Annotated in this window: 194 protein-coding genes, 3 tRNA genes, 3 pseudogenes and 1 riboswitch (2 of these 201 only partly in view); of the genes and pseudogenes, 73 read left to right on the top strand and 127 right to left on the bottom strand. The window is 72.1% G+C overall.

All coding sequences use genetic code 11. The features are described from left to right. From OG594_RS05790 to OG594_RS05780, 3 genes are all read left to right on the top strand, one after another. Positions 1-146: the end of an LCP family protein gene (locus tag OG594_RS05790; protein ID WP_266602650.1), read on the top strand. Its footprint begins 1,057 nt before the window's first position; 146 of the gene's 1,203 nt are visible here — the last part of the coding sequence; the start codon falls outside the window, past its left edge; it ends in the stop codon at positions 144-146. A 221-nt stretch (positions 147-367) separates the two neighbouring features. Further along, the gene (locus tag OG594_RS05785) at positions 368-2,107 is read left to right on the top strand and encodes an LCP family protein (RefSeq protein ID WP_266595811.1); all 1,740 of its coding nucleotides are present in this window, start codon (positions 368-370) and stop codon (positions 2,105-2,107) included. A gap of 59 nt (positions 2,108-2,166) precedes the next feature. Further along, positions 2,167-3,903 carry an LCP family protein gene (locus tag OG594_RS05780; protein WP_266595809.1) on the top strand — a complete coding sequence of 579 codons (1,737 nt, stop codon included), beginning with the start codon at positions 2,167-2,169 and terminating at the stop codon, positions 3,901-3,903. Between the two features lie 81 nt (positions 3,904-3,984). Here the strand turns inward: OG594_RS05780 and OG594_RS05775 are convergent, their stop codons facing one another. Then, complete coding sequence (locus tag OG594_RS05775; protein ID WP_266595807.1) at positions 3,985-5,010, bottom strand: glycosyltransferase family 2 protein; 1,026 nt, start codon at positions 5,008-5,010, stop codon at positions 3,985-3,987. A 175-nt stretch (positions 5,011-5,185) separates the two neighbouring features. Here OG594_RS05775 and OG594_RS05770 point away from each other — a divergent pair, with 175 nt between their 5' ends. Beyond that, complete coding sequence (locus OG594_RS05770) at positions 5,186-6,679, top strand: LCP family protein (protein WP_266595805.1); 1,494 nt, start codon at positions 5,186-5,188, stop codon at positions 6,677-6,679. 21 nt (positions 6,680-6,700) lie between these two features. On the opposite strand, the gene OG594_RS05765 is transcribed toward OG594_RS05770, so the two are convergent. Then, positions 6,701-7,237: an acyl-CoA thioesterase gene (locus OG594_RS05765; protein ID WP_030014427.1), complete on the bottom strand. Its 537-nt coding sequence runs from the start codon at positions 7,235-7,237 to the stop codon at positions 6,701-6,703. Between the two features lie 266 nt (positions 7,238-7,503). Between OG594_RS05765 and OG594_RS05760 the strand changes: the two genes are divergently transcribed. After that, on the top strand, positions 7,504-8,817 hold the full coding sequence (locus OG594_RS05760) for an LCP family protein (RefSeq protein WP_266595801.1): 1,314 nt from the start codon (positions 7,504-7,506) through the stop codon (positions 8,815-8,817). A gap of 61 nt (positions 8,818-8,878) precedes the next feature. Here OG594_RS05760 and OG594_RS05755 read toward each other — a convergent pair whose 3' ends face one another. The 3 genes from OG594_RS05755 to OG594_RS05745 all read right to left on the bottom strand — a co-directional run bounded on the left by OG594_RS05755 (position 8,879) and on the right by OG594_RS05745 (position 12,013). Continuing rightward, complete coding sequence (locus OG594_RS05755; RefSeq protein WP_266595799.1) at positions 8,879-9,961, bottom strand: NDP-sugar synthase; 1,083 nt, start codon at positions 9,959-9,961, stop codon at positions 8,879-8,881. A gap of 104 nt (positions 9,962-10,065) precedes the next feature. Beyond that, positions 10,066-10,716 carry a hypothetical protein gene (locus tag OG594_RS05750; protein ID WP_266595797.1) on the bottom strand — a complete coding sequence of 217 codons (651 nt, stop codon included), beginning with the start codon at positions 10,714-10,716 and terminating at the stop codon, positions 10,066-10,068. A gap of 124 nt (positions 10,717-10,840) precedes the next feature. After that, complete coding sequence (locus OG594_RS05745) at positions 10,841-12,013, bottom strand: acyl-CoA dehydrogenase (RefSeq protein ID WP_202201300.1); 1,173 nt, start codon at positions 12,011-12,013, stop codon at positions 10,841-10,843. 194 nt (positions 12,014-12,207) lie between these two features. Between OG594_RS05745 and OG594_RS05740 the strand changes: the two genes are divergently transcribed. Continuing rightward, positions 12,208-13,551: a UDP-glucose/GDP-mannose dehydrogenase family protein gene (locus tag OG594_RS05740; RefSeq protein WP_266595793.1), complete on the top strand. Its 1,344-nt coding sequence runs from the start codon at positions 12,208-12,210 to the stop codon at positions 13,549-13,551. Between the two features lie 116 nt (positions 13,552-13,667). Here the strand turns inward: OG594_RS05740 and OG594_RS05735 are convergent, their stop codons facing one another. The 4 genes from OG594_RS05735 to OG594_RS05720 form a co-directional block, all read right to left on the bottom strand. Next, positions 13,668-14,729: a membrane dipeptidase gene (locus OG594_RS05735; RefSeq protein ID WP_266595791.1), complete on the bottom strand. Its 1,062-nt coding sequence runs from the start codon at positions 14,727-14,729 to the stop codon at positions 13,668-13,670. Between the two features lie 138 nt (positions 14,730-14,867). After that, positions 14,868-16,049 carry a dipeptidase gene (locus OG594_RS05730; RefSeq protein ID WP_266595789.1) on the bottom strand — a complete coding sequence of 394 codons (1,182 nt, stop codon included), beginning with the start codon at positions 16,047-16,049 and terminating at the stop codon, positions 14,868-14,870. Beyond that, entirely contained in the window at positions 16,046-16,579 is a 534-nt protein-coding gene (gene purE / locus OG594_RS05725; protein ID WP_266595787.1) for a 5-(carboxyamino)imidazole ribonucleotide mutase, read from the bottom strand. Before purE ends, OG594_RS05730 begins: the two co-directional genes overlap by 4 nt. Then, complete coding sequence (locus tag OG594_RS05720; RefSeq protein WP_266602648.1) at positions 16,576-17,694, bottom strand: 5-(carboxyamino)imidazole ribonucleotide synthase; 1,119 nt, start codon at positions 17,692-17,694, stop codon at positions 16,576-16,578. Before OG594_RS05720 ends, purE begins: the two co-directional genes overlap by 4 nt. A gap of 218 nt (positions 17,695-17,912) precedes the next feature. Between OG594_RS05720 and OG594_RS05715 the strand changes: the two genes are divergently transcribed. Then, positions 17,913-18,449, top strand: coding sequence for a GtrA family protein (locus tag OG594_RS05715; protein WP_266595785.1), 537 nt, complete (start codon positions 17,913-17,915; stop codon positions 18,447-18,449). 34 nt (positions 18,450-18,483) lie between these two features. Here the strand turns inward: OG594_RS05715 and OG594_RS05710 are convergent, their stop codons facing one another. Together OG594_RS05710 and OG594_RS05705 are read right to left on the bottom strand one after the other, a co-directional pair. Beyond that, on the bottom strand, positions 18,484-19,749 hold the full coding sequence (locus tag OG594_RS05710; RefSeq protein WP_266595783.1) for an ATP-binding protein: 1,266 nt from the start codon (positions 19,747-19,749) through the stop codon (positions 18,484-18,486). 38 nt (positions 19,750-19,787) lie between these two features. Continuing rightward, on the bottom strand, positions 19,788-20,465 hold the full coding sequence (locus OG594_RS05705) for a response regulator transcription factor (protein WP_266595781.1): 678 nt from the start codon (positions 20,463-20,465) through the stop codon (positions 19,788-19,790). A gap of 498 nt (positions 20,466-20,963) precedes the next feature. Here OG594_RS05705 and OG594_RS05700 point away from each other — a divergent pair, with 498 nt between their 5' ends. Further along, entirely contained in the window at positions 20,964-22,490 is a 1,527-nt protein-coding gene (locus tag OG594_RS05700) for a peptide MFS transporter (protein ID WP_266595779.1), read from the top strand. An 89-nt stretch (positions 22,491-22,579) separates the two neighbouring features. Here the strand turns inward: OG594_RS05700 and OG594_RS05695 are convergent, their stop codons facing one another. The 9 genes from OG594_RS05695 to hutU all read right to left on the bottom strand — a co-directional run bounded on the left by OG594_RS05695 (position 22,580) and on the right by hutU (position 33,049). Further along, positions 22,580-22,921: a hypothetical protein gene (locus tag OG594_RS05695; protein ID WP_266595777.1), complete on the bottom strand. Its 342-nt coding sequence runs from the start codon at positions 22,919-22,921 to the stop codon at positions 22,580-22,582. Positions 22,922-23,176: 255 nt separating this feature from the next. Further along, positions 23,177-24,490 (bottom strand): hypothetical protein, encoded by a 1,314-nt coding sequence (locus tag OG594_RS05690; protein ID WP_266595775.1) that lies wholly within the window; start codon positions 24,488-24,490, stop codon positions 23,177-23,179. Between the two features lie 14 nt (positions 24,491-24,504). Further along, a complete protein-coding gene (locus tag OG594_RS05685) occupies positions 24,505-25,614 on the bottom strand; it encodes a neocarzinostatin apoprotein domain-containing protein (RefSeq protein ID WP_266595772.1) in 1,110 nt (369 codons plus the stop codon). Next, on the bottom strand, positions 25,611-26,624 hold the full coding sequence (locus OG594_RS05680) for a hypothetical protein (protein ID WP_266595770.1): 1,014 nt from the start codon (positions 26,622-26,624) through the stop codon (positions 25,611-25,613). The genes OG594_RS05685 and OG594_RS05680 overlap by 4 nt, the downstream gene beginning before the upstream one ends. Before the next feature lie 16 nt (positions 26,625-26,640). Then, entirely contained in the window at positions 26,641-27,318 is a 678-nt protein-coding gene (locus OG594_RS05675) for an LPXTG cell wall anchor domain-containing protein (RefSeq protein ID WP_266595768.1), read from the bottom strand. Positions 27,319-27,431: 113 nt separating this feature from the next. Next, positions 27,432-28,610 carry an imidazolonepropionase gene (gene hutI / locus OG594_RS05670; RefSeq protein WP_266595766.1) on the bottom strand — a complete coding sequence of 393 codons (1,179 nt, stop codon included), beginning with the start codon at positions 28,608-28,610 and terminating at the stop codon, positions 27,432-27,434. A gap of 157 nt (positions 28,611-28,767) precedes the next feature. Further along, a complete protein-coding gene (locus tag OG594_RS05665) occupies positions 28,768-30,108 on the bottom strand; it encodes a formimidoylglutamate deiminase (protein WP_266595764.1) in 1,341 nt (446 codons plus the stop codon). Continuing rightward, entirely contained in the window at positions 30,099-31,289 is a 1,191-nt protein-coding gene (locus OG594_RS05660; RefSeq protein ID WP_266602646.1) for an allantoate amidohydrolase, read from the bottom strand. Before OG594_RS05660 ends, OG594_RS05665 begins: the two co-directional genes overlap by 10 nt. 95 nt (positions 31,290-31,384) lie before the next feature. After that, positions 31,385-33,049, bottom strand: coding sequence for a urocanate hydratase (gene hutU, locus OG594_RS05655; protein WP_266595762.1), 1,665 nt, complete (start codon positions 33,047-33,049; stop codon positions 31,385-31,387). Between the two features lie 95 nt (positions 33,050-33,144). On the opposite strand from hutU, the gene OG594_RS05650 reads away from it, so the two are divergent. Next, the gene (locus OG594_RS05650; protein ID WP_266595760.1) at positions 33,145-34,506 is read left to right on the top strand and encodes a diaminopimelate decarboxylase; all 1,362 of its coding nucleotides are present in this window, start codon (positions 33,145-33,147) and stop codon (positions 34,504-34,506) included. Positions 34,507-34,641: 135 nt separating this feature from the next. Here OG594_RS05650 and OG594_RS05645 read toward each other — a convergent pair whose 3' ends face one another. Then, the gene (locus OG594_RS05645) at positions 34,642-35,484 is read right to left on the bottom strand and encodes a MurR/RpiR family transcriptional regulator (RefSeq protein WP_266595758.1); all 843 of its coding nucleotides are present in this window, start codon (positions 35,482-35,484) and stop codon (positions 34,642-34,644) included. A 140-nt stretch (positions 35,485-35,624) separates the two neighbouring features. Between OG594_RS05645 and OG594_RS05640 the strand changes: the two genes are divergently transcribed. After that, complete coding sequence (locus OG594_RS05640) at positions 35,625-36,008, top strand: hypothetical protein (RefSeq protein ID WP_266595756.1); 384 nt, start codon at positions 35,625-35,627, stop codon at positions 36,006-36,008. A gap of 471 nt (positions 36,009-36,479) precedes the next feature. Here the strand turns inward: OG594_RS05640 and OG594_RS05635 are convergent, their stop codons facing one another. Further along, a complete protein-coding gene (locus OG594_RS05635; RefSeq protein WP_266602644.1) occupies positions 36,480-37,862 on the bottom strand; it encodes a cystathionine beta-synthase in 1,383 nt (460 codons plus the stop codon). Positions 37,863-37,990: 128 nt separating this feature from the next. Between OG594_RS05635 and OG594_RS05630 the strand changes: the two genes are divergently transcribed. From OG594_RS05630 to OG594_RS05620, 3 genes are all read left to right on the top strand, one after another. Then, positions 37,991-38,989, top strand: coding sequence for an SGNH/GDSL hydrolase family protein (locus tag OG594_RS05630; protein ID WP_266595754.1), 999 nt, complete (start codon positions 37,991-37,993; stop codon positions 38,987-38,989). A 131-nt stretch (positions 38,990-39,120) separates the two neighbouring features. Beyond that, positions 39,121-40,341 (top strand): acetyl-CoA C-acetyltransferase, encoded by a 1,221-nt coding sequence (locus OG594_RS05625; protein WP_030013026.1) that lies wholly within the window; start codon positions 39,121-39,123, stop codon positions 40,339-40,341. A gap of 547 nt (positions 40,342-40,888) precedes the next feature. Further along, complete coding sequence (locus OG594_RS05620) at positions 40,889-41,704, top strand: hypothetical protein (RefSeq protein WP_266602642.1); 816 nt, start codon at positions 40,889-40,891, stop codon at positions 41,702-41,704. Here the strand turns inward: OG594_RS05620 and OG594_RS05615 are convergent. Continuing rightward, the gene (locus tag OG594_RS05615) at positions 41,688-42,026 is read right to left on the bottom strand and encodes a hypothetical protein (RefSeq protein ID WP_266595751.1); all 339 of its coding nucleotides are present in this window, start codon (positions 42,024-42,026) and stop codon (positions 41,688-41,690) included. The two genes, OG594_RS05620 and OG594_RS05615, sit on opposite strands and share 17 nt — an antisense overlap. A gap of 101 nt (positions 42,027-42,127) precedes the next feature. Between OG594_RS05615 and OG594_RS05610 the strand changes: the two genes are divergently transcribed. After that, positions 42,128-42,358: a DUF4287 domain-containing protein gene (locus OG594_RS05610; RefSeq protein ID WP_030010339.1), complete on the top strand. Its 231-nt coding sequence runs from the start codon at positions 42,128-42,130 to the stop codon at positions 42,356-42,358. Positions 42,359-42,625: 267 nt separating this feature from the next. Further along, positions 42,626-43,840, top strand: a complete 1,215-nt coding sequence (locus OG594_RS05605; RefSeq protein ID WP_266595748.1) for an IS110 family transposase — start codon at positions 42,626-42,628, stop codon at positions 43,838-43,840. A gap of 178 nt (positions 43,841-44,018) precedes the next feature. Here the strand turns inward: OG594_RS05605 and OG594_RS05600 are convergent, their stop codons facing one another. Together OG594_RS05600 and OG594_RS05595 are read right to left on the bottom strand one after the other, a co-directional pair. Then, positions 44,019-44,867: a Bax inhibitor-1/YccA family protein gene (locus OG594_RS05600; RefSeq protein ID WP_266595746.1), complete on the bottom strand. Its 849-nt coding sequence runs from the start codon at positions 44,865-44,867 to the stop codon at positions 44,019-44,021. Between the two features lie 431 nt (positions 44,868-45,298). Then, a tRNA-Leu gene (locus OG594_RS05595) sits at positions 45,299-45,383 on the bottom strand. Positions 45,384-45,790: 407 nt separating this feature from the next. On the opposite strand from OG594_RS05595, the gene OG594_RS05590 reads away from it, so the two are divergent. After that, positions 45,791-46,555: an ABC transporter ATP-binding protein gene (locus OG594_RS05590; protein ID WP_266602640.1), complete on the top strand. Its 765-nt coding sequence runs from the start codon at positions 45,791-45,793 to the stop codon at positions 46,553-46,555. 59 nt (positions 46,556-46,614) lie between these two features. Continuing rightward, positions 46,615-49,158, top strand: coding sequence for an ABC transporter permease (locus OG594_RS05585; RefSeq protein ID WP_266595744.1), 2,544 nt, complete (start codon positions 46,615-46,617; stop codon positions 49,156-49,158). A 108-nt stretch (positions 49,159-49,266) separates the two neighbouring features. On the opposite strand, the gene OG594_RS05580 is transcribed toward OG594_RS05585, so the two are convergent. The 9 genes from OG594_RS05580 to OG594_RS05540 all read right to left on the bottom strand — a co-directional run bounded on the left by OG594_RS05580 (position 49,267) and on the right by OG594_RS05540 (position 59,963). Further along, a complete protein-coding gene (locus OG594_RS05580; protein WP_266595742.1) occupies positions 49,267-50,667 on the bottom strand; it encodes a cyclopropane-fatty-acyl-phospholipid synthase family protein in 1,401 nt (466 codons plus the stop codon). 196 nt (positions 50,668-50,863) lie between these two features. Next, the gene (locus tag OG594_RS05575) at positions 50,864-52,246 is read right to left on the bottom strand and encodes an NAD(P)/FAD-dependent oxidoreductase (RefSeq protein WP_266595740.1); all 1,383 of its coding nucleotides are present in this window, start codon (positions 52,244-52,246) and stop codon (positions 50,864-50,866) included. 391 nt (positions 52,247-52,637) lie between these two features. After that, complete coding sequence (locus OG594_RS05570; protein ID WP_266595738.1) at positions 52,638-53,579, bottom strand: Ppx/GppA phosphatase family protein; 942 nt, start codon at positions 53,577-53,579, stop codon at positions 52,638-52,640. After that, complete coding sequence (locus OG594_RS05565) at positions 53,576-54,127, bottom strand: DUF501 domain-containing protein (protein ID WP_266595736.1); 552 nt, start codon at positions 54,125-54,127, stop codon at positions 53,576-53,578. The genes OG594_RS05570 and OG594_RS05565 overlap by 4 nt, the downstream gene beginning before the upstream one ends. Before the next feature lie 56 nt (positions 54,128-54,183). Beyond that, entirely contained in the window at positions 54,184-54,672 is a 489-nt protein-coding gene (locus tag OG594_RS05560; RefSeq protein WP_266595734.1) for a septum formation initiator family protein, read from the bottom strand. 99 nt (positions 54,673-54,771) lie between these two features. After that, a complete protein-coding gene (gene eno, locus OG594_RS05555) occupies positions 54,772-56,052 on the bottom strand; it encodes a phosphopyruvate hydratase (protein WP_189735525.1) in 1,281 nt (426 codons plus the stop codon). A gap of 291 nt (positions 56,053-56,343) precedes the next feature. Continuing rightward, positions 56,344-57,072 (bottom strand): transglycosylase family protein, encoded by a 729-nt coding sequence (locus OG594_RS05550; protein ID WP_266595730.1) that lies wholly within the window; start codon positions 57,070-57,072, stop codon positions 56,344-56,346. 3 nt (positions 57,073-57,075) lie between these two features. Then, a riboswitch (cyclic di-AMP (ydaO/yuaA leader) is annotated at positions 57,076-57,248 on the bottom strand. A 276-nt stretch (positions 57,249-57,524) separates the two neighbouring features. Then, on the bottom strand, positions 57,525-58,559 hold the full coding sequence (locus tag OG594_RS05545; RefSeq protein ID WP_266595728.1) for a transglycosylase family protein: 1,035 nt from the start codon (positions 58,557-58,559) through the stop codon (positions 57,525-57,527). Positions 58,560-58,649: 90 nt separating this feature from the next. After that, positions 58,650-59,963, bottom strand: a complete 1,314-nt coding sequence (locus tag OG594_RS05540; protein WP_266595726.1) for a cytochrome P450 — start codon at positions 59,961-59,963, stop codon at positions 58,650-58,652. A gap of 130 nt (positions 59,964-60,093) precedes the next feature. On the opposite strand from OG594_RS05540, the gene OG594_RS05535 reads away from it, so the two are divergent. Further along, positions 60,094-61,290: a globin domain-containing protein gene (locus tag OG594_RS05535; RefSeq protein WP_266595724.1), complete on the top strand. Its 1,197-nt coding sequence runs from the start codon at positions 60,094-60,096 to the stop codon at positions 61,288-61,290. A gap of 43 nt (positions 61,291-61,333) precedes the next feature. On the opposite strand, the gene OG594_RS05530 is transcribed toward OG594_RS05535, so the two are convergent. Beyond that, entirely contained in the window at positions 61,334-62,362 is a 1,029-nt protein-coding gene (locus OG594_RS05530) for a nucleoside triphosphate pyrophosphohydrolase (RefSeq protein WP_266595722.1), read from the bottom strand. Positions 62,363-62,416: 54 nt separating this feature from the next. After that, a complete protein-coding gene (locus OG594_RS05525; protein ID WP_266595720.1) occupies positions 62,417-63,040 on the bottom strand; it encodes a SurA N-terminal domain-containing protein in 624 nt (207 codons plus the stop codon). A 278-nt stretch (positions 63,041-63,318) separates the two neighbouring features. On the opposite strand from OG594_RS05525, the gene OG594_RS05520 reads away from it, so the two are divergent. Further along, entirely contained in the window at positions 63,319-65,769 is a 2,451-nt protein-coding gene (locus tag OG594_RS05520; RefSeq protein ID WP_266595718.1) for a YfhO family protein, read from the top strand. Here the strand turns inward: OG594_RS05520 and OG594_RS05515 are convergent. The 3 genes from OG594_RS05515 to OG594_RS05505 all read right to left on the bottom strand — a co-directional run bounded on the left by OG594_RS05515 (position 65,753) and on the right by OG594_RS05505 (position 70,056). Continuing rightward, a complete protein-coding gene (locus OG594_RS05515; RefSeq protein WP_266595716.1) occupies positions 65,753-67,261 on the bottom strand; it encodes a serine/threonine-protein kinase in 1,509 nt (502 codons plus the stop codon). The genes OG594_RS05520 and OG594_RS05515 overlap by 17 nt on opposite strands. Continuing rightward, positions 67,258-67,848 carry a hypothetical protein gene (locus OG594_RS05510; RefSeq protein ID WP_266595714.1) on the bottom strand — a complete coding sequence of 197 codons (591 nt, stop codon included), beginning with the start codon at positions 67,846-67,848 and terminating at the stop codon, positions 67,258-67,260. The genes OG594_RS05515 and OG594_RS05510 overlap by 4 nt, the downstream gene beginning before the upstream one ends. 168 nt (positions 67,849-68,016) lie before the next feature. After that, positions 68,017-70,056, bottom strand: coding sequence for an N-6 DNA methylase (locus OG594_RS05505; RefSeq protein ID WP_266595712.1), 2,040 nt, complete (start codon positions 70,054-70,056; stop codon positions 68,017-68,019). A gap of 211 nt (positions 70,057-70,267) precedes the next feature. Between OG594_RS05505 and OG594_RS05500 the strand changes: the two genes are divergently transcribed. Beyond that, the gene (locus tag OG594_RS05500) at positions 70,268-70,981 is read left to right on the top strand and encodes a hypothetical protein (protein ID WP_266595710.1); all 714 of its coding nucleotides are present in this window, start codon (positions 70,268-70,270) and stop codon (positions 70,979-70,981) included. A 96-nt stretch (positions 70,982-71,077) separates the two neighbouring features. Here the strand turns inward: OG594_RS05500 and mfd are convergent, their stop codons facing one another. Then, complete coding sequence (gene mfd / locus OG594_RS05495) at positions 71,078-74,611, bottom strand: transcription-repair coupling factor (RefSeq protein WP_266595708.1); 3,534 nt, start codon at positions 74,609-74,611, stop codon at positions 71,078-71,080. Between the two features lie 248 nt (positions 74,612-74,859). Between mfd and OG594_RS05490 the strand changes: the two genes are divergently transcribed. Then, entirely contained in the window at positions 74,860-76,233 is a 1,374-nt protein-coding gene (locus OG594_RS05490) for a DUF2079 domain-containing protein (protein WP_266602638.1), read from the top strand. A 90-nt stretch (positions 76,234-76,323) separates the two neighbouring features. Here OG594_RS05490 and OG594_RS05485 read toward each other — a convergent pair whose 3' ends face one another. Then, positions 76,324-78,909: an ABC transporter permease gene (locus tag OG594_RS05485; protein ID WP_266595706.1), complete on the bottom strand. Its 2,586-nt coding sequence runs from the start codon at positions 78,907-78,909 to the stop codon at positions 76,324-76,326. Continuing rightward, complete coding sequence (locus OG594_RS05480; RefSeq protein WP_266595704.1) at positions 78,906-79,694, bottom strand: ABC transporter ATP-binding protein; 789 nt, start codon at positions 79,692-79,694, stop codon at positions 78,906-78,908. Before OG594_RS05480 ends, OG594_RS05485 begins: the two co-directional genes overlap by 4 nt. Before the next feature lie 371 nt (positions 79,695-80,065). On the opposite strand from OG594_RS05480, the gene OG594_RS05475 reads away from it, so the two are divergent. Together OG594_RS05475 and OG594_RS05470 are read left to right on the top strand one after the other, a co-directional pair. Next, a complete protein-coding gene (locus OG594_RS05475) occupies positions 80,066-81,691 on the top strand; it encodes an MFS transporter (protein ID WP_266595702.1) in 1,626 nt (541 codons plus the stop codon). 82 nt (positions 81,692-81,773) lie between these two features. Further along, positions 81,774-82,643 carry a hypothetical protein gene (locus tag OG594_RS05470; protein WP_266595700.1) on the top strand — a complete coding sequence of 290 codons (870 nt, stop codon included), beginning with the start codon at positions 81,774-81,776 and terminating at the stop codon, positions 82,641-82,643. A gap of 667 nt (positions 82,644-83,310) precedes the next feature. Here OG594_RS05470 and OG594_RS05460 read toward each other — a convergent pair. Continuing rightward, positions 83,311-84,321, bottom strand: a complete 1,011-nt coding sequence (locus OG594_RS05460; protein ID WP_266595698.1) for a quinone oxidoreductase — start codon at positions 84,319-84,321, stop codon at positions 83,311-83,313. A 54-nt stretch (positions 84,322-84,375) separates the two neighbouring features. Next, positions 84,376-84,702, bottom strand: a complete 327-nt coding sequence (locus tag OG594_RS05455; protein ID WP_266602636.1) for a hypothetical protein — start codon at positions 84,700-84,702, stop codon at positions 84,376-84,378. Positions 84,703-84,760: 58 nt separating this feature from the next. Between OG594_RS05455 and OG594_RS05450 the strand changes: the two are divergent. After that, positions 84,761-84,889, top strand: a pseudogene (locus OG594_RS05450) (IS481 family transposase); the annotation flags it as partial. Here the strand turns inward: OG594_RS05450 and OG594_RS05445 are convergent. From OG594_RS05445 to OG594_RS05435, 3 genes are all read right to left on the bottom strand, one after another. Further along, positions 84,886-85,758, bottom strand: coding sequence for a DivIVA domain-containing protein (locus OG594_RS05445; RefSeq protein ID WP_266595696.1), 873 nt, complete (start codon positions 85,756-85,758; stop codon positions 84,886-84,888). The pseudogene OG594_RS05450 and the gene OG594_RS05445 overlap by 4 nt on opposite strands. A 131-nt stretch (positions 85,759-85,889) precedes the next feature. Beyond that, positions 85,890-88,418: an SUKH-4 family immunity protein gene (locus tag OG594_RS05440; protein WP_266595694.1), complete on the bottom strand. Its 2,529-nt coding sequence runs from the start codon at positions 88,416-88,418 to the stop codon at positions 85,890-85,892. A gap of 7 nt (positions 88,419-88,425) precedes the next feature. Further along, positions 88,426-89,421, bottom strand: a complete 996-nt coding sequence (locus OG594_RS05435) for an SMI1/KNR4 family protein (protein WP_266595692.1) — start codon at positions 89,419-89,421, stop codon at positions 88,426-88,428. Positions 89,422-89,651: 230 nt separating this feature from the next. Between OG594_RS05435 and OG594_RS05430 the strand changes: the two genes are divergently transcribed. Together OG594_RS05430 and OG594_RS05425 are read left to right on the top strand one after the other, a co-directional pair. Further along, entirely contained in the window at positions 89,652-90,230 is a 579-nt protein-coding gene (locus OG594_RS05430; protein ID WP_266595690.1) for a YwqJ-related putative deaminase, read from the top strand. 2 nt (positions 90,231-90,232) lie between these two features. Beyond that, a complete protein-coding gene (locus OG594_RS05425) occupies positions 90,233-90,742 on the top strand; it encodes an SUKH-3 domain-containing protein (protein ID WP_266595688.1) in 510 nt (169 codons plus the stop codon). On the opposite strand, the gene OG594_RS05420 is transcribed toward OG594_RS05425, so the two are convergent. Both OG594_RS05420 and OG594_RS05415 read right to left on the bottom strand, forming a co-directional pair. After that, positions 90,739-91,266, bottom strand: coding sequence for a hypothetical protein (locus OG594_RS05420; protein ID WP_266595686.1), 528 nt, complete (start codon positions 91,264-91,266; stop codon positions 90,739-90,741). The genes OG594_RS05425 and OG594_RS05420 overlap by 4 nt on opposite strands. A 2-nt stretch (positions 91,267-91,268) precedes the next feature. Beyond that, positions 91,269-92,552: a sensor histidine kinase gene (locus tag OG594_RS05415; RefSeq protein ID WP_266595684.1), complete on the bottom strand. Its 1,284-nt coding sequence runs from the start codon at positions 92,550-92,552 to the stop codon at positions 91,269-91,271. Positions 92,553-92,713: 161 nt separating this feature from the next. Between OG594_RS05415 and OG594_RS05410 the strand changes: the two genes are divergently transcribed. From OG594_RS05410 to pth, 5 genes are all read left to right on the top strand, one after another. After that, positions 92,714-92,785 (top strand) — tRNA-Gln (locus tag OG594_RS05410). Positions 92,786-92,894: 109 nt separating this feature from the next. Continuing rightward, positions 92,895-94,340 carry a bifunctional UDP-N-acetylglucosamine diphosphorylase/glucosamine-1-phosphate N-acetyltransferase GlmU gene (gene glmU / locus OG594_RS05405; RefSeq protein ID WP_266595682.1) on the top strand — a complete coding sequence of 482 codons (1,446 nt, stop codon included), beginning with the start codon at positions 92,895-92,897 and terminating at the stop codon, positions 94,338-94,340. Between the two features lie 133 nt (positions 94,341-94,473). Beyond that, complete coding sequence (locus OG594_RS05400; protein WP_030008898.1) at positions 94,474-95,451, top strand: ribose-phosphate diphosphokinase; 978 nt, start codon at positions 94,474-94,476, stop codon at positions 95,449-95,451. A 181-nt stretch (positions 95,452-95,632) separates the two neighbouring features. Continuing rightward, entirely contained in the window at positions 95,633-96,217 is a 585-nt protein-coding gene (locus OG594_RS05395; protein WP_266595679.1) for a 50S ribosomal protein L25/general stress protein Ctc, read from the top strand. A 98-nt stretch (positions 96,218-96,315) separates the two neighbouring features. After that, positions 96,316-96,906, top strand: coding sequence for an aminoacyl-tRNA hydrolase (gene pth, locus OG594_RS05390; RefSeq protein WP_030716980.1), 591 nt, complete (start codon positions 96,316-96,318; stop codon positions 96,904-96,906). A 6-nt stretch (positions 96,907-96,912) separates the two neighbouring features. Here pth and OG594_RS05385 read toward each other — a convergent pair whose 3' ends face one another. Then, positions 96,913-97,500, bottom strand: coding sequence for a Uma2 family endonuclease (locus OG594_RS05385; protein WP_266602634.1), 588 nt, complete (start codon positions 97,498-97,500; stop codon positions 96,913-96,915). A 105-nt stretch (positions 97,501-97,605) separates the two neighbouring features. Further along, positions 97,606-100,368, bottom strand: a complete 2,763-nt coding sequence (gene ppc, locus OG594_RS05380) for a phosphoenolpyruvate carboxylase (RefSeq protein ID WP_266595676.1) — start codon at positions 100,366-100,368, stop codon at positions 97,606-97,608. 354 nt (positions 100,369-100,722) lie between these two features. On the opposite strand from ppc, the gene OG594_RS05375 reads away from it, so the two are divergent. Together OG594_RS05375 and OG594_RS05370 are read left to right on the top strand one after the other, a co-directional pair. After that, positions 100,723-101,703, top strand: coding sequence for a fatty acid desaturase (locus OG594_RS05375; protein ID WP_266595674.1), 981 nt, complete (start codon positions 100,723-100,725; stop codon positions 101,701-101,703). Further along, the gene (locus tag OG594_RS05370) at positions 101,703-102,374 is read left to right on the top strand and encodes a TetR/AcrR family transcriptional regulator (protein WP_266602632.1); all 672 of its coding nucleotides are present in this window, start codon (positions 101,703-101,705) and stop codon (positions 102,372-102,374) included. The genes OG594_RS05375 and OG594_RS05370 overlap by 1 nt, the downstream gene beginning before the upstream one ends. Before the next feature lie 72 nt (positions 102,375-102,446). Here the strand turns inward: OG594_RS05370 and OG594_RS05365 are convergent, their stop codons facing one another. Next, positions 102,447-102,839 carry a VOC family protein gene (locus tag OG594_RS05365; RefSeq protein ID WP_266602630.1) on the bottom strand — a complete coding sequence of 131 codons (393 nt, stop codon included), beginning with the start codon at positions 102,837-102,839 and terminating at the stop codon, positions 102,447-102,449. Between the two features lie 2 nt (positions 102,840-102,841). Then, entirely contained in the window at positions 102,842-103,699 is an 858-nt protein-coding gene (locus tag OG594_RS05360) for a trans-aconitate 2-methyltransferase (protein WP_266595672.1), read from the bottom strand. Between the two features lie 161 nt (positions 103,700-103,860). Between OG594_RS05360 and OG594_RS05355 the strand changes: the two genes are divergently transcribed. Further along, positions 103,861-104,358 carry a MarR family winged helix-turn-helix transcriptional regulator gene (locus OG594_RS05355; protein WP_030008906.1) on the top strand — a complete coding sequence of 166 codons (498 nt, stop codon included), beginning with the start codon at positions 103,861-103,863 and terminating at the stop codon, positions 104,356-104,358. On the opposite strand, the gene OG594_RS05350 is transcribed toward OG594_RS05355, so the two are convergent. The 14 genes from OG594_RS05350 to rsmI form a co-directional block, all read right to left on the bottom strand. After that, on the bottom strand, positions 104,317-105,087 hold the full coding sequence (locus OG594_RS05350) for a response regulator transcription factor (RefSeq protein WP_266595669.1): 771 nt from the start codon (positions 105,085-105,087) through the stop codon (positions 104,317-104,319). The genes OG594_RS05355 and OG594_RS05350 overlap by 42 nt on opposite strands. Positions 105,088-105,587: 500 nt before the next feature. Continuing rightward, positions 105,588-106,547 carry a UDP-glucose 4-epimerase GalE gene (gene galE, locus OG594_RS05345; RefSeq protein WP_266595667.1) on the bottom strand — a complete coding sequence of 320 codons (960 nt, stop codon included), beginning with the start codon at positions 106,545-106,547 and terminating at the stop codon, positions 105,588-105,590. A gap of 113 nt (positions 106,548-106,660) precedes the next feature. Next, the gene (locus OG594_RS05340; protein WP_266595665.1) at positions 106,661-107,353 is read right to left on the bottom strand and encodes a LuxR C-terminal-related transcriptional regulator; all 693 of its coding nucleotides are present in this window, start codon (positions 107,351-107,353) and stop codon (positions 106,661-106,663) included. A gap of 142 nt (positions 107,354-107,495) precedes the next feature. Beyond that, positions 107,496-109,205, bottom strand: coding sequence for a PQQ-binding-like beta-propeller repeat protein (locus OG594_RS05335; protein WP_266595663.1), 1,710 nt, complete (start codon positions 109,203-109,205; stop codon positions 107,496-107,498). 43 nt (positions 109,206-109,248) lie between these two features. Beyond that, complete coding sequence (locus OG594_RS05330) at positions 109,249-110,889, bottom strand: PQQ-binding-like beta-propeller repeat protein (RefSeq protein WP_266595661.1); 1,641 nt, start codon at positions 110,887-110,889, stop codon at positions 109,249-109,251. Positions 110,890-111,137: 248 nt separating this feature from the next. After that, on the bottom strand, positions 111,138-112,769 hold the full coding sequence (locus OG594_RS05325; protein ID WP_266595659.1) for a PQQ-binding-like beta-propeller repeat protein: 1,632 nt from the start codon (positions 112,767-112,769) through the stop codon (positions 111,138-111,140). A gap of 69 nt (positions 112,770-112,838) precedes the next feature. Then, on the bottom strand, positions 112,839-114,641 hold the full coding sequence (locus tag OG594_RS05320; protein WP_266595657.1) for an ABC-F family ATP-binding cassette domain-containing protein: 1,803 nt from the start codon (positions 114,639-114,641) through the stop codon (positions 112,839-112,841). A 28-nt stretch (positions 114,642-114,669) separates the two neighbouring features. Then, positions 114,670-115,998 carry an acyltransferase family protein gene (locus OG594_RS05315; RefSeq protein WP_266595655.1) on the bottom strand — a complete coding sequence of 443 codons (1,329 nt, stop codon included), beginning with the start codon at positions 115,996-115,998 and terminating at the stop codon, positions 114,670-114,672. Positions 115,999-116,185: 187 nt separating this feature from the next. Continuing rightward, the gene (locus OG594_RS05310; RefSeq protein WP_266595653.1) at positions 116,186-117,103 is read right to left on the bottom strand and encodes a 4-(cytidine 5'-diphospho)-2-C-methyl-D-erythritol kinase; all 918 of its coding nucleotides are present in this window, start codon (positions 117,101-117,103) and stop codon (positions 116,186-116,188) included. Continuing rightward, positions 117,100-118,020: a 16S rRNA (adenine(1518)-N(6)/adenine(1519)-N(6))-dimethyltransferase RsmA gene (rsmA, locus tag OG594_RS05305; protein WP_266595651.1), complete on the bottom strand. Its 921-nt coding sequence runs from the start codon at positions 118,018-118,020 to the stop codon at positions 117,100-117,102. The genes OG594_RS05310 and rsmA overlap by 4 nt, the downstream gene beginning before the upstream one ends. Beyond that, on the bottom strand, positions 118,017-119,483 hold the full coding sequence (locus OG594_RS05300) for a ubiquitin-like domain-containing protein (protein WP_323185171.1): 1,467 nt from the start codon (positions 119,481-119,483) through the stop codon (positions 118,017-118,019). The genes rsmA and OG594_RS05300 overlap by 4 nt, the downstream gene beginning before the upstream one ends. A gap of 126 nt (positions 119,484-119,609) precedes the next feature. Continuing rightward, positions 119,610-120,500, bottom strand: a complete 891-nt coding sequence (locus OG594_RS05295) for a TatD family hydrolase (protein WP_266595649.1) — start codon at positions 120,498-120,500, stop codon at positions 119,610-119,612. Positions 120,501-120,510: 10 nt separating this feature from the next. After that, the gene (locus OG594_RS05290) at positions 120,511-120,900 is read right to left on the bottom strand and encodes a hypothetical protein (RefSeq protein WP_266602626.1); all 390 of its coding nucleotides are present in this window, start codon (positions 120,898-120,900) and stop codon (positions 120,511-120,513) included. A 244-nt stretch (positions 120,901-121,144) separates the two neighbouring features. Next, the gene (gene rsmI / locus OG594_RS05285) at positions 121,145-122,023 is read right to left on the bottom strand and encodes a 16S rRNA (cytidine(1402)-2'-O)-methyltransferase (protein WP_266602624.1); all 879 of its coding nucleotides are present in this window, start codon (positions 122,021-122,023) and stop codon (positions 121,145-121,147) included. Between the two features lie 334 nt (positions 122,024-122,357). On the opposite strand from rsmI, the gene OG594_RS05280 reads away from it, so the two are divergent. Beyond that, positions 122,358-123,929 (top strand): dolichyl-phosphate-mannose--protein mannosyltransferase, encoded by a 1,572-nt coding sequence (locus tag OG594_RS05280; RefSeq protein ID WP_266602622.1) that lies wholly within the window; start codon positions 122,358-122,360, stop codon positions 123,927-123,929. 55 nt (positions 123,930-123,984) lie between these two features. Here OG594_RS05280 and OG594_RS05275 read toward each other — a convergent pair whose 3' ends face one another. Together OG594_RS05275 and OG594_RS05270 are read right to left on the bottom strand one after the other, a co-directional pair. Further along, entirely contained in the window at positions 123,985-124,248 is a 264-nt protein-coding gene (locus tag OG594_RS05275; RefSeq protein ID WP_266595647.1) for a hypothetical protein, read from the bottom strand. 178 nt (positions 124,249-124,426) lie between these two features. Then, entirely contained in the window at positions 124,427-124,975 is a 549-nt protein-coding gene (locus OG594_RS05270) for a GNAT family N-acetyltransferase (RefSeq protein ID WP_266595645.1), read from the bottom strand. Between the two features lie 160 nt (positions 124,976-125,135). Here OG594_RS05270 and OG594_RS05265 point away from each other — a divergent pair, with 160 nt between their 5' ends. Both OG594_RS05265 and OG594_RS05260 read left to right on the top strand, forming a co-directional pair. Continuing rightward, positions 125,136-126,773: a penicillin-binding transpeptidase domain-containing protein gene (locus OG594_RS05265; protein WP_266595643.1), complete on the top strand. Its 1,638-nt coding sequence runs from the start codon at positions 125,136-125,138 to the stop codon at positions 126,771-126,773. 76 nt (positions 126,774-126,849) lie between these two features. After that, positions 126,850-127,335 carry a YbaK/EbsC family protein gene (locus OG594_RS05260; protein WP_266595641.1) on the top strand — a complete coding sequence of 162 codons (486 nt, stop codon included), beginning with the start codon at positions 126,850-126,852 and terminating at the stop codon, positions 127,333-127,335. A 26-nt stretch (positions 127,336-127,361) separates the two neighbouring features. On the opposite strand, the gene OG594_RS05255 is transcribed toward OG594_RS05260, so the two are convergent. The 4 genes from OG594_RS05255 to OG594_RS05240 form a co-directional block, all read right to left on the bottom strand. Beyond that, on the bottom strand, positions 127,362-128,528 hold the full coding sequence (locus tag OG594_RS05255; RefSeq protein WP_266595639.1) for a serine hydrolase domain-containing protein: 1,167 nt from the start codon (positions 128,526-128,528) through the stop codon (positions 127,362-127,364). A gap of 173 nt (positions 128,529-128,701) precedes the next feature. Then, positions 128,702-129,475 carry an energy-coupling factor ABC transporter ATP-binding protein gene (locus OG594_RS05250; protein ID WP_266595637.1) on the bottom strand — a complete coding sequence of 258 codons (774 nt, stop codon included), beginning with the start codon at positions 129,473-129,475 and terminating at the stop codon, positions 128,702-128,704. Beyond that, positions 129,463-130,224 carry a cobalt ECF transporter T component CbiQ gene (gene cbiQ / locus OG594_RS05245; protein WP_266595635.1) on the bottom strand — a complete coding sequence of 254 codons (762 nt, stop codon included), beginning with the start codon at positions 130,222-130,224 and terminating at the stop codon, positions 129,463-129,465. The genes OG594_RS05250 and cbiQ overlap by 13 nt, the downstream gene beginning before the upstream one ends. Before the next feature lie 3 nt (positions 130,225-130,227). Further along, positions 130,228-131,301 (bottom strand): energy-coupling factor ABC transporter permease, encoded by a 1,074-nt coding sequence (locus OG594_RS05240; protein WP_266595633.1) that lies wholly within the window; start codon positions 131,299-131,301, stop codon positions 130,228-130,230. Between the two features lie 176 nt (positions 131,302-131,477). Here OG594_RS05240 and OG594_RS05235 point away from each other — a divergent pair, with 176 nt between their 5' ends. After that, complete coding sequence (locus tag OG594_RS05235; protein WP_266595631.1) at positions 131,478-131,882, top strand: SsgA family sporulation/cell division regulator; 405 nt, start codon at positions 131,478-131,480, stop codon at positions 131,880-131,882. Positions 131,883-131,968: 86 nt separating this feature from the next. Here the strand turns inward: OG594_RS05235 and OG594_RS05230 are convergent, their stop codons facing one another. Both OG594_RS05230 and OG594_RS05225 read right to left on the bottom strand, forming a co-directional pair. Next, complete coding sequence (locus OG594_RS05230; protein WP_266595629.1) at positions 131,969-134,176, bottom strand: MMPL family transporter; 2,208 nt, start codon at positions 134,174-134,176, stop codon at positions 131,969-131,971. A gap of 130 nt (positions 134,177-134,306) precedes the next feature. Beyond that, the gene (locus OG594_RS05225) at positions 134,307-134,897 is read right to left on the bottom strand and encodes a TetR/AcrR family transcriptional regulator (protein ID WP_030009853.1); all 591 of its coding nucleotides are present in this window, start codon (positions 134,895-134,897) and stop codon (positions 134,307-134,309) included. Between the two features lie 152 nt (positions 134,898-135,049). On the opposite strand from OG594_RS05225, the gene OG594_RS05220 reads away from it, so the two are divergent. Further along, the gene (locus OG594_RS05220) at positions 135,050-138,331 is read left to right on the top strand and encodes a S41 family peptidase (protein ID WP_266595625.1); all 3,282 of its coding nucleotides are present in this window, start codon (positions 135,050-135,052) and stop codon (positions 138,329-138,331) included. Positions 138,332-138,477: 146 nt separating this feature from the next. Here the strand turns inward: OG594_RS05220 and OG594_RS05215 are convergent, their stop codons facing one another. The 4 genes from OG594_RS05215 to OG594_RS05200 all read right to left on the bottom strand — a co-directional run bounded on the left by OG594_RS05215 (position 138,478) and on the right by OG594_RS05200 (position 142,322). Then, positions 138,478-138,657 (bottom strand): hypothetical protein, encoded by a 180-nt coding sequence (locus tag OG594_RS05215; RefSeq protein WP_030009851.1) that lies wholly within the window; start codon positions 138,655-138,657, stop codon positions 138,478-138,480. Between the two features lie 76 nt (positions 138,658-138,733). After that, positions 138,734-139,618, bottom strand: a complete 885-nt coding sequence (locus tag OG594_RS05210) for an SDR family oxidoreductase (RefSeq protein WP_266595621.1) — start codon at positions 139,616-139,618, stop codon at positions 138,734-138,736. Beyond that, a complete protein-coding gene (locus OG594_RS05205) occupies positions 139,615-140,547 on the bottom strand; it encodes an alpha/beta fold hydrolase (RefSeq protein ID WP_266595619.1) in 933 nt (310 codons plus the stop codon). Before OG594_RS05205 ends, OG594_RS05210 begins: the two co-directional genes overlap by 4 nt. Further along, positions 140,544-142,322, bottom strand: a complete 1,779-nt coding sequence (locus OG594_RS05200; RefSeq protein ID WP_266602620.1) for an NAD(P)/FAD-dependent oxidoreductase — start codon at positions 142,320-142,322, stop codon at positions 140,544-140,546. Before OG594_RS05200 ends, OG594_RS05205 begins: the two co-directional genes overlap by 4 nt. Before the next feature lie 190 nt (positions 142,323-142,512). Here OG594_RS05200 and OG594_RS05195 point away from each other — a divergent pair, with 190 nt between their 5' ends. Continuing rightward, positions 142,513-143,253 (top strand): MerR family transcriptional regulator, encoded by a 741-nt coding sequence (locus tag OG594_RS05195; RefSeq protein WP_266595617.1) that lies wholly within the window; start codon positions 142,513-142,515, stop codon positions 143,251-143,253. Here OG594_RS05195 and OG594_RS05190 read toward each other — a convergent pair. Next, complete coding sequence (locus OG594_RS05190; RefSeq protein ID WP_266595615.1) at positions 143,235-144,038, bottom strand: exodeoxyribonuclease III; 804 nt, start codon at positions 144,036-144,038, stop codon at positions 143,235-143,237. The genes OG594_RS05195 and OG594_RS05190 overlap by 19 nt on opposite strands. 38 nt (positions 144,039-144,076) lie before the next feature. Between OG594_RS05190 and OG594_RS05185 the strand changes: the two genes are divergently transcribed. Then, entirely contained in the window at positions 144,077-144,565 is a 489-nt protein-coding gene (locus OG594_RS05185) for a GNAT family N-acetyltransferase (RefSeq protein ID WP_266595613.1), read from the top strand. Positions 144,566-144,767: 202 nt separating this feature from the next. On the opposite strand, the gene OG594_RS05180 is transcribed toward OG594_RS05185, so the two are convergent. Next, a complete protein-coding gene (locus OG594_RS05180; RefSeq protein WP_266595611.1) occupies positions 144,768-146,138 on the bottom strand; it encodes a CoA transferase in 1,371 nt (456 codons plus the stop codon). A 103-nt stretch (positions 146,139-146,241) separates the two neighbouring features. Between OG594_RS05180 and OG594_RS05175 the strand changes: the two genes are divergently transcribed. Beyond that, entirely contained in the window at positions 146,242-147,228 is a 987-nt protein-coding gene (locus OG594_RS05175; protein ID WP_266595609.1) for an aldo/keto reductase, read from the top strand. 33 nt (positions 147,229-147,261) lie between these two features. Continuing rightward, positions 147,262-147,792 carry a hypothetical protein gene (locus OG594_RS05170; protein WP_266595607.1) on the top strand — a complete coding sequence of 177 codons (531 nt, stop codon included), beginning with the start codon at positions 147,262-147,264 and terminating at the stop codon, positions 147,790-147,792. Between the two features lie 24 nt (positions 147,793-147,816). Here OG594_RS05170 and OG594_RS05165 read toward each other — a convergent pair whose 3' ends face one another. From OG594_RS05165 to galU, 8 genes are all read right to left on the bottom strand, one after another. Then, positions 147,817-148,938, bottom strand: a complete 1,122-nt coding sequence (locus tag OG594_RS05165) for a hypothetical protein (protein WP_266595605.1) — start codon at positions 148,936-148,938, stop codon at positions 147,817-147,819. A 134-nt stretch (positions 148,939-149,072) separates the two neighbouring features. After that, positions 149,073-149,146, bottom strand: a tRNA-Ala gene (locus OG594_RS05160). Positions 149,147-149,224: 78 nt separating this feature from the next. Continuing rightward, on the bottom strand, positions 149,225-150,253 hold the full coding sequence (glpR, locus tag OG594_RS05155; RefSeq protein ID WP_266595603.1) for a gephyrin-like molybdotransferase receptor GlpR: 1,029 nt from the start codon (positions 150,251-150,253) through the stop codon (positions 149,225-149,227). A gap of 180 nt (positions 150,254-150,433) precedes the next feature. After that, on the bottom strand, positions 150,434-151,042 hold the full coding sequence (locus OG594_RS05150) for a GNAT family N-acetyltransferase (protein WP_266595601.1): 609 nt from the start codon (positions 151,040-151,042) through the stop codon (positions 150,434-150,436). Positions 151,043-151,059: 17 nt separating this feature from the next. Then, positions 151,060-151,563, bottom strand: coding sequence for a MogA/MoaB family molybdenum cofactor biosynthesis protein (locus OG594_RS05145; protein WP_323185297.1), 504 nt, complete (start codon positions 151,561-151,563; stop codon positions 151,060-151,062). Between the two features lie 89 nt (positions 151,564-151,652). Then, entirely contained in the window at positions 151,653-152,132 is a 480-nt protein-coding gene (gene moaC / locus OG594_RS05140; protein WP_030012065.1) for a cyclic pyranopterin monophosphate synthase MoaC, read from the bottom strand. 73 nt (positions 152,133-152,205) lie between these two features. After that, a complete protein-coding gene (glp, locus tag OG594_RS05135; protein ID WP_266595595.1) occupies positions 152,206-153,567 on the bottom strand; it encodes a gephyrin-like molybdotransferase Glp in 1,362 nt (453 codons plus the stop codon). 4 nt (positions 153,568-153,571) lie between these two features. Beyond that, positions 153,572-154,474: a UTP--glucose-1-phosphate uridylyltransferase GalU gene (galU, locus tag OG594_RS05130; protein ID WP_266595593.1), complete on the bottom strand. Its 903-nt coding sequence runs from the start codon at positions 154,472-154,474 to the stop codon at positions 153,572-153,574. A gap of 62 nt (positions 154,475-154,536) precedes the next feature. On the opposite strand from galU, the gene OG594_RS05125 reads away from it, so the two are divergent. Further along, positions 154,537-155,184, top strand: coding sequence for a 5-formyltetrahydrofolate cyclo-ligase (locus tag OG594_RS05125; RefSeq protein ID WP_266595591.1), 648 nt, complete (start codon positions 154,537-154,539; stop codon positions 155,182-155,184). 23 nt (positions 155,185-155,207) lie between these two features. Here the strand turns inward: OG594_RS05125 and OG594_RS05120 are convergent, their stop codons facing one another. Then, complete coding sequence (locus tag OG594_RS05120) at positions 155,208-158,066, bottom strand: penicillin acylase family protein (protein ID WP_266595589.1); 2,859 nt, start codon at positions 158,064-158,066, stop codon at positions 155,208-155,210. 215 nt (positions 158,067-158,281) lie between these two features. Between OG594_RS05120 and OG594_RS05115 the strand changes: the two genes are divergently transcribed. The 10 genes from OG594_RS05115 (at position 158,282) to mscL (ending at position 166,167) form a co-directional block, all read left to right on the top strand. Further along, the gene (locus OG594_RS05115; RefSeq protein ID WP_266602618.1) at positions 158,282-159,805 is read left to right on the top strand and encodes a potassium/proton antiporter; all 1,524 of its coding nucleotides are present in this window, start codon (positions 158,282-158,284) and stop codon (positions 159,803-159,805) included. A gap of 389 nt (positions 159,806-160,194) precedes the next feature. Next, entirely contained in the window at positions 160,195-161,589 is a 1,395-nt protein-coding gene (locus OG594_RS05110) for an MFS transporter (protein WP_266595587.1), read from the top strand. A 67-nt stretch (positions 161,590-161,656) separates the two neighbouring features. Then, on the top strand, positions 161,657-161,977 hold the full coding sequence (locus OG594_RS05105) for an FmdB family zinc ribbon protein (protein WP_266595585.1): 321 nt from the start codon (positions 161,657-161,659) through the stop codon (positions 161,975-161,977). A gap of 81 nt (positions 161,978-162,058) precedes the next feature. Further along, positions 162,059-162,892: an S-methyl-5'-thioadenosine phosphorylase gene (locus OG594_RS05100; RefSeq protein ID WP_030009687.1), complete on the top strand. Its 834-nt coding sequence runs from the start codon at positions 162,059-162,061 to the stop codon at positions 162,890-162,892. Between the two features lie 55 nt (positions 162,893-162,947). After that, positions 162,948-163,442, top strand: a complete 495-nt coding sequence (locus OG594_RS05095) for a hypothetical protein (RefSeq protein ID WP_266595581.1) — start codon at positions 162,948-162,950, stop codon at positions 163,440-163,442. Between the two features lie 105 nt (positions 163,443-163,547). After that, positions 163,548-164,105, top strand: a complete 558-nt coding sequence (locus OG594_RS05090) for a carboxymuconolactone decarboxylase family protein (protein ID WP_266595579.1) — start codon at positions 163,548-163,550, stop codon at positions 164,103-164,105. Positions 164,106-164,121: 16 nt separating this feature from the next. After that, a complete protein-coding gene (locus OG594_RS05085; protein ID WP_266595577.1) occupies positions 164,122-164,280 on the top strand; it encodes a hypothetical protein in 159 nt (52 codons plus the stop codon). Continuing rightward, positions 164,223-164,789, top strand: coding sequence for an orotidine-5'-phosphate decarboxylase (gene pyrF, locus OG594_RS05080; RefSeq protein ID WP_266595575.1), 567 nt, complete (start codon positions 164,223-164,225; stop codon positions 164,787-164,789). Before OG594_RS05085 ends, pyrF begins: the two co-directional genes overlap by 58 nt. Before the next feature lie 319 nt (positions 164,790-165,108). Beyond that, positions 165,109-165,552: a hypothetical protein gene (locus OG594_RS05075; RefSeq protein ID WP_266595573.1), complete on the top strand. Its 444-nt coding sequence runs from the start codon at positions 165,109-165,111 to the stop codon at positions 165,550-165,552. A gap of 123 nt (positions 165,553-165,675) precedes the next feature. Continuing rightward, a complete protein-coding gene (mscL, locus tag OG594_RS05070; protein WP_266595571.1) occupies positions 165,676-166,167 on the top strand; it encodes a large conductance mechanosensitive channel protein MscL in 492 nt (163 codons plus the stop codon). A gap of 31 nt (positions 166,168-166,198) precedes the next feature. Here mscL and OG594_RS05065 read toward each other — a convergent pair whose 3' ends face one another. Next, a complete protein-coding gene (locus tag OG594_RS05065) occupies positions 166,199-166,411 on the bottom strand; it encodes a hypothetical protein (RefSeq protein WP_266595569.1) in 213 nt (70 codons plus the stop codon). 278 nt (positions 166,412-166,689) lie between these two features. On the opposite strand from OG594_RS05065, the gene OG594_RS05060 reads away from it, so the two are divergent. Both OG594_RS05060 and OG594_RS05055 read left to right on the top strand, forming a co-directional pair. Continuing rightward, the gene (locus OG594_RS05060; protein WP_266595567.1) at positions 166,690-167,856 is read left to right on the top strand and encodes a low temperature requirement protein A; all 1,167 of its coding nucleotides are present in this window, start codon (positions 166,690-166,692) and stop codon (positions 167,854-167,856) included. A 134-nt stretch (positions 167,857-167,990) separates the two neighbouring features. After that, positions 167,991-169,244 carry a cytochrome P450 gene (locus tag OG594_RS05055; RefSeq protein ID WP_266595565.1) on the top strand — a complete coding sequence of 418 codons (1,254 nt, stop codon included), beginning with the start codon at positions 167,991-167,993 and terminating at the stop codon, positions 169,242-169,244. Between the two features lie 87 nt (positions 169,245-169,331). Here the strand turns inward: OG594_RS05055 and OG594_RS05050 are convergent, their stop codons facing one another. Both OG594_RS05050 and OG594_RS05045 read right to left on the bottom strand, forming a co-directional pair. Beyond that, complete coding sequence (locus OG594_RS05050; protein WP_030009737.1) at positions 169,332-169,826, bottom strand: DUF5949 family protein; 495 nt, start codon at positions 169,824-169,826, stop codon at positions 169,332-169,334. 56 nt (positions 169,827-169,882) lie between these two features. Further along, on the bottom strand, positions 169,883-170,473 hold the full coding sequence (locus OG594_RS05045; protein WP_266595562.1) for a hypothetical protein: 591 nt from the start codon (positions 170,471-170,473) through the stop codon (positions 169,883-169,885). A gap of 155 nt (positions 170,474-170,628) precedes the next feature. Here OG594_RS05045 and OG594_RS05040 point away from each other — a divergent pair, with 155 nt between their 5' ends. Then, positions 170,629-171,066 (top strand): DUF6299 family protein, encoded by a 438-nt coding sequence (locus OG594_RS05040; RefSeq protein WP_266595560.1) that lies wholly within the window; start codon positions 170,629-170,631, stop codon positions 171,064-171,066. Positions 171,067-171,104: 38 nt separating this feature from the next. On the opposite strand, the gene OG594_RS05035 is transcribed toward OG594_RS05040, so the two are convergent. The 5 genes from OG594_RS05035 to OG594_RS05015 all read right to left on the bottom strand — a co-directional run bounded on the left by OG594_RS05035 (position 171,105) and on the right by OG594_RS05015 (position 176,612). Further along, positions 171,105-171,278, bottom strand: a complete 174-nt coding sequence (locus OG594_RS05035) for a hypothetical protein (RefSeq protein WP_167344716.1) — start codon at positions 171,276-171,278, stop codon at positions 171,105-171,107. A 71-nt stretch (positions 171,279-171,349) separates the two neighbouring features. Beyond that, a complete protein-coding gene (locus tag OG594_RS05030; RefSeq protein WP_266602616.1) occupies positions 171,350-173,389 on the bottom strand; it encodes a SpoIIE family protein phosphatase in 2,040 nt (679 codons plus the stop codon). A gap of 60 nt (positions 173,390-173,449) precedes the next feature. Then, on the bottom strand, positions 173,450-173,734 hold the full coding sequence (locus OG594_RS05025; protein WP_266595557.1) for a hypothetical protein: 285 nt from the start codon (positions 173,732-173,734) through the stop codon (positions 173,450-173,452). 24 nt (positions 173,735-173,758) lie between these two features. Further along, positions 173,759-175,060 (bottom strand): NAD(P)-binding domain-containing protein, encoded by a 1,302-nt coding sequence (locus OG594_RS05020; protein WP_266602614.1) that lies wholly within the window; start codon positions 175,058-175,060, stop codon positions 173,759-173,761. Between the two features lie 67 nt (positions 175,061-175,127). Further along, positions 175,128-176,612 carry an ATP-grasp domain-containing protein gene (locus OG594_RS05015; RefSeq protein ID WP_266595555.1) on the bottom strand — a complete coding sequence of 495 codons (1,485 nt, stop codon included), beginning with the start codon at positions 176,610-176,612 and terminating at the stop codon, positions 175,128-175,130. Positions 176,613-176,761: 149 nt separating this feature from the next. On the opposite strand from OG594_RS05015, the pseudogene OG594_RS05010 reads away from it, so the two are divergent. After that, positions 176,762-177,793 (top strand): annotated as a pseudogene (locus OG594_RS05010) (glycoside hydrolase family 26 protein); the annotation flags it as partial. A 662-nt stretch (positions 177,794-178,455) separates the two neighbouring features. On the opposite strand, the gene OG594_RS05005 reads toward OG594_RS05010, so the two are convergent. From OG594_RS05005 to OG594_RS04965, 9 genes are all read right to left on the bottom strand, one after another. After that, positions 178,456-179,598 (bottom strand): GNAT family N-acetyltransferase, encoded by a 1,143-nt coding sequence (locus OG594_RS05005; protein ID WP_266595553.1) that lies wholly within the window; start codon positions 179,596-179,598, stop codon positions 178,456-178,458. Continuing rightward, entirely contained in the window at positions 179,595-180,437 is an 843-nt protein-coding gene (locus OG594_RS05000) for a lipopolysaccharide biosynthesis protein (RefSeq protein ID WP_266595551.1), read from the bottom strand. Before OG594_RS05000 ends, OG594_RS05005 begins: the two co-directional genes overlap by 4 nt. A gap of 72 nt (positions 180,438-180,509) precedes the next feature. Beyond that, entirely contained in the window at positions 180,510-181,781 is a 1,272-nt protein-coding gene (locus OG594_RS04995; protein WP_266595549.1) for a glycosyltransferase, read from the bottom strand. Continuing rightward, positions 181,778-182,554, bottom strand: a complete 777-nt coding sequence (locus OG594_RS04990; protein ID WP_266595547.1) for a polysaccharide deacetylase family protein — start codon at positions 182,552-182,554, stop codon at positions 181,778-181,780. The genes OG594_RS04995 and OG594_RS04990 overlap by 4 nt, the downstream gene beginning before the upstream one ends. Next, positions 182,544-184,241 (bottom strand): murein biosynthesis integral membrane protein MurJ, encoded by a 1,698-nt coding sequence (gene murJ / locus OG594_RS04985; protein ID WP_266595545.1) that lies wholly within the window; start codon positions 184,239-184,241, stop codon positions 182,544-182,546. Before murJ ends, OG594_RS04990 begins: the two co-directional genes overlap by 11 nt. Before the next feature lie 1,016 nt (positions 184,242-185,257). Beyond that, a complete protein-coding gene (locus OG594_RS04980) occupies positions 185,258-186,652 on the bottom strand; it encodes an O-antigen ligase (protein WP_266595543.1) in 1,395 nt (464 codons plus the stop codon). Then, positions 186,652-188,172: an exopolysaccharide biosynthesis polyprenyl glycosylphosphotransferase gene (locus tag OG594_RS04975; RefSeq protein ID WP_266602612.1), complete on the bottom strand. Its 1,521-nt coding sequence runs from the start codon at positions 188,170-188,172 to the stop codon at positions 186,652-186,654. The genes OG594_RS04980 and OG594_RS04975 overlap by 1 nt, the downstream gene beginning before the upstream one ends. 2 nt (positions 188,173-188,174) lie before the next feature. Beyond that, positions 188,175-189,371 carry a glycosyltransferase gene (locus OG594_RS04970; protein WP_266595541.1) on the bottom strand — a complete coding sequence of 399 codons (1,197 nt, stop codon included), beginning with the start codon at positions 189,369-189,371 and terminating at the stop codon, positions 188,175-188,177. Positions 189,372-189,390: 19 nt separating this feature from the next. Beyond that, entirely contained in the window at positions 189,391-190,482 is a 1,092-nt protein-coding gene (locus OG594_RS04965) for a DUF3344 domain-containing protein (RefSeq protein WP_266595539.1), read from the bottom strand. A 367-nt stretch (positions 190,483-190,849) separates the two neighbouring features. Here OG594_RS04965 and OG594_RS04960 point away from each other — a divergent pair, with 367 nt between their 5' ends. The 4 genes from OG594_RS04960 to OG594_RS04945 all read left to right on the top strand — a co-directional run bounded on the left by OG594_RS04960 (position 190,850) and on the right by OG594_RS04945 (position 193,612). Next, a complete protein-coding gene (locus OG594_RS04960) occupies positions 190,850-191,260 on the top strand; it encodes a rodlin (protein WP_030011310.1) in 411 nt (136 codons plus the stop codon). Between the two features lie 253 nt (positions 191,261-191,513). Then, complete coding sequence (locus tag OG594_RS04955) at positions 191,514-191,747, top strand: chaplin (protein WP_323185169.1); 234 nt, start codon at positions 191,514-191,516, stop codon at positions 191,745-191,747. A gap of 121 nt (positions 191,748-191,868) precedes the next feature. Beyond that, positions 191,869-193,071: a chaplin gene (locus tag OG594_RS04950; RefSeq protein WP_266595534.1), complete on the top strand. Its 1,203-nt coding sequence runs from the start codon at positions 191,869-191,871 to the stop codon at positions 193,069-193,071. Positions 193,072-193,267: 196 nt separating this feature from the next. Continuing rightward, positions 193,268-193,612 carry a hypothetical protein gene (locus OG594_RS04945; protein ID WP_189735356.1) on the top strand — a complete coding sequence of 115 codons (345 nt, stop codon included), beginning with the start codon at positions 193,268-193,270 and terminating at the stop codon, positions 193,610-193,612. An 84-nt stretch (positions 193,613-193,696) separates the two neighbouring features. On the opposite strand, the gene OG594_RS04940 is transcribed toward OG594_RS04945, so the two are convergent. Next, positions 193,697-193,936 (bottom strand): chaplin, encoded by a 240-nt coding sequence (locus tag OG594_RS04940; protein ID WP_266595530.1) that lies wholly within the window; start codon positions 193,934-193,936, stop codon positions 193,697-193,699. 153 nt (positions 193,937-194,089) lie between these two features. Beyond that, entirely contained in the window at positions 194,090-194,554 is a 465-nt protein-coding gene (locus OG594_RS04935) for a hypothetical protein (RefSeq protein WP_266595528.1), read from the bottom strand. A gap of 272 nt (positions 194,555-194,826) precedes the next feature. Here OG594_RS04935 and OG594_RS04930 point away from each other — a divergent pair, with 272 nt between their 5' ends. Continuing rightward, entirely contained in the window at positions 194,827-195,237 is a 411-nt protein-coding gene (locus OG594_RS04930; protein ID WP_266595526.1) for a rodlin, read from the top strand. Between the two features lie 115 nt (positions 195,238-195,352). Here the strand turns inward: OG594_RS04930 and OG594_RS04925 are convergent, their stop codons facing one another. Further along, positions 195,353-195,994, bottom strand: a complete 642-nt coding sequence (locus OG594_RS04925; protein WP_266595524.1) for a vitamin K epoxide reductase family protein — start codon at positions 195,992-195,994, stop codon at positions 195,353-195,355. 192 nt (positions 195,995-196,186) lie between these two features. Between OG594_RS04925 and OG594_RS04920 the strand changes: the two genes are divergently transcribed. Continuing rightward, entirely contained in the window at positions 196,187-196,957 is a 771-nt protein-coding gene (locus OG594_RS04920; protein ID WP_266595522.1) for a DUF6227 family protein, read from the top strand. Between the two features lie 25 nt (positions 196,958-196,982). Here the strand turns inward: OG594_RS04920 and pfkB are convergent. From pfkB to OG594_RS04905, 3 genes and pseudogenes are all read right to left on the bottom strand, one after another. After that, positions 196,983-197,929, bottom strand: a pseudogene (gene pfkB / locus OG594_RS04915) (1-phosphofructokinase). Then, complete coding sequence (locus OG594_RS04910) at positions 197,926-198,690, bottom strand: DeoR/GlpR family DNA-binding transcription regulator (protein ID WP_266595520.1); 765 nt, start codon at positions 198,688-198,690, stop codon at positions 197,926-197,928. The pseudogene pfkB and the gene OG594_RS04910 overlap by 4 nt, the downstream one beginning before the upstream one ends. Before the next feature lie 137 nt (positions 198,691-198,827). After that, positions 198,828-200,390 (bottom strand): MFS transporter, encoded by a 1,563-nt coding sequence (locus OG594_RS04905; protein WP_323185168.1) that lies wholly within the window; start codon positions 200,388-200,390, stop codon positions 198,828-198,830. A gap of 62 nt (positions 200,391-200,452) precedes the next feature. Between OG594_RS04905 and OG594_RS04900 the strand changes: the two genes are divergently transcribed. After that, positions 200,453-201,406 (top strand): YafY family protein, encoded by a 954-nt coding sequence (locus OG594_RS04900; RefSeq protein WP_266595518.1) that lies wholly within the window; start codon positions 200,453-200,455, stop codon positions 201,404-201,406. 216 nt (positions 201,407-201,622) lie between these two features. Here the strand turns inward: OG594_RS04900 and OG594_RS04895 are convergent, their stop codons facing one another. Beyond that, entirely contained in the window at positions 201,623-202,600 is a 978-nt protein-coding gene (locus OG594_RS04895) for an RNA polymerase sigma factor RpoD/SigA (protein ID WP_266595516.1), read from the bottom strand. 204 nt (positions 202,601-202,804) lie between these two features. Here OG594_RS04895 and OG594_RS04890 point away from each other — a divergent pair, with 204 nt between their 5' ends. Continuing rightward, complete coding sequence (locus tag OG594_RS04890) at positions 202,805-203,335, top strand: GNAT family N-acetyltransferase (protein ID WP_266595514.1); 531 nt, start codon at positions 202,805-202,807, stop codon at positions 203,333-203,335. A gap of 103 nt (positions 203,336-203,438) precedes the next feature. After that, the gene (locus OG594_RS04885) at positions 203,439-204,083 is read left to right on the top strand and encodes a Uma2 family endonuclease (RefSeq protein WP_266595511.1); all 645 of its coding nucleotides are present in this window, start codon (positions 203,439-203,441) and stop codon (positions 204,081-204,083) included. Here the strand turns inward: OG594_RS04885 and OG594_RS04880 are convergent. The 3 genes from OG594_RS04880 to OG594_RS04870 all read right to left on the bottom strand — a co-directional run bounded on the left by OG594_RS04880 (position 204,080) and on the right by OG594_RS04870 (position 207,277). Further along, a complete protein-coding gene (locus OG594_RS04880; protein WP_266602602.1) occupies positions 204,080-204,841 on the bottom strand; it encodes a dioxygenase in 762 nt (253 codons plus the stop codon). The genes OG594_RS04885 and OG594_RS04880 overlap by 4 nt on opposite strands. A gap of 118 nt (positions 204,842-204,959) precedes the next feature. Beyond that, positions 204,960-206,492: an MFS transporter gene (locus OG594_RS04875; RefSeq protein WP_266595509.1), complete on the bottom strand. Its 1,533-nt coding sequence runs from the start codon at positions 206,490-206,492 to the stop codon at positions 204,960-204,962. A 62-nt stretch (positions 206,493-206,554) separates the two neighbouring features. Then, complete coding sequence (locus OG594_RS04870; RefSeq protein ID WP_266595507.1) at positions 206,555-207,277, bottom strand: TetR/AcrR family transcriptional regulator; 723 nt, start codon at positions 207,275-207,277, stop codon at positions 206,555-206,557. 270 nt (positions 207,278-207,547) lie between these two features. On the opposite strand from OG594_RS04870, the gene OG594_RS04865 reads away from it, so the two are divergent. Then, positions 207,548-208,828, top strand: coding sequence for a M6 family metalloprotease domain-containing protein (locus OG594_RS04865; RefSeq protein ID WP_266595504.1), 1,281 nt, complete (start codon positions 207,548-207,550; stop codon positions 208,826-208,828). A gap of 77 nt (positions 208,829-208,905) precedes the next feature. Here the strand turns inward: OG594_RS04865 and OG594_RS04860 are convergent, their stop codons facing one another. Beyond that, positions 208,906-209,655 (bottom strand): thioesterase II family protein, encoded by a 750-nt coding sequence (locus OG594_RS04860; protein WP_266595502.1) that lies wholly within the window; start codon positions 209,653-209,655, stop codon positions 208,906-208,908. Positions 209,656-209,678: 23 nt separating this feature from the next. Then, on the bottom strand, positions 209,679-210,617 hold the full coding sequence (locus tag OG594_RS04855) for a beta-ketoacyl-ACP synthase III (protein ID WP_266595500.1): 939 nt from the start codon (positions 210,615-210,617) through the stop codon (positions 209,679-209,681). A gap of 346 nt (positions 210,618-210,963) precedes the next feature. Between OG594_RS04855 and cseB the strand changes: the two genes are divergently transcribed. The 4 genes from cseB (at position 210,964) to OG594_RS04835 (ending at position 216,608) form a co-directional block, all read left to right on the top strand. Further along, on the top strand, positions 210,964-211,671 hold the full coding sequence (cseB, locus tag OG594_RS04850; protein ID WP_266595498.1) for a two-component system response regulator CseB: 708 nt from the start codon (positions 210,964-210,966) through the stop codon (positions 211,669-211,671). Between the two features lie 41 nt (positions 211,672-211,712). Then, positions 211,713-212,990, top strand: coding sequence for a HAMP domain-containing sensor histidine kinase (locus OG594_RS04845; RefSeq protein ID WP_266595496.1), 1,278 nt, complete (start codon positions 211,713-211,715; stop codon positions 212,988-212,990). 149 nt (positions 212,991-213,139) lie between these two features. Then, on the top strand, positions 213,140-213,913 hold the full coding sequence (locus OG594_RS04840) for an ABC transporter ATP-binding protein (protein WP_266595494.1): 774 nt from the start codon (positions 213,140-213,142) through the stop codon (positions 213,911-213,913). Positions 213,914-213,977: 64 nt separating this feature from the next. After that, entirely contained in the window at positions 213,978-216,608 is a 2,631-nt protein-coding gene (locus OG594_RS04835; protein ID WP_266595492.1) for an ABC transporter permease, read from the top strand. A 3-nt stretch (positions 216,609-216,611) separates the two neighbouring features. Here the strand turns inward: OG594_RS04835 and OG594_RS04830 are convergent, their stop codons facing one another. The 6 genes from OG594_RS04830 to OG594_RS04805 form a co-directional block, all read right to left on the bottom strand. After that, positions 216,612-217,493, bottom strand: a complete 882-nt coding sequence (locus OG594_RS04830) for a hypothetical protein (protein WP_266595490.1) — start codon at positions 217,491-217,493, stop codon at positions 216,612-216,614. Between the two features lie 18 nt (positions 217,494-217,511). Next, the gene (locus OG594_RS04825) at positions 217,512-221,168 is read right to left on the bottom strand and encodes an ATP-binding domain-containing protein (protein ID WP_266595488.1); all 3,657 of its coding nucleotides are present in this window, start codon (positions 221,166-221,168) and stop codon (positions 217,512-217,514) included. 121 nt (positions 221,169-221,289) lie between these two features. Beyond that, positions 221,290-222,018, bottom strand: a complete 729-nt coding sequence (locus OG594_RS04820; RefSeq protein ID WP_266595485.1) for a 4'-phosphopantetheinyl transferase superfamily protein — start codon at positions 222,016-222,018, stop codon at positions 221,290-221,292. A 74-nt stretch (positions 222,019-222,092) separates the two neighbouring features. Then, complete coding sequence (locus OG594_RS04815) at positions 222,093-222,998, bottom strand: hypothetical protein (RefSeq protein WP_266595483.1); 906 nt, start codon at positions 222,996-222,998, stop codon at positions 222,093-222,095. Between the two features lie 21 nt (positions 222,999-223,019). Further along, on the bottom strand, positions 223,020-223,340 hold the full coding sequence (locus tag OG594_RS04810; RefSeq protein ID WP_266595481.1) for a hypothetical protein: 321 nt from the start codon (positions 223,338-223,340) through the stop codon (positions 223,020-223,022). A gap of 215 nt (positions 223,341-223,555) precedes the next feature. After that, positions 223,556-223,987: a hypothetical protein gene (locus OG594_RS04805; RefSeq protein ID WP_266595479.1), complete on the bottom strand. Its 432-nt coding sequence runs from the start codon at positions 223,985-223,987 to the stop codon at positions 223,556-223,558. Between the two features lie 1,068 nt (positions 223,988-225,055). Here OG594_RS04805 and OG594_RS04800 point away from each other — a divergent pair. Further along, positions 225,056-225,364, top strand: a complete 309-nt coding sequence (locus tag OG594_RS04800) for a hypothetical protein (RefSeq protein WP_266595477.1) — start codon at positions 225,056-225,058, stop codon at positions 225,362-225,364. A 102-nt stretch (positions 225,365-225,466) separates the two neighbouring features. On the opposite strand, the gene OG594_RS04795 is transcribed toward OG594_RS04800, so the two are convergent. Beyond that, positions 225,467-225,913 carry a hypothetical protein gene (locus OG594_RS04795; RefSeq protein WP_266595475.1) on the bottom strand — a complete coding sequence of 149 codons (447 nt, stop codon included), beginning with the start codon at positions 225,911-225,913 and terminating at the stop codon, positions 225,467-225,469. Between the two features lie 705 nt (positions 225,914-226,618). Further along, on the bottom strand, positions 226,619-230,686 hold the 3' portion of the coding sequence (locus OG594_RS04790; protein WP_266595473.1) for an RHS repeat-associated core domain-containing protein. 1,890 nt of this gene lie beyond the right edge of the window; only the last 4,068 of its 5,958 coding nucleotides appear in the window; the start codon falls outside the window, past its right edge; it ends in the stop codon at positions 226,619-226,621.

The raw sequence follows: 230,686 nt of genomic DNA, 5'->3' as shown, positions 1-230,686 counted from the left end.
AGCCCACCCCGAGCGCGGTCGAGGGCGCAAGAGCGGGCACGGACGCCGGTTCGAACACGGACTCCACGGACGAGGGAACCGTCACACCTCAGGTACCCGTCCCTACTTTTACGGGAACCACTGCGGGCAACGCCGACTGCCGGTAAAGCAATCCCAAAAGGCGGTGACCGAACCGAGTGGGATGGGCGGTTCACCCCGTTATAAGGGGAGTGGAATTTGTCACCAGCATGGTTTGCCGCCGAACAGGGCGGATAAGGTGAGCGATCCGGTGCCCGGCCGGATCAGAGACGGGCACCAGCAGCCGGATCGTTGACCGTGCGCCTGGGGGAGGCGCGTCGCGAGGCACCGACGGAGGATTCGAGCAACCGTGGATGCGCAAAGCCGTGGGCGGGCGGACGAGATCGACCCCGCAGACCAGTGGGTGCTCAATCCCCGCACAGGCAACTACGAACTGCGACTGGCCGACTCCGCCGCGCAAGCGCGGCCGAAGGTCACCGCACCCCGCAGATCACCGTCTGCTCCCCCAACCCCCACCGCCCCCTCCCCCGGCGTGCCGAGGCCGCGTCGTGGCGACCCGCCCCCCGGCGGCGGTCGGCGCGGCGGCCGCTCCCGCAAGGACGCGGGCGGCGGTGGACGTCGTAAGAAGGCGCTGGTCATCACCGGCGGTGTGGTGGCGTTCCTGCTGGTCGGCGGTTCCGTGGCGGGTTACCTCTACTACGACCACCTGAACGGCAACCTCAGCGTCACCGACGTGGCGGGCGCGGGCACCGGCGGTTTCAAGAAGGACCAGCCCATCAACATCCTGGTCATCGGAACCGACAAGCGCACCGGCGCGGGCAACGAGAGCTACGGGGACAAGGACAGCGTCGGCCACGCCGACACCACGATCCTCTTCCACGTCTCGAAGGACCGGACCAACGCGACCGCGCTGTCCATCCCTCGCGACCTAATCACCAACATCCCGGCCTGCCCGACGAAACAACCGGACGGATCGACGAAGACGATCGCCCCCGCCAAGGGCGCCCGCTTCAACACCAGCCTGGGCCAGGAGGGTCGCGACGCGGGCTGCACGATGCGCACGGTCAAGGAACTCACCGGCATCGAGGTCGACCACTTCATGATGGCCGACTTCAACGCGGTCAAGACGCTGAGCACGGCGGTCGGCGGAGTACCGGTGTGCCTGGAGAAGGCGGTCAACGACGAAGAGGGTTCCCACCTCAAGCTGGACGCCGGCGAACACCGGTTGGCGGGCGAAGAGGCCCTCGCCTTCGTCCGCACCCGGCACGGCTTCGGCAACAACAGCGACCTCGACCGGATCAGGATCCAGCAGCAGTTCCTGGGTTCGATGATGCGCGAGATGAAGTCGAAGGAGACGCTGACCAGCCCCAAGAAGTTCCTCTCCCTCGCCGAGGCCGCCACCAAGTCCCTCGGCGTGGACTCGGGGATCGGGTCCATCGGCAAACTCACCGACCTGGCGGGCGAGTTGAAGGGCATCGACACGAAGAACATCACCTTCACCACCCTGCCGGTGCTCGACAACCCGGCCGAACCGGTGGGCAAGAAGGCGACCGTCGTCGTCGAACACGCCTTGGCCGATCCGCTGTTGCAGATGATCCGGGGGGACGTCTCGCTCACGGAGGTCGAGAAGAAGGAGCAGGCCGCCAAGGAGGCGGCCGACGCGGACGCGAAGGCCAAGCAGGACGCACTGCTCCAGGGCAACCGCGCGGCCGCGGGGGACGTACGGGTGAGCATCTACAACGGCGGTGGCCCGAAGGGCTCCGCCTCCACCACGCTGAACTGGCTGCAGAACAGCAAGGGCGTGCAGAAGGCCAGCAACGTCGGCAACGCGCCCGAGAAGGTCGGCGCCACGCAGCTGGAGTACGCCCCCAACCAGGCCGACCAGGCCCGGGCGCTGGCGGACATCATGGGCCTGCCCGCGACCGCACTGAAGGTGGGGACGGCGGACGCCTCGGCGAAGACCCCGATGAAGCTGACGCTGGGTCCGGACTTCCAGCAGCCGGGCGCCCCGCTGGCGGCCCCGGTGCCCCAACAGCTGCCCGAGGACGTGCAGCGGGCGCAGGCCGACAAGGCGATCTGCGCCAAGTAACAGGACTCGGCCGGTGACACCGGCACTCTGTTGACCTAGAAGGATCTTGAGGGGGACGTGTGAGGCGCAGCAGCGTGCGAGGAGAGGGGGCGAACGCCCAGGCCGCCGGGGAGATATCCGGCGGCGGGGCGGGCGCGTCCGGCACGGTGCCCCCACAGCGGGGCGGCTCCGGGGCGGGTCGCCAGGAGACGGGCGGCGGTCCCACCCGCAGGCAGGGCCGGCGGCGCGTGCTGCGCTGGACGGCCTCCGTGCTGTCCCTGCTGATACTCGGGACGGCGGCCGCCGGATACCTGTACTACCGCCACCTGAACGGCAGCATCCAGACGGACGCGCTGAACCTCGGTGAGACCAAACTGGGCGGTTCCAAGCCCAACGCCTTCGGGCAGACCCCGCTGAACATCCTGCTGATCGGCTCCGACGCGCGCGACGACGCGGCGAACCAGGCCCTCGGCGGGGCCACGGACACCTTCGACGGCCCGCCGCTGGCGGACGTGCAGATGCTGCTGCACCTGTCCGCGGACCGCAGCAACATGTCGGTCGTCTCGATGCCGCGCGACACGATGCTGATGATGCCCAAGTGCACCGAGCCGGGCGGCAAGGTGCACCCCGCCAGCAAGGGCCTCGTGCAGACCAACGAGTCCCTGCAGCGCGGCGGTCCGGGCTGCACGGTCGCCACCTGGCAAGAGCTGACCAAGATCCCCGTCGATCACTTCATGATGATCGACTTCAAGGGCGTGGTCTCGATGGCGGACGCCATCGGCGGTGTCCCGGTCTGCGTGGAGGAGAACGTCCACTCCCGCACCCGTGACGGCAAGGGCTCCGGCCTGAAGCTGCCCAAGGGCACGAGCGTCATCCAGGGCGAGCAGGCCCTGCAGTGGCTGCGCACCCGCTACGGCTTCGAGGACGGCACCGACATCGGCCGCACCCACGCCCAGCACCAGTACATGACGTCGATGTCCCGCGAGTTCCGCAAGAACGCCAAGCTCACCAACCCGGTGAAGCTCAACAGCCTGGCGCAGGCGGCGATCGAGGCCATGGTCGTGGACCCCGGGCTGAACAAGATCGACAAGCTGTACGACCTGAGCATGGAGCTCAAGAAGGTGCCCCCGGGCCGGATCACCATGACCACCATGCCGTGGGTCTACAGCACCAAGCCCGGCCTGGACGGCCGGGTCGAGCCCATGGCGGACGAGGCCGAGGCCGTGTTCCGGATGGTCCGCGAGGACATCGCGCTCGACGGCAAGGGCTCCGGGACCCCGGCGGAGGGTGCCTCGCCGTCCCCGGGTGCCTCCGCGTCCGCGGGCACGCCGACGCCGGCCGCCCCGAGCACGGCCCCGACCACGGCGCCGACCACTGCGCCGACCACGGCCCCGGCCACGGCTCCCGCGAAGATCGCGGTCACCGTCCGCAACGCCACGAGCGGCAAGGCCGGCGCCGAGACCCGGGTCAAGAACCGGGCGAACGAGGTGGCCTCGCTCCTGACCGGCAAGGGCTTCACCAAGGCCACCGCCGACACCCAGACCGGCGCCGAGGACACCACGGTCGTCCGCTACGCCACGGACGCCCAGGCGGCCGACGCGGGCGTCGTGGCCACCGCCCTGGGCCTGCCCGCCTCCTCGGTGCAGAAGTCCGAGGAGGTCTCCGGGATCACCCTGCTCGTCGGCAAGGACTGGCGGACCGGCGACGCGCCGACCCCGCCGCCGCCCGCCCCGACCGTGGCCCCGACCTCGGCCCACGCGCTCAACGGCGACAACGAGGGCGCCTGCATGGCGATCCAGCCGGGCTTCACCTGGTAGCGCGCACGCGAACACGCGAAAGGGGCCCGGCCCGGAGGCCGCGACGGTACGCAACCTCCGGGCCGGGCCCCTTCGTACGTCTCAGACCTGCGAAGAGTCCCGCTGCACGGCCGGACGGCGGCTCGCGATGACCTTGTTCGCCAGGGCCCGCGGGCTGGTCAGGAAGCCGAAGCCCCAGGACAGGTGCATGGTCGCCAGGGCGACGGGGATCTGCGCCCGGGCCTTGATCCCGAGCCCCTTGCCCGCCGGTACGGAGCCCGCGGTGATCGCCGCGAGGTAGCCGGCCGGGAGGGCGAAGCCCCAGGGGGTGACGGTCGCGCCCACGACCGCGCTCGCGGCGAGCGCGCAGACGAGGGTCGGCGGGGCCAGGTAGCGCAGGTTGATGGAGCCCGAGTGGTAGCGGGCCACCACGTGCCGCCAGCGCCCGTAGTCCTTGTACTGCTTGGCCAGGGCCCGTACGGAGCGCCGCGGACGGTACTGGACCATCAGCTCCGGCGAGAACCAGATCAGACCGCCGGCCTCGCGGATGCGGAAGTTCAGCTCCCAGTCCTGGGCGCGGATGAACTCCTCGTTGTAGCCGCCCTGCTGCTCCAGCGCCTCGCGGCGGAAGACTCCGAGGTAGACGGTCTCGGCCGGTCCCGCCTGGCCGCCGGTGTGGAACGGCGCGTTGCCGACACCGATCTTCGAGGTCATCGCGGCGGCGACGGCCTCTTCCCAGGCGTTCTCGCCCTCGGCGTGCATGATGCCGCCGACGTTCTGGGCGCCGGTCTCCTCCAGGAGGCGCACGGCGGTGGCGATGTAGTTCGGCGAAAGCATGCCGTGGCCGTCGACGCGCACCACGATCGGGTGACGCGAGGCCTTGATGGCGGCGTTGAGCGCCGCCGGGGTCCGGCCGGTGGGATTCGGGACGGTGTGGACTCGGGGATCCTCGGCGACGAGTTCGGCGGCGATCTCGTCGGTGCGGTCCGTGGACGGCCCGAGTGCGATCACCACCTCCATCTCGCCCGCGTACTCCTGCTCCAGGATGTGGCGGACGGAATCGCGGAGGTAGTGCTCCTCGTCGAGCACCGGCATGATCACCGAGACTGCGGGCTGCTGGGTGGGCATGTGGTCCTTCAAGGTCGGGTATCGGTGTCACGTTACCGCGTACGGGGGAACCGGGTGCGCGCCGAGCGACCGGTAAGGACAGCTGCTGATCGTATGGGCCTACTGTTCTGCCGAATCGGCCGATCCGGTCAGTGCCCCGGCCGGTCTCCCTGCTGCCCCCGCGGAGGTGTCCACCGTGCCCCAGCCGCACCGTCCCGCCCGTCCTGACGGGCCGCCCCGGCCGCAGCGCGTCCGACGCGGCGACGGCGGCCGCGCCCGGCACCGGGACGGGCGACCCCGGTGGGGCGTACGGCTCGCGGCCGGGCTGTCGGTGGCGGTGCTCGGCTCCGGTGCCGTCGGGCACGCCGTGATGACCGGTCTGGACACCGGGATCGAGCGGGTGGACCCGTTCAAGGACATGAAGAACCGCCCGCAGGCCGGACACGGCCTCAACTTCCTGCTGGTGGGCACCGACGGGCGGGAGAAGGTCTCCCCGGAGGAGAAGCGCGAGTACCGCCTGGGCGGCGCCCCCTGCCACTGCACGGACACGATCATGCTGGTGCACCTGTCGGCCGACAAGGAGCGGGCCAGCGTGATCAGCCTGCCCCGCGACAGCTACGCCGAGGTGCCCGCGCACCGGGACCTCGTCACCGGCAAGGCGCACAAGGCCCACCCCGTACGGCTGAACGCGGCGTACGCGGAGGGCGGGCCCAACCTGACCGTGCGGACCGTGGAGAACATGACCCGGGTGAAGATCGACCACTACCTGGAGGTCGACTTCACCAGTTTCATGAAGACGGTCGACGCGATGGGCGGCGTGGAGATCTGCACGGCCAAGACCATGCGGGACCGCAACACCGGACTCGACCTGCTGCCGGGCAACCACCGCCTCAGCGGCGGACAGGCCCTGCAGTACGTGCGCTCGCGCCATGTCGACGGGGCCTCCGACCTCGGCCGGATGCAGCGCCAGCAGCGGTTCATCGCCGCCCTGATCAAGCAGGCGACCGGGGGCGGGGTGCTGCTGAACCCGGTGAAGTTCAAGGAGGTCAGCTCCACCCTCCTCGGGTCCGTCCGGGCCGACAAGGACTTCGGCTCCGAGCAGATGCTGGCCCTCGGGCAGGCGATGCGGGACTTCACCCCGTCCTCCTCGGAGTTCGCCTCCGTGCCCATCGGCAGCCCCTCCTTCCCCGTCAAGGGCATCGGGTCCACGGTGAAGTGGGACGAGCCGAAGGCGGCCAAGCTGTTCGAGGCGCTGCGCGAGGACCGGCCGCTGGCCCCCGCCCGGCCCGGGAAGGCCGCCGGCGGCCCGCCCGCGGCGGTGCCCGTGGACGTGCCCCCGCGCCAGGTCCGGGTCCAGGTGGAGAACGGCACCCGGATCGACGGAATGGGCGGCCGGGTGGACGCCGCGCTGCGCGCCACCGGCTTCGACACCACCCGGGCCCCGGGCAACGGGGCCAGCCGCGACGTCAAGCGCACGGTGATCACGTACGATCCGCGCTGGGACCGCTCCGCCCGCTCGGTGGCGACCGCGCTGCCGGGCAGCGAGCTGCGGGCGGTGGCGGGCCAGGGCCGGACGGTGGTGGTGATCGCGGGCGCGGACTACCGCAAGGTGGTGCCGGTCCGTGCCGAGGACCCCTACCAGGGCGCCTTCGGGGTGGTCACCGGCGACCAGGTGGTCTGCGGGAACTGAGGGCCCGGGACGGTCTCGACGTCAGTCGTCGAAGCCCTGGGCGGCCCGCTCCTCGCGCAGCGCCATGATCGCCTGGCGGCGGGCGAGCCGGTGGGTGCGGCGGATCTGGGCCTCCTGGTAACGCCGTTCGTCCTGTTCCGTCTCCGGGAGGACGGGCGGGACCTCGCGGGGCTTGCCGTCGGCGTCGACCGCGGCGAAGACGAGGTAGGCGGTGCCGACCTGGGTGGCGGGGGTGGACTCGTTCCACCGCTCCGCGAGGACGCGTACGCCGATCTCCATGGAGGAGCGGCCGGTCCAGTTGCACTGGGCCTTCACGTGGACGAGGTCGCCCACGCGCACGGGCGCGAGGAAGGCCATCTCGTCCATGGAGGCGGTGACCGCCGGGCCGCCGGAGTGGCGGCCGGCCACGGCGCCCGCCGCGTCGTCCACCAGCTTCATGATCACGCCGCCGTGCACCGTGCCGAGGAGGTTGGTGTCGTTGGCGGTCATGATGTGGCTGAGGGTCGTCCGGGAGGCTGCGGTGGGCTTCCCGGGCAGCTCGCCCGGTATCTGTGTCATACGGACACCTTAGGGGGTGTCCCGTCGATCGGGCCTGATCAGGCAGCGGTGCCCGGGCGTGCCCCCGCGAGGCCCGGGAGGGAGTGACGCGGGGCGTCGGGGACCGACGGGAAGACGGCGAGCGGGCGCGCCGGACGCCGCGGGGACGGCCCGGCCGGCAGGACGCCGTCGAGATGGCTCACGGAGGCATCAGCTCTGCAACAGCAGCGGAACGGAATGCGGACCGGGCTGTCGGAGCACGCACCCGGGCAGGCATTCTTGGGCGCATGAATGACTGGCCAGAAGGTCGTGACGACGCGTACGGGCGCGGCAGCGCGCAGCCGCAGCCCGAGGGTGTGCAGCGGATGCGCCACATCCAGCGGCAGCCGCAGCAGCAGCCCCGGCCCGCGCAGCCCCCGCGCCCGCAGCGCCCGGCGGGCCCGCCGCCCGCGTACGGCGTACCCCCGCAGCAGGCGGGCGGCCACGACACGTACGGCGGTTACGACAGCGGCTACAACACCGGCCAGGTCTACGGGGCTCCGCAGGGCGGCGCTCCGGGCGAACCGGGGGGTCCCGGCGGGCCGTCCGGGCCCGGCCGCCCCGGGCGGGCGCCCGGTCCCGCGCCGGACTGGCGCAAGCGGATCAAGGTCGGCTCGATCGTGCTGGTCTCCGCGCTCCTCGTGACGTCCGTCGCCACGTACTTCTGGGCCGACTCCAAGGTGCGCCGCGAGGTGGACCTCTCCAAGGTCATCGAGCGCCCGAAGGAGGGCGACTGCACCACGTACCTGATCGTGGGCTCGGACAGCCGTGAGGGGATGTCCGACGAGGAGAAGAAGAAGCTCCACACGGGCTCGGCCGAGGGCAAGCGGACCGACTCGATGATGATCCTGGCGAAGTGCTCCAGCGGGAACACCATGATCTCGCTGCCGCGCGACTCGGACGTGGAGATCCCCTCCTTCGTCGGCTCCCAGTCCGGCAAGACGTTCCCCGCGCAGGGGCGGCGGGTCAAGCTCAACGCCGCGTACGCGGAGGACGGCCCCGAGCTGCTCGTGCGGACGGTGGAGCACAACACGGGCCTGCGCATCGACCACTACGCGGAGATCGGCTTCGCCGGCTTCGCGAACATCGTGGACGCACTGGGCGGCGTGGAGCTGAACATCGAGGAGGGCTTCAAGGACGAGAAGTCGGGCGCCGACTTCAAGGCCGGCAAGCAGACCCTGAACGGCGAGCAGTCCCTGGCCTTCGTACGGACCCGGTACGCCTTCGCCGAGTCGGACCTCCAGCGGACGAAGAACCAGCAGAAGTTCCTGTCGGCGCTGGCCAGCCAGGCCGCGACGCCGTCGACGATCCTCAACCCGTTCGCGCTCTACCCGATGCTGGGCGCGGGCCTGGACACCCTCATCGTGGACAAGGACATGGGCCTGTACGACATGGGCCAGATGTTCTTCGCGATGAAGGGCGTCAACGGCGGTGACGGCGTGTCGATGAACATGCCGATCTCCGGCCAGCGCGGCGGCAACCTCGTCTGGGACAAGGCCAAGGTGCAGCAGTTGGTGAAGCAGATCCAGAACGACGAGAAGGTCACCGTCCGCGGCAACTGACGGCGGCGCACCCGGCCCGCGCCCGGCCCGCGCCCGGCCCGCTCCCGGCCCGCTCCCCGGATCAGGCGTCCGGGGAGAAGCGGACGGCGGCGGCGGGCAGCTGCGCGTCGCACCACACGCGGGCGCCGCCGCGCAGTTCGTTGTCGGCCCCCACGGTGGCGCCGTCGCCGATGACGACGGCGTCGAGGACGGTCCGCGCGCCGACCGCGGCGCGGGCGCCGATCAGGCTGGCGTTCACCTGGGCGTCCGGGCCGATGACGGCGTCGTCGAGGACGATGGAGCCCTGGACGACCGCTCCGGCCCCGATCCGGGCGCCCGCGCCCACGACGGTGCCCCCGGAGAGCTTGGCCCCGGCGGCCACCTCGGCACCGGGCAGGACCAGGGACTCGCCGCGGCGTCCGGGGACGGCCGGGGAGGAGACCACGCCGCGTACGAGGTCGGCGGAGGCCTGGATGATCGACTCGGGCTTGCCGAGGTCCATCCAGTAGGTGTTCTCGGTGACGCCGTGCAGCTTGGCCCCGGCGGCGAGCAGGCCGGGGAAGGTCTCGCGCTCGACGGAGACCGGGCGGCCGGCCGGGATGGAGTCGATCACGCTGCGGCGGAAGACGTAGCAGCCGGCGTTGATCTGGTCGGTGATGATCTCCTCGGGGGTCTGCGGCTTCTCGGTGAAGGCCAGCACCCGCCCCTCGGAGTCGGTGGGGACCAGGCCGAAGGCGCGCGGGTCCTCGACCCGGACCAGGTGCAGGGAGACGTCGGCGTCGGCCGCCTCGTGCGACTCGACCAGCCCGGCGATGTCCAGGCCGGTGAGGATGTCGCCGTTGAAGACGAGGACGGAGGAGTCCGGTCCGCCGGTCAGGCGCTCTCCGGCGTTGCGGATGGCGCCGCCGGTCCCGAGGGGCTCGTCCTCGACCACGTATTCGAGGCTGAGGCCGAAGTCGGATCCGTCGCCGAAGTAGGGCTCGAAGACCTCGGCGAGGTAGCAGGTGGCCATCACGATGTGCGTGACACCGGCGGCGGCGGCCCTGGCTATCTGGTGGGCGAGGAACGGGACGCCGGCCGTGGGGACCATCGGCTTGGGCGTGTTCACCGTCACGGGTCGCAGGCGCGTCCCTTGTCCGCCGACCAGCAGGATCGCTTCCGTCATTGCGTTCTCCCCAACCGATTCCGGCGTACGAAGGTCCAAATTTAGCCCATGCGGGTGCCCCCCACGGGCGAGGTGTGCGTCCGCCTGCGTCGCAGGCCAGGGCCTCAGGCGGCGAACGGGTTCGCGTGGCCGGGCAACTGCTGCCCCGGGCGCAGGAACCGCTGCCCGCCCCGCTCGTCGCGCACCGCGAAGAACCCGGCTTCCGTCAGGCGCCGGGACAGCTTCTCCCGGCGGATCTGACCCGCCTTCAGCGCCACGGTGAGGATCACCACGAGGCTCCCGCCGGAGGCCACCGCCTCGATCGGCGGGCCGGTGGCGAGCAGGACCGCGGTCACGAGCACGCAGGCGAGGTAGCACAGCACCTTCTGGCCCCGGCTGGTGACGAAGCGGGCCGCGAGGTCGAAGGCGATGAGGTCCTTCAGCACGGCCACGGCGTCGGCCGCCTCGGGGACGGGCTTCAGCGACCCCGGCGCCAGCCCCGGCACCGTCCCGCCGGTCCCCGCCCGCGGATGGGCGGTGAGGGTGGCCGCCTCGCGGGAGCGCGCCTCGGGACTCGGGTCCCGGTACATCCGCAGGAGGATGAGCGAGTCCTTGTACCCGGTCGCGCGCGCCGCGCCGTACACGTAGCCGTACTGCTCCGCCACGTGCGCGAGGGCGGCCGCCTTCGGGCGGGAGCCCTGCGGGCCGATCTCGATGACGTCCTGCTGACGGGCGATCTGCCGGAGCATCCCCGATACCTGACGTTCTGCGGACATCCCGCTCCCCCCTGAACCCCGCCCCCGGGGCCGACCGGCGCACAGCCTAGGGTGCGCCGCCGGCCACCTCGCACGTGACCCCCGGCCGTGCGCCGGGAGCCACGCGTTTCGGCGGGGCGGGGCCCTACGGCAGGTTCCTCGCCATGACGATGCGCTGAACCTGATTCGTGCCTTCATAAATCTGCGTGATCTTGGCATCGCGCATCATGCGCTCCACCGGGTAGTCACGGGTGTAGCCGTAGCCGCCGAGGAGCTGGACGGCGTCCGTGGTGACCTCCATGGCCACGTCGGAGGCGAAGCACTTGGCCGCGGCGCCGAAGAAGGTCAGGTCTTCCTTGTCACCACCGGCGGAGACGCGCTCGGACTTCGCGGCGGCCGAGTAGGTCAGCTGGCGGGCGGCCTCGATCTTCATGGCCATGTCCGCGAGCATGAACTGCACGCCCTGGAAGTCGCCGATCGGCTTGCCGAACTGCTTGCGCTCCTGGACGTAGCCCTTGGCGTAGTCCAGGGCGCCCTGGGCGATGCCGAGCGCCTGGGCCGCGATGGTGATGCGGGTGTGGTCCAGGGTCTTCATCGCGGTGGCGAAGCCGGTGCCCTCGGCGCCGATCATGCGGTCGGCGGGGATCCGGACGTTGTCGAGGTAGACCTCGCGCGTCGGGGAGCCCTTGATGCCGAGCTTCTTCTCCGGGGCGCCGAAGGAGACGCCCTCGTCGGACTTCTCGACGACGAAGGCGCTGATGCCCTTGGAGCGCTTCTCGGGGTCGGTGACGGCCATGACCGTGTAGTACTCGGAGACGCCCGCGTTGGTGATCCAGCGCTTGACGCCGTTGAGCACCCAGAAGTCCCCGTCGCGCACGGCGCGGGTCTTCATGCCGGCGGCGTCGGAGCCCGCGTCCGGCTCGGAGAGCGCGTACGAGAACATCGCGTCGCCCTTGGCCAGCGGGCCCAGGTACTTGGCCTTGAGCTCCTCGGAACCGGAGAGGATCACCGGGAGCGAGCCGAGCTTGTTCACGGCCGGGATGAGGGAGGAGGAGGCGCAGACGCGGGCCACTTCCTCGATCACGATCACGGTGGCGAGGGCGTCGGCACCCGCGCCGCCGTAGGTCTCGGGAACGTGGACGGCGTGCAGGTCGCTGGAGACCAGGGCGTCCAGGGCCTCCTGCGGGAAGCGGGATTCCTCGTCGACCGCGGCGGCGAACGGCAGGATCTTCGCCTCGGCGAGCGAGCGGACCGACTCGCGGAGCATGTCGTGCTCCTCGGCCGGGCGGTACAGGTCGAAGTCGGCAGAACCCGCCAAGATCTCTCACTCCCCAGGGTGATGCGTGATGCTAACTACCGTTAAGTAACCCAAGCCTAATGGTCCGGTCACGGATGGCGATATGGACGGACCACGTGAGATGGGTGACAGCGGCGGTCTCCTGGGGAACGTCCCCGCTGGTGGGCCCGACTATGCTCAGTGGCCGCAAACGGCCCCGCACCTCTGGAGCACCCATGGCCCCCCTCAAGATCACTGTGATCGGCACCGGATACCTCGGTGCGACCCACGCCGCCGCGATGGCGGAGCTGGGATTCGAGGTGCTGGGGCTGGACGTGGTGCCCGAGAAGATCGAGATGCTGGCCTCGGGCCGGGTCCCGATGTACGAGCCCGGGCTGGAGGAACTGCTGGCCAAGCACGTGGCCGGGCTGCCTGGCTCGACCGGCCGGCTGCGCTTCACCACCTCCTACGAGGAGGTCGGCGCCTTCGGCGACGTCCACTTCGTCTGCGTGAACACCCCGCAGAAGCACGGCGAGTACGCCTGCGACATGTCCTACGTGGACTCCGCGATGGCCTCGCTGGCCCCGCACCTGACGCGGCCGGTCCTGGTGGTCGGCAAGTCCACGGTGCCGGTGGGCTCGGCGGAGCGGCTCGCGGTGAAGCTCGCGGAGCTGGCCCCGGCGGGCGCGGACGTGGAGCTGGCCTGGAACCCGGAGTTCCTGCGGGAAGGCTTCGCGGTGGAGGACACCCTGCACCCCGACCGGATCGTGATCGGCGTCCAGGGCGAGCGCGCCGAGAAGCTGCTGCGGGAGGTGTACGAGACGCCGATGTCGGAGGGCACCCCACTGGTGATCACCGACTTCCCGACCGCGGAGCTGGTCAAGACGGCCGCGAACTCCTTCCTCGCCACGAAGATCTCCTTCATCAACGCGATGGCGGAGGTGTGCGAGGCCGGCGGCGGCGACGTGGTCAAGCTGGCCGAGGCCATCGGCTACGACGAGCGGATCGGCGCGAAGTTCCTGCGCGCCGGGATCGGCTTCGGCGGCGGCTGCCTGCCCAAGGACATCCGGGCCTTCATGGCGCGCGCCGGTGAGCTGGGCGCCGACCAGGCACTGACCTTCCTGCGCGAGGTCGACTCCATCAACATGCGGCGTCGCGGGCACATGGTCGAGCTGGCCCGGGAGGCCGTGGGCGGTTCGTTCCTCGGCAAGCGGGTCGCCGTGCTCGGAGCCACCTTCAAGCCGGACTCCGACGACGTGCGGGACTCCCCCGCGCTGAACGTGGCCGGGCAGATCCACCTCCAGGGCGGCCAGGTCACCGTCTACGACCCCAAGGGCATGGACAACGCCCGCCGGGTCTTCCCGACCCTCGGCTACGCGGACTCCGCGCTGGCGGCGGCCCGGGGCGCGGAGGTCGTCCTGCACCTCACCGAGTGGCGCGAGTTCCGTGACCTCGACCCGGCGGAGCTGGCCGGTGTGGTGACCGACCGCCTCGTCCTGGACGGCCGCAACGCGCTGGACCCGGTGCGGTGGCGTGCCGCGGGCTGGACGTACCGGGCGATGGGCCGGCCGCGAGCCTAGCCCTCCGGCCGGGGTGGGGTGCGGATACGGGGTGCAGTGCGGCGCCGTTGCCGGGGCGCTGCCCCGGACCCCGCGCCTCAATCGCCGGCGGGGCTGAGTTAGCCGGTGGGGCTGAGCTAGCGGCGGTGGGCGGCGGCGCGGGAGGTGAATTCGGCGTCGCGCAGGACCCGCTGGGCGTTGCCCCAGGTCAGCAGGGCCACCTCGGACTCCGGCCAGCCGCGTTCCAGGAGCTCCGCGATGAGCCGCGGATAGCCGGAGGGGTCGGTCAGGCCCGTCGGACGGGGGTGGCCCGGTCCGGTGCCGAAGGTGGCGCCGAGTCCGACGCCGTGCGGGCCCGCGATGGCCCGTACGTGGTCGAGGTGGTCCGCCACCGCGTGCAGGGAGTCCCCGGTGCGCGCGGTGTCGAAGGTGACCATCGCCAGGCCGTTCGCCTCCCGCAGCGCGGCCAGGACCTCGTCGGTGACGTTCCCCGGATGCGGGTTCAGCGAGGCCGCTCCCGTGTTCGAGATGATCACCGGCGTCTTCGAGGCCCCCGCGATCCGGCAGGCAACCGCCGGTGCGCAGCCCGTGAGGTCCAACAGGATCGCCAGCCGGTTCGCCTCGCGGACCACCTCGTGGCCGAAGGCCGTCAACTCCTCCTGCGCCCAGGGCGCTCCCGCGGGCGCGAGGATCCGTACGCCCAGCGCGTGGAAGGCCCGCAGTGCGCCCAGCGATCCGGTCAGCGTGCGGCCGGGCACCGGACCCAGGAACGAGGCGATGCGGCCCCGGTTGCGGGCGTCCGCCAGGTCGCCGGCGCTGAGGGCCAGGCAGAGGCTGTTCGGGTAGCTGCGCATCAGGGTCAGCGCCGTGTCGATCTGGTCCAGCGTGTCGGAGAGCACCTGGTCACCGGGGGCGTCCTCGGACGCCCGCCCCGACGGCACGAGCAGGGACCAGAACTGGGCCCCCACTCCCCCGGCGCGCAGCCGCGGGATGTCCGTGTCCACACCCGTGTCCGAGGTTTCGATGTCGTGGTACGGGCTCTGGTGCAGCGTCCGGACCAGGGTGTTGCAGCCGTCGGCCACGGGATGGACGGCCAGCAGCGCGACGGCCCGGTCGAGGGCGCCCGCCGCCACCGCGGGTGCGGGGAGGTCTTCGGCTCCGATGCCCACGGAGTGGGGTTCATCCTGCAGGTCGGCCATGGCGTTCGCTCCGGTCTCGGCGGCAGCAGGGAAGAGGTGGTGCCACCGTGACACGCGGGACGGCAGAGCCGCCCGGCGGACGCAGCGTTCGAGTGACCCGCAGGTCGCCCTGTCACCGCGCGCCGGGCACCGCTTCCGCTACCGGATCACCGCGTTCGACGGGCCCCGGGAGGCCGACAGGTCGCGGGCCACCGACTCCGCGTCGCGCAGCACCCGTACCGCGTTGGTCCAGGTCAGCTTCGCCAGATCGGCCTTCGACCAGCCGCGCGTGAGCAGCTCGGCGACGAGGTTCGGATAACCCGCCACGTCGTCCAGGCCGGACGGGGTGAAGGCCGTGCCGTCGTAGTCCCCGCCGATGCCGATGTGGTCGATGCCGGCCACCTCGCGCATGTGGTCCAGGTGGTCGGCCACCGTCGCGGCCGTGGCCACCGGGCGCGGGCGCCCCTCCTCGAAGGCCCGGTGCAGGGCCATCGCCTCGGGGGTGGTGTCCAGGTGGTGGAAACCGTGCGCGCGCAGGTTCTCGTCCGCGGCCAGGGTCCACTCGACGGCCGCCGGGAGGATGAACTTCGGCACGAAGGTGGCCATCGCCACCCCGCCGTTGCCCGGCAGCGTCGCCAGTACGTCGTCGGGGATGTTGCGGGGGTGGTCGCAGACCGCCCGCGCCGAGGAGTGCGAGAACACCACCGGTGCGGCCGAGACCGCGATCGCGTCCCGCATCGTCGTCGCCGCGACGTGCGAGAGGTCCACCAGCATGCCGACGCGGTTCATCTCGCGGACGACCTCGCGGCCGAAGTCGGTCAGGCCGCCGTGCCGGGGCTCGTCGGTCGCCGAGTCCGCCCAATCGATGTTGTCGTTGTGCGTGAGCGTCATGTACCGCACGCCCAGCTGGTGCAGGGCGCGCAGGGTGGCCAGCGAGTTGTTGATGGAGTGGCCGCCCTCGGCACCCATCAGCGAGGCGATCCGGCCGTCGGCGCGGGCCGCCTCCATGTCGTCCGCCGTCAGCGCCCGCACGAGGTCGCCGGGATAACGGTCGATCAGCTGGGCGACGACGTCGATCTGCTCCAGGGTGGCGCTGACCGCCTCGTCACCGGCGTAGTCGGAGCGCACGTACACGGACCAGAACTGCGCGCCGACCCCGCCGGCGCGCAGCCGCGGGATGTCGGTGTGCAGGTGGGCGGACTGGTCGCCCGCGATGTCCCGTCGCGCCAGGTCGTAACGCACCTGCTCGCGCAGCGCCCAGGGCAGGTCGTTGTGGCCGTCCACGACGGGGTGTTCGGCCAGCAGCTCGCGCGCCTCGTCCAGACGCTGCGCCGCGCTCACTTTCCGAACCCGAAGGACTCCGCGTTCGCGACCTTCGTACGCAGCCGCTTGCCCTTCTCGGTGGCCTGGTCGTTGAGCTCCTGCTGGAAGTCGCGCATCCGGACCAGCAGCTCCGGGTCGTGGGCGGCCAGCATCCGTACGGCCAGCAGGCCCGCGTTGCGCGCCCCGGCGACCGAGACGGTGGCGACGGGAACCCCGGCGGGCATCTGGACGATCGACAGCAGCGAGTCCATGCCGTCGAGGTACTTCAGCGGCACCGGCACGCCGATGACCGGCAGCGGGGTGACCGAGGCGAGCATGCCGGGCAGGTGGGCGGCGCCGCCCGCGCCCGCGATGATCGCCTTCAGCCCGCGGTCGGCGGCCCGCTCCCCGTACTCGACCATCTCGCGCGGCATCCGGTGGGCGGACACGACGTCGACCTCGTAGGGGATCTCGAACTCGTCGAGGGCCTGGGCGGCCGCCTCCATGACGGGCCAGTCCGAGTCGGAGCCCATGACGATGCCGATGACGGGGGCTGCGGTGGTGCTCATGCGGTGACCGTTCCTCTGAGGTAATCGGCAGCGTGACGTGCGCGCTCCAGCACATCGTCCAGGTCGTCGCCGTAGGTGTTGACGTGGCCGACCTTGCGACCGTGTTTCACGTCCTTGCCGTACATGTGGATCTTGAGCTGGGGGTCGTGGGCCATGCAGTGCAGGTACGCCGCGTACATGTCGGGGTAGTCCCCGCCCAGCACGTTCGCCATGACCGTCCACGGGGCGCGGGGGCGCGGGTCGCCCAGCGGAAGGTCCAGGACCGCGCGCACGTGGTTGGCGAACTGGGAGGTCACGGCCCCGTCCTGGGTCCAGTGACCGCTGTTGTGCGGACGCATCGCCAGCTCGTTGACGAGGATCCGGCCGTCGGTGGTCTCGAACAGCTCCACGGCCAGGTGGCCGGTCACGCCGAGTTCCTTGGCGATGCGCAGGGCGAGGGCCTGGGCCTCGCCCGCGAGGGCCTCCGAGAGGTTCGGGGCCGGGGCGATCACCGTGTCGCAGACCCCGTCCACCTGGCGGGACTCGACGACGGGGTAGGCCACCGCCTGGCCGTGCGGGGAGCGGACGATGTTGGCCGCGAGCTCGCGGACGAAATCGACCTTCTCCTCCGCGAGGACCGGGACGCCCGCCTTGAAGGGGGCCGCCGCGTCCTCGGGGGTGCGGACGAACCACACCCCCTTGCCGTCGTACCCGCCCCGCACGGTCTTGAGGATGACGGGGAACCCGCCGACCTCTTCCGCGAAGGCGGCCACGTCGTCCGGACCGCTCACGATCCGGTGGCGGGGGCTGGGCGCGCCGATCTCGTCGAGCTTGGCGCGCATCACCCCCTTGTCCTGGGCGTGTACCAAAGCGTCGGGCCCCGGGCGGACGGGGATGCCGTCCGCTTCCAGGGCCCGAAGGTGCTCCGTGGGTACGTGCTCGTGGTCGAAGGTGATCACGTCACAGCCGCGCGCGAAGGCGCGCAACGTCTCCAGGTCGCGATAGTCGCCGATGACGACATCGCTCACGACCTGGGCCGCCGAGTCCTGCGGAGTGTCACTGAGGAGCTTGAATCTGATGCCGAGGGGGATGCCCGCCTCGTGGGTCATGCGGGCGAGCTGGCCGCCGCCGACCATACCGACTACCGGGAACGTCACTCCTCCAGGGTATCCGCCGGTATTCGGCCATCAGGACCCGCATGGACACGGCCCCGGCCCGATCCGCCCGTGTGCCGTGCGTCGCAGGGTGCGGGAAGGCACAGACGTAGCGCAGGGGGGACACTTAGCATGGGTGGGTTGACGGAGAACACCGGACGCCCCGTAAGCGGGCGGTGACCGACAGGACTGACCTACTGATGAGCACGCCTGGCGGATCTGTCGTCGAACGTGTACGCGGCCTCGTACGAGAGGTGGCCAAGTTCGGGGCGGTCGGCGGTCTGGGCGTCCTGGTCAACCTGGGTGTCTTCAACCTGATCCGCAACACCACCGACCTACAGGTGGTGCGCGCGAGCGTGATAGCCACCGTCGTGGCCATCGCCACGAACTACATCGGCTTCCGCTACTTCGCCTACCGGGACCGCGCCAAGAGCGGCCGTACCCGCGAGCTGGTCCTGTTCGCCGCGTTCAGCGGCATCGGCCTGGTCATCGAGAGCGGTGTCCTCTACACCGCCACCTACGGGTTCGGCTGGGACGGCCCGCTCGCCAGCAACGTGTTCAAGTTCATCGGCATCGGGACCGCCACCGTGTTCCGCTTCTGGTCGTACCGGACCTGGGTCTTCAGGGCCCTGCCCGCGCCGGTGGAGCCGGCCGAGCCCATGCCGGAGCCGGCGCCCCTGCCGAAGCCGGACCGCAGGCCGGAACCGATCCCCGAGCCGGCACCCGCGAACAACTAGCACCGCTCGGCCGACAAGATCCGAAAGAGGCGACCTAGCGGACCGTGGCCTGCGGTTCGGCCCGTTCCGGGGCCGTCCGGCTGAGGAACAGCGCGAACACCGGCGGCTGCGTCTGGAGCAGCTCCAGGCGTCCGCCGTCCGCCTCCGCGAGGTCCCGGGCCACCGCGAGGCCGATCCCGGTGGAGTTGCGGCCGCTGATGGCCCGCTCGAAGATCCGGTTGCCGAGGTCCGGCGGGACGCCCGGTCCCTCGTCCGTGACCTCCAGCACCGCCTGGTTGCCGATCACCCGGGTGCGCAGCGCGACGGTGCCGCCGCCGTGCATCAGGGCGTTCTCCACCAGGGTGGCCAGCACCTGCGAGACCGCGCCCGGGGTGCCGACGGCCCGCACGCCCTGGCGTCCGGAGCGCACGATGGCCCGGCCCGCGCTGCGGTAGGCCGGCCGCCACTCCTCGACCTGCTGCTTGACGACCTCGTCCAGGTCGAAGGGGACCGCCGAGCCAGTCCGCGGGTCCCGCGAGTTCGTGAGCAACCGCTGCACCACGTCCGTGAGCCGCTCCACCTGGGTCAGGGCGATCGTCGCCTCCTCCCGCACGGTCGCCAGGTCGTCGGTGACCGTGATCTCCTCCAGCCGCATGGAGAGGGCGGTGAGCGGGGTGCGCAGCTGGTGGGAGGCGTCCGCGGCCAGGCGCCGCTCGGCCGTCAGCATCCGGCCGATCCGCTCGGCGCTGGAGTCCAGCACGTCCGCGACCCGGTCCAGCTCGGGGACCCCGTACCGCTTGTGCCGGGGCCGCGGGTCGCCCGAGCCGAGCCGCTCCGCCGTCTCGGCCAGGTCGGTGAGCGGGGAGGCCAGCCGGTTGGCCTGCCGTACGGCGAGCAGGACGGCCGCCACGACGGCCAGCAGGGCCACTGCGCCGACCACGGCCAGGGTCCGCCCGACCTCGCGGGTCACGGTCGAGCGGGACTCCTCGACGACCACGACCTCGCCCTGCTCCCCGCGGGCAATGCCGCGGATCACGCTCTCTGGGATCGGGGCGCCCACGTCCACGGCCGGCTGGCCGGGGACGGTGATCCGCGCGTGGTGGCCGGCGTCCAGCTGCTCGCCGAGGGCCACGGGGTCGATCGGCTTCTTCTCCAGGACGTTCGCCTCGACGATGCCCACGAGCCGCAGCGCCTCGGACTCGATGCGGTCCTGGGCGCTGCTGGTGATGGTCCGGGTCTCCACGATGACGAGGGAGACCCCGAAGACGGCGATCACGACGAGCACCACGGCGAGCGTGGAGTTGATGAGGCGGCGGCGCATGCCCTAGAGCATGCCCCAGGTGGGGCCGGAGGAGGCGGTCAGCTCTTCTCGAAGCGGAAACCGACGCCCCGCACGGTGGCGATGTAGCGGGGGTTGGCGGCGTCGTCGCCGAGCTTCTTGCGCAGCCAGGAGATGTGCATGTCGAGGGTCTTGGTGGAGGACCACCAGGTGGTGTCCCAGACCTCGCGCATGAGTTGGTCGCGGGTGACGACCCGGCCCGCGTCGCGGACCAGGACCCGCAGCAGGTCGAACTCCTTGGCCGTGAGCTGGAGCTCCTCCTCCCCCATCCAGGCCCGGTGCGATTCGACGTCGATCCGCACGCCGTGGGTGGCGGGGGGCTGGACGGCCTCGGCGGCACCGCGCCGGAGCAGGGCCCGGACCCGGGCGAGCAGTTCGGCCAGCCGGAAGGGCTTGGTCACGTAGTCGTCGGCGCCGGCGTCCAGGCCGACGACCGTGTCGACCTCGTCCGCCCGGGCGGTGAGGACCAGGATCGGGAAGCCGTGGCCCTCGGCGCGCAGTCGGCGGGCGACCTCCAGGCCGTCCATGCCCGGCAGGCCCAGGTCGAGGACGACGAGGTCGACGCCGCCCTGCAGTCCCGCGTCCAGGGCGGTGGGGCCGTCCTCCCGGACCTCGACCTCGTACCCCTCCCGGCGCAGGGCGCGGGCCAGGGGCTCGGAGATGGATGCGTCGTCCTCGGCGAGCAGTACACGCGTCATGTGGGTGATGGTAGTCCGCGGCGGCTGAAACCAGGGGCCCCCGGGAAGACCCCTCGCTATCTGGGCTTATTAACTACTAAGCGCCTTCGAATATGGTCGAACGGTTCCCGACTCGCCTTGTGATCCATCTCTCAAGTCCTTTCATATGCCGCAGTGTCGTGTCGTATGGTGGCGAGACGCCTGATGCAGTACCTCAGGGACCTTTGTGCCGAAAAGCAGCACGAAGGTCTCTATTTCTGTCCTGAACCGGACGGACAGTCCCCTCGGGGACCGACCCGGCCCGTCTTGACGACAGTGAACGACCTGTTGGCCGGGCCCCTCGCGTATGACCGCGCGGGAGGGCGTGGACCCCGGTTACGGATGTCCTTCCGCCCCCCATCCCCGTGGGGCGGGCCCCGAGGCGTGGGGTGGGAGATCCGTCCGCCGGTGCCGGCCACCCCCCACCGGGCGCGGATGAGCTCACGAAGCCGATGCGTCCCGAGCAAGCAAGGATCGACCATGGCTTCCAGCCTGATGAAGGAGTCGGCGGATCCGTCCGCCGAGAAGACCTTCTTCGGCCACCCCCGTGGCCTGGCCACTCTGTTCATGACCGAGATGTGGGAGCGCTTCAGCTTCTACGGCATGAAGGCCCTCCTCCTCGTCTACCTGCTCTCAGGTGGCCCGGACGCCAAGAAGGGCAGCCTGGCGGGCGGCATAGGGATGGACGAGGGCACGGCGATCACCGTGTTCTCCATCTACGTCTCCATGGTCTACCTCCTCGCCCTGCCGGGCGGGTGGCTGGGCGACCGTGTCTGGGGCCCCCGCAAGACCGTGACGATCGCGGCCGTGACGATCATGTGCGGCCACATCGTCCTCGCCCTTCCGGGCGGCGGGACCTTCTTCATCGGTCTGGCCCTGGTGGCCGTGGGCTCCGGTCTGCTGAAGGCCAACATCTCCACGATGGTCGGCCAGCTCTACAAGGACGCGAACGACCCGCGCCGTGACGGTGGCTTCACCATCTTCTACATGGGCATCAACGCGGGTGCCTTCTTCGCGCCGCTGATCATCGGCACCGTCGGCCAGAAGGTCAACTGGCACCTCGGCTTCGCGCTGGCCGCGGTCGGCATGGGCATCGGTCTGGTCGCCTTCCTGCTGGGCACCAAGAACCTGAACCCGGTCAGCTCCGTCGTCCCGAAGCCGCTGTCGGCCGGAGAGCGCACCGCCTGGATCCGCAAGATCGTCATCGCGGTCGCGATCGTGGCCGTGTTCTACACCGCCGTGGGCATGGCAGGCATGTTCACCAAGGCGTGGGCGACCATCCCGCTGACCCTGATCGGTCTGATCGTCCCGACCGTTGTGCTGATCCGCATCAAGCGGGACAAGGACCTCGACCGGACCGAGCAGTCGAAGATGACCGGTTACATCTGGTTCTTCCTCGCCGCCGCCGTCTTCTGGATGATCTACGACCAGGGCGCCTCGACCGTCCAGTCCTTCGGTGAGACCAAGGCTTCCGGCTCGCTGCTCGGCTTCGAGTTCCCCTCGTCCTGGTACCAGTCGCTGAACCCGCTCTTCATCATGTGCCTGGCCCCGGTCATGGCATGGATCTGGATGTGGCTGAACCGCAAGGGCAAGGAGCCCTCGACGGTCGGCAAGTTCGCGATGGCGCTGTTCATCATCTCGGTCTCGTTCTTCTTCTTCCTGGTGCCGCTCGGCATGGCCGCAGGCGGCCAGTCGGTAAGCCCGATGTGGCTGGTCGGCATCTACCTGATCCACACGGTGGGCGAGCTGTGCCTCTCCCCGGTGGGTCTGTCGGTCACCACGAAGATGGCCCCGGCCAAGTACGCCTCCCAGATGATGGGCGTGTGGTTCCTGGCGGTCACCGCCGGCGACTCCATCACGAGCCTGCTCTCCGACCCCGCCGTGTTCGGTGTGGACCTCAACGGCACCGGAGCGGTCGCGATCGAGGCCACCCTCGCCTGCCTGGCGGCTCTCGCGGTCTTCATGTACCGCAGGAACGTCAAGACGCTCATGGGCGAGGTGCGCTGACGCACGCCTCCACGCGGGCGACGGCCCGGCACGCCTTCCGGCGTGCCGGGCCGTCGCGGTGTTCGGGGCCCTCCAACGGCGCCGTGGAATCAGGCGCCCCGCACCTCGGAGCCGAATCCGACGAGGAAGGACTTGGACCCGCAGCGGACCGAGGCGGCCGAGCCGGTGGGGGCCCAGTCGCTGCGGTAGGTCCGGCGCACCACGTGTTCGCGGGCACCCTGCACCATGTCGCAGATGATCTTCGCGCGGTGCTGCGCACCGGAGGCGAAGCGTCCGGTGCACCTGGACGTGGCATTCGGGCGGCCCATGCCGTCCAGTTCCGCGGTCGTCCTGCAACCGCCGCCGGCAGCGGCCGCGGAGACCGCCGGCGCTCCGAGCACACTCAGGGCCGAGGCGACGGCCAGCGTCGCGACGGCGAATTTCAACTTCATGGGACTGTCCGTTCTCCGATGTGAAGCAGGAGCCGACCGCGCGCCGGTCGGGCTCGCGCCCGCCCGCCAGGAGGTCGCTCGCCGATCTTCGCCGGACCGTGGGAGAACCGGTATCCGCCAGTCGGCGGGAACTGCCTCCCCGAAGGGGGGAAGGGAGAACGAACGGCGCTGTGCGGGCGCGCCGTCCGAAAGCCGTGCGCGCCCCGGCATCAGAGCCAGGACGCGCACGGTCGCTCGACGGTGGCTTCTCATCGGTCAGCGGGTGCCGCGCAGGCGGCGCCACGGGGTGAAGGTGAACACCGCGCCGCCGAGCAGGATCACCGTGCCGGCGACCAGGGCCAGGGCCTTGATCCCGCCCTCGTCCTCCGCGCCGGTCTCGGCGAGGCCGCCCGAGGTGGCGCTGCCGGTGGTGCTCGTCGAGGAGCCGGAGCCCCCCGGCTGTGCGGCGGTGTCCAGTTCCAGCGAGACCCCGCTGCTCGTCGCCTTGCAGGGGACGTTGATCGGGGTGGCGCCGGGGGCCATCGTGACGTCGATCGTCAGCTGGTCCGGGCTCAGCGTCACCTTGCCGCTCTTGCCGGGCTTGTAGGTGCCCGTCATGTCGCTGAGGCTGACCGGGGCCTTGTCCGGGATCGGCTCCGCGTTGGCCGGGCCGGAGACCTTGACCGTGCCGCTGTCCGCCCCGCCGAGCTTCACGTCCATCGAGGGCTTGAGCGCTCCCGCGGGCAGGGCCATGGGCGCCGCCATCGCACCCTTGGCGGTCTTGACCGTCAGGTCGTAGCTGCCGCCGTTCTTCTTCGCGTTGATGGTGACCGGGGTCTTGATGCCCCCCGGGACGACCGGACCGCAGTCGAAGGCCACCTCGACCGCCTTGCCGGGGAAGTCGGTCTGGCCGCCCCCGCCGCCGGAGGCGGAACCGCCCGAAGCCGATCCGCCCGAAGTGGTGGTGGAACCGCCGGTGGTCGTGGAACCGCCCGAGGTGGTGGAGCCGCCGGTGGTCGTGGAGCCCCCCGAGGTGGTGCCACCGGTCGTCGTCCCGCCGCTGGAGCCGGCCGCCACGTCGATGGTGGCCCCGACGCCCACGCTGCCGGTCGGGGCGCACTTGGTGACGAAGGTGCCGAAGGAGAAGGTGACGGCCACGTCGTACTTGCCGGGGGTCAGCGTGATCTTCCCGGCCTTGGTGAGCTTCAGCTTTCCCTTCATCACGGACATCACCATGGGCGCCTTCTTCGGGATCGGCGGGTTCTTCTTCTCCCCGACGACCTTCAGCTCACCGCCACCGCCGCCCACGGTGATCCAGCCCGTGGGCTGGACCGCGTCCTGCGGGATGTCCATCAGGTCCGTGTTGTTCGAGGCCGGCTTCACCGTCTCCCAGGACACGTCGACCTCGTCGCCGACCTTCGCCGAGGCGGGAGCGGTGACCTTGGCGGTGGTCTCCCCCTCCACCGGACTACCGCCCCCGGCCGGGGGAACGCACTTGACGTTGAACTTGGTCTCCGCGGCCTGGGCGGGAGTGGCTCCGATGGCGATACCGGCGCCGCCGAGCATCAGCGCGATCACGGCCGCGCTCACCCTCCGTTGGGTTTTCACGAATGTCCCTTCGTCGTCGAACGGTTCTCAGACGGTGCGGACGCCTGTGGTGCTGTGCCCGGCGTACTGTCCGGGGTGAACCACGGCAGGACCGCCGTGGTGGTCTGGGGGGACTGCTCCGGGCGGTCGGGGCCCGGGGCCGGCTCCGGGGGCCGCAGGGCCGGGATCTTCGGCAGTCGGGCCGTCACGGCGGAGGCCGCCGCGGCTGCGGCCGCGGGACCCGTACCGCGGTGGCGGCCGGCGGCGGGCGCGGCGCGCGGCCGCACCCGGTCGACGATCGCCATGCCGATGCGGAAGACCGCGGCCGGGATCACCAGCAGGAGCAGGCCCCAGAAGAGCAGCACCCCGTACGGGCGGTCCACGCCCCAGGGCTGCGTGGCCACCACGGTCTCGCCGTACTTGAGGGAGATCGTGTAGTCGCCGTGGGCGCCGGCGGCGAGGCCCACGTCGAGCGCGATCTCCGCCTTGCCGCCGGGCGGGATGGTGCCCTTCCAGCGGGCCTCCTCCCACAGCGGGGCGAACACCCCGTGCGCGGTGCCGAGCTGGAAGACCGGGTCCTTGACCGGGACCGGGCCGAGATTGCCGACGGTGACCTTGAACTTCCGGGCGGGCGGGGCGCCGAACCAGGTCAGCACCCCGTCCTCGCCCTCCAGCCGGACCCCGGTGAGCATCGCGAGGCGGGCCGTACCGGATTCGGCGGGCAGCTCGGCGACCGGGTGGTCGGTGATCTTCAGGGGGGTCGCGACGGTGGACTGGTCACCGTTGACGGAGGTGACGTTGACGATGCAGGGGCACGGCTTGGGCGGTGCCACCACGGGCAGCTGGGCGGTGAAGCGGCCGTCGGCGCCGACGGAGACGGCGGCGCCGTCGGCGTTGGCGCAGCTGTTGGTGCCGCCGATCATGTTCTGGCCGCAGACCAGCAGCATCACCAGCGTCTTGGCCGGCCAGCCGGTACCGGTGACGGTGATCCCGGTGCCCTTGGCGGCCTCCTGGAGCGAGAGCGCCACGGCCGGCTCGCCCTCGGCGGCCGCGGCCGGGCCCGTGGGGAACAGGGCGAGGGCGCACACCGCCAACCCCGCGGCCAGCAGGGCTCCGACTCTTCTCACCTGGCGGCTCCCGTCAGTTCGTGGTGCGGTGCAGGGGTCGTCGGACCGGCCGCGGACGGCGCGTCCGGCTCCGGGTCCGGTCCCGGTCGGGGCCGCCGGCCGCGTACGAGGTACAGCGCGGCGGCGGTGGCCGCGCCGAGGCAGAGCAGGCCGGCCCCGGTCCAGCCGGCCGGGCCCCGGGGGACGAGCCAGCGCGAGCCGGTGGCCACCGCGCGGGCGCCGCCGGGGGCCGTCACGGTGAGGGTGACGCGGACCCGGTCGAAGGCCGGGGCGCCGGGCCAGGGCTCGGTGAGCTCCACCCGCTGGCCGGGGAGCAGTTCCACCGGCAGGGTGCGGCCGCGGGGCGGGTCGGACACCTCGCCGATGAGGGCCTCGGCGCTGATCCGGAGGTCGGGGACGAGGGCCACGTTGCCGCGGTTGACGAGGGTGTAGGCGATGACGGCGGCCTGGCCCCGGCCCCGTACGGCGACGTCCTCGACCGTGAGGGCGGCCAGGGCGGGGCCGCCGACCCGCAGGTGGACCCGTACTCCGACCTCGTGGCCGCCCTCGGTGGCGATCACGGCGGCGGGGTGGTCGCCGGGCGGAGAGGCGGGCGGCACGGTGAGGGTGAAGGGGACCACGGCACGGGTGCGGGGCGGGACCTTCACGGTGGCGGCGGCCCCGAAGCTGATCCAGGAACCGGCCCCGGTGGCCCCGGTGGCCCCGCTGCCGGGCGCCGCCAGGCGGACCGCGAAGGCGCCGTCGGCCGTGTTGTAGGCGTCGGCCCCGCGCAGCGTGATGGTGCGCTCCTGGTCGGTGGTGTTGGCCAGGGCGAGGCGGTCCTCCAGCACGGTGCCGGCGGCACCGGCCAGGTAGAAGTACGGGCGGACGGTGGCCGCGGCTCCGGCGGCGGGCTCGGCGGTCCAGCCCGGCTCGTCGGCGGCCGCGGGGTGCGCGGGGGCCGCGTACAGCGCAGCGGCGGCGAGCAGCAGGACGGCTCCGGCGCGCCTCAGGGTGGGGAGCACGTGCATGACCGGGGTGCTCCGTTCAGGACCGGGCCCGCCGGCCGCGCCGGGTCAGCCAGAGCACGCCGACGGCGCCGGAGAGCAGCACGGTGCCGCCGAGGGTGCCGAGGGCCAGGGCGGAGTCGGCGGGCCCGGTCTGCGGGAGGGTGTCGCCGGTGGTGTCGGCGCCGGCCTGCGCGTTCCCGGCGCCGGCCGCCGTGACGTCCAGTTCCAGCGAGGGCTTCGGGCTGTTGCCGGGGGTGCAGGTCGTCGTGGTGCCCATCGCCACGATGGTGAGCACCCCGGCGGTGAAGGTGACCTTGCCGCTCTTCTTGGGCGTGTAGGTGCCCGAGAGGTCGGTGATCTTGATGGGTGTGTCCGGGGGGACGGCCTCGGGGTTGGACGGGCCCGAGACCGGCACGGACGCCTTCTCGGCGCCGTCGACGAGGACGACGGCGCTGGGCTTCATCGCGCCCTTGCCGAGTTCGATGGGGCTGGACGAGACGCCCTTCTGGAAGGACATCGTCAGCTTGTACCCGTCGCCCTCCTTGACGGCCTTGATCTCGATGGGCGACACCGCCGACTTGTCCCCGATCGGGGTCTTGCAGTCGTAGGCGATGTCGACGACGGCGGCATGGGCCGCGGGGGCGGTGAACAGCACCGCCGATCCGGCCAGCGCGGAGGCCAGCGCGAGCGCGGTGGTGCGTTTGCGGTCGGACACCTTCGTCTTCCCCTCGGGCCACAGAAAACTGACGACACATCAGATCGGTGGCTCAAGGTAAGCCCGGGGGCTTACGGAGGGAAGACAAAGGACAACCCGGGATTGACCGTTCGTCAGTGCACGCGGCGGCCCCGCTGCCAGACGCCGGACACGAGCGGTACGCCCGGCCGGTAGGCGAGGTGGACGTGGCTCGGGGCGTCCAACAGGGCCAGGTCGGCACGGGCTCCGGGGGCCACGCGGCCGATGTCCTCGCGGCGCAGGGCGCGGGCGCCGCCGGCGGTGGCCGACCAGAGGGCCTCGTCGGGGGTCATCCGCATGTCGCGGACCGCGAGCGCGATACAGAAGGGCATCGAACTCGTGTAGGAGGAGCCGGGGTTGCAGTCCGTGGACAGGGCGACGGTGGCACCCGCGTCGATCAGGCGCCGGGCGTCGGGCCACTGGGCGCGCGTGGAGAACTCGGCGCCGGGCAGCAGGGTGGCGACGGTGGTGCCGGCGGCTTGCGCGAGGGCGTCGACGTCGGCGTCGGTGAGGTGGGTGCAGTGGTCGGCGGAGGCGGCCTCCAGCTCGACGGCGAGCTGGACGCCGGGCCCGTAGGAGAGCTGGTTGGCGTGCACCCGGGGGATCAGCCCGGCGGCGGCCCCGGCGGTGAGGATCGCGCGGGCCTGGTCGCCGTCGAAGGCGCCCTTCTCGCAGAAGACGTCCACCCAGCGGGCGTACGGGGCGCAGGCCTCCAGCATCTCGCCGGTGACGAGGTCGACGTAGCCGGCCGGGTCCTCCGCGAAGTCCGGGGAGACGATGTGCGCGCCGAGGTAGGTGACCTCCTCGGTGTGCGCGGCGGCGATGCGCAGGGCGCGGGCCTCGTCGGCGACGGTGAGGCCGTAGCCGGACTTGGTCTCGAAGGTGGTGGTGCCCTGGCGGCGGGCCTCGTCGAGGTGGCGCACCAGGCCCGCCTCCAGCTCCGCGTCGGTGGCGGCGCGGGTGGCGGCGACGGTGGTGCGGATGCCGCCGGCGGAGTAGGCGCGGCCCGACATCCGGGCGTTGAACTCCTGGGTGCGGTCGCCGGCGAAGACGAGGTGGGAGTGGGAGTCGACGAAGCCGGGGATGACGGCGCGGCCGGCGGCGTCGTACGTGTCGTCCGCCGCCGGGGCCTTGGCGGTGGGGCCGACCCAGGCGATCTTGTCGTCCTCGATGACGACGGCCGCGTCCTGGATGAGGCCGAGGGCGGAGCCGTCTCCGACGGACGGGTCGTTGGTGACGAGGCTGCCGATGTTGGTGATGGCGGTGGTGGTCACGGGTTCCTCTCGTAGCTGGGGCTCCGCCCCAGACCCCGCGCCTCAAACGCCGGCGGGGCTGTTTTTCAGCCCGTCCGGCGTTTGAGGACCGGGTCCGGGCGGAGCCCGGTTTCGGGAAGGGGCGGGGTGGGGGAAGGGCCCGCCGCAGGCGCCGCGGTCAGGAGCGGAGGGCCGCGATGGACTCGGACAGGGCCGTCGGGACGTCCCCGACCAGGGTGTGGTGACCGTCGCGGACCACGTGGCGGCCGCCCACCACCGTGTGGCGGACGTCCGAGGCGGTGGCGGCGAAGACGGCCGTCTCGGCACCCAGCCGGGCCAGCGGGCCCGCCGTGCGTACGGAGTCCAGCGCGATCGTGGTGAAGTCCGCGAGCGCGCCCGCCTCCAGGCGGCCCGCGTCCGGGAGTCCGAGGGCGGCGTGGCCGTCCTCGGTGGCGGCGGCAAGCAGGGCGTTCGCCGTCCAGTGGCCCCGGGTGCGGCTGCGCAGGCGCTCGTTGAGCTCCATCGCGCGGGCCTCTTCGAGCAGGTCGATCACGGCGTGGCTGTCGCTGCCCAGGGACAGCGGGCTGCCCGCGTGCTGGAGCCGGACCGCCGGGCCGATGCCGTCCGCGAGGTCGCGTTCGGTGGTGGGGCACATGCACGTGCCGGTGGTGGTCCCGCCCAGGAGGGCGATGTCCGTGTCCGTGAGGTGCGTGTTGTGGACGCCGGTGGTGCGCGGGCCGAGCACGCCGTGGTCGGCCAGCAGCTGGGTCGGCGTACGGCCGTGGGCGGCCTGGCAGGCGTCGTTCTCCGCGGTCTGCTCCGAGAGGTGGACGTGCAGGGGCGCCCGGCGCTCCTCGGCCCAGCCGGCGACGGTGGCCAGTTCGGCGGCCGGTACGGCGCGGACCGAGTGGATGGCGGCGCCGATCAGGGCGTGCTCGCGGGGCTTGAGGGCACTGGCGCGCTCGGCCCAGGCTTCGGCGGTGCCGTCGGAGAAGCGCAGCTGGTGGGCGTTGGGGGCCTCGCCGAAGCCCGAGGACAGGTACGCCGTGTCCAGGAGGGTGATCCGGATGCCGGCCGCGGCGGCTGCCTCGATCAGGGCCTCGCCCATCGCGTTGGGGTCGGCGTACGCGGCGCCGCCGGGCGCGTGGTGGACGTAGTGGAACTCGCCGACGTTGGTGATGCCGGCCAGCGCCATCTCGGCATAGACGGCGCGGGCGAGCGCGAAGTAGCTGTCGGGGGTGAGGTTCTGGGCGACCTTGTACATGAGGTCGCGCCAGGTCCAGAAGGTGCCGGAGCCGACCTGGACCGTGCCCCGCAGGGCCCGGTGGAAGGCGTGGCTGTGCGCGTTGGCCAGCCCGGGGAGGGTGAGGCCGCGCAGCACCTCGGCGCCCGGCGGCGGGGTCTGCACCCCGGTGCGCAGGGCGCCGATCCGCCCGTCCTGCGTGACCTCCAGGGCAACGCCCGGCTCGACGTGAGTGCCGAGCCAGGCGTGCTCCAGCCAGTACGTCGTCAACGACATGCCAGGCCTTCCAGTACGTCGGCGAGGGCGAGGACACCGGCCACGCAGTCGTCCTCGGCGGCGAACTCCCGCGGGGAGTGGGAGACGCCGGTCGGGTTCCGCACGAACAGCATGGCGGTCGGGACGGCCGCCGAGAGGATCCCGGCGTCGTGTCCCGCTCCGGTCCCGAGAACGGGGACCGAACCGCCCAGGATCCGGTTCATCTCGTCGCGCAGGGCGTGCTCGAACTCGACGACCGGGGTGAAGGACTCCCGGACGATGCCGAGGTCGATGCCGTCCTGGTCGGCGCGCTCGCGCGCGGCCTTCTCGATGGCCGTGACGACCGTGTCGAGGGTGGCCTGGTCAGCGGCCCGGGAGTCGAGCCAGCCGCGCACGAGCGAGGGGATGGCGTTGACCCCGTTGGGCTCGACCGAGATCTTCCCGAAGGTGGCGACGGCCCCGGCGAGGGCCGCCTCGCTGCGGGCGGCCAGCACGGTCGCCGCGTAGGTGAGCATCGGGTCGCGGCGGTCGACCAGCCGGGTGGTGCCGGCGTGGTTGGCCTCGCCGCGGAAGTCGAACCGCCAGCGGCCGTGCGGCCAGATCGCGGAGGCGATGCCGACCCGGTCCCCGGACAGGTCCAGGGCCCGGCCCTGCTCCACGTGCAGCTCGACGAAGGCGCCGATGCGGCCGAGGCGTTCGGGGTCGGCCCCGATGGTCTCGGGGTCGTATCCGGCGGCCTCCATGGCCTGGGGCAGGGAGATGCCCTCGGCGTCGCGCAGCTCGTACGCCTTGTCCTTGGTCAGCTGCCCGGCGGCGAGCCGGGAGCCGACGCAGGCGAGCCCGAAGCGGGCGCCCTCCTCGTCACCGAAGTTGGTGATGGCCAGCGGCCTGGAGAACTCCGCGCCCCGCCTGCGGAGCTCGTCCAGGGCCGCGAAGGAGGACACCACGCCGAGGGGGCCGTCGAAGGCCCCGCCGTCGGGGACGGAGTCCAGGTGCGAGCCGGTGACCACGGCGTCCCCCGCGAGGGGGTCGCCGAGCCAGGCCCACTGGTTGCCGTTGCGGTCCGTCTCGTACGTCAGCCCGCGCGCCTCGGCCTGCTCCTGGAACCAGGTCCGGCAGTCGGCGTCGGCCCCGCTCCAGGCGTACCGGCGGTACCCGCCGGTGCCGGCGTCGCGGCCGATGGGTGCGAGCTCGGCCCACATCTCGTGGAACGACGCGGCCTCGCCGGAGCCGGTCGTGCGGGCCGCCGGTCGCGGCGCCGCACCCTGCTCCCCCGAGCCCGGGAAGTCTGTCTCGCTCACGCGGAGTCGCCCTCGCGCATGGGGACGCGGACGCCGCGCTCGTCGGCGACCGACTCGGCGATGTCGTAGCCGGCGTCGACGTGGCGGATGACGCCCATGCCGGGGTCGTTGGTGAGGACGCGGCGGATCTTCTCGCCGGCCAGCGCGGTGCCGTCGGCGACCGTGACCTGGCCCGCGTGGATCGAGCGGCCCATGCCGACGCCGCCGCCGTGGTGGATGGAGACCCAGGAGGCGCCGGAGGCCACGTTGACCATGGCGTTGAGCAGCGGCCAGTCGGCGATCGCGTCGGAGCCGTCCAGCATGGCCTCGGTCTCGCGGTACGGGGAGGCCACCGAGCCGCAGTCGAGGTGGTCGCGGCCGATGGCCAGCGGCGCGGCGAGGGTGCCGTCGGCGACCATCTCGTTGAAGCGCTCGCCGGCCTTGTCGCGCTCGCCGTAGCCGAGCCAGCAGATGCGCGCGGGCAGGCCCTGGAAGTGGACGCGCTCGCCGGCCATCTTGATCCAGCGGTGCAGGGACTCGTTCTCCGGGAAGAGCTCCAGCATGGCCTTGTCGGTCTTGTGGATGTCCGAGGCCTCGCCGGACAGGGCGGCCCAGCGGAAGGGGCCCTTGCCCTCGCAGAACAGCGGGCGGATGTAGGCGGGGACGAAGCCGGAGAAGGCGAAGGCGCGGTCGTAGCCGGCCAGCTGGGCCTCGCCGCGGATGGAGTTGCCGTAGTCGAAGACCTCGGCGCCGGCGTCCATGAAGCCGACCATGGCCTCGACGTGCTTGGCCATGGACTCGCGGGCGCGGGTGGTGAAGCCGGCCGGGTCCTTGGCGGCGTAGGAGGCCATGTCGTCGAAGTCGACGCCGACGGGCAGGTACGCGAGCGGGTCGTGGGCCGAGGTCTGGTCGGTCACGATGTCGATCGGGGCGCCCTCGGCCAGCATCTGCGGGAGCAGCTCGGCGGCGTTGCCGAGGAGGCCGATGGAGAGCGGCTTGCGGTCGTCACGGGCTTCGACGGCCAGCTGGAGGGCGTGGCGCAGGTTGTCGGCCTTGACGTCCAGGTAGCGGTGCTCGATGCGGCGGTCGATGGCGCGCGGGTCGACGTCGATGCAGATCGCGACGCCGTCGTTCATCGTCACGGCCAGCGGCTGGGCGCCGCCCATGCCGCCGAGGCCGGCGGTGAGGGTGATGGTGCCGGCCAGGGTGCCGCCGAACTTCTTGGCGGCGACGGCGGCGAAGGTCTCGTAGGTGCCCTGCAGGATGCCCTGGGTGCCGATGTAGATCCAGGACCCGGCGGTCATCTGGCCGTACATGGTCAGGCCGAGGTGCTCCAGGCGGCGGAACTCCTCCCAGTTGGCCCAGTCGCCGACGAGGTTGGAGTTGGCGAGCAGGACGCGCGGCGCCCACTCGTGGGTCTGCATCACGCCGACCGGGCGGCCGGACTGGACCAGCATCGTCTCGTCCTGCTTGAGGGTCTGCAGGGTGCGGACCATCGCGTCGTACGAGCGCCAGTCGCGGGCGGCCTTGCCGGTGCCGCCGTAGACGACGAGCTTGTCGGGGTGCTCGGCGACCTCGGGGTCGAGGTTGTTCTGCAGCATCCGCAGCGCGGCTTCCTGCTGCCATCCCAGGGTGCTGAGCTCGGTGCCTCGCGCGGCACGTACGGGGCGGGGTCCTGACATGGCGTTGCCTCCTCCGATGTTGGTCAATCTATTCACATCCTCTCGCCCTGAATAGATTCAGTCAACAGCTGCGGGCGGCCCCGTCGAATGATGGGATGGCCGACATGGGCACCGAGGACGCCGCCGGTAGCGCTGCCGCGCGCCGCGATCTGGCCGTACGAGCCGCTGTCGAGCAGGGAATCGTCGGCGGGGCCGACCCCGCGCCACCCCTGGTCTGCCTGCTGGACGTCGCCGGGATCCGGGCCTCCGCCGCCGCCCTGACCGGCGCCTTCGCGGCCGCACTCGCACCCGCGGCACCCGCGCTGCACACCTTCGCCGTCAAGGCCTGCCCCCTCGTCCCGGTCCTGCGGCTGCTCGCCGACGCCGGGCTCGGCTGCGAGGTGGCGAGCCCCGGCGAGCTGGCGCTGGCCCGGGCCGCGGGGCTCCCCGCCGACCGGATCGTCCTGGACTCCCCCGCCAAGACCGAGGCCGAGCTGCGCGAGGCCCTGGCGCTCGGTATCGCCGTCAACGCCGACAACCAGCAGGAGCTGGAGCGGCTCGACGCGCTCGTCGGCCGGGCGCCGACCGCGTCCCCGATCGGCGTCCGGATCAATCCGCAGACCGGGGCCGGTGCCATCGACGCCCTGTCCACGGCCACCGCGAGCTCGAAGTTCGGCATCGCCCTGCGCGACCCCGGCGCGCGCGCCCGCCTCGTACGGGCCTACCTGGACCGGCCCTGGCTCACCCGCCTGCACGTCCACTCGGGCTCCCAGGGCGTTCCCCTGCCCCTGATCGCGGAAGGCGTACGGGACCTGCACGCGCTCGCCGAGGAGATCAACGCGGCGGCCGGGCGGCGCCAGGTCGACACCCTCGACATCGGCGGCGGCCTGCCGGTGAACTTCGCCTCGGACGAGGAGCACCCGACCCACGCGCAGTACGCGGCCGCCCTGCGCGGGGCGGTCCCCGCCCTGTTCGACGGCTCGTACGGCCTGGTCACGGAGTTCGGCCGGTCCCTGCTGGCCAAGCACGGCCTGGTGCTGGCCCGCGTCGAGTACACCAAGACCAGCGGATCCCGGCCGATCGCGCTCACCCACGCCGGGGTCCAGCTGGCGACCCGCACCGCGTACGCCCCGGCGGCCTGGCCGGTGCGGATCCTGCCCTACGACGCGAAGGGCGCCCCGAAGACCGGCGACCCGGTCGCCCAGGACGTCGCGGGCCCGGCCTGCTTCGCCGGGGACCTGCTCGCGGCCGCCCGCGAGCTGCCGCCGCTCGCCCCCGGCGACCTGATCGGCGTACCGGACACCGGCGCGTACTTCTTCACGGCCCACTACGGCTACAACAGCCTGCCCCGCCCGGCGGTCCACGGCTTCACGGTGAGTCCGGGGGGCGAGGTCCGCTTCGCGCTGGCCCGCCCGGCCCAGTCCGTCGAGGCCATCGTCGCGGAGGCGGGCGGCGCGTTCGGCGACGCCCTGTTGTAACCGCTGCGCGGGGCTTCCCGGGCTCCGCCCAGACCCGCGCCTCAATCGCCGGCGCGGCTTCAAAACCTGGGGCTCCGCCCCGGACCCCGCTCCTCAATCGCCGGAGGGGCTGGATTTTCCCGGCGTTTGAGGCGGCTATTCCACGAAGAGGCCGCGCGCCGCGGCTCTGGCGTCGAAGGCCTCCAGCCGCGCCTGCGCGTCCGGCAGGGCGTCCGCCATCGACTCCAGCAGCACCCGGCCCAGCAGCATCGGCGCGCACGCCGTGTCGAAAGCCAGGCCGGTGCCGACCTGCGCCGGAATCAGCAGGTCCGAGTGACGGGCCACGGGGGCGAACGCCGAGTCGGCGACCGTGACCACGGTGAGACCGGCCCGCCGCGACCGCTCCAGCGTGTCCACGACCTCCCGGGGATGGCGGGGCAGCGCGAAGCAGAGCAGCGCCGTGGCCCCCTCGTAGCGCGCCGCGTCGATGCGGTCCTCCATCATCGAGCCGCCCTCGTCGAGGAGCCGGACGTCCGGGTGGACCTTCGACGCGAAGTAGGCGAACCCGCGCGCCTGGGAGGAGGCCGCCCGCAGCCCGAGCACCAGCAGCGGGGTCGAGGCGGCGAGCAGCCGCCCCGCCTCCTGGACCGGCGCGGGATCGGCGAGCATCGCGGCCAGCTGCCGCAGGTTCTCGATCTCGCCCAGAACGGCCTGCTGGTACTCGTTGTACGAGTCCTCGTGCGCGGCCTCGGGCCGCTCGGCGGGGGCCACCTCGCGCAGGTGGCGGCGGAGCGCGGGATAGCCGTCGAAGCCCAGCGCCACGGCGAACCGGGTCACCGAGGGCTGGCTCACCCCGGCCAGTTCGGCGAGCTCGACGCTCGACAGGAAGGGCACGTCCGCCGCCCCGCGCACCATGCAGTGCGCGATCCGCCGCTGGGTCGGCGTCAGCCGGTGCCCCTCGAACAGCTTCTGCAGCCGCGCGGCCGGGCTGTCACTCATCCCGTCCCCTCCGTCCCGGTGAGATATTCAGTCACGGAGCACTTTGCATGCGGTTATGCAGCGGGGCAAGCCGTGCCCGCGATCCGGATACGGGGGCTAGCCCCAGTGCCGGGGCCCGCCGGGGTTCCTACGGTGGGGTCATGGACGCGCACGCCCAAGAGCTGAAGAAGGAATTCGACGCGACGATGGACGCCCGGCGCGAGCTGGGTCCGGAGTACGAGGCCGCGCTCGTGGACTCGTTCGTCGAGAAGGTCGACACGCAGGTCCGGCGCCGGCTCGCGGAGGAGCGGCTGTCCGCCGCCCGCGGTGGCGGCCGGACGCCTTCCGTCGCCCCGGGGGACGGGAACTTCGGCGAACGCTTCGGCTTCGCGATCGTCACTCTGGTCCTGGCGATCCCCCTGTCGGCGATCGCCGCCACGCAGGCGCGGCTGCCGGGGCTGATCGTCACCTGGGTGGGGATCGTGGGCGTGAACTTCATCCACGCCCGTCGCTTCCGGCGCGGTACGCAGGACCCCCTGGACTGACCGGCGCCGTCGGGCGGGCACAGGTCCGCCACCACCACCGCCGCGGGCGAGTGAGCCGAAGGGGCGCGACGGGGAGCACGTACGCCGGCACGAGCCGGCAAAGGCGCCCCGGAGGCGAACCGAGCCAAAAAAATGGAACGCGCGGGGACCGCCGCACCCTCGGTTGCCCGAGGGGCGGGACGACGGCGGTCCCCGCGAAGGACACGGCCGGGTCAGGGCCGTCCGCGTCCGTGGCGTCCGCGCGGTCCGGGAGCCGCTCCGGAGGTACGCACACGCCGTTCCGTGGTGCCGGCCGGGTTCCGGTCTCCCGGACTTCCCTGCCGACACCCACTACTGTGCCGGAGCCGTGTTAAGCGGGTGCTGCCGTCACGTGTCATGCCCGTACCGTTTGCGCGAAGGCCGTGCCACGAGCCGGGTGCCCGGGGTGGGGGCGGGCCATGGGCCCGCCCCGTCCCCCGAGCCGGCCGCAGGCTACTTCGCGGACTTGGCCAGGAAGGCCAGCAGGTCCTGACGGCTCACCACACCGGTGGGCTTGCCCTCGACCAGCACGATCGCCGCGTCCGCCTCGCCGAGCACCGCCATCAGCTCGGACACCGGCTCGCCGGAGCCGACCTGCGGCAGCGGGGAGCTCATGTGCTTCTCCAGCGGGTCGGTCAGGGAGGCCCGCTGGGCGAACAGCGCCGCCAGCAGCTCCTTCTCGACCACGGAGCCGATGACCTCGGCGGCCATCACGTCCGGGTGACCGGCGCCCGGCTTGACGATCGGCATCTGCGAGACGCCGTACTCGCGCAGGACCTCGATGGCCTCGCCGACCGTCTCCTCGGGGTGCATGTGGACGAGGGAGGGGATGCCGCCCTCCTTGTCGTCCAGCACGTCGCCGATGCGCGCGGCGGGGCCGGCCTCCTCCAGGAAGCCGTGTCCCGCCATCCACTCGTCGCTGAAGATCTTGCTGAGGTAGCCGCGGCCGCTGTCCGGCAGCAGGACGACGACCACGTCGTCCGGGCCGAGGCCCTCGGCGGCCTTCAGCGCGGCCACGACGGCCATGCCGCAGGAGCCTCCGACGAGGAGGCCCTCCTCCTTCGCCAGCCGGCGCGTCATCTGGAAGGAGTCCTTGTCGGACACCGCGATGATCTCGTCGGTGACGTTCGGGTCGTAGGCGGTCGGCCAGAAGTCCTCGCCGACGCCCTCGACCAGGTACGGACGGCCGGAGCCGCCGGAGTAGACCGAGCCCTCGGGGTCGGCGCCGATGACCTTGACCTTCCCGCCGCTGACCTCCTTGAGGTAGTTGCCGGTACCGGAGATCGTGCCGCCGGTGCCGACGCCCGCGACGAAGTGGGTGATCTTCCCGTCCGTCTGGTCCCACAGCTCGGGGCCGGTGGTCTCGTAGTGCGAACGGGGGTTGTTCGGGTTGCTGTACTGGTCGGGCTTCCAGGCGCCGGGCTCGCGCGCGAGGCGGTCGGACACGTTGTAGTACGAGTCCGGGTGCTCGGGGTCGACGGCGGTCGGGCAGACGACCACGTCGGCGCCGTACGCGCGCATCACGTTGATCTTGTCCATGGACACCTTGTCAGGGCAGACGAAGATGCACTTGTAGCCCTTTTGCTGGGCCACGATGGCGAGTCCTACCCCCGTGTTGCCGCTGGTCGGCTCCACGATGGTGCCGCCGGGCTTGAGGGCTCCGCTCTGCTCGGCGGCCTCGATCATCCGTACGGCGATCCGGTCCTTCACGGATCCACCGGGATTGAAGTACTCGACCTTCGCAAGGACGGTGGCCTGCAGGCCTTCGGTCACACGGTTGAGCTTCACCAGCGGGGTGTTGCCGACGAGGCTGATCATCGAGTCGTGGAATTGCACCATGTTCTCCAAGGAGGGGACTCCACGGGTTCTCCGGGAGGTCTGGCCAGAGTATGCGGAAAGGGATTGGCCGACCGTCCGTACGGGGCAGGTAGGGATCAATGAGGACCGAGGAGGTGGCCTGAAGGATGTCCAGGGCGAGAACAGCCCGCCGGATCGCGGCGGGGGCAGCGTACGGCGGAGGCGGACTCGGACTGGTCGGGGCCGCCGCGGTCGGGCTGGTGGTGGCCGAGATGCAGTTCGCCAGGCGGGCGGTGGGCTCGGGGCTGCCGGAGCCACCGCGTGCCGACGGGCTGTACGGGAGCGAATTCGGCGGGCCGGAGCAGAGCCCGGGCCCGTTGCGCCTGGGCATGCTGGGGGATTCCACGGCCGCGGGACTGGGCGTGCGGCGGGCCCGGCAGACTCCGGCGGCCCTGATGGCCTCCGGGCTGGCGGCGGTGGCCGAGCGGCCGGTGGAGCTGCGCAACGTGGCCCTTTCGGGGGCCATGTCGGACGACCTGGACCGGCAGGTCGGCCTGCTGCTGGACGGCCCCTCGCCGCCCCCGGACGTCTGCGTGATCATGATCGGCGCGAACGACGTGACCCGCCGGATGCCGCCGACCCAGTCGGTGCGGCTGCTCACCTCGGCCGTGCGCAGGCTGCGCATGGCCGGCTCCGAGGTCGTCGTGGGCACCTGCCCGGACCTGGGCACGATCGAGCCGGTCTACCAGCCGCTGCGCTGGCTGGCGCGCCGGGTCTCGCGGCAGCTGGCCGCCGCGCAGACCATAGGAGTGGTCGCGCTGGGTGCCCGCACGGTCTCGATGGGGGACCTGCTGGGCCCGGAGTTCGCCGCGAACCCGCGCGAGATGTTCGGCCCGGACTCCTACCACCCGTCGGCCGAGGGGTACGCGACCGCCGCCATGGCCGTGCTGCCGACCCTGTGCGCGACACTGGGCCTGTGGCCGGAGTCGGACCGGCTGGACGTGTCCCGGGACGAGGACATGCTGCCGGTGGCGAAGGCCGCGTCGGCCGCGGCGGACCAAGCGGGTACGGAGGTCACGGCCGCCCGTGGCCCCTGGGTGCTGCTCAAGCACCGCCGCCGCCGGCGGGTGCCGGCGACGGATCCGGCCCAACCCGTGGTGCCCTGAGCCCCGTCCGGGCGGCGCCCCGGGGGAGAGTGCGGCCCGTGTCACACGCCCCGGCCGGTGACCTGGACCGTACGGGGCGGTAACTTCGCTTGCGGTCCCGCTCAGAGCCGCAACACACCCTTGGAGTCCCGATGCCCGAAGCCGTCATCGTTTCCACCGCCCGCTCCCCCATCGGGCGCGCCTTCAAGGGGTCCCTCAAGGACGTGCGGCCGGACGACCTGACCGCGACGGTCATCCAGGCCGCCCTGGCCAAGGTCCCCGGGCTGGACCCGCGCGAGATCGACGACCTGATGCTCGGCTGCGGCCTGCCCGGCGGCGAGCAGGGCCACAACCTGGCCCGCATCGTGGCGGTGCAGATGGGCATGGACTTCCTGCCCGGCGCCACCATCACCCGCTACTGCTCCTCCTCGCTGCAGACCTCCCGCATGGCCCTGCACGCCATCAAGGCGGGCGAGGGCGACGTCTTCATCTCCGCGGGCGTCGAGATGGTCTCCCGGTCCGTGAAGGGCTCCTCGGACGGCCTGCCGGACACCCACAACCCGCTCTTCGGCGACGCGGAGGCCCGTACGGCCGCGGTCGCGCAGAGCGAGGGCGCCTCCTGGCACGACCCGCGCGAGGACGGCCTGGTCCCCGACGCGTACATCGCGATGGGCCAGACCGCCGAGAACCTGGCCCGCCTCAAGGGCGTGACCCGCCAGGACATGGACGAGTTCGGCGTCCGCTCGCAGAACCTCGCGGAAGAGGCCATCAAGAACGGCTTCTGGGCCCGCGAGATCACCCCGGTCACCACCCCGGACGGCACCGTCGTCTCCACGGACGACGGCCCGCGCGCCGGCGTGACCCTGGAGGGCGTGCAGGGCCTCAAGCCCGTCTTCCGCCCCGACGGCCTGGTCACGGCCGCCAACTGCTGCCCGCTCAACGACGGCGCCGCGGCGCTGGTCATCATGAGCGACACCAAGGCCCGCGAGCTGGGCCTGACCCCGCTGGCCCGGATCGTCTCCACCGGCGTCACCGGCCTCTCCCCCGAGATCATGGGCCTGGGCCCGGTCGAGGCGTCGAAGCAGGCCCTGAAGCGGGCCGGGCTGACCGTCGGCGACATCGACCTCTTCGAGATCAACGAGGCCTTCGCGGCCCAGGTCATCCCGTCGTACCGGGACCTGGAGATCCCCCTCGACAAGCTGAACGTCAACGGTGGGGCCATCGCCGTCGGTCACCCCTTCGGGATGACCGGTGCGCGCATCACCGGCACCCTGATCAACAGCCTGCAGTTCCACGACAAGCAGTTCGGTCTGGAGACCATGTGCGTGGGCGGCGGCCAGGGCATGGCCATGGTCATCGAGCGCCTGAGCTGAGCCGTAGCGGAGGGTAGGGGTCGCTCCGCCGTGTCGATGTGCGGCTCCGCCGCGTGGCGAGGGGCGGCACCTGCCCGCAGCGGTGGCGAAGCTCAGCGCGACCGGGGAAACCGGCGCCTGAGCTGAGCCGTAGCGGAGGGTAGGGGTCGCTCCGCCGTGTCGATGTGCGGCTCCGTCGCGTGGCGAGGGGCGGCACCTGCCCGCAGCGGTGGCGAAGCTCAGCGCGACCGGGGAATCCGGCGTCCGAGTGAATTCGATCAAGAGCGCGAGCCAGACGCCGCAAGGGATCCGGCCGGATCCCTTGCGGCGTACTGACGCCGGATCTAACCCGGTCGCAGCCGACCTGTGACCAAATTTCCCCCAGGATGTGACCTATCTCCTGGGGGATCGGTGTTTACGCAGGTCAAGGCTGGTACAGATGCGACGTGTGTGACCAAAGCCCTGTCCATTTCGTGACGTAATGCACTGCACGCCATTCCCAGGTCGGGACACTCTGATGTAGGAAGTCGGGGGATCGAATCACCTCAGGAGTTAGTCAGTGAGCGCCATGTCTCTTGCCCTGCTGCTGACCACGGCCGCTGCCACGGCCGTGGGCGCTGCTGCGCTGCACGCCGTCCATGGTCTGCGCAAGCAGGTCGCCGCCCTGCGCACTGAGCTGTCGGTGCCGGTCCACCCCCGCGGTGCGACCGTCCCGCACGCCCGCAGCGCCGTGGAGTCCCCCGCCGCGGAGATACGAGCCGCCGTGGCCGAAGCCCTCGCCGAGGAGCGCGAGCGCGAGCTCGCCGAGGCGCGGGCCTTCTGGGCCGCTCAGGAGGCCCGTGACGCCGCCGACGCCCCCTCGCTGCTGGGCGGCCTGCCCGGGCTCGGCGAGGACAGCCCCGTCTTCCTGCCCCGGCAGGCCGACCTGGTGGGGCTGGAGCCCGTGCTCGGCGAGGAGATCCTCGACGAGCTCCCCGGGTATCCCGAGGATTCGGCCGAGCTGGCCGCCGCGCGCCGGCGCCACCCCTCGCACCCCGACTTCGTACCGGTCCAGGCCTCGCACCCCGGCGCCGACCACGAGCGCACCGTGAACCGCCTGGAGGAGCTCGCGGAGGCCCGTACGGCCCTCGCGGACGTCCGTCCGGGCCCGCTCGGCACGCTCGACGTGTACGTCTTCACCGACGGCACGACGCTGTGCATGACCCCGGGGCACCGGGAGACCGCGGAGCGCCTCGCCGAAGCCCTGCGTTCGGGCACCGCGCCGGTCCTGCTCGGTGGCTCGGGCATCTCCGGCGCCTATGCGCTGACCTTCTCCTGCGGTGACGCCGAGGACCCCGACAGCAATGTCTACATCCTCGCGGACCGCGTCATCGCATCGCTCTGATCTCCGCCTGCTCCACCAGCCGCACGGCCTCGTCCAGCACCTCGGACGGGGCCTTCGCGCTGTCCGGGGCCGCGGCGCGCAGTGCTTCGGCGAGGTCCAGCCCGGTCACCGCCACCTGATCGCCGACCACGAAGATGCCGGCGTCCGGCACCTCCTTCGGCTCCTGCCCGGGCGTCTCGATCCGCTGGGCCCGTACGGAGAGTTCGCGGGCCAGCTCCAGCGCCGCGGCGGCGGCGCCCCGCTGCAGGCGGCTCTGCGGCGCGGCCCGCAGCCGGTCGGCGAAACGTTCCACGACGGCGGTCAGGGGCGAAGTATCAAGCACCCGGCCGACCTTACGCGGCGCCCGGGCACCATTGCCAACGGGCGAACTCTCCGGCACGGTGGCGTGAAGAGAACAGCACGGCAAACCTTCCGGAGGCGCCCATGTCCGTAGAGTTCTCCGAGCAGACACACCGCAACATGATCGACAGAATCCCCCAGACCACCGGTCGTGAAGTGTCCGACTGGCTCCGCACCGTGGACGACGGCCCCTCACTCGTCCGGTTCGAGGAGAAGGTCAGCTGGCTTCGCGGCGCGCACGAGCTGTCGTACGGCCAGGCCAAGGCGATCATCCACGAGTACGACCTGCGCAGAGCCGCACGCCGGTTCGGCTGAGCCCCCCGTTATGTTTTCGCGGTCCTGCAATGGGGCTGCTGGCCTCCGGGCCCGGTATGACTGTGTCCCCTCTGTCGAACGAATGACCTGGGGGGTGGTGTCGCCGGGCCCGGGAGGTGCCGTCGGAGACGCTGATGAGAGACCCGGCCACCGCCCGGCCCGGCGCAATGCCGGGCAGAGATGTGGGCGGCAGGTCTGCATAACGTGGATGCGCGAGCACGGTGCCACCGCCAAGGGCGGCACGGTCAACACCTCTGGAGTCGTGCGATGTTAGACACCGAAGGCATAGGCGTCTTCCTCGGGTTGGACGTCGGCAAGACGGCCCACCATGGCCACGGGCTCACGCCGGCCGGGAAGAAGGTCTTTGACAAGCCGATGCCCAACAGCGAACCGAAGCTGCGGGCCGTGTTCGACAAACTCAAGGCCAAGTTCGGCACTGTCCTGGTGATCGTGGACCAGCCCGCCTCGATCGGCGCCCTGCCCCTGACCGTCGCCCGCGATGCGGGCTGCGAGGTCGCCTACCTGCCCGGACTCGCGATGCGACGGATCGCCGACCTCTATCCGGGAGAGGCGAAAACCGACGCGAAGGACGCCGCGGTCATCGCGGACGCCGCCCGGACGATACCTCACACTCTGCGGTCGCTGGAGCTGACCGACGAGATCACCGCCGAGCTCACGGTGCTGACCGGCTTCGACCAGGACCTCGCGGCCGAGGCCACCCGCACCTCCAACCGGATCCGCGGGCTGCTGACCCAGTTCCACCCCAGCCTCGAGCGGGTGCTGGGCCCGCGCCTGGACCACGCCGCCGTCACCTGGCTCCTCGAGCGCTACGGATCCCCGGCCGCACTACGGAAGGCCGGCCGTCGCAGACTCGTCGAGGTGATCCGGCCCAAGGCCCCGCGCATGGCCGCCCGGCTGATCGACGACGTCTTCGACGCCCTCGACGAGCAGACCGTAGTGGTCCCGGGAACCGGCACCCTCGACATCGTGATCCCGTCGCTGGCCCGCTCGCTGGCCGCGGTCCACGACCACCGCCGGGCCCTGGAAGCCCAGATCAACAGCCTGCTGGAGGCGCACCCTCTTCACCAGGTCCTGACTTCGATGCCGGGAGTCGGAGTCAGGACCGCCGCCGTCCTGCTGGTCACCGTCGGCGACGGCACTGGCTTCGCCAGTGCCGCCCACCTCGCCTCCTACGCCGGCCTCGCCCCCACGACCAGGTCGTCGGGAACCTCGATCCATGGTGAGCACGCACCACGAGGCGGAAACCGGCAACTCAAACGCGCAATGTTCCTCTCCGCCTTCGCCTGCATGAACGCCGACCCGGCCTCCCGCGCCTACTACGACCGGCAACGAGCCCGCGGCAAAACCCACACCCAGGCCCTCCTCCGCCTCGCCCGCCAACGCATCAGCGTCCTGTTCGCCATGCTCCGCGACGGCACCTTCTACGAATCCCGGACCCCCGACGTCACTCTCGCCGCATGACCACCCCAAACACTCGCATACCAGGCACCACGTCCTTGACGAAGGACATAGAGACACCCCCCCTCCCCCGATACCCCGACCGTCCCCGCACCCTGGATGCGGGAAGGCCCCGCGAGCGGTGTGCTCGCGGGGCCTTCCCCGTGCTGTGCGCAGGCCGGTGATCGGCCTGCGGGTCCTGCTAGTCGTCGCCCGAGAGGATCGAGAAGATGCGCAGCATCTCGACGTAGATCCAGACCAGGGTCATGGTGAGGGCGAAGGCCGCCAGCCAGGCCTCCTCGCGCGGGGCACCGTAGGCGATGCCGTCCTCGACCTGCTTGAAGTCGAGGGCGAGGAAGCAGGCGCCGAGGATGACGCCGATGGCACCGAACAGCAGGCCGAGGCCGCCGCTGCGGAAGCCGAGGCCGTCACCGCCGCCGAAGACCGCGAACAGCGAGTTCACGAGCATGAGCAGGATGAAGCCCAGCGTCGCCGCCATCACGAAGCCGTAGAAGCGGCGGGTGACGCGGATCCAGCGCATCTTGTACGCGAAGAGCACGGCGGCGAAGACGCACATCGTGCCCATCACGGCCTGCATGACCACGCCGGGACCGAGGTACGTGCTGACGGCCGCGCTGATCACGCCGAGGAAGACGCCCTCGAAGGCCGCGTAGGCCAGGATCAGGCCCGGGGAGGGCTTGCGCTTGAAGGACTGGACCAGCACCAGGACGAAGGCGATGAGGGCCGCGCCGATGGCGATGCCGTACGACACTCCGAGGTTGTCCGGGTCGACCGGCAGCGCCACCCAGGCGAGGGTCGCCGTCAGGATGAGCGTGCCGAGCGTCATGGCCGTACGGCTCACGACGTCGTCCATGGTCATCACATTGGCGCGGGCCGGGGCCTGCGGCATGCCGGTGGTCGGGTCGGCCGCATACGGGTTGGTCGCGTACGGGTTGGTCCCGGCCTGCTGAGCCTGCGCGTCAAAGCCCGCGTAGCCACCGTTGTCGCGGCTGAACCCCCGTCGCGAGAAGACCGGGTTACTGCTCCTCATCTCACTCCTCCGTGGCCACCGAGCGCGGCCTTGCATCAAGAGTAATGCGCTCGCAAAGAAAGCACCCTACTGCTGGAGGAGGATCTTAGGAGAGGCCACGACGGAGCGCAGTAAATAAAAAGGGGAATCCGCACGTCCGCCGGTTGGGCCGACTCGGCGGGGACGATCCGTCCCGTCCCGTCCGGATCCCGTCCGGTCCGGATCCCGCTCCGGTCACGCCCGGGGGCGCGCGTTCGGGTGCGGCGCACCCCTCTCCTTCACCCGGCCCGGCGTCCGACGGGCGTCCGTCCGGTTGACGTCGCCGCGGAGGACTTCGGGGTTTCCGTACCGGGGAGGCAGTCGCCGTGCGCGCGTTCCGCCGCGTTCCCGGTCCCCGGAAACGGCCGCGCCCCAACGGGGTCGGCCCTGCGGGCCGGACACCGTTCCATTGATGGTGCCCGGAGCCGGACTTGAACCGGCACGGCCCGAAGGCCAGCGAGGTTTAAGCTCGCCGTGTCTGCATTCCACCATCCGGGCAAGGCGTGGCGGCCCCCGTAAAAAAGCCTTGAACGCTGAACCGAGCCTATCCGGATCGCTCCCCCCACCAACCTGCGAACTTTCCGATGTTGTCTGATTTTATTGGCGCTTGAGGGTTCGTCAGGGCTCAGAATCCGCGGTCGGCCCGCTCTGGGCGTCGGTCACCACCTGTGTGGGAATGACGGGATTTCGATGGCCCACGCCACCCCCCGCGCCACCCTCCCCGCCACCCCGGGCCGCTGCCCGTCGATCAGGGTCCTGTCATACCAGAGGAGGACACGCGACCGTCCGCCGTCAGACTCCAGCGGGGCGTGGAACAGGCACGGCGGCTGATCCGGAACGGGGACACCCGCGGCGAGGATGGAAACGTCCCGCACAGCAGACCGAGGAGCCGTCCCGTGACCACCATGAACTACGCCCCGCACACCGCCCAGGCCGTGGCCGCCCGCGCCACCGGCCTCTCCAAGGTGTACGGCCAGGGCGAGACCCAGGTGGTCGCGCTCAAGAACGTCACCGTGGACTTCACGCAGGGGCAGTTCACCGCGATCATGGGCCCCTCGGGCTCCGGCAAGTCCACGCTGATGCACTGCGTCGCGGGCCTGGACACCTTCTCCTCCGGCTCCGTCCGCATCGGCGACACCGAGCTGGGCAGCCTCAAGGACAAGCAGCTCACCCAGCTCCGCCGGGACAAGATCGGCTTCATCTTCCAGGCCTTCAACCTGCTGCCGACCCTGACGGCCCTGGAGAACATCACGCTCCCCATGGACATCGCGGGCCGCAAGCCCGACCAGCAGTGGCTGAACTCCGTGATCGACATGGTCGGCCTCTCGGGCCGGCTCTCCCACCGCCCCACCCAGCTCTCCGGCGGCCAGCAGCAGCGCGTGGCCGTGGCCCGCGCCCTGGCCTCCCGCCCCGAGATCATCTTCGGTGACGAGCCCACCGGAAACCTCGACTCCCGCTCCGGCGCCGAGGTGCTCGGCTTCCTGCGCAACTCGGTGCGCGAGCTCGGTCAGACCGTGGTGATGGTCACCCACGACCCGGTCGCCGCCTCCTACGCGGACCGCGTCATCTTCCTCGCCGACGGCGAGATCGTCCACGAGATGCTCAACCCCACCGCCGACGGCGTGCTCGACCGGATGAAGTCCTTCGACGCCAAGGGCCGCACCAGCTGACCCGGGATCTCCCTCCCCGCCCCTCCTCCAGACTTCCAGCCCCAGGACTGAGATCCCCCATGTTCCGTACAGCCCTGCGCAACGTCCTCGCGCACAAGGCCCGACTGCTGATGACGGTGCTCGCCGTCACCCTCGGCGTCGCCTTCGTCTCCGGCACCCTCGTCTTCACCGACACCCTCAGCAAGGCCATGTCCAACCAGTCCGCGAAGTCCTACGAGGGCGTCGCGGTCTCGATCACCGACGGCGGCGCCAGCCGCGGCGAAGACGGCGGCAAGCAGGGCGACCCCGGCATCAGCCAGCAGACCCTCGACAAGGTCAAGGCGCTCCAGGGCGTCGACTCCGCCTCCGGCCGGGTGACCGGCTTCGCCGGCGTCGGCGACGAGAACGGCAAGCTGATCGGCTCCGGCTGGGCCAACGCCGGCTCCAACTTCGCCCCCGTCAAGGACGGCAAGGACCCGCGCTACACCTTCACCGCCGGCTCCGGCCCGACCAAGGCCGACCAGGTCGCCCTCGACAAGGACAGCGCGGCCAAGGGCAAGTACCAGGTCGGTGACAAGATCCGGGTCGCCACCAACGGCCCGGTCCAGGAGTACACCCTCTCCGGCGTCTTCACCACCGAGGACGGCGCGGTCAACGCGGGCGGCAGCCTGGTCCTCTTCGACACCGCGGTCGCCCAGGAGCTGTACCTCCAGCCCGGCTTCTACAGCGAGGTCTCCGTCGCGGCCAAGGCCGGCACCGGCGCCGACCAGCTGCTGACCCAGATCAAGCCGCTGCTGGGCGAGAACTCCCACGCGCAGACCGGCGCGGCCCTCGCCGCCCAGCAGGCCAAGTTCATCGAGCAGGGCATGGCCGGCATGAGCCAGGGCCTGCTGATCTTCGCCGGCGTCTCCCTGTTCGTCGGCATCTTCCTCATCTACAACACCTTCACGATGCTGGTCGCCCAGCGCACCAAGGAGCTGGCCCTGCTCCGCGCCGTCGGCGCCAACCGCGGCCAGGTCAAGCGCTCGGTCCTCGCCGAGGCCGCCGTCGTCGGCTCCATCGCCGCGGTCATCGGTCTGGCCACCGGCATCGGCCTGGCGGTCGCGATGCGCTCCGCGATGGGGCTCCTCGAAGCCAAGATCCCGGCCGGCGACCTGATCATCGCGCCGACGACGGTCGTGACGGCCCTGGTCATCGGCGTCGTGGTCACCATGCTCGCCGCCTGGCTGCCGGCCCGCCGCACCGCCAAGATCGCCCCGGTCGCCGCCATGGGCAGCGCCCACCTCCCGGCGACCATGAAGTCCCTGGTGCTGCGCAACTCCATCGGCAGCGTGCTCGCCCTCATCGGCATCGGTGTGGTCCTGCTCGGCGTGAGCCAGAAGAGCGACGGTCGCACGACCATCGCCGCCGGCGCGTTCTTCCTGGTCATCGGCCTGTTCGTGCTGCTGCCGATGCTGTCCCGCCCGGTGATCGCCACGGTCCGCCCGCTGCTGGAGAAGGTCTTCGGCGTCGCCGGCAAGCTGGCCGCGCAGAACGCGCTCCGCAACCCGCGCCGCACCGCGGTCACCGCGGCCTCCCTGACCATCGGCCTGACCCTGGTCACCGCCATGTCGGTCATCGGCATCACCGTCGGCCAGGCCATCGACAAGCTCACCGTTCAGAACGTCAAGGCCGACTACCGGGTCACGATGGCCGCCGAGGGCATGAACCTCGACAAGTCCGTCCTCCCCGCACTGGAGAAGGGCAAGGGCGTCATCGCCGTCTCCCCGAAGACCCTTGAGGTCGTCAAGCTCGGTGACTCCTCCCAGATGGTCAACGGCGTCAACCCGGCCGCTCTCGCCCAGCTGCTGAACGTCCGCACCACCAGCGGCGACCTCGCCGCCCTGGGCGAGGGCAAGCTGATGGTCTCCGCCAAGGAGGCGAAGGAGAAGGGGCTGACGGTCGGCTCCGCCCTCGACGCCCAGTACGACGACGGCCAGAAGGGCAAGCTCCAGGTCGGCGCGATCTTCGACACCAAGGGCCAGTTCGGCGACTACGTCCTCGACAACAAGATCCTGGCCTCGCACAACGAGACCCAGTACCTGCCCGAGGTCCTCGTCAAGACCAACGGCGGCACCTCCGCGGCGAACCAGCAGGCCGTCATCGACGCCCTCGGCAAGAACCCGGCCATCAAGGTCGCCGACAAGGCCGGCATCCGCAACGAGGCGGCCGGCCAGATGAACACCGCCCTGAACATCATGTACGGCCTGCTCGGCATGGCCCTGATCATCGCGGTGCTCGGTGTGATCAACACCCTCGCGATGTCGGTCTACGAGCGCCAGCAGGAGATCGGCATGCTGCGCGCCGTCGGCCTGGACCGCGGCAGGGTCAAGAACATGATCCGGCTGGAGGCCGTGGTGATCTCGCTCTTCGGCGCGGTCCTCGGCATCGGCGTCGGCGTCTTCCTCGCCTGGGCCGGCGGCAAGACCATCGCCGGCTCCATCCCGGGCTACGAGCTGGTCATCCCCTTCGACCGGATCGGGATCTTCTTCGTCCTCGCCGGACTGGTCGGTGTCCTGGCCGCCATGTGGCCGGCCCGCAGCGCCGCCCGCCTGAACATGCTCACCGCCATCAAGACGGAGTAGCAGCAGGGACGGCGGAAGGGCCCCGGGGCACGTTGCCCCGGGGCCCTTCCCGTTTCCCTGCCCGTTTCCCTTCCGGTGCCCCTGCCCGTGCCCGTGCGCGTGGTCCTGCTAGACCGTTTCTGCGTCCCAGGTGCGCAGCCGCAGCGGCAAGCGGGCGTCCCCGGCGGCCGTGGGCCGCACCGCCAGCACCTGGTTGACGCCCAGTCGGCCCCGCTCGAAGCCGAGCGCGCAGGCCGCCATGTAGAGCTGCCAGACCCGGGCCCGCCCGGGCGAGGTCAGTCGGACCGCCTCCGCCCAGTGCTCCTCCAGTCGGGCCACCCAAGCCCGCAGGGTCAGCCCGTAGTGCTCGCGCAGCGCCTCCACGTCGCGGACCTCGAAGCCGGCCCGCTCCAGTTCGCCGACGGTGGTGCCGAGCGGGGAGAGCTCGCCGTCCGGGAAGACGTAGGCGTCGATGAACTCGTCGACCCGGTACGCCTCCTCGTCCGGCTCCGGCGGACGGGCGATCTGGTGGTTCAGCAGCCGCCCGCCGGGGCGCAGCAGGGCGTGCAGGGTGCGGGCGTAGTCCCGGTAGCGGTCGGCCCCGACGTGTTCGGCCATCCCGATGGAGGAAATGGCCTCGTACGGCCCGTCCTTGACGTCCCGGTAGTCCTGGATCCGGATGTCCACCAGATCGGTCAGTCCCTCGTCCGCGACCCGCTTGCGGGCGTACACGGCCTGCTCGCGGGAGAGCGTGACGCCGGTGACCCGGACCCCGTACTCCCGGGCGGCGTGCAGCGCCATGGAGCCCCAGCCGCAGCCGACGTCGAGCAGCCGGTCCCCGGGCCGCAGGGCGAGCTTGCGGCAGACCAGGTCGAGCTTGTCGCGCTGGGCCCGTTCCAGGGTGGAGCCGGGGCTCCAGTAGGCGCAGGAGTACACCATCGAGGGGCCCAGCACGCGTGCGTAGAAGTCGTTGCCGACGTCGTAGTGGTGACTGACGGCCCGGCTGTCCCGGCTCTTGCTGTGGCGTGTTCCGCCCCGTCGGGCCGCCTCTTCGGCGGGGGGCGCGGGCGGCGGCAGCGGTCCGGCGAGGGCGATCAGTTCGCGTGCGGCGGCCCGGTGGGCGGCGTCGCGCCACCTCGCCCCCGGCAGGTCGCGCAGCGCCGGGAGCCCGACGCTGCGGGCGATGCTCCCGAGGGCCGCGAGCGGCCCGGGCCCGGACTGGGCCGTGGAGACGGCGGGGTCGACGGGCGGCAGGTCCGGCTCGCGTTCCCACAGCAGGCCCGCCACCCGCTCCAGCAGATCGAACAGACTGCCTTCGACCGTCAGTTCGCCCGCCACCCAGGCCCGGGCCAGCCCCAGCTCGCCGGGCCTCCACAGCATCCGGCGCACGGCGCGGCGGTCGTGGATGACGAGCACGGGGCCGTCGGGCGGGCCGGCCTCGCTGCCGTCCCAGGCCCGCACGCGTACCGGCAGCGGGGCACCCAGCAGGGTCTCGGCAACAACGGCGAGCCGCGGCGCGGCGTCGGTCATGGCGCACCTCCACAAAAGCTCCGACCCCTCCGTCTACCCATCCCGGGCCCCGGGTACGCCGAAGGGGCCGCCCGCACCACGGATGGCGGGCGACCCCTTCGGGTTCGTACAGGTCCTACAGGTCGTACAGGTCGTGCAGGTGGAGCGGACGGAGCAGGTGAACCGGGTGCGGCTCAGGTCCTGCCGGTCACACCGGTCAGGCCTTGGCCTTCGCGGCCGGGGCAGCGGCGGCGGCCGGGGCCGGCGCCGGCTTGGCGGCCTCGTAGAACTCCTCGCGGGGAGTCTCCAGCGCACCGAGGGAGACGACCTCGCGCTTGAGGAACATCGCGAGGGTCCAGTCGGCGAAGACGCGGATCTTGCGGTTCCAGGTCGGCATGGCCATGCCGTGGTAGCCACGGTGCATGTACCAGGCCAGCCGGCCCTTGAGCTTGATCTTCGTCTTGCCCATGACGATCATCGCGACGCCCTTGTGGAGGCCGAGACCCGCCACCGCGCCCTTGTTGGAGTGCGAGTACGGGTGCTGCGGGAAGCCCCGCATGCCCGAGATCACGTTGTCGCCGAGGACCTTGGCCTGGCGCAGCGCGTGCTGGGCGTTCGGCGGGCACCAGGCGTTCTCGACACCGGCCTTGCGGGCGGCGACGTCCGGGACCTGGGCGTTGTCGCCGGCGGCCCAGATGTAGTCCGTGCCCGTGACCTGGAGGGTCGGCTGGGTGTCCACGTGGCCGCGGGGGCCCAGCGGCAGGCCGTAGCGGGCCAGGGCCGGGTTCGGCTTGACGCCGGCGGTCCACACGATGGTGTTGGAGTCGACCTCGAGGCCGTTCTTCAGCACCACGTGGCCGTCCACGCAGGAGTCCATGGAGGTGCTGAGGTAGATCTCGATGCCGCGGGACTCGAGGTGCTCCTTGCCCCAGGCGCCGAGCTTGGGCCCGACCTCGGGAAGGATCTTGTCGGCCGCGTCGACCAGGATGAAGCGCATGTCCTCGCGCTTGATCGTGGAGTAGTACTTCGCGGCGTCCCGGGCCATGTCCTCGACCTCACCGATGGTCTCCGCACCGGCGAAGCCGCCGCCGATGAAGACGAAGGTGAGGGCCTTGCGGCGGACGTTCTCGTCCGTCGTGGACTCGGCCTTGTCGAGCTGTTCGAGGACGTGGTTGCGCAGGCCGATGCCCTCTTCCACGCCCTTCATGCCGATGCCCTGTTCGGCGAGGCCGGGGATCGGGAAGGTGCGGGAGACGGCGCCGAGCGCAATCACCAGGTAGTCGAAGGGCAGCTCGTACGCCTCGCCGACGAGCGGCGTGACGACGGCGACCTTGCGGTCCTGGTCGATGCTGGTGACCCGGCCGGTGAGAACCTCTGCCTTGGGCAGCACGCGTCGCAGCGGGACGACGACGTGCCGAGGCGAGATACTGCCTGCGGCCACTTCAGGGAGGAAGGGCTGGTAGGTCATGTACGAGCGCGGGTCGACGACCGTGACGGTCGCCTCGCCGTAGCGCATCTTCTTCATGATGCGCTTGGCTGCGTACAGGCCTACGTACCCACCTCCTACAACGAGGATCCTGGGACGCTCCGTGGTGCTCATGGAACGAGTATCCAGCACCCAAAGGGGTGTCGCTCGTGAGCCCCTTCACAAGGACGGAGAGGCCCTCTGCTACACTCCGCCGCCCACGTGACGGAGGTCATGACGCGCGACGGGAACCAGAAGACGTCCGGAGTCGTTGTTCACCCGTCCTGAACTGGTCTCCAGGGCCAAAAGCGGACTGAACCACAGAGGTTCATCCTTACCTCTGACGCGCATCCCGCCGCCTCCGCGGATCGCACGAACGCGCGCAAAAAAGGGCCTGAGGGCCTCCAGAAGGCCCCGAAGGGCACTTCCTTTGGTCCAACAGACCCTTTTTCCTTGTGAAGAACTTCACGAACTTAAATGTGGATCACGGGCCCAAGAGCCCTTCACGACCTGCTTCGAAGGTCGTTCAGGCGATGGACCAAGCGATTCCATCGAGGATGTCGTGCTCCGACACGACAACCTCCGAAGCGCCGATGCGTTCCATGATCGCCAAAAGGACGAGCGCGCCCGCGCCGATCACGTCCACCCGACCCGGATGCATGACGGGGATCGCCGCGCGCTCGGCGTGCGTCGCGCTCAGCATCCGCTCGCTGATCGCGCGCACCTGCTCGTAGGAGATCCGGGAGTGGTGGATCGCGGACGATTCGTACGCCGTCAGCCCCAGCGCGATCCCGGCGACCGTGGTCACCGAGCCGGCCAGACCCACCAGCGTGCGCGCCTCGGCCAGCGGGACGCTCTCGGCGGCCAGGTCCAGCGCCGCCTCGATGTCGGCGCGGATCGCGGCGACCTGCTCGGCCGTCGGCGGGTCGGTGACGACCCCGTCCACCACCAGGTGCCGCTCGGTCATCCGGACGCAGCCGATGTCCACGGACCGCGCGGCCCGTACGTGCTCCTCGCCGACCACGAATTCGGTCGAGCCGCCGCCGATGTCCACCACCAGGAACGGCCGCTCCAGGTGCTCGTGGGCCGTCAGCTCCTTGGTCGCGCCGGTGAAGGAGAACTCCGCCTCCTGGTCACCGGAGATCACCTCGGGCTCGACCCCCAGGATGTCCAGGACGCCCCGGACGAAGTCCGCGCGGTTCTCGGCGTCCCGGGAGGCGGAGGTCGCCACGAAGCGCACCCGCTCCGCGCCGAACTCCTTGATCGCTCCCGCGTACTCGCGGCAGGCGGCGAAGGTGCGCTCCAGCGCCTCCGGGGCCAGGCGCCCGGTCCGGTCCACGCCCTGACCGAGCCGGACGATGGTCATCCGGCGGTCCAGCTCGACCAGCTCGCCGGTGGCCGGGTCGCAGTCCGCCACGAGCAGCCGGATGGAGTTCGTACCGCAGTCGACGGCGGCGACCCGGGTCACGTCCGCGGCTCCTCGTCGTCCGTCTTCTTCTCCCCGCACGGGACGACGCAGGCGCCCTTGGCCCACCACTCCGGCAGCATGGCGAGGGCCTCGTCGCCGAACGGGTTCACCCCGGGGCCGGCGGCCAGGGAGTGGCCGACCAGCACGTGCAGGCACTTCACCCGGTCCGGCATGCCGCCGGCGCTCGGGAAGCCCTGGAGCACCTCGATGGCGTCGCGCCGCTGGATGTAGTCCTCGTGGGCGGCCTGGTAGGCGGCGGCCAGTTCCTTGTCCTCGGCGAGCCGGGCCTGCATCTCCTTCATCACGCCGTTGGCCTCCAGCGTGCCGATCGCGGAGGCCGCGCGCGGGCACGTCAGGTAGTACAGCGTCGGGAAGGGGGTGCCGTCGGGGAGCCGCGGGGCGGTCTCCACCACGTCCGGCTGCCCGCAGGGGCAGCGGTGCGCGATGGCGCGCAGCCCGCGCGGCGGGCGGCCGAGCTGCTGCTCGAACGCCTCGATGTCCGCGTCGGTCGGCTCGGTCCGGTCGGTCTGGGGCGGGGGCGTCTGCATGCCTGGAGGAAGTCTCTTCGTTCTCGTGGATGGGTGCTGCGGTACGGCGGTACGGATCACTCGCCGGGGCGGTCGGCCTTGTCGACGCCGTCCCAGACGTTGGAGTACCAGGGGCGGTCGGAGCCGGCGTGGCCGGTCCGGTGCGGCTGCGGGGACTGGGCCCCGGGGTCGCTCATGATGTAGCCGATCTCCCCCGGGCGCAGGAAGTGCAGGTGCTTGCGCGCCTGCTGCTCCGCGTAGGCGTCGTCCTGCCAGCGGGCCTTCTCGTCGCGGAGCCGCTCCAGGCGGTCCCGCGCGGCCGCGGCGGCCCGCTGCTGCTTCGCGATCTCCGAACGCTGGGAGACGTACTGGCGCATCGGATACGCGAGGGCGACGACCAGCGTACAGAGGACGAGCACCAGGAGCGCGGCGCGGCCGGTGAGCCGGCTGCGGCGGACCTGGCGCCGCGACTGCGACCGGTAGACGTGGGCGGCGGTCCGCTCGCCGAGCTGCTTGAGCCTCGTCGCGGTGGAGAAGGTGGAGAACCGATCCCGGTTCCCGGCCATTGGTCCGCCTCCCCTAGGTACGCACTACGCAATACGTCCCCGCACACGGTACGGGACCGAGTGCGGGGACGTACGGAGGCCAGCCCCTCAGGGGGGTGATTAGCCCTTGAAGCGCGGGAAGGCGCTGCGGCCCGCGTACACCGCGGCGTCGTCGAGGATCTCCTCGATGCGCAGCAGCTGGTTGTACTTGGCGACGCGGTCCGAGCGGGCCGGGGCGCCGGTCTTGATCTGACCGCAGTTCACGGCGACGGCGAGGTCGGCGATGGTGACGTCCTCGGTCTCACCGGAACGGTGGGACATCATGCACTTGAAGCCGTTGCGCTGGGCCATCTCGACGGCGTCCAGGGTCTCGGTCAGCGAACCGATCTGGTTCACCTTCACGAGCAGGGCGTTCGCGGAGCCCTCTTCGATGCCGCGGGCCAGACGCTCCGGGTTCGTGACGAACAGGTCGTCACCGACGATCTGGACCTTGGCGCCGAGGCGGTCGGTGATGGTCTTCCAGCCGTCCCAGTCGTCCTCGAACAGCGGGTCCTCGATGGAGACCAGCGGGTACGCCTCGACGAGCTCGGCGTAGTAGTCGGTCATCTCGGCGGCCGAGCGGGACTTGCCCTCGAACTCGTACTGGCCGTCCTTGTAGAACTCGGACGCGGCGACGTCGAGCGCGAGCGCGATGTCCTTGCCCGGGGTGTAACCGGCCTGCTTGATGGCCTCGATGATGAGGTCGAGCGCGGCGCGGTTGGACTCCAGGTTCGGGGCGAAGCCGCCCTCGTCGCCCAGGCCGGTGGAGAGGCCCTTGGTGTGCAGGACCTTCTTGAGGGTGTGGTAGACCTCGGCACCCCAACGCAGCGCCTCGGAGAAGGACTCCGCGCCGATGGGGGCGATCATGAACTCCTGAATGTCCACGTTGGAGTCGGCGTGCGACCCACCGTTGAGGATGTTCATCATCGGAACGGGCAGCAGGTGCGCGTTCGGACCGCCGAGGTAGCGGAAGAGCGGGAGGTCCGAGGCCTCGGACGCGGCGTGCGCGACGGCCAGGGACACGCCGAGGATGGCGTTGGCGCCGAGCGAGCCCTTGTTGTCGGTGGCGTCCAGGTCGAACATGGCCTGGTCGATCAGGCGCTGCTCGGTGGCGTCGTAGCCGACGAGCTCCGGGCCGATCTGCTCGATGACGGCGAGGACGGCCTTCTCGACACCCTTGCCGAAGTAACGGTTGGGGTCACCGTCACGGAGCTCGATGGCCTCGAATGCACCGGTGGAGGCGCCGGACGGAACGGCAGCACGGCCGGTGCTGCCATCGTCGAGGCCCACCTCGACCTCGACCGTGGGGTTGCCTCGGGAGTCCAGGATTTCCCGGGCTACGACGACGTCGATGGACGGCACGAGCATCTCCTTCTGGGATGTGACGCTGAGTGTGCGGTGGCGTGTCAGGCCGTGGGATGGCCTTGCCGCCTAGAGCCTAACCGGCTCCGGGCACTGGGCCGCCCGACCGCCCGGACCCTGGGACGAAAAAGCGACCGAATACCCCTCTTCCGGGACATAGGTCGCTTGATCATCGGCCTTCGGGGGCCGCACGCAGCACCGCCCGGCGCGTGGGGCACGCGCCGGGCGGTGGAAATCATGCACGGGGTCAGCTGACGCCCCGTACACGTTCCCGTGGCTTTGCCGCAGTGTTCAGCTGAGCTTCAGCTTCTGTCCCGGGAAGATCAGGTCGGCGTCCGAGACGATGTCCTTGTTCAGCTCGAAGAGCTGCTGCCAGCCGCCCTTGACGCCGTTGGCCTCGGCGATGGTGCCCAGGGTGTCGCCCGCCTTGACCTCGTACGAGCCGTTGCCGGTCTTCGGCGCCTCGGTGCGCTCGGAGCGGGTGGTCGGAGCCTCGGGGCGCTTGGTCTCCTGCTTCGGCGCGGCCTTGGTCTCGACCTTCTTGGTCTCGACCTTCGGCTGCGGCTTCGACTGCGGCTTGCTCTGCGGCTTGGACTGCGGCTTCGACGCCGGGGTCTCGGAGCCGCCACCGGTGTAGGCGGAGTTCGTCAGGCCCTTGCCGCAGGACGGCCAGGCGCCCTTGCCCTGGCTCTTGAGGACCTTCTCGGCGACGGCTATCTGCTGCGACTTGGAGGCCTGGTTGGCCTGCGGGGCGTACGACTTGCCACCGAACCCGGCCCACGTGGAGGGCGAGAACTGCAGACCGCCGTAGTAGCCGTTGCCCGTGTTGATGGACCAGTTGCCACCGGACTCGCACTGCGCGACCTTGTCCCACTCGGACGTGGTGGCGGCGCTGGCGGTGCCCGCGGCCATCAGGGGGGCGGCCACGGCCACACCGGCGACACCGGCGAGCGTGACGATCCGGACAGACCGCTCGATTGCAGTACCGCGACGGTGCTTGCCCTTGCCGGAAAGCAGCATGGAGTTTCTCCTCACCGACGCCTACGAGGTGAGCTGTCGGGTTCGGGCGAGTGAGTTGCCCGGCCGTGCGACCTAGCGCACGTCTTAACCCCAAGCCGGTGGCGTGACCGTCTCTCAACGGCCGCTCCCGGCACCTACCTTGGTTCCCCCGCTCCTGCCTTCGGCGCTTGACGCGACGACTGTTCCCCCCGTCCGCCGGCAGGATTCGGCGATGCGGTCGAAGGAGCTCGCGGTGGCGAGCGATTCAGAAGGTAGACAGGTCTCTCCCCGATGTTCAACGAGGAACATCGGGGAGAAACGGGCCCTACTTGCGTTCCCCGCAGGGGTATTTGCGCAGGTGAGGGCTGGGTTTGCGGAAGCCCCGAGGCGGGACACGCCAGTTGACCGGAAGAGACACATGTCTCACTTACAGAAATCCGACATTCAACTCTTTCCGGATAACTGAACTGTCCTTATTGCGGGGTTAGATCCAGGTTCTGGCCGGGCTTGATCAGGTCGGCGTCCTCGCCGATGACTTGCTCATTGGCCTGGTAGAGACCGTTCCAGCCCCCCTTTACGCCCTTGGCAACCGCGATGGTCGCCAGGCTGTCGCCCGCCTGGACCGTGTAGGTGGGGTCCGACGCGGCCTTGGGCGGGACCGCCGGCTCGGCTTCCGGCGCACCGCGGTGCTTGCCGTTGCCCTCGACAGGAGTGGTGGAGGTGGTCTGCGGGACCTGCGGGTTCGCAGGGGCCGTCGGGTCGACCGGGGGCAGTCCCGGCGTGGTGGGCGAGGTGGTGGGCGCGGTCGGGTCCACCGGCGTCGTCGGCGCCGTCGGGTCGACGGGGGTCGGCGTGCCGGTCGGACCGCCCGGCTGGACCGGAGCCGTCGGGTCGACCGGAGGCGTCGTCGGGACGTCCGGCGCGGGCATGACGGGCAGTCCGATGGACGGCGCGTCGGGAATCAGGAACGGGGTGCTGGACGGGCTCGGAGCCGGGGCCGGGGTCGGCGACCCGTAGTCCGTGGACGGCTTGCCGCCGCCGGTGGACGGAACGGCGTCGTCCGGGCGGGACGGCGCGGGGGCGACCGGGCTCTGACTGCCGGGCAGACCGGGGTCCACCTTCGCGGCGGGGCTCTCCTTGACCAGACCGGCCGAGGCCGCGCACAGCGGCCAGGCCTGCGGTCCCGTCGAGCCCAGCACCCGCTCGGCGACGGCTATCTGCTGGGAACGGCTCGCCAGGTCGGGGCGCTCGGCGAAGTCGAGCCCGCCGGCGCTCTGCCACTCTTCCTGGGTGAACTGGAGTCCGCCGTAGGCGCCGCTACCGAAGTTCGCGCTCCACGAGCCGCCGCTCTCGCACTCGGCGACCTTGTCCCACGTCGACGTGTCGGCGGCGGTGGCGCTGGTGGCGGCCAACAGCGGCATGGCCAGCGCAGAGCCAGTGACTCCGGCTGTGACGACCAGCGCGGGGACCTGGCGGGGGCGTCTGTGACGGCCGTTCCCGGAGAGCATGAGGGATCACCTTTCGCATATAACAGCGGGGTAACGGCAGAACCTAGCGGCCTTCGAACGATTGTCACAAGTCAAGGCCGAACCTGACTTTTAATCAGCTTTCGCGCAAGTGTTTTGAGGCGCGAATCGAACGGGAAGGGTGCGCAGCCCTCGCATGATCAACCCCCCGCGCCAGCGCAGGTCTTGGGATGGAACGGCAAGTTCCAGATCGGGCAGACGCGTCAGCAAAGTGGCGAGCGCGGTTTGTCCTTCGAGTCGGGCGAGCGGGGCGCCCAGGCAGTAGTGGATGCCGTGCCCGTATCCGAGGTGCTGGTTGTCCGTCCGGGAGAGGTCGAGGGTGTCCGGGTCCGCGAAGCGCTCCGGGTCCCGGTCGGCGGCCGCGAGGACGACCAGGACCGGGTCGCCGGTCTCGATCCGCATGCCGCCGAGGGTGAGCGGCTCGGTGGCGAAGCGCCAGGTCGCCAGCTCCACCGGGCCGTCGTAGCGCAGCAGTTCCTCGACCCCGGTGGCCAGCAGTCCGCTCTCCCCGGCGGCGAGGGAGCGCTGGAGGCGCTCGCGCTGTCCGGGGTTCATGAAGAGGGAGTGGACGCCGTTGCCGATGAGGTTCACGGTGGTCTCGAAACCGGCGAAGAGCAGGATGAAGGCCATGGCGGTGGCCTCGCCCTCCGTCAGATGGTCGCCGTGATCGCTCGCCCGGATCAGGTCGGAGATCAGGTCATCGCCCAGATCATCCCTTTTGCGGTGAATGAGTTCACCGAGGTAGGTCCGCATCTGCTTGACCGACCGGGCCACCCCACCGCGCGGACCGCCGCCGTGGCGGATCATCATGCCGGCCCAGTCGCGGAAGTCGTCCTGGTCCTCGCGCGGTACCCCGAGCATCTCGCAGATGGCGTAGATGGGGAGCGGGAAGGCGAACTCGTGAATGAGATCAGCCTCACCTTTCCCCGCGAAGGCGTCGATCAGGTGGTCGGTGAGCGCCTGCACCCGCGGGGCGAACTCGGCGACCCTGCGCGGGGTGAAGGCCTTCGACACCAGCCGCCGCAGCCGGGTGTGGTCGGGCGGATCGATGTTGAGCAGGTGCGTCATCAGCTCCGCCTTGCGCTCCCCCGGGATCCCGGTCTTGCCCTTGGCGTGCGCGGGCTCCGCGTGGTGCGCCGGATTCTTGCTGAGCCGCTGGTCGGCGAGGGCCTGGCGGGCGTCGGCGTACCGGGTGACGAGCCACGCCTCGACCCCGCTGGGCAACTTGGTGCGGTGCACCGGGGAGTGCTCGCGCAGCCAGGCGTACGCCGGGTAGGGGTCGGTCGCGAACTCCCAGTCGAAGAGGGTGGGGCCCTCGGTGGAAGAGGTGTCGGCGGGAGTGTCCGCGGGGGATTCGGCGGGGTTTCCGGAGGTCTGCTCGTGCACCAGATGACCGTATCCCGGCGCCGAACCCCCATCCGATATGGGCGGTTAGTCGCGGCTGTCCGTAGATCGGCCATCCCTTGACCTGAACTTCTCCGGCATTCCTACTTTCGGTTTTGTGGATGTCAGGATCTTGAAAAGCAGTTTCGCGGTGGTGGAGAGACGGGCCGAGCACGCCGTCAAGTTCTTCTACTCCCACCTCTTCTGGCACAACCCCGCGGTCCGCGCCCTCTTCCCGGACTCACTCCACGACATGGAACGCCAGCGGGACCGGCTCTTCGCCGCGCTCACCCACGTGATCGCCCACATCGACGACGAGACCCTCGGCCCCTACCTGCGCGACCTGGGACGCGACCACCGCAAGTTCCTGGTCCGCCCCGAGCACTACGCGGCCGTCGGCGCCAGCCTGCTCGCCGCACTCGCCGAGACCTCCGGCGCGGCCTGGACCCCACCGGTCGAAAAGGCCTGGGCCGAGGCCTACCAGGTGATGGCCGACGCGATGACGGCCGGCGCCGACGCGAGCGAGGACCCGCCGTGGTGGGACGCGGAGGTCGTGCGCCACCTCCAGTACGGACCGGACATAGGCGTCCTGACGCTCCGGCCGCACGCCCCCTTCCCCTATCTCCCCGGCCAGTACACGAGCGTGAGCAGCGACCGGGTCCCGACGACCTGGCGCACCTACTCCATCGGCAACGCTCCCCGCCCCGACGGCACCCTCGACCTGCACGTCAGCCGGGTCGACCGGGGGCGCCTGAGCACCACCCTGGTCCGCGAGACCCGGCCGGGCGACGTGCTGCGGCTCAGCGCCGCCGGCGGGCAGCTGACCTTCCGCCGCGAGGACCGCCCGGTCAGCCTGATCGCCGCCGGCACCGGCTGGGCACCCATCCGGGCCCTGCTGGAGGACCTCGCGGAGCGTCCCTGCGATCAGGACGTACGGCTCTTCGTGGTGGCCCGGGACGGCGCGCACCTCTACGACCGCCCGCTCATCGACGCGTACGCCGCCAGCTGCGCCTGGCTCGCCGTCACCTACATCACGCCCGCCCCCGGGCGCCCCCGCAACCAGGCGACCGACCGGCTGGCGACCGCGCTGGGCAACCGGGGGCTGTGGCCGGACCAGGACGTCTACCTCAGCGGTCCGCCGCAGTTCATCGACGAGACCGCCCACCTCCTCCAGGAGCTGGGCGCCCGCCCCGGCCGCCTCTTCCACGACGCCGTGCCGGCCCGGGGCCACGCGTACGGGGAGCGCCCGCTGGGATTCGGCGAGTGGTTCCTCGACCCCCCGGCGCCCCACTGGCACGACCCGTCGGCCCGCGCGCCGAGGACGTACTGAAGGAAGGAAGCGAGGAAGGAAGGAAAGAAAGAAAGAAGGTCCCCTACTCGCCCGGCTCCGCCACGCCCTCGGCCACCCGGATCGCGTCCCGGTAGGCGCGGGCCGCCGCGCGCAGCGCGGTCTCGGGGTCGGTCCCCGCCGCCTCGGCGCGTGCCGCGAGCTCCAGCAGCTCGTACCCGATGCCCTCGCCACGAGGCAGTTCCACGGCCACGCCGCCCGTCCGGACCCGGCCCGCGAGCTTGGCGGCGAGCGCCAGGCCGGGCTGGCCCACCGGGATCCCGTCGGTCACCGACTCCCGCTGCTTCTCCACCGCCTTGGTGCGCTGCCAGTGCGCGTTGACGTCCTCCGGGGTCTCGGCCTCCGCGTCACCGAAGACGTGCGGGTGCCGGTGGATCAGCTTGGTGACGAGCGCCCCGGCCACGTCGTCGATGGAGAAGGCCTCGGCAGCGTCCTCGCCCTCCCCGCCGGCCTCCTCGGCGATCCGGGCGTGGAAGACCACCTGGAGCAGCACGTCGCCGAGCTCCTCGCGCAGCTCCTCCCGGTCCCCGGCCTCGATGGCCTCGACCAGCTCGTACGCCTCCTCGATCGCGTACTTGGCCAGGCCCCGGTGGGTCTGCCGGGAGGTCCACGGGCATTCGCGCCGGACCCGGTCCATCACCTGGACCAGGTCGAGCAGGCGCGCCCCCGGCAGGTCGTAGGAGCCCGGGAGCAGTTCCAGGTCGGGCATGGAGACCCGGCCCGAGCCGGCCAGCCGGGCCAGCCCGTCGGTGAGCCGCTGGTCGCCCTCGCCGCCCGGGAGCACCACGACCGTACGGCCGCCCGCGCAGGCCTCGACCAGCGCGTGCGCGTCCGGGCTCTCGAACGCGACCTCGATGCCCGCCTCCCGCAGGTACGGCAGCTGCGGGTGGTCGGGGTCGGCGCACAGCACCCGGTCCGCGGCGTGCAGGACCTGCCACGCCGGCCAAGACAGCACGCCGGGGGCGACCCGGTGGCTGGTGGTCAGCAGGACGATGCGGCCCGTGGGCTCGGCAGCGGTGGCGGCGGTGGTGGTGGGTTCGGAGTGGTCGGTCACCCTCCGAACCTACCTCCGGCGCGCCGGTCCGCGGCCCGGGGGGACCCCGGAGCCTCAGGCTCCGGCGGGCGCCGCCTCGGGCCGCGTCCGCTGGGTGATCCAGGGCGTCTCCCCGGTGCCGAGCTTGATCTCCTTGGCGTCCCAGGCGCCGTAGCGCGGGTTCACCTCGATGTGCAGTGCCTCGACGGCGACGCGGGCGGGCTCCTCCAGCTTCCCGGCTCCGTACTTGGCGGTGAGCGCGGTGAGGAGCACCCGGTCCCGGAGGAAGCGGTCGACCTGGCCGGGAGCCATGGCCCCCTTCTGTAGGAGCAGTGCCTCGAACTGCTCGTTGCCGCCGTTCTCGTCGACGTACGCCGTGCGTTCGTCCTCGATGTCCTTCTGGGTGGCCGTGAGCCCGGCGGTGTCGGCCATCTTGTCGATGATCCGGCTCTGGAGGAGCGCGTCGAGCTTCTGCCGCTCCAGGTGGGGGGTGCTCGCGATGAGTTCGGCGGCGGCCTGCCCGGAACGGTTCTGCGCCGCGCGGACGTCGTTGACCTGGGCCTGGAGCGCGGAAGTGGTGATCCGTTCGCCGCCCACGACGGCCGCGGTGCCGGGTCGGGGCTCGCCCGAGCAGGCGGACAGCAGGGGCGCCGCCACGAGCAGGGCGGCGGAGACGGAGAGCGCTGTGCGACGGTGCAAAGGAGCCTCCAGGGCCGGGAGATTGTGCGTCGGTGCACAAAGGGCCGTGCGGTGATCGATGTTATGAGGTCACGGTGATCCGGACCACCGGTTCGACCAACGATTCGCGCGCGGACCGAACACGCACCGTTCATAGGTGAGCCGGCGGGCGCCGGCGTGTCCGGCGCGCCACCCATCACCCGTTCTGGGGACCCTGCTCCCGCCGCACCGCCCGGATCGGCCACCGGCAACCCTGAGGCCACCCTTCGGTCATCCGGCCCTGCCAAGGTCGGCCCACCATGTCGACAACGCACCGCTCGCCGCACCCCTCGCCGCGTCCCGCACCGCGTCCCTCGCCGCCTCCCCCACCGCGCAGCTCGCCGCACGGCTCACCGCGCCGCCGGAGTCTGCTCGGCTCGGCGCTCGCCGCCCTGATCACGGCGGTCGCCGTGTGCGCCGGGGACGCCGCCGCCCGCGTGTTCCCCTACGGACCGCGCCACCGCAGCGTCAACGACCTCGGCAACCAGTTCGTCCCCTTCCACGCGCAGCTGTGGGACCTCCTGCACGGCCGCGCGGAGGGCGGGCTGCTGCTCAACTGGCGCTCCGGCTACGGCATGAGCCTCCTGCCGGACCTGGGCACCTACCTGACCAGCCCCTTCGCCGTCCTCGTCGGGCTCTTCCCGCGCGCGGACATCGACCTCGCCGTGTACGTCGTGACCGTGCTCAAGACATCGGCCGCGGCGGCGGCGATGGCCTGGCTGCTGCGCACGCAGCGCCGCGGTCCCTGGTGGGCCGCCGGGCTGCTCGGGGCCTCGTACGCGCTGTGCGGCTGGTCGGTGATCGAGGCCTCGTACAACCCGATGTGGCTGGACGGGCTGATCGCCTTCCCCCTGCTGTGCCTGACCGGTGAATGGGCCCTGCGCGGGCGCCGGATCCTGCTCGCGCCGCTGGTCGTCGCGGTCTGCTGGACGGCGAACTTCTACACCGCCTACATGGCGACGCTGGGTGCGGCGCTGGTGCTGCTGGTACGGGTGGTGCTCACCCGGGAGGGCGTCCGGAGCCGGCTGGCGGTGATCGCGCGGGGCGCCGGGACCACCGTGCTCGGGATCGCGCTCGCGGCACCCGTCCTCCTGCCCCTCTTCCTCAGCTCCGGGCGGGCCTATCCGGGATGGGTCAAGGAGTTCCGGCCGGTGACCTGGGCGGACCTGTTCGCACGGCTGCTGCCGGGGACGTACTCCTTCTCCTCCCCCGCCGTCTTCGTGGGCACCGGGACCCTGCTGCTGGTGGCCGCGCTGCCCTTCCACCGGGCGGTCCCGGCGCGCACCCGGCTGTGGTGGGCGGGGCTGACCGTGGCCGTGGCGCTGTCCCTCCAGTGGGCGCCGACCCATCTGGCCTGGCACCTGTTCGCCACCCCGAACGGAAGCCCGTACCGGCAGACCTTCGTGCTGGCCGGGATCGCCGTGATCGCCGCCTGGACCGGGCTGGCCGCGGGCCCGCCCCGGCCGCCGGCGCTGGCCGCGGGTGCCGGCGTCCTGACGGCCGCCGTGCTGTGGGCGCACGACAGCCCCCTGGTGACGGCGGCCGGCTACGCGCTCTTCGCCGGCGGGCTGGTGCTGGCGGGTGCGGCCTGGTGGGCGCTGCGCCACCGCCGCGCCGCGTGGCCGGCGGCCGGGCTGCTCGCGCTGGTCCTGCTGGCCCAGGCCGCCGCGACCACCGCCTACGGCCACAAGGGCAAGCTGGGCGGCCTGGACGACTACCCGTCCTGGGGGCCGGCGCACACCGCGCGCGCCGAGGCCCTGGCCGGTGCCGAGGGCTGGCCCGCGTACCGCACCGACCCGAGCCGGCCCGCCCTGACGGGCAACGACCCGCTGCTGCTCGGCGGCGAGGGCGGCGCCTACTACAGCAGCCACACCCCGGACGTGTTCACCCGCACGATGGTCGCGCTCGGGGCGGGCTGGACCTCGCGCGGACGCAACGTCCAGAGCATCGACAACCCGGTCACGGACGCCGTCTTCGCGGTCGGCGCACGGCTACAGCCCGACGGCACGGTCCGCCGCGCCCAGGTGCCGCCGCTGGTGACGACCCGCCCGCCCGGAGCCCCCCTCTCCTACGCCGACGACTCCCCCTTCGCCAACCAGGAAGCGCTGCTGGGCGCCCGGGTGTACGAGGACCCGCTCGCCCCCGGCACCTGCCGCGCGGGCACGGAGGCCTACCTGTGGGCCCCCGAGTACAACGCGACGGCCCGCCTCGCGGACGGCCCCGCCTTCCGCCTGAACGGCAACGCCCCCCGCAACCGGGCCGCCCTCCAGCCGATGGGCCCCTCCCGCGGGGAGTCCTCGGTGCTGGTCTTCGACGCGGCCCCGCCCCCGCGGTGGACCCTGTCCTGCCTGGACCGGGCGCGGCTCGACGCCGCGGTGGCCGACCTGCGGGCAACGTCCGCGACCTCGGTCCGGGTCGGCGCCTCCGAGGTCCACGCCACGCTCCCGCCGGGCACGACCGGCACGGCGGTCCTCTCGGCCCCCGCGATCGCCGGCTGGACCTGCAACGGCCGCCCGGCCGCCAGCCACCTGGGCCTGGTGGCGGTCCCGCTCTCCCCCGGCACCACCGGGGTGAGCTGCGCGTTCCGCCCGCCGGGTCTGGTTCCGGGGCTGGCGGTCATGGCGGGCGCGTCGGGGATCCTGCTGCTCGCGGCGCTGCGGGGGCGGGCCCGGGCCCGCCGCACCACCCGCTCGGTCAGCGGACCTGGCTGAGCCAGTGCAGGGTGCGGCGGATCTCGGCCGGGAAGGGGTGGCCCGGGCCGTGCAGCCGTTCCGCGTCGAACAGCAGCCGGGCCAGGGTGTCGTGGGCCGCCTGGCGGTCGCCGAGGGAGAGCAGCAGGTGGGCTATCCGGCGGCGGACCTCCAGCGGTAGACCCGGGTCCGGGTTGGCGTAGTGGTTCTCGAAGAACGGGAGCAGCGAGCGGTACTCCGCCAGCGCGGCGGCCGGCTCGCCCAGTTGCTCCAGGCACTGGGCCGAGTCGTAGCGGAAGCGCAGCGACTGGGGGTCCCCGGCCGGGAACTCGTCGGCGAGGCGGCGCAGTTCCGGCAGGGCGCGCCGGTACTGGCCGTCGTCCATGAGCGTGGCGGCGTACTGCTTGCGCAGGGAGCGGACCACCGGGGAGTGCTCCCCGTGCTCGGCGGCCGCCGCCGGGAGGATGCCGCCGAGGATGTCCACGGCCTGGGTGAGCCGCCCCTCGTCCAGGAGCTTGCGGGCCTCGTCCACGGCGCCGGGCACGTCGGCCTTGGGCGGCGCGGGCGGGGTGCTCGGCCGCGGGGGGATGGCCGCGGCCCGGTCCGGCCAGGGTGCCTGCGGGCGCAGGAAGGGCCGGGTCGGGTCGAGCGGGCCGGAGGGGGTGCGGCTGTCGCGGGCGGGAAGCAGCGGGGCCAGGGCCTCGTAGACCTCCTGGGCGGAGGAGGGCCGGTCCTGCGGGTCCTTGGCGAGGAGGTGGAGCAGGAGCTTCTCCAGCTCCGGCGGGATCTCCGGGCGCATCTGGCGGACCGGGAGCGGGGGCTCGTACAGGTGGCGGTGCAGGACGCCGAGGGCGGTGGATCCGGCGAAGGGGACGTTGCCGCTGAGGAGTTCGTACAGCAGCACGCCGAGGGCGTACAGGTCGGTGTACGGGCCCACGGCGCCGCCCATGGCCTGCTCGGGCGCCATGTACGCGGGGCTACCGATGGGCGAGCCGGTGCTGGTGAGACGGGTGGTGTCGGTGTCCATCACCGAGGCCACGCCGAGGTCCAGGACGAGCACGGTGCCGTCCGGGCGGACCATCACGTTGCGCGGCTTCAGGTCGCGGTGCACGATCGGCACCGCGTGCACGGCCGACAGCACCGAGCACAGCTGCGCGACGACGGCGACCGCCCACTGCCAGGGGTAGGGGTCGTGCTCGGCGAGGTGGTCGGCGAGGTCGGCGCCCTCCACGTAGCCCATGACGAGGAAGAGTTCGTCGCCGTCGCTGCCCGCGTCGTGGACGGTGACCAGGCCGGGGTGGTCGACCTGTGCGGTGACCCGGCACTCGCGCACGAAGCGGCGGCGCAGTTCTTCGGCGACCGTGCCGGGGCCCGCGACCTTGTCGGGGCGCAGCAGTTTGACGGCGACGCGGCGGTCCAGGCGCCGGTCGTAGGCGGTCCAGACCTGGCCCATGCCGCCCTGGCCGAGGACGGTCGCGAGCTGGTAGCGGTCGCCGATGAGCCGGTCGGTCACTGCTGGGGGTCCTGGAACGGGGTCTGGTGGGGATCGTGGCGGGGGCCGCCGGCCGGCGGGGTCTGCTTGCGCAGCAGCTCGCTGAGCTCGTCGAGCTCGGCGCGGACCTGCCCGATGCGCGGGGGCGGCGTCGGCTGCGGCGGCACCTGCGGAGGTGCCGGGGTCTGCGCGGGGGTCGGCGTCGGGGTGGAGGGCCGGGTGGTGGCCGTGGCGGGCGGGTACCCGTAGGCGGGCCCGGACGGCTGCGGGTGGACGTACGGAGCGGACTGCGCCGGGTACCACTGCGCGGTCGGGGCCGACCGCCGGGCCTCGTGGTGCTTGATGTCGGCGACGAGGAAGTACACGCAGATCGCGAGTCCGCTGAAGATCGAGCCGCCGGCGCCCAGGTTGCCCTGCCAGCCGTTGACGTCGGGGGTGGGGTCGATCTGGATGAGCGTCATCCACACGACGGCGAGCACACCGCTGACCACCATCAGCGTCCAGTCACGGGACTTGCGGGTGACCAGGGCGAGCCGCAGCAACGACCCCCAGGCGAGGAAGCCGCAGCTGAGGATGGGCAGCAGCACGAACAGCACGCGCAATGCCATCACACCCCCCGAATCGGACTGGGGGCCGTGCTGCGGCGGAAGGCCGGGGCCGTGCATCGCTGCTCCTGACGGGCCGTGCGGAAGAAGTTTCGGGTCTGAGGGTATACAGCGTTCCCGGCCAGGGGTGAGGGGATGCGCGCAACCGTTGCACGCTCGCTGCACGGCCGTTCACTCCGGCGTGACCGTGCCGTCGGAGAGACCGTCGTGGAAACCCTGTACGAGTTGTTCGCCGAGCCGGCCCGCCAGCCGCAGTGCGTCCTCGAACTCGGCGAGTGCGCGGAAGCGGAGCCCGTAGCTCTGCTGTTGTGCCAGGGGCAGCCGGGGCAGCTGGAGCCGGCGCACGTCGAGCCGGGTGGCGGTGGAGGCGTGGCTGCTGGCGCGGCGGGTGTTGGCGGTGCCGCGCAGGAATCCGGCCAGGAACCACGGGTCGAGGGCGTCGGGGTCGGGGCGCAGCAGGGCCAGGCCGCGCCCCGGTACCGCGCCCGCGACGGCCTCGTCGACGACCCGGGCGATGGCCGCGCCGCCGACGAGGGGGACGAGTACGTCGCCGGGGGCGGTGAGCACGGGCTCGTCGGCGGTGGGCACCAGGGTGCCGGAGGGGCCGCTCCCGGTGGAGACGTCCTGTTCGGTGAGGACGGGGGCCGAGCCGGTTCCGCCGCCGGTGCCGGTGTGCAGCTCCAGGGCTCCGGCGCGGGCGAGTTCGCCGACGGTGGTCATCGGCGGTCGGGCCGTGCCCCCGGCGGGCGCCGCCGCGGGCGGCGGGGTGAGCCGGGCGGCCCGGCCGAGGGTCTCGCCGAGCTTCTCCCGTACGGCGGTCAGCTCGGCCGGGCCGCCGCCGGCGGCCGGCGGGGGCAGGTGGCGGGCGGGGGTGAGGTCCACGTCGTCGTCCAGCAGCTCGATGACGGGGACGACGCGGCTGACGCCGGGCGCCGGCGCGAGGGAGCCGGTGCGGTCGTACGCGCTCCAGGCGTCCTCCACCGCGCCGTGCACGGCGGGCCACGCCGTGCGCAGCGGGGTGTCGGCGGCGAGCGCCGCGGTGTCGATGAGCAGCAGCCCGGCCGGGGGCGCCGCGTGCGGGGCGGGCCGGCGCAGCACCCACAGGTGCAGGGGGATCCCGTACGGGGGCGCGGCGCCGGCGGGGAGCGCGACGACGGCCCGCAGCGCGCCGCGGCGCAGCAGGTCGGCGCGGATGCGGCGGCCCGAGCGGCGGGCGGCGACGGCGGGCGGCATGAGCAGGACGGCGGTGCCGCCTTCGCGCAGGTGGGCCAGGGCGTGCTGGACCCAGGCGAGTTCGGATTCGGTGCGGGCCGGGAAGCCGTACTCCCAGCGCGGGTCGTAGGCCAGTTCCTCGTGGCCCCAGCCGCGTTCGTTGAACGGCGGGTGGCAGAGCACGGCGTCGACCGTGTCCGGGGCGAAGGCGTCGGCCCGCAGGCTGTCGGCGGCGGCCGCGCGGACCTGGGGCGTTCCGTTCAGGGCGAGGCGCAGGGCGGCGAGCGCGGCGAGTTCGGGCGCGGAGTCCTGCGCGTACAGGGCGGTGGCGCCGGGGACGGCCCGCAGCAGGGTGCCGGTGCCGCAGGCGGGGTCGAGGACGGTGCGGGAGGAGGGTCCGGCGAGGGCGGCCATGAGCCCGGCGAGGCCGTCCGGGGTGAGCGTGTACTGGCGGGGGTTGGCGTCGAGGTGGCGCCCGAGGAGGAACTCGAAGGCCTGGCGGGCCCCGAGTTCGGCGGCGAGTTCGGCGGCGGCCCGCAGCAGCGGCATGGTGGCCGGGTTCAGCGGGATCTCGGCGAGCGCGTGGCCGGGCCCGAGGCGCGCGCCGAGCACCTGGTCGAGGACGGGCCGCAGCAGGGTGGACATGCGTGCGTCGGAGACGGCGGTCAGCTCCAGCCAGTCGGCGGGCCGGTCCCGTACGACGAGCAGGGCGCCGCCCGCCTTGACGAGTGCGGTGACGGCCCCACCGGGGTGGGCGGTGATCTGCTGCCAGACGCGTTCGCGCAGCGGAACCTCGGCGAGCTTGCCCTGGGCGCGCAGCCAGTGCTCCACCTCGTCGAGGGAGAAGGAGGGGCTGGTCTCGGTGCCGCCGACGGGCTGGGGGAAGTCGGCGTGGCGGCGCCGCCAGTTGCTCACGGCCGCGCGGCCGACTCCGGCCAGGCGGGCGACCTCGGCCGCGGTGACCGCGGTGACCTCTGCTGCGGCGTTCTCCTCGGGCATGCCGGGGAGCATACCCGCTCACACTCGAGAGATCGATTCACAGCGTGAACTCAAGAACTTCCGTGAATCATGTTGACTCGGTTCACATGCATCTGCTGTGATCGGCACGCCTTCACCCGCCGGACCGTCACGCTCCCCCGTGAGCGGAACACGATCTTCCGCTTCTCCTTTAATCTTCCTTTACCCCTTCCAGCTGCCCTAGAGAGTCCCCATGCGCACCGCCCACCGCCTCACCGCCACCGCCGCCCTCGCCTGCGCCGCCGCCCTCGGCCTCACCGGTTGCTTCGCCTCCGGCCCGTTCGCGGACCTGTCCGGCTCCGAGGTGGCGGACAAGTCCGTCGACGCCCTGCGCGGCGCCGCCTCGCTCACCGTCAGCGGCAAGATCTGGGACGAGGGCAAGCCGATGGAGCTGAACATGGCCGTCAGCAAGACCGGCGACTGCCGGGGCACGATCGCCAGCGAGGAGGGCTCCTTCGAGCTGATCCGCAACGCCGAGTTCGTGTTCATCAAGGCGGACGAGCCCTTCTACCGCTCGCAGATGAAGGACCTGCCCAAGGACCAGGCGGACGGGGCGGTCAAGCAGCTGGCGGGCCACTGGCTGAAGTCGAAGGCCTCGGACGCCGACTCCAAGGAGATCGCCTCCCTGTGCGACCTGGACGAGCTGCTCAAGGAGTTCGACGACAGCAAGGGCGCGAAGAAGGGCGAGGTCACCTCGGTCTCCGGCCAGAAGGCCCTCACCCTGACCACGAAGACCGACGAGGGCACCGAGACCCTGCTGGTCGCCACCGAGGGCACGCCGTACCTGCTCAAGGCGGGCATCACCGGCAAGGAGCCGGCCGAGGTCTCCTTCTCCGGCTTCGACGAGCCGGTCCAGGCCGAGGCCCCGGCCGACAAGGACGTCATAGACCCGGACCAGCTGGGCTGAGCCGCGCACGCGGGAACGGCCGTGGCCGGGGACCCCTGAGGTCCCCGGCCACGGCCGTTCCCGTCGTCAGCGCACCCGCTACGGCCGCTACGGCCCCTACGAGCCGAGGATGGTGGTGAGGAACTCCCCCGTCCAGGCCAGCAGTTCCCGCCCGACCACCGGCTTCCCGCCGATCTTGCCCGCCTTCGGGCGCGGAACCAGCACCTGCGAGGTGGCGGGCTTGAGCACCGTCCCCGGGTAGAGCCGTTTCAGCCGCAGCTCCTGCGACTCGCGCAGCTCCACCGGACCGAAGCGGACGTTGTTGCCCTGGAGGGTGATGTCCCCGACCCCGCAGGCCCGGGCCAGCATCCGCAGCCCGGCCACCAGCAGCAGGTTCTCCACCGGCTCCGGCAGCTTGCCGTAGCGGTCGGTGAGTTCCTCGCGGACCGCCTTGATGTCGGCCTCGGAGGTGGCGGAGGCGATGGACCGGTACGCCTGCAGGCGCAGCCGCTCGCCCGGCGCGTAGTCGTGCGGGACGTGCGCGTCGACCGGCAGCTCGATCTTGACCTCCAGCGGCGGCTCCTCCTCCACCTGACCCTCGACCGCGGCCCGGTAGTCGGCCACGGCCTCGCCGACCATCCGGATGTAGAGGTCGAAGCCGACGCCCGCGATGTGACCGGACTGCTCGCCGCCGAGCAGGTTGCCCGCGCCGCGGATCTCCAGGTCCTTCATCGCCACGTACATGCCCGCACCCATCTCGGTGTGCTGGGCGATCGTCGCGAGCCGCTCGTGCGCGGTCTCGGTCAGCGGCTTCTCCGGCGGGTAGAGGAAGTACGCGTACCCGCGCTCGCGGCCGCGCCCGACGCGTCCGCGCAGCTGGTGCAGCTGGCTCAGGCCGAAGTTGTCGCCGCGCTCCACGATCAGGGTGTTGGCGTTGGAGATGTCGATGCCCGACTCGACGATCGTGGTCGACACGAGCACGTCGAACTTCTTCTCCCAGAAGTCGACGACGACCTGCTCCAGGGCCTGCTCCGACATCTGGCCGTGGGCCGTCGCGATCCGCGCCTCGGGCACGATCTCGCGCAGCTTGGCGGCCGCCCGGTCGATGGACTCGACCCGGTTGTGGATGTAGAAGCACTGGCCCTCGCGCAGCAGCTCGCGGCGGATGGCCGCGCCGATCTGCTTCTCCTCGTACGGGCCGACGAAGGTCAGGACCGGGTGGCGCTCCTCCGGCGGGGTGGTGATCGTCGACATCTCGCGGATGCCGGTCACCGCCATCTCCAGGGTGCGCGGGATCGGGGTCGCGGACATGGTGAGCACGTCCACGTTGGCGCGGAGCTTCTTCAGCTGCTCCTTGTGCTCCACGCCGAAGCGCTGCTCCTCGTCGACGATGACCAGGCCGAGGTCCTTGAACCTCGTCTCCTGCGAGAACAGCCGGTGGGTGCCGATGACCACGTCCACCGAGCCCTCGTGGAGACCCTCCAGGGTGGCCTTGGACTCGCTCTCGCTCTGGAAGCGCGAGAGCGCCTTCACCTTGACGGGGAACTGGCTGTAGCGCTCGGAGAAGGTGCCGAAGTGCTGCTGCACGAGCAGGGTCGTGGGGACGAGGACGGCGACCTGCTTGCCGTCCTGGACCGCCTTGAACGCGGCGCGCACGGCGATCTCAGTCTTGCCGTACCCCACGTCGCCGCAGATCAGCCGGTCCATCGGGACCGACTTCTCCATGTCCTCCTTGACCTCGGCGATGGTGGTCAGCTGGTCGGGCGTCTCCGCGTACGGGAAGGCGTCCTCCAGCTCGCGCTGCCAGGGGGTGTCCGGTCCGAAGGTGTGGCCGGGGGCCGCCATGCGCGCGCTGTAGAGCTTGATGAGGTCGGCGGCGATCTCCTTGACCGCCTTCTTCGCGCGCGCCTTGGTCTTGGTCCAGTCGGCGCCGCCGAGCCGGTGCAGCGTCGGGGCCTCGCCGCCCACGTACTTGGTGACCTGCTCCAGCTGGTCGGTGGGGATGTAAAGCCGGTCGCCGGGCTGCCCGCGCTTGGCCGGCGCGTACTCCACCAGCAGGTACTCGCGGGTGGCCCCCTGCACCGTGCGCTGGACCATCTCGACGTAGCGGCCCACGCCGTGCTGCTCGTGGACGATGTAGTCGCCGGCCTCCAGGGTCAGCGGGTCGATGGTCTTGCGGCGCCGGGTCGGCATCCGGCCGAGGTCCTTGGTGGCGGTGCGCTGGCCGGTCAGGTCGGTCTCGGTGAGCACGGCCAGGCGCAGCACCGGATCGACGAAGCCGTTGTCGATCGAGCCGCAGGCGACGTGCACCAGGCTCGGCTCCAGGGCGCGCAGTTCCGGCTCCAGCCGGGCCGCGATGCCCTCGCCGCCGAGCACCTCGACGGTACGGGCGGCCGGGCCGTGGCCCTCGGTGAGGTAGACGGTGTGCCAGCCGTCGGCGATCCAGCCCTTGGTGTCGGCCAGCGCCCGGGCGGTGTCGCCGCGGTAGGCCTCCGGGGCGTGCATGCCGAGCTTGAGGGTGTCGCTGCCGCCCGCGCTCTCGTCGGCGGCGAAGGGGGACACCGACCACCACATCATGTCCAGCTCGCGGGCCCGCTCGCGGACATCGGCGATCCCGCGGAGCGAGGCCGCGCCGACGTCGATGGGGGCCTCGCCGCCGCCCGCGGTGGCCGCCCAGGAGGCCATCAGGAACTCCTGGCTCGTCGCCACGAGGTCGGCGGCCCGGGTCCGGACCCGCTCCGGGTCGCAGACCACGGCCATCGACCCGGCGGGCAGCACGTCGATCAGCAGTTCCATCTCGTCGACGAGGACCGGGGCGAGGGACTCCATGCCCTCCACGGCGATCCCCTCGGCGATCTTGTGCAGCAGCTCGCCGAGCTCGGGATGGGCCTCGGCGAGGGCCGCGGCCCGCTCCCGTACCGCGTCGGTCAGCAGCAGCTCGCGGCAGGGCGGGGCCCACAGCCCGTGTTCGGCGATCTCCAGGGAGCGCTGGTCGGCGACCTTGAAGTAACGGATCTCCTCGACCTCGTCGCCCCAGAACTCGATGCGCAGCGGGTGTTCCTCGGTGGGCGGGAACACATCGAGGATGCCGCCGCGCACGGCGAACTCCCCGCGCTTCTCGACGAGCTCGACCCGGGCGTACGCGGCGGCGGCCAGCGCCTCGGTGACCTCCCCGAGGTCGGCGCCGCCGCCGTGCCGCAGGCTGACCGGGACCAGCTCCCCGAGCCCCTTGACCTGCGGCTGGAGCACGGACCGGATGGGCGCGACGAGCACGCTCACGGGACCTGCGGCCGGGTCGTCCTTGCTCGGGTGCACCAGGCGGCGCAGGACGGCGAGCCGGCGGCCCATGGTGTCGCTGCGCGGGCTGAGCCGCTCGTGCGGGAGCGTCTCCCAGGAGGGGTACTCCACCACCTCGTCGGGGGGCAGCAGGGAACGCAGCGCGGCGGCCAGGTCCTCGGCCTCGCGCCCGGTGGCGGTGACCGCCAGCACGGTGCGCCCCGTCTGCCGGGCCAGCGCGGCGATCGCGAAGGGCCGCGCGGCGGCGGGGCCGACCAGGTCCACGTGCATGCGCTTGCCGTCCCCGGCCGCGGTGACCGCCTCGGCGAGGGCGGCATCACGGGTGACGGCGTCGAGCAGTCCGTGCAGGCTCATGAAGAGGCTTTCCGTCCGGTGAAGGTCTGGAGTCTGAAAGGTGTGCGGTGCGGGTGCGGGGGCAACGCGAAGGGCCCGACACGTCGCACGGGCCGGGGGTTCCCACCCTACGACGACGCCCCCCGCACCGCTTTACGATGTTCCTGTTCTGACTGTCCGAGCTCGCCGTGTCGTCTTCCGCCGGGGAGACACTGCCTCCGGAGGAGCACGAGTCCGTGACGAGCGATGCGATAGCCCGCCCGGCGCCGGTGGTACCGGCACCCGCGAAGCCGGACCGGTACGCGTGGGCACCGCCCTGGCTGGTGGCCGCCGGACTGTTCGTCGTCTACCTCATCCTGTCCGTCGGCCGGTTCCGACGGATGGACTGGGCCTCCTGGGACCTGGGGATCTTCGAGCAGGCGATCCGCGCGTACGCGCACCTCCAGGAGCCCGTCGCCGACCTGAAGGGGCCGGGGGCCAACATCCTCGGGGACCACTTCAGCCCGATCATCGCGCTCGTCGCCCCCGTCTACCGGGTCTTCCCCGGGCCCCTCACCCTGCTGGTGGTGCAGTCGGCGCTGTTCGCGCTGTCCGCCGTGCCCGTCACCCGGGCGGCCGTACGGTTCCTCGGCCGGGCCCGCGGGCTCGCGGTCGGCATCGCGTACGGACTGTCCTGGGGCATCCAGCGGGCCGTGGAGTTCGACTTCCACGAGATCGCCTTCGCCGTGCCCCTGCTGGCCTTCGCCCTGGAGGCGGTGCTCGCCCGGCGCTGGCGGGCCGCCCTGCTGTGGGGGCTGCCGCTGGTCCTCGTCAAGGAGGACCTCGGCTTCACGCTCGCCGCGCTGGCCGTGGTGGTGGCCTGGCGGGCCCGCGACGGCAACCGGCGGATCGCCGTGACCGCGCTCGGCGTCGCCGCCGCGGCCTGCGTCTTCGCCGTCCTGGTGTTCACCGTCTTCATACCGGCCTTCGCCACCGCGGGATACGGCTACTGGGACAAGATCGACGGGGCGGGTCCGCTCGGTGGCATCGGCACCAAGCTCACCACCTTGGCCTGGGTGCTGGTCCCCACCTCCGGGCTGCTCGCGCTGCGCTCGCCGCTGCTCCTGGTGGCCGCGCCCACCCTCGGCTGGCGGTTCCTGTCCGGGGACGACCACTACTGGTCCACCGACTGGCACTACAGCGCCGTCCTCATGCCCGTCGTGGCCCTCGCCCTGGTCGACGCCATCGACACCGTCCGGCGGAGCGAGCGGCCCCGGCTGCGCTCGTACGCCCTACAGCTGCCGACCGCCGTCCTGGCCGCCGCGCTCGCCCTGAGCGCGACCGCCATGCCGACGGCCAAGCTCGTCGAAGCCCGTACGTACGAGAAGCCCGAGCGGGTCACGGCGATCGAGCGGCTCCTGGACCGGATCCCCGACGGGGCGACCGTGGAGGCCGACACCACCCCGCTGACCCGGCTGACCTCGCGGTGCCGCGTGCTGTGGATCGGCGGCAGCAAGGGCGTGGTGCCCGACTGGATCACCATCGACAACTCCTCCAAGTGGGCCGGCGAGGACCCGACCGGCTACGCCCGCCAGCTCCACCCCGGCGAGCGGTTCACCCTGGTGGGTGAGGCCGGCGGCATCGTCCTGATGCAGCGGGAGTGAAGGGGAAGGCCGGCGTCGGCCCCGTACGACGACGCCGGTCCGGGACCCTGAGGTCCCGGACCGGCATTCCCCCGAACGAACGCGAGCCGGTTACTCGCTCGCGATCGCGTTCAGTACGTTCATCCGCCCTGCCCGGAAGGCCGGGACCAGTGCGGCGAACAGGCCCACGAAGGCCGAGGCGGCGAACACCCCGAGGATCGTCGACCACGGGATGTCCAGCACCTTCAGGCCCTGGAGCGCCAGCAGCTGCTGCGCGCCGATCCCCCAGCCCATGCCGAGACCGAGGCCGAGCACGGCGCCGAAGAGGGCGATGACCACCGACTCCAGGCGGATCATGCGGCGCAGCTGGCGGCGGGAAAGGCCGATGGCGCGCATCAGGCCGATCTCGCGGGTCCGCTCGACCACCGAGAGGGCCAGGGTGTTCACGACGCCCAGGACCGCGACGACGATCGCGAGGCCGAGGAGCCCGTAGACCATGTTCAGCAGTTGGCCGACCTGGTCCTGCAGGGCCTGCTTGTAGTCGGTCTGGTTGCGCACGCTGTACTGCGGGTACTCGGCCATCGCCGTCTTGACCGACTGGTACGCGGTGGCGTCCGACTGACCGTCCTTCGCGCTGGCCAGCATCATGAAGGGGAGCGGCAGCTTGTCGGCCGGGACGTTCGCCCGGGCGAGGTCGGTGCTGATGTACTTCATGGTCTTGTCGATGTTGCCGCCGTCGCTGGTGATCGCCGCGACCTTCAGCTTGACGGTGTTGCCGCCGGTGAAGGCGACCGTCAGCTCGTCACCGAGCTTGATGCCGTGCTTGGTGGCGTAGTCGGAACCGACCGACATGGAGTCCTTGCCGTACGCCGCCGCGTGCTCGCCGGCGACCATCTTGCGCCGGATGTCCTTGGCGTACGTCGGGTCGTTGGCGCCGATGCCCTCCTGCACCGTGGTCCCATCGGGGGCGGTGATCGTGGCCGGCACCTCCCGGTAGGCGGTGACGTGGTCCAAGCCCGGGATGGCGCGCATCGCCTGCTCGGCCTGCGGCAGCACGGGCTGGTCGGTCTCGGACTGGACGATGTAGTCCGCACCGACCGTCTTGTCGAGCTCGTCGGTCGCGGAGGCCACCATCGAGGAGCCGACCACCGACAGGCAGGCGACCAGCGCGAGGCCGATCATCAGCGCGGCGGCGGTGGCACCAGTGCGGCGCGGGTTGCGCAGGGCGTTGCGCTCGGCGAGCCGGCCGACGGACCCGAAGGGCCGCAGCACCACGCCGGAGAGCACCCGCACCACGCCCGCGGCGAGCAGCGGGCCGATCACGATGAAGCCGATGAGGGTGAAGACGACGCCCAGGGCCAGCCAGAGCGATCCGGGGCCGGCCTTCTCGGCGGCCGTGGCGAGGAAGAGCCCCGCGCCACCGATGCCGGTGAGGACCAGGCCGAGGACGGCACGGACGACGCCGGCCTTCTTGTCGCCCGGGGTTCCGGACTCGCGCAGCGCGGCCATCGGGGAGACCTTGCCGGCCCGGCGGGCCGGGATGGAGGCGGAGACGACGGTGACCTTGATGCCGAGGTAGAGGCCGATGACCGGGGTGGTCCAGGCGATCGTCAGGTCGTCGGTGGACAGGTGCATGCCCATGGAGCCCATGAGCTCCATCAGTCCGACGGCCAGGCCCACGCCGGCGCCGATGCCCAGGACCGAGCCGACGATCCCGAGGAGGAAGGCCTCGAGGACCACGGACTTCAGGATCTGCCCGCTGTCGGCGCCGATGGCGCGCATCAGGCCGATCTCGCGGGTCCGCTGGGCGACCAGCATCGAGAAGGTGTTGAAGATCAGGAAGATGCCGACGAGGAAGGCGATGAAGGCGAAGCCGAGCATCACGTACTTCATGACCTTCAGGAAGGAGCCGACGTCCTCGCGGTTGGCGTCCGCGGCTTCCTTGGCGGTCTGCAGCTTGTAGGCGTCCGCACCGACGGCGGCGGCGACGTGCTGCTTGAGCTGCTCGTCGCTCACCCCGTCCTTGGCGGTGACGTTGACGTGCGTGAAGGCGCCGGGGGAGCCGAGCAGCGACTGCTGCGCGGTGGCCGTGTCGAAGTAGACGATCGCCGCGCCCGGGTTGGTCACGGTGAAGGTGGCGATGCCGCTGATCCTGGCGCGGATGTCGCCGGTGAAGGCGATCGTGCGCAGTTCGTCACCGAGCTTCAGGTGGTGCTTCTCGGCGGTGTCGGCGTCGACCATCATCTCGGTCGGGCCGCGCGGAGCGTTGCCCGAGGTGATCTTCATGGACTTGAGCTCGTTCTCGTTCCAGCTGCCCGCGATGGTCGGGGCGCCCGTGGTCGAGCCCAGGTTCTCGTTCTTGGCGTTGACGACCGTGACGGACGTCGACATGACGCCGCCCTCGGCGCTCTTGACGCCTTCGGCCTTGCGGACCTGCTCGACGGCCGAGCCGGGCAGGGTCTCGGGGCGGCCGCGTTCCGGGTTCTCCTCCCCCTCCTTGGCCTCCTTCGGGCTGACGGTCACGTCGGAGCTGGTGACGGCGAACAGCTTGTCGAAGGTGGTGTTCATGGTGTCGGTGAACACCAGGGTGCCGCAGACGAAGGCGACGGAGAGCATGACCGCGACGGCGGAGAGCGCCATCCGTCCCTTGTGGGCGACGAAGTTGCGCCGCGAGGTCTTCAGGACGGTGTTGCTCATGAGGTCCGCCCGCGCGCGTCGAAGTCCTTCATCCGGTCCAGGACCTGGTCGGCGGTGGGACCGTAGATCTCGTCGACGATCCGGCCGTCGGCCAGGAAGATGACGCGGTCGGCGTAGGAGGCGGCCACCGGGTCGTGCGTGACCATGACAATCGTCTGGCCGAGCTCGTCCACCGAGCGGCGCAGGAAGCCGAGGACCTCGGCGCCCGCCCTGGAGTCCAGGTTTCCGGTCGGCTCGTCGCCGAAGATGATCTGCGGGCGGGCGGCGAGGGCGCGGGCGACCGCCACGCGCTGCTGCTGGCCGCCGGAGAGCTCGGTCGGGCGGTGCTTCAGCCGGCCCGCGAGGCCCACCGTCTCCACGACCCGGTTCAGCCACTCCGCGTCGGGCTTGCGGCCCGCGATGTCCATGGGGAGCGTGATGTTCTCCAGGGCGTTGAGCGTGGGCAGCAGGTTGAAGGCCTGGAAGATGAAGCCGATCCGGTCGCGGCGCAGCTGCGTGAGCTTCTTGTCCTTCAGCCCGGTGATCTCGGTGTCGTCCAGGTGGATGTGGCCGCTGGTCACCGTGTCGAGACCGGCGAGGCAGTGCATCAGCGTGGACTTGCCGGAGCCGGACGGACCCATGATCGCGGTGAACTGGCCGCGCATGATGTCCACGTCGACGTCGTCGAGGGCGACGACGCGCGTCTCCCCCGAGCCGTAGGCCTTGACGACCTTTCGTGCCCGGGCCGCGACGGCTGCATGCCCTCCAGTACCCCCGTGCCTGGTTTCGGTCATAGCCGTTGTCACGGTCTTTCTCCCTCTTCGAATGCGTGCGTCCGCGTGCGTCTGCATGCGTCGGCGTCGGTGTGCGGCTGTTACCGCCGTGCGCTCGTCGCCGTCATGAAGTCTCCGCCGGGCGAGGACGCGGCGCGCTGGTGCCCATCGCCGTATCCGCCCGGGGGTTAACCCCACCCCCCGGCCTGTGGTGCGTAGGTTCCAGTTAAGGAGACGTCGGGGCAGCTCACCTCCTCCGCCGGGAGGAACGACCCCTGGCCCGTTGTACCGAGGGCCCCCTAGGGGATCTACACCCTTCGGCGTACCGACCCTGAGGGATACCGCCCCGCACGGGGCGGTGAGATGGTGTTCCCCGCAGTTACGTGCAGGGGGAAGGAATCTCGGTGGCATCGGCGGAGAGCACGGGTGCGAGCCAGGACGGCACACCCTCGGGGCCCGCGGCCGACACCCCCGGGGCCGGGATTCCGGCCAAGAACCGGGCCGGCGGCGCGCCCGCGGCCGGACCGGCCGCGCGCCCGCCGACCCCGGTGGTCGCCTCGCTGATGCTCGGCATGGCCCTCGTCGCCCTGGACAGCACCGTCGTGGCCACCGCCGTCCCCCAGATCGTGGGCGAACTCGGCGGGTTCTCCGTCTTCTCCTGGCTCTTCTCCGGCTACCTGCTCGCGGTGACCGTCACCCTGCCCGTCTACGGGAAGCTGTCCGACACCTTCGGCCGCAAGCCCGTCCTGCTCTTCGGCATCGGCCTCTTCCTCGTCGGTTCGTTGCTGTGCGCGGCCGCCTGGAACATGGCCGCCCTCATCGCCTTCCGCATCGTCCAGGGCCTGGGCGGCGGCGCCCTCCAGGGCACGATCCAGACCCTGGCCGCCGACCTCTACCCGCTCAGGGACCGGCCGCGGATCCAGGCCCGGATGTCCAGCGTCTGGGCCACCTCGGCCGTGGCCGGCCCGGCGCTCGGCGGGCTGCTCGCCTCGTACGCGCACTGGCGCTGGATCTTCCTGATCAACCTGCCGCTGGCCGGGCTCGCCCTGTGGATGGTCTCCCGTCACCTGACCGAGCCCGTACGGTCGCCCGGGCGCCGGGGACCGGTCGACTGGGCGGGCGCGCTCGCCGTCTTCGCCTGCGGCGGACTGCTGCTCTTCGCGCTCGTCCAGGGCGGGGTCGCCTGGCCCTGGCTGTCCGCACCCTCGCTCGGGCTGCTGGGCACGAGCGCGCTGCTGGCCGTCGTCGTGGTCCGGGTGGAACGCCGGGCTGCGGAGCCGATCCTGCCCGGCTGGGTGTGGCGCCGGCGCACCATCGCCGCCGTCAACCTGGCCATGGGGGCACTCGGCCTGCTGATGGTCGCCCCCATGGTGTTCATGCCGACCTACGCGCAGTCCGTGCTGGGCCTCGGCCCCGTCGGCGCCGGCCTGGTCATGTCGGTGATGACCCTGAGCTGGCCCGTCACCGCCGCTTGCAGCCAGCACGTCTACCGGCGCATCGGCTTCCGCAACACCGCGGCCGTCGGGATCGCGTTCGCCGCGGTGATCCTGTTCTCCTTCACGCTGCTGCCCCACCCCGCCCGGCCCTGGCAGCCCGCACTGATCATGCTGCTGCTGGGCGGCACCCTCGGCCTCTTCCAGCTGCCACTGATCGTCGGGGTCCAGTCCACCGTGGGCTGGGCCGAGCGCGGGACCACGACGGCCTCGGTGCTGTTCTGCCGGCAGGTCGGCCAGAGCGTGGGCGCCGCCCTGCTCGCCGCCGTCGCCAACGCCACCATCGCCGCACGCCTGGCGGACGCCCCCGTAACCGGTCTCCCGGAGCACCTGGACGACGTGGCGAAGGCGCTGGACCGGCCGGAGCTGCTGCCCGCTGCCGCCGCCGGCTACCTGCGCGAGGCCGTGGCCGCCGCCGTGGAACACATCTTCCTCGGCGCGACGGCGGCCGCCGTGGCCGCGCTGCTGGTCCTGCTGCTGGTGGCACCGCGCCGGTTCCCCGTCCTGCCGGAACTGCGCGAGCAGCAGGAGGAATAGCCCGTCCACGGAAAGTCGCCTTGTCATGGCCGGGCCATTTGGGTGACCCTCGTGCCAGGACCGTTTCCGGGGGGACGACGACATGGCATCCGCACTCTGCGCACTCGCGTTACTGGCCGCGCTGGCCGGCCCGATCTGCCTGCGGCTCGGCCGCAGTCCGGGCTTCATCACCGGCCGCGACGGCCGCCTCTCCACCTCGACGGCGCTCGCCCTCGCCTGGACGGTGATCCTGGTCTGGCTGCTGCTGGCGATCCTCGGCTACGGGCTCACCGCGGGCGGCGGCACCGCGTACTTCCGGGGCGCCGACGGCCCGCTGTCCACCCTGACGACGGTGTACCTGCCGCTGCTCGGCGGCCCGTACGTGGCGCTGATCGCCGCGAAGGCGGTGGTCGGCCTGCGCGTGGAACACGGCAGCATGGCCAAGCCCGCCGCGCGGCCGACGGCGTCGGGCCGGCGGCCGCTGCGGGAGCTGATCGCGAACGACAGCGGGCGCACCGACCTCGTGGACCTCCAGTACGTCGCGCTCAGCGCGGTCACCATGCTGTACGTGGTGCTGTTCTTCCTCGCGGACGTGGGCGGCGGACTCCCGCGCCTGCCCGCCGAGATGTGGGCCCTGACGGGCGCCCCGGCGGGCGCGTACCTGGTCAACAAGATGGCCGTCCGCGCCAATCCGGTGATCACGCACGTCACGCTGGAGGACGGCCGCCTGACGGTCGAGGGCGGCGGCTTCACCCCGGACCCGGCGGGCCCGCCGGCCCTCCTCACCGTCGACGGCACCCCCCTCCCGGCGCAGGCCGACCCCCTGACGGGCGCCCTCACCGCCACCCTCCCGGCCCCCGGGACGCCCCCGTTCACGGTGGTCGTCACGGCGCGCGGCCTGCGCAGCGACCCGTACCGCTACGAGTCCCACGCGAAGCCGACCGTCCCGGCCCAGCAGCAGCCGGCGGGCTGACCGGCCTAGGTTCGCGCGTCGCCCTTGTGGCGGGCGCAATGGCGGGCCACCCGGGCCCGGTTGCCGCAGACCGACGCCACGCACCAGCGGCGCCGGGGGGTGTGCCGGCAGGAAGAGCAGGACGCAGTCGTGGGCCTCGCACGCGCGCACCTGCGCCACCCGGGGGTCCGTCAGCAGCTCCGCGACCGCCTCGGCCAGTTCCGCCGCGAGCCGCCGGGCCGGATCCGCCGGCCGGTGCGCTGCGGCCAGGGCCTCGTTCAGCGCGGCGAGCGCCCCGGCCGGGGGCCGCGCACCGCGCCGCACGGCGTCGAGCGCCGGGTGCGCGGCCTCCCGTACGGCCCGTACGGCGGCCACCTCGCCCGCGCCCACAGCGTCGACCGGACCGGAGGAGAAGGCGTACGCGGGCCCGTTCAGGTCGGGCGCCCACGCCGCGGGCCCGACAAGATCCGGAGGAGACGGCCTAGCCGTTCTGTCCCGGGAGGTTGGGGACGGGTGAGCCAGGTCTCGGCTGAGGGATCTTGAAGGGGTGTGACCCAGATGCGCCAGAAACCCGCCAGAACTTGATCTTGGCCTGCCGAGCGCCTGCGCTGTCGGGGATCTTGGCGATGACGGTCGGCCACGCCCTCGACATCCCAGTCTCCAAGATCCCCGACCTCGTCACCCGCGATCAGCTCTGCGTCTCCTCGCGGCGTCCCTGAGCGGCCGCATCGGGTACGACGAGCAGCTTGCCGGTGGTACGCCGAGCCTCCAGATCGCTGTGGGCCTGGGCGGCCTCGGACAATGCGTAGCGGCCCGTTACGGTGACCTCAAGCGCCTTGGAGCGCACCCACTCGAACACATCGGCGGCCCGTCGGAGCAGTTCGGACCGATCGGCGATGAAGTCCCCGAGGCTGGGCCGGATCAGGGTCAGCGAACCGCCGTGGGCGAGCCGAATCGGATCAAACGGCGGCACGGCACCACTTGCCGCGCCGAAGAGCACGAGATGGCCGCGGGTTCGCAGGCTGGCGAGGCTCGCATCGAAGGTGTGCGCGCCGACGCCGTCGAAGACAACCGGCAGTCCCTGACCGCCGTTGAGCCGCCTCACCTCGGCGGCGAGATCGTCGACTGCGGAGGAAAGGATCACCTCAGCGGCCCCGGCACGCTTCGCCAGCTCGGCCTTCGCCGTGGTCGACGTCGTACCGATCACCCTGCCGCCGAGATGGGTGATGAGCTGGGTCAAAAGCAGCCCCATGCCACCAGCAGCCGCATGCACGAGCACCGTGTCGCCCCCCTGAACCGGGTAGGCGTCCTTGACGAGATAGTGCGCGGTCATGCCTTGGAGGAGCACGGCGGCGGCTGTCTCGAAGCCGATGTCGTCGGGCAGCGGCACCAGCCGGGAGGAGTCCACGACGGCCCGCTCGGCGTACGTGCCGGGAATCTCCACCCACCCGACCCGGTCCCCGACTGCGACGTCAGCGACGCCGGGTCCAACTTCGACGACCGTGCCGGCGCCCTCAGCGCCCGGGGTGAAGGGCAGCGGGAGGCTGTACCGGCCTTCGCGGTGGTAGACGTCGAGGAAGTTGACCCCGGATGCGGCGACCTCCACGACCGCCTCGCCCGGACCCGGCCGCGGCTGGTCGACCTCGACCTCCTGCAGCACCTCGGGACCGCCCACTTCGTACACCTGAATCGCTCGCATGGCCCTCCAATAACGGTTCATCCCCCACCAACCCCGTTGATGGCGATTAACGGCTCATCCCCCACCAACCCTGTTGATGGCGATCCGATTCCCGGCGAGCGGACCAGCCCGCCGCCCCCGCCGAGAGCTGAGACGCCTGCTGTGCACCCGGGTCCGGGACAGGAGACCGAGGCCGTCAAGGGTCGACGAACGCACCACCCGCCGCTTCCGCACCGCCGTACGGCCACCCACCCGGACCGGCGTAGCCTCCGACAGCTCCACCGCACGGCGCACGAAATCGACCACCGCCTCCGGATACTCCTCCGGCCTCGGGAACCGGCCCATCCGCTGGTACGACTTCAACGCCAGCAGCAGGGCCAACTGATCTCCATCCGCGTCCATCCGCTCCGCCGCCCACGCCGCCTCCTCCCGCGTCGGCGCGAAAAAAGATGCAGCTCTGTCAGACATCGAACGCCGCGAAGCGTTCGCCGGCTGGCTCCACTCCTACCATCACCACCGCGGACACACCGCACTCGCAGGCAAACCACCCGCAAGCCGCGTCCCCAACCCAACGAGGCAATACGCCTAGCCCTCCGCCGGAGCGCGGCCCGTCAGTGCTGCCAGGCTGGAGCGGACGTGGTTCATGTGCGCCCGCATCTCCTCCGCCGCCTCCCCGTGCTCCCGCAGGATCCCCCGCGTCTCGCGCCCGATCCGCTCCTCCGCCACCCGCGCCTGCGCGATCAGCTCGGCCGCCTGCGCCTCCGCGTCCTCCTGCCCGTGCCGCGCCGACTCCTCCGCCTCGGCGAACTCGCGCCGCGCCTCTGCCAGTCGGGCCTCGACCTGCCGCTCCAGCTCCGCGTGGCGCGCCTCCAGGTCCGCCTCGCGCGCCGCCAACTCCCGCTCCGCCGCCTCCCGGCGCTCCGCCTGCTCCTGCTCGCGCTCCGCCCGCTCCGCCTCCGCCCGCCGCCGCGTCTGCGCCAGCGCGGCCGCCGCCTGCGCCCGCCACGCCGCCGCGTCCTCCCGCGCCCCCGACCGCGCGTCGTCCGCCTCGCGCTGCGCCCGCAACAGCCCCTGCCGGGCCCGGACCTCCGTCTGCTCGCGCACCGCCTCCGCGTCGCCCCGCGCGAGCTCCGCCGCCCGGTCGGCACGCGCCTCGGCCGCGCCCAACGTCGCGGCAGCGTCCACCCGCGCGTCGGTCCGTAGGGCGTCCGCCTCTTCCTCCGCCAGCAGCAGGATCCGGCGGGCCCGCTCGCTCAGCTCGTCGTACGTCTGCGGAGCCAGCGCGGCGACCGCCTCCCGCAGCCGCGCCGCGTCCGCCTCCATCTGCTTGGCCAGGACCGTCAGCCGGGCCACCCGCTCCCAGGCCTCGTCCCGGCTCCCGGACAGCCGGGCGAGATACCGGTCGACCTCTTCCATGCGGTAGCCACGACCGCGCACGGTCGCAAAGGGTGCACTCATCCGGGATGCGCCTCTCTCGCGGGGATTCCCGTCAAGGATGCGCCATTTGATCCCGGAAGCCGGAATGGCCGGGCCGAGACCCTGTTCGAAGGTCCCGACCCGGCCATGCAGCCGATCACACGATCAGCCGATCAGAGCAGTCCGTCCCACATCTGCTCCAGCAGCACCGACCACCAGCTCTCCGGCGAGGACAGCGCCGCACTGTCGAGCCCGGCCAGGTTCGCCTGGAAGTCGACGGTCCAGCGGCCCGCCTGCTCCGGCGTCAGGTGCTGGCGCAGTCGCCACATGTGACCCAGCATCGCCACGGACCGCACGAACTGCGGCAGGCTCGAATTCACGAACTGCGGCGGTACGGGAGCACCTCCCGGGCCGCCCTCCACCGGCACCGCCACGATGTGCGCGGTGCCGTACTGGACGCACAGCGCCTTGCCGAAGTCGCTGCCGATGACCAGGTACGAACCCGCGTCCGAGGCCGGCTGCACCTGCCGCTGCTGGGCCAGCTCGGCCAGCGTCGGCACCGGCTGGCCGGGCACCGCCTGCGCCCAGAAGAACGGACCGAAATCGACCGGCAGACCCGCCCACATCAGCGTCTGCGCCACGATCTCCGGCACGCCCTGACGGGACACCGCCCGCTGGTCGAAACGGAACACGCCCTGCGGACCGAACGCCGCCGCCAGCTCCTGCCCGATCGCCTCCAGCGGGATCGCCGGCTGCAGCGGGACCTGCGGCAGCGGTGCCCGTACCGGCGCGGGGCGCGCCGGACCGTCCGCCACCTGGTGCAGCTCCCCCTGGTGGGTGAGCAGGTGCCGCATGCCCTGCTGGCGGCCCGCGTGGTCCTTGCCGTACGGGGCCACGCTCGTGATCCGCACCTGCGGCCACGTCTCCCGGATCATCCGGGCGCAGTAACCGCCGGGCAGCTCACAGGACTCCAGCTCGGTGTGCAGCTCCAGCACCTGCTGCGGCGGCACGTTCATGGCGCGCAGCTCGTAGAGGATCTGCCACTCCGGGTGCGGGGTACCGGGCGCCGAGCGGCGGATGAGCTGCTGCTCGGAGCCGTCGGGCGCGCGGTAGCGGAGCACGGCCTGGTAGCCGGGGCCGACGGTGGGCGCACCGGTCGGGACCGGGGGCTGCCCGCCGGGACCACCCGGACCACCGGGACCACCGGGCGCGCTGGGCGGCGGGCCGGGGGGGCCGGGCGGCTGCGGTACGCCGGGGCCGGCGAGCATCGTCGCGGCGTGGTCGAGCCCGCCACCGGGCGCACCGGGTGCGCCGGGCGGACCGGGAGGCTGCGGTACGCCGGGACCCGCGAGCATGGTGGCGGCGTGATGGGCCCCGCCACCGGGGGCACCGGGCGGACCGGGAGGCGCGGGCGGCTGACCGGTGACGGCCGGACCGGCCAGCATCGTCGCGGCATGGTCCAGCCCACGACCCAGCGACCCCGGAGCACCGGGCGGACCGGGCGGACCGGGCGGACCGGGAGGGCCGGGAGGCTGGGGCACACCAGCACCAGCACCCGCACCCGCACCCGCACCCGGAGCCCCCGGCGGACCGGGCGGCGCCGGCGGCTGACCGGTGACGGCCGGACCGGCCAGCATCGTCGCGGCATGGTCCAGCCCACGCCCCAGCGACCCCGGAGCACCGGGGGGCCCGGGCGGCTGCGGAACACCGGGGCCGGCCAGCATCGTCGCGGCGTGGTCGAGCCCGCCACCGGGCGCGCCGGGCGCACCGGGCGGACCCGGCGGCGTCGACGACGTCGACGGCCGGGAGACCTGGGCCTTGCTGGTCGGCGCGTCGGCGATGTCGCTCGCCGCCGAACCGCCCTGCGAACCGCCCTGCGAACCGCCCGCCGAATCGCCCGGCGACCCCAGCGCGGGCACGACCGCGGTCCTCGGCAGCTGGCTGCCGCCCGGCATCAGCGTGGTCTTCGCCTCCGGGGCCACCCCGGACGACGGCGCGTCCTCCAGGTCCGACCCGGACAGCGGCGGCGCGAACACGGTCGCGGGCAGCGGTACGGACGCCTCGTCCGTACCGGAGTTCACATCGGTGCCCGCCCAGGGCGTGGCGCCGATCGGCACCGCGGGCGCTGCCGGAGCCGGGGCCGTCGCCGGAACCCCGTCGTTGGCCGTGGGCTCGTACGGGATCTCGCCGCCGCGCCGCAACGGCACGGCCGGGGCGGGCGCCGGTGCCGCAGGAGCCGGCGTAGGCGCAGGAGCCGACGCGGGCTCGGGCGCGGGCGCGGCGTCGACGGGAGCGGCCGGCGCCGACGTGGACGTCGACCTCGGCGCGATCCCCGCCCGGTCCGCGGCTTCCTGCAGCCACTCCGGCGGGCTGAGCATGAACGAAGTCTGCTCCGAGTCGATCCGCGGCGGCGGAACCGAAGCCTCCGAAACGGCCGCAGCCGCGGCCCCGTACTCCTCCTCGTACCGGCGGATCACCTCACCCACCGGCAGTCCCGGCCACAGCGTCACCTCCCCGCTGTCCCGCGCGATGACCAGCCGCTGCCGCCCACCACCGGACACGGGACCGGCCGCGCGGTCCTCCGCCCACACCACGAACCCGAGCCCGAACTCCCGTACGCGCACCTCCCGGTGCTGGTACGCGGGCACGTCCCCGTTGATCCACTCTTCGGCGCGCTCCTGCGCCTGCGCAAACGTCACCATCGCGCGCTCACCCCTCCACCGGTGCCGAACCCGACACCGGAACCGAACGTGCGAATCCGCCGTCCACCATCAGACCGGCCACCGTCTCCAGCTCCGGCGGGTTGCCGGCCAGCCGCTCGAGGAAGGCGTCGAAATCAGCACCGCACGGCAGCAACAACCGCTCCACGCGCTCCTGGACCGACCAGCCGTCCCGGTCGCGGGCGTCGTCGTACGGGGAGAACCACACCGAGCCGATGCCCTCGCCCTTGACCTTCAGCGCGAGCAGCCCGCCCTGGACGAAGGCCACGCACAGGTAGTCCTTCGTCAGGTGGTCGCGCAGACACTTGTTGACGTACACCAGGTCGTTGACCGCCGCCTCCTCACGCACCGTGAAGAAGGGCTGGTCCACGAGCAGACCGAGGTCCACGTCCAGGCCCGCGCCGACCGGCGCGCAGCCGCCCGCGGCCTTCAGGAACGAGCGGTACGGCTCCGGCAGCCGGTAGCCGAGGTCCTCCTCGACCCCCTGCACCTGTTCCTCGGAGACCGACACCACCGACTTCGGCAGCCCCAGGTGCGCCGGGCGCACCTCTTGCAACGGCCGCGTCCCGCGCTTGTCGTGGTCCACCGGAGCCGTCGCCAGGCCCGCGTGATGCCGCAGCAGCGCCTTCACCTCGACCGGGACCAGCTCCATGCGCCGCGAACCCGCCACGTGGTGCCAGGTCCAGCCGTGCGGGGTCGCCACCGGCCCGACCGTGTCCCACAGCTCGTGCCCGGCGGACTTCATTGCGGCGTTCGCGGACACGTAGTCCGTGAGCCGCAGCTCGTCCACGCCGAAGCCCTCCGGCGGTTCGGCGATCTCCACGGCCGCGCGCGCGTAGGCGGAGAAGTCCGGATGCCCATGGCCGTCCATCCGCACCCCGTGGGGATGCCGAGCGGCCCGGACCGGGTCCGGGAAGTGCACGACCTGCCCCGAGTAAGCGGCGTTGGGTGGCGCGGCCTGCTGCCCGAGCCGACCTGTCGTCATGGCGGTAGCCCCCTGCTGGATCTGGCTGGTTCACCACAGCCTATGCGCTGGGGCAAGACCCTTACCCGCGCCCGACCGGCACACCCGCCCGAGGGCCAGGAACATCCGAATTGATACGAATATTCGACCTGGCTTCCGCATGACAGGTGACATTTGACAGGCTGTCCCCGCAGTACGGGGGCGTGAGCGACAGGGGTCACCACCGCCGCCACGGGAGGGAAAGCACGCGCATGCACAACACGGCAACACGCACAGAATCCGGCGACACCGCGCCGGACGCAACAGGCGCACCGGCCTCCGCCGGCCCGGCCGGCGAAGCCGCCGGTCCCGCCGGCGACCCCCGGTTGCGCTGGAGCAGTACCGACGGCCGCCCCGCCGTACCCGTCCTGCGCTTCCGCCGCGACGGCATCCTCCCCACCGTCGCCGCCGCCCTCTCCGTGCGCGGCGAGACCCTCACCGGCACCGCCGGCAAGGCCGATCAGCCGCCCGCGCTCCATCCGCTCGTCCAGGACTTCCTCGACACCCTCACCAGCGGACAGCGCGAACGCTTCACGGGCCGATGTCCGGAGGCGATCCTGCTCTCCCGCCACCTGACCGCCGTCGAGGGCGCCCGCTCCCGACGCGCCTCCCGCAAACCCCTCTCCGCGAGCGAGGCCCGCCGCTCCCTGAAGCACGCGAAGATCACCGCCCGCCACATCCGCGAGGACGGCGACCCCCTCCACGGCAGCTACGCACCGCCCTGCCGCTCCTGCGACGCACTCCTCGCCCACTTCGGCGTACGCTCCGTCGACCTCACCCCCTCCGAGTAGCCATGACCGCCGCCTCCGCGTCCTACGACCGCTCCTCGGCCACCCGTTTCCCGGTCGCCGTGGACTCCGCCCTGCGCACCGCCGGCTGGGAACCCGGCCGGTGGGACATCAAGCAGGCCGAGTACTGGGCCGACGCCCTGCGGGACCACACCACGCCCGCCGGACACCGGCACACCGTCTTCCCCGCCGCCGTCGAGGCGTGGGCCGAGTTCGGCGGTCTGACGGTCGCCGCGCACGGCCCCGGCCGCCAGATCGCCCCGACGCCCGTCCGGATCGACCCGCTCACCGGACTCCACCTCGCGCGCACCTTCGCCGACCTCGGCCGGGCCCTCTCCACGCAACTGTGCCCGCTGGGCGTCGAGGCCGACGGCGGCTCCCACCTCGCGATCGACCGCGAGGGCCGCGCCTACGGCATCGACCACACCGGCGACTGGTACCTCGGCTCCACCGTCGACGAGGCCCTCACCCTCCTCCTGACGGGCCTCCAACCGACCCGCCTCACCACGGGCTAATCGAGCTCCGGAAGCCGCTCCCCGGCTTCCGGATACCGCCCCTCCTCCAGCCGGAAGAGGTAGGCCCGCAGGTCGGCGGCAAGCCCGCCGGCCAGATGGGCCTGGAAGTCGAGCACCCCGATCAACGCGTCATCCTCGAAGCGGTTGCGGCCCCTCCACTCCGTCTGCGCCCCCGCCAGATGCTCGGCGACGCGGGCGCGCTCCGCCCACCACTGCCGCACCGCCGGGGGCGTCCACCACAGGTCGCCGTCGCAGGCGTACTCCCCGAAGACCTCCTCCCTCGCCGCGGCCACCACGTTCCGCACCTCGCGGGCATCGCGCGGCTGCCGGAAGACGTACTCGACGCTCTCGCACGCGGCCGCGTAGAGCACGTTGTCCGGTGCGTGGAGCCGCCCGGTCCAGCAGGTGTCCGTCTCCGCCGTGTAGAACGGCCCGGGCACGTTCAGCCACATGCGCCGCTCCCAGTGACTCCCGAACAGCTCGCGGTCCTCGGCCGTCAGCTCCCCCACCGGATCCCAGCCCACGCCTACCCCCGTCCGCTCGGCAGGACCGCCGAGACCTTGAAGCCGCCCGCATCCGTCGGGCCCGACACGAACACCCCGCCCAGGCCCAGGACGCGCTCGCGCATCCCGACCAGTCCGTTCCCGCCGCTCGGCAGGCCCGGTTCGGGGGCCTTGCCGTCGCAGGGGCCGTTCTCCACCTGCATGGCCACCTCCCCCGCGCGGTGCGCGAGCCGCACCACGACCCGTGCGCCCGGGGCGTGCTTGTGGCAGTTGGTCAGCGCCTCCTGCACCACGCGGAACGCCGTCTGCTCGACCTCCGCCGCGTACGCCGCCCACTCGCCGTGCACCAGCATCTCCACGGTCATCCCCGCCGCCCGCGACTGGCCGACCAGCGCCTCCAGCTCGCCGAGCGTGGGCCCGTCCTCCGCACCTCCACCCCCCGCGAACGCCACCGCCGCGACGGCCACCGCGGACACCGCGGACAAGGGAGCCGGGGCCGGCTTGGGCGGCGCCCGGAGCACGCCGAGCATCTCGCGCAGCTCCGTCAGGGCCTGCCGCCCCATGTCCCCCACCAGGGCCGCGTTCTTCGCGGCCCGCGCCGGGTCCTTGACCGCCACCGCCTCCAGTGCGGCCGCGTGCACCACCATCAGCGACACCCGGTGGGCCACCACGTCGTGCATCTCCCGCGCGATCCGGGTGCGCTCCTCCGTACGGGCCCACTCGGCCCGCTCCTCCGCCCGGTCCGCCAGCAGCGACAGCTCCCGCTCCAGCGAGTCCGCCCGTTCCTGCAGGCTCTCCATCAGCCGCCGGCGGGCGCCGATGTAGAGCCCGAGCAGCACCGGGGGCACGGTCAGCGCCACCGCGACGAACCCGGACAGCGCGACCACGAGCGCCGGATCGGCCTCCACGTCCCCGCGCGTCTTCAGATACATCACGACGAAGGTCGCGACCAGCGACATCGAGGCCAGCGTGGCGATGACCCGCCGGGGCACCTCGGACGAGGCGAGCGAGTACATGCCCGCCACCGACAGCAGGAACCCCATCTCGGCCGGCGCCACGGCGATCCCCACCAGCACCACGGCGATCGGCCACCGCCGCCGCAGCACCAGCACGGTCCCCACCACGGCACCGAACAGCACCCCGGCGGCCACGGGGATCCCCGCCTCGTGCGCGAAGCGGATCCCTTCCCACGCGCATTCCGCCGTGGACACCGCGGCCAGCGCCACGTCCCCCACGGCGTCCCGCCGCCGCGCCCACCACAAGGGCGGCCCGGCCCGGCCTTCCACTACTTCCCCCGTTTTGGTCATGCCGTCCAGCGTACGGGCGGCCTGTGCGGCGTCCCGGGGAAATACCCCGCCACCGAAACGACGGGGACGGGTACCGTCGCGGTGAGGGCAGGTGGTACGGCATAGTAGGGACGGCCAGCTTGATCGGTACGCCAAAATGTCCGATCGAGCCACATTCGCTATCCCCTGTGGTGTAATTGGCAGCACTGAGGCTTTTGGTGCCTTATGTCCGGGTTCGAGTCCTGGCGGGGGAGCTGCACAATTCCGGGTCCGGACCTTCACGGTCGGGACCCGCGTTCGTTCGGGGCCACCGGCACCCCGGTATCCTTCACGGGTCCACCCCCGAAGCCGAAGGGCATCCCCGTGAGCGCCAACCGCCCGGCAGCCGTCGTCGTACTCGCAGCGGGTGAAGGCACCCGCATGAAGTCGGCGACTCCCAAGGTTCTCCACGAGATCTGCGGGCGCTCGCTCGTCGGTCACGTCGTCGCCGCCTCCCGCGAGCTGGACCCCGAGCACCTCGTCGTGGTCGTCGGGCACGCCCGCGAGCAGGTCACCGCACACCTGGCCGGCATCGACGCCGACGTCCGCACCGCCGTCCAGTACGAGCAGAACGGCACCGGGCACGCCGTCCGCATGGCCCTCGAAGAGCTCGGCGGCGGCATCACCGGCACCGTGATCGTCGTCTGCGGCGACACCCCGCTGCTGACCGGGGAGACCCTGGCCGCGCTCGCGCGGACGCACGAGGCCGACGGCAACGCCGTCACCGTGCTGACCGCCGAGGTCCCGGACTCCACCGGCTACGGGCGCATCGTCCGCGACGCCGGCGGCGCCGTGACGGCCATCGTCGAACACAAGGACGCCTCCGACGCCCAGCGTGCGATCCGCGAGATCAACTCGGGCGTCTTCACCTTCGACGGCGCCCTGCTCGCCGACGCGCTCGGCAAGGTCCGCACCGACAACAGCCAGGGCGAGGAGTACCTCACCGACGTCCTCGGCATCCTGCGCGAGGCCGGGCACCGCGTCGGCGCGGCCGTCGGCAGCGACCACCGGCAGATCCTCGGGATCAACAACCGCGTGCAGCTCGCCGAGGCCCGCGCGCTGCTGAACGCGCGCCTGCTGGAGCAGGCCATGCTCGCGGGCGTCACGGTCGTCGACCCGGCCGGCACCTTCATCGACGTGACCGTCACCTTCGGGCAGGACGCGATCGTGCACCCCGGCACCCAGCTGCTGGGCACCACGCACATCGCCGAGGGCGCCGAGGTCGGCCCCAACACCCGGCTGAAGGACACCCACGTGGGCGCGGGCGCCCGGGTGGACAACACGGTCGCCGAGAGCGCGGTCGTGGGCCCGCAGGCGAGCGTGGGTCCCTTCGCGTACCTGCGCCCCGGCACGAACCTCGGTGCCAAGGCCAAGGCCGGCACCTACGTCGAGATGAAGAACGCGACGATCGGCGAGGGCACCAAGGTCCCCCATCTGTCCTACGTGGGCGACGCGACGATCGGTGAGTACACCAACATCGGCGCCGCGAGCGTCTTCGTGAACTACGACGGCGAACACAAGCACCACACCACCGTCGGCTCACACTGCAAGACGGGCTCGGACAACATGTTTGTGGCTCCCGTCACCATCGGGGACGGCGCCTACACGGCCGCCGGCTCCGTGATCACCAAGGACGTGCCGCCCGGCGCCCTGGCCGTGGCCCGTGGCCAGCAGCGGAATATCGAGGGCTGGGTGGCCCGCAAGCGTCCGGGCAGTGCAGCCGCCGCGGCGGCGCAGTCGGCGGCCCCGGAGGACGCCGAGCGCCCCTGAGGTGAACTGACCGGAAACAGGTACGCCCGCGACGGCGTACCGTGATAGGTGCACGCAATTCGGCTGGCTCACCGTGTGCGGGACGGACGCACATGGGGGCGAGCAGCTTCAACACGTCTGAGGAGACTGTGCTGTGACCGGGATCAAGACGACCGGCGAGAAGAAGCTGATGCTCTTCTCCGGCCGCGCCCACCCCGAGCTGGCCGAGGAGGTTGCGCACCAGCTGGGCGTCGCCCTCGTGCCGACCAAGGCTTTCGACTTCGCGAACGGTGAGATCTACGTCCGCTTCCAGGAGTCGGCTCGCGGCGCGGACTGCTTCCTGATCCAGAGCCACACGGCTCCGATCAACAAGTGGATCATGGAGCAGCTGATCATGATCGACGCGCTGAAGCGCGCGTCGGCACGCTCCATCACCGTGATCGTCCCGTCCTACGGGTACGCCCGCCAGGACAAGAAGCACAAGGGCCGCGAGCCGATCTCGGCCCGCCTGGTCGCCGACCTGCTGAAGACCGCGGGTGCGGACCGCATCCTGACGGTCGACCTGCACACGGACCAGATCCAGGGCTTCTTCGACGGCCCGGTGGACCACCTTTCGGCCCTGAACGTCCTCGCGGACTACGTCGGCGCCAAGGTGGACCGCACGAAGCTCACGATCGTGTCCCCCGACGCCGGCCGCGTGCGCGTGGCCGACCGCTGGTGCGACCGTCTGGACGCGCCGCTGGCGATCGTGCACAAGCGCCGCGACAAGGACGTCGCCAACCAGGTGACCGTCCACGAGGTCGTCGGTGAGGTCAAGGGCCGCGTCTGCGTCCTGGTCGACGACATGATCGACACCGGTGGCACCATCTGCGCCGCGGCCGACGCGCTGTTCGCGCACGGCGCCGAGGACGTCATCGTGACGGCCACGCACGGCATCCTGTCGGGCCCGGCCGCTGACCGCCTGAAGAACTCCAAGGTCAGCGAGTTCGTGTTCACGAACACCCTGCCGGACCCGTCCGACCTGGAGCTCGACAAGATCACGGTGCTGTCGATCGCCCCGATGATCGCGCGCGCCGTGCGCGAGGTCTTCGAGGACGGCTCGGTCACCAGCCTCTTCGAGGAGCAGCAGTAACCGCTCCGCGGTAGATCCTTTTGGTGCGGCCTCCCCCGCCGGGTACACTCCATGAGTTGCTCGGCGAGGGAGGCCGTACCTTTTTCCGGTACGGATGCTCCGTTATCGACGCGCTCTTCGTAGCAGGCCGTTTCGGCCGGGTGACTTCCGTCCTTCTTCCGTCACCCCACGAGGAGTGAGCATGTCCGAGGTCAAGCTTTCCGCCAAGATCCGTGACACCTTCGGCAAGGGCTCCGCCCGCCAGGCCCGCCGCGACGCCCTGACCCCCGGCGTCATCTACGGTCACGGCACCGACCCGAAGCACGTCAACGTCGACGCCCACGCCCTTCAGCTCGCGCTGCGCACCCCGAACGTCCTGATCTCCCTGGACCTCGGCGACGCCGGCACCGAGCTGGTCATCCCGAAGGCCGTGCAGAAGCACCCGCTGAAGCGCTCGATCTCCCACGTCGACTTCCTGATCGTCAAGAAGGGCGAGAAGGTCACCGTCGACGTCGCGATCGTCACCGAGGGCGAGCTGGCCGCCGGGGGCAACATGCTGGAGACCCTCCAGAACACCATCTCCGTCGAGGCCGAGGCCACGCACATCCCGACCGAGGTCACCGTCTCCATCGCGGGCCTCGAGGCCGGCGCCACCATTCACGCCTCGGACCTGGTCCTGCCGGCCGGCACCACCCTGGCCGTCGACGGCGACATCGCCGTCCTCCAGGTCGTCGCCCCGCAGGCCGAGGAGCCGGCCGCCGAGGTCGCCGAGGGCACCGAGGCCTGAGCCTCGCCCGACCCCCTCAGCAGTTGCTGACCGACCGCCGTCCGGCTCCACTGGAGCGGGACGGCGGTCGTCTTCGTAGCGGAACCTAGGAGCTTTTGATGTCGGACGACGCGGCACCCTGGCTGATCGTGGGCCTGGGGAACCCGGGACCGGAGTACGCGGGCAACCGCCACAACATCGGGTTCATGGTGGCCGACCTGCTGGCGGAGCGGATCGGCGGGAAGTTCAAGGCGCACAAGGCCCGGGCCCAGGTGGTCGAGGGCCGCATGGGTCCGCCGGGGCCGGCCAACCGCCGGGTGGTGCTGGCCAAGCCGATGACGTACATGAACCTGTCCGGCGGCCCGGTGACGGCGCTGCGCGACTTCTACAAGGTGCCGCTGGAGCGGATCGTCGCCGTCCACGACGAGCTGGACATCGACTACCCGACGCTGCGGCTGAAGCTGGGCGGCGGGGACAACGGGCACAACGGCCTGAAGTCGATGACCAAGTCCATGGGCCCCGACTACCACCGGGTGCGGTGCGGCATCGGGCGGCCGCCGGGCCGGATGCAGGTCGCGGACTTCGTGCTGAAGGACTTCTCCTCCACGGAGCGCAAGGAGCTGGACTGGTTCGTGGACCGGGCCGCGGACTCCGTGGAGTGCCTGATCCAGGAGGGCCTGGAGCGCGCCCAGTCGGCGTACAACTCCTGAGCGGCGCTACATCTCGTCGAGCCCTTCGAAGTCGATTTCGGCGGCGAAGGGCCGGTCGACGCTGAACGGCTTGGTGTGGATCCCCTGGCAGACGTAGGCACGTGTGTGGGGGTCCAGCTCGTAGAGGTACACGACCGGTTCGATGGCTTCGTCGCCCTCGATCTTGACGATCCAGTAGTTCGGGATACCGGCAGCGGCGTACTTGTGCAGCTTCGCTTTGGTGTCCCGGGCTTCGGACTCGGGCGAGACCACCTCGACTGCGAGCAGGACATCGGCGGCATAGAAGTGGGTCTGCATGGGGCTCGTGCAGGCTTCTCGCCGCACGACCGAGATGTCTGGTTCGGGCCCGTTGCGCTTGTCGATCACCACAGTCATCTCTCGCGCGACCCTTGTGTGCCGGGGGGCGGTCAGCCGTAGCCGGGTGACGAGGAAGTCGATCAGATCAGAGTGGATGAAGCGTTGCGGACTCACGAAGACCAGGCTCCCGTCGATCAGCTCGGTGTGTCGCGGGAGGTCCGGCAGCGTCAGCAGGTCGTCCACCGTGTACCCGTCCAACGGCGGCCTCGACCAGTCGTGTACGGGCTCGGCAGTCATGGTTGCTCCCATGGACGGGATTGTGGTCCTGGACGTCCACGGTAGCGCCCGGTATCCGCGTCCGTCATCACCAAGGGTGACGGACACGGATACCGGGGCTCGGCGTCAGCCGGTGTTGCGCAGGCCCGCGGCGACGCCGTTGACCGTGAGCAGCAGGGCGCGGGCGAGCAGCGGGTCGGCTTCCTCGCCGCGGGCGGCGGCCGCGCGCTGGCGGGCCAGCAGCGAGACCTGGAGGTAGGAGATCGGGTCCAGGTAGGCGTCGCGCACGGCGAAGGTCTGCTGGAGCACCGGGTTCGAGCCGAGGAGCTCTTCGGCGCCGGTGATGCGCAGGACCTCGCGGACGGTGAGCTCGTGCTCGGCCTCGATGCGGGCGAAGACGTGCTTGAGGTGGTCGGGCACGAGGGTGTCGACGTAGTGGCGGGCGATCCGCAGGTCGGTCTTGGCCAGCGTCATTTCGACGTTGGACAGGAAGTTGCGGAAGAAGTGCCAGCGTCCGCCCATCTCGGTGAGGACGTCCTCCTGGCCGGCCTCGCGCAGGGCCTTGAGGCCGGAGCCAACCCCGTACCAGCCGGGGACGATCTGGCGGGACTGGGTCCAGCCGAAGACCCACGGGATGGCGCGCAGACCGTCGAGGCCGGCGCCGGAGTCGGGGCGGCGGGAGGGCCGGGAGCCCAGGTGGAGGTCGGCGAGCTGGTCGACGGGGGTCGCGGCGAAGAAGTACGCGGGCAGGTCGGGGTCCTCGACGAGCTCGCGGTACGCGGCGTGCGCGGCGTCGGAGACGACGTCCATGGCCGCGTCCCAGCGGGTGAGGGCGTCGTCGGACTGGCGGGGCGCGGTGTGCAGGGCGGAGGCCTGCAGGGTGGCCGCGACGGTCAGTTCGAGGTTCTCCCGGGCCAGCGAGGGGACCAGGTACTTGTCGGAGATGACCTCGCCCTGCTCGGTGACCTTGATCTCGCCTTCGAGGGTGCCCCAGGGCTGGGCGAGGATCGCGTCGTGGGAGGGGCCGCCGCCGCGGCCGACGGTGCCGCCGCGGCCGTGGAAGAGGCGCAGGCGCACGCCGTAGCGGTGGGCCACGTCGCGCAGCCGGCGCTGGGCGCGGTGGATCTCCCACTGGGAGGTGGTGATGCCGCCGAACTTGGAGGAGTCGGAGTAGCCGAGCATGACCTCCTGGACGTCGCCGCGCAGGGAGACCAGGCGCCGGTAGGAGGGGTCGGCGAGCATTTCGTCGAGGATGACGTCGGCGGCGCGCAGCTCGTCGGTGGTCTCCAGGAGCGGAACGATGCCGATCTTGGCCCAGCCGGTGTGGAGGTCGATGAGGCCGGCCTCGCGGGCGAGGACGGCGGCGGCGAAGACGTCGTCGGCGCCCTGGCACATCGAGATGATGTAGGACTCGATGACCTCGGGGCCGAACTTCTCGAAGGCGTCCTTGATGGCGCCGAAGACGCCGAGCGTCTTGGCCCCGGCGGCGTCGAGCGGGGCCGGGGTGGGCGCGAGCGGGCGGCGGGAGCGCAGTTCCTTGGCGAGGAGCTTCTGCCGGTACTCGCGCGGCATGTCGGCGTAGCGCCAGGACTCCTCGCCGAGGCGGTCGAAGAGCTGGCCGAGCGCGTGGTGGTGGGCGTCGGCGTGCTCGCGCACGTCCATGGTGGCGAGCTGGAGCCCGAAGGCGGCCAGGGTGCGGATGGTGCGGTCCATGCGGCCGTCGGCGAAGAGCGCGCCGCGGTGTTCGCGCAGGGAGGTCTGGATGAGGGTGAGGTCGGTGAGCAGCTCGGCGGTGCCGAGGTAGTCGCGGCCCTCCTCGTGCGGGATGCCCTTGGCGAGGCGCTCGCGGGTGTTGAGGAGCTTCTGCCGGATGCAGGTGGCCTTGAGGCGGTACGGCTCCTCGGCGTTCAGCCGCTTGTAGCGCGGGCTGATCTCGGGGAGGCGCTCCAGGTCGGCCTGGAGGGAGGCGAGGAGTTCCTCGGTGGCTCCGGTGTAGCGGATGGAGTTGGAGAGGAGTCCGCGCAGGTAGTCGATGAGTTCCAGGGCGTCGGTGATGCCGTGCTCGTGCTGGAGGATCAGCACGTCGCGGGTGACCTCGGGGGTGACGTTGGGGTTGCCGTCGCGGTCGCCGCCGATCCAGGTGCCGAAGGTCAGCGGGCGGGTGCCGGCGGGGATCTCGACGCCGACGCGCTGGAGCTCGGCGGCGAGGTCTTCCAGGACGTCGCCGACGGCGCCGGCGTGCAGCTCGTCGAGGTAGTAGATGGCGTTGCGGGCCTCGTCGGCGGGCTCGGGGCGCACGACGCGCAGCTCGTCGGTCTGCCAGACGAGGTCGATGTTCTCGGCGAGGCGCAGGTCGTGGCGGCGGCGGTCGCCGGCGCCGGTGACGGGCTCCTCCAGGAGGGCCGCGATGCGGCGCAGCTTGTTGAGGACGCTGCGGCGGGCCGCCTCGGTGGGGTGCGCCGTGAAGACGGGGCGGACGTTGAGGTTCTTGACCGTCTCGCGCAGGTGGTCGGGGTCGGCGTCCTTCAGCATGTCGGCGGTGCGGGCGAGGAGCCCGCCCTCGGCGGCACGGTGGGCGCGCAGTTCCTTGCCGCGGTGCACCTGCTCGGTGACGTTGGCGAGGTGGAAGTAGGTGGAGAAGGCGCGCACGAGCTTGGCGGCGGTCTCCAGGTCGGTGTCGCCGAGCAGGGCGGCAGCGGCCTCGCCGTCGGTGCGGGTGAGGGCGCGGACGCGCTCCACGAGGTCGAGGAGGTCCTGGCCCTCCTGGCGTACGAGGGTCTCCCCGAGGAGGTCGCCGAGGCGGCGGATGTCCGCGCGCAGTTCCGCGTTGGCGGTGGCGGCCGGGGTGACGGGGGCCTGGCCCTGGGGGGCCTGGTCAGCACTGCTCACAGGTGCGGCTCCTTGCAGTGTTCGAGCGCTACTGGGCGGTGGGCTCCCGGCGACGTGCGGCGATGCCTTCCCCGGACTCGGTCCGGGGGCGGGATCTCCGCTCCTGATGCGCAGCTCGGGCTGCCCGTGCGGACCGCGCTGTCCGACGGGACCCAGGATAGGTGTCCGATGCGTGTGCCTGGACAAACGTCTCATCAGGCGGCGCGTGAACACCTCGCGCGCGCTCCTTCTCCCGGCGCTGCCCCTCTTGCCTGCGCACCCGGCTTTGCCATACTTACGATGCCGTAGGTTACGGGTCCGTAGGGTTCGTAACCAGGGAGCCCGCCGACTTCTCTCACCCCCCAGGGGACACCCATGACCACCAGTCCCGATCTGATCGAGGGCGCCTCCGCACCCTCCGACACGTCCGAGCCGTCCGCGACACTCGGCGGCGAGAACAAGCGCTCCATCGAACAGATCGCCCTGCTGCTGTTCATCACCGTGCCCTTCGTGGCCCTGCTGGCGGCGGTCCCGCTGGCCTGGGGCTGGGGGGTGAGCTGGCTGGACCTCGGCCTGATGGTCTTCATGTACTTCCTGGCCTGCCACGGGATCACCATCGGTTTCCACCGCTACTTCACGCACGGTTCCTTCAAGGCGAAGCGGCCGCTGCGGATCGTGCTCGCCGTGATGGGGTCGATGGCGGTGGAGGGGCCGCTGGTGCGCTGGGTGGCGGACCACCGCAAGCACCACAAGTTCTCGGACCACGAGGGTGACCCGCATTCGCCCTGGCGGTTCGGGGAGACGCTGCCGGCCCTGATGAAGGGGCTGTGGTGGGCGCACATCGGTTGGCTGTTCGACGAGGAGCAGACCGATCAGCAGAAGTACGCCCCCGACCTGATCAAGGACCCGGCGATCCGCCGGATCTCGCGGGACTTCATCTTCTGGACGATCTTCTCGCTGGCGATCCCGCCGCTGGTGGGCGGTCTGGTGACGATGTCCTGGTGGGGCGCGTTCACGGCGTTCTTCTGGGGCTCCCTGGTGCGGGTCGCGCTGCTGCACCACGTGACGTGGTCGATCAACTCGATCTGCCACGCGGTGGGCAAGCGGCCGTTCAAGTCCCGGGACCGCAGCGGCAACGTCTGGTGGCTGGCGGTGCTCTCCTGCGGGGAGTCCTGGCACAACCTGCACCACGCCGACCCGACCTCGGCGCGGCACGGTGTGCTGCGCGGCCAGGTCGACTCCAGCGCGCGGCTGATCCGCTGGTTCGAGCAGCTGGGCTGGGCGACGGACGTCCGCTGGCCGTCGGCGGCCCGCATCGACGCCCGGCGCAGGGAAAACGAGTCGAACGCGGCATGATGGGGGACGTGGCGATCGACGGCAGTAACTCCAGCAGCGACAAGCCCAGGCGCGGCCGCCGGGTCCGGATGACGGGCGCGGAGCGGCGCCAACAACTGCTGGACATCGGCCGGACGCTGTTCGCCGAGAAGGGCTTCGAAGGCACCTCCGTGGAGGAGATCGCGGCGAAGGCCGGGGTGTCCAAGCCGGTGGTGTACGAGCACTTCGGCGGCAAGGAGGGCCTGTACGCGGTCGTCGTGGACCGGGAGATGCGCCAGCTGCTGGACGGGGTGACGGGCGCGCTGACGGCCGGGCACCCGCGGGAACTGCTGGAGCAGGCGGCGTTCGCGCTGCTGGACTACATCGAGTCGTACACGGACGGTTTCCGGATCCTCGTGCGGGATTCCCCGGTCGCCCAGTCGACCGGCACCTTCGCCTCGCTGATCAGCGACATCGCCACGCAGGTCGAGGACATCCTGGGGCTGGAGTTCAAGGCGCGGGGCTTTGACCCCAAGCTGGCCCCGCTGTACGCGCAGGCGCTGGTCGGGATGGTGGCGCTGACCGGGCAGTGGTGGCTGGACGTGCGCAGACCCAAGAAGGCGGAGGTGGCGGCGCACCTGGTGAACCTGGCCTGGCACGGGCTGGACGGGCTGGAGTCGAAGCCGCAGCTGGTGGGCCGGCGCAAGAACTGAGCCCCGTACGCGGACCACGACGGCGCCCCGTCACCGGAGATCCGGTGGCGGGGCGCCGTCGTGTGGTGCGTCTTATGCGCAGGGCTCCGGCGCTGCCGGTTCCGGATGGTGCCGTTCCAGGAATTCGAGCCGGTTGCCGACGGGGTCCTCGGAATAGAAGCGGCGGTGGCCCGGCAGGTCGTCGTCCCAGACCACCGTGGCCCCCCGCTCCCGCAGTCTGCTCGCGTACGCCTCGATATCGCTCACCCGTAGCCCCGGATGGGCCTTGCGGGCGGGCCGGAAGTCCTCCTCCACGCCGAGGTGCAGCTGGACGGGCCCGGCGGCGAACCAGCAACCCCCACGGGCGGCGAGGACCGGCGGCTTGGGGATCTCGGTCATGCCGAGGACGTCCGTGTAGTACGCGCGGAGGAGGTCCTCCGAGTCGGGCGGCGCGGCGAGTTGCACGTGGTCGACTGCGGTCAGCACGGTCATGCCTCCTTGCGGGCTACGGCGAAGATGCGGCGGAACGGGAAGACGGTGCCGCGCGGGCCGGTCGGATAGGCCGCGCGCAGCCGGTCACGGTATTCGGTGAGGAAGGCGTCCGCGGCGTCGCGGTCGTCGCCGAGGGCGGTGAGGACGGGCCGCAGGGCGGTGCCCTTGACCCAGTCGAGCACGGGGTCGGGGCCCTGGAGCAGTTGGTAGTAGGTGGTCTCCCAGATGTCGGCGGCGCAGCCGAGCTCGGTGAACCGGGCGAGGTATTCGGCGGGTTCGAGGAGATGGATGTAGCGGGCGCCGTGACCGGCGAGCCGGGCCCGCCAGCGCGGGGTGTCGCACTGCTGGGCGAGCAGGGCGTGGCTGGGGGCCGTGAAGTTGCCGGGGATCTGGAAGGCGAAGGTGCCGCCGGGGCGCAGGCCGTTGATCCAGGCACCGAAGGAGCCGGGGTGGCCGGGGACCCACTGCAGGGCGGCGTTGGAGACGATCAGGTCGTAGGGCTCCTCGGGGAGCCAGGTGGCGAGGTCCCCGTGACGGAAGTCGAGGCCGCCGCCGCCGGGGGTGGGCCCGGCGTACTCCGCGGTGGCGCGGTCGAGCATCTCCGGGGAGAGGTCGAAGCCGGTGATGCGGGCCTCGGGCCAGCGCTCGGCGAGGAGGGTGGTGACGTTGCCGGGGCCGCAGCCGAGGTCGGCGATGCGGGCGGGGCGCTGGGGGAGCTCGGGTATGCGGGTGAGCAGGTCGAGGAAGGGCCGGGTGCGGTGGCCCGAGTGCCGGAGGTACTGCTGGGGATCCCAGGTGGGGGCGGAGGGCGCGGTGGACGTGGGGGTCCCGGCGCGCGCGGTATCGGAATACATGTTCGAGCCTCCCTGCTGGCGGGGCGATCGGAAGCGGAATCCGTTCCGGCCCCCTCCATGCCCCATGCTCGCTTCATTTATATCTCGATGTCAAGATACTCGTGATCGAGATACTCGGTATGAAGAGACTTCACATCGACAGACCCCTTACACTGATCGGCATGGAGGACGAGGTCGACCGACTGGTGGCGGCATGGCGGCGGGAGCGCCCTGACCTCGACGTGGAACCGCTCGAGGTGCTGAGCCGCGTCAGCAGGCTCGCGCGTCATCTCGACCGGGCCCGCAGGCTGGCCTTCTCCGAGCACGGCCTGGAGCCGTGGGAGTTCGACGTCCTGACGTCGCTGCGCCGCGCCGGCGCGCCCTACCAGCTCTCCCCCGGCCAGCTGTTGACCCAGACCCTGGTCACCTCCGGCACCATGACCAACCGCATCGACCGGCTCGCCAAGAAGGGCCTCGTCGAACGGCTCCCGGACCCCAACGACCGCCGGGGGGTCCTGGTGCGACTCACCCCCGAGGGCCGGGACCGCGCCGACCAGGCCCTCGCCGGGCTGCTGGCCCAGGAACGGGCGATCCTGGCCCAGCTCTCGCAGAGTCAGCGCGGCGATCTCGCCGGGCTGCTACGCCAGTTGACCGCTCCGTTCGACAACATCCCCGGCTAGGTCGGCCGGCCGTACGCCGGCCCGCCGGGCCAGTGCCACGGCGGCCAGCGTGGAGTGCACGCCGAGCTTGCCCAGCACGTTCTGCATGTGGGTGCGGACCGTGTGCGGGGACAGGAACAGCCGCGCCGCCACGTCCTTGCGGCCCAGACCCGCCACCATGCAGCGCAGCACCTCGTGTTCGCGCGGGGTCAGCGACTCCACCAGCCGCTCGCTGTCCGTACGGTGCTTGCGCGCCGCGGTCAGCTCCCGGAGCACCCCGGTGAGCAGTGCGGGAGGCAGGTGGGTCTCCTCGCGCAGGACCCCGCGGATCACTGCCAGCAGCCGGGAGAGCGAACAGTCCTTCGCCACCCAGCCCGAGGCTCCCGCCTGGAGCGCGAGGGCGGCCCGGCGGGGGTCGTCGCGCTCGGCGAGCACGACGGTGCGCACCCCGGGGTGGGGCACCCGCACCCCGGCGACCAGCGCGATCCCGTCCGAGCCGGGTGGCGGCGGTGGCCCGGAACCGGACTCCCGCTGGGCGGGCACGGCCCCCGGCACCGCGCCGAGATCGGCGTCGACCAGCAGGACGTCGAAGCGACGACCCTCGGCCGCCGCGCGTTCGAGGCAGCGCAGCGCGGCGGGACCGCTGCCGGCCGCGGACACGTCCACGTCCGGCTCGGCCGCGAGCGCGGCTGCGAGCGATTCGGCGAAGATGCGGTGATCGTCGACGACGAGAACCCGGATACGAACCACAAAACCCCCAAGGGTAGGGGAACGGACGACGGCGGGTACGGCGCCCGGACCGGGTGATCCGCAGCTGCCCCGGCCGCCGCCGTGACATATCTGCATTACCCCGGACCGGACGACGTACCCGACTTGTCTCGACCCCTGAATCAACACCGGCCCCCACCGGTGTCACGCATCAGCGTAGGGCCGGGGGCGTCCGACGGTTGGCCGAATAGCAGAAGTTTTCCCAGGGATTTTCCGGCGCGGGCGTTCCCAACCCCTTCCATGGTGGCTGAAAATCGCCTGTCGCAAAGGTCCTGATGGCGGCGTCGGTACCGGCGTGTGCCGCGGGCAGTTGCACGGGGGGCATTTCACCCGGCGTGTGCACGCCGCGCGCCCGCGCACGGCGCCCGTCCGCAGCGCACACCCGACACGCACACGCCCCCCGCACCGATCGGGGTGCGGGGGGCGCGCAGGACCGGGGGAGGTCCGGACGGAGTCCGGACCTCCCCCGAGGCCCGGGAGGTTCAGGAGGTGTGCGTACGCGCGAAGTTCCACGCGTCCGTGATGATCCCCGTGAGGTCCGGGCGGCTCGGGGTCCAGCCGAGGCGCTCGTGGGCCGTGCGCGCTGAGGCGACGAGCATCGCCGGGTCGCCGGCCCGGCGCGGGGCGACCACCTCGGGGATCTCCCGGCCGGTGACCTTGCGGACGGTCTCGACGACCTCGCGGACCGAGAACCCGTTGCCGTTGCCCAGGTTGCAGATCAGGTGCTCCCCGCCGGTGGCGGCCCGCAGGGCGGCCAGGTGGGCCTCCGCGAGGTCGGCGACGTGGATGTAGTCGCGCACGCAGGTGCCGTCCGGGGTCGGGTAGTCCTCGCCGAACACCGAGATCGACTCGCGCTCGCCCAGCGCGACCTGGAGGACCAGCGGGATCAGGTGCGTCTCGGGGGTGTGGCGCTCACCGAACTGCCCGTAGGCGCCCGCCACGTTGAAGTAGCGCAGGGACACCGCGGCCAGGCCGTGCGCCACGCACTCCCCCGCGATCATGTGGTCGACGGCCAGCTTCGAGGCGCCGTACGGGTTGGTCGGCGCGGTCACCGAGGCCTCCGTCAGCAGGCCCTCCGTCGGCTCCCCGTAGGTGGCGGCGGTGGAGGAGAACACCAGCTTGCGCACGCCCGCCCCGCGCATCGCGGCCAGCAGGGCCAGCGTCCCGCCGACGTTGTTCTCCCAGTACTTGCCCGGGTTCACCACGGACTCGCCGACCTGCGAGGAGGCCGCGAAGTGCAGCACCGCCTCGTAGGAGCCGTCCACGTACCGGGCCGCGTCCTGGATCCGGCCCTCGATGAAGGTGGCGCCCTCCGGGACCCCCACGCGGAAGCCCGTGCTCAGGTCGTCGAGGACGGTGACCTCGTGGCCGGCCTCCAGAAGGTGGGCCGCGACCACGCTGCCGACGTATCCTGCGCCACCGGTTACCAGGTACTTGCTCACTCGCCTACTGCCTCTCGCGCGGGAGCACGCGCGGGTACGTGCGCGTGCGTGGACACTGGCTTACCCGATTCCGCGCCCACGGGGAAATCGGGGGCCCCGCCCCGGCCGGTACGTCAGCCGTGCGCGGCGGCGGACGGCAGCGTGGGCAGCGCCCGGTCCAGCAGACCGGTGCGGGCGGCCAGCGCCGCCGCCTCCAGCCTCGACCCCACGCCCAGCTTCATCAGCACCCGCTGCACGTGCGTACGGGCGGTGCTCGGGGCGATCTCCATGCCCGCGGCGATCAGCCGGGTGTCCTCGCCCTCGGCGACCCGGACGAGCACCTCCACCTCGCGCGGGGTGAGCAGCCGCAGCAGCCGGCTCCCCTCGTCGTCGGGCTGGGCGGCGGGGTTCAGCAGCTCGGCGAAGGCCCCCTGGAGCAGTTGCGGGGCGATCGCCACCTCCCCCGCCCTGGCCTTGGCCAGGGCCCGCTCCACGCCCTCGATGCGCTCGTCCTGGCGCACGTACCCCGAGGCGCCGGCGGCGAAGGCCGCCGCGATCCCGCGCGGGCTGGGCACCGGGCCCAGGACGACCACGGCGATCTGCGGACGCTCCCGCTTGATGCGGACGACGGGCTCGAAGATCCCGGGCTCGGCGGGGGTGGCGGTGCCGAGCAGGCAGACCTCCGGAGCGCGGCTGATGACCAGCTCGGCGGCGCCCGCCGCCGGCGCTGCGGCAGCCAGTACCCGGTGCCCGCGCAGCTTCAGGGCAGAGGCGAGCGCCTCGGCCAGCAGCCGGTGCTCGTCGACCACCACGACCCGTACGCCCATTGAGGAAGCACCCCCCACCCTTCTGACCCGGCAAGCTACACGCTTGTTCGACGGTGCGAGGGGGATACCGCGCAGAAGCCCCCGATCGGTGCGGACCGTTCGGGGGCTTTCGGCGGTGCCGTGCGGGATCGGCGCGGCCCCGTCAGCTCGCGGTGAAGGAGGCGAAGAGGTACTCCGGGTCGGCCTTCTCCCCCCACGGCTTGGCGGCGATCGTGCGCGAGATGAAGAACTTGCCGTTGCGGAAACGGTACTCGGAGTGATCGAACGAGTAGCCGGTCTCGATGCGGTGGCTCGCCTTGTCGTCCGGGTTCGCCATGAGGACGGTCTCCTTCATCGTCCTGCTGTCAATGCTGACGATCTGACCGCCCTTGTCGTACGGGGGGAACTTGTAGGCGATGATGTTCGACCCGTCCATGCGCAGCGGGGACATCGTGAACCGCTCGCCCGCGTCGGCGCGGTCGGTGGTCTGCTTGCCGGTCTCCAGGTCGAAGGAGAGCAGCTCGTTGGTGCGGCTGGCGGAGGCCTGGCCCTGGTGCTCGTACGACGGCAGGTAGAGCCTGCCGTTGCCGACCACCATGTTCGAGCACTTCTCGACCTCGGATCCGCACTTGGCGCCGAAGTCTCCGGAGGCGAGCGGGATGCGGGCCTTCAGCTCGCCCTTGGGGTCGACGACGAAGAGGTCGCTGATCCTCGTGCCGTTCTTCGCGGTCTTGCCGACGTCGGCCGCCACGATCAGGGGCTTGGTGGCGACGATGTTCGCGTCCTCGATGCCCTGGGAGAGCTTGTACGAGGCCGTGGGCGCGCCGGTGGCGGGGTCGAGGAGCTGCCCGTACAGCGTGTAGTTGGGGCTCTGGCCGCACTTGCGGATGGCGGCGAGGGCCTCGCCACCGCCGTAGCCGATGTCACGGCAGCCTTCTGCGTCGACCTTGGGCAGCCACAGGGACTTGCCGTCGGTGAGGTTCCAGGCGGCGCCGCCCCCGGAGACGCCGGCCGCGGCGACCGTCTTGCCGCTGAGGGTGACGTTGGAGAACGCGACGGGCTTGTCGCCGCCGGTGGCGCTCTTGGCGTTGCCGGACCAGACGAGCTTGCCGCTCTCCAGGTCGATGACGCCGACCTCGGAACACGGGACGGCCCTGTTCTCGGGCGTCGGCTGGGTGGGCTTGAAGATGACCGCCGTCTTGTTCTCGCTGACGTGCGTGGTCGCTTCGCAGAGCTCGCCGGGCAAGGGCAGCTCCCACTTCTTGCCGCCGTCGACGAGGTTGTAGCCGACGACCTTCCCCAGGTCGGACTTGACGAAGGTGGAGTCGGTCAGCCAGGAGCCGGCGACGGAGGCGACGTCGGTGGGGACCGGGCTCGGCAGGTTGAGCAGCGGCTTCGACTTCGGGTTGCCGGGCACCTTCTCGGTGCCGGGCACGTAGTCCTGGGCCTTGTCGTTGCCCGGAGAGGCGCTCGGGTTGGCGTCGGCCTCGTTCCCGCCACCGTCGCCGGAGGTGTACCAGAGGCCGCCGCCGACGATGAGGGCGATGGCCAGGACGGCCGCGCCGACGATCGTCAGCTGGGTGCGCTTGGCGTTGCCGCCGGCCGGGGCCGGGGGCTGCGGGGCGGGCACGGGGGCGCCGGGGGCCCCGTACGGCGACGGGGTGCCGGGCTGCTGCGGGTAGCCGTAGCCCGGCCCGGTCTGCGGGTACCCGTACGCGGGCTGCACGGCCGGCGGTTGCTGCTGCGGGGGCCCGGCCTGCGGCGCGGCCGGTCCGGACGGCGGCACGGGCGCGCCGAACCCGCCCGGCGGCGGGTCCTGCGGCGCGCCGAAGCCGCCGGACGGCGGCTGGCTGGGGGGCGGCGGGATACTCATCGGTTGCTGTTGCCTCTCGGTGGGCGGCTGCTCGGACGCGTTCTCACTTGCCGAAGGCCATCAGGAGCTTCTCCTCCGTGCCTTGGGCCATCAGTCGGAACGTGGAGATGAAGAAACGCCCGTCCACGTAATCGATCTTCGGGGAAAAGAAGGTGCTCTCGATCGGGGCGGAGGGGCCCGACGGGTGGCGCAGGAGCACGGTGGGGGTGCCCCCGGCGGCCGGGATCGAGAGGACCTCACCGCCCTGGTCCATCTCGGCCTGGCGGTAGGCGATCAGCTGCCCGTTCGCGGCCTTGAGCGGGACGATGGTGCGTGCTGTGCCCGCCGGGACGCGCCACTTGGCCTTGCCTGTGGTCAGGTCGAAGGCGACGATCTCGTTGGCCTCGCCGAGGTCGACCGTGGTGGGCAGGTAAAGGGTGTCCGCGTCGACGACGGCGGTGGCGCAGCCCTGCAAGGAGTCGTCGTGGGCCGAGCTGCAATGGATCGAGAAGTTGCCCTCGGCGGAGAGCGTGGCGCGCTTTTGGCCGTCGGGGCCGAGAACGACGATGGGCCGCTCCTTCGTGGTCTCGTTCCCGAGGTGCAGGACGATCGGGTCGAGGGAGTAGACCCGGCTGACCCCCCAGCCCTTGGGCAGGCGGTTGGTCCAGGTCTTCTTGCCGGTGACCGGGTCGGCGTCCTGGATCTCGACGGTCCCGTCGGCGTCGAAGCAGGTGGCGATGCCGATCAGCTTGCCGCTGCCGGCGGCGTAGCGGCCGGGCACGCAGCCCTCGGCCGGGCTGCCGAAGAGCTTCTCGCCGGTGCTGATCCGGAAGGCGGAGGCGCGGGTGAGCCGGTTGACCGTGACGGTGTCCCCGGTCATGGCCAGTTCGGCGTCGAGGAACGCGTCGAAGGCGCTCTCCTTGGCCACTTCCTTCGACCAGCCCGCCTTGCCCGTCTTGAGGTCGATCATCTGGATCTGGTTGCAGTCGGAGGTGTCCGACTCGCCGTTGCGGTACATGACGACGGCCTTGCCGTCGTCGGTGGTCTTGCCGTTCGTCGTACCGCAGATCTGCTCGGGGAAGTTGATCGTCCACTTCTCCTTGCCGTCGGCGACCGCATAGCCCGTGATCTTCTTGCCGACGGGCTTGGCGACGGTGTCGCCGAAGACCCACTGGCCCTTGCTGGCCACCCCGGCGCCGGGGCCGTCGACCTTGATGGTCTTGAGCCAGAGGACCTTGTCCTCGCCCTGCCTGCGGCCGGCGTTGAAGTCCGCCTGCAGATCTTCGCTGAAACCGCCGCCGTCACCCTTGCCGTCGCCCTTGTCCACCGAAGGAGAGCCGGAGGGCTTGGCATCGGCGGGCTGCTGCGCGACCGGCTTCGCGTCCTCGTCGCCGCCGGAGAAGACCACGTAGCCGACGCCCCCGAGGACCAGCGCGGCGGCCACCGCAGCGGCGACCAGCACGATCAGCTTGTTCTTCTTCGGCGACGCCGGGCCCGAACCGGAACCGGGGCCGCCCGGGCCCGCCGGCCACTGCTGCGGCACGGTCGGTGGCTGCGGCGGGTGCGCGGGCTGCTGGGCGTACGGGTTCTCACCCTGCGGCGGGAACCCGTACCCCTGCTGCGGCGGACCGGGCAGGTGCCCGTAACCGGAAGGCGTCGACGGCTGGTTCGGCGGCTGGTTCGGCGGCTGGGGCAGCTCGGTCATCAGCGCACGCTTTCGGCATCAGGAGGTCGGGGAGAATGACCTTTCTATCACTGACAGCGCACATACATCGGGCCGGTCCACCCCCTGTTCCCAAGGGAGGACCGGCCCGTGACGCCGCCGTGATCAGGCCAGTTGCCCCCGAAGTCCGACGGAATCCAGGACTGCTCGGCCGTCCCGCCCCGGTGCATCGCCAAATCCGCACGGTCCGGGTGGAGTTCGCGGCGCCCCGCGCCGGCCCGGACGCGCGGTCACTTGCCGAAGACCATCAGGAGCTTCTCGTCCTGGCCCTGGGCCCGCAGGTGGGTGGAGGAGATGATGAACCGTCCGTCCACGTAGTCCAGCTTCGGGAGGGGGAAGGTCCTCTCGATCGGGGCCGCGGCGCCCGAGGGGTGGCGCAGGAGCGCGGTCGGGGTGCCACCGGCGGCCGGGATGGAGAGGACTTCGCCGCCCTGGTCCTCCTCGGCCTTCCGGTAGGCGACCAGTTGCCCGTTCACGGCCTTGAGCGGGGTGAGGGTGCGCGTGCCCCCGGCCGGGACGCGCCACTTGTCCTTGCCGGTGGTCAGGTCGAAGGCGACGATCTCGTTGGCCTTGCCGGTGCCCGCCGCGGTGGGCAGGTAGAGGGTGTTCCCGTCGACGACGGCCGAGGGGCACGTCGCCAGGGACCGGAAGAGGCCGGTGTCGCCGCAGCCGACGGCGAAGCTGCCCTCGCCGGCGAGGGTGGCGGTCTGCTTCCCGTCGGGCCCCAGGACCACGATGGAGCGCTGCTTGGTCTGCTCGTTGCCGATGTCGATGACGGTCGGGTTCACCGAGTAGATGCTGGTGACCTTGAACTTCGCGGGGAGCCGGTAGGCCCAGCCCTTCGCGCCGGTGACGGGGTCGATGCCGTGCACCTCGGCGGTGGAGTCCTCGTCCGAGCAGGTGGCCAGGGCGATCATCTTGCCGTTGCCGGCCTCGTAGGAGTCCGGGTTGCAGCCGTCGCCCACCGGGCTCGCGAAGAGCTTGTCACCGTTGCTGATCTTGAAGGCGCTGGCGTTGCCGCCGCGGCTGACGGTGACGGTGTCCCCGATCATGGACAGGGCGGGGCTGGTGAAGATGTCGAAGAACCCCTCCTTGGGCACCTCCTTCGACCAGACCTCCTTGCCCGTCTTGAGGTCGACCACGCGCAGTTGGGTGCAGGAGGTGTTCTCCCCCTCGCCGTCGCGGTACATGACGACCGTCCTGCCCTCGGCCGTGGTCTGCGGGGCGACGGAGCAGATCTGCGCGGGGAAGGAGAGTGTCCACTTCTCCTTGCCGTCGGTGACGGAGTAGCCGGTGAGGTTCTTCCAGAGGGTCTTGACCACGGTGTCGCCGATGACCCACTGGCCGGCGGCGTCGACGCCCATGCCGGGACCGTCGATCTTGGTGGTCTTGAGCCAGAGGACCTTGTCCTCGCCCTGCTTGCGGCCGGCGTTGAGGTCCATCTGCGGACCGCCGCCGTCACCGTTGCCGTCGCCCTTGTCCACCGAGGGAGAGCCGGAGGGCTTGGCGTCGGCGGGCTGCTGCGCGACCGGCTCCGGATCCTCGTCGCCGCCGGAGAGGGCCACGTAGCCGACGCCCCCGAGGACCAGCGCGGCGGCCACCGCAGCGGCGACCAGCACGATCAGCCTGTTCTTCTTCGGCGACGCCGGGCCCGAACCGGAACCGGGGCCGCCCGGGCCCGCCGGCCACTGCTGCGGCACGGTCGGTGGCTGCGGCGGGTGCGCGGGCTGCTGGGCGTACGGGTTCTCACCCTGCGGCGGGAACCCGTACCCCTGCTGCGGCGGACCGGGCAGGTGCCCGTAACCGGAAGGCGTCGACGGCTGGTTCGGCGGCTGGTTCGGCGGCTGGGGCAGCTCGGTCATCAGCGCACGCTTTCGGCATCAGGAGGTCAGGAGGATGACCTTTCTATCACTGACCCGAACCGGACCCGCTCAGGCCTCTTCGGCCAGTTCCAACCAGCGCATCTCCAAATCGTCGCGGTCCGAGAGGAGTTCGCGCAGCTCCGCGTCGAGCTTGGCCACCTTGTCGTAGTCGGTGGAGTTCTCGGCGATCTGGGCGTGCAGGTTGCCCTCGCGGTCGGACAGCTTGTTCAGCTGCCGCTCGATCTTCTGGAGCTCCTTCTTCGCGGCGCGCGAGTCCCCCGAGGCGGTGGACTTCGCGGCGCCAGCGGACTGGACGGGCGCCGGGGCGGCCGCCTCGATCATCCGCTGCCGGCGCTCCAGGTACTCGTCCAGGCCGCGCGGCAGCATCCGCAGGCTCGCGTCGCCGAGCAGCGCCATCACCGTGTCGGTGGTGCGCTCGATGAAGAAGCGGTCGTGGGAGATCACGATCATCGAGCCGGGCCAGCCGTCGAGGAGGTCCTCCAGCTGGGTCAGGGTCTCGATGTCGAGGTCGTTGGTGGGCTCGTCGAGGAAGAGGACGTTGGGCTCGTCCATCAGCAGGCGCAGGATCTGCAAGCGGCGGCGCTCACCGCCGGAGAGGTCGCCGACCGGCGTCCACTGCTTCTCCTTGGTGAAGCCGAACTGCTCGCAGAGCTGACCTGCCGTCATCTCACGGCCCTTGCCGAGGTCGACCCGGTCGCGCACTCGCTGGACGGCCTCCAGGACGCGCAGCGACGGGTCGAGTTCGCCGACCTCCTGGGAGAGGTAGGCCAGCTTGACGGTCTTGCCGACGATGATCTTTCCGGCGGCGGGCTGGACCTCACCCTGGGTGCGGGCGGCCTCGGCGAGGGCGCGCAGCAGGGAGGTCTTGCCGGCACCGTTGACGCCGACGAGGCCGACGCGGTCGCCGGGGCCCAGGTGCCAGGTGAGGTGCTTGAGGAGTTCCTTCGGGCCGGCGTGGACGCTGACGCCTTCCAGGTCGAAGACCGTCTTGCCGAGGCGGGCGTTGGCGAACCGCATCAGCTCGGAGGTGTCGCGCGGCGGCGGCACGTCGGCGATGAGCTCGTTGGCGGCCTCGATGCGGTAGCGCGGCTTGGAGGTCCGGGCCGGGGCGCCGCGGCGCAGCCAGGCCAGCTCCTTGCGCATCAGGTTCTGCCGCTTGGACTCCTCGGTCGCCGCGATGCGGTCGCGCTCGGCGCGGGCGAAGACGTAGTCGCTGTAGCCGCCCTCGTACTCGTGCACGGCACCGCGCTGCACGTCCCACATGCGGGTGCAGACCTGGTCGAGGAACCAACGGTCGTGGGTGACGCAGACGAGCGCGGAGCGGCGCTCCTGGAGGTGCTTGGCCAGCCAGGAGATGCCCTCGACGTCGAGGTGGTTGGTGGGCTCGTCGAGGACCAGGAGGTCCTGGTCGGCGATGAGCAGCTTGGCGAGGGCGATCCGCCGGCGCTCGCCGCCGGAGAGCGGGCCGATGACGGTGTCGAGGCCCTGGCCGAAGCCGGGCAGGTCGAGGCCGCCGAAGAGTCCGGTGAGGACGTCACGGATCTTGGCGTTGCCGGCCCACTCGTGGTCGGCCATGTCCCGGATGATCTCGTGGCGGATGGTCGCCCGGGGGTCGAGGGAGTCGTGCTGGGTGAGGACGCCCATCCGCAGGCCGCCGGACTGGGTGACCCGGCCGGTATCGGGCTCCTCCAGCTTGGCGAGCATCCGGATGAGGGTGGTCTTGCCGTCTCCGTTACGGCCGACCACGCCGATCCGGTCCCCCTCGGACACGCCGAGGGAGATGCCGTCCAGCAGGGTACGTGTGCCGTACACCTTGCTGACTGCCTCGACATTGACCAGATTGACGGCCATCAGACGCGCTCCAGGGAAAGGGTGTGGATCAGCCCCTCAGCCTAACCCTCCGGGCCGGGGCAGACCGTTCTACGAGATACCAGCCTCCCAGTGCCATGGCGATCGCGGCCGGCGCGGTGACGGGCAGGGCGATCAGCGTGGCGCTGTGCCCGTCGAGCAGGCCGCCGAGGCCGGTCATGGACAGGCCCAGGATGCCGAGCAGGCACAGGGTGATCCCGAGAGCGGCGACGGGCCCGCCCGTGCGCCGGGCGGGGGCCGGTGCGCTCGGCCGGGGCGCCTCGAAGCGGCGGAACAGCGCGACGAGTCCGCCCGTGACCACGGCCGCGGCCAGGATACGTACCGGCACCTGCGCCCACCAGGCGGCCGTTGCGGGGGCCGGCAGGTCGAAGCCGAGGGCGAGCTGGGCCGCGTACGCGCCGAGCATGGCGGTCAGGTGCCACAGGAAGGCGGTCATGGCGAGGCCGTTGGCCGCGACCACCCCGCGCCAGACGAGCGGGCGGCGCAGCCAGGCGGTGGCGGGCCCGGCCGCCAGCTGGACGGCGCCGACGAGCCACAGGCCGTGGCAGAGCAGGGCGAGGGTGGGCGGGGCCATGTTGGAGACCTTCTCGCCGGGCATCCCGACCATGGACAGCGGGTACGGGCCGTACGCCACCAGCAGGGCGGCCGAGGCGAGTCCCGCGGCAGCGAGGACGGCGGGCCTGCGGATGCGGCCGTCGGCGCGCAGGAAGCCGAGCTGGTGGACGGCGAGCCAGACGAGGGCGAAGTTCAGGAACTCCACGTAGGGGACGCCGACCGCGAAGCGCAGTACGTCGACCAGTGCGGCCGCCCCGGCCAGGGCGGCGAAGGCGGCCCAGCCGTGGCGCTCGTGCAGCTTCAGCAGCGGCGGGGTGAAGGCGACCATGGCGAGGTAGATCCCGATGAACCACAGCGGCTGGGTGACGATCCGCAGTGCGGCCCCGGTCAGCGTTCCGCTGCCGTGGCCGGCGAGCTGCACGGCGAGCGCGGCCGCGGCCCAGACCAGGACGAAGACGAGGGTGGGGCGCAGCAGCCGCTGGAGCCGGGCCCGCAGGAAGGCGGCGTAGACGGGACCGTCGGTGCGGCGGGCCAGGGAACGGTAGGACAGGGCGTGCGAGAACCCGCCGACGAAGAAGAAGACCGGCATGATCTGCAGCCCCCAGGTGAGCACCTGGAGGGCGGGCACGAGGGCGAGCAGGTTCCCTATGCCGTCGCCGCTGACGGCGGCCATCAGCCAGTGTCCGGCGATGACGGTGCCGAGCGAGGCGACGCGCAGCAGGTCGACGTACCGGTCGCGGTCGACGGGGGTGGCCTCGGCCATGGCGCGTGCGCTAGCTGTCATGGGGCCACGGTGTCCCCCGCCGGGTGTCTCCCAACAGGGTGCGGATACTCAACTCCGGCCTAGGTACTGCTACCGGGGCTCCGCCCCGTACCCCGCGCCTCAATCGCCGGCGGGGCTGGAATTTCAGCCTCGCCGGCGTTTGAGGCGCGGGGGTCCGGGGCGGAGCCCCCGGCAACGGTCCGCAGGGTCAGGACGGCAGGACCGTGGCTCCGGGAGCCGGGCTGGACGCCACGCGAGTGGCCCGGCAGGTGCCCGACGCGGACAGGGCCGCTGCCACCTTCTCCGCGGACTCCGCATCCCGGCACAGGAACGCCGTCGTCGGCCCCGAGCCGGAGACCAGCGCGGCGAGCGCACCACCGTCCACGCCCGCGGCCAGCGTCCGCGCGAGCTGGGGTCGCAGGGAGAGCGCGGCCGGCTGGAGGTCATTGGCCAGCGCCGCGCCCAGCGCGTCCGGGTCGCCCGAGGCCAGGGCCGCCAGCAGCGCCGGGGAGGCCTCCGGTTCGGGGATCCGCGTACCCGCGGCCTCGGCGAGGCGGTCGAACTCGCGGAAGACCGCCGGGGTGGACAGCCCGCCGTCGGCCACCGCGAAGACCCAGTGGAACGTCCCCGCCCCGACCGGCGTGAGCAGCTCACCGCGGCCGGTGCCGAGCGCGGCCCCGCCGACGAGGCTGAAGGGGACGTCGCTGCCGAGCTCGGCGCAGATGTCGAGGAGCTCGGCGCGCGGGGTGTCCAGGCCCCACAGGGCGTCACAGGCCAGCAGGGCCGCCGCGCCGTCCGCGCTGCCGCCCGCCATGCCGCCCGCGACCGGGATGTTCTTCGCGATGTGCAGGTGGACGGCGGGTTCGATGCCGGCACGGGCCGCGAGGACCTCCGCGGCGCGCGCCGCGAGGTTGGTGCGGTCCAGGGGCACCTGGTCGGCGTCGGGGCCGGTGCAGGTGATGGTCAGGGCGTCGGCCGGGGTGGCGGTGACCTCGTCGTACAGGGAGACGGCGAGGAAGACGTTGGCCAGGTCGTGGAAGCCGTCGGGGCGGGCCGCACCCACCGCCAGCTGGACGTTGACCTTCGCGGGGACCCGTACGGTCACGGGCGTCTGGCGCGCGCTCACAGTGCGGGCCTCTCCGCCGCCGGCTTGTGCTCGGCGATCGCCGCGAACTCCTCGACCGTCAGGGACTCCCCGCGGGCCTGCGGCGAGACACCGGCGGCGACCAGCGCGGCCTCCGCGCCCGCCGCCGAGCCGGCCCAGCCGGCCAGCGCGGCGCGCAGCGTCTTGCGGCGCTGGGCGAAGGCGGCGTCGACGACCGCGAAGACCTCGGCCTTGGTGGCGGTGGTCTTGATCGGCTCGGTGCGGCGCACCAGCGAGACGAGACCGGAGTCGACGTTCGGGGCGGGCCAGAAGACCTTGCGGCCGATGGCGCCGGCCCGCTTGACGTGCGCGTACCAGTTGGCCTTGACGGAGGGCACCCCGTAGACCTTGTTGCCCGGTTCCGCGGCCAGCCGGTCGGCGACCTCGGACTGCACCATCACCAGCGTGCGCTCGATGGTCGGGAAGCGGTCGAGCATGGTGAGCAGGACGGGCACGGCCACGTTGTACGGCAGGTTCGCGACGAGCGCGGTCGGCGCCGGGCCGGGCAGTTCGGTCACCAGCATCGCGTCGGAGTGGACCAGCGCGAACCGGTCCTTCTTCGCGGGCATCCGGGCCTCGATGGTGGCTGGCAGCGCCGCGGCCAGGATGTCGTCGATCTCGACGGCGACGACCCGGTCCGCGGCCTCCAGCAGCGCGAGCGTCAGCGAGCCGAGCCCCGGGCCGACCTCGACGACCACGTCGTCCGGGCGGACCTCGGCGGTGCGCACGATCCGGCGGACCGTGTTGGCGTCGATGACGAAGTTCTGCCCCTTCTGCTTCGTCGGGCGTACGCCGAGGGCGGCGGCCAGCTCCCTGATGTCGGCCGGGCCGAGGAGGGCGTCGGGCGCGGCGGGGGAGGTGTTCTCGGTGTTCTCGGGCTGCTGCTCTGCGGTGCTCACCGGTAAAGCGTACGGCCGCAGTGCGGCCACGGACTCGCCCCCCGCTGCACGTAGAGCTTCTTCGCCCGGTACGTCTGTTCCGCGCCCGAGGCGTCCTGCGGGCGTCCGCTGCCGCCGAGGGCCTGCCAGGTGCGGACGTCGAACTGGTACAGCCCGCCGTAGGTCCCTGAGGCGTCGGTGGCGGAGGGGCGGCCGCCGGACTCGCACTGGGCGAGGGCCGCCCAGTTGAGGCCGTCGGCGCCGGCGACGGAGCTCGGCAGCGCCTTGGTGCCGACCTTGACGAGCTGGGTGACGGGTTCGCGGACGACCTCGTCGGCGATGGGCCGCGGCGTCTGCCGGACCCCGTTGACGGTGCGCAGGCTGTACGTGACCCGGCGGGCGCCGGGGCGGCCGATGCGCTCGACGACCTCGGTGCCGGCGAACAGCTCGGGGTCCTTGACCTTCTCGGTCTCGTACGGGATCCGCTCCTCGCGGACCTCGCGGGTGCCGGTGATGCGCAGCACGGTGACGGTCTGGCCGTCGCGGGGGAAGTCGGTGGGCGGTACGGAGGTGGTGTCCTGGTCCTGGAGGGTGATGCCGGCCTGGTCGAGGGCCTCCCGGACGGTGGCGGCGTTGGTGCGGATGGTGCGTTCGCGGCCGTCGGCCATGAAGGTGACGCTGCGTTCGGTGCGGACGCTGAGGGCCAGCCCGGCGCGCGGGACGGGGGCGGTGCGGGGGGCGGAGAGGTAGGCGCCCTCCGCGCGGATGCCGAACTGGTGCAGGGCGCCCCCGACGGTGCGGGCGGTGGTCCACACCTGGCGCTGCTGTCCGTCGAGGGTCAGGTGCAGGGGGCGGCCGTAGCGGACGACGACCTCCTCGCCGTCGTCGAGGCGTGCGCCGGGGGCGGGGGAGACGAGGTCGTGGGGGCCGACGCCGAGGCCTTCGGCGGCGAGCAGTTCGCCGATGTCGTCGGCGAAGGTGTGGAGGGTGCGCGGGACGCCGTCCACGGTGAGGCGTACGGCCTTGTCGGCGGCGACGAACGCGGTGGTGCCGCCCGCGAGGAAGGCGACGACGAGGGCCTGCGGAACGATCCGCCGCCAGTTCCCGCCGAGGGCCTCGACGGGTGTGCCGCGGCCCCGGGCACGGCGGCGGCCCGGCACCGCGGGGGCCGGGGCGGGGGCGTGGGCCACGGTCACGGGGGCCGGGGCCCGGCGACGGCCCGGGCCTGGCGCGACGGGCGCCGCGGCCAGGGTGTCGGCCTCCGACAGCTCGACCGGTGACATGGCGGGCCGGCGGCGGCGCCCGCCGCGCGGGGCCGGGACCGGGCTGACCGGGCCCGGGGGCTCCGGGTCCCACGCGGCGGGCCCGGGACCTCCCCCACCGGCCGGCCAGGCCGACGGGGCCAAGGGCTGGGCCAAGGGCTGGGCCTCGTACGCCTCGGGGACGGGACCGCCACGGCGGTGACTGCCCTGCGTATCGCTCACGACGCTCGCTCCACTGGTGATCCGGCACCCTCCGGTGCGGGGCACGGCACCCTAGCGGAGGAGCCGTCACACTCCAAAGCGAAACGATTACTCAGCGTGTCGGAGCGGGCGGGAGGCCAGTGGCGGTCAGTAGTCGAAGGCGCGGGCCGTGTTGGCCGCCAGCGCCCTGGCCATCGCGTCCTCGTCGATGTCGCGGACCGCGGCCATCGCCCGGACCGTCAGCGGAATGAGGTACGGCGCGTTGGGCCGTCCGCGGTACGGCGCAGGGGTGAGGTAGGGCGCGTCCGTCTCGACGAGCACCAGCTCCAGCGGGGCCACGGCCAGGGCCTCGCGCAGCGGCGCGGCGTTCTTGAAGGTGACGGTCCCGGCGAAGGACATGTAGTACCCGGCGGCGGCGCACTCGCGGGCCATGTCGGCGTCCCCGGAGTAGCAGTGGAAGACGGTGCGCTCGGGGGCGCCCTCCTCGCGCAGGACGCGCAGCACGTCCGCGTGGGCGTCCCGGTCGTGGATGACGAGCGCCTTGCCCTGCCGCTTGGCGATCTCGATGTGCGCGCGGAAGGAACGCTCCTGCGCGGCCATGCCCTCGGGCCCGGTGCGGAAGTAGTCCAGGCCGGTCTCGCCGACCGCCTTGACGTGGTCGAGGGCCGCCAGCGCCTCGATCTCGGCGAGCGCCTCGTCCAGGGCGGCCTCGCCGCCGCCGGCCCGGGCGCCCTGGCGCGACCAGCCGTCGGGATCGCCGAGCACGATCCGCGGCGCTTCGTTCGGGTGGAGGGCGACGGCCGCGTGCACGTTCTCGTACGCGGCCGCGGTCTCGGCGGCCCACCGGGAGCCCTTCACGTCGCAGCCCACCTGGACGACGGTGGTCACGCCCACCGAGGCGGCCTTCGCGAGGCCCTCCTCGACGGTCCCCGCCTGCATGTCGAGGTGGGTGTGCGAGTCCGCCACCGCCACCCGGAGGGGTTCGGGCAGCGGCGGCGGTGCGTCCTTGGGCTGCGTCTTCTCCACGCGTGTGCTCATACGGCCGATCTTATGACCGGCGGAAGAGCCCCTTCAGACGGGAGAGCAGGCCCCGGCGCTCCCCGGCCGGGCCGGCGTCCGCCGGCCCGGGGGCCGCGTGCGACCGGGCGGACCCGCGCGGCTTCGGCGTCCGGGGGACGTTCGCACCGGCCGGCACCGGTCCGGCGATCCCGGGGGCGATCTGGTGGTGGTAGATGTGGTCGATCATGCCCAGCACCGAGGAGACCTGCCCGGCCCGCATGATCCGTACGACGTGTCCGCCGCAGTTGAGGCAGGTCGGGTTGGACAGGGGGGAGGGCACCCGCTCGTCGTTGACCTTGTACATGATGAACGGCTCGCCCTTGCCGTCGACGTGGTGCTCGATCGCGTACGCCTGCTCCCAGCCGTACCCGCACCTCATGCAAGCGAAGGAGTAGGCCTCGTGCACGGTGTGCACGTCGGAGGGGGTCACAGCGACGGGGACTGCGGCGGGGACGGGTATCGGGGTGTCTGCGATCTCACTCATGCCAGCTCCTCTTGTTCCACTGGTGCCATTGCCAGTGGACGCCTCTACGGGCGGGAGCGCATCAGGCCCTGTCTACTGTTGGACGGTCTTTGGGCGACTCATGCCCAAAGCGCCCGGTGCGCGGTCTGAGCTTTGCTTTTCAGGCTAGCTCTTTACCGATCGGCGGCAGCTTTCCTGCCGCGTTCTTTGCCGCGACCACAGCGTCGAACACCTCGCGCTTGGGTACGCCGGCGTCGGCCGCGACCGCCGCGATGGCCTCCTTGCGCCGCTCGCCGGCCTCCTCGCGCACCTGCACCCGGCGCACCAGCTCCTCGTCGTCCAGGTCTGCGGGCGCGGCGGCCGGGGCCCCCTCGACCACGACGGTGATCTCCCCGCGCACCCCCTCGGCGGCCCAGGCCGCGAGTTCGCCGAGCCCGCCGCGCTTGACCTCCTCGTAGGTCTTCGTCAGCTCGCGGCAGACCGCGGCCCGCCGGTCGGCCCCGAAGACCTCGGCCATCGCGGCCAGGGTGTCGTCGAGCCGGTGCGGGGCCTCGAAGTAGACGAGCGTGCGCCGTTCGCCCTCGACCTCGCGCAGCCGGCCCAGGCGCTCCCCCGCCTTGCGCGGCAGGAACCCCTCGAAGCAGAACCGGTCCACCGGCAGCCCGGACATGGCGAGCGCGGTGAGTACCGCGGACGGCCCGGGGACGGCCGTGACCTTGATGTCCTTCTCGACGGCGGCGGCCACCAGCCGGTAGCCGGGGTCGGAGACCGACGGCATGCCCGCGTCCGTCACCAGCAGCACGCGCGCCCCACCGGCCAGGGCCTCGACCAGTTCCGGGGTGCGCGCCGACTCGTTGCCCTCGAAGTACGACAGGACGCGCCCGGTGGTGTGCACGCCGAGCCCCTGGGTCAGCCGGCGCAGCCGCCGGGTGTCCTCGGCGGCGATCACGTCGGCCCGCTCCAGCTCGGCCGCCAGGCGCGGCGGGGCGTCAGCAAGATCGCCGATGGGGGTGCCGGCGAGCACGAGCGTGCCCGTCAGGCCTTCGGTCGGGGCGGCGGTCGAGGTGGGCTGGGTACCGCGGGGCTGGTCAGTCGTCACCCGCCCATCCTCTCAGTCCCGTGCCCCGACGCCCCCCGCCACTGGTGGCGCACACAGATCTCTTCCCTACGATGTGCCGGTGACCAGTACCGCGACGCCACCGCCCAGCCCCGCGGGGGCCCCGCCCACCTCACCGGTGGGACGCGAGGACGAGCCACCCACCTGGCTGCGCCGGCTGGGCGGCTTCGGCTACGTGCCGCCCGCCGCTTCCGTGCGCTCGGACGTCCGCACCCGCCTGGTGCCCCCGTACGCGAGGCCCTCCAAGCAGCTGTGGATGACCTTCGGGCTGCCGCCCCAGGTGTGGGGGACCTGGCGGCTGATCGTCTCGTGGGTGGGGCCGCTGCTGGTGGCGCTGGTCGCGGGGGTGCTGCGGTTCGTGCACCTGGGCAGCCCGAAGGCGGTGATATTCGACGAGACGTACTACGCCAAGGACGCCTGGGCCACCATCCGGCAGGGCTACGAGGCGAGCTGGCCCAAGGACATCGACGCGTCGATCCTCGCCAACCCGGACGGGGTCGCGCTGCCGACCGACCCGGGCTACGTCGTGCACCCGCCCGTCGGCAAATGGGTGATCGGGGCCGGCGAGTGGATGTTCGGCTTCACGCCCTTCGGCTGGCGGTTCATGACCGCCGTGCTCGGCACCCTGTCGGTGCTGATGCTGTGCCGGATCGGGCGCCGCCTCTTCCGCTCGACCTTCCTGGGCTGCCTGGCGGGCGCGCTGCTCGCGGTGGACGGCCTGCACCTGGTGATGAGCCGCACCGCGCTGCTGGACCTGGTGCTGATGTTCTTCGTGCTCGCCGCCTTCGGGGCCCTGCTCATCGACCGCGACCGGGCCAGAGCCCGGCTCGCGGACGCGCTGCCGGTGGACGAGGAGGGCCGGACCCGGCCGGACGTGAAGATCGCCGAGACGCTGCGGCTGGGCTGGCGGCCGTACCGGATCCTGGCCGGCGTGTGCCTGGGTCTGGCTGCGGGCACGAAGTGGAACGGCTTCGTCATCCTCGCCTTCTTCGGCGTCCTCACCGTGCTGTGGGACGCCGCCGCGCGCCGCACCGCGGGCGCGGGCGCCCCGTACGCCTCGATGCTGCGCCGGGACGCGCTGCCCGCCTTCGTCTCCACCGTCCCGGTCGCGGTCGTCACGTACGTGGCTTCGTGGTCGGGCTGGATCCTCAGCCCGGACAACGGCAAGGGCGGCTATCTGCGCGACTGGGCGGCCAAGTACGACCAGGGCAGTTCGCTGGGGTTCCTGCCGGAGTGGCTGCGCAGCCTGTGGCACTACGAGACCGAGGTCTACAAGTTCCACGTCGGTCTGACCTCGGGGCACACCTACGAGTCCAATCCGTGGAGCTGGCTGGTCCTGGGCCGGCCCGTCTCCTACTTCTACGAGTCCCCCGAACCCGGCGCCGACGGCTGCCCGGCGACCGCGGCGGGCAAGTGCGCCCGCGAGGTCCTGGCCCTGGGCACCCCGCTGCTGTGGTGGGCGGGCTGCTTCGCCCTGCTGTACGTGCTGTGGCGGTGGTTCTTCCGCCGCGACTGGCGGGCGGGCGCGATCGCGTGCGCGCTGGGGGCGGGTCTGCTGCCCTGGTTCAACTACCAGGAGCGGACGATCTTCTACTTCTACGCGGTGGTCTTCGTCCCGTACCTGTGCCTGGCGGTGGCGATGATGATCGGCGCCCTCCTGGGTCCGGCCGGGTCGAGCGAACGCCGACGTGCGCTGGGCGCGATCGGCGCGGGCGTCCTGGTCCTGCTGATCGCCTGGAACTTCATCTACTTCTGGCCGATCTACACGGGCCAGACCCTGCCGATGGACTCCTGGCGCGGCCGCATGTGGCTGGACACCTGGGTCTAGCAGGCGAAACGACGGGCCCCGATGCCGGACGGCGTCGGGGCCTTCGTCGTCGGCGTTACCGGGACGCCTCGCAGGCCGCGGAGGCGACGTCCTTGCTCGCGCCGACCGCGACGAGGCTGGCGTCGCAGCTGGTCTGGTTGCCGATCGACCCCTGGTAGCAGGCCTCCGCGGCGCCGTCCGTGGCCTTCGGGGCGTGCTGGGCGACGTACTGCTCGCACGCCTTGACGTCCGCGTGGGCGGCCGGGGCGGCGATGACGGTGCCGCCGAGGGCGAGGGCCAGGCCTGCCAGGATGCTGGGGATACGAGCCGACGGACGCATGCGGATGCACCTGCTCTCTCGGTGGGTCGCGCGGTCCGCCGACGCGCCGGACCGCGGGCGGGGGGCGGCGGCGGTGAGCGGGCGCTCCGGGGGGCGACCGGCTCGGCGCATCGATCCCCCTCGCCCTTCCGACGCTAGAACACGGCACCGGTGCACGCACGTTCGGGCCGCGCCGGGGTCAGCCCCCCGTCGTGCGCTCCTCATCCCACGCGGGGGCCGTGGTCGTCCCGGCGGCCCAGTCCCGGCGCAGGATCGCGTACCCGACCGCGTCGTGGACCGTGCCGTCGGCCGAGGGCCAGCCCTCCCGGTAGTGCGCCTCCTGGACGTACCCGCACCGCCGGAAGGTGCGGCGCATCGCCGCGTTGTCCCGGCGCGTGGTGCCCTCGATCCGCCGGATCCGCGGGAGCGCGGTGAACAGGTGTTCCGTCAGCCAGGTCAGCGCGTGGCCGCCGATCCCCCGCCCCCGGTACCGCGAGCGGATCCGCAGGTCGAAGACGGGCGTGCCGTCGCCCAGGTCCATCAGCCGGACCAGGCCGAGGGGCTCGCCGCCGCCGTCGATCCAGAACGTCCTGGTCTCCGCGTTGTCGAAGCGGCCCTCCGCGGCCCATTGCCGGGCCTGCTCCACGTCGACCACCGGCGAGCCGTGGAAGGGCCAGGTGTCCCCGGTGAGGAAGGCGACCAGGTCATCGGCATCTGCATCGGCGTAGCGCCGGTAGGTGAGGTCCACGGCGGCACTCTAGGCACGGTGGCCGCCGGCGACGAGCGGATTACGTTCCGATGTTCCGGTCCGGTAACAATGGCGTACTGAGTCGCTGCGCAGAGTAAAGTCCGCACCAAGGGTTCTTTGAACATGTTCAGGAACCGTCATCATGGGGGAAGGACTTCGAGTGAACGGGGCAGCGAAGGGTGCCGTCATCGGCGGGGTGTTCCTCGCCATGCTCGGCGGCGCCGGGTACGGGGTGTACGCGCTGGTCGGAGATGCCGGCGCGGACGCGAAGGAAGGCAAGGACGGCGAGACCTCCGCCCAGGCCGAGAAGGGCAGCGGCCCGGTCAGCGAGAAGGATGCGGAGAAGACCGCCAAGGCCTTCCTCGCCGCGTGGGCGGCCGGGGACGAGCGGGTGGCCGCCGACCTGACGAACAACGCCGCGGCCGCGCAGGCCGCGGTCGGGGACTTCAAGACCAAGGCGTACGTGTCCAAGGCCGTGATCACGCCCGGCACGCCGAACGGCACCACCGTGCCGTACAAGGTCGAGGCGGAGATCACGTACGAGGGCGCCACCAAGCCGCTGGCCTACGACTCCCAGCTGACCGTGGTGCGCGGGCTGACCAGCGGGAAGCCGCTGGTCGACTGGCAGCCCTCGGTGATCCACCCGCAGCTCCAGAAGGACGAGAAGCTGCGCGCGGGCACCCCGGCGAACCCGCCGGTCAAAGCGGTCGACCGCAACGGCAAGGAACTGACGGTCGAGCAGTACCCCTCGCTGCGGCCCGTCCTGGACGCACTGCGCAAGACGTACGGGGCGAAGACGGACGGCACCCCCGGCGCCGAGGTGTGGATCGAGCCGGCCGCACAGGACGCGCCGAAGCGGAGCCTGCTGACCCTGGTGGAGGGCAAGCCGGGGCAGATCCAGACCGTGCTCGACGCCGACGTGCAGGCCGCGGCGGAGAAGGCCGTGCAGAAGTTCCCCGAGGCCTCCGTGGTCGCCCTCAAGCCGAGCACGGGCGAGATCCTGGCCGTGGCCGACCACCGCAAGGACGCCTACGACGCCTCCCTGCTCGGCATGCGGGCGCCCGGCTCCACGATGAAGATCGTCACCGGTGCGATGCTGATCGACCGGGGCCTGGTCGGTGCCGACAAGGTCGCCGAGTGTCCGCCGACCGTGCAGTGGGGCGGGCGCACCTTCCACAACCTGGACGACTTCAAGCTGGACAACGCCACCTTCGCGACCAGCTTCGCGCAGTCCTGCAACACCGCCTTCATCAAGCAGATCAAGCCGGTGAACGACGACTCGGCCCTGTCCAAGGAGGCCCGCGAGGTCTTCGGCATCGGTGAGGAGTGGAAGGCCGGCGTCCCCGTCTTCGACGGGAAGGTGCCGGAGGCCACGGGCGCCTCCGCGGCGGCCGCGTACATCGGTCAGGGCCAGGTCCAGATGAGCCCGCTGAACATCGCCTCGATCACGGCGACCGCCCGCACCGGGGTGTTCCGCCAGCCGGTGGTCGTCAAGGCCTCGGTGGACGGGCGCAAGCTCGCCACGGCCTCGCGAACGATGAAGCCGGGGGTGTCGGCCCAGCTGGTCAAGATGATGCGGCTGACGGCGACCAGCGGCACGGGCGCGAAGGCGATGGCCTCGGTCGGCGGCGACAAGGGCGCGAAGACCGGCTCCGCGGAGGTCGACGGGGCGAGCAGCCCGGACAGCTGGTTCACCGGCTTCAGCGACGACGTGGCCGCGGCGGCCATGGTCCAGGGCGGCGGCCACGGCAACGAAGCGGCGGGCCCGATCGTCGCCGAGGTGCTGAAGGCGGGCTGACCGGCCGGCGGCGGCACGACCGGCCCGGGGCCGAAAGCGGTCGTGTCGCCGCACCGGACGGCGCTAACGTCGCGGCATGACGACGTCCACGCACCCCCTGTTCGCCGAGGCCCTTGCCGAGCTGGGCCTCGACCTCACCGTCCGGAGCTTTCCCGAAGGGACCCGTACGGCCGCCGACGCGGCGGCCGCGATCGGCTGCGAGCTGAGCCAGATCGTCAAGTCGCTGGTCTTCGCGGCGGACGGGGTCCCGGTGCTGGTCCTCATGGACGGGGCCTCCCGGGTGGACGTGGAGGCCGTACGCCGCGAGCTCGGTGCCGGGAAGGTGACGCGGGCCGATGCCGCGCTGGTCCGGGAGACCACGGGCTACGCGATCGGCGGGGTCCCGCCCTTCGGGCACCGCACGCGCACCCGGGTGCTGGCCGACCGGTCGCTGCTGGCCCACGAGGAGATCTGGGCGGCGGCCGGTACCCCGACCACGGTGTTCCCGATGGCCCCGGACGAGCTCATCGCGCACGCGGGGGCCGCACTGGCGGACGTGCGCGAGCGGGCTTCAGAGGGCTGACGGGGCGGCCTACGGGCCTACGGCGCTTACCGGGCCGACAGGGCCGACTTCAGCGCCCGGACCAGGGCCTGCGCCCGGGGGTCCGCGGTGACCGACTTGGCCAGGGCGTTGGTGACGTAGCCGAAGCCGATGCCCGCTTCCGGGTCCGCGAAGGCCAGGGAGCCGCCGCGGCCGGGGTGGCCGAAGGAGGCCGGCGAGAGCAGCGGGGAGGCCGGGCCGTGCAGCATGTAGCCGGGGCCGAAGCGGGTGTTCACGACCAGCACCCGGTCCGGTCCGGCGGAATGCTCCCGGCCGGCCAGCTCGGTGGTGGCCGGGGTGAAGATCCGCGCGCCGTCCTCCACCACGCCGATGGTGGCCCCGTAGAACCGGGCCAGGGCGCGGGCCGTCCCGATGCCGTTCGAGGCGGGGAGCTCGGCGGCCCGGTAGGCGGGGTCGTTCTCGTCGGGCAGCGGTGCGATGGCGGCGAAGGCGCGGCGGGTGAGCGAGTCCGGGTCGGCGTAGGCCTCGGAAACGTTGCGCCGCGGCCGGGTCCGCAGCAGGCCCGCGCTCTCGGGCGCCTCGACCGGCGCCACCCGGCCCACCCGGTGGGCCTCGGTCTCCGGCAGGCCGATCCAGAACTCCAGCCCCAGCGGTTCGGCGATCTCCTCCGCGAGGACGGAGCCCACCGTGCGGCCGGTCGCCCGCAGCACCAGCTCGGACAGCAGCCAGCTGTAGGTCTGCGCGTGGTAGCCGTGCTCGGCGCCCGGCTCCCAGAAGGGCTGCTGCGCGGCGACCGCGCGCGCCCCGGACACCCCGTCGGCGGCCTCGGCGGCGCTCAGTCCCCGGTCCAGCGCCGGTATGCCGGCGCGGTGCGCGAGCACGTCGCGGACCAGGATCCGCTCCTTGCCGCCCGTCTTGAACTCGGGCCAGTACGAGCCCACGGGCGCGTCCAGGTCCAGCAGTCCGCGCTGGTGCAGCAGCAGCGGCACGGCCGCCGCCACGCCCTTGGTCGCGGAGCGGACGATCTGCGCGGTGCCCTCGGTCCAGGGCTCGGTGCCCTCCGCGTCCCGGGTGCCGCCCCACAGGTCGACGACCTTGCGGCCGTCGCGGTACACGGCCACGGCCGCGCCCCGGTCCCCGAGCACCTCGAAGTTGCGTACGAACGCGTCCCTGACGGGCTCGAAGCCCTCCGCCACCGTCCCGTGGACGTCCACGTCTACTCCCCGCACCTGCCGCGGCGCCCCGACGGCGCCCACGCCACAATGCAACGCCTGCCGGACGGCCCTGCTTCCCGGGTTGCCCCGGAGGGGCCCACCGGGGCCCGGCCCCGCCCGGCGGACGGAGTCCGCCGCAGCGGCTCGAAGCCTGGGCGGCGCCCCGGCGCCGATCAGCGCGAGGGGCGCGTCAGGAGGGGCGTGCGCGGGTCGAAGCCGAACGGGAGCTCCAGCCGGTGGGCCCGCATCAGCTCGTCGTCGCACAGGAGCTCCTGCGTGCGGCCGTCCGCCGCGATGGCCCCCTCGCTGAGGATCACCGAGCGCGGGCACAGTTCCAGCGCGTACGGCAGGTCGTGCGTCACCATCAGCACGGTCACGTCCAGCGAGCGCAGGATGTCCGCGAGCTCGCGGCGCGAGGCGGGGTCCAGATTGGACGAGGGCTCGTCCAGGACCAGGATCTCGGGCCGCATGGCCAGGACGGTCGCCACCGCGACGCGGCGGCGCTGGCCGAAGGACAGGTGGTGCGGCGGCCGGTCGGCGAAGTCGGCCATCCCGACCTGGTCGAGGGCGGCCCCGACCCGCTCCTCAAGCGCTGCGCCCCGCATTCCGGCTGCCGCCGGTCCGAAGGCCACGTCCTCGCGGACGGTCGGCATGAACAGCTGGTCGTCGGGGTCCTGGAAGACGATCCCGACCCGGCGGCGGATCTCGGCGAGGTTCCGCTTCTCCACGGGCAGCCCGGCGACGGCCACGGTGCCGACCCCGCCGGTGAGGATGCCGTTGAGGTGCAGCACCAGCGTGGTCTTGCCCGCGCCGTTGGGCCCGAGCAAGGCGACCCGCTCGCCCTGCCCGACGGTGAGGTCCACCCCGAAGAGGGCCTGGTGGCCGTCCGGGTAGGCGTAGGCGAGGCCGGCGACTTCGAGGGAGGGGGTACTGGTCACAGGGTCCATCCCATCAGACAGACGGCGAGCGCCGTCACCGGGAGCACGGCCGCGTAGGCCCACTGGGTGCGCGTGGCCACGACCTCGTCGATCACCGGCATCGAGCCGGCGTAGCCCCGGCTGACCATCGCGAGGTAGACCCGCTCGCCGCGCTCGTAGGAGCGGATGAACAGCGCGCCGGCGGTCTTGGCGAGCACCCCCCAGTGCCGGATCCCGCTGGCCTCGAAACCGCGGGAGCGGCGGGCGATGGACATCCGGCGCAGTTCGTCACTGATCACGTCGCCGTAGCGGATCATGAAGGAGGCGATCTGGACGAGCAGGGGCGGCAGCTTCAGCCGTTGCAGGCCCAGCAGCAGGGCCCGCAGTTCGGTGGTCGAGGCGAGCAGGACGGACGCGGCCACGCCGAGGGTTCCCTTGGCGAGGACGTTCCAGGCGCCCCAGAGGCCCGAGACGCTGAGCGACATGCCGAGCACCTGCACCCGCTCGCCCTCGGCCACGAAGGGCATGAGCACGGCGAAGGCGACGAAGGGCACCTCGATCAGCAGCCGCCGGAGCAGGAACCCGGCCGGGATCCGGGCGACGGCGGCCACCGCCGCGATGAGGACGGCGTACAGGCCGAAGGCCCACACCGCCTCGCGCGGTGTGGACACGACGACCACGACGAAGGCCAGGGTCGCGGCGAGCTTGCAGTGCGCCGGCAGGTCGTGGACCGGCGAGTGGCCGTGGCGGTAGAGCTTGTGGGCGTGGCCGGCCCCCATGTGTCAGCCCGCCGATGCGGAGGTCGCGGTGGAGGTGGCGGTCAGGTCTTCCGTCCGGCGGCGGCGCACGGCCCAGAAGATGCCGGTGCCGGCGACGACGGTCACGCCGACGCCGATGACCCCGGCGAGTCCGCCGGACAGGCGGGCGTCGTCGACGTCCTTGACGCCGTAGTCGGCGAGCGGGGAGTCCGCGGCGGCGTGCTCCTCGACCTTCGCGTCGATGCCCTTGTCCGCGGCGACCTTCTCCAGGCCGTCGGGGTTGGCGGAGGCGTAGAAGGAGACGAAGCCGGCGAGCACGAGGGCGGTGACCAGGCCGGTCACCCACACCTTCTTCGTCGATCCGGCGCCGGCGGCAGCGGGTGCGGCGGCCGCGGCCGGTGCGGCCGGTGCGTCGACGAGCTCGCCGCCGACGCGCAGCTTCAGGGGCGAGGCCAGCCCGCGGGCCCCGTGCACCAGGTCGGGACGCACCGCGATCACGGCGCCCACGGTCGCGGCGGTGATGGCGGCCTCGCCGATGCCGATGAGCACGTGCACGCCGACCATGGCGGTGAGCACCTTGCCGATGGGCACGTCGGTCGTGCCGCCGACGGCGTAGACCAGGGTGAAGGCGGCGGCCGCGGCGGGCACCGAGAGCAGGGCCGCCGTGAAGGCGGCCGCGGTGACCGAGCGGCGGGTGGGCGGCAGGAGACCGAGCAGCCCGCGGAAGATCGCGTAGGCGACGACGACGGTGACGACGCCCATGACGGTGACGTTCACGCCGAGGGCGGTCAGGCCGCCGTCGGCGAAGAGGATGCCCTGCATGAGCAGGACGACGGACACGCACAGCACGCCGGTGTAGGGGCCGACGAGTATCGCGGCGAGCGCCCCGCCCAGGAGGTGGCCGCTGGTGCCGGCCGCGACCGGGAAGTTCAGCATCTGCACGGCGAAGATGAAGGCGGCGACGAGACCGGCGAGCGGCGCGGTGCGCTCGTCGAGTTCGCGGCGGGCGCCGCGGAGGCTGACGGCCACCGCGGCGGCTGCCACCACTCCGGCGGCCACCGAGACGGGTGCGTTGATGAATCCGTCGGGCACATGCATGGAGGGGCTCCGCTTCCGCGTCTTATGCAGTCTTTAGCTGTTCAACCATAGTGCCCAGTTGCAAACCGTTGGCAAGAGCGGGCGCATCACAAATGGACCCGTGCGGTTTCGTGGGAATGTGCGAGGCTGGACGGGACAAAAGGACGCAAATGTTCTGATTTCGAGGAGTCTTGTCGATGTCAGCAACCGCCGAGAATCCCCCAGCGACCGCCACCGCGACCGCGACCGCCGTCGAGGAACGGGTCCGTGCCCGCGTCATCACGGACGACCCCCTCTACCGGACCATCCCGGTCGCCCTGCGCTTCGCCTCCGCCGAGCCGCTGGCCGTACGGATCGTCTTCCCGGCGGGCCTGTCCCCCGAAGGCACCGACAACGAGTGGGTCTTCCCCCGCGCCCTCCTCGAGGCGGGCCTCCAGGCCCCGACGGGGACCGGGGACGTACGGATCTGGCCCTGCGGCCGCGTCCAGGCGGTCGTCGAGTTCCACTCCCCCGAGGGCGTCGCCGTCGTCCAGTTCGACATCGCCGCGCTGCGCCGGTTCCTGCGGCGTACGTACGCCCCCGCGGCCGCCGCCACCCGTTAGGCGTAAACAAGCCCGGCCCCGTACCACCTGATCATCGGGCGGTACGGGGCCGGGCCGTCCTGTCGGCCGGTGCGGAACCGGCAGGGTCAGGCCCCGACGAGCTCGCGGTCCTTGTCCGGGCCCTTCGGGCCCTGCGGGGACTGCGTGGACTCCAGGTGCTTGCGCAGGCTCTCGCCCTCCACGTCCACGTTCGGCAGCAGCCGGTCCAGCCACTTCGGCAGCCACCAGGCCTTGTGCCCGAGCAGGGCGAGCACCGCCGGGACGATGGCCATGCGGACCACGAAGGCGTCGAAGAAGACGGCGACGGCCAGACCGAAGCCGATCATCTTCACCATCTGGTCGCTGGCGCCCATGAAGCCGGCGAAGACGGCGATCATGATGATGGCGGCGGCCACGACGACCCGCGCGCTGTACTGGAAGCCGGTGACCACGGCCTGGCCCGGGCGCTCGCCGTGGACGTACGCCTCACGCATCCGGGTGACGAGGAAGACCTCGTAGTCCATGGCCAGACCGAAGACGACGCCCACCATGAAGATCGGCATCATCGACATGATCGGACCGGTCTGCTCCACCCCGAAGACCGAGCCGAGCCAGCCCCACTGGAAGACCGCGACGACGGCACCGAGGGCGGCGACGACCGAGAGCAGGAAGCCGAGGGCCGCCTTGAGCGGGACCAGGATCGAGCGGAAGACGAGCATCAGCAGCAGGAAGGCCAGGCCGACGACGAGCGCCAGGTAGGGCAGCAGCGCGTCGTTCATCTTCTGCGAGAAGTCGATGTTCATCGCGGTGGCGCCGGTGACGAGGACGTTGTCCCCGCTGCCGTCGCGGATCTCGTGGACCAGTTCCTCGGTGTGCGTGGAAGACGGGCGGTCCTTCGGGATCACGGTGATCACCGCGGCGTCGCCGGCCTCGTTGAGGGTCGGCGGGGTGACCGCGACGACCCCGTCCAGACCCTTGATCCGGTCGACGGTGGAGTCGGCCAGCGCCTTGTTGCCGTCCACGACCACCATCAGCGGGCCGTTGAAGCCCGGACCGAAGCCGTCGGACAGCAGGTCGTACGCCTGGCGCTGGGTGGTGGAGACCGGCTGGGCGCCGTCGTCCGGCAGGCCCATCTCCAGCTTGCTCGCCGGGACGGCGATGACGCCGAGGCCGATCACACCGGCCAGCAGCACCATGACGGGGCGGCGCAGGACGAAGCGGGCCCAGCGGGTACCACCGTTGGCCTTCTTCTCGGCGCCCGCCGGCTTGGCCTTGCCGAACAGCCGGCTCTTCTCGCCCGCGGGCAGCACCTTCTTGCCCGCGAAGGCCAGGATGGCCGGCACCAGGGTCAGCGCGACGAGCACGGCGATGACCACGGTGCCCGCGGCCGCGAAGCCCATCTTGGTCAGCATGGGGAGGTTGACGACGGCCAGGCCCACCAGGGCGATGACCACGGTCAGACCGGCGAAGACGACGGCGGAACCAGCAGTTCCGACGGCGCGGCCGGCGGCCTCGTCCCGCTCGCGGCCCTCGGCGAGCTCCACGCGGTAGCGGGAGACGATGAAGAGGGCGTAGTCGATGCCGACCGCGAGGCCGATCATCGTCGCGAGGGTGGCGGTGGTGTTGCCGAGGTCCAGCACGTTGGCGAGCGCGGTGATGGAGGAGACGCCGATGCCCACGCCGATGATCGCGGTCAGCAGCGGCAGACCGGCGGCGATCAGCGAGCCGAAGGTGATGACGAGGACGATCGCGGCGACCGCGATGCCGATGATCTCGCCGGAGCCCGTCTCGGGGGCCGCCATCAGCGCGTCGCCGCCGATCTGGACGTTCAGCCCGGCGGCCTTGGCGGCCTCGCCCGAGTCCTTGAGCGCCTCGCGGGTGTCCTTCTTCAGCTCCATGCCGCTGACGGTGTACTTGGCGCTGATGTAGGCGGTGGAGCCGTCCTGGCTCACCGCCTGGACCTCGTACGGGTCGGCGACGGAGGAGATCTCGGCCGCGCCCGGTCCGGTCTTCAGACCCGAGACGATCTTCTGGACCTCGGCCTTGGGGCCGGGGTCGGTGACCTTGGCGCCCTCGGGCGCCTTGATGACGATGCGGGCGGTGGCGCCGTCGGCGGCCATGCCCGGGAAGCGCTCGTCCAGCAGGTCGAAGGCCTTCTGGGCCTCCGAGCCGGGTATCGAGAACGAGCCGGAGGTGGGCGCGGCCGCCGTGGCGGCGCCGAAGCCGGCGGCGAACAGCAGCGCCACCCAGAGGAGGGCGACGAGGCCGCGGCGCCGGAAGGCGCCTCTGCCGAGTCGGTAGAGGAAGGTAGCCACGTCGGTGGTTCTCCCGTTCAGGTCGTGGGATGGATCCGGATCGGATCAGGGCGTGAAGAGCCGGCCCGACGACGAGAGCGGCGTGTCAGGAACAGCGGAGGGCGGTGCCGGGGACGGGGTGGAGTGAGGATCAGACGCCGAGGGCGGGGAAGACCACGGCGTCGATGAAGTCACCGAGGAAGGCCCGGTCCACCGAGCGGTCCTCGATCAACGGGAGCGCGATGAACGCCCCGATGAGCATGTGCGGTACGAAGTCGAGCGCGGGACAGTCCGGGCGGATCTCGCCCCGGTCCACCGCGCGCCGCAGCATCGTCTGGAGACCGTTGATCTCCGGGTCGACGAGCAGGTCGCGCAGGGCCTTGTGCAGCTCCGGGCTCTCGTGGACGGCATGGGCCAGACCCCGCATCAGCGCGGTGTCCTTGGCCATCTGCGCGTCGTCGGAGTGCTCGACCATGCGCGCGAAGTCCCCGCGCAGGCTGCCCGTGTCGATCTCGCGCAGCGAGACCGGCTGCGTGCAGCGCAGGGCCTTGGCGACCAGCTCCGGCTTGCTCCCCCACTGGCGGTAGAGGGTGGCCTTGCTGGACTTCGTACGGGCGGCGACCGCGTCCATGGTCAGCGCCTCGTAGCCGACGTCACGCAGGAGGTCGAGGACCGCCTCGTGCAGTTCGGCCTGTCGCTCGGGGGTGATCCGGCTGCGCCGAGCCGCCATCGCCTCGGTCATGTCCGTGCCTCCCATCGAAGCGAAACTGTTCCGTACGCTTAAGACGATACCCCCACGCCAAGCGAAACGAAACCGTTCCGTTTCGCTGCGGGCAGTGGCATGGATCACCTGTACGAGTTGCCAGGGCCCCCCTCCACGGAAAGCATTGGGGGGTGAGTCACGACGTCGCGTACCTCCGTTTCCCGCACTTGCACGACGACCTCCTCTGCTTCGCCACCGAGGACGACCTCTGGGTCGCCCCGCTGGTCCCCGACGGCCAGACGCCCGGACGGGCCTGGCGCATCACCGTCGACCGGACCCGCGTCGGCCACCCCCGCTTCTCCCCCGACGGGAGGCACATCGCCTTCACCACCTGGCGCAGCCTCGACCCCGAGATCCACCTCGCCCCCGTCGACGGCGGCCCCGCCCGCCAGCTGACCCACTGGGGCGCCCTCGACACCCGCGTCTGCGGCTGGACCCCGCCCGACGAGGACGGCCGCAGCGACATCCTGGCCGTGTCCTCGCACAGCCAGCCCTTCTCCTACTTCGCCTGGGCCTACACCCTCCCCACCGACGGCAGCCCCGGCGGGCGCCTGCCCTGGGGGCCCGTCTCCGACATCCAGGTGCACGCCACGGAGGAGGGCGAGCGGCACTCCCTGCTGCTCACCGGCAAGCCGCCGCACGAGCCCGCCGCCTGGAAGCGCTACCGCGGCGGGGCCACCGGCCGGCTGTGGCTGCACGGGCAGCGGCTGCTGGAGGACGTCGAGGGCCACCTCGACTCCCCGATGTTCGTGGACGGCAGGATCGCCTTCCTCTCCGACCACGAGGGCATCGGCAACCTGTACTCCTGCCTGCCCGACGGCACCGATCTGCGCCGCCACACCGATCACGAGGAGTTTTACGCCCGGCACGCCTCCAGCGACGGCTCCCGCGTCGTCTACCAGTGCGCCGGGGACCTCTGGCTCGTCGAGTCCCTGGCCCCGGACGCCGTCCCGCGCAAGCTCGACGTCCGCCTCGGCGGGCCGCGCGCGGGCCGGCGTACGTACCAGGTGCCGGCCGCCAGCCACGTCGACTCGCTCTCCGTGGACGCCACCGGGCGCGCCAGCGCGGTCGTGGTGCGCGGCAGCCTCTACTGGCTGACCCACCGCGACGGCCCGGCCCGCACCATCGCCGACACCCCGGGCGTGCGCGTACGGCTGCCGGAGATGCTCGGCAGCGGCGGGCAGGTCGCCTACGTCACCGACGCCGAGGGCGAGGACGCGATCGAGATCGCCTACCTGCCGCGGGCCTCCGGGGAACGGGAGCCGCGCCGGCTGGCCTCGGGCGAGCTCGGGCGGGTCACCGAACTGCTCTCGGACCCGGACGGCGAACGGCTCGCGATCGCCTCCAACGACGGCCGGCTGCTGCTCCTCGACGCCACCGAGGAGTCCAACGGCGAGGTCACCGAGCTGATCCGGTCCATCAACGGCCCCGTCACCGACCTCGCCTTCTCCCCCGACGGGGCCTGGCTGACCTGGTCGCACCCGGGCATCGGGCGTTCGCTGCGGCAGATCAAGATGGCCCGGATCTCCGGCCCCGGCGCCCGCACCGTCGTCGACGTCACCAACGGCCGCTTCGAGGACGAGAATCCGGTCTTCACCCGGGACGGGCGCTACCTGGCCTTCCTGTCCTGGCGCGGTTTCGACCCGGTCTACGACGTGCACACCGGCGACCTGTCCTTCCCGCTGGGCTGCCGCCCCTACCTGGTGCCGCTGAACTCCGCGACCCCCTCCCCCTTCGCGCTCTCCGCCGAGGGCCGGCCCGCGGCCGGCGGACTCGACGTGGCGGAGGGCGACTCGGGCGAGGCCGACGGCGCCGTCACCGTGGAGGTGGAGGGGCTGGAGAGCCGCGTCACCCCGTTCCCGGTGACCGCGTCCAAGTACTCGGCCCTGTACCCGGTGCACGGCGGCGGGCTGGTGTGGCTGCGCTGGCCGATCTCGGGCGCGCTCGGCGAGACCTTCGCCAACCCGGCCGACATCAGCGGCAAACCGACGCTGGAGCACTTCGACCTCACCAAGGCCCGCAAGACCGAACTGGCCTCGGGGCTGGACTGGTTCGCGGTCAGCGGCGACGGCACCCGGCTCGTGATCAACGACGACGGCGACCTGCGCGCGGTCCCGGCGACCGAGTCGGGCGACAGCGACTCGACCGTCTACCTGGACCTGCGGCGCATCCTGCACGAGGTGGACCCGGCGGCCGAGTGGCGCCAGGCCTACGAGGAGGCCGGGCGGATCATCCGCGCGTACTTCTGGGAGCCGAAGATGTGCGGCATCGACTGGGACGGGGTGCTCGCCCAGTACCGCTCCCTGGTCGAACGGGTCGCCTCGCCCGACGAGTTCGCCGACCTGCTGCGCGAGGTCCTCGGCGAACTCGGCACCTCGCACGCCTACGTCTCCCCCGCGCGCCGCAACGAAGGCCCCCCGCACTACCAGCGGGCGATCGGCCTGCTCGGCGCCAACCTCTTCCCCCGGGACGGGGAATGGGTGGTCAGCCGGATCCTGCCCGGCGAGTCCTCGGACTCCAAGGCCCGCTCCCCGCTGGCCGGCACCGGCATCCGGGAGGGTGCGGTGCTCACCCACGTGGACGGCCGACCGGTGGACCCGGTCGCCGGGCCCTCTCCGCTCCTGGCGGCGGCGGGCGGCACCACGGTGGAGCTGACCTTCCAGCCCGCTGCGGGCGAGGGCCGGGCCCGCCGGGTCGCCATCGTGCCGCTGATCGACGAACGGCCGCTGCGCTACCAGGACTGGGTGTCCAAGCGGCGCGAGGCGGTCCGGGAGATCAGCGGCGGCCGGTGCGGCTACCTCCACATCCCCGACATGGGCGGTTCGGGCTGGGCGCAGTTCAACCGCGACCTGCGGATGGAGATGTCCCGGCCCGCGCTGATCGTGGACGTGCGCGGCAACGCGGGCGGCCACATCAGCGAGCTGGTGGTGGAGAAGCTGACCCGTTCCATCCTCGGCTGGGACCTCACGCGGGACGCGCAGCCGGTCAGTTACGCCTCCAACGCGCCCCGTGGTCCGATCGTGGCGCTGGCCGACGAAGCGACCTCCTCCGACGGGGACATGATCACCGCGGCCTTCAAACTGCTGGGCCTGGGACCGGTGGTGGGCCTGCGCACCTGGGGCGGGGTGGTCGGCATGACCGGCCGCCACACCCTCGGGGACGGCACGGTGATCACGGTCCCGATGAACGCCGCCTGGTTCCCGGAGTACGGCTGGTCGGTGGAGAACCACGGCGTGGAGCCGGACCTGGAGATCCAGCGCACCCCGCTCGACTGGGCGGAGGGGCGGCACGCCCAACTGGACGACGCCGTGCACCTGGCACTGGAACTGCTGGAACAGGACCCGGCCGCGGTGCCGCCCGGCTACACGGACGTACCGGACCGGCGCCGCCCGAAGCTGCCGCCGCGGGTGTGAGGATCGCGCGGTGTGAGGACCGCGCGAGGGCGTGACGGACCGTGCGAGGGCGTGACGGACCGCGCGAAAGGGGCGCGATCCCCGGAACTCCGGGGATCGCGCCCCTCGGCGCTGCGTGCGGGCCCGGTATCGGTCGGGCCAAGGGCCTAGGTCCGGTCGTCGAGCTCGTCCCGGATGTCGTCGAAGGACCGCTGCGGCGAGTCCTTCGGCTGCGGGGTCCGCTGGGACTTCTGGTCCTGCGGGCCCTTGCCGGGCTGCTTCTGCCCCTTCTGGGCCTTCTCCTTGAGCTCCTGCGCCTTGTCCTGGAACTGGTCCTTGATACCCATGCTGTTCACTCCATGAGGGGTGTTGGTGGTTGGGCCTCGACCAGACTTGCACGAGCGGACAAAGGTCGCATTTCGATCAGTGACTCTGCGTGCGCTCCTTCTCGTCCGCCGCCCCGCCGGCCCCGACGAGCCCCTTGGACACACCGCTCAGACGCGGCTCGAAGCGCTTCATCTCGCGCTGCCCGACCGTCGCGATCAGCCCCGGCAGGTAGCCGCGCATCCCCTGCATGCCGCGCAGCCACCACTGCGCGTACACGTGCGGCGAGCGCCGCTCGATGCCCGCCACGATCCGGTCGACGGCCGGCCCGAGCGGGTACGTGCGGTTCGACGGCCACGGCAGCCGCTGGCGCAACTCCCGCATGACCTCGTCCTGATCGGCGCCGCGCACCATGTCCGTGTCGGTCCAGGAGAGGTAGCCGACGCCGACCTTGACCCCCTTGTAGCCGACCTCCGCGCGCAGGCAGTGCGCGAAGGCCTCGACCCCGGACTTGGAGGCGCAGTAGGCGGTCATCATCGGCGCCGGGGTGATCGCGGCGAGCGAGGCGATCTGGAGGAAGTAGCCGCGGCTCTCCATGAGTACGGGCAGGAAGGCGCGGGCGGTGACGGCCCCGCCGATCAGGTTCACCTCGATCACCCGGCGCCAGGCGTCCGGGTCCGACTCGGCGAACGGCCCGCCGGCGGCCACGCCCGCGTTGGCGACGACGATGTCCACCTTGCCGAAGCGCTGCTTGACCTCCTCGGCCACCCGGGCCATGGCCTCGTGGTCGGTGACGTCGGCGTACCAGTGGTCGCTGTCGGTGTGCAGCCGCTCGGAGACCTCCTTGAGGGCCTCCGGCTCCAGGCCGACGAGGGCGACCTTCGCGCCGCGGGCCGACAGCTTGCGCGCGAGCAGCTCGCCGACCCCCCGGGCGGCGCCGGTGACGACGGCGACCTGGCCTTCCAGACTCCTGCGAGCGCTCACGACGTCTTCTCCTTCGCGGTGGTGTCGAGATACAGATCGGCGAGCTCGCGCAGGGCGCCGGTGACGGCCTCGGGGGCCTCGACCGGGGTCATGTGCCCCATGCCGGTGAGCTCGGTCAGGCCCACGCAGTTCGGCAGCGCAGCGGCGAGCCCGCGGGCGTGCACGATCGGGGTGAGCCGGTCGGCGGTGCCGCCGATGACGGCGGTGGGCACCGTGAGGCGGACCACGTCGGCGTCGAGGTCCAGGCCGGCCAGCACCCGGGACCAGGCGTGCCGCACCCCGGTGGGGCACGCGTGGACGATACGGGCGCACGCCTCGACCTTGTCCGGCGCGGACCCGGGGCCCATGGTGGCGTACTTGAGGACCTTCCGGGCGACCGGCGTGACCGGCCCGAGGGGGGCGCGGGAGCCGAGGACCGCGCCGGTGACACGGGTGCGGACGCGCCCGGCGCGCACCGGCAGGACCCGTGCCTCGGCGACCAGCCGCGAGCTGCCGGTGCTGCACAGCAGCGCGGCCGCGGCCCGCTCGGCGAACTCCGGCCGGCCCGCGGCCGCCATGATCGTCATGCCGCCCATGGAATGCCCGGCGACGACCGCCCGCTCCCCGGGGGCGAGGGTGGCTTCCAGGACGGCCACCAGGTCGTCGGCGAGGGCGGTGGTGCTGTGCCCCGCCGCCCGGGCGGCGGGGCTGAGCCCGTGCCCGCGCTGGTCGTAGGCGATGACCCGGTGGGTGGCGGCCAGGGCCCTGGTCTGAGCGGCCCAGAAGGCGGTGGAACAGGTCCAACCGTGGGCCAGCACCACGGCCGGCGCGTCCTCGTCCCCGTGGACCTCGACGTGCAGGCGGGCCCCGTCGGCGGATACGGCGACGAGCTCCCGCCGCGCGGCGGGCGGGGCGTAGACCCCGGAGACGACGTGCATCACCCGACTCACGCGACGCCCTCCACCGCGTCAGCCCCATCCCCGCCACACGAGGCACCGCCCGAGTCAACTCCAGCCCCGCCGGCGCTTGAGGCGCCCGCTCCAGCCCCGCCACGTGAGGCACCGCCCGGGTCGAATCCAGCCCCGCCGGCGTTTGAGGCGCGGGGGTCCGGGGGCAGCGCCCCCGGCAGCGGCGCCGCACCCGACCCCGCGGAGCCCCCGCGGGAGCGACCCGGCTTCGCCCCGGCGGCAGCCGAAACGGCACCCGAAACGGCGCCCGAAACGGCACCGGCAACGGCCGGGACCCGCTCGCGCTCCCCCACCCGCAGGACCTCGTACTCCGCCAGATCGACGCTCCGCGTCTCCCGGCGGAACTCGCCCGTCGTCCCCGGCCAGACCGTCGTGTTGCGGCCCTGCGCGTCCAGGTACCAGCTGGTGCAGCCGCCGGTGTTCCACACCGTCCGCTCCATCCGGGCCTGCACCTGCCGGTTCCACCGGTTCACCGCGGAGGGCCGGGCGCCCAGCGCGACCCTCCCGCCCAACATGCCGAGCTGCCGCAGGTAGTCGGCCATGTAGTTGAGCTGCGACTCGATCATCAGGATCATCGAGCTGTTCCCGAGCCCGGTGTTCGGCCCGATGATCGTCATCCAGTTAGGGAAGCCCGCGGCGGTGGCCCCGCGGAGCGCCTGCATCCCGTCCTTCCAAGCGTCCGCGAGGGTCTCGCCCTCCGCGCCCACCACCCGGTCCGCGATCGGCATGTCCGTGACGTGGAAGCCGGTGCCGAAGATGATCGCGTCGACCTCGGTCTCGGTCCCGTCGGCGGCGACGAGCACCGAGCCGCGGATCTCCTTGAGGCCGGAGGCGACCAGGTCCACGTCCGGCCGGGCCAGGGCCGGGTAGTACTCGCTGGAGAGCAGGATCCGCTTGCAGCCGATCCGGTAGGAGGGCGTCAGCTTCGCGCGCAGGGCCGGGTCCTTGATCGAGCGCGCCATGTTGGCCTTGGCCAGGGACTCGATGAGGCCGAGCTGGTTCGGGCGCTTGGTGAAGGCGCTGACCTGGAGTTCGCGGATCCCCCACAGCAGCCCGCGCCGCGCCGCCCGGGTGAAGGGCAGCTGGCGGTGGAGCCAGCGCTCCACGTCGGTGATGGCCCGGTCGGTGCGGGGCATGACCCACGGCGGGGTCCGCTGGAAGAGGGTCAGGCGCTCCACCTCGGGGGCGATGGCCGGCACGATCTGGATGGCGGAGGCGCCGGTACCGATCATGGCGACGCGCTTACCGCGCAGGTCGTAGTCGTGGTCCCAGCGGGCGGAGTGGAAGACCTTGCCGGGGAACTCGGCGAGCCCGGGGACCTCCGGCACCTTCGGGTCGGACAGCGGCCCGGTCGCGGAGACGACGACGTCGGCGGTCAGGCCCCCGGCCGAGGTCTCGATCTCCCAGCGCAGCTCCTCGGCGTCCCAGCGCATCATCCGCACCTCGGAGTCGAGCCGGATGTGCGGGCGCAGCCCGAAGGTGTCGGCGACGTGCTCCAGGTAGGCCCGGATGGCCGGCTGCCCGGAGAAGGTCCGCGGCCAGTCGGGGTTGGGGGCGAAGGAGAACGAGTAGAGGTGGGAGGGCACGTCGCACGCGCACCCGGGGTAGCTGTTGTCGCGCCACGTGCCGCCGACCGAGTCGGCCCGTTCCAGTACGACGAAGTCCGTGATCCCTTCGCGGCGCAGTCGTACGGCCGCGCCGAGCCCGCCGAATCCGGACCCGATCACCGCCACCCGTACGTGCTCGCGCCCGCCCATGCCGCCCGTGCCACCCATGCCCGCCGCCTTCCGCTCATCCGCAGTCCCAGCCACGCAACGCTCGCAACGCACCACACCATCGAAACACTGCCAGCAATTACTGGCACAATCGGGAGGGTAGAGCAGCCCAGTACTCATGGGTAGGGGGCGGACCCGGAAAGTTACTGCCGGTACGCCATAGGGTGCGTCTGTGGCGAAGGAAGAGACGCGAGCGAAGACGGTGCGCGAGTACCGCACGGAGGAACTGGCCGAAGCGGCCGGCATCCCGGTCCGCACCCTGCGCTTCTACCGCGAGCGCAAACTGCTCCCACCGCCCCGCCGCGAGGGGCGGATCGCCTGGTACGACGACCACCACCTGGCCCGGCTGCGCACCATCGCCGCCCTACTGGAACGCGGCCACACCCTCGGCGGCATCGCCGAGCTGACCGCCGCCTTCGAGAGCGGCCGCGACGTCGGCCAGCTCGGGGAGCTGCTCGGGATCGGCTGGTCCGAGGAGACCCCGGTCCGGCTCACCCCCGAGGCGCTGGCCGACTACTTCGAGGGCGAGGTCACCCCGGAGAACCTGGCGGCCTCCCTGGACCTCGGCTACCTCGCCGTCGACGGCGACGCGATCGTGCACGTCAGCCGCCGCCTGCTGGACGTCTCCTCGGCCCTGGTCCGCGAGGGCGTCCCGCTGGCGGCCGTCCTGGAGACCGGCCGCCGCGTCCGCGAGCACGCGGACGCGATGGCCCTGCTCTTCACCGAGCTGATATCGACCCACATCTCACCGGACGCGCTCACCCGGCTGCGCCCGCTGGCGAAGAGCGTGGTCGAGGCCGAGCTGACGATGGCGATGGACCGCCTGCTGGCCTCGGGCGGCGGCCCCGCCACCGCCGACACCGGCACCCGCTCCGACTCCGACTCCGACTCCGGTCAGGCACCCAGCTCGTAGACGACGGTCACGGGCGCGTGGTCGGACCAGCGCTCGGGGTGCGTCTCGGCCCGCTCCACGAAGGCCTTCACGGCCTTCGCCGCCAGCCCGGGAGTGGCCACCTGGAGGTCGATCCGCCAGCCGGCGTCGTTGTCGAAGGCCCGCCCGCGGTAGGACCACCAGGAGTACGGCCCCTCGGTGTCCGGGTGGAGTTCCCGCACCACGTCGACGTAGCCCGCGTCCGAGTACACCTTGCCGAGCCACTCCCGCTCCTCGGGGAGGAAGCCCGCGTTCTTCCGGTTCGTCTTCCAGTTCTTGAGGTCGGCCTCCTGGTGGCAGATGTTCCAGTCACCGCACACCACGACCTCGCGGCCGTCGGCGGCGGCCCGCACCTTCAGCGCCGCCAGGTACGTCAGGAACTCCTCCATGAACCGGTACTTCTCGTCCTGCTTCTCCGTCCCGGCCTCGCCCGAGGGCAGGTAGAGGCTGGCCACGGTCACCCCCGGGAGGTCGATCTCCAGGTACCGTCCGGCGGTGTCGAATTCCTCACTGCCGAATCCGACCTGCACGCGCTCGGGCGCCCGCCGCGTGTAGAGCGCGACCCCGGCCCGCCCCTTGGCGGCGGCCGGCGCGAAGACGGTGTGCCAGCCCGCGGGGGTCCGCACGTCCGCCGGGATCTGCCCCTCCTCGGCCCGTACCTCCTGCAGGCAGACCACATCGGCGTCGGATCCCTCGAGCCACGCCCCGAAGCCCTTCTTGGCGGCGGCGCGGATCCCATTCACATTCACGGAGGTCACTGTGAGCATCCCAGCACCATAGCGGGAGGGTTCCGTACGATATTCGAATGTCTCACCGGATAGACCTCCGCACCGTGCCGTACGACCACCCGGACGCGATCAAACTCAATGACCAGGTCCAGCTGGAGTACCAGGAGCGGTACGACGGTGAGGGCGACGCCACCTTCCTGGACCCGGCGATGTTCGTCCCGCCGCGCGGCCTGTACCTCCTGGCGTACGACGCCACGGGCACCGCGGTGGCGAGCGGCGGCTGGCGCACCCAGGACGAGAACGACGAGGGCTACGCGGACGGCGACGCGGAGCTCAAGCGCATGTACGTCGTCCCGGAGGCCCGGGGCCTCGGCCTCGCACGCCGCATCCTGGCGGTCCTGGAGGCGGACGCCCGCTCGGCGGGCCGCCACCGCATGGTCCTCGAAACGGGCGACCAGCAGCCGGAAGCGATAGCCCTGTACCTCTCCTCGGGCTACGCCCTGTCCGCGAAGTTCGGCCACTACCGCTTCTACGACTCCAGCCGCTGCATGACGAAACCCCTCTGACCCCACCCAGCCCCGCCGGCGCTCGAGGCGCCCCTTCAGCCCCGCCGGCGTTTGAGGCGCCCCTTCAGCCCCGCCGGCGTTTGAGGCGCCCCTTCAGCCCCGCCGGCGTTTGAGGCGCCCCTTCAGCCCCGCCGGCGCTCGAGGCGCGGGGGTCCGGGGGCAGCGCCCCCGGCAACGGCGCCGCACCCGCCCCGCCGCCGCCCTACCGCGGGAGCCAAACGGCCCGGTCCGTCCCCCACCGGGACGGCCCCGCCCCCCACTCCCCGAAGGGACCGGCGGCGTGCCGCAACACCCCGTACCCCGACGGAGTCACCCGCAGCCACGGCTCCGCCGCATACCCCGATGCCCCCGCACCCCCACCCGCACCCCCACCCGCCCCCGCTCGGGAGAGCCCCCGCACCAGCCACGACCCCGTCCCGGCGAGGGAGAACCGCAGCCCCCGCCCACCCCCCTCCGCCAGCGCCCGCAGCACGCCGGCCGCCATCAGGTACCCCGTCCCGTGGTCCAGCGCCTGCGCCGGCAGCACCCCGGGTTCCCCGCCCGGCCCGGCACACGCCGCGGCGATCCCGTACCCCGCCTGCACCAGCGAGTCGAACCCCCGCCGCCCCGCCCACGGCCCCCGCGCCCGCCACCCCCACGCGCACAGCTCGGCCACCACCAGGCCCGGCCACCGTTCCAGCAGCTCCCGCGCCCCGAACCCGTACTGCTCCAGGGCCCCCGGCCGGTAGCCCGTCACCACCACGTCGGCCTCGGCGAGCAGCCCCTCGAAGACGGCCCGGTCCCCCGCCCCCGCCAGGTCCAGCAGCGCCGACCGCTTCCCGAAGCCGGTGTCCGCGTACGCGTCGTCCGCCTCCGGCAGCCCCGGCGGGTCGATCCGCAGCACGTCCGCCCCCAGCATCCCGAGCGTGCGCGTCGCGACGGGACCGGCGATGACCCGGGTCAGGTCCAGCACCCGCACCCCCGCGGCGGGCCGGCCGGCCGGGGCGGCGCCCAGTGCCCGTCCCCGCGCCCCCGATTCCCGTACGGGCTCCATCAGCGGCTGTGGATCCCCGTACTCCCGGGCGACGGCGACGGCGAGTCCGCCCTCCCCGTACGCGAGCTCCTGCACCTCGACGGCCGTCCGGCCCAGGGTCGCGGCGCGCAGCGCCTCCGGTGTCGCCGACGGCAGCCGCAGCGCCCGTACCAAGGCGGCTTCGTGGTGCGGATAGTTGGCGTGCGTGCGCACCCAGCCGTCCGCCGTCCGCCAGAAGCCGGACAACGGCGCGAAGGTCACCGGTGCGCGCCCTTCGACCCGCAGGTGCCGCTCGCTGACGAACGCCGTCGCCACCGCGCCCTCGTCCACCACCAGCGGGGCCGCGTCCGCCGCCCCGCCCCCGGCCCGCACCGCTGCCAGTTCGGCTGCGGCCAGCCCGCACGCCCCGACGGTCGCGCGCGCCAACTCGGCTACCGGAAGCGGCCCTTCCGTAAGGTCGCCGACCCCGCGGTAGCGCACCCGCCCGACGAGCTCGGGCGCCCCGCCGAGCGCCTCCCAGGCCTGGGCCGTTCCGCCGTCCCGTTCCTCACCGATCGTCATGGACCCATGATCGCCCGCCCGATCCGCTTATCCCGTTGCCCGGAGGGAGTTCCTCGACGATCATCCGTCGACAGATCCCTGCCGAGCGAGAGGCACCATCGCCGTGAAATACCGCGTCATCGGAACCGCCGCCGAGACCCGCCGCGAAGTGAGCGTGCTGAGCCTGGGCACGATGCCCTTCAGCACCACCGTCGACGAGGCCACCTCGTACGCGATCCTCGACCGTTTCGCGGAAGCGGGCGGCACCTTCATCGACACCTCCAACAACTACGCCTTCTGGGTCAACGGCACCCAGGGCGGCGAGAGCGAGGCACTGGTCGGCCGCTGGCTGCGCAGCCGGGGGGTCGGGGACGGGATCACCGTCGCCACCAAGCTCGGGGCCCGCCCCAACCAGCCGACCAGCGGCTTCAGTCTGGACGTGGAGGGCCTGTCCGCGAAGGTCATCCGGGAGTCCGCGGAGCGCAGCCGGGAGCGGCTCGGCATCGAGCGCATCCACCTGCTGTACGCGCACATCATGGATGAGAAGACCCCCCTGGAGGAGACGGTCCAGGGGTTCGCCGAGGTCGTCGCGGACGGCACGGCGGGCCTGCTCGGCGCCAGCAACCACTGGGCCTGGCGGGTGGAGCGCGCCCGTGCGCTGGCCGCGGCGGCCGGCGTACCCGGCTACGAGGTGCTCCAGCACCACCACAGCTACCTGCGCCAGCGCACGGACGTCCCCAGCCTGCGCTCGCCGGACGGCAACCAGGGCCTGGTCAGCGGCGACCTGCTCAGCTACCTCCGGGACAACCCGTCGCTGACGCAGGTCTCGTACTCCCCGCTGATCGCCGGCGCCTACGTCCGCGACGACAAGCCGCTGGGGCCGGGCTTCGACCACGCCGGCACCGAACCGCGCCTGCGCGCGGTCCGCGAGGTGGCCGCCGAGACCGGGGCCACCGTCAACCAGGTGGTGCTGTCCTGGCTGATGGGCGGGGACGTCCCGGTGCTCCCCCTCGTCGGGGCCTCTTCCGTGGCCCAGCTGGAGGAGAACCTGGCCGCGGTGGACCTCGACCTGACCCCGGACCAGCGCGCGAAGCTCGACGCGACCAACTGACCTCTTGTCAGTGGGAGCCCCTACGGTGCTGACGTGCCGAACTCCTATACGACCTTGTGGACCAACGACCTGTGCCGAGAGCTCGAACGCACGGGCCGTGCCGGCCAGCGCCTCACGATGCTGTTCGGCGGCCCGCACCAGTCGCTGCCGAGCTTCGTACGGGCGGGCGTCCGGCCCGGCGACACCGTCTTCCCCGTCCGGGCCTTCCGCAAGCGGCTCCACGTGCTGGGAGCCATGGAGGTGTCGCGGATCATCCCCTACGAGAACGCCGGGTCCGAGCTCCACGACGACGACTACGCGAAGCTGTTGGACTGGCGGACGCTGAAGGCGGGCTGCGTCACCGAGGTGCTGCTCGGACCGCCCGGTTCCGCGCTCGGGTTCGACGCGGCCATCCCGGCCGATCTGCTGGAACGGCTCACCTACACCTCCCGCCGCGGTGAACGCACCCTCAAGCACGTCGTGGACGGCGAACTGGTCCACTCCATCAGCGTCCAGGGCGTCTACCGGCTCGCCGCCGACTCGGCCGCCGAGCTCCGCCGACTCGTCCTGGAGCGCAGCCGGTGACCGGCGGGCGGCGTGCTGGTGCGCTCACTCGATCCCGGCGGCGGCCCTCAGGCGGTCCAGGACGTCCTGGGGGGTGATCAGGTACGACTTGCCCGTGATGGACCGCTCGTAGGAGGAGCGGACCTGCTTCCACAGCGCGCAGGCCTCCCGCCCCGTGACGGCCAGTGCGTCCTGCATCCGCGGGTCGAACAGGTCGTAGTAGTGGAGGGTGAGACCGGGTTCCACGGTCTCCGGGATGCGGGCCGCGCCCTCCTTCTCGTGGTTCGCGAGGACGCTGATCACGTGCGCCACGTGGATCGCGGGCAGGCGGCCCTGCGGGGCGCCCGGGTGCTGGAAGGCGTGCTGCCAGAGGTAGGAGTCGGTGTCCGGGCTGGCCTCGACCGGGGTCGCGGCCAGCCGGCCGAGGTGGTCGTGGAGGGATCCGCCGGAGCTGACCGTGCCGCCCAGCACGTGCCGGATCCTTTCGAGCAGGCGGTCGTCGTCGTCCGGCGTCTCGTGTTCGCGTCGCGCCTGCTCGACGGCGTGCTCCTGGTACAGGTCCGGAAGCCACTCCGGCAGGTCGCTGGCCCCGGACACCTCCCGCGGCGCGACGCCGGCCATGTCCGCCGGGGCGTGCGCGTCGAGGCGGACCAGCACGCGGCCGGGGATCTTGGTGAACAGCGGGCCGTCCGGGTCCAGTCCGTGCGAGCCGTTCATCCACAGGCGCAGGTGCGGGCCTTCCTCGCCCCCGGGCCGCCAGATCGCCTCCGGGACCTCGGCGTCGTCCTGCGTGACGCGGACGGGAGGGCCGATCCGCCGCGCGACGGCGTCCACGTACTCCCGCCAGGCGGTGCGCGCCCGGGCGAGGACCTCCGGGTTCTCCGGGGCGCTCTCCGCCTCGATCGCGCACGGCGCATAGCGCGCCAGCCGCACCGGGTTGAGGAAGTTGCGTCCCTTTCCGTACAGCTCGAAGGCGTTGCCGGAACGGCTGTGCACCGTGAGGACGGAATCGATCTCGATCGTGGTGAAGAACCTGACCTCTTCCATCCACGCGGCGATCCCGCTCTCCCGGACCGGCGGACCGGACCACAGCGTCGGGTCCGGCAGTCCTATGAAGAGGGCCGCGTCCCGGAGTTGGGCCGCTTCGTGCTGCCATGCAACGCGCACAGTTCTTCTCCCCGTTGAATGATCAATTACTGATCATCCTAGGGTCGCCCCCGGAAACGCCGAGATCCCGCCAGGTCTTTCGACCGGACGGGATCTCGTGACGTTCACGAGAGCTACTCGCGAACTGTCGTCTGTGGACCTGTGGGGATTTGAACCCCAGACCCCCTCGATGCGAACGAGGTGCGCTACCAGACTGCGCCACAGGCCCTTGCGACGTGTGAAACATTAGCATCCCCTCGCGGGTGCTCCAAAACCGATATCCCGGAGCGTCCGCGCAGGTCACCGATCACTCGTTCGCGGCGCGCGGGCGGTCTTCGCCCTCGTACTGGTCGAACAGCGGGGTGCGGCCCTTCCCCTGGCCGCGCGGGCGCGGGGTGGTCTGGGGCTTCGGGTCCGGCTTGGGGGCCGCGGGCTGGGCGCGCAGGCGGGGTTCCGTCGGCTCGGCCGTGCTGGAGCGGGTCGCGCTCCAGGCGTCCGGTGCCGCCGGACCCGTGGCGCGGGGGGCCACCGGGGCGGTCACGTACGTCGGCAGCGGGACCGGGACCGGCTCCCAGCTGTCACCGCGGGCGGGGCCGCGTTCGCGCTCGCGCTGCTGGTCCACCCACTCCGCGTGGTCGGTCTGCTCGACCAGGGCGCGCCGTCCGGCCTCTTGCGGGGAAACCGGTGGCGCAGGGTCCGGTTCGGCGCCCGCCGCGGCCTCGGGCTCGCGGCGGCTCGGTCGGTTCTCCCGCAGGTGTCGCGCGGCCGCCTCGGCGCGCCGCCGGTCCATGGTGAACTCGTAGCGCCGCCGCTCCTGGACCCGCAGGTGCACGATGTAGGCGCTCAGCAGCAGGGCGGGAACGGCGGGGGCCCACAGGTAGTGCAGGCCGCCCACCGCGGCGACGACGGCGCCGAGGGTGAAGACCAGGAAGAGGAGTGCGGTGGTGCGCCGGCGGCGCGCGAGGACCTGGAGGCGCTGCTCGCGCCGGGCCCGCTCCGCGCGCTGCTCCCGTTCGACGGCGGCCGGCCTCGGCTCCGCCCTGGTCGGGGACACGCCGAAGGCCCGGGCGTCGGCGTCGACGGAATCGACTGTTTCCGTCGCGGCGTCCGGGTCCGCGTGGGGCTGGGGCTCCGCCTGCTCGTCACCACGCTCACGCAGCCCCTTGGCGTAACGCCGCTCCATTCCCGCCCGGCCGGAAAGCAGCCGAATGGCAGTGGAGAAGCGTTCCGTCGGACGGGCTTCGTTCAGCTCGTCCTGCCTCCGGAGCCACATGGGCACCAAGTAGGCGGCCCAGGCCCCGACAATGACTGCGTAGATGAGGCCGCTGCTGCTCACACCTCACACCGTAGAGGGATGCGGCCGAGGGGATCGGCCAATTGGGCCGGTGTGTCGCGCGATCTCGCTGATATCACGGACTTTTTTTGTGATTCTTCGGATCAGGTTATGGGCGAATCGGTTACCCGAGGCCATTAATTCGAACAGATATTCGCTTATCGAAGCTCCGGGTGGTCCCCGCTATTTCGGCGGGGACTGCGAGTGGCGCGCACGGTGCCAGCGGCGCAGCAGCCCCTCCGGGACCTCCTCCGCCGTCACCGCGTAGACGAGGTGGTCGCGCCAGGCCCCGTCGATGTGCAGGTAGCGCGGCCGCAGCCCCTCCTCGCGCAGGCCCAGCTTCTCCACGACCCGCCGGCTCGGAAGGTTCTCGGGACGGATGCACACCTCGATCCGGTGCAGGCCCACCTTCCTGAAGCAGTGGTCCACCGCCAGCGCGACCGCCGTCGGCATCACGCCCCGGCCCGCCACCTCGCGGTCCACCCAGTAGCCGATGTGGCCCGCGCACATCGAGCCCCAGGTGATCCCGGCGACCGTCAGCTGGCCCACCAGCCGGCCCTGGTACTCGATGACGAAGGGCAGCATCCGGCCCGCGTTCGCCTCCGCCCGCAGATGGCGGACCATCTGGCGGTACGTGGGCCGCTGGACCACCGGCCCCCACGGCGCGGGCGGCGGGATCGTGGCCTCCCACGGCCGGAGCCAGTCGCGGTTGCGCCGGTTGACCTCGCGCCAGGCCTTCTGGTCCCGCAGCTTTATCGGCCGGAGGGTGACGTCGCCGTCCGACAGGACCACCGGCCAGGTCGGGCCGTTCAGCTCGGGCTCCCGGAGGGCGGTACCGGTCTGGGGTGGTCGCCGCCCCGCATCTGGTCCACCGCGTGCGGCAGGACGCGGGAGAGGACGGCGAGGCCGTCGCGCACCCCGCCCGTGGAACCGGGGAGGTTGACGATGAGGGTGCGCCCGGCCACGCCCGCCAGACCCCGGGACAGGGCCGCGGTCGGCACCTTCGCGAGCCCTTCGGCGCGGATGGCCTGCGGGATGCCGGGGATCTCGTAGTCCAGCACCCGCGCGGTGGCGTCCGGGGTGCGGTCGGTCGGCGAGATCCCGGTTCCGCCGGTGGTCAGGATGACGTCGTACGCTGCGGCCACGCCCTCGCGCAGCGCCTGCTCCACGGGATCGCCGTCCGGGACGACCCGCGGGCCGTCCACCGTGAAGCCGAGCTCCTCCAGCGCCTCGGCCAGCAACGGCCCGCCCTTGTCCGCGTACACGCCCTGCGAGGCCCGGTTCGAGGCCGTGACGACCAGGGCCCGACCCAGCGGCTGCGGAGCGCCGGCCTCGGCAGTGGGGCCGTGGCCGTGGCTGTGGCTGTGGCTGTGGCTGTGGACCTCGCCGCCGCGCGGGGCGTTCACGAGCGGGCCCAGTCGCCGGACTTGCCGCCCGTCTTCTCCTCCACCCGGACGTCCGTGATGACCGCGCCCTTGTCGACCGCCTTCACCATGTCGATCACGGTGAGGCCGGCGACCGCGACCGCGGTCAGCGCCTCCATCTCGACGCCCGTGCGGTCGGTCGTCTTCACCGTGGCGAGGATCTCGACCGCGTCGTCGGCGACCCGCAGGTCCACCTTCACGCCCGAGACGGCCAGCGGGTGGCACAGCGGGATCAGGTCGGGGGTCTTCTTCGCGCCCATGATCCCGGCGATGCGCGCGGTGGCGAGGGCGTCGCCCTTGGGGACGCCCTCGCCGCGCAGCAGCTCGATCACCCGCGGGGCGACGAGTACGCGTCCGCTGGCCCGTGCCGTCCGGGTGGTGACGTCCTTCCCGGACACGTCGACCATCCGGGCCGCGCCGGCCTCGTCGATGTGGGTGAGCCTGCTTTCGGTACTCATTGCTGCGCCGCTCCGCTCTGGGCTCCCCAGGAGCCTGTGTGGTGCGACACACGCTACCCGCACCGGCCCGACTTCAGCCGAGCAGGATCACTTCCAGCTCGGTCCCCGGCTCCACCGAGGTGACCTCCTCCGGTACCACCATCAGGGAGTCGGCGTGCGCCAGCGCGGCGATCAGGTGGGAGCCCGATCCGCCGACCGGGCTGACCGTGCCGCTCTCGGCGTCGTACGCGCCGCGCAGGAACTGGCGGCGGCCGGCCGGGGAGCCGAGTGCCTTGTCGGCGCTCAGCACCGCGCGCACGCTCGGCCGCCGGACCTCGGACTCCGGCAGCCCCATGAGGGCGCGGATCGCGGGGCGCACGAACAGCTCGAAGGAGACGTACGAGGACACCGGGTTGCCGGGCAGTGCCAGCAGCGGGGTGTGGTCCGGGCCGATCGTGCCGAAGCCCTGCGGCTTGCCGGGCTGCATGGCGAGCTTGCGGAAGTCCACCCGGCCGCCGTCAGCCCCGCGGGCGGCCCCGCCGTCCGCGTCCTCGCCGGAGTGCCCGACCGAGGACAGCGCCTCCTTGACGACGTCGTACGCGCCGACGCTGACCCCGCCCGTGGTGACCAGGAGGTCGGCCCGGATCAGCTGGTCCTCGATGGTGGCGCGCAGGGTGTCGGCGTCGTCCGCGACGGCGCCGACCCGGTAGGCGATGGCGCCGGCGTCCCGCGCGGCCGCGGCCAGCGCGAAGCTGTTGGAGTCGTAGATGGTGCCCGACGTGAGCGCGTCGCCGGGCTGGACCAGCTCGCTGCCGGTGGACATGACCACCACGCGGGGGCGCGGACGCACCCGTACGGTGCCGCGGCCGATGGCGGCCAGCAGGGCGATCTGGGGCGGCCCGAGGACGGTGCCGGCCGCGAGGGCCAGGTCACCGGCCTGTACGTCGCTGCCGCGCGAGCGGACGTGCGCCCGTGCCTCGGCGGCGCGGTGCACCCGCACCTCGCCGCCCGCGTGCTCGGGGGCGGCGCTGGCCGGGGTCATCCCGGCGGCCGCGCCGCCGCCCGTGCCGCCGTCGGTCCACTCGACCGGTACGACGGCTTCCGCGCCGGGCGGCAGCGGGGCGCCGGTCATGATCCGGGCGGCCTCGCCGGGGCCGACGGTGGGCAGCTCACCGCTGCCCGCCGCGACGTCCCCGACGACGGTGAGCACCGCGGGAAACTCCTCGCTCGCACCCTGGACGTCGGCCGTTCGGACGGCGTAGCCGTCCATGGAGCTGTTGTCGAAGGGCGGGAGGGCGACGGGCACGGTCACGTCCTCGACCAGGACACAGCCCTGGGCGTCCAGCAGTTGGAGCTCGATGGGCTCCAACGGCCGGACGGCCGAGAGGACGTCCGCGAGGTGCTCGTCCACGGACCACAGACGGTGGCCGGTGTCCTGCGGTGCGGAACTGCTCAAGGTGCTACATCTCCTCCGTGACGTAACGGTGAAGCCAGGTGCGGAACTCGGGGCCCAGGTCCTCGCGCTCGCACGCGAGGCGGACGATGGCCCGCAGGTAGTCGCCGCGGTCCCCGGTGTCGTAGCGACGGCCCCGGAAGATCACGCCGTGCACCGGACCGCCGACGGTCTCGTCGGCGGCCAGCTTCTGCAGGGCGTCGGTGAGCTGGATCTCCCCACCGCGGCCCGGCTCGGTCTCCCGCAGTATGTCGAAGATCGCGGGGTTGAGGACGTAGCGTCCAATGACCGCGTAATTGCTGGGGGCGTCCTCGGGGTCCGGCTTCTCGACGAGGCCGGTGATGCGGACCACGTCGTCCTCGTCCGTGGCCTCGACGGCGGCGCAACCATAGAGGTGGACGTTGGCCGGGTCGACCTCCATCAGCGCGATGACGGTGCCGCCGGTGCGGGCGTAGATGTCGGCCATCTGGCGCAGCAGCGGGTCGCGCGGGTCGATGAGGTCGTCGCCGAGCAGGACGGCGAAGGGCTCGCGGCCGACGTGCGGCTCGGCGCACAGCACCGCGTGGCCGAGGCCCCGCGGGTCGCCCTGGCGGACGTAGTGCATGGTGGCCAGGTCGCTGGACTCCTGGACCTTCTTCAGGCGGTCGTCGTCGCCCTTGGCGATGAGGGCCGACTCCAGCTCGTAGTTCCGGTCGAAGTGGTCTTCCAGGGCACGCTTGTTACGCCCAGTGATCATGAGCACGTCGTCGAGCCCGGCTCCGACGGCCTCCTCGACCACGTACTGGATAGCCGGCTTGTCCACAACCGGGAGCATTTCCTTCGGGGTCGCCTTGGTCGCCGGAAGGAAGCGGGTGCCGAGGCCAGCGGCCGGAATCACGGCCTTCTTGATCACGGGGTGCAACATAGTCATGCCCCGAACGATAGTGGTCTTCCGTCGAACACCGGACGAGATCGCAGCACGTAGATACAGGTATGCCCCGATTCGGAAGGATATTTGATTTCCTCGTGGCCGAGAACCCGCCCACCGCCTCCGCCAAGGCCGAACTGCGCCGAGAACTGCTCGCCGCCCGCCGCGCCTTGTCCCCCGAGAACCGCCGTGCGGCGGCCGCCGCACTCGCCGTCAGCTCCTTCGAACTGCCCGAACTGGCCGGCGCCCGCACGGTGGCGGCGTACGTCTCGATCGGCACCGAACCCGGCACCCGGGAGCTCCTCGACGCCCTGCGCGCGGCCGGCAAGCGGGTGCTGCTCCCCCTGCTGCTGCCCGACAACGACCTCGACTGGGCGGCGTACGAAGGCCCGGCCACGCTCGCCGAGGCCGCCCACCCGGGCAAGATGCGGCTGCTGGAGCCGACCGGCCCCGCGCTCGGGCCGGACGCGGTCACCGGGGCCGACGCCGTCCTGCTGCCCGGTCTCGCGGTGGACGGCCGCGGCATGCGCCTCGGCCGCGGCGGGGGCTCCTACGACCGGGTGCTGGAGCGGCTGGAGCGCGCCGGGGCGCATCCCGCGCTGGTCGTGCTCCTCTACGACGACGAGGTGGTCGCGCGGGTCCCGGAGGAACCGCACGACCACCCCGTGCAGGCGGTGGCGACCCCGTCAGGGGTGCACCGCTTCAGTCCATGACGACCTGATCCGCGCCCCGGCCCTTACGAGCCTTCGGGCTTGAGGGTCAGGGTGTCGACCGTGGCCTTCTCGACGGCGTCCTTGCCGAAGGGCCACTCCAGCAGCTCGCCCTTGGCCCACATCGTCGTCTGGTCCGTGTAGTGCGCGTTGTACGCGTGCCCCGAGGCGCCCGTCAGGTTGATCCAGCGCGACTTGTCGAGGTCGTTGAGGTTCACGACCATCCGCATCGAGGGCACCCACGTGACCCCGTACCCGCTGGAGGCGTTCCAGCCGGTCGCGTTGACCGTGGCCTCGCCGCCGCCCACGTTCCACGGGCCGCGGTTGAGGAGCCACTGCATGAAGCCGGGGCCCTCGGTGCCGATCGTCTGGTTCTTCAGCGTCAGCTGGTGCAGCCGGCCCCAGCTCCAGGTGGACTGGTCCTTGCCGAGCTTGGCGGTCAGCTCCCACCGGGCGTCGCGCATGGCCCGGGCGAAGAGCTCGTCGCGGGTGGTGGCCGCCGGCTGGGTCACGGTCTGCGGCGAGGTCCACCACGGCGACTTCTCGTCCTTGACCAGGCGGCGGACCACCTCGAACCAGCGGTCGCCGCCGTCGGGCTGCGCCGAGTCGGCGTCGCGGGTGCCGCACTCGCGGACCGTCTTGGCGAGGTCGTCGGCCGGGCCGGTGCCGTTGCCGAGGACGTTCATGCAGCTGCCCTCGATCCTCAGCTCCTTGGGCATCTTGTCGCCGAAGGACAGCTTGAGGATGTTGCGCCACACCGCGTTGAAGTAGGCCGCGGCCGCGGAGTCGGGCTCCTGCGTGTAGTTCCAGCCGTCCAGCAGCTTCTGCGCGGCGCGCACGCCCGGGTCCGAGACCTCTATCTTCGCCAGCATCGGGGTCAGCAGCGCGGCGATCTCGCTGCTGTTGTCCATCTGCATGGTGCGCATGTCGTCGGTCGAGATCCGGCCGCCGTCCTTGATCTTCGCCTCGATGAGGTCGTTGATCCGCTGGCTGCGGGCGCCGTAGCCCCAGTCGGTGGTCAGCAGGTACGGGTACTTGCCCGCGCCGGTCCCGCTCTCCACGACGGCCTGGTTGGCGGTGACGATGTAGCCGCGGGACGGGTTGTAGTCCCAGGGCATCTCGTTCTGCGGGACGTAGCCGGTGTTGCTGTCCTTGCCGCCCTTCCAGGCGTACTTGGAGTCCCAGCCCGGGGCGGGCATCCGGCCGTCGTGCTGGCCGCGCATCGGGATGCGGCCCGGGGCCTGGTAGCCGATGTTGCCGTTGGTGCCCTTGTTGTCGGCGTAGATCAGGTTCTGCGACGGGACCTCGAAGTCGGCGGCCGCCTTGCGGAAGTCCTCGAAGTTCTTGGCCTTGTCGAGCTTGAAGACCGCGTCCATGGACTTGCCCGGGTCCAGCGCCGTCCAGCGCAGGGCGACGGCGTAGCCGTCACCGCGGTCGGGGGCGGCGCTGGCGACGGGGGCGCGGGTGCCGACCGTACCGAGCTGCTCGCTGCGGTCGGAGACGAGCGGGCCGTTGTTGGTGGTGCGGACGGTGATCTTCTTGCTGTCGCCGCCCGCGACCTTGATGACCTCTTCGCGGGTGGCGAAGGCGACCACCTTGCCGTCGTAGACGTAGCCCTCGGGCTTGACCTGCTCCAGGTAGAGGTCGGTGACGTCGGCACCGAGGTTGGTCATGCCCCAGGCGATGTCGGTGTTGTGGCCGATGACCACGCCGGGCATGCCGGAGAAGGTGTAGCCGGCCACGTCGTACTGGCACTGGGCCGAGACCGTGCGGCAGTGCAGGCCCATCTGGTACCAGACCGAGGGCAGCTGCGGGGACAGGTGCGGGTCGTTCGCGAGCAGCGGCTTGCCGGTGGTCGTGTACTGGCCGGAGACGACCCAGGAGTTCGAGCCAATGCCGCTGCCGTTGGGGCCGAGGATCGCGGGGATCTCGTCCAGGGTGTCGGCGAGCGCGGTCAGCTGGGTGCGCAGGCCCACGGTCGCGCCCTGGGCGGCGGCGTTGTCGGCCAGGCCGTTGGCCGGGCCCGTGACGGTCTGGGTCCCGACGGTGTTGGCGCCGCCGGAGCCGTTGCCCGAGCCGGTGCCGGTGCGCGAGCCGGTGCCCGAGCCGCTGCCCGCGGCGCCCTGCGGGGTGTACTTGCCGCCGTCGACCTTGCCGCCCTCGACGATCGGCTTGTTCCGTTCGAACGGGTACGGCGGGTAGAGCTCGTCGATCTGCGCCTGCGAGAGCTTGGTCGCCATCAGCGCGCGGTCGATCTCGTCCTGCATGTTGCCGCGCAGGTCCCACGCCATCGCCTTGAGCCAGGCCACCGAGTCCACCGGCGTCCACTGCTCGGGCTTGTAGTCGTCACTGAGCTTGAGCGCGGCGTGCTCGACGGAGAGGTCCTTGCCGGACTTCCCCTTCAGGTACGCGTTGACCCCGTCGGCGTAGGCCTGGAGATACTTCTTGGTCTCCGTCGAGAGCTTCTTGTCGAACTCCTCCTGCGCGACCTGGCGCCAGCCCAGCGTGCGCAGGAAGGCGTCGGTCTCGACCTGGCCGGAGCCGAACATCTCGGAGAGGCGGCCGGACGTCATGTGACGTCGTACGTCCATCTCCCAGAACCGGTCCTGCGCGTGCACGAAGCCCTGCGCGCGGAAGAGGTCGTCGTCGTTGTCTGCGTAGAGCTGGGGAATGCCGTGGGCGTCGCGCTTGACGTCGACGGTCCCGGTCAAGCCCGGCACCTTCAGGGAGCCGGTCGTCTGGGGGAAGGAGGCGCGCACGCTGTCCACGCTCCAGTACGCCCCGTAGCCGAGGCCCGCGAAGAGCGCCAGGACCAGGACGAGCACGATCAGACGGGCACGTCGCCCCTTCTTCTTGACGGGAGGAGCGGTTTCGTTGGCGGGCATCGCTGTCCTTAGAGGGGCAGGGTGGTCCTGGGAGTACTGGGAGCAACCATAGGCGCACGACCGCCTTCGTTGATCCGCCAGGGGTCGAGGTGCTGAGGACAGGGGGGAACAGGCGTTTCACAATGTGGTTATCACGTAAAGGGAGCGTCAAAGATTAGGTAAGGTAACGAACTACTTGCCGAACTTGTCGCCGGGAGGATCGATCCACCGGGCGCATTGAGGAGGGCCGCCCGCTGACTGTCCACACGCTCAATGAGCTCCTGCTGGTCTGCTCGCTCGTGCTGCTCGTCGCCGTGGCGGCGGTACGCATCTCTTCACGCAGCGGCCTCCCCAGCCTGCTCATCTACCTCGGCATAGGCATCGCCATAGGCCAGGACGGCATCGGTGACGTCGCGTTCGACAACGCCGAGCTGACCCAGGTCATCGGGTATGCCGCGCTCGTCGTGATCCTCGCCGAGGGTGGTCTGGGCACCAAGTGGAAAGAGATCAAGCCGGCGCTGCCGGCCGCGGTCATGCTGTCACTGGTGGGCGTAGCGGTCAGCGTGGGCGTGACGGCGGCGGGAGCGCATTACCTGGTCGGACTGGACTGGCGCCAGGCCCTGCTGATCGGCGCGGTCGTCTCCTCGACCGACGCGGCGGCCGTCTTCTCGGTGCTGCGCAAGGTGCCGCTGCCCGCCCGGATCACCGGCGTCCTGGAGGCCGAGTCCGGTTTCAACGACGCACCCGTCGTGATCCTGGTGGTGGCCTTCTCGACCGTCGGCCCGGTGGACGAGTGGTACGTCCTGATCGGCAAGATCGCCCTGGAGCTGGCGATCGGCGCCGCGATCGGCCTGACCGTGGGCTTCCTGGGCGCGTACGGGCTGCGGCACGTGGCGCTGCCCGCCTCCGGCCTCTACCCGATCGCCGTGATGGCCATCGCCATCGTGGCGTACGCGGCCGGTGCCATCGCGCACGGCTCCGGCTTCCTTGCGGTGTACCTGGCGGCGATGGTGCTCGGGAACGCGAAGCTTCCGCACTGGCCCGCCACTCGGGGCTTCGCGGACGGGCTCGGCTGGATCGCCCAGATCGGCATGTTCGTGCTGCTGGGCCTGCTGGTCACCCCGCACGAGCTGGTCCGCGACTTCTGGCCCGCCGTGGTCATCGGGCTGGTGCTGACGATGGTGGCGCGCCCCCTGGAGGTCTTCATCAGCCTGCTGCCCTTCCGGATCTCCTGGCAGGAGCAGGTGCTGATGTCGTGGGCGGGCCTGCGCGGGGCCGTGCCCATCATCCTGGCGACCATCCCGATGGTGTCCGGGATCGAGGGCAGCGACCGCGTCTTCAACATCGTCTTCGTGCTGGTCGTCGTCTACACCCTGGTGCAGGGGCCGACCCTGCCCTGGCTCGCGCGCAAGCTGAACCTCGGGAACGGGGACGAGGGCGCCCTCGACCTCGGGATCGAATCGGCGCCGCTGGAAAAGCTGCGCGGGCACCTGCTCTCCTTCTCCATCCCGCCGGCCTCGCGGATGCACGGCGTGGAGGTGAGCGAGCTGCGGCTGCCGCCGGGAGCGTCGGTCACACTGGTGGTCCGGGACGCGAAGAGCTTCGTACCGGCACCGTCGACCGTGCTGCGGCACGGGGACGAGCTGCTGGTGGTGGCCACGGATCCGGTGCGGGACGCGGCGGAGGCCCGGCTGCGGGCGGTGGCCCGGGGCGGCAAGCTCGCGGGGTGGCTGGGCACGGGCGGGCCCGTTTCGCGCTAGGGCGCCGCCGGAGGGGTGTGAGAGCGTCGTTCTCATTCGGCCGACTTGACTGAGATATGCCAGCTTTTGCCTGTTTTCCCGGGCTCTTTACATACGAAGCGGCCGTTAATCCCAGGTGAAGACACCCCCTGTCACCGAATTCACAGGGGGTGGTAGTGGCTTTCCCTGTACGATGAAGGCACACCAGATCGAACCAACTCTGCCTGACGCAGAGCTGGCGCGACCGCAAAGCGGCCGTGGCACCACCCCGAAGTGGGCGCCCAGGTATCACTCGGTTCTGCGCAAGAGGACAGCTCTCGGGGCTCCCACATGTACGGGTGCGGCCGCTCACAAGGCGAAGCACCGTCCGCAGACGGGGACGCTCTACCAGGCAGCGGAAAGGCAAGGCCGTGACATCCGCGGTCACGTCCGACACGTCCGCCCGCCCCGGCTACGGGCAGCTCCTGCGCACTCCCGGCGCCCTCGGCTTCGTACTCCCCGGCTTCGCAGCACGACTCCCCTTCGGCATGCTGACGATCAGCATCCTGCTGCTGGTCCAGCACACCACCGGTTCCTACGGCAGCGCCGGCATCGTCGCCGCCGTCACCGGCATCTCCATGGCGCTGTCCGCCCCCCTGATGGGCATCTTCACCGACCGCTTCGGCCAGACCGCCGTCCTGCTGCCCGTGGTCCTCGCGCACTCCGCCGCCGTCACCGGTCTGGCCGCGCTCGCGCTGCTGGACGCGCCGGTCTGGGCGCTGGCGCTGGCCGCCGTACCCACCGGTGCCTCGGTGCCGCAGGTCGGCCCGATGGTCCGGGCGCGCTGGGCCGCCACGCTGGAGGGCTCGCCGCTGCTGCCGACGGCCGCCGCCTTCGAGTCCGTCACCGACGAGTTCACCTTCGTCGTCGGCCCGGTGCTGGCGACCGCGCTGTGCACCGGCGTCCACCCGGCTGCCGGCCTGGTCACCGAGGCCGCGCTGACCCTGCTCGGCGGCCTGCTCTTCGCGGCCCAGCGGGCCAGCCAGCCCAAGACGCACGCCCCGTCGGTCACCGGCGAGAAGCGCGCCTTCGCGCTGTCGTTCCCCGGCCTGCGCGTCCTGATCTTCGCCTTCCTCGGGATCGGCGCCGTCTTCGGCGGCATGCAGGTCTCGCTCGCCGCCTTCTCCAACGAGATGGGCAACCCCGGCGCCAACGGCCTGCTCTACGGAGTCTTCGCCGCCGGCAACATGATCGCCGGTATCGCCATGGGCGCCATCGCCTGGAAGATCGGCCCGCGTCGCCGGCTGATCCTGGGCTACATCGGCCTCACCGCCGCCGCCTCCGTCCTGTGGGCGGCGAACTCGATGATCCTGCTGGGCGCGCTCGGCCTGGTCGTCGGCCTGTGCATCGCCCCGGCGCTGATCACCGGCTACACGATGGTCGAGCAGCTGATCCCCGCCAATGCGCGGACCGAGGCCTTCACCTGGCTGACCGGCTCGATCGCCTTCGGTCAGGCCATCGCCGTCATCCTGGCCGGCCGCCTGACGGACGCGCACGGATCCTCGTTCGGCTTCCTGGTGCCCATGGGTGCCACGGCCCTCGCACTGACCGCCCTGCTGGCGCTGCGCGCGAGGCTCGCCCCGAAGGGCCCGGGCCGGATCGTGAACGCCTCCGCGCAGGAGGACGCGCCCGCGGCCCCCGTGAAGACGGAGCCGACGGCCCCGGCGACGGCCCAGGCGACCGGCCGCACCACCCCCTCGACGGCCTCCCGTAACCGGGTGAACGAGCGTGGGATGGGTCACCGCGTGCCGGTGACGGTGGACTGATCCGCCGGAATACGTCACCATGGAGCGTCGTTAGCACTCATTGAGTCAGAGTGCCAGGAGGAAATTCGTGCCGACCTACCAGTACCAGTGCACCGAGTGCGGTGAGGGCCTTGAGGCCGTGCAGAAGTTCACCGATGACGCACTGACCGTGTGCCCGAGCTGCGACGGACGCCTGAAGAAGGTGTTCTCCGCGGTCGGCATCGTCTTCAAGGGCTCCGGTTTCTACCGGAACGACAGCCGTGGCGCGTCGTCGAGCAGCACCCCTGCCTCGAAGTCGTCGTCCAGCTCCTCGTCGTCCTCGACGTCGACCGCTGCCGCCGCTCCTGCCGCCTCGTCCTCCTCGACGTCGTCGAGTTCGTCGAGCAGCAGCTCCACGTCGGCCGCCTGATCGCTTCCCCCGAAGGCCCCGCAGCCCCAGCCGGCAGCGGGGCCTTCGGCATGCCCACGGCAGGGCCTTAGGGTGGACCGCATGGTGAACGCAGAGATCGGTGTCATCGGCGGCTCGGGCTTCTACTCCTTCCTGGAGGACGTCTCCGAGATCCAGGTGGAGACCCCGTACGGACCCCCGAGCGACTCCCTTTACGTGGGTGAGCTGGCCGGGCGCCAGGTGGCCTTCCTGCCCCGGCACGGACGCAGCCACACCGTCCCGCCGCACAAGATCAACTACCGGGCCAACCTGTGGGCCCTGCGCTCGGTCGGCGTCCGCCAGGTGCTGGGCCCGTGCGCGGTCGGCGGTCTGCGGGCCGAGTACGGGCCGGGCACGCTGCTCGTTCCCGACCAGCTGGTCGACCGTACGAAGGCCCGCGCCCAGACCTTCTTCGACGGCGAGCCGCTGCCGGACGGGTCTGTTCCGAACGTCGTGCACACCACCTTCGCCGACCCGTACTGCCCGGTGGGCCGGTCCGTGGCGCTGGCGGCGGCCCGCGGGCGGGACTGGGAGCCGGTGGACGGCGGCACCATGGTCGTCATCGAGGGACCCCGCTTCTCGACGCGCGCCGAGTCGCGGTGGCACGCTGCGGCGGGCTGGTCGGTGGTCGGCATGACCGGCCACCCGGAGGCGGTCCTCGCCCGTGAGCTGGGGCTCTGCTACACCTCGATGGCCCTGGTCACGGACCTGGACGCGGGCGCGGAGACCGGCGAGGGCGTCTCCCACACCGAGGTCCTGAAGGTGTTCGGCGAGAACGTCGGGCGGCTGCGCGAGGTCCTCTTCGACGCGGTGGCGGCCCTGCCGGCCACGGAGACCCGGGCCTGCCTGTGCACGCACGCGCACGACGGGTGGGACCTGGGCATCGAGCTCCCGTAGCCCCTACTGGCGGCGACCCGGCCGGGTTGTCAGTGGCGGCCCCTAGCCTGCGCGCATGGGAGATTCGGGCGGGATGGCCGTGGCGCGCGCCACGGTGACGGAGCTGCGTGAGTTCGCGGCGGAGGCCGGGTTCGACGGCGTCGACGTGGACGCGGACCTGGGTGGTGGCTGGTCGGCCGTGTACTGCGCCGACCAGCCGGGCGGCGCCGCGGCGGCACTCGCGCGGCGGACGGGGGCGCCGGTGCTCACGGTGGCCTACCTCGACAGCGATGTCGGCTTCGTCGAGGGCGCCACCTTCGCCGGGGGCGGCTGGAAGGCGCTGCTCAACCGGGAGACGGCCGAGGACTACGAGATACCCGTCGACCGGTTCCCCGTCCAGGCGGCCCTGGTGGGGGCCCGCGACTGGGCGGCCGCGGGCGGGCTGACCGCCGACCCGGAGGGGGTGCGGGCCGCCCTCACCGGTTCCGAGGCCTTCGCGGAGGACCTCGCGGAGCGGCTCCTCGGCGCGCTCGGGATCGCGCCCGCGGCGCCCGGCGAAGAAGGCGCGTAGAAACGCGTAGAAAAGGGCCCGGCGGCCGTCACATTCGGCGCGGCCGTCCGGTCCTGTCTGGTGACGGCGGAAACGAAGACCGCCCCGGCCAGGGAGATGACTGTCATGCCGCGTATCTCGCTCACCCCGCCCCGCACCCTGCTCATGCGGATCGGAGCCTGGTACTCGCGCCGTACCTACGGCAAGGTGCTCGACCCCGGGCAGGCCTACGGTCACAACGCGCGCGTGCTCCTCTCCTACGTCCGGCTGGAGCGGAGCGTGGCGAAGTGGAACGCGCTCGACGCCGGACTGAAGCATCTCGCCGTGATGGCGGCGGCGGCCCGCATCAACTGCTCGTGGTGCATGGACTTCGGCTACTGGGAGGGCCACGAGCTGGGCGTGCCGACGGAGAAGATCGAGCGGGTGCCGCAGTGGCGGGAGGCCCGTGAGGTGTTCACCGAGCTGGAACTGCTGGTCATGGAGTACGCCGAGGCCATGACGGAGACCGAGCCGGCGGTCACGGACGAGCTCGCGCGGGAGCTGATCGCGCGGCTCGGCGAGGAGGCGTTCGTCGAACTCACCGCGATGGTCGCGCTGGAGAACTGGCGCTCGCGCGTCAACAGCGCCTTCGGCCTGACGAGTCAGGGCTTCGCGGAGTCCTGCCAGGTCCCGGCCGGGCGGTGACCTCGACAATGGCGGCGTGAACACCGACCTTTCCTCCGCGGACCGCAGGGTCATCGTCGCCCTGGACTTCGACGACCGCCGGGCCGCCGAGGCGCTCGTCGAGCGCCTCGGCGACGCGTGCGGCTCCTACAAGATCGGCCTGGAGCTGCTGACCGCGAGGTCTTCCTCGACCTGAAGCTCTTCGAGATCCCGAACTCCGTCGCCGGAGCGGTCCGGGCCGCGGGCGCGCTGGGCGCGTCCATGGTGACCGTGCACGGCATGGGCGGTACGGGGATCATGTCCGCGGCGGTGGAGGCGGCGCGGGAGTTCCCGCGGCTGCGGGTGCTCGCGCTGACGGTGGTCACCAGCATGACCGGGAGCGACCTCGCGGACATCGGTGTCGCCGCGGACACCGAGGAGCAGGTGCTGCGGCTGGCCCGGCTGGCCGTGGGCGCGGGCTGTGACGGGGTCATCGCCTCGCCGCGGGAGGCGGGGGTGCTGCGCGGACTCCTGGGGCCGGACCGGCTGATCGTCACGCCGGGGGTGGTCCTGGAGCCGGAGGGCGCGGTGGGCGGGCACGCCCGGCCGGGGACGCCGCGGGCCGCCTTCGCGGCCGGGGCCTCGCACGTGGTGGTGGGCCGGTCCGTCACCCGGGCTGCGGACCCGGTGGCTGCGCTGGGGAGGGTGCGGGCCGCTGCGGGCTGACTCGTGCGGGTGACGGGGTTGTCCACAGGCTGGGGATCGTCCACAGGCTCCGACGGGATTCCCCGGGAGGCCGGATCGTGAGGTGTGTCCGGGCGCCGGGTCCGGGCACAGCAACTCACTCGGTCTGGTGGTGTTCGTCATGTCCCGTACTTCCGCGGCCCCTTCGGCCTGTTCCGCTTCCTCCACTCCCTCCGCCTCCTCTGCCCGCTCTGCCCGCTCCACCCGCTCTGCCCACTCCGCTTCTGCTGCTCCCGCCGCGTGCGCGACGTCCTCCGCATGTCCCCCCGCGCGCCCGGTCCCGCCGTTCCCGCCGCTCCGCGTGGGGCGCGGCGGGGACCGGCTGCGCCGGGCCGTGCGACGACGGCGGCGGGCCGCCTCGGCCGCGCTGGCCGTCGTGGCGGCTGCCGTGGCGGTGGGCGGGACGGATGCGCAGGCCTCGCGGGGCGCCGCGCGGCCCGAAGTGCGGGCCGCTCAGCGTGCGGCGCCACCCGCTGCGGTGCGGAGGGTGTCGGCGCCCGTGCGCATCGCGGACGCGGCGACGGTGCGGCTGCTGCGGCCCGGGGACCGGGTGGACGTGGTCGCGGCGGAGCGCACCGGGCCGCCGAGGGTGGTGGCCGCGGGGGCGCTGGTCGCCGAAGTTCCCGATCCCGACAAGGGTGTTGGGGACGGTGGGGCGCTGGTGGTGTTGTCCGTTCCGCGGGACACGGCGCGGGATCTCGTGGGTGCGGGAGCCACGACGCGACTGGCGGTGACGTTGTGTTGATTCGCACACGCGGTCAGTCAATTCACCTCGAGGTGGGGGCCGATTGGACATGCCGCGCCCGGACTGCCGTAGCTTTCGGAACCGTTGGCTCCGTGTTCGGCAGATGTGAAGAGAGGCTCAGTCGTGAGCGAGAAGAAGAAGGAGAGCGTGCTGGCAGGCTTCAAGGCCTTCCTGATGCGCGGCAATGTGGTCGACCTGGCGGTGGCCGTGGTCATCGGCGCCGCCTTCACGAACATCGTGAACTCGGTGGTCAAGGGGATAATCAGCCCGGTGGTGGGCGCGGTCGGCACCAAGAGCCTGGAGGGCTACAAGTCCTGCCTCAAGGCTCCGTGCGCCATCGGCCCGGACGGCCAGCCGACGGGTGTGGAGATCCTCTGGGGCTCGGTGCTGAACGCAACGCTGACCTTCGTCATCACCGCCGCGGTCGTGTACTTCCTGATGGTGCTGCCGATGTCGAAGTACCTCGCCAAGCAGGAGGCCCGGCGCAAGGCCAAGGAAGGCGTCCAGGAGGTCGTCGAGATCACCGAGCTGGAGCTCTTGAAGGAGATCCGGGACGCCCTGGTCGCACAGCGCGGTGGTGGCACGGCTCCCACCAGTCCGCGCAACGGTTTCTGACCGCTCCGGCCGCTCCGGCCGCCCCGGCCGGTCAGACGTGGTGCGGGGGCTTCTCGTCGAGGAAGCGGGCCAGGTCGGCCGCGCTTCCGCCGGCGGGCGGCCGCTCGCCCCAGCCGCGGTCGGTGTCGTCCGAGGACTGCTGGTCCAGGGGGTCGTCGAAGACCAGCCTGGGCTTCGGCCGCGGCTGGTCGGCCTCGGGGGCAGTACGCGAGGCCTGCGGGTCGGGGGTGGGGGCGCTGCTCATGCCTCCAGGGTACGGCCGCCCCCGCCCCGGCCCCCGCCCCGACTCGGTCCCCCGGGCCTGGCCTGCCGAACGGCCCGGCTCCGGGGCGGGCGCGGGACCACCGGCACACCGCCGGGCACGGGGCACGGAGGCCGACGGGGGTCCGGTGACGGCGCCCGCCCCCGTCCGCGACCGTTCCGGGGCCGCGGACCGCACCTCGCATCCGCCCGGGGCACACGGCCCGCACGGGCCGCGCGTCCGCCCTGCCCGAGGTGCCCGCCTCTGGTCTCCTGGCCGGTATGGCCTACTCCCCCATGACGGCACGCAGCCCCGACGAGCTCCATCGTGCCGCCACTCCGCTGGAGCTGTTCTTCGACCTCTGCTTCGTCGTCGCCATCGCCCAGGCCGGCGCCCGGCTGGTGCACTCGCTCGCGGAGGGCCATCCCGGTGCCGGGGTGGTCGGCTACTTCTTCGTCTTCTTCGGCGTGTGGTGGGCCTGGATGAACTTCACCTGGTTCGCCTCGGCGTACGACGTGGACGACGTCCCGTACCGGATCGCGACGCTCGTGCAGATCGCCGGTGTGCTCGTGTACGCGGCCGGGGTGAGCCGGGCCTTCGACGACAACGACTGGGCGGTCGCGGTCACCGGCTACATCATCATGCGCGGCGCCCTGACGGCGCAGTGGCTGCGGGCCGCCTCCGGGGAGCAGGGCGAGGCCCGGGCTTCGGCACTGAAGTACGCGGCCGGGCTGGTGATCTGCCAGCTGGGCTGGATCGGGCTGCTGTTCGTCCCGGACGACCTCAAGCGCTGGCTGTTCTTCGTCCTGCTCGTCGCCGAGCTGGGGGTTCCGGTGATCGCCGAGCGCGGGCACCAGACGCCCTGGCACGCGCGCCACATCGTGGAGCGGTACGGCCTGTTCACCATCATCGTGCTCGGCGAGACGATCGCCGCGGCCACGGTGGCGGTCAAGTCCGCGATCGACGAGCACGAGGCGCTGGACCAGCTGCTGCCCATCGCGGCGGGCGGGTTGCTGATCGTCTTCGCCGCGTGGTGGATCTACTTCGCCGTACCGATGCACGAGCACCTGAACTCCAACCGCGAGGCCATCCCATGGGGTTACGGGCACCTGCTGATCTTCCTTTCGGGCGCGGCGATCGGCGCCGGCATCGAGGTCGCGGTCGAGCACGCGGTGGGCAAGGCGCACATCTCCCAGGTCGCCGCGAACGCCGCCGTCACCGTCCCGACCGCGCTGTTCCTGCTGATGGTGTGGCTGCTGCACTCCCGCCACTTCAAGCGCGGCCTCGCCCAGCAGCTGGTCCTGCCGGTGTCCGCGCTCGTGATGCTCGCCTGCACCTGGTCGGGGCCGTACGCCGTCCTGTGGGCGGGCTTCGTCGGGGTGCTGACGGTGGCGGTCGGCCTCACCCTGTCCACCCGGGCCGGTGCGGCCACCGGCGCCGCCGTCTGACGCTCCCGGCCGCCCGCGCCCGCACGCACCCGCGCACGCGCACCCGCGCACCCGCGCCCCGTCGAACCGTCACTCCCGCACCCCCGCCGCCGTTCTCCAGCGCAGAACGACGCGCACCGACTGGAGGCCCTGCCATGACACTCCCGGCACAACGCCACGGCACCGACCCCGGCAGGGAGCTGGCCGAGCCAGGCTTCTGGCAGCAGCCCCCCGCCCACCGACTCGCGGCCTTCGCCCGGCTGCGGGCCGCCGAGGGTCCGGTGTTCGTCCCCGAAGGTTCCGGGCGCGGCCACTGGGCCCTCGTCCGCCACGCCCAGGTGCAGGAGGCCAGCCGCCTGCCCAAGGTCTTCGCCAGTGCGCCCGGCGTGACCACCCCCGAGCCGGCCCGCTGGGTGCGGGCCCTGTTCGGGGACTCGATGGTCAATCTGGACGGCCCCGACCACGCCCAGCTGCGCAAGATCGTGCAGCGCGCCTTCACGCCCCGCCTGCTGGCGGCCGCCGAAGCGGACATCCACGCCGTGGCCGCCCGGATCGTGGACGACGTACTGGCCGATCAGCCCGACGAGTTCGTCTCGGCCGTGGCCTCACGGCTGCCCCTGGAGGTCATCTGCAACATGATGGGCATCCCCGAGCACTACCGGGCCGAGATCGCCGACCGCGTCAACCACGCCTCCGAGAACATCGGTGTGGAGCGGGGCCTGGCCTCCCGGCTGCGGATGCCCGGGCGCGGGCTGCGCGCGCTCGCCCGGATGCAGCGGATGGTGGCGGGCATCGGGCGGGAGCGGCGCAAGCACCCCACCGACGACCTAATCTCGGCGCTGGTGTGCGCGAACGTCGACGGCCAGGCCCTCGGGGCCCGCCAGCTCGGCGCCTTCTTCTCCCTGTTGATGGTCGCCGGGGTGGAGACCACCCGGAACGCGATCACCCACGGGCTGTCCCTGCTGACCGACCATCCGGACCAGCGGGACCTGCTGCTCTCGGACTTCGAGAAGTACGCGGACGGGGCGGTGGACGAGATGATCCGGCACTCGACGCCCATCATCCAGTTCCGCCGGACCGTGGCGGCCGAGCACACCATGGACGGGCACGTGTTCCGGCCGGGCGACAAGGTGGTCCTCTACTACGCCTCCGCCAACCGCGACGAGGCGGTCTTCCCCGACCCGGACACCTTCGTCATCACCCGCTCGCCCAATCCGCACCTGGGGTTCGGCGGCGGCGGCCCGCACTTCTGCCTGGGCGCGCACCTGGCCCGGGTGGAGATGAAGGCCCTCTTCCGTGAGCTGCTGACCCGGCCGGTCGGACTGCGCGCGGTGGGTCTGCCGGACCTGGCGGGGTCGAACTTCGACAACCGGGTCCGCTCGCTGCGGTTCGCCTTCGAACGGCCCTGACCGGGGCGCCGGGTGAAGCGGGACCGGCCACCGGGCGAGCTGGGGGCCCGGCGGCCGGAGCGGGTGGCGGCGGCACCCGGTCTGTGGCTACCGCTGCACGCGCCGTACGGCGAGGACGCAGTGGGCGCTGCTGGTGAGCACGGACTCGTCGCCCGCGAAGGCCTGCAGGGTCTCGGGCGCGACCGGCTGGCCCGGGACCGCCTCGGGCCAGGCACGGGTGGCGAAGAGGAAGTACGCCTGCCCGCTCTCGTCCGCCGCGGCGACCCACTCGTCGGGGGCGGTGCAGCGCGCGTTCATCCCGGGCAGGGTGAGCGCGATCTGGTTGCCCTCGAGCAGGATCTGCACCGGGAAGGTGGCCGCCTTGAGGGTGCCGTCCATGACCACGTCGCCGATGGGCAGGCCGATCTCCTCCAGCAGCCCGCGGGCGGCCGCCTCGCCGGCCTCCCGGCCCTGCGGTCCGTCGCCGAGGGTGTAGGCGAGGAGGTACGGGATGTCGTGCGCCTCTTCGGGGTCTCCGATCCAGGCGAGCACCGAAAGGGTGCCGAGCTGGGACCGGTCGATTTCGGCTTGAGTAGAAGTCATGCGCGCACCCTAGTGGTCTCTTCGACGAGCCTTTCACGGCCCTTCACCCGGGCGGGCTAGACGGCCCAGTATCCCTCTCCGGAATTCGCCTGTGCGTTCGCGTCCTGGTACTGGAGCCGCACAATGCGCACGCTTTCTGGGATTTCGAACACCACCCACCCTTCGGCCCGCTCACCGACCTCCAGGGAATCGAAGACGATCGGTTTGCCGGTCGTCAGCTCGCCGGTCTTCACCACCGGGTGACGGCGCCCCGCGCCGTCGTGCGCCCACATGCGTCCGAGCGCCCCGTACGAGGCCCCTCCCACGTTGACGAAGGACATCGAGGCGGCCACCCAGCGCTTCCCGGCGGGCGGGGCGAACTTCTTGTCCACGCTGATGGCCGGGTCCACGAAGGCCCTGAGCACGACCTGGAGGTGCTGGCCGAGCTGCCTGCCGTGCAGCCGTGCGGTGCCACCCACAGGGGCGTCCTTCGCACCGGGACGTACGGGGGCCCGTGCCGCGCCCGGTACCCCGTCGTCCACCACGACCGTCGACGGCGCGGCGGGCGCGCGTGCGTCCGGCTCCGCGGCGCCCTGACAGGCGGTGGCACCGAACAGCAGGACCGAGAGGAGGGCGAGGACGGGCAGGGGGCGGGCGGGCTGGCGCATGCGAGATCCCTTCGGGGACGTATTGCGGCCAGTTTCACGCGCCCGGGCAGGTAATTGCGCACAACGACACGAGCGCGCGGAGCAGGTGCGTACGCCCGCCTGCCAGCACAATGCGTTCCGGTGGAATCCCGCCATCCGCTGCACCTGGAGGAAGAATGCCCATCCCCGCCCGCCGAATGGCCCTGACGGCCTTCTCCGCACTGGCCGTCACCACGCTTTTCACCGCTCCGGCCGGCGCCACGGTTTTCAATCAAGGGATTTCCGTACACCGTGACGCCTACGTCGCCAAGGACGGCTCCGTCACCCTTTCCGGGTCGTACCACTGCGAGCAGGCTTCACCCACGGGGGCGATGCAGATCAAGGCGACCGTCGAGCACGGGGGCGGCCGGCTGAGCATCGGCGCGGAGCAGCCCGTCTGCGACGGCACGGAGCGCCGGTGGGTGGCCACGGCCCCGGGCCGCTGGGTGAACGTGCACCCGGGCCGCGCCGTGGTCACCGTCGAGCTCCAGGAGGTCCAGCTCTCGGGCCTGATGCCGAGGTCGGTCGCCACGGTCGCCCAGGACAGGCAGGACGTCGAGGTCCGCAAGCACTGAAGCCCGTGCGCGGCCCTGACGCCTCCCGGTAGCCGCCGCTACCGGGACCGGCACTCGGGCGCGACGCCCGTCATCGACATGAAGGCCACCGCCTGGCACCCGGGGTCCGCGTGCGGCCGTCCCGTCGTCCAGTCCACGACCGTCGGCACTCCGGCGGCCAGCAGGAGCGCAGCGAGGATGCCGGTCACGGCACCCTTGCTCAGCCTGCGCACAGTCCGTTCCGTTCCATGGTCGGCATCATCGCCCCGGCTCCCGCCGCCCACAACTCGGCGTGTCCGGGCGCTCACCGCGCGCTCCGGGGGCTGCCGCCGGCGTCGAACTCGCACCACACCGCCTTGCCGTCGCCCCGGGACTCCACGCCCCAGTGCGTGGCCAGCGCGTCCACCAGCAGCAGCCCGCGCCCCGTGGTGGCCGCCTCGCCCGGGGTGCGCCGGCGCGGCCACACGCTGGAGCGGTCCTTCACCCACAGCCGGATCCGCCGGACCGGCTCCGGCAGCACCTCCATCGTCAGCACCGCCCCGCCGTCGGTGTGCAGCAGCGCGTTGACCAGCAGCTCCCCGGCCGCCAGCTCCACGTCGTCGGCGAGCTCCGGCATGCCCCAGTCGCGCAGCGCCTGGCGCAGGGCGTAACGGGCCTCCGAGAGGCCCTCCGGGTCCGCCTGGTGGACGTACTGGTGGATGCGCGGCGCCCGGTGGGTTCCCGGGTCGGGGGCCCGCCGCAGCACCAGCAGGGCCACGTCGTCCCCGGAACCCCAGCGCTCCCAGAGCCGGTCGGAGAGGTGGTCGGCGAGGGCAGCGGCCCCCTGGGGGCCGCTGCGCACGGCCTGGGCGAGGGCGTCCATCCCGGCGGTGATGGTGGTGCCCGGCTCCTCCACCAGGCCGTCCGTGCACAGCACCAGGGTCTCCCCGGGCACCAGGTCCAGCCGGGTCTCGGGGAACTCCTCGTACTCGAAGAACGAGGCCAGCCCGAGGGGCAGGCCGCCGCGCACCTTGGGCCAGCCCGTACGCCCGTCCGTGTGCCGGATCAGCGGTCCGAGGTGACCCGCACGGACCGCCCGTACACCGCCCGTCTCCAGGTCCACCTGGGCGTACATGCAGGTGGCGAAGCGCTCGGTGTCCAACTCGGCGAGGAAGCGTGAGGCCCGGGCCAGCACCGTGGACGGCGGATGCCCCTCCCCCGCGTACGCCCGCAGCGCGATCCGCAGCTGGCCCATGATCGCCGCCGCGTGCGTGTCGTGGCCCTGGACGTCGCCCACCACGACGCCCACGCGGTCGCGGGGCAGCGCGATCACGTCGTACCAGTCTCCGCCGACCTCCCGCCCGCTCCAGGCGGCGTGGTAGCGGACCGCGATCTCCCCGCCGCTGATCTCCGGGATCCGGCGCGGCAGCATGGCGGCCTGGAGGCCGGTCGCGAACTCCCGCTCCTGGTCGAAGAGGAGGGCCCGCTGGAGGGACTGGGCCACGATGCCCGCGAGGCCCAGGCAGAGGTTGCGCTCCTCCGGGCTGAACTCGGTGCGCCGCCGGTAGAAGAGGACCAGCCCGCCGATGGCCTTGGCCTGCGCGATCAGCGGCAGGTAGGCGGCGGCGTCGTACCGGATCCGGTTCAGGTAGTCCGCGAGGAGCGGGAACTCGCCGCCGAGGTCGGCGAGGGAGGTGACGAAACGTGCCTGCCGGGTGAGCACCACGTGCGACAGCGGCAGCGAACCGTCCAGCCGGGTGAACCGGCGCTCGCTGAGGATCTCCAGGGACTCCCCGCTCAGCGCGATGATCTTGATGGTGCCGCCCTCGACCAGCCCCAGGGCCAGCCCGTCCGCACCGAGTCGTTCCAGCGCGCCCGCCCCGGTCAGCGCGGCCGTGACGTCGTCGACCGTCACCGCCCGCGACAGAGCCTCCGTGGTCCGCTGCACGATCGTCGTCTGCTGGGCGCGCGCCGCCTCCAGCTTGCGCAGCAGCGTGGCGTGGGCAAGCTCGGCGGTCGCGTCCCGGACGATCCCCACGATCCGCTCGGGCTGCCCGGCGCCGTCCCGGAGCACCCGGCCCGAGGTGTGCGTCCACTGGTCGCGCCCGTCGCGCCGCTTCACCGTGAAGTACGCGCCGTACGTGTCCCCGCCGTCCGCCAGGACGCCTTCGACGATCCGGGTCAGCCGGAGCCCGTCCGCGGACGGGATGCGCCGCCCGACCCCGGGAACGGTGCCGTCGAACTCCCCCGGCCCGAGGTCGAAGACCTCCATCGCGGCCTCGTCCAGCACCACCGTCCCGGCACCCAGGTCCCATTCGAGACTGCCCATGCCGTTGAGCGCGAACCGCTCCCCGGGCACGGTCACGGGGGACCGCCGGACCGGCTCGGGTCCGTCACGCTCCGCCGCTGCCACGTTCCACACCACCTAACGGCCGGGCCAGCACGGCTGGGAGATCAGCCGCTCCCACTCCTCGTCAGGATGCCCCGGAAGGGTGCGCCCGGCCTCCCTCCAGCGCTTGACCAGGGAGAGGTAGATCGTGGGCTGGTCGGCGTGGGAGGCCGTCGCGTACGGGCCCGCGTACGGCCCGGCGTACGGGCCCGCGTACGGGGCGCGGTCGTACCCGGCGGCCCGGGCCCGACCGGCGGGCTGTTCCCCGCGGCTGGCGGGAATGCGCACCCAGCCCCGGCCCTGCGCTCGCTCCGAGCTCATCACGGACCCCTCTCTCCGCGGATCTCACCGCAGATACGTCTTCGGATGCCCTGGGGGTACCCCCGGAAGCGGCCCGGGGGTGGCCGCCCGGCCCGGCCGGACGACACCGGGGGAACCCGGCCGCGGACCCCGGGCACCGAGGCGCTTGCGGACTCCTCTCACCAGTCTCCCCGCCGTGAAGCCCGCGCCGTGTACGAATCGCATGGAAGGGCCGAATGAGGGAGCCGTCAGCAGCCCCGCGAAGAACAGTCCGGGCCACGAGGACTCGAACCCGGCACTCAGCTCCGGCGCCCCGCTCTCCCCCACGGTCTCCAGCGACGCCCGCAGCCTCGCGTCGAGCAGTTCGAGGCGGGCCAGCTCCGGAACGAACCCGGTGGCCGCGATGACGTGCGCGGTGTCCAGCACCACGGATTCCCCCGCCCGGGTGGTCAGCCCGAGCCGGGTCCGCTCGCCCACCGCCACCGCCCGGTGCAGCTGGTGCCCGAGCAGGACGGGAACGCGCCGCTCGAAGCGGTCCCGCAACCACCAGGCACCGGCCGGACCCAGCGCCGTCGCCGCGATCCGCTCCCGGGTGGGCGCGGGCAGCCGGCGCACCGCCCAGGGCAGCTCGGACCACACCCAGCTGCGCCAGCCGGTGCCGAGACCGCTGTGGGGATCGCGCAGGGCCCGCAGCGGGGGCCGGTCCAGGGGCTGCGGGACGGTGTTCCAGTTCAGCCGGGAGCGCCGGGCGACCAGGCGGGGCAGGGCGCCCTGCTCGGCCAGCAGCGCCGCGGTCTCCAGGGCCGCCTGCCCGGCCCCGAGCACGACGACCTCCTGGCCCGCGAACCGACTCAGGTCCCGGTGGCCGCTGCTGTGCGAGTAGTGCGCGGGCGGGAGGTCCGCCAGCGCCTCGGGGTGGCGGACGAAGGGCATCACCCCGACCGCGAGGGCCACCGCACGGGCGAGCAGGGGCGGTCCCTCGGCGGTGCGCACCCGGAAGCCGTCGCCCTGCGGGGTCACCTCCAGGACGGTCACCTCCTCCACCTCGGGCGCGGCCTGCCGGGCGAACCACATCCCGTACGCGCTGAACGTGCCGATCGGCAACGGAGTGCCGTGTTCCGCGCGCATGCCGAGGGTGGCGCAGTAGTCGGCCAGGGTGTGCCGCCCGTCCGGCGCGGACAGGTTGGACGACCAGGGCTCCGACTTCAGGTACATGCCGCCGGGCATGTGGTCGCGCCACGAGGCCATGGGCCGCCCCAGCAGCCGCACGTCGAGCCCCGCTGCCGCCGCATGGGCGGCGATCGACAGCCCGTACGGGCCCGCACCGATCACCACGAGATCGTCGATCCGCGTCAACGCCGCTCCTCCAGCTCGATGGTCACCGGCCCGGCCCGGCCCGCCGTGACGGTCATGGTCAACGGGACACCAGCTCGTCCGGCTCGGCCGGGGCCTCCGGCGGAACGGGCCGGGAGGCCGGCGCTGCGGACCCGGCGGGCTCCTCGTTCCGGACGCGCTGCCGGGGCGCGCGGACGACCGCGAGCGCCGTGCGGCGGCCCTGCTCCGGAACCCCGCGCAGCGCCCGTACCCCCTTGCCCGCGCCCCGCCCCAGCAGGGCGCCGAGCATCGCCACGAACGGCAGCGGATCGTCGGCGGCGAACCAGGCCGTCTCGACGCCCGCCCGCTCGGCGGACCGCTTCGGGGACCGCTGCGGGGCCGACTCCTTGCTCTGGCCCTGGCCCTGGCCCTGGCCCTGGCCCGGTCCCGAGGACGCGGACGCCCCCGCCGGCCCGGCCGGATCCACGGGCACCGCCGCCGGGCGGCGCGGCATCGACCCGCCCCGGACCCTCGCCAGCAGCGCGTAGTTCTCCGCGACGAACACCCGCCCCGGTCCGCCCGAAGGCTGCGGGACCTGCTGACCCGTCAGGTCCAGGTACATCGCCCGTACGACGTCCAGCCCGGCCGAGTCCGCGAAGAGCCGGAACTGCGCGCCCGGCCGGGGGTTGAAGTCCACGAGGCGGAAGCAGCCCAGCTCGTCGCGGCGGAAGTCCAGGTCCAGGATCCCCTGGTAGCCCAGCCGTTCGGCGAGCCGCAGCCCCGCCTCCTCCACCGCCGGATCCGGCAGCCAACGCCCCACGGCCGTCAGCCCCGTCCGCACCGGCCAGGACAACTCCTTGCGGCCCGAGCCCGCGAGCAGCGGACGCCCGCCCCGCGCGAAGGCGCCGTGGAAGAACCAGTCCGTGTCCGGACCGGCCGGCAGGAACCGTTGGAGCAGCAGCCTGCTCCCGGCCTCGGCGGAGCGCTCGTAGAGCCGGCGCGCCTCGGCAGTGGTGCGCAGGAGCGTGGTGCTGCGCAGCCCGTCGGCCCCGATCGGCAGCAGCCAGGGCCTGCTCCACTTGGCGATCACCGGCAGGCCGAGCCGCCAGGCCGCCTCGGCCGCCTCGGCCCCGCTCGCCGGGATCACGGTCTCCGGGTGCGGTACGTCCCACCGCGCGCAGAGCCGCGACAGCTCGGCCTTGTCGGCCACCCGCGCGGGCAGGTTGTCGGGCTGATGGGGGATCCGGAAGCGCTCGCGGAGCATCGGCGCGACCCGCGACACGGCGATCGCGCTGAGGTCGTCCATGGCGATGAGCACGGCCGGGCGGCCGATCCGTTCCGACACCCCGGTCAGGCACTCCAGCAGCGCCTCGGGCGCCTCGGGGTCCAACCCGCCCGCGGGCCCGGGATGCACGGCGCGCAGATAGCGCGAGCGCCCCATGGGACCTCCCCCGGACTCGACGACGGCATGGACCTCCACGCCCTTGCGGCCAAGGGATCTGACGGCGCCGAGGGTTCCGTGGTGGAACGGATTCCGATCGAGTCTGAGCACAACGGCGGGCACATGGTTGAGATACGCGGGCATGGAGCGGCGTCTTTCACCTAGTCGGACCAAGCGGGGGTGGTGCGCACCTGCTAATGGCCTACGCGGCAGTCACCGGACAGGCCATTCGTCAGATCTGATGCCTAACGTCTGTGGAAAGCACACCGATTCAGGAAAGCTCGGGAGACGCCATGCCCAGACCACGCCGCCGACTGGCGAGCACCTGCATCGGTACGGTCACGGCCGGACTGCTGGCCACCGGTGCCACGCTCGCGACGCCCGAGAAGGACCGGCCCGAGGGCTCCGACATCGCCATGGGCGCCTATCTCGACTACGGGCCGCCCGGGGTGGCCCGGATCCCGTACCTGTCGAACTGGCTGGGCGGCAAGAAGATCCGGGTCGGGCACACCTATCTCCCCGGCGACAAGTGGGCCGGCATCGAGGGCAGGGTCTCGTTCCTGGAGAACTGGGCCGCGTGGCGCCGGGCCAAGGACGACCGGCTGTTCGTCCTCAACGTGCCCATGCAGGAACGGAACGAGGACCGGGTGCCCGACTACCGGGTGGCCCAGCTGATCAGGGCGGGCGCGGCGGGCCAGTACGACCGGCACTTCCAGCGGCTCGCCGAGCGGCTGGTCGAGCTGGGCGTCCCGGACACGGTGATCGTGCTCGGCTGGGAGATGAACGGCGTCACGTACACCCACCGGTGCGCACCGGACCCGGAGAACTGGAAGGCGTACTGGAAGCGCATCGTCACCACGATGCGCGCGGTACCCGGGCAGGAGTTCAGGTTCGACTTCGCCCCGAACCGGGGTGCGGACGCGATCGGCTGGACGAAGTGCTACCCCGGCGACGACGTGGTCGACGTCATCGGGATGGACTCGTACGACCAGGGTCCCGGCCGGACGTTCGACGACCAGATCACCCAGCCGTACGGACTCCAGCACCAGGTCGACTTCGCGAAAGCACACGGCAAGCCGATCTCCTACCCGGAGTGGGGGCTGTTCCGGCGCGGGGACAATGCGGAGTACATGCGGAGCATGCTGAAGTGGATCGCGGAGCACAAGCCGCTCTACCACACCATCACCGACTACTGCCCGCACGGCGTGTGGCAGTGCAAGCAGAACCCGGAGTCCTCCAAGGCCTTCCGCGACGCGCTGACGCCCGAGCGGCCCGGCCCGGTGGTCCCGACCCCGGTGGTGCCCACGCCCGTGGTGCCCACCCCGGTGGTCCCGACCCCCGTGGTGCCCACGCCGGTCGTGCCGACCCCCGTGGTGCCCACGCCGGTCGTGCCGACCCCGCAGGTCCCGACCCCGCAGGTGCCCACACCCCAGGTCCCGAAGCCGGAGGTCCCGACGCCCACACCGGTGGTCCCGAAGCCCGAGGTCCCGACGCCCACACCGGTGGTCCCGAAGCCCGAGGTCCCGACGCCCACACCGGTGGTCCCGAGCCCGCAGACCCCGCCGCCGGCCACCCCCAGCCCGCTCGTCCCGAGCCCGGTCACGCCGAGCCCCGTCGCCCCGAGCCCGCTCGTCCCGACGCCCGAGGTCCCCGACCCCGACACCGACCCGGATCCCGAGCCCATCCCCCGGCCCTCGCCGGTCGCCCCGACGCCCCAGGTCCCGGCACCCTCGCCGGTCGCCCCGAGCCCGGTCACGCCGAGCCCCGTCGCCCCGAGCCCGCTCACGCCGAGCCCGGTCACGCCGAAGCCCGAGCCCACGTCGCCGAAGCCCCTGCCGCAGCCCACGCCGTCGCCGCCGGTCAACAGCAAGCACTGGTGCGTGCCGCTCAACTTCGGCGAGTGGCTCTCCAAGCTGGTCGGCAAGCAGTCGGTCTGCATCAAGCTGGACTTCGGCAAGGAATCCAGCTTCTGGCCCTTCTAGACGGGTCATCGCACCCGCAGTTCGTTGAGCCGCGCCCGCCAGTCCCTGGCGGCCGGCATTACCTCCCGCAGTACGTCCACCGCCCATTCGCGCCCCGTGACCTGCGACTCGTGTACGCGCAGCAGGGGCGCGAGCGCCGCCGTGGACAGCAGGAAACGCCGGTTGACGACCGTTTCGGGCCGCCAGTGGTTCTTGTACGGCTCGTTGCCGCGCAGGAAGCTCACCACCGGCCGGCCCTCGGCGAGCGCCCGCCGGGCCTCGTGGCGCAGCAGCAGCGTCGCGACGTCCACCTTCCGCGTCCGCAGGTCGGGGTCGGCCCCGTACAGGTAGCCGCCGCTGAGCCCGGACGACAGCAGCGTGACGTTGGCCGCGACCACCTTGCCATCCAGCCGGAACTCCGTCAGTCGGCTCTCCCCGGCCCGCACCATCCGCCGCGTGGCCCGGGTCAGGTGCTCGGCGAAGCGGGGCCGCAGGTGCTCGGGCGTCACTCCGCGGCCGCGCCACTGCTTCTCGTGCAGGCGCAGCAGGGTCCGTACGGCGCGCGGCACTTCCTGCTCGGTGACCTCGTGCTCCTCGATCCCGGCCGCGTCGGTCTTGCGCAGCTTGGCCCGCACCCGCTGGGCGCCGGAGGCCGGCATCCGCTTGACCAGTTCGTCGAACGGCAGCGTCGGCAGCTCCATGCAGGTGGAGTCGGCGAGCATGCTGGAGACCCCGGGCCACTGCCGGTACAGCTCCTCGGCGGCGGCCCCGGGACGTACCTCCCGCAGGTCCACGACGGCGCCGCGGGCGGCCCGGTGCAGCCCGCGGGCCAGCGCCGGGACGACCCGGTCGGCGTGCTCCGCGGCCACGAGCACGTCGAAGTAGTCGGTGATGGGTCCGCCGATCGGCACCAGCAGGGGCATCGGCCGGTGTACGAGCATCAACGCGGCCGCGCCGACCAGCTCCTCGCCGCGCCGGACGAGGACGATCCGGAGCCGGCCGTCCTTGCCGTACGACAGCCACCAGGAGTGGAGCCAGGCGTGGCTCTGGAAGGGGGTGGCGGTGGGGCAGCCGCGGAAGAGCCTGTTCCAGGACTCCTCCAGCGCGGCGAACTGCCGGGGGTCGCGGCACAGCGTCACCGACAGGGCCCCGGCGGAGCCCGAACTCATCGAACGGACTCCTTCTCCTTGACCGAGACCGGCTCGCCCTGGGCGGGGAGCGAGGCGTACTCCTCGACCGGGGACGGGGCGGCCGTCTCCACCGGGGACCCGCCCGAGGAGCCGGCAGCGGACCCGGCAGCGGACCCGGCCGTGCTGTCCTCGGAACGCCGCGCTCGGCCCGGCCGGGCGAGCAGCCACAGGCCGCCCAGCAGTCCGCCGGCGCACGACCCGACGGCGCCGCTGAGGGCGGCGGACGGGGAGGCGGGCTCGGACGGGGCGACCGCCTGGTTGAAGAGGAGCAGCTGGACACCGGTGTTCTTGGCGGCCTGATTGCTGCTCAGGGACAGGGCGTCGGCGACGGCGTTCGCGATATCAGCGGCCTCGGCGGGGCTCTTGGAGGTGCCCGTGACGGCGATCATCGGGGACTCGGGGGAGGTCTCGGCCCGTACCTGGGTACGCAGCTTCGCCGCGCTGACGCCGGCCCGCGGCTGGGCATAGGCGAGGGTGGAACTGCTGGTCGCGATGCGGGCGTAGGCCTGGGCGAAGCCGAGGGCGGTGGCCGGCTCGGTGGTGTCGTCGGGTACGGCGACGACATAGCTGGTGGCGGCGTACTCGGGGGCCTTGAGCACCCCGTACGCCCCGCCCGCGGCCAGTCCCAGCAGGGCGCAGGCGGGCAGCGGCCACCACGGCGGCGCCGACGGCTTCCGGCGGCGCGGCCTGCGTTCGGAGCGGTGGTCCGCCTTCCGCTCGGACCTGCTCCCGGCCTTCTTCTCGGACTTCTTCTCGGTCTTCTTGTCGGGGTGCTTCTCGGGGTTCTTTTCGGGGTGCTTCTCGGACGTGTCGGCCATGGACGTGCTCGCTTCCTGGGTGGAGGGGAGTTCCTTCGGGGCCCGTCGGGACCCCTTCGGGCAGGGGAGGGATCAGCCGGTGCCGGTCGGCTCCGCCGGTCCGGGCCCGACCGGCTCGCGCCGGGCACCGACGACGGCGGCGCCGCCGACCGCGCCCGGCTCCGGGTCGGCGCCGGCACGGCCCCGGGCCGTCCCGGCGCCGCCCGGCGCGGCCGAGAGGGCGAGGTCGTACACGTCCAGCAGCTGCCGCGCGCTGCGGGCGATGTCGTAGCGGCGGACCACCGCCGGCGGGGGCAGCCTGCGCGCGCCCGCCTCCATGTGGCCCCGCAGCGCCGCGACGAGTTCCTCCGTGCCGGTGCCGATGCGCCGGGCCCCGGGGGCCTGTGCGGCGGGCAGGTCGTCGATGGCCGGGCAGGTCACGTGCAGGACGGGGAGTCCGGCGGCCAGGGCTTCCACGACGGCGAGCCCGAAGGCCTCTTCCCGCGACGGGGAGACGAAGACGTCCATGGCGGCCAGCAGGGCCGGAATGCCCGGGGTGCGGCCGTCCGCGCTGTCGCCCAGCGGATCCCGCTCCCCCAGCAGGTGGATCCGGCTCTGTGCGCCGAGCTCGGCGGCCAGCCGGCGCAGCCGCGCCCGCTCCGGCCCGTCCCCGGCCAGCAGCAGATGCGCCCCCGGTAGCGCGGCCACGGCCCGCACCAGGACGTCGAACCGCTTGCCGGGGACCAGCCGGCCGACCCCGCCGACCACGAAGGCCCGCTCGGGCAGCCCGGTGCGAGCCCGGGTGGCCCGCCGGACGCCCTCGTCGAAGCGGAAGCGGACGGCTTCGATCCCGTTCGGTACGACGTGTACCCGCGCGGCCGGCACCCCCCACCCCTCCAGCCGGGCGGCCACGGTGTCGGAGACGGCCACGGTGGCCGCACCCAGGCGTTCACTGGCCAGGTACAGCGTGCGCACCCCGCTCGAGAGCGGCCTGCCCTCGATCTCGCCGTCGCCGAGGGAGTGTTCGGTGGCCACGGTCGCTCCGGTGCCCGCGAGCCGGGCCGCGAGGCGCCCGTAGACACAGGCCCGGTACAGGTGCGTGTGCACGAGGTCGTACCGGCCGCGCCGGATGAACCGCACCAGCCGGGGCAGCGCCCCCAGGTCCCGGTTGCCCCGCATGCCCAGGTGGACGACCCGGACCCCGTCGGCGCGCAGCCCCTCGGCCACCGGCCCGGGGTTGGTCAGGGTCAGCACGTCGCACTGCATCGGCATGTGGCGCAGCAGCAGCCGCAGTTGCTGTTCGGCGCCGCCGACGCCGAGCCCGGTGATGATGTGCAGTGCCTTGACCGACTCGTGCGTCTTCATCGCTGCACCCCGCGCCGCAGCTCGCGCACCTGGTGGCGGAGCTGCTTGATCCGCAGCCGGGCGCCGCCGTCGGCCTGGCTGACGTGCGTGCGCGGCAGTGCGTGCGGGCCGGCGAGCCGACCGGGGTCGATGGCGCAGGCGTAGCCGTAGCCGGCGGCCCGGGTGGCGGCGACGACCCGGGCGTCGAGGTGCCCGTACGGGTAGCAGAAGCCCTCGGGCAGGGTGCCGGTCAACTCGCGCAACAGGTCGCGGCTGCCCCGCAGTTCCTGCTGGAGCACGTCGTCCGCGGTCGCGGGGAGGTCCTGGTGGAGCAGTCCGTGCGAGCCGATCTCCTGTCCGGCGTCGGCCGCTTCGCGGATGCCCTCGGCGGTGAGCAGGGACTTGCGCGGGCCCAGCGGGTCCCACACGTTGTCCACGCCGAGCCGCCCGGGCAGCACGAAGAGGGTGGAGGTGCAGTCGTAGCGGCTCAGCAGCGGGAGCGCATGCGTCAGGAAGTCGGTGTACCCGTCGTCGAACGTCAGCCCGACCAGCCCGGCTCCGCGGCCGGCCGCGCGGGCCCGCAGCAGTTCGCCGACGGATACTCCGCGCAGGCCGCGGGAGCGCAGCCACAGCAGTTGGGCCTCCAGGGCGAGCGGCGTGACGGTGATGCCGTACGGGTCCTCCGAGGGGTCGGTGAACTCGGCGACCGAGTGGTACATCAGGACCCACGGGGAAGCGGTCCGGCGGGTGGGGACCACCACGGCGGCGGGGGCCGTGTCGGTGTCAGCGGACATTGCGGAACCTCTGCGTGAGCTGGGAGATCTGACCGGGTAGGGCGGTGACTTCGAGGGCGCGTATGGCCATGCCGGTGGCTCCGAACATGGCCGGGACCAGCAGGCAGCCGAGGGCGGCGCTGAGCATCGGGTCGGGGATCTTCGGGCCGGCGATCCAGCCGGTGGCGGCCGCGGCGACGGCGGCGACGCCGAGCCGGCCGATGCTGACGGCGACCCGGCGGACCTGGATGGCGATGATCCGGGAGCCGAGGCCGGTGAGCAGCAGGACGGCGGTGGTGGAGATGCCGGCGGCGTTGGCGGCGGCGATGCCGTACGTGCCCCACCAGCCGACGGCGAAGGCTCCGGCCACGACGTTGACGAGCAGTCCGGCACCCATCGCGAACGCCGGGAACCAGGTGGGCCGGGCGGTCGAGAAGAAGGGCCGGGACAGTGCGCCGACGAGGCAGTGGCCGAGGAGTCCGAGTCCGTAGACCCGCATGACGGAGGCGGTGGCGAGGGTGTCCTCGTGGGTGAAGGCGCCGCGTTCGAAGAGGACCTGGATGATCTGGGGCGCGTAGCCGATGACGAGTGCGGTGCCCATCAGGACGGCCAGCGAGGCCAGCGCGAGGTCCTGCTCCACCCGCCGCCGGGCCTTCTCCCGCTCGCCCCCGGCCATGGCCTGGGCGACGACGGGGAAGGTGACGGTGCAGATCATCAGCGAGAGCACCATCGGCATCTGCGCGACCTTCTGCGCGTAGTTGAGGTGGGAGATCGCCCCGGGCGGGAGCGAGGCGGCCAGGAACCTCTCGACGAGCACCTGCGACTGCCGGAAGACCGCGAAGAAGATCACGGGGGCGATGACCCCGAAGGCGATGAGGGTGGGGCGGTCCCGGTCGCGCTGGCTGCGCGGGGCGGTCTTCTTCGCGCGGGGCGGGCCGAAGCCCACGTTCCGGACGAAGGCGGGCAGCTGTACGAGCACCATCAGGAACCCGCCGACCGCGACGCCCGCGGCGGCGGCCCGGACGCCCCACAGGGTGTGCAGGGCCACCATCGTGCCGATGATGCCGACGTTGTACGAGACGTAGATCGCGGCCGGCGACAGGAAGGACCTGTGGGCGCGCAGCGCGGCGCTGAAGTATCCGGCGATGCCGAAGGAGAGCACGGTCAGTGCGGTGAGCCGGGTGCACTCGACGGCCAGTGCGGGGTCGGGCAGGCCGGGGGCGAGCACGGCGACGACGGCGGGCGCGGCCACGACGAGCACGGAGGCGACGGCGGCCAGGAGCACGACGAGCCGCGGCAGGGTCGCCCCCACCAGGAGCCGTACGGGGTCCTGCGCGCGGGCCTCCCTACGGGTGAGCGCGGACCGGCCGGCGGCCCGCCGGGCCAGGGCGTGGCTGAAGGCGGGCACCATCAGCAGCGCCATGGCGTCCTCGATGAGCAGCGTCGAGGCCATCTCGGGCACGGTCCAGGCGATCAGGAAGGCGTCGCTGTCGTGCCCGGCCCCGAAGAGGTGCGCGATGGTCTGGTCGCGGACCAGCCCGAACACCGCTCCGGCGGCCGTCAGTCCGGCGGTGACGGCGGCGGCCTTGGCCAAGAACCGCCCGAGCGGCTGCCCCCCTCCGGGGGCGACGGACTCGGACGCCTGGCTCCCGCTGGGGGCGACCGACTCGGACGCTTCACCCCTGGCGGAACCGGCAGCCCCGGACACCTGACCCCCGCCCGCGCGGCGAGCACGGCGAACCCGGCCCCTACCGCCAGGAACGGCGCCCACCGCCTGGCCCCCGCCGGGGCCGCTCCCGCTGGGGGTGACCGACTCGGACGCTTCACCCCTGCCGGAACCGGCAGCCCCGGACACCTGACCCCCGCCGGGGCCGCTCCCGCTGGGGGTGACCGACACGGACGCTTCACCCCTGCCGGAGCCGGCCGCCCCGGACACCTGACTCCCACCCGCGCGGCGAGCACGACGCACCCGGCCCCTGCCGCCAGGAACGGCGCCCACCGCCTGGCCCCCGCCGGGGGTGCCGGACCCGGACGCCTGGCCCCCGCCAGAGGCGGCGGCCTCCGGCGCCTGGCTCCCGCCCGGAGCACTGGAGAGCCCGCCCGCCCGGCGGCCCTGGCTCAGCCGCCCCCTCCCGGCGGGGCCGCTGCCGCTGGGCGCGCCAGGAGCAAAGGACTCGCCCGTGACCTGACCCACGCCCGAAATACCGGACCCGGACGCCTGACCCCCGCCCGCGGTGCCGGACTCGGGTGCCTGGGTGGTGCCGGGGGTGGGGGAGAGCACGGCCGCGCGGCGGGCCTGGCTCGTCCTGGCCCCGGAGGTTTCACCGAAGCCGGTCGCGGCCACCCGCACGCTGTGTCGGCCCGAGGCTCCGCCCGGGTATCCGGCGGAGCCGAACACGGCCCTGCGCGTAGCCGGATTGCCACCCGGGAGCCCGCCGGCAACGAGCCCCGGGGCCGCCGGGACCGGCAGGGTCGGCGCCGTCGCCGCGGCGGGCCGCCCGGCCACCGGCCGGCTGCTCCTCGGGTACCCGGGGTCCGCCGGGCCCGGCGCACTGCGCGGGTACCCGGCCGCGCCGGGAGGGCCGGCCGGATCGGTCCCTGCGGCGGACCGCACGGGCAGGGGCACGTTACGGGAGCGCCCGGCGAACCCGGGGTCCGCCGGTACACGGGCGTGGCCCGCCCCGGCCGGGGAGCCGGAGGCGGGCCGCCAAGGCGTGGTGTCCGTCACGGGCGAGCCGCAACCCCGGGGGCCCTACCCCGTGAACCCGCACCGCCGGACGCCTCGGAATCCGCCGCCCCCCGGGAGGGCAGCGCCCACCAGGCCGCCAGGCCGATGATCACTCCGGTCAGCACCGTGGACGGCCCGCCGATGTCCGCGTAGAGGAAGTCGGTCAGCTGCCACACGAACAGCCCGATCGCGATCAGCCCGCAGTCCCGCGCCCCCGCGCCCGCACCCCCGCCGGAGGCGAGCCGGCGCAGCCCCGCGACCAGCAGGGCCGCCCAGCCGCCCACGAGTGCGATCAGCCCGATCAGGCCCTGTTCGCTCAGGATCAGCAGGTACATGTTGTGCGGGGAGAGCAGCGGCTGGCGCAGGTACGCCTGACCGGCGCCGGCGGTGTCGCTGCCGGAGGACAGGCCCAGCGAGGCGTGCCCGTCCCGGTTGGCCGGGAATCCCTTGAGCCCCACTCCCACCGCCGGCCGATCGCGCCACATCGACTCGGCGGCGGCCCACATCGTGTAGCGGTCGGTCACCGACTGGTCGGGGGCGCTGGACACCTGGGTGATGGAGGTCAACCGTTCGGCGACCATCTCCGAGCCGACCCCGAACCCGCCGACCAGGACGACCCCGGCGGCGGCGAGCGCGGCGACCACCTTCAGGGCCCGCCGGATCCCGGCCAGCGCCATCACCAGCACCGCCGCGCCGACGGTGGCGATCCACGCGCCCCGGCTGAAGGACAGCACCAGCGGGATCACCAGCGCCAGCGCGCAGCCGCCCGCGATCCGCCGCAGGCGCCGCGGCAGCCCCGGAGCGAGCCCGGCGGCGGTCGCCACGATCAGCCCGTACGCCACGACGGTGGCCATGCCCATGACGTCACCGGGGCCGAAGGTGCCGACGGCCCGAACGTCCTCGCCCTGGTACGAGGCGCCGGTGTGGGTGGCGTACTGCACGACCCCCACCGCGCCCTGCACCAGCGCCAGGACCACGAAGCACCCGGCGGCCAGCCGGAACTCCGCGGCGCCCTGGACCAGGAGCACCACGGCCGCCGGGACCAGGACGAAGACCTGTAGGTAGCGCACGAAGCCCGGCAGGGCGGCGTACGGATCCCCCGCGGTCATCGTGGCGACCGCCAGGCCCACGGCGGGCGCCCCGAGCACGAGCACACCCAGCGGGGGCAGCGCCCGCACCCGACCGCGCAGCGCCTGCACCGCGCAGACGAGGACCAGCAACAGCGAGGCGGCGTCGGCCGGGCCGACCTTCCCGGAGGCGGCGGCGTCCCCCGCCGGGAGCGGGGCGAGCAGGAACAGCACGGTCGCGGCGAGCGGCAACAGCTGCCCGTGCCGCCGCAACAGACCCGGCACGTCCGGCCGGACCAACCGGCCCGGTACGGCGAGGCTCATCAGCTGCCCCCCAGCCGGAAGCGGAAGAAGGAGGCCGCGGTACGGGCGAGGATCCACAGGTCCTGCCACAGCGACCAGGTGTCGATGTAGTGGTTGTCGAAGCGGGCCCGGTCCTCGATGGAGGTGTCCCCGCGCAGGCCGTTGATCTGGGCGAGGCCGGTGATGCCGACGGGCATCCGGTGCCGGGCCTCGTAGCCCGGGTGGACGGTGGAGAACTTGGCCACGAAGAAGGGCCGCTCGGGTCGGGGACCGACCAGGGCCATGTCACCGCGTACGACGTTCCACAACTGCGGCAGCTCGTCCAGCGAGGACTTGCGCAGGAAGGACCCGACCGGGCTCATCCCGCGGTCGCCCGCCACCGTCCAGCGGGTGGCGGCCTCGTGCGCGTCGGCGCGCAGGGTGCGGAACTTCAGCAGGGTGAAGGGGCGCCCGTACAGACCGACGCGCTCCTGACGGAAGATCACCCCCGGCCCGTCCCAGAGGCGTACGGCCAGCGCGCACGCCCCCATCACGGGTGCGGCGGCGAGCAGCGCGATCAGGGCGAGCACGGTGTCGATGCCCCGCTTGGCCCAGCGTTCGAGCGGCCGGGCCGGGCGCGGCAGCAGCGGCTGCACGGCGTACCCCCAGAGCTGGTCGGTGGGGTGCGGCACCCGCATGCCGGTGACCTTGGCGGTGCCGGCCGGGTCGGCGAGCCACAGCCGGCAGCCGTGGTCGTGGAAGAGCCGGACCAGGGAGGCGGTGCGCTCGTCGGCCTCCGGGGGGCGGGTGAAGACGGCGTGCCCGACGGAGTTCTGGATGACCGCGCGCCGGATGTCCTCGTGGGTGGCGAGCAGCGGCAGGGCGCCGCCGTCCCCCTCGGCGGGCGCGTAGCCCACGACGGGATCTGCGAGTCCGACCGGGCGCAGCCCGAATTCGGGGCGGCCGTGCAGGGCGGCGGCCACCGCGCTCGCGCCGGCGCTGGGTCCGACGACGAGGGCGGAGGCGGGGCGGCGTACGGCCGAGCGGCGCTGGAGCTCGTTGACGAGGCCGCGGCCCGCACACGCCAGTACGACCTGTAGGCAGACGGCGGTGAGAAGTGCGCTCCAGCCCATGGCCCGGGCCGGGTCGGCGGCGGCCGTGACGGCCGCGACCGAGCACCACAGGACGGCGGAGCGTCCGGCCAGCACGGGCAGTTCGAGGAGGGCGGAGGGGGCGAGCCGCGGCCGGTAGAGCCCGGCCTGCGCGTGCAGCGCGGCGAGCAGGAGGGGGGCCGCGGACAGGACGGGCGCCACCGCGGGCAGGGTCGTCGCGGTGAGTGCGGCGGCCAGCACGTCGACGGTGAGCAGCGGAAGCACTCGGCTGCGACGGAGAACGCGCCGGGGGCGTAGGGCGGAGCGGGCCTGGTCGGTCCTGGGCCCGCGCGGGGGGTGAATGGCGGTCGCAGAACGGCGGGTCGCCGCGGGGTGCACGGGCGCGAGGGCGCCTCCGCCGGCGGGCCCCGTGCCGCTCTGCCCGGTGTGGCGGGCGGGTGCGCTGTCCATCGTCATCGGCTGATGCGCTCCTGGTTCAAGGGCCGGGGCCTGCCCAGCAGTTCGTGGTACAGGCCGGTGACCGCGTCCGCGGTCCGCCGCACGTCGAAGTCGGTCCGGGCGTGCTGCCGGGCCTGCTCCCCGAGTTCGGTGAGCAGCCGCGGCTGGACGAGCAGCCGGCCCAGGGCCTCGGCCAGGGCCGACGGGTCCTCCGGCGGCACCAGGCACAGGCGTCCCTGGCCCGGCGGCAGGCTCTCCCTGGCACCGCTGACGTCGGAGACCAGGACCGGGCGGCCACAGGCCATGGCTTCGAGCGGGGCGAGCGCCATGCCTTCCCACCGCGACGGCAGTACAACGAGATCGGCGGCCCGAAGCCACGGTCGGATGTCGGCGGCGGCGCCCGCGAAGTGCACGCTGGTGCCGGACGGCACGGCGGTGCGGCGCAGCCGTTCGGTGTCGGGGCCGTCCCCGACGAGGGCGAGGCGGGCTCCGGGGACGGTGGCGAGCAGCTCCGGCCAGGCCCGCAGCAGGATGTCCTGCCCCTTCTGGGGGCAGATGCGGCCCACGCACACGACGAACGGGCCGTCGCCCGGGAAGCCGGCGGGCAGCGGCAATTCGGCGCGGGCCAGGGCCCTGTCGCGGTCGGGGTCCGGTCCGCCGGGACGGAAGTGGTCCAGGTCCACGCCGTTGCGGATCACCGACCAGCGGGCGGTGATCCCTTCGGTCTCGCCCGCGCGGCGTTCGGCGTCGCTGACGCAGAGCACCCGGTCGGCCCAACGGGCCCCGTACCGCTCCCAGCGCAGCGCGAGCGCGCCGGTGGCGCCGCCGACCGCGTCGAAGGACCAGGCGTGGGGCTGGAAGACGGTGGGCAGGCTCCCGCGCGCGGCGAGCCGGCCGGCCAGGCCGGCCTTGGCGCTGTGGGCGTGCAGGAGGTCGGGCCGCACCCGGCGGAGGACCTGCCGGGCGCCGATGATCTCGGCGGGCAGTGCGGGCCCGGGGGCCCGCCCGGCGCGCCAGGTGAGCACCTCGGCCCCGGCGGCCCGGGCGGCGTCGCCGAGCATGCCGCCGGGCGGACACCCGACGACGGTGCGCAGCCCTTCGGCGGTCTGTGCGCGGACGAGGTCGGTGACGACCCTGGCCACACCGCCGTCGACGGGTTGTACGAGGTGGAGGACGGTCGTGGGCTGTGCCGCCCGAGGTTGACTGGGCACGTGGAGCGGTCTCCTACGTTCAGCGGCGCGCGTCTGTCTGAACGAAGAGCACACCGAGGAAATGACCCTGACTTTCACCCGTGAACCTGAAGCTCAGACTGCGGGCACCACCGGACAGGGCGGGACTCAGGTCGAACACGTCCGCGTCATATCCGAGATTATTCATATGTTCGGGCTGTCGCACGAACGATTGATTATCGAATTCTGTGATCGTGGAATTCATGACATCATTAAAAGGATTTTCACCATTACTGAGGTTCACTCGGCGGCCGCGGTCGGCCGTCACGTTGAGTGAATCTCCGAAGGTGCCCCGGTCCCCGTCGTACCCGACCACCCCGACCCGGCCCGTGGAGCCGGCCGGCGCGTCCAGGCCCTCGACCTCGACGACCGCATCACCGGCACGGGCGGCGATCGACTGGAAGCCGTCCCACAGCGAGATCCGGCGCACCGGCTCCTGCGGGTGCTCGTAGGCGACGACCAGGGTCCAGCCGCCCCAAGCCCCCACCTCGGAGTGCCCCATCGCGATGTTGAGCTGGGCCACCGTCCACAGGCCGGCGCCGCCGTTGCGGACCAGCGGGGTCACGTCGGCGGACGCCTGGTAGGCATCGCTGCCCGCGTCCGTGCGGTGGCCCATCACCGTGTCGGCGAGGACCTCCTTGTACGCGCCGCCGGGCTCGGCGACCAACACCCTGCCGTTGTCCCGCGGCGGCTTCTGCTCGCCCACCCGCAGGTTCCCGCCCCAGTAGAGACGGGCGTACGAGACCTTCGCGCCCTGCGGGACCTTGAGCTCGGCCCGGGTGGAGTTGTAGGTGTCCGGGTCCTCGTCGACCTCGCTGTAGAACATCTCGAAGTCGCTGTTGACCCCCGCCGCGCCCTTCTTGACCGCGGCGCACGGCTCGGCCTGCGGGGACTCCTCCCTGCGACAGCTGATGCCGGAGTTGGAGGCGCGCACCAGCCCGCCGTGCTGCACGGCCTGGTAACGCTGGGTGAACGGAACCCGGGGCAACTCCTTCGGAGCAGGAGCCGCCGCACCCGCCATCTGGGCGTTCACGGAAAGGGTGAGGCAGGACAGCAGACCGAGCGCGCCGAGGATTCTGCGGGAGGAACCCATGACCCTGTCTCCATTTTCGATCAGGGGGTCAAAACAGGAGTGAACTTTGGCAGAAATCGGGCGGGAAATCACGCCGGACTCGCTCGTACGGCCTTTTGGGCGATAGCACGCACCCCCACAACGGGCGGGTCGTTATGGGTTGCACCATTGTTCGAACGAAAGGAAATGGGCCGGGGAACGCCTGCTGCCCCACGGTGCACGCGGCCGCCAGCCGAACCCCCGGGTCGACACCGTCCGCATCGACACCCGACCGTCAACCGCGCCGCCCGAAACGCCTGCATCCGGGTGAAGCCACGCAACCCGAACCGGGGCCGCGGCGTTGATCCGGTTGCTCCACTACCGGGCAATCCTGAAAAAAGGGACAACAATGATCAAGAAGATGATGGCCTCGGCCGCGGTTGCCGCCTCGGTCGTGGGCATCGGCGCCGCCATGGCTCCGCAGGCGATGGCGATCGGCAACGACAACGGCGTCAACACCGTCCAGGGCAACGGCGCCGCGCAGATCTACGGCAACCAGGCCACCTACGGCAACATGAGCCCGCAGATGGCGCTCATCCAGGGCTCCTTCAACAAGCCCTGCATCGCCCTGCCCGCGAAGGCCAACGTGCAGTCCGTGCTGGCCCTGATCAACGTCGGCGTCCAGGACATCCCCGTCCTGTCCAGCCCGCAGAACCAGCAGTGCACCGAGAACTCCACCCAGGCCAAGGGCGACGAGGCCCTGTCGCACATCCTGGACAACATCCCGGTCCTCTCCGGCAACGTCTCGAACGGCAGCTGACCGAGGCCCGCGCCAGCGAGGCCGTCGCACCCACCGGGTCGCGGCGGCCTCGCCGCATATAGGGCCCGGGAGGCCCCCGGCCCCCGGAATTATCGATATGAATCAACCGGCACCAGAAATTCGACCAGCACATCGGGTCGAGCATCGGGGTGGATTACCGACCGGCTGCCAAAAATGCGCGGTTTCTTTTCCTCGAACCGCTCGTTGTTAATTCTGCAGTGGACACGCCCCTGCGGGAAGGAAAGAAATCAAAATGACGTACAAGAAGGCAGTGGTGCTGGCCGCCGGCGCTCTCATGGCAGTGGGTGCAGCCTCCCCCGCCATGGCCAACGCGGACGCCGCGGGCACGGCCGCCGGTTCCCCCGGCGTCCTGGCCGGCAACAACGTGCAGGTGCCGATCAACATCCCGATCAACATCTGCGGCAACACCCTGAACCTCGTGGCGGCGCTGAACCCCGCGTTCGGCAACGTCTGCATCAACCGCTGAGCAAGCGCTCGTGCCCGCAAGGGCAAGCCTCCTCGGTGTGGCCTCGGAGTGCACGGCGGTGCACTCCGGGGCCGCCTCCGATTCCACACCGGCCGTGGTGCCGGTAGACAGGGAAGGACCCATGCGACAGGTACTGAGCCGACAGGTACTGGGCAAGGGGATGCTCACGGCGGCAGCCGCGTCGAGTCTGTTGTCGATCGCGACCGGCGCGGCCTACGCGCACCACGGGGCGAGCGCCGAGGCCTCTCATTCGCCGGGCGTGCTGGCCGGCAACAGCGTCTCGGTACCGATCACCTTCGCACCGAACGTGTGCGGCAACAGCGTGGACGGCGGTGCGGCGCTCAACCCTGCGATGGGGAACACGTGCGTCACCGACACCGGTTCGCACACGGGCGACGGCCACGACTACGGGCGCTACCTCAGCCCCGAGCACGCCCGGGCCTTCGAGCGCTACCTCGACGAGCGCGAGGGCCGACACGCGGTGCCGGAGCAGCGCCACGGGTCACCGCGCCACGCGGGCGGGCAGGAGCAGCCCCGGCAGGAACGGACCCAGCAGGAGCAGCCCCGGCAGGACGGGCCGCGGCACGCGAAGCCGCGCCACGAGGAGCCGCGCCACGAGGGCGGCTACGGCCCCGATGAGCAGCGGGGCGAGGAGGAGTGCGACGACCACCCCGAATCGTCGGCGCCGCCCCCGCCGGCGCACCACGCTCCCCCCGCGCCCGAGCGGCCGCACCCCAAGCCGGAGCCGGTGGAGGAGCCCCCGGCCCCGCTGCCCACCCCGGTCCAGGAGGCGCCCGCGCCCCCGCCCGAGGCTCCGCCGGCACCCCCCGCGCCGCAGCCACCGGCCGAGGAGGCCCCGCACACGCTCCCCGCCCCGGCCCCGGTCGAGGAGGCCCCGCACACGCTGCCGGCACCGGCACCGGTCGAGGAGGCTCCGCACACGCTGCCGGCCCCTGCGCCCGGACCGGCTCCCGCGCTGGAGGAGGGGCCCGCGCCCCGGCCGCCGCACGGCAGCCTGCCCGTGGAGCACCCGGCTCCGGCCCCGGCCCCGGCCCCCGCGCCCGAGGTCGTACCGGCCGCGGACCAGCCGCCGGCCGCCCCCGGTGGTGACGCTCCGGTCGTCCTCCCCCCGGTGACGGCACCGCCGACCCCGGCCCCCGCCCCGGGGCCCGCGCCCGTACAGCCGCCGACCCCCGCTCCGACGCACGCGACCGGGCCCGTGCTGGCCGCGACGGGCGCGGGCCAGCCCGCGGCCGCGGCGGCTCTCGCCAGCGCCCTGATCCTGGGCGGCGCCATTCTGTACCGGCGGTCGCGCGTCTCCTGACCGGTCGTACCGGTATTACCGGTCATCAGAATAAACAGCGGCCGGAGAATCCCCGTCGGATTCTCCGGTCGCTGTCATGCCCCCGCCCCTTAACCGCGTGCGCGTTTCCGCAGCGGGTGGGAATCGTTACCCAGGGCGAAAGTGGCGCCACGGTCGCCGCTGACGCCTCTGTTCACGAAAGAAGAGGATTTCGATAATGAAGCTCACGAAGGTCGCCGCTGTCGTCGTCGGCTCCGTCGCCGCGCTCGGCGCCTCCACCACCGCCTTCGCCGCCGAGACCACGGCCGCGATGCCCCCCATGAGCCTGACCGGCGGGGTGACCGAGACGCTGAACTCCGTCGGGCCCGTCTCCGAGTCGCTGCCGCAGACCGTGGGCAACGGGCTGGCGGAACAGGGAGACACCGTCAACAAGGTCGTGGGTACCGCCCAGAAGGTGAACAAGGTCCGCAACGACGTGCCCGGCACCGTGCTCGGCCTCGCGAACGGCGCCACCCAGGCGTCCCCCATGCTCGGCGGCGTGAAGCTCAACGGCGGCCAGTGAACCGTCCCGGCTGAACACCCGCCGACACGACTGTGGGCGCCACCGGCGAGGCCGGGGCGCCCACAGTCGGTCGTTCGGCCGACGTCAGTTGTTGACGCAGACGTTGCCGAACGCCGGGTTCAGCAGGCCGACGATGTTCACGCTGTTGCCGCAGACGTTGACCGGAACGTGCACCGGCACCTGGGCCAGGTTGCCGGAGAGAACGCCGGGGGAACCCACGGCCGCACCCTCGGCCGACGAGTCGGCGGCGGCGGAGCCGGCGGCACCGGCCGCAGCGAGACCAGCGGTGGCCAGAACCAGGGCGGCCTTCTTGGCAGAGTTCATGGGAAGTGCACCTTCTGTTCGATGTTCTGCCCCGAACCGGGGCTCACACCGAGCGAAACGGTCCAGCTTCCCAGACGACACGGTCACGCGCACGACTAGACCTATTCGGCTCAATCGTCGTAACCATCCGCCGGGTTCGGTCCGCAACCGCTCCTACGGGACGGCAGGAGGGGCCGGGACCTCGGGGACCGTCGGGGTCACGGGAAGCTCGGGGAGCGCCGGCACCTCGGGGATCGCGGGCAGCTCCGGTACCAGCCCGTCGACCGGCGGCACTTCCACCGACGGCAGCTCGGGGACGAGGCCGGACAGCTCGGGAAGCTCCGGGAGCTTGATCTCCGGCAGCTTCGGCAGCTCGATCGGCGGCAGCGACACCCCGACGGAGGCGAGAAGGTCCTGCAGCGTCTTGCTGAGGCCCGCCAGGAGATCGTCGATCGGGCCGGCCTTGGCGCGCTGCTCGATCTTCTCGACCTGGCGCTGGACGGAGGCGACCCGACCGCTCAGGGCCGCGGATCCGTCACCCTCCGCGGCGCCCGCGGGGGCGGCGGCGCCGGACAGTATGACGACGGCGAGGGCCGACGGGACGAGGAGTCGGGCGCGGGACGGCTTCGTGCGGTGCATGGATGTTCCTTACGCGGTGGGGACACGAAAGTGGACTCGACCAGTCCGCTTACTCACCCACCGTGCGAACGCCCCGCACGGAGCGCAACCGGAACCCCGGACGATGCTGGCTGCGTACGGGCTTCGCGCAGGCGTCCGGAGGCCACTCACCCTGGCCGGGGAAATCCTCGACACACGCGGGCCGTTTGAGTGAAGCCGCGGAACCAACCCCCTGGTCGGGCAGTTGACCAGGGCGCTCCATCAGCGGGCACTCGTGCGACAGAAGGAACAAGATGTTCAAGAAGTTCATGACCGCCGCCGCGGTCTCCGCCGTTGCGATCGGCGCGGGCGCTGCTGCCGCGGCCCCGGCCATGGCCATCGGCAACGACAACGGGGTCAACACCGTCAACGGCAACGGTGCCCAGCAGATCTACGGCAACCAGAAGACCCACGGCGACATGAGCCCGCAGCTCAGCCTGGTCCAGGGCACCCTCAACAAGCCCTGCATCGGCCTGCCGGCGAAGGTCAACGCCCAGTCGATCCTCGCCGCGCTCAACATCGGCGTCCAGGACATCAACGTCCTGTCCAACCCGCAGAACCAGCAGTGCACCGAGAACTCCACCCAGGCCAAGGGCGACGAGCCGCTCTCGCACATCCTGGACAACATCCCGGTCCTCTCGGGCAACCTGTCGAGCGGCAGCTGATTTCCGGCTCCTCCGCCCTTCGGGTGATCGCGGGCCGCTGAGCCTGTGGAGTGAAGGACGAGGGCCCCGGCGGCGTCCAGCCGCCGGGGCCCTCTTCGCGTTCCGCCCCCGGCGGTCAGCCGGTCCAGAAGTCCCACCAGCGGGTGAGGACCAGCATGCCGATCACTCCGACGTGCAGGGCCGGCGGGGCCCAGCCGAAGTCGGTGAAGAAGACCCGCAGCGGGGCGGGGACGGGCAGGGTGCGCGTACGGACGTTGTGCGCGGTGACCGCCCAGAACATCAGCAGGGTCGCGACCCAGGCCAGGCAGCACCACAGGCAGAGCGCGTTGATCTCGTAGAGCGACTGGACCATCAGCCAGCTGCAGAAGCCGACGCCGAAGAGCGTGCCGGCGTTCAGTCCGAGCCAGAACCATCCGCGGTAGCGGGCGCCGGCCAGCAGGCCCGCGCCGACGCAGACCACGACGGCGTACGCGACGAGCCCCAGCATCGGGTTGGGGAAGCCGAAGGCCTCCGCCTGCTCGCTCGCCATCACGCTGCCGCAGGAGACGACCGGGTTGAGACTGCACGCGGGCTTGAAGTCCGGGTCCTCCAGCAGGAGGAACTTGTCGAGGGTGATCACCCACGAGGCCAGCAGTCCGGCCGCCCCGGTGACGGCCAGCAGCCAGGCCAACCCCCTCGGTGCGGCGTTGTGTTCGCCCTCGTGTCCGCTGCGGGGCCGTACCTGCTGACGCGGAAGGCCCACTGTATTCGTTGCCATGTGGCCCATAGTCCCGCGCTTCACCTCAGACCGGGCCCAACCGTGCGCATCCGTACGCAAGTTGACCTGAAGGTGTGGCGGGAACCTCCGATGCTTCCCGGACGTTTTACCGAACCCCGGACGTGATGTCAGAACCAGGGGTTACGTTGAGCTTCCGCGAAGTGACAAGCTGCGACGGCCTGGAGACCCACCTTGAGCGATCCGTACGAGACAACCGAGGCGCACCTCGAACGACTCCTCGGCCGCGCCCTCAACTCCTTCGACCTGCCGGACAGGCTGGTGGAGCGCCTCGGCACGGCGCTCGCCCACAGCTCTTCGCTCTACACCACCCACCACAGCCCGGAGGCGGGCATCTGGCGGGAGACCCACCGGCACACCTATCTGTTGACCGACGGCGGTTCGGTCTCGCTGTGGGAGCTGGCCTACCGGCTGGAGGGCGACCGGACCGTCCGGCACGAGGTCTTCGCGAGCAAGGCGGAGACCTGCCTGGCCGTGACCCGGCTGTTCGGTGAGGCGTCGGCCGGGGCGTCCCCGGATCCGGTGCTGGTGCCGGGCGAGGACGAGCCGGAGGGCGGCATGGCCCTGCTGAGCGCGCTGTACACGGCCCCGGCCCCCGTGCGGCGGCACCGGGAGTACGCGGTGGAGGACTCCGCGGACCACGCCCGGCGGGTGCTGCGCCGCGCGGAGAACGTCGACCGGCCGGGCGAGCGGGTGGCGACGCTGCTGCGGTCGGCGTACGCGCACCAGATCACGCAGGCGTTCGGGGCGCGGCAGTGCCTCGCGGACGGGCGGGGAGCGGGTTTCAGCCTGTACGAGCACGCCTTCGTCCTGCTGGACGGGACCGAGGTCAGCCTGTGGGAGGTCGAGCACACGGCGACGCCCGACGGGCGGCACATGTGCGAGGTGTACGAGAGCGAGGCGGCTGCGCGCGGAGCGATGGAACTGCGCGCCCGGGTGCGGTGATCCGGCCCGGCCGGCAGGACAGGGCCTAGGCGGGGTCGGCGAGCTGGAGGTCCAGGGGCGGGTCCTCGGTGACGCGGACCCGGTCGGGGCGCAGGTCCGCCGGGGTCGGCATGGCGCTGCCCGGCAGTTGGACGGCGGCCGCGCCGTGGGCCAGTGCCGAGGCGAGGGCGCCCGGGCCGGTGCCGCCCGCGATCAGGAAACCGGCCAGCGAGGCGTCGCCCGCCCCCACGGTGCTGCGCACTTCCGGGGCCGGGGCGGTGCCGTAGTAGGTGCCCTCCGCCGAGACCAGGAGCTGGCCGTCCCCGCCGAGGGAGGCCAGTACGGCCCCCGCGCCCCGCTCGCGGAGCTCCTCGGCGGCCTTGACCACGTCCCCCAGGGTGGGCAGCGGGCGTCCCACGGCGGACGCCAGCTCGGACGCGTTGGGCTTGATCACCTCCGGGCCGGCCGCCAGCGCCCCCGGCAGCGCGGGGCCCGAGGTGTCCAGGGCGATCCGGGCGCCCGCCGCGTGCACCTGGGCGACCAGGTCGGCGTACCACCGGGGGTCGATGCCGCGCGGGAGGCTGCCGCAGCAGGCGACCCAGGTGGCTTCGGCGGCGGCGGAGCGGACGGTGTCCAGGAGCAGGGCCGATTCCTCCGGGGAGAGCGCCGGGCCGGGCGAGTTGATTTTGGTGAGGGTGCCGTCCGGTTTTCGGTGAGCGCGATGTTCGAGCGGGTCTGGCCTGCGATCGACACGGCGGTGACGTCCACGCCCTGTGCGCCGAGGAGTTCGGCGAGCAGGATGCCGGGGGCACCGCCGAGCGGGAGCACTGCCGTCGTGCGGGCGCCCGCGGCGGCCGCGGAGCGGGAGACGTTGACGCCCTTGCCCCCGGGGTCGACCCGTTCACCGCCTGCGCGCAGCACCCGGCCGCGGACCAGCGAGGGGATCTCGTAGGCCCGGTCGAGGGAGGGGTTGGGGGTGACGGTGAGGATCATACGAGCACAACTTCCGTACCGGCGGCCTCGATCGAGGCCTTGTCGGCGGGGGCGAGCCCCGTGTCCGTGATGAGCAGGTCGACGTCGGCGAAGGAGCCGAAGCGCGCGAAGTGCTCCTGTCCGGCCTTGGCCGAGTCGGCGAGGAGGACGACCCGGCGGGCGGCGGTCATCGCGGCGCGCTTGACGGCCGCCTCACCGAGGTCCGGGGTGGTCAGGCCGCCTTCGGCCTCAGTGAACCCGTTGGTCGCGAGGAAGAGCACGTCGGCGCGGATCTCGGCGTACGCGCGCAGCGCCCACGCGTCGACGGCGGCGCGGGTGCGGTGGCGGACGCGGCCTCCGACGAGGTGGAGGTCGATGCCGGTGTGGTCGGCGAGCCGGGCGGCGACGGGCAGCGCGTGGGTGACCACGGTGAGCGCGACGTCGACCGGGATCGCGGCGGCCAGCCGGGCGATGGTGCTGCCGGCGTCCAGGACGACGCTGCCGCCGTCGGGGAGTTCGGTCAGTGCGGCGGCCGCGATGCGGTGCTTCTCATCGGCGGCGGTCGCCTCGCGCTCGGTGAGGTCGGGCTCGAAGTCGAGGCGGCCGGCCGGGATGGCCCCGCCGTGCACCCGGCGGAGCAGGCCGGACCGGTCGAGGGCCGTGAGGTCGCGGCGTACGGTCTCCGCGGTGACCTGGAAGCGGTCGGCGAGCGAGAGCACGTCGACGCTGCCCGCCTCGCGGGCGAGACGCAGGATCTCGTGGCGGCGCTCCGGTGCGCACATGTGGATTTACGTCCGCTTCATTCCCTAATGGGTGGATTCGCACCACTGTACGCAGGCCTGCGGAGGGAAACAAAAAAGAACGGACACGCCCGCCCGTGGGGGCGGACACGTCCGTTCGGTGGCGCTTGCGGCCCGGCTCAGCCGGCCGGGACCCTCTCCGGGGTGCGGCCGGCGTGCTCGGCGGCGCCCTCGCGCTCCTCCATCGGGAGCGCCCTGCGCGGCAGGACGAACATCACCGCGAAGATCACGACGAGTACGGCCACGACCCACCAGAGCGCACCGCGGAAGGCCTCCACGTACGACGGACCGAAGACCATGTCGTCGTCGATCAGGCCGAAGAAGACGACGGAGGTCAGGGCGAGACCCAGCGCGTTGCCCATCTGGCCGGTGGTGTTGATCAGGCCCGAGGCGGATCCGGCGTGCTCGCGCGGCACCTCGGAGAGCACGGTGTCGTTCAGCGGGGCCACGATCAGGCCCATGCCGACGCCCATGACGATCAGCGGGGCGGCCATCTGCCAGGAGGCGATCTCCATGCCGTAGTGCTGCGACTCCCAGATGTAGAGGAGCAGACCGGCGGCCATGGTCAGCGCACCGGCCTGGAGCACCTTGCGGCCGAAGCGGGGGACGAGCTTCTCGACCGAGAGGCCGGCGGCGAGCGAGACCGCGATGGAGAAGGGGATGCCGGTGAGACCCGCGCGCAGCACGCTCCAGCCGAGTCCCATCTGCATGTACATCGTCCAGACCAGGAAGAAGATGCCGGTGGCGATGCCGAAGGTCAGCTGGACGGCGATACCGCCGGCGAAGCTCTTGACCTTGAAGAGGGAGAGCTCGACGAGCGGCGAGCCGTCCTTCTTGATCTTGTACTTCTCGTACGCGATGAAGGCGGCGAAGACGAAGGGCGCCGCGCCCATGCAGACGAAGCCCCACAGCGGCCAGTCGTTCTCGTGGCCGTGGGTCAGCGGGAAGATCAGCAGGACCAGGGCGAGCGTGGCGAGGACGACGCCGACCAGGTCCAGGCGCAGCGCCTTGGGGGCCTTGGACTCGGCGATGAACTTGCGGCCCAGGATCACGCCCATGATGCCGACGGGCAGGTTGATCAGGAAGATCGGGCGCCATCCGAGACCGAAGAGGTCCCACTCGATGAGCAGCGCGCCGAGCAGCGGGCCCGAGACGGCGGCCAGGCCCACGATCGCGCCGAACATGCCGAAGACCTTGCCGCGCTCCTGCGGCGGGAAGGTGACGTGGATGATCGCCAGGACCTGCGGCACCATCAGGGCGGCCATACCGCCCTGCAGGAGGCGGGCCACGACGAGCACGTCCGGGTTGGCGGCGATGCCGCAGAGCAGCGAGGCCGCGGTGAACCCGGCGATGCCGATGAGGAAGACGCGCTTGCGGCCGTAGATGTCACCGAGACGGCCGCCGGTGATCAGGCCCGCCGCGAAGGCGAGGGCATAGCCCGCGGTGATCCACTGGATCGCGCTGGTGGAGGCGCCGAAGTCCTCGCGCATGGTGCGGATGGCTATGTTGACGATCGTGACGTCGACCAGGTCCATGAAGGCCGCGGTCATCACGATGGCGAGCGCCAGCCAGCGGCGGCGGTCGGCGGTCGGGCTGGGTGCGTCGTGGGCTACGTCGTTCCGCTCTTCTGGTACGGGCCCGTTCTCTCTTTCGGGCGCTGTCTGGGACGTCTCGGTGCTCATGAGGAGAAACTTAGACGGCGTCTAGGTCAGTCCGTGTCCTATTTCGCTGGCAGCCTGGATTCATGACCGACACACCCGCACGGCTGCTCTCCCTGCTGTCCCTCCTCCAGACCCCGCGGGAATGGCCCGGGAGCGAGCTGGCCCAGCGGCTGCGGGTGAGCGCGCGGACCATCCGGCGCGACATCGAGCGGCTGCGGGACCTCGGCTATCCGGTGGAGGCCACCCTGGGCGCCGAGGGCGGATACCGGCTGGTGGCGGGGGCTGCGATGCCCCCGCTGCTGCTGGACGACGAGGAGGCCGTGGCGATCGCGGTGGGGCTGCGGGCCGGGGCCGGGCATGCGATCGAGGGGGTCGAGGAGGCCTCCGTACGGGCCCTCGCCAAGCTGGAGCAGGTCCTGCCCTCACGGCTGCGGCACCGGGTGAGCGCGCTCCAGTCGGCCACGATCGCGCTGTCCCGGGGCGACGGGGCGAGCGTGGACCCGCGGACGCTGACCACGATGGCGGCGGCGGTGGCGGGCCCGGAGCGGCTGCGGTTCGCGTACCGGGCGCGCGACGGGGCCGAGTCGCGGCGGCTGGTGGAGCCGTACCGGTTGGTGAGCACCGGGAGCCGGTGGTACCTGGTCGCCTACGACCTGGAGCGGGAGGACTGGCGGACCTTCCGGGTGGACCGGGTCGACGAGGCCTTCGCGACGGGTGCCCGGTTCGCGCGGCGGGACCTGCCGATGGAGGCCGAGGAGTTCGTCCGGCGGGGCCTGCGGGGTGGGGAGAAGCAGCCGTACCGGGTGGAGGTCGACTTCGCGGCCGACCCGGCGGAGCTGCCGGCCTGGCTGCGGGCCGCGGCCCTGCCCGGTGGGGGGACGGGGACCTCGGTGAGCTTCGAGAGCGCGGACGCGCCGGAGTGGACGGCGGCGCGGCTCGCCCTGACGGGGCTGCCGTTCACCGTGCGGGGGCCTGCGGCGCTTCGGGATGCGGCCGGTGCGCTGGCCGCGCGGCTGGCGGCGGCCGCGGCGCCGTAGCCGGGGCTACGCCCCGGGCCCCTCGGGGGCTCCGCCCCCGAACCCCCGCTCCTCAAACGCCCGAGGGGCTGAGTGGTGAAACCCAGGAGGGGCTGGGTGGTGAAATCCCGGAGGGGCTGAGTTGTAGGCGCTGGGTTGTGCGGGGCAGGAGAGAGCCCCGGCGCCTGGGGGGGGATAGGCACCGGGGCTCGTCTGGGGGCTTGGCGGCGGGCCGCTCTAGGCCACGGCGTCGAAGCCGGTGTCACGCGCCATCCGCTTCAGCTCCAGCAGCGCGTGCTTCTCGATCTGGCGGATCCGCTCGCGGGTCAGGCCGTGCTGCTTGCCGACCTCCGTCAGCGTCCGCTCGCGGCCGTCGTCGATGCCGTACCGCATCTTGATGATCGACGCCGTGCGCTTGTCGAGCTTGCCCAGCAGGTCCTCCAGCTCCTCGCTGCGCAGCAGGGAGAGCACGGACTGCTCGGGCGAGATCGCCGAGGTGTCCTCCAGGAGGTCGCCGAACTGGGTGTCGCCGTCGTCGTCGACCGCCATGTTGAGGCTGACCGGGTCGCGCGCCCAGTCCAGTACGTCGCCCACGCGCTTCTCCGTGGAGTCCAGCTCGGCGGCGATCTCGGCGTGCTCCGGGTCGCGGCCGTTCTCACGGTTGAATTCCCGCTGGATGCGGCGGATCCGGCCGAGCTCCTCGACGAGGTGGACGGGGAGGCGGATGGTGCGGGACTGGTCCGCGATGGACCGGGTGATCGCCTGCCGGATCCACCACGTGGCGTACGTGGAGAACTTGAAGCCCTTGGCGTAGTCGAACTTCTCGACCGCGCGGACCAGGCCCGCGTTGCCCTCCTGGATCAGGTCGAGGAGGGGCAGGCCGCTGCGCGGATAGCGCCGGGCCACGGCCACGACGAGGCGCAGGTTCGAGCGGATGAAGACTTCCTTGGCCCGCTCGCCCTCGGCGGCCAGCGCCTCCAGCTCCTCGCGGGCCGGGGCGTCTCCGTCACGTTCTATCGTGCTGTCGAGGATCTGCTGGGCGTAGACGCCCGCCTCGATGATCTGGGAGAGCTCCACTTCCTTGGCGGCGTCGAGCAGCGGGGTGCGCGCGATCTCGTCCAGATACATGCCGACCAGGTCACGGTCTGCGATCTCCCCGCCCACAGCGCGGGCGCTGCTCGTGGACTGACGACGGGCGACGGCGCGGGTTGCCATGCGTGCTCCCTTGCGAAGTGATCGGTCGCGGTGCGGCTGGTGGACGCCGACGGGACGGCTGTCAACCGCTCCGGTGCGTCACGGACACTCTCCCGAGTGCCCGCTTCCGAAGGAAACAACGACTGGAATCGGGACAGAATTCCCACGCTGCTCCCTGTTTTTCGAGATCTTGCAGTATCCTGCCCCGCTACGGGAGGGGAGCGGATGCCGCAAGATCTCGAAGAGGTGCAGGTCAGGCCCGGAACGGAGGCCGATCTGGCGCCCCTCACGGACCTCTACAACCACTACGTCCGTGAGACCGCCGTCACGTTCGACACGGCCGCCTTCACTCCGGAACAGCGCCGCCCTTGGCTGCACTCCCACCCTGAAGACGGGCCCCACCGGCTTCTGGTTGCTTGGACAGGCGATCGAATGGCCGGATACGCCACGAGTAGCGCATTCCGCTCCAAACCGGCCTACGCCACCTCGGTGGAGGCCAGCGTCTACCTCGCCCCGCACGCGGTCGGCCGGGGCGTCGGCACCCTCCTCTACGAGGCGCTCTTCGCAGCCCTGGCCGAGGAGCCCGTGCGCCGCGTGTTCGCCGGGATCGCCCTGCCGAACGAGGCCTCGGTGCACCTGCACGAGCGCTTCGGCTTCCGGCGGATCGGAGAGTTCACGGAGGCGGGCTGGAAGTTCGGCCGGTACTGGGACGTCCGCTGGTACGAGAAGCGGCTGGGCCACCACCCGTCCGGGTGAGCGACCGGCATATCCCTGAGGCATGCGCCCATGCGTCCCTAGCGTCGGGGAGTCGCTTGTGCGGCCCTGCCTGCGACGCCCACACTTTGAGGAGGTGCTGGACATGACCGCCCTCGCCCACGAGACGCTGGAGGCCGTAATGCCGAAGGTCGCGACTTCCCCGTCGGAGCTGGACGAGGTGCTGTGGCAGGCATGGAAGGCCATGGAACTCCCCGAGGGCCACCACGCCGAGATCATCGAGGGGTCCATCGAAGTGTCTCCGACGGGGCGCTATTCACACGGCCGGATCGCCAATGAACTGAGGGACCGACTGGTCGTCTTCGCCGCGAAGAGCGCATTCGCCGCCCGTCAGGACATCAACGTGATCCACAAGCGGAAGGCCTGGATCCCGGACCTGTTCATCGCTCCGGCGGACGCTGAGGAGCACGTGACCGAGGACGGACTGGGGATCGACGCCTCTGCCGTCGGGCTGATCGTCGAGGTCGTCTCCGCCGGCGGCGAGAGCATCTCGCGCGACCGCACCCGCAAGCGCAGCGCCTACGCGCACGCGGGCATCCCGGTGTACGTACTCATCGACGACTACGACGAGAACGGAATCGTCACCGTGCTCACCGTTCCGGAGCCAGGCAAGGACGTCTACCGGAACGAGCTCCGAGCGGCGTACGGCACCGCCGTCACCATTCCCGAAGGGCCGGCCAAGGGGTTCGTGATCACCGAAGCGATCACCGGCGCGTTGCGCAGGTCCTAGCCGAACTGGAGGGAGCGCTTCGAGAGGCCCATCCAGAAGCCGTCCACGGGGGTGCGCGCCGAGGTCAGGTCGGATTCGGCCGCGCCGAGGGTGACGAAGAGCGGGGCGAAGTGTTCCGTGCGGGGGTGGGCCAGGCGGCCCGCCGGGGACTTGTGCTCGAAGTCCAACAGGGCGTCCACGTCGGACGCGGCCAGGGCCTCGCGACCCCAGGCGTCGAACTCCGCCGACCAGCCGGGGACGCCCGGGCCCGTATGGCGCAGCGCCGCCAGGTTGTGCGTGAAGAAGCCGCTGCCCACGATCAGTACGCCCTCGTCGCGCAGCGGGGCCAGCTTGCGGCCGATGTCCATCAGCCCGGCCGGGTCCAGCGTGGGCAGGGAGATCTGGAGGACCGGGACGTCGGCCTCCGGGTACATCTCCACCAGCGGGACGTACGCCCCGTGGTCCAGTCCGCGGTCGGGGATGTCCTGGACCGGAGTGCCGGGGGCCCGCAGCAGCTTGCGGACGGAGGCGGCCAGTTCCGGGGCGCCGGGCGCGTCGTAGCGGACCCGGTAGTAGTGCTCCGGGAACCCCCAGAAGTCGTACACGAGCGGGACGCGCTCGGTTGCGCCGAGGGCGAGCGGGGCCTCCTCCCAGTGGGCGGAGACCATCAGGATCGCGCGGGGGCGCGGCAGGCCGGCGGACCAGGCGGCGAGCTCGCCCGGCCAGACCGGGTCGTCCGCCAGCGGGGGTGCGCCGTGGCTCAGGTACAGGGCCGGTATGCGGGTCACGGGAGCGCTCCTCAGTGGTTGAAACGCGTACGGAAACAGACTAACCCCGTCTCGTTCAAATTTGAACGAGACGGGGTCGTCAGTCATTCCGGGAGGCCCTCGGCCCTGATCAGTGGGCGATCACCGGCACCTTGAGCTCGGCGTCCTCGCCGGAACCGGAGGCCACCGGTCCGCCGACGCCCGGACGGCCGGTGTTGATCAGCGTCAGCGCGATGACCGAGCTGGCGACCAGGATGCCGACCGCCCACCAGATGGCGGAGGAGTAGCCCTCGACCATGGCCTGCGCCTGGATCAGCTGTGCCGCCGGGCCGCCCGCTGCGGCCTCGGCAGCGTGGTCGGCCAGGTAGGCGGTGGTCGCCGAGGCGGCGATGGTGTTCAGCAGCGCGGTACCGATGGCGCCGCCGACCTGCTGCGAGGTGTTGACCATGGCGGAGGCGACACCGGCGTCGGCCGGGTTCACCCCGTGCGTGGCCAGGGACATCGCGGGCATGAACGCCGTACCCATGCCGAGGCCGAGCAGCAGCTGCGCCGGCAGGATGAGCGCCGGGTACGAGGACCCGACCTCCAGCTGGGTCAGCAGCAGCATGCCGAGGCCGGCGACCAGGAAGCCGGGGCCCATCAGCAGGCGCGGCGGGACGCGGGTCATCAGGCGGGCGCCGATCTGGGTGGAGCCCGTGATCATGCCCGCGATCATCGGCAGGAAGGCGAAGCCGGTCTTGACGGGCGAGAAGCCCTTCACGACCTGGAGGTAGTAGGTGAGGAAGAGGAACAGGCCGAACATCGAAATGACGGCGAGGCCCAGCGAGAGGTAGACACCGCCGCGGTTGCGCTCCAGGAGGACGCGCAGCGGCAGCAGCGGGGACTTCACCTTGGCCTCGACGAGGACGAAGGCGAACAGCAGCAGCGCCGAGGCGACGAACATGATGACCGTCAGGGCGTCCGACCAGCCGGCGGACTCGGCGCGGGTGAAGCCGTACACGAGGGCGACGAGACCGGTGGTGGACAGGACCACGCCCGGGATGTCGAGCGGCGCACGGTTGCGGGAGCCGGCGGGCTCACGGATGACCATCCAGGCACCCACGGCCGCGACGATCGCGAAGGGGATGTTGACGAAGAAGGTCCAGCGCCAGTTGAGGTACTCGGTCAGGAAGCCGCCGAGGATCAGGCCGACGGCGCCGCCGCCGCCCGCGATGGCTCCGTAGATGCCGAAGGCCTTGGCGCGCTCCTTGGCGTCGGTGAACATGACGGCGAGCAGCGACAGGGCCGCCGGTGCGAGCAGCGCGCCGAAGGCACCCTGGAGGGCGCGGGCGCCGAGCATCATGGCCTCGCCGTTGGCGGCGCCGCCGAGCGCGGAGGCCAGGGCGAAGCCGATGAGGCCGACGACGAAGGCGTTCTTGCGGCCCCACTTGTCGGCGATGCGGCCGCCGAAGAGGAGCAGTCCGCCGAAGGCCAGCGCGTACGCGGTGATGACCCACTGGCGGTTGCCGTCCGAGATGCCGAGGTCGGTCTGGGCGGAGGGGAGGGCGATGTTCACGATGGTCGCGTCGAGGACGACCATCAGCTGGGCCAGGGCTATGAAGACGAGTGCCTTCCAGCGGCTGGGATCGGCAGCCGGCGCGAGGCTCGCGGCTGTTTTTGACATGGGGGTACCCACTTCACTGTGCGGAATGACTGAAAAAGACTAATTCTTTAGCTTTGTGCGCGTCACATGGTTTTCTGCCGCAGGTCGTCCAAAGTCGTTGCCGAACCCGGGAGTTCGGAGCGGGCCGGGGCCCGCAACCCGTCGAGGAAGAGCTGGAGATGGCGGTGGGCGAAGCTGTCGGTGTCGAGGCACGCGACGCCCGGGAGGGGGCGGCTCAGCTGGGACAGCGCGACCATCAGGTCGCCGACGCCGATGTCCGTACGCACCAGTCCGGAGTCCTGGCCCGCAGCCAGCAGGGTGACCACGGCCTCCTCCAACGCGGCGCGCGCCGCCAGGAGTTCGGGGTGTTCGCCGTCGAAGCCGTCGGCGAGCATCGGGCACAGGGCGCCGATCCGCTCGTCCGCGGCGGCGTGCGTGAACCGGCACAGGGCGGCGAAGGCGTCGGGCTCCTCGGCGAGGGAGGCCTCGGCCGAGGCCGTCACCCGACCCATCGTGAAGAGGACGACGTGATGGACGAGGGTGGGGCGGTCGGGGAAGTGCCGGTAGAGCGTGGCATTGCCGATGCCGGCCCGGCGGGCCACCTCGTCGAAGGGGGCCGTGGATCCGGATTCGACGAAGAGCTCGCGGGCCGCCGTCAGGATCCGCTCGCGGTTGCGGACGGCGTCGGCGCGCGGACGCGGAACGCAGGTCGCGGACACCTGCGCCTGCGCCTGTGCCTGCGTCTGCACCCGCGCCGGGTCCCGGGTGGGCCGGGCCGCCGGGGCGGTGCTGGTGGAGCTCTTCATTCCAGGGCCTTTCCGACGCGGACTCGCTCGCTCGTGGTGCGGGACTGCAAGGCCGCCCCGCCCAAACGGGGAGCCGCTCCCCGCTTAGCGGGACTCCCGTACAAACGGGGATCGGGTCCCCGGTTATTTCACCCCTCCGTGTGACCTGCCTCACGGGCGTGTCCACGTTCGGCCTCTCCCGACGCGCGGGCGCGCCGCGCCCGTCGGAGGGTGATCGAACAGAGCGCAGACCGGGCAGGGCCGGCTGCCGCGGACCCGAAGGCGATCTCCATGCCGCAGACCCGCCACCGGATACGCAGACCACGCCGCACCAGCGCGTACATCGGCCTGACCGCGCTGGCCCTCGGCGTCACGGCGACGGCCAGCGGGGGCATATCCAGCCGCGGCAACTCGGCGGCCGGAGCGGTGGCCACGACCGTCGAATCGGCTCTCGCGCCCTGCCGGATCGCGGGCACCATGGGCGTGCAGATGTCCGAGGGCATGCCGACCCCGCCCGGGTACTCGCGCTCGACCGGCGAGATCCGGGCCCTGAACCTGATGATCGACTTCCCTGACGCCAAGGGCGAGGGCACGGCGGCGGACCGGATGGCGGAGTTCTTCCCCCAGACGGCCGAATGGTTCCGCACCAGTTCCTACGGCCGGCTGGTCTACCGGGCCGAGGCGCCGATAAAGGGCTGGTTGCGGATGCCGATGCCGTTCGCGGCGTACGGGATCGAGCGCGGGTCCGCGTACGAGCCGGGCTACCGGCAGCTCGTCGAGCACATAGCGAAGGCCGCCGACCCCGAGGTGGACTTCGCCCGGTACGACCTGATCAACGTCCTGGTCACGCCGAACGCCGGGCCGTCCGCCCTGGACACCGTCCTGTCGGTGACCTTCTCGGGCAACGGCGAGGCTCCGGTCGCCGACGGGGTGCCGCTGGCCAACACGTCCTTCGTCTACAGCCGGCAGGACGACGGCTCCGGCACCTACCAGGAGACCGGCTACCGGGTGCTCCCGCACGAGAACGGGCACGTCTTCGGGCTGCCCGACCTCTACACCTCGGACGGCGGGAACACGGTCGGGCACTGGGACATCATGAGCGAGGACTGGGGTGCCAACAACGACCTGATGGGCTGGCACAAGTGGAAGCTGGGCTGGCTGGACAGCAAGCAGATCAGCTGCGCGGCCAAGTCGGGCACCAGCGACCACACCCTGTCCCCGCTGGGGATACGGGGCGGCGGCACCAAGCTGGCCTTCGTCCCGCTGTCGGAGAGCTCCGGGTACGCGGTGGAGGTGCGGACCCTGGCCGGGAACGACGAGGCCGTCTGCAAACCGGGCGTCCTCATCTACAAGGTGGACTCCGACGTGGACACCGGACACGGCCCGATCACCGTGTCGGACAGTGCCAGCACGAGCGGCGGCTGCACCCGGCGGCCCAACGTGCACGCGGAACTCTCGGACGCGCCGTTCCGGCCGGGCGAGACCTTCACCGACGAGAAGGCGGGCATCAGCGTGTCCGTGGTGGGTGAACTGCGCAACGGCAGCTACCAGGTCCGCATCATCCGGCCGTGACCTCCCGCGGTCCGGGGACGGGCCGCCCCCGGGCCGGAGTCACGCGCCACGTGGCTCCGGCCCTTCGGCACGCCGCGTCAGCCTTCCGCGAGTGCCCGGCGCAGCACGTCCACGACGGTGGGGCGGTGCTCGTCGGCCAGCAGGAAGAAGTGGTCGCCGTCGAACCGGAGCACCCGGCACGCTCCGGTCGTGTGGACGGCCCAGTCGTCCAGCGGCTCGTGCGGGATCAGCGGGTCCGCCGTGCCGCCCAGCACGTGCAGGGGCACGTCGAGCCGTACGTCCTCGAACCCCACCGCGGCCTCCCGGCTGAGGTCGATGTCCGCCCGCAGTACGCGCGTCACGTGCGCCAGCATGTCCGGATCGTGCAGCACCCACTCCGGGGTGCCGCCGCCGTCCCGCAGCAGCCGGACGGCGTCCTCCTCGGTGGTGGCGGCGTGGGCCCGGCGCGGGGTCCGGCCGGGGACCTGCCCGCTGACGACGGCCGCCCGGCAGTGCGGGCCGAGCAGGTGCGCCGCGCGGGCGGCCAGGAGCGCGCCGAGGCTGTGCCCGAAGACCACCGTGGGCAGCGGGTCACGGCCGAGCACCTCGTCGGAGACGGAGTCCAGGACCTGGTCGAGCCGGCAGCCGGGCGGCTCGCCGAACCGGCGCTCCCGCCCGGGCAGCGAGAGCCCGAGCACTTCCACGTGGTCCGGCAGCGGCTCGACCAAGGGGAACAGGGTGTTGGGGCCGGCCCCGGAATGCGGGAACACCAGCAGCCGCGCCCGGGGCGAGGTCACCGCCTCCCGCAGCCGCAGCAGCGGCCACCACGGCACGCGCGAGGACGTCATCGTCGTCGATCCCTCCGAGCCCGTCACGGGCAGTTGATGACCTGGCCGGCGTAGGACAGGCCCCCGCCGAACGCGAAGAGCAGCACGGGCGATCCCTTCTCGATCTCACCCCGCTCGATGAGCTTGGACAGCGCCAGCGGGATGCTCGCGGCCGAGGTGTTGCCCGACTCGACGACGTCCTTGGCGATGACGGCGTTGACCGCACCGATCTTGCGCGCCAGGGGCTCGATGATCCGCAGGTTGGCCTGGTGCAGGACGACGCCGCCCAGCTCCTCGGGCTTCACGCCCGCCCGCTCGCAGACCTGGAGGGCGACTTCCGGGAGCGTCGTGGTGGCCCAGCGGTAGACCGACTGCCCCTCCTGGGCGAAGGTGTTGGACGGCGCCTCGATGCGCACGGCCCGACCCATCTCGGGTACGGACCCCCACACGACCGGGCCGATCTCCGGCTCCTCGGACGCCACGACGACCGCCGCACCCGCGCCGTCGCCGATGAGCACGCAGGTGGTGCGGTCGGTCCAGTCGACGAAGTCGGTGAGCTTCTCCACGCCTATGACCAGGGCCTTCGTGGCGGAACCGGTCCGTATGCTCTGGTCGGCCAGTGCCATGGCGTGCGGGAATCCGGAGCAGGCCGTGTTCACGTCGATGGCGGCGGGAGCCTGCGCCCCGACCGCGGCGGCCACCCGGGCCGCCGTGTTGGGCGAGCGGTCGAGCGCCGTGCAGGTGGCCACGATGACGAAGTCGATGTCGGCACCGGTGAGTCCGGCGTTGGCCAGGGCGTGCTCGGCGGCCTTCGTGGCCATGTCCGCAACGGACTCGTCCTCGGCCGCCACGCGGCGCGTCCTGATCCCGACCCGGCTCTGGATCCACTCGTCGTCGGTGTCGACCATTTGCTCAAGATCGGCATTGGTCAAGACCCTTGACGGCTGATAGTGCCCGAAGGACAGGACACGCGACCCGACCATCACTGTTCTCCTCGCTCCGTGGACCCCGCTGCGGATCCCGATTGACCGATGGTCAGACTATGCAGCGGCCCGGCCGGGACACCCCCGGATACAGGCCGTTTTCCGCCAGCACCACCCGTAGTTCAAGCCGATTCCGGCCTTTTGTATCCGCCGTGTATCGGGGAGCGCTCGACCGCCGATCGGATCGCGCGCCCGCCCCCGACGTCGGCCGCCGCGTCCGGTGCCTCCCGTATCGTTCCTTCCGGGGTCGTCGGCGGCGCGTGGGTTCGCGCCGGAGCGGCGCTTCGCCCGACCCGTACCCCGACCCGTACGAACAGGAGTCCCGCCCGTGCCCTCACCCGCCCCGGTGCCGGAATCTTTGCCTCCGGTCCGCGTGCTGCTGGTCGAGGACGACGAGCTGATGCGCCGGTCCTTCACCGTCGCCCTCGAACGCTACGGCTACCGGGTCACGGCCGCGGCCGACGGACTGACCGGACTGGAGTCCTTCCGCGACGACGACGGCTTCGACCTGCTGGTCCTGGACGTGATGCTGCCCGGCCTCGACGGCATCGGGCTGTGCCGCCGGGTCCGCGAGACCAGCCTGGTGCCGGTGCTGATGATGTCCGCCCGCGGCGACGGCCTCGATGTCGTCGCCGGCCTGGAGGCCGGGGCCGACGACTACGTGGTCAAGCCCGTGGACACGTACGTCCTGGTGGCGCGCATCCGCTCGCTGCTGCGGAGGGCGTCCTACGCGCCCGCCCCGGGCGGCGAGCCCGCCACCGGCCCGGAGGACGTACTGACCTTCGGCGACCTGACCGTCGACACCGGCGGGATGGAGGTGTTCCGCTCCGGAACACCCGTGGCGCTCACCCCCACCGAGCTGAAGCTCCTGCTGGAGTTCGCCGCCCACCCGGGCATCGTGCTGGATCGGCACACCCTGCTGCGCAACGTGTGGGAGTACGGCTGGGACGGCGACAGCCGCGTCGTGGACCTGGCCGTGCAGCGGCTGCGCAAGAAACTGGGCCGGGAGCGGATCGAGACGGTCCGCGGCTTCGGCTACAAGCTCAGGCGCTGAGGCCGGTGCACCCCCTGCGCCGGCCGTGGTGGCCGGCCCGCGTGTCCCTGCGCTGGAAGATCGCCGCGCTGGCGGCGGCCACGGCGTGCCTGGTCGCCCTGGCGGTGGGCGTCCTCGTCCACGTGTGGACCGCGATGGACGTCCGCAGCCGGGCCGAGATGGAAGCCACCAACACGGTGTACTCCGCCATGGACGTCTACCGGCGCACCGGAACGCTGGCGGGTGGCGCCGAGCTCGATCCGGCCGACCTGCCCACCGCCCTGCGCCACCCGGCCGACGACGACCGGCGGGTGGCCTACGACGGGCGCGTCGAGGGGAACCTCGGACCCAGCGTCTGGGGCGCCCAGCGGGTCGGCGGCCCGGGCAGCCCGGTGCTCGCCGTGCGGATCAACATGAGCCCGCAACTCCACGACCTGCGCCGCCTCGACGCGAGCATGGCGGTGGCCTCCCTCGTCTCGCTCGCCGCGGCACTGCCCCTGGCGGTCTACGGGGCCGGGCTGGTCGCCCGCCGGCTGCGCCGGGTCGCCGAGACCGCGGCCCGGATCTCCGCCGGGGACCTCGACGCCCGCACCGGCCCCGCCCTGGGCCACGCCCGGGGCCGCGACGAGGTGACCGACATCGCCGCCACCGTCGACCTCATGGCCGACAGCCTCGGTCGACGGCTGCGCATCGAGCGGCAGTTCACGGCGGACGTGGCCCACGAACTGCGCACCCCGGTCGGCGGTCTGCTGGCCGCCACCGACCTGCTGCCGCCCGGCGAGACGGAGGACCTGCTCCGGGCCCGCGTACGGGACCTGCGCGGCCTGGTCGAGGACCTGCTGGAGATCTCCCGGCTCGACGCGGGGGCGGAGGCGCCGGTACGCGCCCGGGTCCCGCTCGCGGCGGTGGTCGCCGAGGCGGTGGCCCGTACGGGTCTCGACACGGAGGTCCGCGTCACCGAGGCACCGCAGGTGGAGCCCTTGGAGTCGGTGGAGTCGGTGGAGTCCGTGGACAACGCGGCGACCGTGGAGACCGACCCGCGGCGCCTGGAGCGGATCGTCGGCAACCTCGTCATCAACGCGCACCGGCACGGACGGACCCCGGTGCGGGTCACCGTCGAGGGCCGGACCGTCGTCGTCCGCGACCACGGCCCCGGCTTCCCCGCCGACCTGCTGCTCGACGGCCCGCGCCGGTTCCGTACGGGCGCCGCGGAGCGGGGCGCGGGGCACGGCCTCGGGCTGACCATCGCCCTGGGCCAGGCCCGGGTGCTCGGCGCCGAACTGCGTCTGGACAACGCCCCGGACGGCGGCGCGGTCGCCACCCTGCGGCTCCCGCGCTGACCGACCGGCCGCCCCGGTCACCCGGGCCGCCCCTGCACGATTGCTACGCAACGGCGCGGAAGCCGATACACGGCGGCCCCGGTCCTGATACGTCCCCCCGACACCCTCGGCGTGCACCCCTTTCCCACCGCACCCGAAGTGGAGTCCATGTGACCGCCGACCCGTTCTCCCCCCGCCCGACGCCCGGTATCGCGGCCTCCACCACCGACCTGTCGAAGGTCTACGGCAAGGGCGACACCCGCGTGGTGGCCCTGGACCGGGTCAGCGTCTCCTTCCGGGAAGCCGAGTTCACCGCGATCATGGGTCCTTCCGGCTGCGGCAAATCCACCCTCATGCACTGCGCCGCCGGACTCGACTCCGTCAGCTCCGGCTCGGTCCGCATCGGCACCACCGAGCTGGGCACCCTGGGCGACCGGCACCTCACCGAGCTGCGCCGGGACCGGATCGGCTTCATCTTCCAGGCGTTCAACCTGCTGCCCACCCTGACCGCGCTGGAGAACATCACCCTGCCGCTGTCCATCGCCGGACGCCGCCCCGACCGGCAGTGGCTGGACCGCGTAGTGTCCATGGTCGGCCTCGCCCAGCGGCTGGACCACCGGCCCGGACAGCTCTCCGGCGGGCAGCAGCAGCGCGTCGCGGTGGCCCGGGCCCTGGCCACCCGGCCCGCGATCGTCTTCGGCGACGAGCCCACCGGCAACCTCGACTCGCGCGCCGGGGCCGAGGTCCTCGGCTTCCTGCGCGACTCCGTGCGCGAACTGGGCCAGACCGTGGTCATGGTGACCCACGACCCGGTCGCCGCCTCCTACGCGGACCGCGTCGTCTTCCTCGCCGACGGCCGGCTGGTCGACGAGATGGTGCACCCCACCGCGGACCGGGTGCTGGACCGGATGAAGCAGTTCGACGCCCGCGCCCGCACGAGCTGACCCGCCCTCTCCCCCGGTCCCGCCCCCGCCCCGTCCCGCCCCTCGCCCCGGAAGCCACTCACCCATGCTGAAAACAGCCCTGCGCAACGTCCTGGCGCACAAGGCCCGGCTGCTGATGACGGTGCTCGCCGTCACCCTCGGCGTCGCCTTCGTCTCCGGCGCCCTCGTCTTCGCGGACTCCTCGACCGCGGCCCACAGGGCCGCCCTGTCGAAGGACTACGCCGACATCGCGGTCACCGTGACTCCGAAGGACCCCCCGCCCGGCGCACCCGGCGCGGCCGGATCCGCCGAGTCCGCCGGGTCCGCCGGGTCCGCCGGGTCCGCCGGGTCCGCCGGGGACGAGCACGCCACCGTGCTCGACGACGTGCTCGCCCGCGATCTGGCCGCTCTGCCCGGCGTCGCCGCCGTACGGCCTTCCGCGGACGGCCTGGCCACCCTGAACGCCTCGGACGGCCATCCGTTGCGCACCGGCAGGGTCTGGGCGCACCGGGCGGCCGCCTACGTCTCCGGCGCCGACGGCAAGGACGGCCGCCACCCGCTGACCGAGGGCCGCGCCCCCCGCAACGGCGAGGAGATCGCCGTCGACAGCGGCACCGCCGCCGCCGGCCGGTTCCGCATCGGCGCGGAGATCACCCTGGCCACGGACGGCCCGGCCATGACCAAGCGGCTCGTCGGCATCGTCACCACCCGGGACACCCGGGTGACGGCCGGCGGCACCCTCGTCCTGTTCGACAGGGCCACCGCACAGCAGCTGTTCGCCTCCCCGGGCCGCTACACCTCGATCGACCTGTCCGCCGCACCCGGCACCGACACCGCCGAACTCGCCCGTCGGGTCGCCGCCCGGCTCCCCGCCGGCCGGGCCGAGGCCACCACCGGCACCGCCCAGGCCGCCCAGCAGGCCGTCCTCGTCGACACGCTCACCCGCGGCAACGAGAAACTGTCGCTGGTCTTCGCCGGGGTCGCCCTCTTCATCGGGTCGTTCCTGATCGTCAACACCTTCACCATGCTCGTCGCCCGGCGCACCCGTGAGATCGCCCTGCTGCGCGCGATCGGTGCCACGCGCCGCCAGGTCGTGCGCACCCTCCTGTGGGAGGCCGTCCTCCTCGGCCTCGCCGCCTCGGCCCTCGGTTTCCTGCTGGGCCTCGCCATCGCCTCCGTACTGCCGGAGGTCCTGAGCACCACCGGGGAGCCGCTGCCCCGCGGCCCCCTGGTGATCGGCCCGCTGCCCGTGGCGGCCGCGCTCGCCGTCGGGGTGGGCGTCACCGTGCTCGCCGCATGGCTGCCGTCCCGCAAGGCGGCGCGGATCGCACCGGTCGAGGCCCTGCGCACGGCCGAACAGCCGCCCACCGCCACCGCGTCCCGGGTCCGCGGCGCGGCCGGCGCCCTGCTGCTCGCCCTCGGCGCCGGACTGCTGTTGTCGCTCGCCGGGGCGAAGGACGCCTCCGAGGAGAACCTGCAGAGCGCGATGTTCGGCTGCGCCCTCCTCGTGATCGCCGTGATCGTGCTGGCGCCGCTGCTCGCCGTCCCCGTGATCCGGCTGAGCGGTCGGCTGACCGGCCGCCTCGGGATCGCCGGTCACCTCGCCCACCGCAACGCGCTGCGCGACCCGCGGCGCACCGCCGCCACCGCCTCCGCCCTGATGGTCAGCACGGCCCTGGTCGCCGGGCTCGCCGTCATCGGCCACTCCACCGGGCAGGCCCTCGACCGCCGGGCCGCGGCCGGCCTCAGCGCCGACTACGTGATCAGCACCCACACCTCGTCGGCCGGCATCGAACCGGCCGCCGTACAGCGGGTGACCACCGCCCCCGGCGTACGGACGGCGACCGCCGTCACCGACTCCACCCTCTACATCGGCAGTGGCGTCCGCGAGATCTCCGGGGTCGACCCGGCCGCCGTCCCGTCCGTCATGGAGCTGGACTTCGTCAGCGGCTCCCTGAAGGACCTCGCGCCGGGCCGCATCGCCCTCTCCAGCACCCTCGCCCGCGAGAACGGGGTGCGCGCCGGCGACCGGATCGACGCCCGGATCGGCGGCCCCGGCCAGGACCGCGCCCCGTACACGGTCGTCGGCGTCTACGAGGACAACCCCACCGCCCGGGACGCCCTGGGCGCCCGCACCGAGGTCCAGCGGGGGAGCCTCGACCCCGGCTCCGTCCAGCGCGTCCTCGTCCGCACGGACAGCGGCGCCGACGGCGCCGCCACGAAGGACCGCCTGCGCACCGCCACGGGCAACAACCCGCTGCTGCGGGTCCAGGACCGGCAGGAGCTGGTTCAGGAGGCCGCCGGTTCCCTCGGCACCCTGCTGACCCTGACGTACGGTCTGCTCGCCATCGGCGGCGTGATCGCCGCCCTCGGCATCATGAACACCCTGGCCATGTCGGTGTCGGACCGCACCCGCGAGATCGGCGTCCTGCGCGCCATCGGCATGGACCGCGCCGGCATCCGTCGGACGATCCGCCTCGAATCGCTGACCGTGGCCGGCTTCGGGACCCTGCTGGGCCTGGCGGCCGGCCTGTTCGGGGCCTGGACGGTCGGCGCCCTGACCAACGGCGCGCTCAAGGACTACTCCCTGGCCCTCCCCTGGGGCACGCTGCTCCTCGTCTGCCTGACCTCCCTCGCCACGGGCGCGGTGGCGGCCGCCCTCCCGGCCCGCCGCGCAGCGGCCCTGAGCCCCCTGGAGGCCGTCGCCGAACTGTAGGGGTCAGGCCCGCTCCCAGGGCACGGGATCCGGGCGGCGGTACCACCACCGGCCGAACCGGTCCCGCCCCGGGGGCCGGCCCGTCAGCTCCTCGACGAGGCTCCCCGACGGGTCCTCCTCCGTCGCCCGGACGAACCGTAGGTCCAGCCCCGCCACTGCGACGTCGAGCAGCCGGCGCACCTCGGGCGGCAGTCGGGCGCCGCCGATGCGGGCGAGCTCGTCGCGGGCTTCGAGGCGTTCGCGGTAGAGGTCGGCCGGATACCACCCCGAGGGCGCCCAGCCGGACTCCATCTGCACGACGACCCGTTCCCACACGGTCAGAGCGCCCTCCAGGGACGGGTGGGGCCCGTCGTCGGGCCACAGCCGTGCCGCCGAGGCCACGAAGGCCTCGGCCACCGGGGCCGGCGGCCGCTGCTCCCGGACGATCTCGGCGAACCGCTCCACGACCGCCCGGGGCAGCTGCGGGACCGGCGCCTCCGCGCTGTCGACCGTGAACAGCGGGGGCTCGTCGTCGGACAGTTCGAGCCGGACCCGGGTGACGAGGCCCTCCGGCGTCGCCGCCCAGTAGGCGCTCGGATACGCCTCCTCGGCGGGGAACAGGACGGTCGTCCCGGCGGCCCTCGCGAACCTCGCGGCGACCTCGGACTCCGGTGGCCGATCGGCGACCTGGTCCTGGGCGTAGAGGTCCAGCGACCGGGTCAGGTCGCCGGCGACCGCTGCGTACGTGCACAGGACGGGGGCGGCCCAGTTCCGCAGTTCGGGGTCGGCGTCGGCCTCGGCCACGCCGACGTCACCGGCCGCCACGCCGAAGCACCGGGCCAGTGCGGCGGCCATGGCCTCGGGGGCGAGGGCGTCGACGGTGAGCAGGTTGTAGCCCGTGGGCACGGTCCGGTCGGCCCCTCGTCAGTTCTGCGGGCGCTGTCCCAGCGCGATGTCCGTGTCCTTGCCGCCCCATCCTTCGGGGGTCCGCCAGATGACGTGGACGCCGAAGACGTCGCGGACGGTTTCCGCGGACCAGTCCTCGGCCGGGGGTTCGGAGAGGACCAGGTAGAGGCCGTCGGCCCGCACGGTCAGGGTGTGGTTGATCTCCAGCAGGCGGGTGGCGCCCGAGCGGAGGTCCGCGTACGCCGAGCGGCCGGAGCCCAACGCCTCGTAGAGGAAGAGTCCGCGGCCGGTGGCGCAGCTGACGTCGACGACGGGCGAGTCGGTCGGCTGGAGGTCGGCCCAGAGGAGGTCCGACTTCAGGGCGTGGCGGACCGACTCGTGCTTCTTGCACGTCCGGTCGGCGTCGGCCGACGCTTCCAGCGCGCGCAGGAAGCCTTCCTTCGTGGTCGAAGCCGGCGCGGTCGTGTCTTCCGCGAGGGTCATCTGCTCTACGTCCTTCTGCTCGGGCTGCGGTGGGGCGGGGACGGGGGCGGCGGCTTCGATGGTCGTCGTGTCGTCGGGGTCCGGGGCCCGTTCCGGTTCCGGGTGCGGGTCCGGGTGCGGGGCCGGGTGCGGGTCCGGGTGCGGGTCCGGGTCCGGGTCCGGGTGCGGGGCCGGGTCCGGGTCCGGGTCCGGTTCCGGGTCCGGTTCCGGGTGCGGGTGCGGGTGCGGGGCCTGTGGGGCCGGGTCCGGAGCCGCGTCGGCGGCAAAGCGGTCCTGGAGCGCCCGGCGCGCCTCGGCCAGGGTGTCCGTCCAGCCCGAGGCCGTCAGGTGTTCCCGGAGCCGGCCGGCGTCCAAGGTGCGCTCCTTGAGCGCGCGGTTGGCACTGGCGGCGAGGTCGCGCAGCACGCCCAGCCGGTCCCGGTCCGGCGAGCCGAACAGGTGGAGCACGTCGACCCAGTCGGCCTGGTCCCTGCGAAGGACGCGGTTGGCCATCCCCTGTAGCTCGGAGAGCCTGCCGCGGGCGTCGGGAACGTCCCCGTCGTTCTCGGTCAGCTCGCGGAGCACGTCCAGTGCCGCGAGGTAGCGGCCCGCCATCCGCGGCGAGACGGGCGACCGGCCCCGCTGGTCGGAGGTGAGGACCGTCTGGTTCGTCTCGTTGGCGAACACCCAGCAGTCCAGCTTCTCGCCCCGCCGCGGGGGAACCGATCCGTGGCGGACGGTGAGGACCAGGGGACGGTCGAAGTCGGGGGTGAGGGCTTTGACCTTGTAGCGGCCGCCGGGGGCCTGGTCCACGACCTCGACCCGCACGTCGGAGCCGATCCGGGGAAGCCGGACCACGGCCACCTCCTCTGCCTCTCCCTCTACCTCTACCTCCGCCTCTCCTTCCGCCGCCTGCACCGCGACCGTGGCCTCGGGGGCCGGCGCCGCGGAGCCGTCCCCGGGGCGCGTGAGGACGTCCGGCAGCGGGGCGGTGTGCAGAACGGTCAGGCTCTGGGTGCTGCGGGTCAGGGCCACGTACAGCTGTCGCAGGCCCGCGGGACCGCGGTCGGCGATGGTGGCCGGCTCGATGACCAGGACGTGGTCGTACTCCATGCCCTTGGCCTGGGCGGCGGCCAGGACGGACACGGCGGCGCGGTGCCGGTCACCGATGTCCCCGCCCCCGTCGACCCTGCGACTGATCGCGTCGAGCCAGTCCGAGTCGTCGGGGACGATGACGGCCACCGATCGGAGGGATGTGCCGTCACTGGTGCCGACGAGGCGCGTCACGTGGGCGACGGTGTCGTCGAGGAGCTTCCACGGCTCGGTCGCCACCGTCCGTACGGCGTCCTCGCCCGCCTCGCGCACGGCCTGCGGGTAGGGCAGGGTCGGTGCGATCTCCCGGGCCAGGGGGGCGACGAACTCCATGATCTCGGCGGGCACGCGATAGCTGGTGTGGAGCTCGGCCACCCGCCAGTCGCCGTGGTCGGAGAGGACCGTGCCGAGGCGGTCCCAGCTCGCCGGGACGTGGGGTCCCGTCGCCTGCGCGAGGTCACCCAGGACGGTCATGGAGCCGCCCACGGCGCAGCGCCGCCGCAGGGCACGGGCCTGCATGGGCGTGAGGTCCTGTGCTTCGTCGGCGACGATGTGCCCGTAGCGGCTCGGGGTCTCCCCGCTGATGAGGACCCGGAGCTCTTCGAGGCAGACGTGGTCGTCGAGGGTCCAGGGATCGGCGTCGGCGCTGGCGGCACGGGGCCGGAGCAGGGCCGCCTGCTCGCCCCCGTCGAGGATCCCGTCGGCGCAGGCGTGCAGGAGGTCGGACGAGTCGTAGAGGGTGCGCAGGGCCTCCCTGGCGCCCGGGGACGGCCAGACCCGTTCGATGAGGCGCTCGACCCGACGGTTGCGCTCCAGGTCGCGGCGGATCGTACCGGCCTGCCCGCGTCGTGGTGCGATGTCGGAGAGCTCCTGGAGGAGGCGGTCGACGAGCAGGCCGCGGAAGCGGTCGCGGCGCTCCCGGTAGGGGCCGTCGCCCTCGTGCGCCTGGTCGAGGAGGGCGAGGACCTCGGACCGCGGTACGCGCAGGGTCGTGCTACCGGCGGGCACGACGATCGCGGGCTCGTCGCCTTCGAAGGAGGGCGCGACGACGAGGTCGTCGAGTGCTTCGGGGCGGTAGTCGTTCTCCACGCGGCGGCGCAGGACGGCCGCCATGCGCTCGTCGGACTTCACGAGCCGCGCCCGCGGGGAGTCCGCGCCGAGTATCTCGCCGTCCCACAGGCGGCTGAGCTGGACGGCGTTGACGTCGCGGGTGCCAAGGGTGGGCAGGACCTGACCGACGTAGTCGAGGAACCGCTGGTGGGGGCCGATCACCAGGATGTCCTGGGCCTTGAAGTGGTCGTTGTTGACGAGCCAGGTCACGCGGTGGAGACCGACCGCGGACTTGCCGGTGCCCGGGCCGCCCTGCACGACGAGTATGTCGTTGGGAGAACCGGTGACCAGCTCCATCTGGTCGCGCCGGATCGTCTCGACGATGTCGCGCATGCGGCCGCTGCGCGACCGCTGGAGCTCGCGCAGCAGGAAGTCGTCCGGCTGGAGCGTCTTTCGGCGCTGCCGGCGGACGACGTCGCCGGGGGTCGGGGACGGCTGCGCCTGCGGATCGGTCGCGGGTGCGGGGGTGGGGGTGGGAGTGGGGGTGGGTACGGGAGTGGGATCGGTCGTGGGTACGGGTACGGGTACGGGAGCGGTCGCGGGAACCGGTACCGGCGCCGGAGCGGCGGCCGGCGCTGCGATGTCGTCGAAGTAGCCCTCCACGATCCGCTGGACGCAGCGCAGTTGGCGCCGCAGCGTCACCTCACCCGGGCTCTCGGGCCGGGCGTCCAGCCACTTCCGCGCCAGGGGGCTGGTCCACTGCAGGACCACCGGCTCGTTCGAGGCGTCCCACACGACCCGCCGTCCGACGTACCAGGGACGGGGGTCCGTGCCGGGCTCCTCCGGCGCGTCGACCCGGGCGAACACCAGGGCCTCGTCGCCGAGTCCTCCGTACGAGGCGGCGCGCGCCTCCGCCTCGATCCGGTTGGCGATCCCGTCCTTGCCGCTCGCCGAGGCCGTGGCGGTCGACGTTCCGCTCATCTCGGCGAGTCGCGCGGTGTAGCAGTCGTACGCGTGGTCGACGGCGCGCTGCTCGACGGCGAGGTCCTCGCCCCGAGTGGTGGTGCTCATGTGCGTCCTCCCTGCGGCGTCGAAGGGACACCGCTACGGGCCTGCGCCCGTACCCCGCTGAAACAACTATCAGAGAGCGGGTGGTGACGAACATTCAGTACATGAGTTCTAGGTCCGAGCCTCAGAGCCAATGCACCGAGGGGGCGCGCAGCGCGAGCGCGGCGGCGTACCCCGCGGGGGCCGGCAGGTCGGTGAGGGACCAGTGCGGGCGGACGGAGTCGGCGTCCGGGCCCGTCCCCAGATAGCTCAGGTGGCCTTCGTGCCCCAGTCCCGCGCCGGTGCCCTTGAGATGAGCCTCCTTGCGCGCCCACAGGCGGGCGAACGCAGCAGGGCGACCGGCCTCGGGGAGCGCGGCGAGTTCGGCGCTCTCGTCGGGGTGGAAGAACTCCTCGCTCTGCGCGACCACCCGCGCCGCCGGCAGGGCCTCCACGTCCACCCCGACCGGTGTGGACGCGCAGGCCACGAAGACCGCATCGCGGCTGTGCGACAGGGAGAAGTGGGCGCGGCCGCCCACGAGGACCGGCCGCCCGTCCGGGCCGCCGCACTCGGGGCAGGCGTCGCGGGCCATCACCAGATCGCGCGGCGCGGTGTCGAGGAGGGCGCCCAGCAGCAGCCTCAGCGTCACATGCGCGACCAGATAGGAGCCGCGGTCCTGGGGGCGCACGAACCGGTCGGCGCGACCGCGCTCGGCCGCGTCGAGCACGTCGGGGGCGAGGCGCTCCGCGAACGGGGCCTGCGTCGCGGCGTCCACGAACCGCACCAGCGCCTCGCCGCGAGCGGGTAGCCGGTGCGCCCCGACCGGCTGGTCGAGCCGCAGCACGATGGAGCCGAGGCCAGCGGGTGTGATCATCCGGAAATCCTATCCAACGGCCGTTTCGGTTCCCTGCGGTTCGGGGCGCGGACGCGGGGGGGGGCGCACCGGACTCACACCTGTGACGACCCGCTGTCAGCGGGCCGGGCCGGGCCGCGACGGCGCCGGACCAGCGCGTAGGCCCCCGCGGCGGCCAGTGCGACAGCCGCGCCGCCGACCAGCCAGGGAGTCCACCCCGTGGCCAAGTGCCACGTTCCGTCCCGGCAGGAGGCGCGGGTCGCGTCATCGATCTGGGCCACCCGGTAGCGGGCCCAGACCTCGTCCTTGCCCACCCAGCGGACCTCGTACAGACCCGGCTCGGCATCGCAGCGGATCGTCGCGGTCGCCGTCACGACGGCCTTCACCCCGCGCATGACGGGCCGGCCGGTGAAGCCCCGCGAGGTCAGGGGCTCGTCGTAGCCCATCACCGTGGCCGTCGGCGTCACCTTGTCACCGGGCTGGAACGTCCGCACGTCCCAGGGTGATTGCGGCCAGGAGTCATCAGCGGGCCACTGCTCCTCCACCTCCTCCGGGGGAAGGGCCGCGACCTTCCCGGGGCAGGCCGCGCGTTCGGCCCCGTCGATGTCGACGACCTTGACGGTCACCCAGGAGGCGCCGTCGCCGCCGTGGCCGTCGGCCGGCCCGCCTTCGGACTCGGGCATCGCCCTCCCGACCGGGTAGACGCCTGGAGGGGTGTCACACGCCACGGTGGCCACGGCGGTGATGGCCGGATGGTGCATCCTCAGCGTCCCGTGCTGGACGAAGGCCTTGGAGATCCCCCAGTCCCCGATCCACCCCGGCAGGTACGGGGGTGCCGTGAACGTCAGGCGCTCACCGGGACGCGCGGTCAGTTGGTCCCCGTCGGACAGCGGGGCGGGCGGATCCGCGGCCTGCGCCGCGAAGGCACTCGGCGCGGGCGCCATCATCAGCAACAGCGCCAGAGCGGTGGCTCCGCCGATCCTCGTCCCCGCCGCGAGCATGCGTCCCCCTTTTCGTACCGTTCAGATCCAGTTGCCCCAGCCGAACGTGGCGATGTAAGCCCGCCGGACGGCGTCCCCACCGCGACCGCCGCCGAGGCCGATCACTGCCAGCGCAAGAACGAACCAGGCCGTGAAGGAAGCAGCAACGATCAAGGTCCAGCCGAGGCCTGCGGAAATGGCAACGACGATCAAGGCGACGACCGTCACCCCCAGGCCCCAATGGGCTGCGGGAAGGTCGGCGCGCAGCGCCTCGCGCACGGAACGGCGCACTTCTTTGATGTCCCGGCTGTACGAAGAAGGAGCCGAACCGTCGCCGTTCTCCGGCTCAGAGTCGTACTCCACGAGTAGCCCCCCTGTAGATCCCCCGGCAGCACGAGCAGCCTATACCGCACCATGATCACGACCAGCGTCGACTTTCCGCCACGTTCTCCCCGGCGGGCGGGGCACGGTCAACCACCCGTGATTACGGCAAGAACGATGCATACGAGCATGGCCACGCTGCAGATGTCAGCCACCCAGGCTCGCGTGTAGTGCCGGACAACAGGAGACTTTCCCCCTCAGATCTCGCCGCTCCGCACGTCTTGCGTTGATCTGAGCCACAGCCCGGTCCGTAGAGCCGACGAAGTGGTCGATGAGGGAGCCGGCAAATCCGACGGCGCCGATTTCGACGGCCTGCGTCGTGGTGACGGTCTGGGTTCCCCGTCGTCGGATTCGACCTTGGCCACATATCGATAGGGAACGTCATGGGTGAACACCGGATTCACCACGGACACCCCCTTCTCATCGAGCACGATGCGCGACCCGGCGATCCTCCGGATGAACGCCGTCCCGCCCAGCGTTGCGGCCATGACGCTGAGTGCGTCCTCGTCGGGCCCGCTCCCCGCCATGCTCACCCAAGCCACCAGGGCAAACGCTCCGAGCAACGTGGTGAAGAACAGCGACAAGACGACAAAGGACTTCCGCCGCAGGACGGTCCGACGCTCAGGCACGACTACGCCCTTCCTGGGTTCGCTCTGCCCGCCAGGTCCCCCTGGCGGGACACGCCGTCTTGCCGTCACGACCGTTCCACCACGGGCCGCATCAGAGCGCAGAGAGAACCGGATTGCGGAGCATGGCACCGAGCCCGGCCATCTCCACGAGAGCAATGGCACCAAACACCCTCATGTCAACTCCGTCCATGTGCCAAGCGGAAACGTCCTTCCGCGCTAGCACTTCTCCAGACCCATCCCGAACCGAAACCTTCCCCCATTTGACGCAGAATTCGATTGCGGAATCTGCGGAGGAGAACTTTATGGACCGCTTGGAAGAGAAGAGTGACGACGCCCCGACGACTGCGACTGAACTGTCGAGCAGCGTCCCTTGCACGCCATGGGCGACCTGGCGGTTCATCGCGTAACCCGGCGGCGCACACCCTCGCATCTCAGCAAGATCCCGTCCGTCGAGCCGAACCTTCCAGTCCTCAAGGACCCCACCGACTGCCGAGCTGATGGAGGGGACGCTCGAACGGCACCTATAGAGGGCGAGGATGCCGAGCTGGGTGCCAATTTGCATACACTCCGTCCCGTCATGGATCGGCCCGATCCAGCGGAGGCGGCGAACAAGGAGCCGTTTATCAAATTGAACCTTCAATTGACATCCCCTCCCGGGGTCGGAGCGACGGCTATCAGTCAAAGTCAGCCGGGTTGGGAACACGCAAGTACTGGCCAACAGTGTCACAATCGGCGTCATAGCACAGGAATCGGAGTTCCTCCCCTTCCAGGGTTCTCGAATGAGGCGCCGAGGAATCCGCTTAAAGCAAACGTCGCCATCGCCCCTAGTCAACCTTCCGTAGACGAAGCCCCACACCCCGTTTACGGCCTTCCAGGCCAACCGGCACGGGACGGCAGAAATCATCCCGCCAGCAACGGCCTCTGCCCGCCGACCGACCCTTCGAGAAACCACGGCCCCCGCCGGCACCGCTTCCGCCTTCCAGAGCTTTGATGATCCCCGACGCATTTCTTCGGTTCGCCTCCTGGGAGTTATTGCGTGCATCACAGCGAGGGTGATCTCATGCATACATGACCTATGAGAATTGCGTGACGCGCACCCACATCACCGCGTGGAACGAGCGGGCACTTCCGACCGGATTGATTCCGGTAAGATTCGTCGCCGTCCTACGAGGCTCCTTGCTCCCCATCTCGATCTGGCTCGGAGTCGCCGCCTTCACCTTCTTCGTCTACAACCCAGTGGTCACATTAATCGAAGGAGGACTCTTCCTGGCCTGCTTCCTGTTCAGCTTCAATCGCCGACGGAAATCACACAGCATGAAATGCAGCACCTACGGCGCAGTGGGCGGCGTATTCAAAGAGTCGATGGCAGGATTCTAACCCTCCCTGCCAAGCGTGACCGCTCCGTCCAACAAGTGGAAGCGGTCCGCCGGTAGACCCGACCGACGGACCGCCAAGAATCCACGCCTTACTGAAGTGCCCTCATCGGCCACTCATGCCATCTGACTGATGTTGCTTTCGGGCATCATTGATCGCTTGGACCTGCGCCGTCACACGAACATTCTGCTCGCGGCGGGCCGTGTAGCCGGCCAGTCCGTCCAGTGAAACAGACCGGCCGCCTTTCAGTCTCACCACTGGGACGGCGGACGTAACGATGCTCCCGCCACGAAGCTCGCAGGTGACGTCCTCGATCGCCGCCCAAGGGATTTTCTTCCAGGCGATGATTCCAAGGTACTTGACCCCTGAGCTGTCGACCCATGCCATGCAGAGCGCGGCTCTTACGGAAACCAATAGACCAATGGCGAGGAACATGGCGACCGTGAGCGGCGATTCGCTCCAGAGCCCTTCGGTGGCACCGGAGTACCCCACGAAGAGGAGAATGAGACCGATTCCACACACGAGGATGTTCCAACCGCTACGGAACGTCACTCTCCTCTTCATTGGCGTTTCCTTTAAGAGTTAGTTCACGAGCAGCTGCGGGTGAAATCGAACCTTCATTTGACATCCCCCTCCCGGGATCGGAACGACGGCCATCAGTCGAAGTCAGCAGGGTTGGGAACGCGCAGGTACTGGACAACAGTGTCACAATCGGCGTCATAGCACAGGAATCGGAGTTCCTCTCCTTCGGGCGTTCGATACCGCAGGAGCTGCATCCCTGGCCGCCAATGGCTATTACGTGAGATCCGGCCACCCTCTGGCACTCGAATGAGGCGCCGAGAAATCCGCTTGAAGCAGACGCCGCTATCGTCCCTAGTCAACTTTCCGTAGACGAAACCCCGCACCCCGTTTCCGGCCTTCCAGGCCAACCGGCACGGGACGGCAGAAATCATCCCGCCAGCAACAGCCTCTGCCCGCCGACCGGCCCTTCGGGAAACCACGGCCCGCGCCGCAGCGCCGCCAGCCCACCCGACCAAAACCAGGGCGACTAACTCGATGACAAATTCCACGCCCATCCTCCTCATCGACCTTCAACAGCAGGTGACCAAAGTTATTGACAGCAGTCAAGTAAACCATCCAACCCAAGCCGCACTGAGCATCTCGACGGACCTGAAGGGATCACGGCATATGGAAATGCCGCTGCCCGACGTTCCGTCGGGCAGCGGCATTTCCCGAGCCTAACCCCTTAAGGTCAACCTAGAAGAGGTTTTTCATGTAATTGACTACCCTTCCACGCATGCCGGCGAAGTCGGTCCTGGCGAGACCGGCAAATAGCGGGTCAGAAGCCCCTCGAGTAGTGAGTCCGGCGCCAGCGATCCCTTGCTTGGGGCCGAGCAGCACACCAAAGAAGACCCCTCGGCCGAACGTAGCCCCACCGATCATCCCCATCACCTCTGCTTTCGCAGTGGGCAGAAGGAACTGGGTGGCCCCTCGAGCTCTCTCCTCTTCGGATGCAACTGCCATATGGGCACCCAATCCAGCAGTGAACAGTGCAGCCGCTCCGACCAAGAACAACCCGCCACCACACACCACGGATGCGATACAAGCCGCAGTTCCCGCAGCTGCAAGGAATCCGATCCCGAGACTTACACCCTTATGCTTCCGCCAGTCCGAGTCCCCCAGAGTGACGTTCCATGCACCACGGAAATCACCGGACTTCAGGTTGGCGATGAACCCCTTCTTTTGCGGCTTCTTCTCCACCTTGGGCGAAGTTCCGGACCAGCCACGGTTGGAGGGCTTGCACCCGGGGTCTTTTCGGCAGGCGTAGTTGTTACGGATCTTCCGCTCGACGTAGGTGCGGTCGAGCGTGCCGCCGGCGATGGCGACTTCCTTCTCGTAGCTGTAGCCGTAGTCGTAGGGGTTGGATCCGTTGGTGCACTTGTACATGGCGCTCTGGCACTCGGGGAGGGCCTTGCCCGTCGGATCCGACTCCGTCAGCGGGCTGTTGTTGCCGTACTGGTAGCCGTTGTGCTGGCGCGGGTCGTCGACGACCATCAGCGGGTCCACCGAGATGAACCGGCCGATGAGCGGGTCGTATTCGCGGGCTCCGAGATGGGTGAGGCCGGTGCTCTTGTCTTGCGTGCCTCCGACGAAGCCGCGTTCGCCGGGCCACGCGGCCGGCGCCGCTCCGCGGTCCTCGCCGAACGGCTTGGTCGCGCGGCGTTGGACCTGGAGGGTCGCAGCGTCGACCGTGGTGGTGCCGGTGTTGTGGTGGTCGGCGGCGATGTACGCGATCTTGCCGTCGGAGGTGCGGACGATGGTGGTCCCGCCGGGGGTGGAGTAGTAGCGGGTGCCGGACACCGTGTCCGCGGCGGTGTTGAGGGTGAGTTCGTTCGAACCGAGGTAGAGCGTGGTCTTCCCCGGGTCCTTGCGCAGCAGCCTGTTGCCATTGGCGTCGTAGAGGTAGCTGGACGTGCCGGCAGCGGTGGTGGCCGAAGCGAGTTTGCCCTCGGGCGTCCAGGTCAGCTTCTGACCGGTGTCCGTGGCGTCAGGGCGCGTGAGCGTGTTGCCCGCCGCGTCGTAGGTGGTGGGCTTGGTGACGGACGGGCCCGCGCCCGTGGTCCTGGTGGTGGAGGTCGGGGCGTGCGGGCGCGGGGAGCCGGGCGCCGGGTAGGTGTGGGTCGTGGTGACGGTCTTGGCCGTGTCACCGGCCGGATCGTGGTCGGTGGACGAGGTGCGGTTGCCGGTCACGTCGTAGGTGAAGGACTGGTGGTACGGGGCGAACCCGCCGATCTTGCCGGGCTGGGGTGCAGCGTTGGTGCAGCCTCCGATACCGGGGACGGACGGCCCGGGCTGGGTCGTGGTCGTGCCGGTGTCGGTCCAGGCCTGGGTCAGGCGGCGCAGGTAGTCGTGCGTGAAGCATTGGGTCTCGCGTCCGGCGCCCTGGGTGCTGGTCACCGAGGTGACGTCGCCGACCGGGTTGTAGGTGTAGTCGGTGATGTCGACCGGGCTGCTCGAATCCTGCTTCTTGAGCTGGGTGTTCAGCAGACGCCCGGTGGCGGGGTCACGGGTCTGGGTGAAGCTCACCTGACGCGGGTCGTCGCCGAAGGTCGTGCGCTTCACCAAGCCGAACTCGTCGTAGTCGGTGAAGTTGACGTAGTCGACGTTGTCCGATCCGTAGGAGGTGGGCAGACCGTTGGCGTTGCGGCCGGTGTAGAGGCGCTCCTGGGGCAGACCGCCCATGGCGGGCAGGGTGGTGCGGCGCTCCAGCCCGGTGATGGGGTCGTACGTCGTCTCCGAGGTGTAGGTGCCGGTGAGGGCGCCTTCCCCGGCGGGGACGGTCAGCTTGGTTCCGGTGGACCGGTAGCCGACGTCGTAGCTGGTGGTTTCCTGCCGCCAGGGCTTGCCGTCCACCCAGCTGGTGGTGGCCGTGGGCTGGCCGGGGAGCAGCGTGTCGTACTCGTAGGTGGCCAGTTTGGTGCCGTCGGCGGTGTTCAGGTTGCGGGAGGTGGGGCGGCCCAGGACGTCGTAGCTGGTGAAGATCTTGGTGCCCCGGGCGTCCTCGGCGGATACGGGACGGTCGGCGTCGTCGTACGTGAGGGTCGAGGCGCCCTTGTCGGGGTCCACCGAGCGGATCTGACGGCCCCGGAGGTCGTACGCGTAGCTCCAGGCGTTGCCGGCCGGGTCGGTGATCCCGGTCAGTTTGCCGTCGGTGTTGTACGCGTACCGGGTGGCGTCGAAGTCGCCCTCGGGCTTGGTCCCCTTGTACTTGCGCCGTTCGGCCGTGTGCCCGAGGGCATCGGTGAGGACGCTGCTGGCCGTCTCCCCCTTCGGCGGGGTGGTGTCGGTGCGGTCGGCACCGGGGTAGGCGGTGGTGGTGCGCCACTGCTCGATCGCCTTGGACGAGAAGGTCTTGGCGACCGGACGGCCGAGGCCGTCGTAGAGGGTGCCGTTCTGGGCCGGAACCATGTTCTCGTCGGGGATGAAACGGGTCTTCACCGGGTCGGACGTGGCGTTGACGTAGGACTCGTTGGTCTTGAAGGCACGGCCGTGGCTGTCGTAGTACGTGTCCGCGATCAGGCGGGTGGTCGCCGCTCCGTTCTGCGGGGTCGACTGGACCTGGACCTGCTGTCCGAACGCGTCGAAGATGGCGATGGACGTCGCGTACGACTGGTTCGCGCGGAGCGTTTGTGTGGTGACGGAGCTGGCGGCGGTGTTGGTGAGGTCGTACGTGAAGGTCTTGCTGGCGCTCGCGCCGCGTGCGCGGCCGGGCAGCCAGACGGCCGTGGTCCTGCCGAGCGGGTCGTAGGTCAGCTCCGTGGTGCGGTCGTTCTGGTCCACGGTCTTGACCGGCACCGCGCGCAGCGGGTGCAGGGTGGTCGTGGTGGTCCAGTTCTTGGCGTTGGTGACCTTGACCGTGGTGGCGGATGCCGGTGCGGCCGGCTCGTACACCGTCGTGGTCTTGGCGCCGGCGGCGTCCGTGGCACTGGTGACACGGCCGTAGGCGTCGTACGTGGTGCTGCCCTTCAGGCTGTACTTCGGCTGGCCGGCCTCGAAGCGGTCCAGTTCCTCGGTGCTGGTGACCTGGCCGGCGCCGGTGAGGGTGCCGTGGGGCTGGCCGTCGTAGTACGTGCGGTTGCGGCTGAGGGTGTTCGCCTCGGTCGCGGTGGCGGCGCAGTCGCTGCCCTGCGTTTCGACGGTTTCGGACACGCGGTCGAGCATCCAGGCCGCCGTGTTCCGGGCGTAGGACGTCACGGTGCAGGTGTCCGGGAAGCCGTCCGCCCGGTCCAGGTTCGAGAGCTCCATGCCGTACGTGTCGTCGTACTTCACGGTCTCCGAGGTGGTCTGCCACGTCTTGTCGGCGCGCAGCTTCTTCTCCTGGGAAGAGCCCTCGCGCTGCATCTGTGCCGTGAGCGCGGGAAGCTTCGTACCGCGGCTGTGCGTGGCGGTGGCGGCGGAGAGCCACGGCTCCTTCTTGACCACGGTGACGAGTTCGCCGCCGTCGGATGCGAAGGTCTGGGTTTCGCGGACGGTGCCGGCGAACGGGTTGCTGTCCTTGACCGCGCTGCCCGTGAGGCCGGTGAAGGTGGCGGTGCGCTTGGTGCCGTCGGCCTTGACGTCACCGTCCATGCCGCGCAGGTAGAACGTCGCGGTCTTGGAGACGGCGTCGGGGGCGGTACCGGCGCGGGTGATGACCTGCTCGTAGCCGCGGAACTGGTTCCAGGTGCGGCGCTTGTCCTCGGTCAGTTCCTCGTCGTCCCGGTGCCAGGCGGCGCCGCCGACGTACTCGTAGCGCGTCTCCTGGGGGCGGGAACCGCCGAAGGG

Source organism: Streptomyces sp. NBC_01214, from assembly GCF_026340975.1.
In the GTDB taxonomy this organism is placed as follows: Bacteria; Actinomycetota; Actinomycetes; order Streptomycetales; family Streptomycetaceae; genus Streptomyces.
This window is presented reverse-complemented; position numbering and strand designations above follow the sequence as displayed.

Bases quoted from the DNA above. Each gene is read 5' to 3' on its own strand.
- OG594_RS05775 (WP_266595807.1), bottom strand. From the start codon at position 5,010: ATGCCCACCCAGCAGCCCGCAGTCTCGGTGATCATGCCGGTGCTCGAC.
- OG594_RS05765 (WP_030014427.1), bottom strand. From the start codon at position 7,237: ATGACACAGATACCGGGCGAGCTGCCCGGGAAGCCCACCGCAGCCTCC.
- OG594_RS05760 (WP_266595801.1), top strand. From the start codon at position 7,504: ATGAATGACTGGCCAGAAGGTCGTGACGACGCGTACGGGCGCGGCAGC.
- OG594_RS05755 (WP_266595799.1), bottom strand. From the start codon at position 9,961: ATGACGGAAGCGATCCTGCTGGTCGGCGGACAAGGGACGCGCCTGCGA.
- OG594_RS05750 (WP_266595797.1), bottom strand. From the start codon at position 10,716: ATGTCCGCAGAACGTCAGGTATCGGGGATGCTCCGGCAGATCGCCCGT.
- OG594_RS05740 (WP_266595793.1), top strand. From the start codon at position 12,208: ATGGCCCCCCTCAAGATCACTGTGATCGGCACCGGATACCTCGGTGCG.
- OG594_RS05735 (WP_266595791.1), bottom strand. From the start codon at position 14,729: ATGGCCGACCTGCAGGATGAACCCCACTCCGTGGGCATCGGAGCCGAA.
- purE (WP_266595787.1), bottom strand. From the start codon at position 16,579: ATGAGCACCACCGCAGCCCCCGTCATCGGCATCGTCATGGGCTCCGAC.
- OG594_RS05720 (WP_266602648.1), bottom strand. From the start codon at position 17,694: ATGGTCGGCGGCGGCCAGCTCGCCCGCATGACCCACGAGGCGGGCATC.
- OG594_RS05715 (WP_266595785.1), top strand. From the start codon at position 17,913: ATGAGCACGCCTGGCGGATCTGTCGTCGAACGTGTACGCGGCCTCGTA.
- OG594_RS05710 (WP_266595783.1), bottom strand. From the start codon at position 19,749: ATGCGCCGCCGCCTCATCAACTCCACGCTCGCCGTGGTGCTCGTCGTG.
- OG594_RS05705 (WP_266595781.1), bottom strand. From the start codon at position 20,465: ATGACGCGTGTACTGCTCGCCGAGGACGACGCATCCATCTCCGAGCCC.
- OG594_RS05700 (WP_266595779.1), top strand. From the start codon at position 20,964: ATGGCTTCCAGCCTGATGAAGGAGTCGGCGGATCCGTCCGCCGAGAAG.
- OG594_RS05695 (WP_266595777.1), bottom strand. From the start codon at position 22,921: ATGAAGTTGAAATTCGCCGTCGCGACGCTGGCCGTCGCCTCGGCCCTG.
- OG594_RS05680 (WP_266595770.1), bottom strand. From the start codon at position 26,624: ATGCACGTGCTCCCCACCCTGAGGCGCGCCGGAGCCGTCCTGCTGCTC.
- OG594_RS05665 (WP_266595764.1), bottom strand. From the start codon at position 30,108: ATGTCGTTGACGACGTACTGGCTGGAGCACGCCTGGCTCGGCACTCAC.
- OG594_RS05660 (WP_266602646.1), bottom strand. From the start codon at position 31,289: ATGTGGGCCGAGCTCGCACCCATCGGCCGCGACGCCGGCACCGGCGGG.
- hutU (WP_266595762.1), bottom strand. From the start codon at position 33,049: ATGTCAGGACCCCGCCCCGTACGTGCCGCGCGAGGCACCGAGCTCAGC.
- OG594_RS05650 (WP_266595760.1), top strand. From the start codon at position 33,145: ATGGCCGACATGGGCACCGAGGACGCCGCCGGTAGCGCTGCCGCGCGC.
- OG594_RS05645 (WP_266595758.1), bottom strand. From the start codon at position 35,484: ATGAGTGACAGCCCGGCCGCGCGGCTGCAGAAGCTGTTCGAGGGGCAC.
- OG594_RS05640 (WP_266595756.1), top strand. From the start codon at position 35,625: ATGGACGCGCACGCCCAAGAGCTGAAGAAGGAATTCGACGCGACGATG.
- OG594_RS05630 (WP_266595754.1), top strand. From the start codon at position 37,991: ATGTCCAGGGCGAGAACAGCCCGCCGGATCGCGGCGGGGGCAGCGTAC.
- OG594_RS05625 (WP_030013026.1), top strand. From the start codon at position 39,121: ATGCCCGAAGCCGTCATCGTTTCCACCGCCCGCTCCCCCATCGGGCGC.
- OG594_RS05620 (WP_266602642.1), top strand. From the start codon at position 40,889: ATGTCTCTTGCCCTGCTGCTGACCACGGCCGCTGCCACGGCCGTGGGC.
- OG594_RS05610 (WP_030010339.1), top strand. From the start codon at position 42,128: ATGTCCGTAGAGTTCTCCGAGCAGACACACCGCAACATGATCGACAGA.
- OG594_RS05605 (WP_266595748.1), top strand. From the start codon at position 42,626: ATGTTAGACACCGAAGGCATAGGCGTCTTCCTCGGGTTGGACGTCGGC.
- OG594_RS05600 (WP_266595746.1), bottom strand. From the start codon at position 44,867: ATGAGGAGCAGTAACCCGGTCTTCTCGCGACGGGGGTTCAGCCGCGAC.
- OG594_RS05590 (WP_266602640.1), top strand. From the start codon at position 45,791: ATGAACTACGCCCCGCACACCGCCCAGGCCGTGGCCGCCCGCGCCACC.
- OG594_RS05585 (WP_266595744.1), top strand. From the start codon at position 46,615: ATGTTCCGTACAGCCCTGCGCAACGTCCTCGCGCACAAGGCCCGACTG.
- OG594_RS05580 (WP_266595742.1), bottom strand. From the start codon at position 50,667: ATGACCGACGCCGCGCCGCGGCTCGCCGTTGTTGCCGAGACCCTGCTG.
- OG594_RS05575 (WP_266595740.1), bottom strand. From the start codon at position 52,246: ATGAGCACCACGGAGCGTCCCAGGATCCTCGTTGTAGGAGGTGGGTAC.
- OG594_RS05565 (WP_266595736.1), bottom strand. From the start codon at position 54,127: ATGCAGACGCCCCCGCCCCAGACCGACCGGACCGAGCCGACCGACGCG.
- OG594_RS05560 (WP_266595734.1), bottom strand. From the start codon at position 54,672: ATGGCCGGGAACCGGGATCGGTTCTCCACCTTCTCCACCGCGACGAGG.
- OG594_RS05550 (WP_266595730.1), bottom strand. From the start codon at position 57,072: ATGCTGCTTTCCGGCAAGGGCAAGCACCGTCGCGGTACTGCAATCGAG.
- OG594_RS05545 (WP_266595728.1), bottom strand. From the start codon at position 58,559: ATGCTCTCCGGGAACGGCCGTCACAGACGCCCCCGCCAGGTCCCCGCG.
- OG594_RS05520 (WP_266595718.1), top strand. From the start codon at position 63,319: ATGTCGACAACGCACCGCTCGCCGCACCCCTCGCCGCGTCCCGCACCG.
- OG594_RS05510 (WP_266595714.1), bottom strand. From the start codon at position 67,848: ATGGCATTGCGCGTGCTGTTCGTGCTGCTGCCCATCCTCAGCTGCGGC.
- OG594_RS05505 (WP_266595712.1), bottom strand. From the start codon at position 70,056: ATGCCCGAGGAGAACGCCGCAGCAGAGGTCACCGCGGTCACCGCGGCC.
- OG594_RS05500 (WP_266595710.1), top strand. From the start codon at position 70,268: ATGCGCACCGCCCACCGCCTCACCGCCACCGCCGCCCTCGCCTGCGCC.
- mfd (WP_266595708.1), bottom strand. From the start codon at position 74,611: ATGAGCCTGCACGGACTGCTCGACGCCGTCACCCGTGATGCCGCCCTC.
- OG594_RS05485 (WP_266595706.1), bottom strand. From the start codon at position 78,909: ATGAGCAACACCGTCCTGAAGACCTCGCGGCGCAACTTCGTCGCCCAC.
- OG594_RS05470 (WP_266595700.1), top strand. From the start codon at position 81,774: ATGGCATCCGCACTCTGCGCACTCGCGTTACTGGCCGCGCTGGCCGGC.
- OG594_RS05460 (WP_266595698.1), bottom strand. From the start codon at position 84,321: ATGCGAGCGATTCAGGTGTACGAAGTGGGCGGTCCCGAGGTGCTGCAG.
- OG594_RS05455 (WP_266602636.1), bottom strand. From the start codon at position 84,702: ATGGACGCGGATGGAGATCAGTTGGCCCTGCTGCTGGCGTTGAAGTCG.
- OG594_RS05445 (WP_266595696.1), bottom strand. From the start codon at position 85,758: ATGAGTGCACCCTTTGCGACCGTGCGCGGTCGTGGCTACCGCATGGAA.
- OG594_RS05440 (WP_266595694.1), bottom strand. From the start codon at position 88,418: ATGGTGACGTTTGCGCAGGCGCAGGAGCGCGCCGAAGAGTGGATCAAC.
- OG594_RS05435 (WP_266595692.1), bottom strand. From the start codon at position 89,421: ATGACGACAGGTCGGCTCGGGCAGCAGGCCGCGCCACCCAACGCCGCT.
- OG594_RS05430 (WP_266595690.1), top strand. From the start codon at position 89,652: ATGCACAACACGGCAACACGCACAGAATCCGGCGACACCGCGCCGGAC.
- OG594_RS05425 (WP_266595688.1), top strand. From the start codon at position 90,233: ATGACCGCCGCCTCCGCGTCCTACGACCGCTCCTCGGCCACCCGTTTC.
- OG594_RS05415 (WP_266595684.1), bottom strand. From the start codon at position 92,552: ATGACCAAAACGGGGGAAGTAGTGGAAGGCCGGGCCGGGCCGCCCTTG.
- OG594_RS05395 (WP_266595679.1), top strand. From the start codon at position 95,633: ATGTCCGAGGTCAAGCTTTCCGCCAAGATCCGTGACACCTTCGGCAAG.
- pth (WP_030716980.1), top strand. From the start codon at position 96,316: ATGTCGGACGACGCGGCACCCTGGCTGATCGTGGGCCTGGGGAACCCG.
- OG594_RS05385 (WP_266602634.1), bottom strand. From the start codon at position 97,500: ATGACTGCCGAGCCCGTACACGACTGGTCGAGGCCGCCGTTGGACGGG.
- OG594_RS05375 (WP_266595674.1), top strand. From the start codon at position 100,723: ATGACCACCAGTCCCGATCTGATCGAGGGCGCCTCCGCACCCTCCGAC.
- OG594_RS05370 (WP_266602632.1), top strand. From the start codon at position 101,703: ATGGGGGACGTGGCGATCGACGGCAGTAACTCCAGCAGCGACAAGCCC.
- OG594_RS05360 (WP_266595672.1), bottom strand. From the start codon at position 103,699: ATGTATTCCGATACCGCGCGCGCCGGGACCCCCACGTCCACCGCGCCC.
- OG594_RS05355 (WP_030008906.1), top strand. From the start codon at position 103,861: ATGGAGGACGAGGTCGACCGACTGGTGGCGGCATGGCGGCGGGAGCGC.
- OG594_RS05340 (WP_266595665.1), bottom strand. From the start codon at position 107,353: ATGGGCGTACGGGTCGTGGTGGTCGACGAGCACCGGCTGCTGGCCGAG.
- OG594_RS05335 (WP_266595663.1), bottom strand. From the start codon at position 109,205: ATGAGTATCCCGCCGCCCCCCAGCCAGCCGCCGTCCGGCGGCTTCGGC.
- OG594_RS05330 (WP_266595661.1), bottom strand. From the start codon at position 110,889: ATGACCGAGCTGCCCCAGCCGCCGAACCAGCCGCCGAACCAGCCGTCG.
- OG594_RS05325 (WP_266595659.1), bottom strand. From the start codon at position 112,769: ATGACCGAGCTGCCCCAGCCGCCGAACCAGCCGCCGAACCAGCCGTCG.
- OG594_RS05320 (WP_266595657.1), bottom strand. From the start codon at position 114,641: ATGGCCGTCAATCTGGTCAATGTCGAGGCAGTCAGCAAGGTGTACGGC.
- OG594_RS05315 (WP_266595655.1), bottom strand. From the start codon at position 115,998: ATGACAGCTAGCGCACGCGCCATGGCCGAGGCCACCCCCGTCGACCGC.
- OG594_RS05295 (WP_266595649.1), bottom strand. From the start codon at position 120,500: ATGAGCACACGCGTGGAGAAGACGCAGCCCAAGGACGCACCGCCGCCG.
- OG594_RS05290 (WP_266602626.1), bottom strand. From the start codon at position 120,900: ATGAGGTGCGGGTACGGCTGGGAGCAGGCGTACGCGATCGAGCACCAC.
- OG594_RS05280 (WP_266602622.1), top strand. From the start codon at position 122,358: ATGACCTTCGGGCTGCCGCCCCAGGTGTGGGGGACCTGGCGGCTGATC.
- OG594_RS05275 (WP_266595647.1), bottom strand. From the start codon at position 124,248: ATGCGTCCGTCGGCTCGTATCCCCAGCATCCTGGCAGGCCTGGCCCTC.
- OG594_RS05260 (WP_266595641.1), top strand. From the start codon at position 126,850: ATGACGACGTCCACGCACCCCCTGTTCGCCGAGGCCCTTGCCGAGCTG.
- OG594_RS05250 (WP_266595637.1), bottom strand. From the start codon at position 129,475: ATGGACCCTGTGACCAGTACCCCCTCCCTCGAAGTCGCCGGCCTCGCC.
- cbiQ (WP_266595635.1), bottom strand. From the start codon at position 130,224: ATGGGGGCCGGCCACGCCCACAAGCTCTACCGCCACGGCCACTCGCCG.
- OG594_RS05240 (WP_266595633.1), bottom strand. From the start codon at position 131,301: ATGCATGTGCCCGACGGATTCATCAACGCACCCGTCTCGGTGGCCGCC.
- OG594_RS05235 (WP_266595631.1), top strand. From the start codon at position 131,478: ATGTCAGCAACCGCCGAGAATCCCCCAGCGACCGCCACCGCGACCGCG.
- OG594_RS05225 (WP_030009853.1), bottom strand. From the start codon at position 134,897: ATGACCGAGGCGATGGCGGCTCGGCGCAGCCGGATCACCCCCGAGCGA.
- OG594_RS05215 (WP_030009851.1), bottom strand. From the start codon at position 138,657: ATGGGTATCAAGGACCAGTTCCAGGACAAGGCGCAGGAGCTCAAGGAG.
- OG594_RS05200 (WP_266602620.1), bottom strand. From the start codon at position 142,322: ATGGGCGGGCGCGAGCACGTACGGGTGGCGGTGATCGGGTCCGGATTC.
- OG594_RS05190 (WP_266595615.1), bottom strand. From the start codon at position 144,038: ATGCTCACAGTGACCTCCGTGAATGTGAATGGGATCCGCGCCGCCGCC.
- OG594_RS05185 (WP_266595613.1), top strand. From the start codon at position 144,077: ATGTCTCACCGGATAGACCTCCGCACCGTGCCGTACGACCACCCGGAC.
- OG594_RS05180 (WP_266595611.1), bottom strand. From the start codon at position 146,138: ATGACGATCGGTGAGGAACGGGACGGCGGAACGGCCCAGGCCTGGGAG.
- moaC (WP_030012065.1), bottom strand. From the start codon at position 152,132: ATGAGTACCGAAAGCAGGCTCACCCACATCGACGAGGCCGGCGCGGCC.
- galU (WP_266595593.1), bottom strand. From the start codon at position 154,474: ATGACTATGTTGCACCCCGTGATCAAGAAGGCCGTGATTCCGGCCGCT.
- OG594_RS05125 (WP_266595591.1), top strand. From the start codon at position 154,537: ATGCCCCGATTCGGAAGGATATTTGATTTCCTCGTGGCCGAGAACCCG.
- OG594_RS05120 (WP_266595589.1), bottom strand. From the start codon at position 158,066: ATGCCCGCCAACGAAACCGCTCCTCCCGTCAAGAAGAAGGGGCGACGT.
- OG594_RS05100 (WP_030009687.1), top strand. From the start codon at position 162,059: ATGGTGAACGCAGAGATCGGTGTCATCGGCGGCTCGGGCTTCTACTCC.
- OG594_RS05095 (WP_266595581.1), top strand. From the start codon at position 162,948: ATGGGAGATTCGGGCGGGATGGCCGTGGCGCGCGCCACGGTGACGGAG.
- OG594_RS05090 (WP_266595579.1), top strand. From the start codon at position 163,548: ATGCCGCGTATCTCGCTCACCCCGCCCCGCACCCTGCTCATGCGGATC.
- OG594_RS05065 (WP_266595569.1), bottom strand. From the start codon at position 166,411: ATGAGCAGCGCCCCCACCCCCGACCCGCAGGCCTCGCGTACTGCCCCC.
- OG594_RS05060 (WP_266595567.1), top strand. From the start codon at position 166,690: ATGGCCTACTCCCCCATGACGGCACGCAGCCCCGACGAGCTCCATCGT.
- OG594_RS05055 (WP_266595565.1), top strand. From the start codon at position 167,991: ATGACACTCCCGGCACAACGCCACGGCACCGACCCCGGCAGGGAGCTG.
- OG594_RS05050 (WP_030009737.1), bottom strand. From the start codon at position 169,826: ATGACTTCTACTCAAGCCGAAATCGACCGGTCCCAGCTCGGCACCCTT.
- OG594_RS05045 (WP_266595562.1), bottom strand. From the start codon at position 170,473: ATGCGCCAGCCCGCCCGCCCCCTGCCCGTCCTCGCCCTCCTCTCGGTC.
- OG594_RS05040 (WP_266595560.1), top strand. From the start codon at position 170,629: ATGCCCATCCCCGCCCGCCGAATGGCCCTGACGGCCTTCTCCGCACTG.
- OG594_RS05025 (WP_266595557.1), bottom strand. From the start codon at position 173,734: ATGAGCTCGGAGCGAGCGCAGGGCCGGGGCTGGGTGCGCATTCCCGCC.
- OG594_RS05015 (WP_266595555.1), bottom strand. From the start codon at position 176,612: ATGCCCGCGTATCTCAACCATGTGCCCGCCGTTGTGCTCAGACTCGAT.
- OG594_RS05005 (WP_266595553.1), bottom strand. From the start codon at position 179,598: ATGAGTTCGGGCTCCGCCGGGGCCCTGTCGGTGACGCTGTGCCGCGAC.
- OG594_RS05000 (WP_266595551.1), bottom strand. From the start codon at position 180,437: ATGGCCGACACGTCCGAGAAGCACCCCGAAAAGAACCCCGAGAAGCAC.
- OG594_RS04995 (WP_266595549.1), bottom strand. From the start codon at position 181,781: ATGAAGACGCACGAGTCGGTCAAGGCACTGCACATCATCACCGGGCTC.
- OG594_RS04990 (WP_266595547.1), bottom strand. From the start codon at position 182,554: ATGTCCGCTGACACCGACACGGCCCCCGCCGCCGTGGTGGTCCCCACC.
- OG594_RS04980 (WP_266595543.1), bottom strand. From the start codon at position 186,652: ATGAGCCTCGCCGTACCGGGCCGGTTGGTCCGGCCGGACGTGCCGGGT.
- OG594_RS04975 (WP_266602612.1), bottom strand. From the start codon at position 188,172: ATGGACAGCGCACCCGCCCGCCACACCGGGCAGAGCGGCACGGGGCCC.
- OG594_RS04965 (WP_266595539.1), bottom strand. From the start codon at position 190,482: ATGGGTTCCTCCCGCAGAATCCTCGGCGCGCTCGGTCTGCTGTCCTGC.
- OG594_RS04960 (WP_030011310.1), top strand. From the start codon at position 190,850: ATGATCAAGAAGATGATGGCCTCGGCCGCGGTTGCCGCCTCGGTCGTG.
- OG594_RS04955 (WP_323185169.1), top strand. From the start codon at position 191,514: ATGACGTACAAGAAGGCAGTGGTGCTGGCCGCCGGCGCTCTCATGGCA.
- OG594_RS04950 (WP_266595534.1), top strand. From the start codon at position 191,869: ATGCGACAGGTACTGAGCCGACAGGTACTGGGCAAGGGGATGCTCACG.
- OG594_RS04945 (WP_189735356.1), top strand. From the start codon at position 193,268: ATGAAGCTCACGAAGGTCGCCGCTGTCGTCGTCGGCTCCGTCGCCGCG.
- OG594_RS04940 (WP_266595530.1), bottom strand. From the start codon at position 193,936: ATGAACTCTGCCAAGAAGGCCGCCCTGGTTCTGGCCACCGCTGGTCTC.
- OG594_RS04935 (WP_266595528.1), bottom strand. From the start codon at position 194,554: ATGCACCGCACGAAGCCGTCCCGCGCCCGACTCCTCGTCCCGTCGGCC.
- OG594_RS04930 (WP_266595526.1), top strand. From the start codon at position 194,827: ATGTTCAAGAAGTTCATGACCGCCGCCGCGGTCTCCGCCGTTGCGATC.
- OG594_RS04925 (WP_266595524.1), bottom strand. From the start codon at position 195,994: ATGGCAACGAATACAGTGGGCCTTCCGCGTCAGCAGGTACGGCCCCGC.
- OG594_RS04910 (WP_266595520.1), bottom strand. From the start codon at position 198,690: ATGTGCGCACCGGAGCGCCGCCACGAGATCCTGCGTCTCGCCCGCGAG.
- OG594_RS04905 (WP_323185168.1), bottom strand. From the start codon at position 200,390: ATGAGCACCGAGACGTCCCAGACAGCGCCCGAAAGAGAGAACGGGCCC.
- OG594_RS04900 (WP_266595518.1), top strand. From the start codon at position 200,453: ATGACCGACACACCCGCACGGCTGCTCTCCCTGCTGTCCCTCCTCCAG.
- OG594_RS04895 (WP_266595516.1), bottom strand. From the start codon at position 202,600: ATGGCAACCCGCGCCGTCGCCCGTCGTCAGTCCACGAGCAGCGCCCGC.
- OG594_RS04890 (WP_266595514.1), top strand. From the start codon at position 202,805: ATGCCGCAAGATCTCGAAGAGGTGCAGGTCAGGCCCGGAACGGAGGCC.
- OG594_RS04885 (WP_266595511.1), top strand. From the start codon at position 203,439: ATGACCGCCCTCGCCCACGAGACGCTGGAGGCCGTAATGCCGAAGGTC.
- OG594_RS04875 (WP_266595509.1), bottom strand. From the start codon at position 206,492: ATGTCAAAAACAGCCGCGAGCCTCGCGCCGGCTGCCGATCCCAGCCGC.
- OG594_RS04870 (WP_266595507.1), bottom strand. From the start codon at position 207,277: ATGAAGAGCTCCACCAGCACCGCCCCGGCGGCCCGGCCCACCCGGGAC.
- OG594_RS04865 (WP_266595504.1), top strand. From the start codon at position 207,548: ATGCCGCAGACCCGCCACCGGATACGCAGACCACGCCGCACCAGCGCG.
- OG594_RS04860 (WP_266595502.1), bottom strand. From the start codon at position 209,655: ATGACGTCCTCGCGCGTGCCGTGGTGGCCGCTGCTGCGGCTGCGGGAG.
- OG594_RS04855 (WP_266595500.1), bottom strand. From the start codon at position 210,617: ATGGTCGGGTCGCGTGTCCTGTCCTTCGGGCACTATCAGCCGTCAAGG.
- OG594_RS04835 (WP_266595492.1), top strand. From the start codon at position 213,978: ATGCTGAAAACAGCCCTGCGCAACGTCCTGGCGCACAAGGCCCGGCTG.
- OG594_RS04825 (WP_266595488.1), bottom strand. From the start codon at position 221,168: ATGAGCACCACCACTCGGGGCGAGGACCTCGCCGTCGAGCAGCGCGCC.
- OG594_RS04820 (WP_266595485.1), bottom strand. From the start codon at position 222,018: ATGATCACACCCGCTGGCCTCGGCTCCATCGTGCTGCGGCTCGACCAG.
- OG594_RS04815 (WP_266595483.1), bottom strand. From the start codon at position 222,998: ATGCTCGCGGCGGGGACGAGGATCGGCGGAGCCACCGCTCTGGCGCTG.
- OG594_RS04800 (WP_266595477.1), top strand. From the start codon at position 225,056: ATGACCTATGAGAATTGCGTGACGCGCACCCACATCACCGCGTGGAAC.